The organism is Streptomyces mangrovi, from assembly GCF_900114215.1.
Lineage (GTDB): Bacteria > Actinomycetota > Actinomycetes > Streptomycetales > Streptomycetaceae > Streptomyces > Streptomyces barkulensis.
Genome location: NZ_FOSG01000004.1, coordinates 169,384 through 397,854 on the forward strand (window position 1 = coordinate 169,384; position 228,471 = coordinate 397,854).

Annotated in this window: 201 protein-coding genes and 7 pseudogenes (2 of these 208 cut by a window edge); 100 read left to right on the forward strand and 108 right to left on the reverse strand. The window is 73.7% G+C overall.

The window, feature by feature from the left end; all coding sequences use genetic code 11:
* Nucleotides 1–1,073: the 5' portion of a hypothetical protein gene (locus BM237_RS28685; protein ID WP_107415208.1), read on the reverse strand. The gene continues 313 nt to the left of window position 1, outside the view; 1,073 of the gene's 1,386 nt are visible here — the first part of the coding sequence; the start codon lies at nt 1,071–1,073; the stop codon falls past the left edge of the window.
* Nucleotides 1,074–1,470: 397 nt separating this feature from the next.
* On the opposite strand from BM237_RS28685, the gene BM237_RS07330 reads away from it, so the two are divergent.
* Nucleotides 1,471–1,836, forward strand: a complete 366-nt coding sequence (locus BM237_RS07330; protein ID WP_093848708.1) for a hypothetical protein — start codon at nt 1,471–1,473, stop codon at nt 1,834–1,836.
* Nucleotides 1,837–1,886: 50 nt separating this feature from the next.
* On the opposite strand, the gene BM237_RS29190 is transcribed toward BM237_RS07330, so the two are convergent.
* Entirely contained in the window at nt 1,887–2,057 is a 171-nt protein-coding gene (locus tag BM237_RS29190) for a hypothetical protein (protein ID WP_165869647.1), read from the reverse strand.
* A gap of 327 nt (nt 2,058–2,384) precedes the next feature.
* Here BM237_RS29190 and BM237_RS07335 point away from each other — a divergent pair, with 327 nt between their 5' ends.
* The 3 genes from BM237_RS07335 to BM237_RS07345 all read left to right on the forward strand — a co-directional run bounded on the left by BM237_RS07335 (nt 2,385) and on the right by BM237_RS07345 (nt 4,310).
* A complete protein-coding gene (locus tag BM237_RS07335) occupies nt 2,385–2,999 on the forward strand; it encodes a TIGR03086 family metal-binding protein (protein ID WP_093848709.1) in 615 nt (204 codons plus the stop codon).
* Nucleotides 3,000–3,062: 63 nt separating this feature from the next.
* Nucleotides 3,063–3,434, forward strand: coding sequence for a DUF6412 domain-containing protein (locus BM237_RS07340; protein WP_245793468.1), 372 nt, complete (start codon nt 3,063–3,065; stop codon nt 3,432–3,434).
* A 105-nt stretch (nt 3,435–3,539) separates the two neighbouring features.
* Nucleotides 3,540–4,310 (forward strand): YidC/Oxa1 family membrane protein insertase, encoded by a 771-nt coding sequence (locus BM237_RS07345; protein ID WP_093848710.1) that lies wholly within the window; start codon nt 3,540–3,542, stop codon nt 4,308–4,310.
* Here the strand turns inward: BM237_RS07345 and BM237_RS07350 are convergent.
* The 10 genes from BM237_RS07350 to BM237_RS07395 form a co-directional block, all read right to left on the reverse strand.
* The gene (locus BM237_RS07350; protein ID WP_093848711.1) at nt 4,237–4,728 is read right to left on the reverse strand and encodes a YflT domain-containing protein; all 492 of its coding nucleotides are present in this window, start codon (nt 4,726–4,728) and stop codon (nt 4,237–4,239) included. The genes BM237_RS07345 and BM237_RS07350 overlap by 74 nt on opposite strands.
* 97 nt (nt 4,729–4,825) lie before the next feature.
* The gene (locus BM237_RS07355) at nt 4,826–5,968 is read right to left on the reverse strand and encodes a YeiH family protein (RefSeq protein WP_093848712.1); all 1,143 of its coding nucleotides are present in this window, start codon (nt 5,966–5,968) and stop codon (nt 4,826–4,828) included.
* On the reverse strand, nt 5,968–6,582 hold the full coding sequence (locus BM237_RS07360) for a cysteine dioxygenase family protein (RefSeq protein WP_093848713.1): 615 nt from the start codon (nt 6,580–6,582) through the stop codon (nt 5,968–5,970). The genes BM237_RS07355 and BM237_RS07360 overlap by 1 nt, the downstream gene beginning before the upstream one ends.
* A 143-nt stretch (nt 6,583–6,725) precedes the next feature.
* Entirely contained in the window at nt 6,726–7,631 is a 906-nt protein-coding gene (locus tag BM237_RS07365; RefSeq protein ID WP_093848714.1) for a LysR family transcriptional regulator, read from the reverse strand.
* A gap of 95 nt (nt 7,632–7,726) precedes the next feature.
* A complete protein-coding gene (locus BM237_RS07370) occupies nt 7,727–8,854 on the reverse strand; it encodes an FAD-dependent oxidoreductase (RefSeq protein WP_093848715.1) in 1,128 nt (375 codons plus the stop codon).
* 150 nt (nt 8,855–9,004) lie between these two features.
* Nucleotides 9,005–9,598, reverse strand: coding sequence for a GTP-binding protein (locus BM237_RS07375; protein ID WP_093848716.1), 594 nt, complete (start codon nt 9,596–9,598; stop codon nt 9,005–9,007).
* Nucleotides 9,579–9,971 (reverse strand): DUF742 domain-containing protein, encoded by a 393-nt coding sequence (locus BM237_RS07380; RefSeq protein WP_093848717.1) that lies wholly within the window; start codon nt 9,969–9,971, stop codon nt 9,579–9,581. The genes BM237_RS07375 and BM237_RS07380 overlap by 20 nt, the downstream gene beginning before the upstream one ends.
* Complete coding sequence (locus tag BM237_RS07385; protein WP_093848718.1) at nt 9,968–10,402, reverse strand: roadblock/LC7 domain-containing protein; 435 nt, start codon at nt 10,400–10,402, stop codon at nt 9,968–9,970. Before BM237_RS07385 ends, BM237_RS07380 begins: the two co-directional genes overlap by 4 nt.
* The gene (locus tag BM237_RS07390; RefSeq protein ID WP_093848719.1) at nt 10,399–12,996 is read right to left on the reverse strand and encodes a sensor histidine kinase; all 2,598 of its coding nucleotides are present in this window, start codon (nt 12,994–12,996) and stop codon (nt 10,399–10,401) included. Before BM237_RS07390 ends, BM237_RS07385 begins: the two co-directional genes overlap by 4 nt.
* A 379-nt stretch (nt 12,997–13,375) precedes the next feature.
* Nucleotides 13,376–13,750, reverse strand: coding sequence for an RNA-binding S4 domain-containing protein (locus BM237_RS07395; RefSeq protein ID WP_093848720.1), 375 nt, complete (start codon nt 13,748–13,750; stop codon nt 13,376–13,378).
* 252 nt (nt 13,751–14,002) lie between these two features.
* On the opposite strand from BM237_RS07395, the gene BM237_RS07400 reads away from it, so the two are divergent.
* The 3 genes from BM237_RS07400 to BM237_RS07410 all read left to right on the forward strand — a co-directional run bounded on the left by BM237_RS07400 (nt 14,003) and on the right by BM237_RS07410 (nt 18,246).
* The gene (locus tag BM237_RS07400; protein ID WP_245793469.1) at nt 14,003–15,205 is read left to right on the forward strand and encodes a glycoside hydrolase family 6 protein; all 1,203 of its coding nucleotides are present in this window, start codon (nt 14,003–14,005) and stop codon (nt 15,203–15,205) included.
* Nucleotides 15,206–15,425: 220 nt separating this feature from the next.
* Complete coding sequence (locus BM237_RS07405) at nt 15,426–17,690, forward strand: glycoside hydrolase family 3 N-terminal domain-containing protein (protein WP_245793470.1); 2,265 nt, start codon at nt 15,426–15,428, stop codon at nt 17,688–17,690.
* Between the two features lie 145 nt (nt 17,691–17,835).
* Complete coding sequence (locus BM237_RS07410) at nt 17,836–18,246, forward strand: DUF2267 domain-containing protein (protein WP_093848721.1); 411 nt, start codon at nt 17,836–17,838, stop codon at nt 18,244–18,246.
* 200 nt (nt 18,247–18,446) lie between these two features.
* Here BM237_RS07410 and BM237_RS07415 read toward each other — a convergent pair whose 3' ends face one another.
* A complete protein-coding gene (locus BM237_RS07415) occupies nt 18,447–19,010 on the reverse strand; it encodes a cupin domain-containing protein (RefSeq protein WP_093848722.1) in 564 nt (187 codons plus the stop codon).
* Between the two features lie 117 nt (nt 19,011–19,127).
* Between BM237_RS07415 and BM237_RS07420 the strand changes: the two genes are divergently transcribed.
* The 3 genes from BM237_RS07420 to BM237_RS07430 all read left to right on the forward strand — a co-directional run bounded on the left by BM237_RS07420 (nt 19,128) and on the right by BM237_RS07430 (nt 22,333).
* Nucleotides 19,128–20,108, forward strand: a complete 981-nt coding sequence (locus tag BM237_RS07420; protein ID WP_093848723.1) for an RluA family pseudouridine synthase — start codon at nt 19,128–19,130, stop codon at nt 20,106–20,108.
* A gap of 81 nt (nt 20,109–20,189) precedes the next feature.
* A complete protein-coding gene (locus BM237_RS07425) occupies nt 20,190–20,879 on the forward strand; it encodes an HAD family hydrolase (protein ID WP_093848724.1) in 690 nt (229 codons plus the stop codon).
* A 227-nt stretch (nt 20,880–21,106) separates the two neighbouring features.
* Complete coding sequence (locus BM237_RS07430) at nt 21,107–22,333, forward strand: polyprenyl synthetase family protein (protein WP_093848725.1); 1,227 nt, start codon at nt 21,107–21,109, stop codon at nt 22,331–22,333.
* A gap of 7 nt (nt 22,334–22,340) precedes the next feature.
* On the opposite strand, the gene BM237_RS07435 is transcribed toward BM237_RS07430, so the two are convergent.
* From BM237_RS07435 to BM237_RS07445, 3 genes are all read right to left on the reverse strand, one after another.
* Nucleotides 22,341–22,970, reverse strand: a complete 630-nt coding sequence (locus tag BM237_RS07435; RefSeq protein ID WP_093848726.1) for an acetoacetate decarboxylase family protein — start codon at nt 22,968–22,970, stop codon at nt 22,341–22,343.
* A gap of 161 nt (nt 22,971–23,131) precedes the next feature.
* Entirely contained in the window at nt 23,132–23,347 is a 216-nt protein-coding gene (locus BM237_RS07440; RefSeq protein WP_139238068.1) for a hypothetical protein, read from the reverse strand.
* Nucleotides 23,348–23,883: 536 nt separating this feature from the next.
* Nucleotides 23,884–24,945 (reverse strand): P1 family peptidase, encoded by a 1,062-nt coding sequence (locus tag BM237_RS07445; RefSeq protein ID WP_093848728.1) that lies wholly within the window; start codon nt 24,943–24,945, stop codon nt 23,884–23,886.
* Nucleotides 24,946–25,321: 376 nt separating this feature from the next.
* Between BM237_RS07445 and BM237_RS07450 the strand changes: the two genes are divergently transcribed.
* A complete protein-coding gene (locus tag BM237_RS07450) occupies nt 25,322–26,428 on the forward strand; it encodes a PP2C family protein-serine/threonine phosphatase (RefSeq protein ID WP_245793471.1) in 1,107 nt (368 codons plus the stop codon).
* On the opposite strand, the gene BM237_RS07455 is transcribed toward BM237_RS07450, so the two are convergent.
* Nucleotides 26,425–27,642 carry a PP2C family protein-serine/threonine phosphatase gene (locus BM237_RS07455; RefSeq protein WP_093848910.1) on the reverse strand — a complete coding sequence of 406 codons (1,218 nt, stop codon included), beginning with the start codon at nt 27,640–27,642 and terminating at the stop codon, nt 26,425–26,427. The two genes, BM237_RS07450 and BM237_RS07455, sit on opposite strands and share 4 nt — an antisense overlap.
* A 314-nt stretch (nt 27,643–27,956) precedes the next feature.
* Here BM237_RS07455 and BM237_RS30405 point away from each other — a divergent pair, with 314 nt between their 5' ends.
* Nucleotides 27,957–28,130 (forward strand): hypothetical protein, encoded by a 174-nt coding sequence (locus BM237_RS30405; protein ID WP_342746215.1) that lies wholly within the window; start codon nt 27,957–27,959, stop codon nt 28,128–28,130.
* A 37-nt stretch (nt 28,131–28,167) separates the two neighbouring features.
* Entirely contained in the window at nt 28,168–28,503 is a 336-nt protein-coding gene (locus tag BM237_RS30410) for a GNAT family N-acetyltransferase (RefSeq protein ID WP_342746218.1), read from the forward strand.
* Nucleotides 28,504–28,695: 192 nt separating this feature from the next.
* Here the strand turns inward: BM237_RS30410 and BM237_RS30240 are convergent, their stop codons facing one another.
* The 9 genes from BM237_RS30240 to BM237_RS07495 all read right to left on the reverse strand — a co-directional run bounded on the left by BM237_RS30240 (nt 28,696) and on the right by BM237_RS07495 (nt 35,954).
* Entirely contained in the window at nt 28,696–28,827 is a 132-nt protein-coding gene (locus tag BM237_RS30240) for a hypothetical protein (protein ID WP_281253904.1), read from the reverse strand.
* On the reverse strand, nt 28,824–29,627 hold the full coding sequence (locus BM237_RS29195; RefSeq protein WP_245793472.1) for a hydrogenase maturation protease: 804 nt from the start codon (nt 29,625–29,627) through the stop codon (nt 28,824–28,826). Before BM237_RS29195 ends, BM237_RS30240 begins: the two co-directional genes overlap by 4 nt.
* Nucleotides 29,624–30,784: a hypothetical protein gene (locus BM237_RS07465; protein WP_175540917.1), complete on the reverse strand. Its 1,161-nt coding sequence runs from the start codon at nt 30,782–30,784 to the stop codon at nt 29,624–29,626. The genes BM237_RS29195 and BM237_RS07465 overlap by 4 nt, the downstream gene beginning before the upstream one ends.
* Nucleotides 30,772–31,536, reverse strand: coding sequence for a DUF6084 family protein (locus tag BM237_RS07470; protein ID WP_175540918.1), 765 nt, complete (start codon nt 31,534–31,536; stop codon nt 30,772–30,774). The genes BM237_RS07465 and BM237_RS07470 overlap by 13 nt, the downstream gene beginning before the upstream one ends.
* Nucleotides 31,533–31,742 carry a hypothetical protein gene (locus BM237_RS07475; RefSeq protein WP_093658193.1) on the reverse strand — a complete coding sequence of 70 codons (210 nt, stop codon included), beginning with the start codon at nt 31,740–31,742 and terminating at the stop codon, nt 31,533–31,535. The genes BM237_RS07470 and BM237_RS07475 overlap by 4 nt, the downstream gene beginning before the upstream one ends.
* Nucleotides 31,743–31,752: 10 nt before the next feature.
* On the reverse strand, nt 31,753–32,457 hold the full coding sequence (locus tag BM237_RS07480) for a DUF5947 family protein (protein WP_175540919.1): 705 nt from the start codon (nt 32,455–32,457) through the stop codon (nt 31,753–31,755).
* A gap of 6 nt (nt 32,458–32,463) precedes the next feature.
* Nucleotides 32,464–33,036, reverse strand: coding sequence for a NifU-related iron-sulfur-binding protein (locus BM237_RS07485; protein ID WP_093848730.1), 573 nt, complete (start codon nt 33,034–33,036; stop codon nt 32,464–32,466).
* 13 nt (nt 33,037–33,049) lie between these two features.
* On the reverse strand, nt 33,050–34,837 hold the full coding sequence (locus tag BM237_RS07490) for a nickel-dependent hydrogenase large subunit (RefSeq protein WP_093848731.1): 1,788 nt from the start codon (nt 34,835–34,837) through the stop codon (nt 33,050–33,052).
* Nucleotides 34,838–34,901: 64 nt separating this feature from the next.
* Nucleotides 34,902–35,954 (reverse strand): NADH-quinone oxidoreductase subunit B family protein, encoded by a 1,053-nt coding sequence (locus BM237_RS07495; protein WP_093848732.1) that lies wholly within the window; start codon nt 35,952–35,954, stop codon nt 34,902–34,904.
* 291 nt (nt 35,955–36,245) lie between these two features.
* On the opposite strand from BM237_RS07495, the gene hypA reads away from it, so the two are divergent.
* The 7 genes from hypA to BM237_RS07530 all read left to right on the forward strand — a co-directional run bounded on the left by hypA (nt 36,246) and on the right by BM237_RS07530 (nt 43,562).
* On the forward strand, nt 36,246–36,653 hold the full coding sequence (gene hypA, locus BM237_RS07500; RefSeq protein WP_093848733.1) for a hydrogenase maturation nickel metallochaperone HypA: 408 nt from the start codon (nt 36,246–36,248) through the stop codon (nt 36,651–36,653).
* Nucleotides 36,653–37,480, forward strand: coding sequence for a hydrogenase nickel incorporation protein HypB (gene hypB / locus BM237_RS07505; protein ID WP_093848734.1), 828 nt, complete (start codon nt 36,653–36,655; stop codon nt 37,478–37,480). The genes hypA and hypB overlap by 1 nt, the downstream gene beginning before the upstream one ends.
* 31 nt (nt 37,481–37,511) lie before the next feature.
* Complete coding sequence (gene hypF, locus BM237_RS07510; RefSeq protein WP_093848735.1) at nt 37,512–39,929, forward strand: carbamoyltransferase HypF; 2,418 nt, start codon at nt 37,512–37,514, stop codon at nt 39,927–39,929.
* 62 nt (nt 39,930–39,991) lie between these two features.
* Nucleotides 39,992–40,348, forward strand: a complete 357-nt coding sequence (locus BM237_RS07515; protein WP_093848736.1) for a HypC/HybG/HupF family hydrogenase formation chaperone — start codon at nt 39,992–39,994, stop codon at nt 40,346–40,348.
* Nucleotides 40,345–41,481: a hydrogenase formation protein HypD gene (gene hypD / locus BM237_RS07520; protein WP_093848737.1), complete on the forward strand. Its 1,137-nt coding sequence runs from the start codon at nt 40,345–40,347 to the stop codon at nt 41,479–41,481. The genes BM237_RS07515 and hypD overlap by 4 nt, the downstream gene beginning before the upstream one ends.
* A gap of 127 nt (nt 41,482–41,608) precedes the next feature.
* Nucleotides 41,609–42,598 carry a hydrogenase expression/formation protein HypE gene (gene hypE, locus BM237_RS07525; RefSeq protein ID WP_093848911.1) on the forward strand — a complete coding sequence of 330 codons (990 nt, stop codon included), beginning with the start codon at nt 41,609–41,611 and terminating at the stop codon, nt 42,596–42,598.
* 199 nt (nt 42,599–42,797) lie between these two features.
* Nucleotides 42,798–43,562, forward strand: coding sequence for a sigma 54 modulation/S30EA ribosomal C-terminal domain-containing protein (locus tag BM237_RS07530; protein ID WP_093848738.1), 765 nt, complete (start codon nt 42,798–42,800; stop codon nt 43,560–43,562).
* Between the two features lie 78 nt (nt 43,563–43,640).
* Here BM237_RS07530 and BM237_RS07535 read toward each other — a convergent pair whose 3' ends face one another.
* Complete coding sequence (locus BM237_RS07535; RefSeq protein WP_245793473.1) at nt 43,641–44,633, reverse strand: phosphotransferase family protein; 993 nt, start codon at nt 44,631–44,633, stop codon at nt 43,641–43,643.
* Nucleotides 44,634–44,784: 151 nt separating this feature from the next.
* On the opposite strand from BM237_RS07535, the gene BM237_RS07540 reads away from it, so the two are divergent.
* Nucleotides 44,785–45,222: an SRPBCC family protein gene (locus tag BM237_RS07540; RefSeq protein WP_093848740.1), complete on the forward strand. Its 438-nt coding sequence runs from the start codon at nt 44,785–44,787 to the stop codon at nt 45,220–45,222.
* A 49-nt stretch (nt 45,223–45,271) separates the two neighbouring features.
* Here BM237_RS07540 and BM237_RS07545 read toward each other — a convergent pair whose 3' ends face one another.
* Nucleotides 45,272–46,030 carry a DeoR/GlpR family DNA-binding transcription regulator gene (locus BM237_RS07545; protein WP_093848741.1) on the reverse strand — a complete coding sequence of 253 codons (759 nt, stop codon included), beginning with the start codon at nt 46,028–46,030 and terminating at the stop codon, nt 45,272–45,274.
* 74 nt (nt 46,031–46,104) lie between these two features.
* Here BM237_RS07545 and BM237_RS07550 point away from each other — a divergent pair, with 74 nt between their 5' ends.
* Together BM237_RS07550 and BM237_RS29200 are read left to right on the forward strand one after the other, a co-directional pair.
* Nucleotides 46,105–47,376, forward strand: coding sequence for an MFS transporter (locus tag BM237_RS07550; RefSeq protein WP_093848742.1), 1,272 nt, complete (start codon nt 46,105–46,107; stop codon nt 47,374–47,376).
* 135 nt (nt 47,377–47,511) lie between these two features.
* Entirely contained in the window at nt 47,512–47,652 is a 141-nt protein-coding gene (locus BM237_RS29200; protein ID WP_175540920.1) for a hypothetical protein, read from the forward strand.
* A 15-nt stretch (nt 47,653–47,667) separates the two neighbouring features.
* Here the strand turns inward: BM237_RS29200 and BM237_RS07555 are convergent, their stop codons facing one another.
* The 5 genes and pseudogenes from BM237_RS07555 to BM237_RS07570 form a co-directional block, all read right to left on the reverse strand.
* Nucleotides 47,668–48,012, reverse strand: a complete 345-nt coding sequence (locus BM237_RS07555) for a DUF3140 domain-containing protein (RefSeq protein ID WP_093848743.1) — start codon at nt 48,010–48,012, stop codon at nt 47,668–47,670.
* On the reverse strand, nt 48,005–48,238 hold the full coding sequence (locus tag BM237_RS07560; RefSeq protein ID WP_093848744.1) for a hypervirulence associated TUDOR domain-containing protein: 234 nt from the start codon (nt 48,236–48,238) through the stop codon (nt 48,005–48,007). The genes BM237_RS07555 and BM237_RS07560 overlap by 8 nt, the downstream gene beginning before the upstream one ends.
* 98 nt (nt 48,239–48,336) lie before the next feature.
* Entirely contained in the window at nt 48,337–48,915 is a 579-nt protein-coding gene (locus tag BM237_RS29750) for an ATP-binding cassette domain-containing protein (protein ID WP_425443662.1), read from the reverse strand.
* A gap of 97 nt (nt 48,916–49,012) precedes the next feature.
* Nucleotides 49,013–49,261, reverse strand: a pseudogene (locus BM237_RS30500) (keywimysin-related RiPP); the annotation flags it as partial.
* 350 nt (nt 49,262–49,611) lie between these two features.
* Nucleotides 49,612–49,824 (reverse strand): hypothetical protein, encoded by a 213-nt coding sequence (locus BM237_RS07570; protein WP_093848745.1) that lies wholly within the window; start codon nt 49,822–49,824, stop codon nt 49,612–49,614.
* Between the two features lie 250 nt (nt 49,825–50,074).
* On the opposite strand from BM237_RS07570, the gene BM237_RS07575 reads away from it, so the two are divergent.
* A complete protein-coding gene (locus BM237_RS07575) occupies nt 50,075–50,470 on the forward strand; it encodes a VOC family protein (protein ID WP_093848746.1) in 396 nt (131 codons plus the stop codon).
* 26 nt (nt 50,471–50,496) lie between these two features.
* Here the strand turns inward: BM237_RS07575 and BM237_RS07580 are convergent, their stop codons facing one another.
* Nucleotides 50,497–51,027 (reverse strand): 2'-5' RNA ligase family protein, encoded by a 531-nt coding sequence (locus BM237_RS07580; protein WP_093848747.1) that lies wholly within the window; start codon nt 51,025–51,027, stop codon nt 50,497–50,499.
* A 95-nt stretch (nt 51,028–51,122) separates the two neighbouring features.
* Here BM237_RS07580 and BM237_RS07585 point away from each other — a divergent pair, with 95 nt between their 5' ends.
* Entirely contained in the window at nt 51,123–51,887 is a 765-nt protein-coding gene (locus tag BM237_RS07585) for a YqjF family protein (protein WP_093848748.1), read from the forward strand.
* 45 nt (nt 51,888–51,932) lie between these two features.
* Here the strand turns inward: BM237_RS07585 and BM237_RS07590 are convergent, their stop codons facing one another.
* The 10 genes from BM237_RS07590 to BM237_RS07635 all read right to left on the reverse strand — a co-directional run bounded on the left by BM237_RS07590 (nt 51,933) and on the right by BM237_RS07635 (nt 64,246).
* Nucleotides 51,933–52,358 carry a CBS domain-containing protein gene (locus BM237_RS07590; protein WP_093848749.1) on the reverse strand — a complete coding sequence of 142 codons (426 nt, stop codon included), beginning with the start codon at nt 52,356–52,358 and terminating at the stop codon, nt 51,933–51,935.
* Between the two features lie 212 nt (nt 52,359–52,570).
* Nucleotides 52,571–53,461, reverse strand: coding sequence for a universal stress protein (locus BM237_RS07595; protein WP_093848750.1), 891 nt, complete (start codon nt 53,459–53,461; stop codon nt 52,571–52,573).
* Between the two features lie 108 nt (nt 53,462–53,569).
* Nucleotides 53,570–53,794 (reverse strand): hypothetical protein, encoded by a 225-nt coding sequence (locus tag BM237_RS07600; protein WP_093848751.1) that lies wholly within the window; start codon nt 53,792–53,794, stop codon nt 53,570–53,572.
* 326 nt (nt 53,795–54,120) lie between these two features.
* The gene (locus BM237_RS07605; RefSeq protein WP_093848752.1) at nt 54,121–54,993 is read right to left on the reverse strand and encodes a family 3 encapsulin nanocompartment shell protein; all 873 of its coding nucleotides are present in this window, start codon (nt 54,991–54,993) and stop codon (nt 54,121–54,123) included.
* Nucleotides 54,994–55,051: 58 nt separating this feature from the next.
* A complete protein-coding gene (locus BM237_RS07610; protein ID WP_093848753.1) occupies nt 55,052–55,771 on the reverse strand; it encodes a sulfotransferase-like domain-containing protein in 720 nt (239 codons plus the stop codon).
* Entirely contained in the window at nt 55,768–56,751 is a 984-nt protein-coding gene (locus BM237_RS07615) for an aldo/keto reductase (protein WP_175540921.1), read from the reverse strand. Before BM237_RS07615 ends, BM237_RS07610 begins: the two co-directional genes overlap by 4 nt.
* 88 nt (nt 56,752–56,839) lie before the next feature.
* Nucleotides 56,840–59,920: a non-ribosomal peptide synthetase gene (locus BM237_RS07620; RefSeq protein ID WP_093848755.1), complete on the reverse strand. Its 3,081-nt coding sequence runs from the start codon at nt 59,918–59,920 to the stop codon at nt 56,840–56,842.
* 56 nt (nt 59,921–59,976) lie between these two features.
* A complete protein-coding gene (locus BM237_RS07625) occupies nt 59,977–61,080 on the reverse strand; it encodes an NAD(P)/FAD-dependent oxidoreductase (protein WP_217655809.1) in 1,104 nt (367 codons plus the stop codon).
* Between the two features lie 5 nt (nt 61,081–61,085).
* Nucleotides 61,086–62,591, reverse strand: a complete 1,506-nt coding sequence (locus tag BM237_RS07630; protein WP_093848757.1) for an MFS transporter — start codon at nt 62,589–62,591, stop codon at nt 61,086–61,088.
* On the reverse strand, nt 62,588–64,246 hold the full coding sequence (locus BM237_RS07635) for an AMP-binding protein (protein ID WP_175540922.1): 1,659 nt from the start codon (nt 64,244–64,246) through the stop codon (nt 62,588–62,590). The genes BM237_RS07630 and BM237_RS07635 overlap by 4 nt, the downstream gene beginning before the upstream one ends.
* A 281-nt stretch (nt 64,247–64,527) precedes the next feature.
* On the opposite strand from BM237_RS07635, the gene BM237_RS07640 reads away from it, so the two are divergent.
* Both BM237_RS07640 and BM237_RS07645 read left to right on the forward strand, forming a co-directional pair.
* Nucleotides 64,528–65,427: an ATP-grasp domain-containing protein gene (locus BM237_RS07640; RefSeq protein ID WP_093848759.1), complete on the forward strand. Its 900-nt coding sequence runs from the start codon at nt 64,528–64,530 to the stop codon at nt 65,425–65,427.
* A 73-nt stretch (nt 65,428–65,500) separates the two neighbouring features.
* Nucleotides 65,501–66,598 (forward strand): aldo/keto reductase, encoded by a 1,098-nt coding sequence (locus BM237_RS07645; protein ID WP_093848760.1) that lies wholly within the window; start codon nt 65,501–65,503, stop codon nt 66,596–66,598.
* A 199-nt stretch (nt 66,599–66,797) separates the two neighbouring features.
* On the opposite strand, the gene BM237_RS07650 is transcribed toward BM237_RS07645, so the two are convergent.
* The 3 genes from BM237_RS07650 to BM237_RS07660 form a co-directional block, all read right to left on the reverse strand.
* Nucleotides 66,798–67,787: a GNAT family N-acetyltransferase gene (locus tag BM237_RS07650; protein ID WP_093848761.1), complete on the reverse strand. Its 990-nt coding sequence runs from the start codon at nt 67,785–67,787 to the stop codon at nt 66,798–66,800.
* A 100-nt stretch (nt 67,788–67,887) separates the two neighbouring features.
* On the reverse strand, nt 67,888–68,706 hold the full coding sequence (locus BM237_RS07655) for a DUF6202 family protein (RefSeq protein ID WP_139238069.1): 819 nt from the start codon (nt 68,704–68,706) through the stop codon (nt 67,888–67,890).
* A gap of 126 nt (nt 68,707–68,832) precedes the next feature.
* On the reverse strand, nt 68,833–69,993 hold the full coding sequence (locus BM237_RS07660) for a DUF6421 family protein (RefSeq protein WP_245793474.1): 1,161 nt from the start codon (nt 69,991–69,993) through the stop codon (nt 68,833–68,835).
* 482 nt (nt 69,994–70,475) lie between these two features.
* Between BM237_RS07660 and BM237_RS07665 the strand changes: the two genes are divergently transcribed.
* The 5 genes and pseudogenes from BM237_RS07665 to BM237_RS07685 all read left to right on the forward strand — a co-directional run bounded on the left by BM237_RS07665 (nt 70,476) and on the right by BM237_RS07685 (nt 75,597).
* Entirely contained in the window at nt 70,476–71,381 is a 906-nt protein-coding gene (locus BM237_RS07665) for an SCO6745 family protein (RefSeq protein WP_093848763.1), read from the forward strand.
* A 362-nt stretch (nt 71,382–71,743) separates the two neighbouring features.
* Nucleotides 71,744–73,064: pseudogene (locus tag BM237_RS07670) on the forward strand (family 2B encapsulin nanocompartment shell protein); the annotation flags it as partial.
* A gap of 436 nt (nt 73,065–73,500) precedes the next feature.
* Complete coding sequence (locus BM237_RS07675) at nt 73,501–74,508, forward strand: magnesium and cobalt transport protein CorA (protein ID WP_093848764.1); 1,008 nt, start codon at nt 73,501–73,503, stop codon at nt 74,506–74,508.
* Between the two features lie 110 nt (nt 74,509–74,618).
* Nucleotides 74,619–74,822 (forward strand): hypothetical protein, encoded by a 204-nt coding sequence (locus tag BM237_RS07680; protein ID WP_093848765.1) that lies wholly within the window; start codon nt 74,619–74,621, stop codon nt 74,820–74,822.
* Between the two features lie 352 nt (nt 74,823–75,174).
* On the forward strand, nt 75,175–75,597 hold the full coding sequence (locus tag BM237_RS07685) for a DUF3662 domain-containing protein (RefSeq protein ID WP_093848766.1): 423 nt from the start codon (nt 75,175–75,177) through the stop codon (nt 75,595–75,597).
* Nucleotides 75,598–75,652: 55 nt separating this feature from the next.
* Here the strand turns inward: BM237_RS07685 and BM237_RS07690 are convergent, their stop codons facing one another.
* From BM237_RS07690 to BM237_RS07725, 8 genes are all read right to left on the reverse strand, one after another.
* The gene (locus BM237_RS07690; protein ID WP_342746216.1) at nt 75,653–76,411 is read right to left on the reverse strand and encodes a hypothetical protein; all 759 of its coding nucleotides are present in this window, start codon (nt 76,409–76,411) and stop codon (nt 75,653–75,655) included.
* A gap of 555 nt (nt 76,412–76,966) precedes the next feature.
* Nucleotides 76,967–77,311: a TcmI family type II polyketide cyclase gene (locus tag BM237_RS07695; protein ID WP_093848767.1), complete on the reverse strand. Its 345-nt coding sequence runs from the start codon at nt 77,309–77,311 to the stop codon at nt 76,967–76,969.
* Nucleotides 77,312–77,325: 14 nt separating this feature from the next.
* On the reverse strand, nt 77,326–77,805 hold the full coding sequence (locus BM237_RS07700; protein ID WP_093848768.1) for an SRPBCC family protein: 480 nt from the start codon (nt 77,803–77,805) through the stop codon (nt 77,326–77,328).
* Between the two features lies 1 nt (nt 77,806).
* Nucleotides 77,807–78,076 carry an acyl carrier protein gene (locus tag BM237_RS07705; protein WP_093848769.1) on the reverse strand — a complete coding sequence of 90 codons (270 nt, stop codon included), beginning with the start codon at nt 78,074–78,076 and terminating at the stop codon, nt 77,807–77,809.
* A complete protein-coding gene (locus BM237_RS07710; RefSeq protein ID WP_093848770.1) occupies nt 78,073–79,341 on the reverse strand; it encodes a ketosynthase chain-length factor in 1,269 nt (422 codons plus the stop codon). Before BM237_RS07710 ends, BM237_RS07705 begins: the two co-directional genes overlap by 4 nt.
* Nucleotides 79,338–80,606 (reverse strand): beta-ketoacyl-[acyl-carrier-protein] synthase family protein, encoded by a 1,269-nt coding sequence (locus BM237_RS07715; RefSeq protein ID WP_093848771.1) that lies wholly within the window; start codon nt 80,604–80,606, stop codon nt 79,338–79,340. Before BM237_RS07715 ends, BM237_RS07710 begins: the two co-directional genes overlap by 4 nt.
* On the reverse strand, nt 80,603–81,046 hold the full coding sequence (locus tag BM237_RS07720; RefSeq protein WP_093848772.1) for a cupin domain-containing protein: 444 nt from the start codon (nt 81,044–81,046) through the stop codon (nt 80,603–80,605). The genes BM237_RS07715 and BM237_RS07720 overlap by 4 nt, the downstream gene beginning before the upstream one ends.
* A gap of 76 nt (nt 81,047–81,122) precedes the next feature.
* Nucleotides 81,123–82,268, reverse strand: coding sequence for a SchA/CurD-like domain-containing protein (locus tag BM237_RS07725; protein ID WP_245793475.1), 1,146 nt, complete (start codon nt 82,266–82,268; stop codon nt 81,123–81,125).
* Nucleotides 82,269–82,486: 218 nt separating this feature from the next.
* On the opposite strand from BM237_RS07725, the gene BM237_RS07730 reads away from it, so the two are divergent.
* Nucleotides 82,487–84,127, forward strand: a complete 1,641-nt coding sequence (locus BM237_RS07730; protein ID WP_093848774.1) for an FAD-dependent oxidoreductase — start codon at nt 82,487–82,489, stop codon at nt 84,125–84,127.
* A gap of 45 nt (nt 84,128–84,172) precedes the next feature.
* Here BM237_RS07730 and BM237_RS07735 read toward each other — a convergent pair whose 3' ends face one another.
* Nucleotides 84,173–84,589, reverse strand: a complete 417-nt coding sequence (locus BM237_RS07735; RefSeq protein WP_093848775.1) for an ATP-binding protein — start codon at nt 84,587–84,589, stop codon at nt 84,173–84,175.
* A 166-nt stretch (nt 84,590–84,755) separates the two neighbouring features.
* On the opposite strand from BM237_RS07735, the gene BM237_RS07740 reads away from it, so the two are divergent.
* The 3 genes from BM237_RS07740 to BM237_RS07750 all read left to right on the forward strand — a co-directional run bounded on the left by BM237_RS07740 (nt 84,756) and on the right by BM237_RS07750 (nt 87,173).
* On the forward strand, nt 84,756–85,826 hold the full coding sequence (locus BM237_RS07740; RefSeq protein WP_093848914.1) for a Ppx/GppA family phosphatase: 1,071 nt from the start codon (nt 84,756–84,758) through the stop codon (nt 85,824–85,826).
* 212 nt (nt 85,827–86,038) lie between these two features.
* Nucleotides 86,039–86,383 carry an STAS domain-containing protein gene (locus BM237_RS07745; protein WP_107415209.1) on the forward strand — a complete coding sequence of 115 codons (345 nt, stop codon included), beginning with the start codon at nt 86,039–86,041 and terminating at the stop codon, nt 86,381–86,383.
* A gap of 175 nt (nt 86,384–86,558) precedes the next feature.
* Nucleotides 86,559–87,173, forward strand: a complete 615-nt coding sequence (locus BM237_RS07750) for a hypothetical protein (RefSeq protein WP_093848776.1) — start codon at nt 86,559–86,561, stop codon at nt 87,171–87,173.
* 25 nt (nt 87,174–87,198) lie between these two features.
* Here BM237_RS07750 and BM237_RS07755 read toward each other — a convergent pair whose 3' ends face one another.
* Together BM237_RS07755 and BM237_RS07760 are read right to left on the reverse strand one after the other, a co-directional pair.
* Nucleotides 87,199–88,167: a pyridoxal-phosphate dependent enzyme gene (locus BM237_RS07755; protein ID WP_093848777.1), complete on the reverse strand. Its 969-nt coding sequence runs from the start codon at nt 88,165–88,167 to the stop codon at nt 87,199–87,201.
* A gap of 68 nt (nt 88,168–88,235) precedes the next feature.
* Nucleotides 88,236–88,856 carry an L-threonylcarbamoyladenylate synthase gene (locus BM237_RS07760; RefSeq protein WP_093848778.1) on the reverse strand — a complete coding sequence of 207 codons (621 nt, stop codon included), beginning with the start codon at nt 88,854–88,856 and terminating at the stop codon, nt 88,236–88,238.
* A gap of 135 nt (nt 88,857–88,991) precedes the next feature.
* On the opposite strand from BM237_RS07760, the gene BM237_RS07765 reads away from it, so the two are divergent.
* Nucleotides 88,992–90,002, forward strand: a complete 1,011-nt coding sequence (locus tag BM237_RS07765) for an ATP-binding cassette domain-containing protein (RefSeq protein ID WP_093848779.1) — start codon at nt 88,992–88,994, stop codon at nt 90,000–90,002.
* Complete coding sequence (locus BM237_RS07770) at nt 89,999–90,808, forward strand: ABC transporter permease (RefSeq protein WP_093848780.1); 810 nt, start codon at nt 89,999–90,001, stop codon at nt 90,806–90,808. Before BM237_RS07765 ends, BM237_RS07770 begins: the two co-directional genes overlap by 4 nt.
* A gap of 56 nt (nt 90,809–90,864) precedes the next feature.
* On the opposite strand, the gene BM237_RS29210 is transcribed toward BM237_RS07770, so the two are convergent.
* Together BM237_RS29210 and BM237_RS07775 are read right to left on the reverse strand one after the other, a co-directional pair.
* Nucleotides 90,865–91,005, reverse strand: a complete 141-nt coding sequence (locus tag BM237_RS29210) for a DUF6126 family protein (protein ID WP_175540923.1) — start codon at nt 91,003–91,005, stop codon at nt 90,865–90,867.
* On the reverse strand, nt 90,995–91,666 hold the full coding sequence (locus BM237_RS07775) for a helix-turn-helix domain-containing protein (RefSeq protein ID WP_093848781.1): 672 nt from the start codon (nt 91,664–91,666) through the stop codon (nt 90,995–90,997). Before BM237_RS07775 ends, BM237_RS29210 begins: the two co-directional genes overlap by 11 nt.
* A gap of 327 nt (nt 91,667–91,993) precedes the next feature.
* Between BM237_RS07775 and BM237_RS07780 the strand changes: the two genes are divergently transcribed.
* Nucleotides 91,994–92,389, forward strand: coding sequence for a BlaI/MecI/CopY family transcriptional regulator (locus BM237_RS07780; protein ID WP_093848782.1), 396 nt, complete (start codon nt 91,994–91,996; stop codon nt 92,387–92,389).
* Between the two features lie 7 nt (nt 92,390–92,396).
* Entirely contained in the window at nt 92,397–93,338 is a 942-nt protein-coding gene (locus BM237_RS07785) for a M56 family metallopeptidase (RefSeq protein ID WP_093848783.1), read from the forward strand.
* Nucleotides 93,339–93,436: 98 nt separating this feature from the next.
* Here BM237_RS07785 and BM237_RS07790 read toward each other — a convergent pair whose 3' ends face one another.
* Nucleotides 93,437–94,459 (reverse strand): sporulation protein, encoded by a 1,023-nt coding sequence (locus BM237_RS07790; protein ID WP_093848784.1) that lies wholly within the window; start codon nt 94,457–94,459, stop codon nt 93,437–93,439.
* 109 nt (nt 94,460–94,568) lie between these two features.
* The gene (locus BM237_RS07795) at nt 94,569–94,790 is read right to left on the reverse strand and encodes a hypothetical protein (protein WP_093848785.1); all 222 of its coding nucleotides are present in this window, start codon (nt 94,788–94,790) and stop codon (nt 94,569–94,571) included.
* 448 nt (nt 94,791–95,238) lie between these two features.
* On the opposite strand from BM237_RS07795, the gene BM237_RS07800 reads away from it, so the two are divergent.
* Nucleotides 95,239–96,273, forward strand: a complete 1,035-nt coding sequence (locus BM237_RS07800) for a sodium:calcium antiporter (protein ID WP_093848786.1) — start codon at nt 95,239–95,241, stop codon at nt 96,271–96,273.
* A gap of 366 nt (nt 96,274–96,639) precedes the next feature.
* On the opposite strand, the gene BM237_RS07805 is transcribed toward BM237_RS07800, so the two are convergent.
* A complete protein-coding gene (locus BM237_RS07805) occupies nt 96,640–97,647 on the reverse strand; it encodes a hypothetical protein (RefSeq protein ID WP_093848787.1) in 1,008 nt (335 codons plus the stop codon).
* 282 nt (nt 97,648–97,929) lie between these two features.
* Here BM237_RS07805 and BM237_RS07810 point away from each other — a divergent pair, with 282 nt between their 5' ends.
* A complete protein-coding gene (locus BM237_RS07810) occupies nt 97,930–98,301 on the forward strand; it encodes an ASCH domain-containing protein (RefSeq protein WP_217655811.1) in 372 nt (123 codons plus the stop codon).
* A gap of 294 nt (nt 98,302–98,595) precedes the next feature.
* Nucleotides 98,596–99,816 (forward strand): glucose-1-phosphate adenylyltransferase, encoded by a 1,221-nt coding sequence (gene glgC, locus BM237_RS07815; protein WP_093848789.1) that lies wholly within the window; start codon nt 98,596–98,598, stop codon nt 99,814–99,816.
* A 56-nt stretch (nt 99,817–99,872) separates the two neighbouring features.
* Here the strand turns inward: glgC and BM237_RS07820 are convergent, their stop codons facing one another.
* Nucleotides 99,873–101,615: a cellulase family glycosylhydrolase gene (locus BM237_RS07820; RefSeq protein ID WP_093848790.1), complete on the reverse strand. Its 1,743-nt coding sequence runs from the start codon at nt 101,613–101,615 to the stop codon at nt 99,873–99,875.
* Nucleotides 101,616–101,845: 230 nt separating this feature from the next.
* Between BM237_RS07820 and BM237_RS30245 the strand changes: the two genes are divergently transcribed.
* Together BM237_RS30245 and BM237_RS07830 are read left to right on the forward strand one after the other, a co-directional pair.
* Nucleotides 101,846–102,328: an FAD-dependent oxidoreductase gene (locus tag BM237_RS30245; protein WP_281253905.1), complete on the forward strand. Its 483-nt coding sequence runs from the start codon at nt 101,846–101,848 to the stop codon at nt 102,326–102,328.
* Nucleotides 102,329–102,413: 85 nt separating this feature from the next.
* Nucleotides 102,414–103,178 carry a rod shape-determining protein gene (locus BM237_RS07830; RefSeq protein ID WP_093848916.1) on the forward strand — a complete coding sequence of 255 codons (765 nt, stop codon included), beginning with the start codon at nt 102,414–102,416 and terminating at the stop codon, nt 103,176–103,178.
* Nucleotides 103,179–103,296: 118 nt separating this feature from the next.
* On the opposite strand, the gene BM237_RS07835 is transcribed toward BM237_RS07830, so the two are convergent.
* A complete protein-coding gene (locus BM237_RS07835; RefSeq protein ID WP_010040284.1) occupies nt 103,297–103,500 on the reverse strand; it encodes a cold-shock protein in 204 nt (67 codons plus the stop codon).
* A gap of 298 nt (nt 103,501–103,798) precedes the next feature.
* Between BM237_RS07835 and BM237_RS07840 the strand changes: the two are divergent.
* The 10 genes and pseudogenes from BM237_RS07840 to BM237_RS07885 all read left to right on the forward strand — a co-directional run.
* Nucleotides 103,799–104,251: pseudogene (locus tag BM237_RS07840) on the forward strand (hypothetical protein); the annotation flags it as partial.
* A gap of 242 nt (nt 104,252–104,493) precedes the next feature.
* Nucleotides 104,494–105,012, forward strand: a complete 519-nt coding sequence (locus tag BM237_RS07845; RefSeq protein WP_093848791.1) for a hypothetical protein — start codon at nt 104,494–104,496, stop codon at nt 105,010–105,012.
* The gene (locus BM237_RS07850; protein WP_093848917.1) at nt 104,982–106,400 is read left to right on the forward strand and encodes a hypothetical protein; all 1,419 of its coding nucleotides are present in this window, start codon (nt 104,982–104,984) and stop codon (nt 106,398–106,400) included. Before BM237_RS07845 ends, BM237_RS07850 begins: the two co-directional genes overlap by 31 nt.
* Nucleotides 106,397–107,857, forward strand: a complete 1,461-nt coding sequence (locus BM237_RS07855) for a VWA domain-containing protein (RefSeq protein ID WP_245793476.1) — start codon at nt 106,397–106,399, stop codon at nt 107,855–107,857. Before BM237_RS07850 ends, BM237_RS07855 begins: the two co-directional genes overlap by 4 nt.
* Before the next feature lie 12 nt (nt 107,858–107,869).
* Nucleotides 107,870–108,982, forward strand: a complete 1,113-nt coding sequence (locus tag BM237_RS07860) for an ATP-binding protein (RefSeq protein ID WP_093848792.1) — start codon at nt 107,870–107,872, stop codon at nt 108,980–108,982.
* A gap of 35 nt (nt 108,983–109,017) precedes the next feature.
* Nucleotides 109,018–111,825 carry a DUF5682 family protein gene (locus BM237_RS07865; protein ID WP_093848793.1) on the forward strand — a complete coding sequence of 936 codons (2,808 nt, stop codon included), beginning with the start codon at nt 109,018–109,020 and terminating at the stop codon, nt 111,823–111,825.
* 190 nt (nt 111,826–112,015) lie between these two features.
* Nucleotides 112,016–113,461, forward strand: a complete 1,446-nt coding sequence (locus BM237_RS07870) for a glyceraldehyde-3-phosphate dehydrogenase (protein WP_093848794.1) — start codon at nt 112,016–112,018, stop codon at nt 113,459–113,461.
* Nucleotides 113,462–113,868: 407 nt separating this feature from the next.
* Nucleotides 113,869–117,423 (forward strand): CHAT domain-containing protein, encoded by a 3,555-nt coding sequence (locus tag BM237_RS07875; protein WP_093848795.1) that lies wholly within the window; start codon nt 113,869–113,871, stop codon nt 117,421–117,423.
* A complete protein-coding gene (locus BM237_RS07880; protein ID WP_093848796.1) occupies nt 117,420–118,097 on the forward strand; it encodes a hypothetical protein in 678 nt (225 codons plus the stop codon). The genes BM237_RS07875 and BM237_RS07880 overlap by 4 nt, the downstream gene beginning before the upstream one ends.
* Nucleotides 118,097–118,765 (forward strand): RES family NAD+ phosphorylase, encoded by a 669-nt coding sequence (locus tag BM237_RS07885; RefSeq protein ID WP_093848797.1) that lies wholly within the window; start codon nt 118,097–118,099, stop codon nt 118,763–118,765. Before BM237_RS07880 ends, BM237_RS07885 begins: the two co-directional genes overlap by 1 nt.
* Nucleotides 118,766–118,859: 94 nt before the next feature.
* On the opposite strand, the gene BM237_RS07890 is transcribed toward BM237_RS07885, so the two are convergent.
* The 3 genes from BM237_RS07890 to BM237_RS07900 are packed head-to-tail and all read right to left on the reverse strand — an operon-like array spanning nt 118,860 to nt 121,661.
* Nucleotides 118,860–120,419 (reverse strand): hypothetical protein, encoded by a 1,560-nt coding sequence (locus tag BM237_RS07890; RefSeq protein ID WP_139238070.1) that lies wholly within the window; start codon nt 120,417–120,419, stop codon nt 118,860–118,862.
* Entirely contained in the window at nt 120,397–121,152 is a 756-nt protein-coding gene (locus BM237_RS07895; protein ID WP_093848799.1) for a hypothetical protein, read from the reverse strand. Before BM237_RS07895 ends, BM237_RS07890 begins: the two co-directional genes overlap by 23 nt.
* Nucleotides 121,153–121,178: 26 nt before the next feature.
* A complete protein-coding gene (locus tag BM237_RS07900) occupies nt 121,179–121,661 on the reverse strand; it encodes a hypothetical protein (RefSeq protein WP_139238071.1) in 483 nt (160 codons plus the stop codon).
* Between the two features lie 461 nt (nt 121,662–122,122).
* Here BM237_RS07900 and BM237_RS07905 point away from each other — a divergent pair, with 461 nt between their 5' ends.
* Nucleotides 122,123–122,803 (forward strand): 4Fe-4S single cluster domain-containing protein, encoded by a 681-nt coding sequence (locus tag BM237_RS07905; RefSeq protein ID WP_093848801.1) that lies wholly within the window; start codon nt 122,123–122,125, stop codon nt 122,801–122,803.
* Here the strand turns inward: BM237_RS07905 and BM237_RS07910 are convergent.
* Nucleotides 122,778–123,923, reverse strand: a complete 1,146-nt coding sequence (locus BM237_RS07910) for a macro domain-containing protein (RefSeq protein ID WP_175540924.1) — start codon at nt 123,921–123,923, stop codon at nt 122,778–122,780. The genes BM237_RS07905 and BM237_RS07910 overlap by 26 nt on opposite strands.
* Nucleotides 123,924–124,107: 184 nt before the next feature.
* Here BM237_RS07910 and BM237_RS07915 point away from each other — a divergent pair, with 184 nt between their 5' ends.
* The 5 genes from BM237_RS07915 (at nt 124,108) to BM237_RS07935 (ending at nt 132,451) form a co-directional block, all read left to right on the forward strand.
* Nucleotides 124,108–126,429, forward strand: a complete 2,322-nt coding sequence (locus BM237_RS07915; protein WP_175540925.1) for a serine/threonine protein kinase — start codon at nt 124,108–124,110, stop codon at nt 126,427–126,429.
* The gene (locus tag BM237_RS07920; protein WP_093848803.1) at nt 126,426–128,024 is read left to right on the forward strand and encodes a hypothetical protein; all 1,599 of its coding nucleotides are present in this window, start codon (nt 126,426–126,428) and stop codon (nt 128,022–128,024) included. The genes BM237_RS07915 and BM237_RS07920 overlap by 4 nt, the downstream gene beginning before the upstream one ends.
* Before the next feature lie 33 nt (nt 128,025–128,057).
* A complete protein-coding gene (locus BM237_RS07925) occupies nt 128,058–130,052 on the forward strand; it encodes an AAA family ATPase (RefSeq protein ID WP_093848804.1) in 1,995 nt (664 codons plus the stop codon).
* Nucleotides 130,036–130,710, forward strand: coding sequence for an FHA domain-containing protein (locus BM237_RS30250; RefSeq protein WP_281253906.1), 675 nt, complete (start codon nt 130,036–130,038; stop codon nt 130,708–130,710). The genes BM237_RS07925 and BM237_RS30250 overlap by 17 nt, the downstream gene beginning before the upstream one ends.
* Nucleotides 130,711–130,861: 151 nt before the next feature.
* On the forward strand, nt 130,862–132,451 hold the full coding sequence (locus tag BM237_RS07935; RefSeq protein WP_093848806.1) for a right-handed parallel beta-helix repeat-containing protein: 1,590 nt from the start codon (nt 130,862–130,864) through the stop codon (nt 132,449–132,451).
* A 111-nt stretch (nt 132,452–132,562) separates the two neighbouring features.
* Here the strand turns inward: BM237_RS07935 and BM237_RS07940 are convergent, their stop codons facing one another.
* Nucleotides 132,563–133,519 (reverse strand): DsbA family oxidoreductase, encoded by a 957-nt coding sequence (locus tag BM237_RS07940; protein WP_093848807.1) that lies wholly within the window; start codon nt 133,517–133,519, stop codon nt 132,563–132,565.
* Nucleotides 133,520–133,656: 137 nt separating this feature from the next.
* Between BM237_RS07940 and BM237_RS07945 the strand changes: the two genes are divergently transcribed.
* Entirely contained in the window at nt 133,657–134,277 is a 621-nt protein-coding gene (locus BM237_RS07945) for a TetR/AcrR family transcriptional regulator (protein ID WP_093848918.1), read from the forward strand.
* A 42-nt stretch (nt 134,278–134,319) separates the two neighbouring features.
* Here the strand turns inward: BM237_RS07945 and BM237_RS07950 are convergent, their stop codons facing one another.
* From BM237_RS07950 to BM237_RS07975, 6 genes are all read right to left on the reverse strand, one after another.
* On the reverse strand, nt 134,320–135,735 hold the full coding sequence (locus tag BM237_RS07950; RefSeq protein WP_245793478.1) for an FAD-dependent oxidoreductase: 1,416 nt from the start codon (nt 135,733–135,735) through the stop codon (nt 134,320–134,322).
* The gene (locus BM237_RS07955) at nt 135,732–136,979 is read right to left on the reverse strand and encodes an MAB_1171c family putative transporter (protein WP_245793479.1); all 1,248 of its coding nucleotides are present in this window, start codon (nt 136,977–136,979) and stop codon (nt 135,732–135,734) included. The genes BM237_RS07950 and BM237_RS07955 overlap by 4 nt, the downstream gene beginning before the upstream one ends.
* A gap of 15 nt (nt 136,980–136,994) precedes the next feature.
* On the reverse strand, nt 136,995–137,600 hold the full coding sequence (locus tag BM237_RS07960) for a hypothetical protein (protein ID WP_093848808.1): 606 nt from the start codon (nt 137,598–137,600) through the stop codon (nt 136,995–136,997).
* The gene (locus BM237_RS07965; RefSeq protein ID WP_139238072.1) at nt 137,597–138,220 is read right to left on the reverse strand and encodes a helix-turn-helix domain-containing protein; all 624 of its coding nucleotides are present in this window, start codon (nt 138,218–138,220) and stop codon (nt 137,597–137,599) included. The genes BM237_RS07960 and BM237_RS07965 overlap by 4 nt, the downstream gene beginning before the upstream one ends.
* A 173-nt stretch (nt 138,221–138,393) precedes the next feature.
* On the reverse strand, nt 138,394–139,947 hold the full coding sequence (locus BM237_RS07970) for a pectate lyase family protein (protein WP_093848810.1): 1,554 nt from the start codon (nt 139,945–139,947) through the stop codon (nt 138,394–138,396).
* Nucleotides 139,948–140,724: 777 nt separating this feature from the next.
* Nucleotides 140,725–140,925, reverse strand: coding sequence for an MbtH family protein (locus BM237_RS07975; RefSeq protein ID WP_093848811.1), 201 nt, complete (start codon nt 140,923–140,925; stop codon nt 140,725–140,727).
* A gap of 209 nt (nt 140,926–141,134) precedes the next feature.
* Here BM237_RS07975 and BM237_RS07980 point away from each other — a divergent pair, with 209 nt between their 5' ends.
* The 9 genes from BM237_RS07980 (at nt 141,135) to BM237_RS08020 (ending at nt 161,926) form a co-directional block, all read left to right on the forward strand.
* On the forward strand, nt 141,135–143,504 hold the full coding sequence (locus BM237_RS07980) for a lantibiotic dehydratase (protein ID WP_093848812.1): 2,370 nt from the start codon (nt 141,135–141,137) through the stop codon (nt 143,502–143,504).
* Nucleotides 143,504–145,051 (forward strand): amino acid adenylation domain-containing protein, encoded by a 1,548-nt coding sequence (locus BM237_RS07985; protein WP_093848813.1) that lies wholly within the window; start codon nt 143,504–143,506, stop codon nt 145,049–145,051. Before BM237_RS07980 ends, BM237_RS07985 begins: the two co-directional genes overlap by 1 nt.
* Complete coding sequence (locus tag BM237_RS07990; RefSeq protein WP_245793480.1) at nt 145,048–145,992, forward strand: threonine ammonia-lyase; 945 nt, start codon at nt 145,048–145,050, stop codon at nt 145,990–145,992. The genes BM237_RS07985 and BM237_RS07990 overlap by 4 nt, the downstream gene beginning before the upstream one ends.
* Nucleotides 145,989–146,258 (forward strand): acyl carrier protein, encoded by a 270-nt coding sequence (locus BM237_RS07995; RefSeq protein WP_093848814.1) that lies wholly within the window; start codon nt 145,989–145,991, stop codon nt 146,256–146,258. The genes BM237_RS07990 and BM237_RS07995 overlap by 4 nt, the downstream gene beginning before the upstream one ends.
* Before the next feature lie 10 nt (nt 146,259–146,268).
* A complete protein-coding gene (locus BM237_RS08000) occupies nt 146,269–148,566 on the forward strand; it encodes a lantibiotic dehydratase (RefSeq protein WP_245793481.1) in 2,298 nt (765 codons plus the stop codon).
* A gap of 208 nt (nt 148,567–148,774) precedes the next feature.
* Nucleotides 148,775–151,999, forward strand: a complete 3,225-nt coding sequence (locus BM237_RS08005; protein WP_245793482.1) for a non-ribosomal peptide synthetase — start codon at nt 148,775–148,777, stop codon at nt 151,997–151,999.
* Between the two features lie 18 nt (nt 152,000–152,017).
* Nucleotides 152,018–159,313 (forward strand): non-ribosomal peptide synthetase, encoded by a 7,296-nt coding sequence (locus BM237_RS08010; RefSeq protein WP_093848817.1) that lies wholly within the window; start codon nt 152,018–152,020, stop codon nt 159,311–159,313.
* The gene (locus BM237_RS08015) at nt 159,310–160,563 is read left to right on the forward strand and encodes a cytochrome P450 (protein WP_093848818.1); all 1,254 of its coding nucleotides are present in this window, start codon (nt 159,310–159,312) and stop codon (nt 160,561–160,563) included. Before BM237_RS08010 ends, BM237_RS08015 begins: the two co-directional genes overlap by 4 nt.
* Before the next feature lie 94 nt (nt 160,564–160,657).
* Nucleotides 160,658–161,926, forward strand: coding sequence for an MFS transporter (locus BM237_RS08020; RefSeq protein WP_093848819.1), 1,269 nt, complete (start codon nt 160,658–160,660; stop codon nt 161,924–161,926).
* Between the two features lie 53 nt (nt 161,927–161,979).
* Here the strand turns inward: BM237_RS08020 and BM237_RS30255 are convergent, their stop codons facing one another.
* The 3 genes from BM237_RS30255 to BM237_RS08035 all read right to left on the reverse strand — a co-directional run bounded on the left by BM237_RS30255 (nt 161,980) and on the right by BM237_RS08035 (nt 168,512).
* Nucleotides 161,980–164,883, reverse strand: a complete 2,904-nt coding sequence (locus BM237_RS30255) for a helix-turn-helix transcriptional regulator (protein ID WP_093848820.1) — start codon at nt 164,881–164,883, stop codon at nt 161,980–161,982.
* Nucleotides 164,884–165,009: 126 nt separating this feature from the next.
* On the reverse strand, nt 165,010–165,240 hold the full coding sequence (locus BM237_RS08030) for a hypothetical protein (RefSeq protein ID WP_093848821.1): 231 nt from the start codon (nt 165,238–165,240) through the stop codon (nt 165,010–165,012).
* Nucleotides 165,241–165,302: 62 nt separating this feature from the next.
* A complete protein-coding gene (locus tag BM237_RS08035; protein WP_093848822.1) occupies nt 165,303–168,512 on the reverse strand; it encodes a type 2 lanthipeptide synthetase LanM family protein in 3,210 nt (1,069 codons plus the stop codon).
* A 308-nt stretch (nt 168,513–168,820) separates the two neighbouring features.
* Between BM237_RS08035 and BM237_RS08040 the strand changes: the two genes are divergently transcribed.
* The gene (locus BM237_RS08040) at nt 168,821–169,447 is read left to right on the forward strand and encodes a helix-turn-helix transcriptional regulator (RefSeq protein ID WP_093848823.1); all 627 of its coding nucleotides are present in this window, start codon (nt 168,821–168,823) and stop codon (nt 169,445–169,447) included.
* Between the two features lie 143 nt (nt 169,448–169,590).
* The gene (locus tag BM237_RS08045; protein ID WP_245793483.1) at nt 169,591–170,223 is read left to right on the forward strand and encodes a helix-turn-helix transcriptional regulator; all 633 of its coding nucleotides are present in this window, start codon (nt 169,591–169,593) and stop codon (nt 170,221–170,223) included.
* 55 nt (nt 170,224–170,278) lie between these two features.
* Here the strand turns inward: BM237_RS08045 and BM237_RS08050 are convergent, their stop codons facing one another.
* On the reverse strand, nt 170,279–171,019 hold the full coding sequence (locus tag BM237_RS08050) for a Type 1 glutamine amidotransferase-like domain-containing protein (RefSeq protein ID WP_093848824.1): 741 nt from the start codon (nt 171,017–171,019) through the stop codon (nt 170,279–170,281).
* Nucleotides 171,020–171,201: 182 nt separating this feature from the next.
* Between BM237_RS08050 and BM237_RS08055 the strand changes: the two are divergent.
* Together BM237_RS08055 and BM237_RS08060 are read left to right on the forward strand one after the other, a co-directional pair.
* Nucleotides 171,202–171,426, forward strand: a pseudogene (locus BM237_RS08055) (PadR family transcriptional regulator); the annotation flags it as partial.
* Between the two features lies 1 nt (nt 171,427).
* Nucleotides 171,428–171,898, forward strand: a pseudogene (locus BM237_RS08060) (acyl-CoA dehydrogenase); the annotation flags it as partial.
* An 84-nt stretch (nt 171,899–171,982) separates the two neighbouring features.
* Here BM237_RS08060 and BM237_RS08065 read toward each other — a convergent pair.
* The 4 genes from BM237_RS08065 to BM237_RS08080 form a co-directional block, all read right to left on the reverse strand.
* Nucleotides 171,983–172,237 carry a helix-turn-helix domain-containing protein gene (locus BM237_RS08065; protein WP_093848825.1) on the reverse strand — a complete coding sequence of 85 codons (255 nt, stop codon included), beginning with the start codon at nt 172,235–172,237 and terminating at the stop codon, nt 171,983–171,985.
* Complete coding sequence (locus BM237_RS08070; RefSeq protein WP_093848826.1) at nt 172,237–172,734, reverse strand: DUF2975 domain-containing protein; 498 nt, start codon at nt 172,732–172,734, stop codon at nt 172,237–172,239. The genes BM237_RS08065 and BM237_RS08070 overlap by 1 nt, the downstream gene beginning before the upstream one ends.
* 106 nt (nt 172,735–172,840) lie before the next feature.
* Entirely contained in the window at nt 172,841–173,443 is a 603-nt protein-coding gene (locus BM237_RS08075) for a dihydrofolate reductase family protein (protein ID WP_093848827.1), read from the reverse strand.
* A complete protein-coding gene (locus tag BM237_RS08080) occupies nt 173,440–174,246 on the reverse strand; it encodes an SRPBCC family protein (protein ID WP_093848828.1) in 807 nt (268 codons plus the stop codon). Before BM237_RS08080 ends, BM237_RS08075 begins: the two co-directional genes overlap by 4 nt.
* Here BM237_RS08080 and BM237_RS08085 point away from each other — a divergent pair.
* The 4 genes and pseudogenes from BM237_RS08085 to BM237_RS08100 all read left to right on the forward strand — a co-directional run.
* Nucleotides 174,237–175,223: pseudogene (locus tag BM237_RS08085) on the forward strand (alpha/beta hydrolase); the annotation flags it as partial. The gene BM237_RS08080 and the pseudogene BM237_RS08085 sit on opposite strands and share 10 nt — an antisense overlap.
* A 271-nt stretch (nt 175,224–175,494) precedes the next feature.
* A complete protein-coding gene (locus BM237_RS08090; RefSeq protein WP_093848830.1) occupies nt 175,495–176,064 on the forward strand; it encodes a TetR/AcrR family transcriptional regulator in 570 nt (189 codons plus the stop codon).
* A 99-nt stretch (nt 176,065–176,163) separates the two neighbouring features.
* Nucleotides 176,164–177,399 (forward strand): GDSL-type esterase/lipase family protein, encoded by a 1,236-nt coding sequence (locus tag BM237_RS08095; RefSeq protein ID WP_093848831.1) that lies wholly within the window; start codon nt 176,164–176,166, stop codon nt 177,397–177,399.
* Nucleotides 177,396–177,719, forward strand: coding sequence for a hypothetical protein (locus BM237_RS08100; RefSeq protein ID WP_093848832.1), 324 nt, complete (start codon nt 177,396–177,398; stop codon nt 177,717–177,719). The genes BM237_RS08095 and BM237_RS08100 overlap by 4 nt, the downstream gene beginning before the upstream one ends.
* Before the next feature lie 172 nt (nt 177,720–177,891).
* Here BM237_RS08100 and BM237_RS29215 read toward each other — a convergent pair whose 3' ends face one another.
* The 3 genes from BM237_RS29215 to BM237_RS08115 form a co-directional block, all read right to left on the reverse strand.
* Nucleotides 177,892–178,047, reverse strand: coding sequence for a DUF6131 family protein (locus BM237_RS29215; protein ID WP_093848833.1), 156 nt, complete (start codon nt 178,045–178,047; stop codon nt 177,892–177,894).
* 136 nt (nt 178,048–178,183) lie between these two features.
* Nucleotides 178,184–178,642: a CBS domain-containing protein gene (locus BM237_RS08110; RefSeq protein WP_093848834.1), complete on the reverse strand. Its 459-nt coding sequence runs from the start codon at nt 178,640–178,642 to the stop codon at nt 178,184–178,186.
* Between the two features lie 215 nt (nt 178,643–178,857).
* Nucleotides 178,858–179,958, reverse strand: coding sequence for a DUF3103 family protein (locus tag BM237_RS08115; RefSeq protein WP_245793484.1), 1,101 nt, complete (start codon nt 179,956–179,958; stop codon nt 178,858–178,860).
* Nucleotides 179,959–180,312: 354 nt separating this feature from the next.
* On the opposite strand from BM237_RS08115, the gene BM237_RS08120 reads away from it, so the two are divergent.
* Nucleotides 180,313–181,962 carry a YhjD/YihY/BrkB family envelope integrity protein gene (locus BM237_RS08120; protein WP_175540926.1) on the forward strand — a complete coding sequence of 550 codons (1,650 nt, stop codon included), beginning with the start codon at nt 180,313–180,315 and terminating at the stop codon, nt 181,960–181,962.
* 13 nt (nt 181,963–181,975) lie between these two features.
* Here BM237_RS08120 and BM237_RS08125 read toward each other — a convergent pair whose 3' ends face one another.
* From BM237_RS08125 to BM237_RS08135, 3 genes are read right to left on the reverse strand one after another with little or no spacing between them, the layout of a single operon-like run.
* Nucleotides 181,976–183,469 (reverse strand): phytoene desaturase family protein, encoded by a 1,494-nt coding sequence (locus tag BM237_RS08125; RefSeq protein WP_093848837.1) that lies wholly within the window; start codon nt 183,467–183,469, stop codon nt 181,976–181,978.
* Nucleotide 183,470: 1 nt separating this feature from the next.
* Entirely contained in the window at nt 183,471–184,595 is a 1,125-nt protein-coding gene (locus BM237_RS08130) for a glycosyltransferase family 2 protein (protein WP_093848838.1), read from the reverse strand.
* Nucleotides 184,592–185,437 carry a carotenoid biosynthesis protein gene (locus BM237_RS08135; protein ID WP_093848839.1) on the reverse strand — a complete coding sequence of 282 codons (846 nt, stop codon included), beginning with the start codon at nt 185,435–185,437 and terminating at the stop codon, nt 184,592–184,594. Before BM237_RS08135 ends, BM237_RS08130 begins: the two co-directional genes overlap by 4 nt.
* Nucleotides 185,438–186,421: 984 nt before the next feature.
* Between BM237_RS08135 and BM237_RS08145 the strand changes: the two genes are divergently transcribed.
* Entirely contained in the window at nt 186,422–189,136 is a 2,715-nt protein-coding gene (locus BM237_RS08145) for a cation-translocating P-type ATPase (protein ID WP_093848840.1), read from the forward strand.
* A 59-nt stretch (nt 189,137–189,195) separates the two neighbouring features.
* Here BM237_RS08145 and heR read toward each other — a convergent pair whose 3' ends face one another.
* The 5 genes from heR to BM237_RS08170 form a co-directional block, all read right to left on the reverse strand.
* On the reverse strand, nt 189,196–189,978 hold the full coding sequence (gene heR / locus BM237_RS08150) for a heliorhodopsin HeR (RefSeq protein WP_175540927.1): 783 nt from the start codon (nt 189,976–189,978) through the stop codon (nt 189,196–189,198).
* Nucleotides 189,979–190,162: 184 nt separating this feature from the next.
* The gene (locus BM237_RS08155; protein WP_093848841.1) at nt 190,163–191,203 is read right to left on the reverse strand and encodes a vWA domain-containing protein; all 1,041 of its coding nucleotides are present in this window, start codon (nt 191,201–191,203) and stop codon (nt 190,163–190,165) included.
* A 162-nt stretch (nt 191,204–191,365) separates the two neighbouring features.
* The gene (locus BM237_RS08160; protein WP_093848924.1) at nt 191,366–192,133 is read right to left on the reverse strand and encodes a class I SAM-dependent methyltransferase; all 768 of its coding nucleotides are present in this window, start codon (nt 192,131–192,133) and stop codon (nt 191,366–191,368) included.
* 262 nt (nt 192,134–192,395) lie between these two features.
* Nucleotides 192,396–193,889, reverse strand: coding sequence for a SulP family inorganic anion transporter (locus tag BM237_RS08165; protein WP_093848842.1), 1,494 nt, complete (start codon nt 193,887–193,889; stop codon nt 192,396–192,398).
* Nucleotides 193,886–194,464 carry a carbonic anhydrase gene (locus tag BM237_RS08170; RefSeq protein ID WP_093848843.1) on the reverse strand — a complete coding sequence of 193 codons (579 nt, stop codon included), beginning with the start codon at nt 194,462–194,464 and terminating at the stop codon, nt 193,886–193,888. The genes BM237_RS08165 and BM237_RS08170 overlap by 4 nt, the downstream gene beginning before the upstream one ends.
* 741 nt (nt 194,465–195,205) lie before the next feature.
* On the opposite strand from BM237_RS08170, the pseudogene BM237_RS29780 reads away from it, so the two are divergent.
* Nucleotides 195,206–195,476, forward strand: a pseudogene (locus BM237_RS29780) (hypothetical protein); the annotation flags it as partial.
* Nucleotides 195,477–195,484: 8 nt separating this feature from the next.
* On the opposite strand, the gene BM237_RS08180 reads toward BM237_RS29780, so the two are convergent.
* The 5 genes from BM237_RS08180 to BM237_RS08195 form a co-directional block, all read right to left on the reverse strand.
* Nucleotides 195,485–196,333, reverse strand: a complete 849-nt coding sequence (locus tag BM237_RS08180; RefSeq protein WP_093848844.1) for a class I SAM-dependent methyltransferase — start codon at nt 196,331–196,333, stop codon at nt 195,485–195,487.
* The gene (locus BM237_RS08185; protein ID WP_093848845.1) at nt 196,330–197,223 is read right to left on the reverse strand and encodes an alpha/beta fold hydrolase; all 894 of its coding nucleotides are present in this window, start codon (nt 197,221–197,223) and stop codon (nt 196,330–196,332) included. The genes BM237_RS08180 and BM237_RS08185 overlap by 4 nt, the downstream gene beginning before the upstream one ends.
* 179 nt (nt 197,224–197,402) lie before the next feature.
* A complete protein-coding gene (locus tag BM237_RS29785; protein WP_245793485.1) occupies nt 197,403–197,756 on the reverse strand; it encodes a response regulator transcription factor in 354 nt (117 codons plus the stop codon).
* A complete protein-coding gene (locus tag BM237_RS08190; RefSeq protein ID WP_245793486.1) occupies nt 197,744–199,123 on the reverse strand; it encodes a hypothetical protein in 1,380 nt (459 codons plus the stop codon). Before BM237_RS08190 ends, BM237_RS29785 begins: the two co-directional genes overlap by 13 nt.
* Before the next feature lie 297 nt (nt 199,124–199,420).
* Nucleotides 199,421–199,765, reverse strand: coding sequence for a hypothetical protein (locus BM237_RS08195; RefSeq protein ID WP_093848846.1), 345 nt, complete (start codon nt 199,763–199,765; stop codon nt 199,421–199,423).
* A gap of 280 nt (nt 199,766–200,045) precedes the next feature.
* On the opposite strand from BM237_RS08195, the gene BM237_RS08200 reads away from it, so the two are divergent.
* Together BM237_RS08200 and BM237_RS08205 are read left to right on the forward strand one after the other, a co-directional pair.
* Entirely contained in the window at nt 200,046–200,846 is an 801-nt protein-coding gene (locus BM237_RS08200) for an RNA polymerase sigma factor (protein ID WP_245793487.1), read from the forward strand.
* On the forward strand, nt 200,843–202,684 hold the full coding sequence (locus BM237_RS08205; RefSeq protein WP_107415211.1) for an SsgA family sporulation/cell division regulator: 1,842 nt from the start codon (nt 200,843–200,845) through the stop codon (nt 202,682–202,684). The genes BM237_RS08200 and BM237_RS08205 overlap by 4 nt, the downstream gene beginning before the upstream one ends.
* 468 nt (nt 202,685–203,152) lie before the next feature.
* Here the strand turns inward: BM237_RS08205 and BM237_RS08210 are convergent, their stop codons facing one another.
* Genes BM237_RS08210 through BM237_RS08235 form a run of 6 tightly spaced genes read right to left on the reverse strand, consistent with a single transcriptional unit; the run spans nt 203,153 to nt 208,730 of the window.
* Nucleotides 203,153–204,103, reverse strand: coding sequence for an NAD-dependent epimerase/dehydratase family protein (locus tag BM237_RS08210; RefSeq protein WP_093848847.1), 951 nt, complete (start codon nt 204,101–204,103; stop codon nt 203,153–203,155).
* A complete protein-coding gene (locus BM237_RS30260; protein WP_093848848.1) occupies nt 204,100–205,248 on the reverse strand; it encodes a cytochrome P450 in 1,149 nt (382 codons plus the stop codon). The genes BM237_RS08210 and BM237_RS30260 overlap by 4 nt, the downstream gene beginning before the upstream one ends.
* Nucleotides 205,245–205,490 carry a hypothetical protein gene (locus tag BM237_RS08220; RefSeq protein ID WP_093848849.1) on the reverse strand — a complete coding sequence of 82 codons (246 nt, stop codon included), beginning with the start codon at nt 205,488–205,490 and terminating at the stop codon, nt 205,245–205,247. Before BM237_RS08220 ends, BM237_RS30260 begins: the two co-directional genes overlap by 4 nt.
* Nucleotides 205,487–206,962, reverse strand: coding sequence for a class I adenylate-forming enzyme family protein (locus tag BM237_RS08225; RefSeq protein WP_093848850.1), 1,476 nt, complete (start codon nt 206,960–206,962; stop codon nt 205,487–205,489). The genes BM237_RS08220 and BM237_RS08225 overlap by 4 nt, the downstream gene beginning before the upstream one ends.
* Nucleotides 206,962–207,702: a glycosyltransferase family A protein gene (locus BM237_RS08230; protein WP_093848851.1), complete on the reverse strand. Its 741-nt coding sequence runs from the start codon at nt 207,700–207,702 to the stop codon at nt 206,962–206,964. Before BM237_RS08230 ends, BM237_RS08225 begins: the two co-directional genes overlap by 1 nt.
* Complete coding sequence (locus tag BM237_RS08235) at nt 207,699–208,730, reverse strand: 3-oxoacyl-ACP synthase III family protein (protein WP_093848852.1); 1,032 nt, start codon at nt 208,728–208,730, stop codon at nt 207,699–207,701. Before BM237_RS08235 ends, BM237_RS08230 begins: the two co-directional genes overlap by 4 nt.
* Nucleotides 208,731–209,014: 284 nt before the next feature.
* Between BM237_RS08235 and BM237_RS29220 the strand changes: the two genes are divergently transcribed.
* Together BM237_RS29220 and BM237_RS08245 are read left to right on the forward strand one after the other, a co-directional pair.
* A complete protein-coding gene (locus BM237_RS29220; RefSeq protein WP_093848853.1) occupies nt 209,015–210,382 on the forward strand; it encodes an ankyrin repeat domain-containing protein in 1,368 nt (455 codons plus the stop codon).
* A 214-nt stretch (nt 210,383–210,596) separates the two neighbouring features.
* Nucleotides 210,597–211,601 (forward strand): methyltransferase, encoded by a 1,005-nt coding sequence (locus BM237_RS08245; RefSeq protein WP_093848854.1) that lies wholly within the window; start codon nt 210,597–210,599, stop codon nt 211,599–211,601.
* Nucleotides 211,602–211,853: 252 nt separating this feature from the next.
* Here BM237_RS08245 and BM237_RS08250 read toward each other — a convergent pair whose 3' ends face one another.
* The gene (locus BM237_RS08250) at nt 211,854–213,515 is read right to left on the reverse strand and encodes a glycoside hydrolase family 13 protein (protein ID WP_093848855.1); all 1,662 of its coding nucleotides are present in this window, start codon (nt 213,513–213,515) and stop codon (nt 211,854–211,856) included.
* A 589-nt stretch (nt 213,516–214,104) separates the two neighbouring features.
* Between BM237_RS08250 and BM237_RS08255 the strand changes: the two genes are divergently transcribed.
* The 6 genes from BM237_RS08255 (at nt 214,105) to BM237_RS08285 (ending at nt 219,872) form a co-directional block, all read left to right on the forward strand.
* Nucleotides 214,105–214,692, forward strand: coding sequence for an RICIN domain-containing protein (locus BM237_RS08255; protein WP_093848856.1), 588 nt, complete (start codon nt 214,105–214,107; stop codon nt 214,690–214,692).
* 880 nt (nt 214,693–215,572) lie between these two features.
* Complete coding sequence (locus BM237_RS08265; protein WP_093848857.1) at nt 215,573–217,273, forward strand: carbon starvation CstA family protein; 1,701 nt, start codon at nt 215,573–215,575, stop codon at nt 217,271–217,273.
* The gene (locus tag BM237_RS08270) at nt 217,270–217,527 is read left to right on the forward strand and encodes a cory-CC-star protein (protein WP_093848858.1); all 258 of its coding nucleotides are present in this window, start codon (nt 217,270–217,272) and stop codon (nt 217,525–217,527) included. The genes BM237_RS08265 and BM237_RS08270 overlap by 4 nt, the downstream gene beginning before the upstream one ends.
* A complete protein-coding gene (locus BM237_RS08275) occupies nt 217,518–218,510 on the forward strand; it encodes an ArsA family ATPase (RefSeq protein ID WP_093848859.1) in 993 nt (330 codons plus the stop codon). The genes BM237_RS08270 and BM237_RS08275 overlap by 10 nt, the downstream gene beginning before the upstream one ends.
* A 133-nt stretch (nt 218,511–218,643) precedes the next feature.
* A complete protein-coding gene (locus tag BM237_RS30505) occupies nt 218,644–218,955 on the forward strand; it encodes a hypothetical protein (protein WP_425443664.1) in 312 nt (103 codons plus the stop codon).
* A 47-nt stretch (nt 218,956–219,002) separates the two neighbouring features.
* Nucleotides 219,003–219,872, forward strand: a complete 870-nt coding sequence (locus BM237_RS08285) for an SAM-dependent methyltransferase (protein WP_093848860.1) — start codon at nt 219,003–219,005, stop codon at nt 219,870–219,872.
* Between the two features lie 178 nt (nt 219,873–220,050).
* Here the strand turns inward: BM237_RS08285 and BM237_RS08290 are convergent, their stop codons facing one another.
* Nucleotides 220,051–220,689 carry a TetR family transcriptional regulator gene (locus BM237_RS08290; protein WP_093848861.1) on the reverse strand — a complete coding sequence of 213 codons (639 nt, stop codon included), beginning with the start codon at nt 220,687–220,689 and terminating at the stop codon, nt 220,051–220,053.
* A gap of 209 nt (nt 220,690–220,898) precedes the next feature.
* Here BM237_RS08290 and BM237_RS08295 point away from each other — a divergent pair, with 209 nt between their 5' ends.
* The 8 genes from BM237_RS08295 to BM237_RS08330 all read left to right on the forward strand — a co-directional run.
* Complete coding sequence (locus BM237_RS08295) at nt 220,899–222,260, forward strand: MFS transporter (protein WP_093848862.1); 1,362 nt, start codon at nt 220,899–220,901, stop codon at nt 222,258–222,260.
* A 36-nt stretch (nt 222,261–222,296) separates the two neighbouring features.
* Entirely contained in the window at nt 222,297–223,232 is a 936-nt protein-coding gene (locus BM237_RS08300; RefSeq protein WP_093848863.1) for a 3-carboxyethylcatechol 2,3-dioxygenase, read from the forward strand.
* Nucleotides 223,229–224,113 carry an alpha/beta fold hydrolase gene (locus BM237_RS08305; RefSeq protein ID WP_093848864.1) on the forward strand — a complete coding sequence of 295 codons (885 nt, stop codon included), beginning with the start codon at nt 223,229–223,231 and terminating at the stop codon, nt 224,111–224,113. The genes BM237_RS08300 and BM237_RS08305 overlap by 4 nt, the downstream gene beginning before the upstream one ends.
* Before the next feature lie 13 nt (nt 224,114–224,126).
* Complete coding sequence (locus BM237_RS08310; protein ID WP_093848865.1) at nt 224,127–224,921, forward strand: 2-keto-4-pentenoate hydratase; 795 nt, start codon at nt 224,127–224,129, stop codon at nt 224,919–224,921.
* Between the two features lie 2 nt (nt 224,922–224,923).
* On the forward strand, nt 224,924–225,388 hold the full coding sequence (locus tag BM237_RS08315) for a nuclear transport factor 2 family protein (RefSeq protein WP_093848866.1): 465 nt from the start codon (nt 224,924–224,926) through the stop codon (nt 225,386–225,388).
* Nucleotides 225,385–226,155 carry an HpcH/HpaI aldolase family protein gene (locus BM237_RS08320; protein WP_093848867.1) on the forward strand — a complete coding sequence of 257 codons (771 nt, stop codon included), beginning with the start codon at nt 225,385–225,387 and terminating at the stop codon, nt 226,153–226,155. Before BM237_RS08315 ends, BM237_RS08320 begins: the two co-directional genes overlap by 4 nt.
* Nucleotides 226,152–227,765: a bifunctional 3-(3-hydroxy-phenyl)propionate/3-hydroxycinnamic acid hydroxylase MhpA gene (gene mhpA, locus BM237_RS08325; protein ID WP_093848868.1), complete on the forward strand. Its 1,614-nt coding sequence runs from the start codon at nt 226,152–226,154 to the stop codon at nt 227,763–227,765. Before BM237_RS08320 ends, mhpA begins: the two co-directional genes overlap by 4 nt.
* A gap of 169 nt (nt 227,766–227,934) precedes the next feature.
* On the forward strand, nt 227,935–228,471 hold the 5' portion of the coding sequence (locus BM237_RS08330; protein ID WP_093848869.1) for a TetR/AcrR family transcriptional regulator. It continues 144 nt past the right edge of the window; 537 of the gene's 681 nt are visible here — the first part of the coding sequence; its start codon is at nt 227,935–227,937; the stop codon falls past the right edge of the window.

The following is a 228,471-nucleotide window of genomic DNA, read 5'->3' on the forward strand; positions in this document are numbered from 1 at the left end:
GGGTCCAGGCCGTCGTCGAGCCGGGCGGCGTCGGCCGCGCAGACCGGCACCTCACGGGGTGAGCCGCCCGGGGGCGCCCACTCCACATCGCGCGCGGACGGCCCGTGCCGGGGGTCGAAGAAGCACGGCGGCCGCCGCTGGGGCGGCTCCCGCCCCTCCCGCCGGGCGTCCAGCACCGCCAGGGCGAACCGGCCGTCCTCCAGCGCCTCGGACACCGCCCGTACGTCGCCGGGGCGGCGGGCCGCGTCGGAGGCCTCCTTGGCCTTCTCGTACGCGTCCAGAGCCCGTCGGTAGTCGTCGAGCATCTCCGGGGTGACACCGGGGGCGGAGGGGGAGAAGTCGAGCCGGTCCAGGGCCTCGCCGTAGGAGGTGATGTCCTCCTGGACCGCCGCCCGCACCTGCTCCAGTTCGGCCCGCTCCTCCTCCTGCCGCCGCTTGCGCGAGCGCCGTGTCAGGAACAGGCCACCGAACGCGAGCACCGCCAGCACGGCCAGGAAGCCCACCAGGACGCCGGCGCCACCGGTTCCGCCGGTGGTGTCCCGGTCGCCGTAACCGCCCGTGCCGCCGTCGGTGCGCGCGGCCGACTGCACGTCGGTGACGAAGCCGCTGAGGATCCGGTCCGGTTCACCGGAGTGCTCCCGCAGATTGCGCTGGGCCAGCTCACTGGCCGTCGAACCGGCCAGCACGCCGGCGTCCGAGGCCGCGCCGAACTGCGAGCCCAGCGCGACGGCGTACACGCCGGGGCGTCCCACCTCCGAGCGCAGCCGGTCGAAGACGGCGTCGCCTCCGTAGGAGGAGTCGTCGGGCAGGACGGCGATGTAGACGGGGACGTCGCCGGCCCGGATCTGCTCGGTGAGCCGGTCGGCCTCGGACTTCGAGAGCTTGTCGGAGGCGGCCGGATCGACGTAGACGGGATCGTCCCGCAGCGCGGCGGCGACCTCGTCGAGGCCGGTGGCCGCCCGGGCGCCGCCCGCGGGGGAGAGGAGGGCGGTGGTGAGGGCGAGCAGGACGGCCCAGAGCAGAGTCGCCCGCCGCCCCCGGAGTATGTGAGAGATGGGGCGGTTTGTCCTCATGGTGTCCCGCTACCCAGCCGCCGTCCGGTCACCCGGGAACGCCGGGGAAAAGTGTGCGCGGACGCGGGGGTGGGGTCCGTTGCGGGGAACATCCCAGGATGGTTTACGGTTGAACCAGATGCGGGTGCCGACGGACGCGAAGGCGCCTCTTCCCCCGGGCGCAGCCCTCCGGGCACCCGCCTCCCAGCCGGCCCCGGTCGAGTTCTCCCCCGTCTCGGCCGGGGCCTTCCCTTTCTTACTCCACGGCCCCCTCCACGGGGCGCCTCGCGGGGGAGCCGCCGGAGCGCGGCCGTACCATGGAAGACGTCCCGGCCGCCCGGAGCGGGAGCCCGGTCCGCCCTTCCTCCTTCACCCCCCGCACGGATTCCAGCTCTGCACGGAGGCCGCGTTGTCCTCGATGTCCTCGATCTCGATCGGAACCGCCCGCCACTTCCACCCCGCGGGAACCCCGGGGGAGATCTGCCGCGACCACAACCGCGCCGCCCTGGCCACCGTGGTGGCCGCCGAGGCGCGCCGCAGGGGATACGGGCCGGACCTGAGCGACGAGCAGATCGACGAGTGCGCCGAGGCCGCCGGGCGCAAGTCCCCCTCGCCCACTTCCCGGAAGGCGATCCGGGCCGCCCTCGGGCCGCCGATCACCGCCGACGATCCACCTCAGGCCGTGGCGGCGGCCGTCTTCGACGCGCTGCCCTCGAACCCGGTGCGGGTGGTCGGGCGTGACGGCCGGGAGTTCTTCCTGGTACCACTCCCGGCCACCGCCTGACGGCAGCGCCCGGCGCCCACGTCCTCAGGGGCGGTCCGGTCGGGTCCGGGTCATTCGGGGCGGTGCTGCGCCTCGCCCAGCTCTCTCCAGTCCAGGACCTCACGGGTCTCGCGCAGTATTCGCTCGGCCGCCTCGCGCGTCTCGGTGGGGACGTCCCCGAGCTCCTCCAGCAGACCCTCGTAGATCGGCGGGTGCTCGGTCCGGGTCGCGGTGGTCGCCATGGTGCGGATCCTCTCTCTCGTGTCACGGGTGCCGTGAGCGACCCGTGGTGCGGTCGTTCGCCGCGCCCCAGATCGTTTCACGTGCCGGTCGCGTGCCCGCCGCCGCGCCCGCCATCCGGGCACGCCCGCCGCGGGCACGTCCGGCCGTGGTGCGGCTGCGAACCAGCGGGCGGCTACCCGCGGCGGCGGTGGTCATGCCGCGGGCCGGGGAGACCTGCGCCACCCGCCGCGGCGGCGATGAGTTCCCCGCACCGCGCCGGTCTCCACACATGCGCGCCCGTACGGTGCCGCGCGAACCGGCACACCCGCGAGAGGAAGGAACGCGAGATGACCGCGATGCCCGATCTGGAGCCCCCGGCCCGGCGCATGGCCCTGGTGCTGGAGAACGTCGCCGACGAGCGGCTCTCCGCACCGACCCCGTGCGAGGGGAGCACCGTCGGCGACCTGATCCACCATGTGCTCGGCCTGAGCGTCGCCTTCCGGGACGCCGCCCGCAAGGACCTGGGCCCCGCCACCCGGACCGATCCCTCCGCCTCCCGGCCCTCCGCCGCGCTGCTGCCCGCCGACTGGCGCGACGCCGTACCCCGCGCCCTGGACGGACTCGTCGCGGCATGGCGGGAACCCGCGGCGTGGGAGGGGGTCACCCAGGCGGGCGGCGTCACACTGCCGGCCGCGGTGGCGGGACGTGTCGCCCTGAACGAGCTCCTCATACACGGCTGGGACATCGCCCGCGCCACCGGCCAGGAGTACGACTGCGACGAGACGAGCCTGCGGGTGTCGGTCGGCCTGCTGTCGCAGTCGACGGACGAGGCGGAGAGGGCGGGGACGTTCGGCCCCGTCGTCGAGGTCCCCGACGGCTCCCCGCTGCTGGACCGTGCCGTCGGCCTCAGCGGCAGGGAGCCCTCCTGGAACCCCGGGGCCGCTTCGGCGCGTCTGGGCTAGCATCGAAGGCGGCCACGGACGGACGGGGCCGCGGGGGAGCGGACCGTGGGGAGGGGAGCGTACATGCCGTACGGCAGGCACTCACGCCGTGCGCACACGCCCCGCGCACTGCGGTGGCACACCACCCTCCGGCCGCTCGCACTCCTGGTGCACCCGGCGCTGACGGCGCTGCTGGTGCTCCTGACGGGCCTCCAGCCCGCCCACGGCGGCGGTCTGGCGGAGGCCGCCGCGGCCCTCGCCGCCGCCGCGGGCACGGCGCTTGCCGTGGCCGCCCTCCGCACCGCGTGCCGCGCCCGGCCCGCGCCGCCCGCGCGCGTCCGCACCGCCCTGCGCGACCGGGAACGCCGTACCGCCTTCCTGCCGCAGCGCGACCCCGACGCCTCGGGCCGCCCGCGGCCCCGGGCCCCCGGCCGTCCCCTCCCGACGGCCGGGTAGGCGCGGGAGAACCGCGGCGGATCCTTCGCCGGGGCCGCGCCCGCACGGCTCGTCACGCCGACGTCCGATCAGTCCGGCACGACGAGGCCCCGGGAGGGCTCAGCCATGTCCGTCATCGTCCATCTCCTCGCGCTGCTGGCCGGCGCGCTCGAACCGCTCTTCGCCACCTTCGCGACCGCCGCCGCGATCGTGGTGGCCACCGTGTGCGTACGCGCCCTGCTCCACCCCCTGGCCCGGGCCGGGGCGCGGGCGGAGAAGGCCCGCGCCCGCCTCGCCCCGCAGACCGCCGAGCTCAGGAAGCGGCATGCCGCGGACCCCGAGCGGCTGCGGCGCGCCCTGCTGGAACTGCACACCCGTGAGGGGGTCTCGCCGGCGGCCGGCTGCCTGCCGATGCTGGCGCAGCTGCCCGTCTTCTTCGTGATGTACCGGCTGTTCACGGCGGAGCGGGTGGACGGAGAACCCAACGGGCTGCTGGAGGACCGGCTGGGAGCGGCCCCGCTGGGCGGGGTCTACGCCGACGCGCTCGCGGACGGCGGGTTCCTCGGCCCGCAGGGGCTGGTGTACCTCGGCCTGTTCGCGGTGATCGCCGCCGTGGCGGCCTGGACGTACCGGCGGGCGCGCGCGGCGGCGCACCGGGCGGAGCTGCCCGGAGCGCCGGGCCTGGCGAGGCTCCTGCCGCTGCTCTCCTTCGGCACCCTGGCGACCGCCGCGTTCGTCCCGCTGGCCGCCGGGGTCTACCTGGCCACGACCACGGCGTGGACGGCGGCGGAGCGGGCGCTGCTGCACCGCGACCGCGGCGCGGTCACGCCGTGCCGGACAGCCCCTGGTGCTGGAGGATGCCCCGCGCCCGGTCGGCGTGCCCGCCGCGCACGATGACGTCGTAGCGGGCGGCGGCCAGGGACCGGGTGGAGGAGAAGTCGCGCCTCCCGCCGGTCGCGGCGTGGCTGACGAACCCGAAGACCGCCCCCCACAGCGCACCGATGAGGATGCCGCCGAGGATCAGCCCGAGCCAGGCCCCGCCGGTGGTGAACAGCCCCACCAGCAGACCGATGAAGAGGCCGAACCAGGCGCCGCTGGCGGCGCCCATGGCGGATGCCCGGCCCTTGGTCATCCGCCCGGTGACATGCTCGACCAGGCGCAGGTCGGAGCCGACGATGTCGATGTGCTCCACGGGGAACTTCTCGTCGGAGAGGCGGTCCACGGCGGTCTGGGCCTCCTCGTAGGAGGAGTAGCCGGCCACCGTGTTCCAGGCGTCGCTGACCGGGTTCACGGGGTTCGGTTCGATGCTGGCCATCTCGTGCTCCCCTTGTGGGAATATCCGTTATGGCCCGCCTTCCCCGGCTGCCGCCCCTTCATGGGCGCCGGGGAGGGCCGAGGGCCGCCCGCGGGCATCAGGAGGTGAGCAGTACGCCCGCGTAGGAGACCCCGGCGACGACCACCCACGAGCAGGCCCCGAGTACGGCCAGCCGCACGCCGGTGCGCGCCAGGGTGGGCAGGTGGACGGCGCTGCCCAGGCCGACGAGCGCGGCGGCGAGGACGAACTCCCGGACCGCCGCGGCGGCCTCCAGCGCGTCGGCCGGGACGGCCCCGGTGGTGCGCACGGCCACCGCCGCCAGGAACCCGGCCACGAACAGCGGAACCAGCGGGGGGCGCCTGCCGCCGGGCTCCCCGTCACCGGATGCCCGGCCGCCCCGGCCGCTGCGGACGCCCCGGACGGCCGAGACGGTCACCGCCGCGACCAGCGGAGCCAGCAGCAGCACCCGCATCAGCTTCACCAGCACCGCCTCGCCCAGCGCCGTCTCGCCCGCGGTCCGGGCGGCCGCCACCACCTGGCCCACGTCGTGCACACCGGCGCCGACCCAGCGCCCGAACTGGGCACCGTCCAGGCCGAGGGGATGGTGCAGCAGCGGCAGGACGACGATGGCCAGCGTGCCGCACAGGGTCACCAGGGCCACGGAGGCGGCCGTGTCCCGCTCGTCGCTGCCGCGCGCCTGACCGACCGCGCCGATCGCGGAGGCCCCGCAGATCGAGTAGCCGGTGGCGACCAGCAGCGGCTGGTCCCCGCGCAGTCCGAGCCGGCGGCCCAGCCACAGGGTGCCGAAGAAGGTCGAGGCCACCACAGTCAGCACCATGCCGACGGTCGCCCAGCCCAGCCCCAGTACGTCGCCCAGGCTCAGCTCCAGGCCCAGCAGCACCACACCGGCGCGCATCAGCCGCTTCCCGGCCATGGAGAGTCCGGGGCGGCCGGCGCCGGAGGCGAACCGGCCCGTCCCCGGCAGGTGGGCGGCGGCCACGCCCAGCACGACCGCCGCGGTCAGCATCGGCACCCCCGGCAGCAGCCGGTGCACGGCCCAGGCCAGCGCCGTGCCGCCCGCGGCGAGGGCGAGACCGGGCAGCGGATCCGGCACGCCCCGGCGCGGGGGGTTCGGCCCGGCCGGACGCGCCGGAGTGCGCTCGCCGTCCCCGTGCTCGCCGGTGTGCTTGTCGCCGTGCTCGCCGGTGTGCCGCCGCGGACGCTGTCCGAGCAGCGCCATCAGCGGTCTGCGGGGAGGTCGTAGACCCGGCGGACGCTGCTGCCCAGCCGGGAGACGTCGGCTCCGTAGACATGGATGGACACGGCCTTGTCCGAGCCGCCGTTCCAGACCCGGTGGATGTCGCCGGGGGGCGCGAAGCCGCACACCGAGCCCTGCGGGTTCACCGCGTCCTCGGTGGCGATCAGCCGCGCCCGGCCGTCCGGGGAGTCGGAGGGCAGCAGTCGGTAGCGGCGTTCGTGCTCCTCGCCCTCGTGGACTCCGGTGACGCACCAGGAGACGTGGTCGTGCACGGAGGTGCGCTGGCCGGGCAGCCAGACGAGGGCCACGAGCGAGAAACTGCCGTCGGCCTCGGCGTGCAGCAGGTGCTGGCGGTAGCGCTCGGGATCGCCCTCGCACTGCTCGGGAGTGAGCAGGTCGGGGGCGCCCAGGTGGGGCGCCAGCTTCTCGCCGACCAGATACGCGGTCGGGTCCGGCGGCAGGCCCCGCCCCACGGCCGCGCGGATGTCCGCGACGAGAGCGGCGAGGCGGCCGGTCGTCCGTGGGCCGGCGGCACGGGCGGCCGGGCCGACGGCGGTGTGTGCGGGGTGTGCGGTGGAGGAGAGCGAAGCGGCCATGCCCGCAGCGTCGCGCCGATCACCCATCACGTCCAACGAGGGTTTCTTTGCGGTTCCCAAAATTCCGCTTATGGGAGAGTGCTGAGGACACGTGGAGAACGGGCGGAGAACGGGCGGAGGAACGGGCCGCCCGGCGGCCGGTCTCAGCAGCCGGTGCGGTTCGCGGCCACCGCCCGCAGTTCCTGGAGCACCAGCGCGGTGGCCGGTATCCGCAGATGCTCGCGGAGCACGTACGCCGAGACCTGCCGCCGGGCGGCCGGATCCAGGGCGCGTCCGGTGACCTTCCGGTGGACCAGGAAGGACAGCACCAGCCCCGGCATCATGGCGATGCCCAGCCCTTCGGCGACCAGGCTCTGCACCACGAGGTTGTCGTCGGTGGTGAAGACGATGTCGGGGGCGAAACCCAGCTCGGCGCACTCGTGCAGGAAGTTGGTGCGGCAGCGCAGACACCCGGCGATCCAGCGCTCGTCCGCCAGTTCCGCCAGCCGTACCGCCCGCCGCCGCGCCATCGGGTGCCCGGCCGGCAGCAGCACCGTGAGCTGGTCCTCCAGCAGCGGGATCTCCACCAGTTCGCCGGGCACCTGCTCGCGCAGCCCGGGGTAGGTGAAGGCCAGGGTGATGTCGCACTCGCCGCGCACCACGCGGTCCAGCGACTCGGGCGGCTCGCTCTCCTGGAGCTCGACCCGCACTCCGGGGTGGTCGGCCGCCAGCCGCGCCAGCGCCTCCGGCACCAGGGTGGCCCCGGCGCTGGGGAACGCGCACACCCGTACCCGCCCCGCGCGCAGCCTGGTCAGCGCCGTCATCTGCCGCTGGGCGGTCTCCATGCTGCCCAGGATCACGCCGGCGTGCCGGGACAGGGCCTCGCCCGCCTCGGTGAGCCGCATCCGCCGGCCGGCCCGCAGGAACAGCGGAGTGCCCACGGTCCGCTCCAGCGCCTTCATCTGCTGGGTGATCGCGGGCTGTGTGTACCCCAGGGACCGGGCCGCCGCCGAGTACGAACCGGTGCGGACCACCTCGTGGAAGGTCCTGATGTGCCGCGAATCGAACATGCCGGAACGATAAACGGATTTTAGAGGTGGTGAGAGACCGTTACGAGCCTTCGACGGAGCGTGTACGGCCCGCCGGGCACCGTCGAGGACACCGTCTAGGGGTGCTCGCCGAGCACCGCCATGGTCCGGCCGATCAGTCCGGGCACGTCCGCGCCCCGCACCCCCTCCATCAGCCAGGCGCCCAGCCGCACGGAGTTCTCCACGACCATGCGCACCCGCGGCATGCGGCGCTCCCGGTAGACGGCCAGTGTCTCCTCGTCCCAGCCGGCGCCGCCGGTGAGCAGCTCGGCGAGGACGAGGGCGTCCTCCAGGGACATCGCCGCCCCCTGGGCGAGGGTGGGCGGGCAGGCGTGGGCCGCGTCCCCGGCCAGCACGACCCGGCCGCGGTGCCACGGCCCCTCGACCAGAAGCCGGTGGAACCAGGTGTAGTTGACAGCGGAGTCCTCCGTGATGGAGGCGCGGATCTCCTCCCAGGCGCCGCCGTAGCCCGCGGCCAGGGCGCGCATCTCGGCGGCGTACGAGGACGGGGACAGCTCGGCCCGCTCCCGCGCGGGCTCGACCAGATAGGCGTAGAGGGCGTCCTCGCCGGTGGGGCAGTAGCCCGCGATGTAGGCGGGGCCGCCGTAGGCCAGGTCGGTGCGCTCCACACTCCGCGGGCGGGGCGCGGTGACGCGCCAGATGCCCATCCCGGTGGGCTCGGGCCGGTCCTCGATCCCGGCCATCGCGCGGGTGGGGGAGCCCAGCCCGTCGGCGGCGACCACCAGGTCGTAGCGGCCGGCGGTGCCGTCGGTGAGGCGGACGTCCACCCCGTCGCCGTCCTGCTCCAGGGACTCCACCGCGCAGCCGAGCCGGACGCGGACCCCGGCCGCGCGTACGGCGCCGGTCAGGACGTGCTGGAGGTCGGGGCGGCGTATACCGAGGGTGGCGGGCAGTTCGGGCCCGCCGGTGCGGATGTCCTCGGCGACGTGCAGCACCGTGCCGTCCGGGGCGATCAGTCCGAGGGTGTCGAAGCCGAAGCCCTTCTGGCCGACCTCCTCCCACACGCCCACCTCGCGCAGCACCCGCAGGGCGTTGCCCTGGAGGGTGATGCCGGAGCCCTGGACGCTCCAGTCGGAGGAGAGCTCGACCAGATCCACCGCGATGCCTGCGCGGCGCAGCAGGACGGCCAGGGCGTTGCCGCAGATCCCGCCTCCGACGACGAGAACGGTACGGGCCGGGGACATGGGTTCCTTTCGGGAGAGGGGCGTGCCCGACGCAGGGCGTGCGGGCAGGAGCACACGCCGGGCGCCGGAGCGTGCCGGTGGGCGAATGAAGGCGGACGAAAGAAGGGGAGCGGCCTCCGCCGCCGGTCGGCCCGCCGGTCGGCCCGCCGGTCAGCCGGCGGGCTCGCGGACCGCCACGGACCGGGCCATCAGCAGGTCGATCAGCGCGACCAGCAGATCGCGGCCGGCCTCGGACCGCCGCACGTCCCCCATCAGCAGCGGGACGCCCGGGTCGAGGTCGAGGGCGTCGCGCACCTCCTGCTCGGTGCGGTCGCAGCGGCCGTGGAAGCAGTTGACGCCCACCACGAAGGGGATGCCCCGGCTCTCGAAGAAGTCGATGGAGGCGAAGCTGACATCCAGCCGCCGGGTGTCGACCAGGACGACCGCGCCCAGGGCGCCGTTGACCAGGTCGTTCCACATGAACCAGAAGCGCTCCTGGCCCGGGGTGCCGAAGAGGTAGACCACCAGTTCGGGGTTGACGGTGATCCGGCCGAAGTCGAGCGCCACCGTGGTGGTGGTCTTCTCCGCGAGACCGCCGGTGTCGTCCACCCCGACGCTGGCCTCGGTCAGGTACTCCTCGGTGCGCAGGGGGGCCACCTCGCTGACCGCCCCCACCATCGTGGTCTTGCCCACCCCGAAGCCCCCGGCGACGAGGATCTTGACGGCCAGTGGGCCCGTCGTAGCGTCAGAGTTTCTGGAGCCCATCCCTCACCGCCTGAAGAATTTCCACGTTAAGTCCACCACTTCTCCCGTCCGCCAGGGGCGGACGGGTCGTCACCGCGCCGAACTCCACGAGATCGCCGATCAGGATCTTCGTCACCGACACGGGCAGATCCAGCTCAGCGGCGATCTCCGCCACCGCGGCCGGCTCGCGGCACTGCTCGACGATGGCCCGGTGCTCCGGCTCCAGCCGCCGCCCGGCGGGCCGGCCCTCCTCGGGCTCGACCGTCGTCACCACCGTGATCAGGGTGAGGTCGTCGCGCTGCGGAGCGGTGCGGCCGCGGGTGATGGTGTACGGCCGGACCAGTGAGTCCTCTTCCTCGCCGTCGGACTCCAGGCTGTCCGTCCAGTGGTTCACCCACGTCCACCCCCGCCGGAGGCCGAGGCGTCGGACCGGGTCTCGGTGCCGAGCTTCTGGCCGACCTGCTGCACGAGGGTGTGCATGGCCACGGCCATCACCTCCGCGTCCACGTCCTGGGAGGCGACGACGGCCAGGTGGGTGCCCTTGCCGGCCGCGGTGATGAACAGCCACAGGTTGGCCAGCTCCACGATGACCTGCTGCACCGGGCCGCCGTCGAACAGTTCGTCGACGCCGCGGGCCAGGCTCTGCTGGCCGGTGGCCACGGCGGCCAGCCGTTCGGCGGCGGTGCGCTCGATGGTGCCCGACTGGCTGATCACCAGCCCGTCGTCCGACAGGACGACGGCGTGCCGGGTGCCCGGCACCTGCTCGACCAGACCGTCCAGCAGCCAGTCCAGGTCTTGGTTGGTGGCGGTGGTTCGCTGTGTCATGTTCGGTCTTCCGTCTTGGGTCGGCTCTGACCCGGCGTGCTGCCGCCGGTTGTGGAGGGGGCGTCGGGGGCGGCGGCCCGCTGCCTGGCGATGCGGGACTGCCGCTGGAAGGCGCCGATGGCGGCGCCGGAACGGGCGGGCTCCGGGCGCAGGGTGAGCGTGTCCTCGTCCGGGCCGGAGGCTTTCCGGACGGCCGGATTCCGCAGCTCGGGGGCGAGGCTGGCCTGGCGGACCCGCTTGGGCAGCGGCTTGTCCGCCTCGCCGTCGGGGTGTTCCGAGGCTTCCTCCGCGGCGCTCTGCGCGCCACCGGCCGCGCCGGTGCCGTCGTGCCGGGGCTCCTCCTCGTCCCCGGTGTCCCCGCCGTCCCCGGTGCCCCGGGCGTCCGCGGTGTCCTGGGCGTTTTTGGTGGTCCGGGCCGTTTCGGCGGACGGCGGGGCCGCCGGGGCGGGGACGACCGCGGACATCGCCCGGCCGCGGGACCGCACGGGCAGCGGCGCGGGGGATCCGCCGTCGGACGGTGCGGTCTCCTCCCGGTCGGCGGCGCTCCCGCCCGCGGTGTCCGCCTCCCGGCGCGCGCCGGCTCTCCGGGGCGCGCCGGCTCTCCGGGGCGCGCCGTCGTCGGCGGGCCTGTCGGCGACCAGTTCCTCGGGGATGTGGACGATCACCCGGGTGCCGCCGAACACCGACGGCCGGAACTCGACCCCCAGGCCCAGCCCGGAGGCGAGCCGCGCGACCACGTACAGGCCCAGCCGGACGTCGTCGGCGCGGGAGAGCATGTCGGCGCGGGGCGGGTCGGCGACGAGCCGGTTGACCCGCTCGTACTCGTCCGGCTCCATGCCCAGGCCGCGGTCCTCGATCTCCACGACCAGGCCCCGCCCGACCATGCCGGCCCGTACCTCCACGGGGGTGGGCGGCTTGGAGAACGCGGCGGCGTTCTCCATCAGCTCGGCCAGCACGTGCACCACCGGGCCCACGGCGCGGCCGGTCAGCCAGGGCCGGCCCTCGACCTCGACCTGGATGCGGCGGTAGTCCTGCACCTCGCCCAGCGCGGCGCGCAGCACGTCCAGCATCTTCACCGGCTTGCGCCAGCGCCGCTGCGGCTGGCCGCCGCCGAGGATGACCAGGTTCTCCTCGTAACGGCGCAGACGGGCCGTCAGATGGTCGAGGTCGAACAGGCCCTCCAGTACCTCCGGGTCCTCGTGGCGGCGCTCCATCTCGTCGAGCTTCTTCATCTGGAGGCCGATGAGCAGCTGGGTGCGGCGGGCGATGCGCTGGAGCAGGCGTTCGAAGCCGCGGTGCTGCTCGACCTCCCGTACGGCGGTCTCGACGGCGCTGCGGCCCGCGAGGTTGAGAGCCTGGCCCAGCCGGCCCAGCTCGTCGTCCTCATGACCGACCCGGGGCACCTCGGCCTCGGTGTCGACCGTCTCGCCGCGGCGCAGCCGCTCGACGACGTCCGGCAGTCTCCCCTCCAGCTCCAGGGCCTCCTGGCGCAGGGAGGTGATGCGCCGTCGCAGGGTGCCCGCGATCCGCAGGCTGAGCGTGACGACCAGGAGGACCGCCACCAGGCTGATGGCGGCGACGATCGTCATGCGGCGCTCCAGGGCCGCCACCGACTCGTCACCGACCTGGTTGAGGTCGATGGTCCGGTTCATGATCAGCTTCTGGAACTGCGGGGTGAGCGCGTCCACCGATTCGCGCCACTCGGCCTCGGAGCCGGGCAGGGGGATGCCGGGTTCCCCGCTGTGGGAGTGCGCGCCCAGCAGCCGCCGTTCCGTCTCGGCCTTGCCCAGCCAGTGGCTGTTGGTGGTCATCTGGCGGTAGAGCAGGAGGTCCTCGTGCGGCAGGTGGGGCGCGATCCGGCTCTCCAGCAGGAACTGCTGGGCACCGATCCACTCGGTCAGGCTGGAGTGCTCGCCGTCGGTGAGCCGGCCGGTGTCCCAGCCGCGGGCGAGGAGGGCGTCCTCGCGGGAGAGCATCTCCTTGGCCCAGGACAGGTCGATCAGGACCCTGGCGCGGGCCGTCACCTCGCTGTTCTCCGAACGGCTCAGGGCCTCGAAGAGCCGCAGGTCGACGGCGATCAGCTCGGTGAAGTAGCGGAAGACGTCGGCCTGCCCCGCGACCCCGTTGTCCACGCTCTGGCGGATACGGTCGATGCGGAGCATGTCCGAGCGGGTCAGCTCGACGATCTCCCGCAGGTCCTCGGGTGCGTTGGAGGCGTCGATGCCGGACAGCGTGCGGAAGGAGCGCAGAGCCTCGTCCGTCCGGGCACGCTGCTCGCGCAGGGCGCTGCGGGTCGGGCCGTCGGGACCGGCCAGCAGCTCCGCGCTGAGCCGCCGCTCCTCCTGGAGGTTGAAGTAGACGGCGTTGGCCGGGGTGCCCGCACGGGCGGCGAGGGTCTTCTCGTCCTTCTGGACCTCCCACTCCTGCGCCCACTGGCCGGTACTGACACCCCACAGGGCGATCATGGCGAGGCTGGGCACGACGGCCAGGATGAGCAGGGCCGCCCGGATCGAGTTCGGACGCAGCGAACTCAGACGGAACGTTTTGCTCGCCGACCGCCCCTGCCGTCTCGGCACACGGGTGCGCAGTGCCATCTCTCCCCAGCAGTGGTTCACGGTGACGGGTCGCCGCTGGTGGGAGCGGCGAAGGACGGAGCGATGTTAGTCATACGCAGTGTCAAAAGAAAACAGGTGAGGGCGTACTTCGCATCACCTGACAGCGTGTCCGTCCGGGCCCCGCTCCCGTCCCCGCCTCGCTGTGGCCCGCGGACGGTGGTGCCCGGCAAATGCTCGAAAACTGGGCGAGGGGGCGGGGGTGGTGGCGGACGGCCGGTTGTCGGGGGGTGGCGAGGCGGGGACGGCCGGCGCCCCTGGGCGCGACCGGGCGCATGGGCCGCCGGTGGTTCCCCGTCGCGAATCCCGGCGGCCGTACGACGGCGGCGCACGGCCGCCGGGAATCGCGCGCCGGCTGCGGTCAGCGGCCGCGCAGCCGCTCGGTCTCGCGCCGCTCCCGCTTGGTCGGGCGGCCGGCGCCGCGGTCGCGCCGGGCCACCGGGGCGGCGTACTCGCGCGGGGGCGGGGGCGGGCTGTTGTCGACGAAGCACTCCGCCGCGACCGCTGCGCCGACCCGCTTGCGTACCAGGCGCGTGACGACGACGATCCGGTCGCGGCCCAGGTGGCGCAGCCGTACCTCGTCGCCGGGGCGCACCGGGTGGGAGGGCTTCACCCGGTCGCCGTTGATGCGGACATGGCCGCCGCGGCAGGCGGCGGCGGCCATTGAACGTGTCTTGGTGAGCCGGGCGGACCAGATCCAGCTGTCGATCCGCACGCTCCCCTCGTCTGCAGCCATGCCTTTGACTTTAGAGGAGTGCGCCGTCCGGCGGGGGGCCCGCCGGTTCCTTCACCCTTCGCCTCCGCAACGGCGGTCCCCCGCGGCGCCGCGCGGGGCGCGGGGCGCCGCGGAAAACCCGGGTGGGAGGTCTTGACGGGCGGCGCTGACGGGAGGAAGGTCTGGCAGCAGGCATGGGAGCGCTCCCATGAGGCGGCGGGCCGTGCCGCAGGGGAGCGCTTCGTCGGATCGCCCACGTCAGGAGCCGGGAACGTGCAGAGACGCAGGACAGGCACTGTCGCAGCCGCAGCGGCGGCCGCCGCGCTGGCGCTGGTCGCCGGGACCGGGGTGGCCGGGGCCGCCGACCGGGCCGAGGGGGGAGCGCAGAAGCGGGAACGGGGCGGGGAACGCCTGTACGTACCGCCGGCCAACCCGGATGCGTACACGCAGATCAGGGAACTGGTGGAGGCGCGGGAGTACCGGGACGCCGTCGGTGTCGCCCGGATGGTGACCACTCCCCAGGCGGTCTGGCTCAACGGCAACGGGGACGACAGCCGTATCCGGTGGGAGGTGGCCCGTATCGTGCGGGACGCCGCGCGCAAGCGCGCCCTGCCGGTGCTGGCCCTCTACAACGTCCCCGGACGCGACTGCTCACAGTACTCGGCGGGCGGCGCGGCGAACACCGCCGAGTACAAGGCCTGGATCGACGAGGTCGCCAGGGGTATCGGCGGCAAGCGGGCGCTGATCGTCCTGGAGCCCGACTCCCTGGCCCTGCTGCCCTCCGACTGCGGCCAGGACGACGACGAGGGCACCCTGACCGCCGCCCGCTACGCGGAGATCGGCTACGCCGTCGAGACCCTCTCGGCCCGGCCCCGCACCACCGTCTACCTCGACGCCGGCCACAGCGGCTGGCACAGCGTCAGGTCCATCGTGCCCCGGCTGGTCGAGGCCGGGATCGAGCGGACCGCCGGCTTCTACCTCAACGCCTCCAACTACCGGGCCGACGACGAACTGGCCCGGTACGGCAAGCTGGTCTCCGGCTGTGTGGAGTACGTCCAGGGCGGCGGCGACGCGGCGGCCTGCCCCGACCAGTGGTCGGACCGGAACGAGGCCCGGGCCTGGCTGGAGGAGAACGTCACCGCCGACCCGGCCGACCAGCCCCACTTCGTCACCGACACCAGCCGCAACGGCAAGGGGCCGTGGACCGCGCCGGCGGACCTCTACCCGGACCCGCAGGACTGGTGCAACCCGCCGGACCGAGGCCTGGGCGCGCGGCCGGCCACCCGCACCGGCGACCCGCTGCACGACGCCCGCCTGTGGATCAAGATCCCCGGCGAGTCGGACGGCCTGTGCCTGCGCGGTACCGAGGGGCCCGAGGACCCCGCGCGCGGCATGGTCGATCCGGCGGCCGGCCAGTGGTTCCCGCAGCAGGCGCTGGAACTGGTGCGCAACGCGGAGCCGCCGCTGCGCCCCTGAACCGCGACCACCCGCCCGGACGCTCTCCGCGCCTGGAGCCCCGGTCGGGAACCCCCGGCCCGGCGGCGCGATGAGGGCGCGCCGCCGGACCGGTTCCGCGTCCGGCCCCGGTGTCTCCTCCGCCGGGGCCGGACGTCCGGCCGGTGGCCGCCGGCCGGGGCCGGAAAGCCCCCACAGCCGCATGCCCGCAGCGCGGCCCCACCGGAAGGACGGCACCGCCATGAGAAGGACGACGAGAGGAACCCCTGAGCGCGGGAGAGGACGGACACCGGCCGGCACCGCGCTGCGCGGCCGGCTCAGGCGGCTGACCGCGGGAGCGGCGGTGAGCCTGATGGTGGCCTGCAGCCTGAACGGCACCCCCGCCGCGGCGTCGGCCGACGCGCCGCCCGCCTATGAGGATCCGGCCCTGTCGGTGGACGACCGTGTCGAGGACCTGCTGTCCCGCATGTCCCTCGACGACAAGATCGGCCAGATGACCCAGGTCGACCGCGGCGCCCTGGAGGCGCGGCCGGGCGACCTGGCGGCCTACCGCATCGGCTCCGTCCTGTCCGGCGGCGGTTCCGCCCCCACGCCCAACACCCCCCAGGCGTGGGCGGAGATGTACGACTCCTTCCAGCGCGCCGCCCTGTCCACCCCGCTGGGCATCCCCATGATCTACGGCGTGGACGCCGTCCACGGCCACAACAACGTACGGGGCGCGACGATCTTCCCCCACAACATCGGGCTCGGGGCCGCCCGCGACCCCGGACTGGTGGAGCGGATCGGGCGGGCCACGGCCGAGGAGGTCTCCGGCACCGGCATCGACTGGACCTTCGCGCCCTGCCTGTGCGTGGCCCGTGACGACCGATGGGGGCGCACCTACGAGTCCTTCGGCGAGACGCCCGAACTGCCCGGTGCCATGACCTCGCTGATCGACGGCCTCCAGGGAGACTCGCTCGGTGCCCCCGGTTCGGTCCTGGCCACCGCCAAGCACTACATCGGTGACGGCGGCACCACCGGAGGCGATGACCAGGGGAACACCGAGCTGAGCGAGGCCGAGCTGCGCGCGGTCCATCTGCCGCCGTTCCGTGAGGCGGTGGAGCGGGGTGTGGGCTCGGTGATGGTCTCCTACAGCAGCTGGAACGGCGCGAAGCTGCACGGCCACCGCTACCTGATCACCGACGTCCTCAAGGGCGAACTGGGCTTCACCGGTTTCGTGGTGTCCGACTGGGCGGGCGTCGACCAGCTCGACGGACGGGAGGGTTTCACCGCCTCCGAGGTCCGCGACGCGGTGAACGCCGGCATCGACATGGTGATGGTGCCCCACGACTACCGCGGATTCATCGAGCTGCTGCGCGGCGAGGTGCGGGCCGGACGGGTGCCGATGGAGCGCGTCGACGACGCCAACCGCCGCATCCTGGCCAAGAAGTTCGAGCTGGGCCTGTTCGAGAACCCCTACACCGACCGCTCCTACACCTCCACCATCGGCTCCGCCGCCCACCGCGAACTCGCCCGGGAGGCGGTGCGCAAGTCCCAGGTGCTGCTGAAGAACTCCGGCGGACTGCTGCCGCTGGCCGAGTCGGCGAAGGTCTTCGTGGCGGGGAAGAACGCCGACGACATCGGCAACCAGAGCGGCGGCTGGACCATCACCTGGCAGGGCTCCTCCGGCGACATCACGCCGGGCACCACCGTCGTGGAGGGCATGCGGGCCGCGGCCTCGGACCCCTCGAAGGTCGCCTACGACCGCCACGGCAACGGCATCGACGGCTCCTACGACGTGGCCGTGGCCGTCGTCGGCGAGAAGCCGTACGCGGAGATGGAGGGCGACCGGCCCGGCTCGATGGGCCTGGACCAGGAGGATCTGGCCACCCTCTCGCGGCTGAGGGCCTCCGGGGTGCCGGTCGTGGTCGTACTCGTATCCGGCCGCCCGCTGGACATCGCCGGACAGCTCGGCGGCTGGGACGCACTGCTCGCCTCCTGGCTGCCGGGCACCGAGGGCGCGGGGGTGGCCGACGTGCTCTACGGCGACCACGCGCCGACGGGGAGGCTCCCGGTGACCTGGATGCGGTCCGCGAGCCAGCAACCGGTCAACGACGGCGACGGCAAGGACGCGCTGTTCCCCTACGGGTACGGGCTCACCTACGGCGACGCCGGCCCGGAGGAGCCCGAGGAGCCGGAGGAGCCCGAGGAGCCGGACGACCCCGGACAGGCGCCGTGCACCGCCGACTACCGGGTCGTCAACCAGTGGTCGGGCGGCTTCCAGGCCGAGGTGACGGTGCGCAACAACGGCTCCGCCCCCGTCGACGGCTGGCAGGTGCGCTGGACGGCGCAGGACGGATTCACGCTCGGCAGCGTCTGGAACGCCACGCTCACCCGCTCCGGCGACACCGTGATCGCCACCGGCGCGGACTGGAACGCGCGGCTGGCCCCCGACGGTTCGGCGACGTTCGGCTTCACGGCCACCGGCTCCCCGGCCGTACCGGAGACCGTCTGCGCCGGCCCCTGACACGGCCGCCCCCACCGGTCCGGCTCAGGTCCGGCTCCGGCCCGAACCCGCCGTCACAGGGTTCGGGCCGGGCCGCCGGGCGGGTGTTTCCTCCCGTTCCGTCCGGGTACCGGAGCCGGGTCAGCGAAGAAGGGACGAGGTGACCATGCGGTACGACACCTTCCTCGGGCAGGTACAGGCACGTGCCCGGCTGGACAATCCCGGCGCGGCCGAGACCGCCACCCGGGCCAGCCTGGAGACCCTCGCGGAACGCGTCCCGGCCACGGTCGCGGAGAAGCTGGCCGCCCAGCTTCCGCGCGAGATCGGCGAGCATCTGCGCAGGGTCGCGTACGCCCCCGACGAGCCGGTCTCGGGCATGCGGATGAGCACCCAGGAGTTCTTCGACCGTGTCGCGCAGCGCGCCTCGGCCGACCGCCCCAAGGCGATGCACGAGGCCCGCTGCGTGATCGAGGTGGTCGACGAGGCCACCGGCGGGGCGTGCTCGGCGAAGATCCGCCCCTCCCTGGACGACGAACTCGCCCGGGTGCTTTTCTCGGGCAGCTCGGGGCACACGTGAGCAGGGGTGGTGCGGGCCACCGGCCCGGCGCACCGGCACCCGCCGGGGCGCCCGCGCGACGACCCCTGAGACGGTGACCGTGTTCGTCTTCTTCTCCAACCGCACCGGGTGCCTGGGCTCCCTGCTGGTCAGCCTGGCCGGCACGGCCCTTCTGCTCCTGCTGCTCCACAGCTGCCGGGGGCGCTGACCGCCGAGGCGCCCTATGCGGTCCCCGGCGACGGCAGCGGCTCGCCGCACCGCTCGCAGACGCCCGAGCCCGCCCGCTCGTTCAGCCGCCCGCACGCGGGGCAGACCCGGTCCAGCATGCACGGCCCCTCGCCGCCCTCGCCCCGGACCTCGCCGCCGCCCTCGCCGCCGTCGGGGGAGGCGCCGGGGACGGCGTGCCCGGCGGAGGGCGGGCGCACCCCGACGGTCATACCGGGCCGCCGGCGGTGGACGGTCAGACAGACCAGACCCTCCGGGCCCGCCCGGAGGGACCGCCGCGAGGTGCGCGGCAGCCACACCAGGGCCTTGGGCGCGAGCGCCCGGCGTCCGCCGAAGCCGTCCTCCATCTCCCCGCCGCCGGCGACCACCAGCAGCAGCACGTCCAGGTCGTTCTCGGCGTGCTCGCCGACGAACGCCCCCGGCGGCAGACGCACCAGGTTCGCGTCGAGCTGCCGCCCGGACTCGGCCAGCCGCCACAGCGCCCCGCCCTCGTCCGGGGCCGCCCGCGCGATGCGGTCGTCGAGGTCGGTCAGGACGCGGGGGGTCTCCTCGGGGGACACCGGCACCTCCGGGAAGGGGCGTGGACGGGCGTTCCGATCCTACGGCGGCCCCGCCCGGCCGCCCCGGTGGCCGGGCGCCCGCCCCGGTACCGCACGGCACTAGGCTTGTCCTCCGAGATGAGACGCAGACGCCCCGTGCCGCCCGCCCCCCTGCCGCAGCACCACGGGATCGACCCCGTCCGCCTCAGGCTGCCCGCGGACGGCCGCTGGGAGACGGTCCGCGACCATCTGGTCGACCGGCTGCCCGCGGTGGCGCCGGCCCTGATCGACACCATGCTGCGCGAGGGCGCGGTCTGGTGCGCGGACGGCCCGCTGGAGCCCGGCGCCCCGTACCGGCCGGGGGCCTACCTGTGGTTCCACCGGGAGCTGCCCGAGGAGGTGCCGGTGCCGTACGAGGTGGAGGTGCTGTACCGCGACGACGTCCTGGTCGTCGCGGACAAGCCGCACTTCCTGGCCACCACACCGCGCGGCCGGCACGTCACCGAGACCGCGCTGGCCCGCCTCCGCCGCGACCTGGGGCTGCCCCGGCTCAGCCCGGCGCACCGGCTGGACCGGCTCACCGCGGGCGTGGTGCTGTTCACCGTCCACCCCGAGCACCGCGCCGCCTACCAGGGCCTCTTCCAGGACCGGCGGGTGCGCAAGGAGTACGAGGCCGTGGCGCCCCACGACCCGGGTCTGGAGCTGCCGCGCACGGTGCGCAGCCGGATCGTCAAGGAGCGCGGGGTCATCGCCGCGCGGGAGGTGCCGGGGGAGCCCGACAGCGTCAGCCGTGTCGAGCTGACCGGGCACCGCGGCGGCCTCGGCCGCTACCGGCTGGTGCCGGTGACCGGCCGCACCCACCAGCTGCGCCTGCACATGAGTTCCCTGGGCGTGCCCATCCTGGGCGACCCGGTCTACCCGGCGGTCACCGACCCCGCCCCGGACGACTTCGGCCGCCCTCTCCAACTGCTGGCCAGATCGCTGGAGTTCACCGACCCGGTCACCGGCCGCGCGCGCCGCTTCACCAGCCGCCGCACGCTGTCCGCCTGGGACTCCCACCGGGAGTGGGCCGCCGGCGGCGGACCCCGGGGAGGGGGCAGCGCACACCCGTCCGGGTGATCGCACGCCCGGCGGCCGGGGAGTTCCGGGGCGAACGGGAAGACGGCCTTGGAAGGCGAACCGGCGGAAAGGGGCTTGCGGATGAGCGGCGACACAACGGGAAGGGCCGTGCTCTTCGATGTGGACGGCACTCTGGTGGACACCACCTACCTGCACACCGTGGCCTGGTGGGAGGCGCTGCGGCAGGCGGGCCGCCGGGTGCCGATGTCGGTGATCCACCGGACCATCGGCATGGGCAGCGACCAGCTCCTCGCCCGGCTCCTCGGCGAGGACCACGAGCCGGACGAGGCTGCCACCGTCAGCGCGGCCCACCACACCCTGTACGCCGAGTACTGGCCGCGGCTGGCCCCGCTGGAAGGAGCCGCCGAACTACTGAGGGCCTGCGCCGACCGCGGCTGGACGGTCGTCCTGGCCAGCTCCGCGCGCGGCGACGAGCTGGAGGCGATGCGGCGCGCGGTGGGCGCGGACGAGGCGGTGACCGCCGCGACCAGCTCCGACGACGTGGAGGCCAGCAAACCCGCGCCCGACCTGGTGCGCTCCGCGCTCGACCACGCGCGGGTCGCCCCGGAGCAGGCCGTCTTCGTCGGCGACACCGTGTGGGACGTGGCGGCGTGCGAGCGGGCGGGCGTGCCCTGCGTGGGCGTGCTCTCGGGCGGCATCACCCGGCGGGAGCTGGAGGAGGCGGGCGCGGCGGAGGTCTACGAGAACCCCGCGGACCTGCTGGCCCGCCTCGACGCCAGCCTGCTCGCCCGCCGCTCCCGCGAGGGCTGAGCCCCGCCGGCCTCCCGCTCTCCGGCTTCCGTCTTCCCGGGGAGGAGGCCGCCGGAGGTTCTCCGCCGCCGCGGAAGGGCACCCGTCCGCCGCTGTTCCCGGCGCCCTGAAGCCGATGGCGACGAGGAGGACCGCGATGCCCGCCGGCCGTACCCCGCCCGCGTCCCGGCCGACGCGGAGCACCCGCCCCACCGCCCGGCGAGGCGCGACCCCGTGCGAGGCGCCCGATGGCCACGACCGGTCCCGGCGATCCCGGCGGTGACGCTCCCGGCGACGCCCGGAGGCGGCCGCCGGACCCGGCCCCGGACACCCGCCCCGGCCCGGACCGCGGCGGACCCGCGGGGCCCGGCGACGAGTTCCGGCGCGGCCTGGAGGAGACCCTGCGGCGCTACACCGGCCGCAGGTGCGAGGAGGCCGGCGTCCTCGACGGTCTCTTCCGCGCCCGGCCGGCCGCCGACGTCGCACGGTTCACGCTGCACGGGGGCGAACGGAGGCGGGCCGCCTTCCTGTGGTGGGGCTGGCGCGCCGCCGGAGGGCGTCCGGGGGACGGTGACGAGGCCACCGCCCTCCGGCTCGCCGGAGCCCTGGAGCTGCTCCAGACCTGTTCGCTGATCCACGACGATCTGATGGACGACTCCGCGCTGCGTCGCGGCCGCCCGGCTCTCCACGCCGACCTCGCCCGCCGTCACCGGCACGACGGGATGCTCGGCAGTTCCGAGGCGTACGGAGCGTCGATGGCGATCCTCGCCGGAGACCTCGCGCTGGCCTGGGCCGACGACATGTTCGCCGAGGCCCTGCCGGAGGGGCCGACCGGGCGTCGGGTCCAAGAGCCGTGGCGCGCGATGCGCACGGAGATGGTGGCCGGCCAGTTCCTCGATCTGCACGCCCAGGCCGAGGGAGGCTTCTCCGCGCCGACGGCGCTGCGCGTGGCCCACCTCAAAAGCGCCCTCTACAGGGTCGAACGCCCCCTCCAACTGGGCGCGGCCCTGCGCGGGGCGGCCCCCGAACTCGTCGGCGCGCTGCGCTTCGCCGGCCGTCGGGCGGGGCTGGCTTTCCAGCTCCGCGACGATCTCCTCGGCGTCTTCGGAGACCCGCGGCGGACGGGCAAACCGGCGGGCGACGACGTACGGGAGGGCAAGAACACCTATCCGGCGGCCCTCGCCCTGGCCCGTGCCGAGGCGCTCGGCGACACCGAGGCCCTCGTCGTCCTGCGCGAGAGCCTGGGCGACCGGACGCTGACCCCGCAGCGGCTCGCCCGTTTCCGCGAGGTCCTGACCGCGCTGGGGGTGCGGGCGGCCGTGGAGGGGCGGATCGAGCGGCTGAGCGCGCTCGCCCTGGACCGGATCGACCGGACTTGCGACGACCCCGCCGTCCGGCGTGGGCCGGCCGCCCTGGTGCGGGCGGCGACGGGTACGACGGGTGCGACGGGTGCGACGGGTACACGGTCGTCCTGACCGGTGGTCAGCAGCGCACCGGGCCGGGAACGGTCATGCGGAAGGGGCGCACGGCCAGCGAGATCCGGGCGGTGGTGCGCTCCAGGGGCGGGAGCCGCTCCGACCACGAGGTGACCGCCACCCTCTCGAAGCGCGGGGACCCCACCAGGCGGCCCGGAACGAACAGCCGCCGCCCGGCCGGGCCGGAGAAGCCCGGCAGGGGCATCGGGAGCGCCGGGAGCCGGAGCCTTCCCGGGGTGAAGGCCAGCGAGGCGATGGGGCCCTCGTGGTCGGTGACGTGCACCGAGCGGTCCGTCCAGCTGAACGAGGCGAGCCGCTTGGGCAGGCCCCAGATCTCCCGGCCGCCCCGCACCGAGGTGGCGTCGTCGACCCAGATGCGGTCGATCAGCAGCCCGGCGCGGCGGCCGCGCCGGACCAGAGGCCCCATGGCCAGTTCGTCGTAGACGAGGGTGCCCTCCCGGTATCGGACGAGCCCGACCGCCAGCAGGGAGGCGCAGGCCAACGGGCGGAGGTCCGGCGGGACGGGCAGCCGGCCGCGTACCGGCAGAAGCGCCACCCACAGACGCCCCCGGAAGGTCCAGGGGGCGGGAGGGTACGGAGGGGGCGGCCCGCCCGGGGCGGGTGCGGAATCCGGCATCTCCCACGGCTCCTTACCGGCACGGTCGGCGGTGCGGGGACCGTACCCCGTGCGCGGCGGACCATGCGAGATGGACCGTGCCGGAGGGGCGGGGCCCACAACGGCGGGTGGGTGCCCCGCGGCCCGGCCGCGGGGCACCCACCCGGGGCGCCGCCGAGTGATTACTCCGCCGTGGTGGCGTTGCTGGTCATGCAGCCCTTGGTCTGGCTGCCCGCACTCGGGAGCAGGCCGCCCAGGAGGCCGGGGTTGACGTGCTCGGAGCACATCTGGACACCCGACTCGGGGGCGGCCGAGGCGGCGGTGGCGGTGGGGGCGGCGGCGAACAGGACGCAGCAGAGACCGGCACCGACCGCGGACATGCGGACAAGACGACGCATGGGATCAATCTCCTTCGAGACGTTGGGGGACTTCCACCGTGACCCCCGCGCGGCCCGGCCGCGCGGCGGCCTGCTGCATTCGGTCTCCCATGTCACCCGCAGGGATTTGTCGACCTGTCGCCACATCACCCTGCCGCCCCGTCTCCCCGCGGGGTGCCGTCCGGAAGATCCTCAGGAGGCCGGGGGAACGTCCCCGGTGCCGGACGGACGGCGGCCGCCTCGTGCGGGTCCCTGGCGGGCCCGCCGGGCGGCGCGTCCTCCTCCCGGGCCCGGCTTCCTCGTCCAAGGCGAGCCGGAGTCGGGGTGTCTCGGCTCGTTTGGGGGCCGGCCGGGGAAGGGAGGAGCCGGCGGCCGATCTGTGCGGGGGACGGACACCCGGCCGCCGGCGGCGTCAGCGCGTGGAACTCCGCTGACCACTGTGACTCCCTTGCGGGTTGTGTCCTTCGCGTACCCGCCGTTCACGGCGGCACGCATACCGGCGGCACCCCGATGCGACCCCGGCGCCGCCCCGGCCGCCGTACGCCGGCCACCGGACGTCACGGGCCGGACGAGGGCGCCCTCACGGCGAGTTCCCGCAACCGGTCCACCGGCACCGCGGGCACCGTACGGCCCAGCCGGCCGGTCGTGGTGACCGCCGCGCACAGGGCGTTGAGCACCGACTCCTCGGTCGCCCGCAGGACCGCGCCGAACAGCGGGTCGAGGCAGCGGTCGGGCACCGCCGCCGGTGCGCCGCCGCGCGGGGCAGAGGTGCTGAACGCGAGCCCGTAGTCCCCGCTGCCGTGGCCGTAGGAGGCGCCGACCCGGCCCAGGGCGAACACCGCGCGCCGGGCCAGCCGGCCCAACTGCCGGGCGTCCAGCGCCGCGTCGGTCGCGACGACCACCATGCACGAGCCGTCCTCGCCGGGGCCCGGATCCTCGGGCGGGCCGGAAGGATCCGGAAGGACGGCGGCGCCTGAGAGCCGCAGCGTGCCGCCGAAGTTGGCCTGCGTCAGCACGCCCACCCGGACCGGGCCCGCCGGCTCCAGCGCGACCAGCCGGGAGGCGGTGCCGATCCCCGCCTTGAACCCCAGTGCGCAGGTGCCCGTGCCCGCGCCGACGCACCCCTCGGCCACCGGCCCGCCCGCGGCCCCCTCGATCGCGGCCAGCACATGCTCCTCACGCACCGGCCGGGCCCTGATGTCGGAGAGGTACCCGTCGTTGCACTCGCCGACCACCGGGTTGAAGGAGAGCACCCCGGCGTGCTCCGGTCGGGCGAGCATCCAGCTCACCACCGCGTCCGCGGCGCGGAAGGCACAGAGGGTGGAGGTGAGAACGACCGGTGACTCCAGCTGCCCCAGTTCGGCGACCTGGGTGGCGCCGACCAGCTTGCCGTAGCCGTTCGCGGTGAACAGCGCGGCGGGCAGCGGAGTGCCGCCGGGGTGGGGTCCGATGCCCGCCGGGACGACCGCGGTCACCCCGGTGTGCACATCGGGCGGCCTGCGGACGGTGGTGTGCCCGACGGCGACGCCGGGCACGTCGGTGATCGCGTTGTACGGGCCCGGCTCGTCACCGTCCGCCACGATCCCCAGTTCCCGCGCTCGTTGGAAATAATGTGCCATGCGCCACCCTTCCGGTCGTCTCCCGCCGCGGGCCGCCGCGGCCGCGGCGATCAGGGTCCCACCCGGAGAACCACACGTGCGCCGGAGGGCCGGGCGGTGCCGGGGCGTCCTCGGCGTGTCGGGGCAGGGCGCGTGTGCGCACGGGTGACGCGGTGTGCGAATCCCCCGCCGCGGCCGGGGGATGGGGCAGGGTGGGAAGATCGGTTCCGTCCCGTGCGGCACGGGACGTTCCGGCGGAACCCGACCACGAGAGGTGCGGAAGGCGACGGTGCGCGGCCCTGAACCCCCCGGCGGAGCGCGTGCGGCCGGGACCCGGAGGAGGGGATACGTCCCCCCGAGGCTCGGTTCCCGGGCGCTGGCGGCCCTGCTCGTCGTCGTGACGCTGCTGGTGGTGGTCTCCGACTACCTGACCGACCGGGGTCTCGGTCTGGTCCCCCTGCTGATCTTCCTGCCCGCCTTCGTCGCGGGCCGCGGTACGGCGCGGCAGACCGCCGCCGCCGCCGCGTGGGTCGTTCTCGTCCTGGTGGGGCTGCTGGTCTACGACCCGTTCCAGACGGTCTCCGCCAACCTCTCGACGGTCGCCTTCACCGCGGCGCTGGGCGCTCTGAGCATCGCCGGGGCCTGGCAGCGCGGCCGCAGGGACGCGGAGATCACCCGGCTGCGGTCGGCCGCCGCCGCGCTGCAGCGCCAGATCCTGCGCCCTCTTCCGCTGCTCACCGACCGGCTCCTGGCCGACGGTGTGTACGAGCCGGTGGAGGAGGACAGCCGGGTCGGCGGGGACATCTACGAGGTCATGCCCTCGCCGTACGGCACCCGGGTGCTCATCGCGGACGTCCAGGGCAAGGGGCTGCCCGCCATCGGGACGGCCTTCGCGGTACTGGGCGCCTTCCGGGAGGCAGCCGGCCGGGAGCCGGAACTCACCTCGGTCGTGGAGGCCCTGGAGGACGCGGTCGTCCGGCACAACGCCTTCGAGGCGCAGAGCGGGGAGCCCGAACGCTTCGTCACCGCACTCGTCCTGAACACCGACGGCGGCAGGGACGTCCAGGTGGTGGACTGCGGCCACATCCCGCCGTACCTGCTGCGCCGGGAGCGGACCGGGCCGGCGGCCCGGCCGGTCCCGCTGCGGAACTCCGGGGTGCCCCTCGGGCTGGGCTCCCTCGCGCCGAAGTCCCGGGCCGTGGAACGGTTCGGTCTTCCGCCCGACGCCATGTTGCTGCTCTGCACGGACGGCGTCACCGAGGCGCGCGACTCCTCCGGGGCCTTCTTCCCCCTGGAGGAGCGCCTGACCGGGTGGGCGGACGCCTCTCCCCGGGAGGTGGCCGCGGGCCTGCTGGACCAGTTGGTGGCCTACACCGGGGGCAGCCCGGCGGACGACATCGCCCTTCTGGTCCTGCGCAGGAGCGCGCCGCCGGCGCCGGATCGCGAGGCTTCCTCCTCCTCCGGCAGCGGCGGGTTTGGGCCTCCGGGCGCCGGTTCCCGTTAGGCGGTGTGCAGACCGGCCCGGGCCGCGGCCGGGCCGACGGCGTCGGGGCGGGAGCCGAGCCACTCGCACAGCAGGACGGTCGCGTCGTCCTGGAGCCGTCCGCCGTGGTGGCCGAGTACCGCGTGGACCAGGCGGCGCAGCGTCTCGGGCACGGGGAGGCCGTCGGCGTGGTGGCGGATGAGGAAGTCGATGAAGCGGGACAGGCCGAACTCGCGGTCGCCCGGCCCGCGGGCCTCGGTGATGCCGTCGGTGTAGAACACCACCCGGTCGCCCGGCTCGAGCTGCTCGCGGCACAGAGTGCTGTCCAGGCCCAGTCCGGTGCCCATCGGATGGGTGGGCCGGCAGCGCAGCAGGGCGGACCAGCGTCCGCCGCGGATGACGACCGGCGGGTGGTGCCCGCGGTTGACCCAGGAGAACACACCGGTGCGGGTGTCCAGGGCGGCCAGGATCCCGGTGGCGTAACGGGTGTTGCCGAACTGCCGCACCAGGGTGTCCTCGATCGCCTCGCCGGTCTCGGTGAGCGAGGCCCCCTGGCGGCGCAGGTTGCGTCCGGCGGCCACGGCGAGGCCGGCGGTGAGCCCGGCCGCGGTGTCGTGGCCCATGGCGTCGAAGACCGACAGATGGATGACGGGCCCCGCGGTGGCGTAGTCGTAGGCGTCGCCGCTGACGAGGTAAGCGGGTTCCAGGGCGGCGCTGATCACCACCCGGCCGTCGGCGTAGGTGCGCGGGGGCATCAGGTGCCACTGCATCTCGGCCGCGACGTTCATCTCCCGGGTGCGCGTCAGCCGGGCGCCGATGTCGCTGGTCCTGCCCTTGCCGTCCAGCATGAGCGCCGTCAGGGAGGCCAGCAGTCCCATGTGGTCATGGGTGCGGTCGTCGTCGAGGGCGGTGCTGACGTTCAGCACCCCCAGGCGTTCGGTGCCGTCCAGCAAGGGCACCCACCAGCGGTAGCCGTGCGGCCCGGCTCCGGCGGCGGGCAGGGTCTGGCCGTACTGGAAGGCCCGGCCGGGCACGGTCCCCTCGACGGGCAGTTCCCTCTCCTCGGTGTCCGGGAGCGGTCCGGGGCCCGGCAGCAGGCGCAGTGAGTACTGCTGCAGGTCGGCCAGGTAGATCCGGACGTCCCTCAGGCCGGCGGCCACCGCGTGCTCGGCCACGGTGGCCGGCAGCATCTCCAGGGGGGTCAGGTGACTGGCTCTGAGCAGGCCGGAGAGCATGCGGCGGACGGCGAGGTCCCGTTCCGGCACAGTGGCTCCTTACGGTCGTCCGCCCGGCCGGGGGTCGCTCCGGCGGCGTCGGCGGTGGGCCGGGGGCGGCCGACGGGAGGGGGGGGGAGATCCGCCGGCCGCCGGTACGAGGGCGTCCGGGCACCGGTTCGCGACTCCACCTGACCGGTGCCCGGACGCAACCGTCGTCTACCCCGGGACGCGCGCGGCACGCCTCCGGCCGCGGCACGCCTCCGGCCGCGGGGCGCTCCACCCGGGCGGAATTCGGCTGTGCGCAGGCCGCACGGCTGCCAGGATGTGCCGCCATGGAGAGAGACGATCCCGCCACCCGCCGTGCGAGGCCCCAGGACGCCGCCGCGGCGGCCGAGGTGCGGGAGCTGACGGCCGAGGACTGGTCCGACTGGCGCGAGTTGCGGCTCGCCGCACTCGCGCCAGGCACCGCACGCGTTCTCCTCCCGGCTCGCGGACTGGCAGGGTGACGGCGACCGGGAGGAGAGGTGGCGGGCCCGGCTGAGCATCGCCGGTGCGCACTTCGCAGCCCTGCTGGAGGGCCGGCCGGCCGGGCAGGCGAGCGGTGTCGCGGAACCGGGCGGGAGTACGGCCGAGCTGATCTCGATGTGGGTCGGCCCGGGTGCGCGGGGCCGGGGTGTGGGGGACGCGCTGGTGCGGGCGGTGGAGGAGTGGGCCCGGAAGGCGGGAGCCGGGGAGCTGCGGCTGTCGGTGATGCCGGGCAACGCGCACGCCGCGGCCCTCTACCGCCGTCATGGTTTCGAGGACATGGGCCCGGTCGGCGACGAGCTGCCCGACGGCGGCCGGGAGCATGTCATGGTCAAACCGCTCATCCGCGGCTGAGGGCCTGCGCCCCCGGCCGCGGGCGGTCGCTGTCGCCCGGGGGAGGTTCTGGGGGACACCGGGCGCCTTCTCCTGCCGTGCGGGCGGGCACCGCCCGCCGGGACCTGGAACGGCCACCGATGTCCTCCACCGGCAGGGGCGCCGCGGGAGGGGCGACGCCCGCCGTCACATCAGCCTCTCCCGCCGCATCCGTCACATCGCCCTGATCCGCATGTACCGCACCAGGGAGGGCGCTCCCGCAACCGCGGTCGCCGCGGCGGCGGTCAGCAGGACGCCCACGGCGACGCGCACAACGGCGGCGGGGACGAAGACACCGTTCCTCATCGGGTCACCTCCTTTCCCGCGAGCAGTTCCCTCACCAGGGACTCCACCAGTTCCACGGCCTCGCCGACCGCCCGTCGCACGGGTTCGCTGAGCCCGACGGCGACATCCGGTTCGTCGCCGCGCATGCGCACCAGCGGTTCGCAGCCGACGACCAGGACGCGCGGCAGCGCGGCGCCGCCGTCGGCCGCGAGCCGCCGGGCCAGGGCCAGCGTCCTGACCGGGTCCATGGCGTGGACCTCGGGCGCGGCGTGGGCGCCGTCGAGGGCGCCGGCGTCCGGCTCGATGACCGACACCGTGCCGGGCGGCTGCCCGTGGGGCGCGGCGTCGACCAGTACGGCCGTGCCGTACCCCTCCAGCAGCCGGTAGGCCAGGTCCATCCCGCGGATGCCGAAGTCCGCGACGTGGACGCCGTCGGGCAGGGGCCGGTCGCGCAGCGCCTCGGCCACCGCGGGGCCGAACCCGTCGTCGGCGAGGAAGACGTTGCCGATTCCGGCCACCAGGACCCGGGCGCCGGGTGCGTCCGGCTCCCCGGGCGGTCCGGCCGGTTCCAGCTCCTCGGGGGAGAAGAAGAAGCGGTGCCCCATCTGCCCGCTGGTACCGAAGTCGATACCCGCCGGGTCGTCGTCGAGGACCACCGCGACGTGGGTGCGGCCCTCCATGTCCTCCTCGACCGCTTCGATCTCGGCGGTGCGCCCGGTGAGGGCGAGGTCGAGGATGTCGGCGCCGGGTGAGGGACGCAGCCGCACCCGGCCGCCCCGTCCCAGCCGCACCCCGCCGACCACTACCGTCCTGTCCCTCACGCCTCCTCCCGAACGGGCCGGAACTCGCGGATGGTGCCGTGCAGGGCGAGCAGTTCGTCGGGGCCCAGGCCCGCGCAGCGGTCCAGGATCTCCCGGGCCCTGGGGTCGCAGGCCCGCGCCTCCCGCTTCTCCTCCTCGGTCAGGCTCATCACGCCGAGGATCAGCAGCCGGTCGATCTCCGTGCCGTCGAACAGGTCGCCGGGGCTCTCGGGAGCCACCTCGGGGAAGTCGTACAGGGTGACGGGGGAGGAGAGGACGGTGCGGGCGAACGACCCGTCACCCGTACCGCTCGCGCCGTCGCCGTCGCCGTCGCCGCCCTCGCCGCCGTCCCCGGTGCCGTCGGTGTCGGTACCGGTGTCGTCGTCCACGAGGACCGGCCAGGTGCCCTGGTTCTCGCACGCCGAGACCGCCTCCCGCAGCCGCCCGGGCGGGTCCAGGAGCGAGACGAAGCGCCCGGTCCGGCTGTGCAGCACGGTGTGGGTGGAGACGAAGGCGTAGGTGCAGGCCGCCTCCCGCGCGCCCCGGTCCACGGGGTCGGGAGCCGGGCACGGTGTGGTGTTCTCGACGCGCACGGTCAGCCGGAACACACCGTCCGCGACGGGCTCGGCGCCGATCTCGACCGTGCCACTCAGCGCGTTCCACCGGCGGACGAGGGCGCCGGCGGTGCGGCCCGAGGCGTCCAGGACCGGTTCGCGGTCGCTGCCGGCGGGGACGGCGACGGGGGTGCGCACCGTCCGGCCGAGGACGGTGTCCAGCCGTACGGGCACGGACACCTCGCGTTCGGTCGCCTCCTGCCAGGCGAGGTGGCGCTCGCCGTCCACCGTCAGTTCGTCCACGACCTCGGGCCCGTCCGGGCCCTGTCTGACCACACCGCGGTCGACGACGTGCAGGAACCGTACGCGCACCGCCACCTCGGTGCGGTCGGCCGGGCGGCCACCGGTTTCGAGCAGCACCTGGGTGCGCATCCGGTGCGGCTCGCCCAGGGTGTCGGCGCACGAGCGGGGGAAGACCCCGCCGAAGGTCCAGCGTTTGGTGTTCTTCAGCGCGGATCTGCGGTACGGCCAGAGCAGGTAGCCCTCGTACAGGCAGGTACGCACGATCTTCTCGGCCTTCCCCGCGGGCTCGGCCGTGCGCTCCGCCGGTGTCACGTCGTCCATGGTGCTCCGGTGGTCTCGGGTGTTCTGGGGATGTCGGGGGTGGCGGGCGCGGCGGGGGAGGGGGCGCGAAGGCCGTCCGCCCGGTCCAGCAGGGCGCCGACGGCGTCGTCCAGGGTGCCCAGCGTCCACCGGGTGCGGTAGGCGTCGAGCCGGTCGTGGGTCTCGCGGGACAGCCGCAGCCAGGGGCTGCCGCCGCTGTAGCGGTCGACCAGCGTGTGCCACAGGGCGGCGGGCAGCCGGTAGCCGGCGTCCTCGGCCCAGGAGATCTGGGCCGTTCTCAGCCGGCCCTGACCGCCGTCGAAGAAGACCGTGCCGCTGAAGAGGAAGTCCAGCGGCACCTCCCCGCCGGGGACGGCCCGCAGGTACTTGGTGACGGCCAGTTCGGCGTCGCAGGGGCACGGCACCGTCAGGCCGACCGTGGTGGTCCCGTCGAACGGGGGGACCACCACCGTGGTCCGGGTCCAGGCCAGCGGGCGCAGGGTGGTGGCCCACCGCTCGGGTTCGCCGAACAGCTCGGCCAGGGCCGCCCGCGCCCGCTGGTCGTAGTGGCGGCGGGTGACGTCGATCCTGATCGCGGTCGTCAGGCTGACCGAGCGGACCGGGCCGCCGCCGGTGCGGGTGATCTCCACGTCGAACCGGAGTGTGGGCACGGCGGCGTGCCGCTCGGGCTCCGCTCCCGTGACCTCGAAGGAGAGGGCCGGGATGACGTGCCGGGACGGAGCGCCGGCCGGCTTCGCGTGCGGCGCCGTCATGACGGGGAGAGGTTCGGCATCCCGGGCATCACCGGGTCGCGGCGCCCGGCGTTGACGCCCGTCGACCGGCGGGCCGTGGAGCGGTCGCCGGGCAGGAGCCCGGGGGTCTTGCGGTAGGAGCCCTTCTGGTTGCCCTGCCTGGTGCCCTTGACATGGGCCGCCCTGTCGGGCCTCACATCGGCCTTGCCTACGGCGATACGGGCCATGACGCCTCCTTCATGCGGTGGACGGGAGGTCGGTGGGGGTCGGGTCGGTGTGCGGGCCGGGGGAGGGAGCGGCGGGCGGGTCGGGGCAGAGACCTCGGAAGAAGTCCCCGACGTGCCGCCACACCTCGGGCCCGCCGCCCAGCCCCTTCCAGTGGGTGCGTACGACGGCCGCCAGGCGGTAGCAGTCGTCCAGGGGGACGATCCACCGCTCCCGCGCGCCGTTCGCCAGGTTGACCAGCAGCGCCTCGACGTCGTCGGCCATCGCCGCGACGGCCGGGGCGCAGGCCTGGACCGCGCGCCAGCGTTCCGCCTCGACGGTGGAGCGCAGCAGACCCAGCGCACTGGGGTAGCCGGCCGTGATCTCGCCGCTCCCACCGTCACGGGTGAAGAACGCCAGACCGACCGGGACGCCGAGCGTGGCCCACAGCGTGTCGTCGAACCCGTCCTCGTGCAGCCGGGTCCTGCGCAGCGGCAGTAGCCGGTAGTGGGCGCCTCCCGCCTCCTTGCGGTCGAACAGCAGTGAGCAGGCGCGGCAGGCGCAGCAGACCGCGCCGGCGCGGACGTCCAGCAGGTGGCGGTGCGCCTCGGGCAGCGGCTCGGAGCACAGGTCGCACCGCTGGTGCCCGGGCGGGGCGCCGTCCGCCTCCGGTCCGCGAAGGCGGGCCGGGCGGTGGGCCAGCCGCCGCAGCCGGGGTGTGGTGATGGGGGCGGACACGGCGGCTCACCCCTCTCGCTCGGCGGCGAGGGCGGGGCGGCGGAAGAGGTCGTCCACCGGGATGAGAGCGGTGGGCGCCCGGTCCGGGGCGGACTCGACGTCCACCTCCACCCGTTCGATCTCGGGCGCGGCGGCGGCCACCGCCTCGCGCACCGCCTGCTCCAGGGCCTGCGGGGAGGAGGAGCAGCCGCGCCCGGTGGTGCCGAGCCGGATGCGGACCGCCTCCTGGGAGATCCCGGCCAGCTCCACCTCGTCCTCCCCGAGCCGCCGCCGGGAGCGCAGGCCGGCCAGGGCGTGGCGCACCCGGGTCTCGGCCGGTTCGGGGTGGAGGCCGTGCACCAGCAGCAGATGGCCGACCAGTTCGTCGCCGGCCAGCCGGCGCACCGCGTCGCCGCCGCCCTCCTCCCGGCTCAGGCGGTCCACGATCCGGGCCAGGCAGTCCCCGTAGAGGCCGACCAGGGTGTGGACGGTGTCGGTGGCGCGGGCGGCCGCGGCGCTGTCCGGCAGCGACTCCAGCGCGGACAGCAGTTCCTCGGCGCGGGCCGCCTGCCCGCGCGCGTACTCGTCGTCCCAGGGCATCTCCGGCCGCCCGCTACGAGACCTGGCCGAAGGTGGGCGAGTGGGTCTGGCGCAGGGTGCGCCCGCCGCCCAGATACATGTGGACGCCGCACGGCAGGCAGGGGTCGAAGCTGCGCACGGTGCGCATGATGTCGATGCCCTTGAAGTTCTCCGGCCCGTTCTCCTCGAAGACGGGGCAGCCCTGGACGGCGTCCTCGTAGGGGCCGGGTGTGCCGTAGAAGTCGCGGGGGCTGGCGTTCCAGGGGGTCGGGGGGTAGGGGTGGTAGTTGGCGATCTTCTTGTCGCGGATCACCAGATGGTGGGAGAGGACGCCGCGCACGGCCTCGTGGAAGCCCACGCCGACGCCCTCCTCGGGGACGTCGAAGTCCTGGAAGACCCTGGTGCGCCCGGCCCGTACCTCCTCCATCGCCTTGTCGACGAAGTGCAGGGCCATCGCGGCGGCGTAGGCGACGAAGTACATCCGCGCCCGGTTGCGCTCGATGGTGTTGGGGAAGGGCGGCGGGGTCCACTCCAGCCGCATCTGTGGCATGGCCGGGGTCTTCGGCAGGTCGATCTCGACGCTGCGCCCGGTGGAGCGGACATAGGGGGTGCGCACCTTCCCGGCCAGGGCGGTGGCCCACAGCCGGGCGATCGGGCCGCCGCCGGTGTCCAGGGCGAGGAAGTCGTTCGTCCGCCTGTCGTACCAGCGGGGGCTCATCACCCAGCTGTACTTGCCGCCTTCCAGGTCGCGCTTCTGAGGGGCGGGCAGGGTGGTCTGGTTCCACGGGTGGCGGGGGTCGACCGGGTTGCCCAGGGGGTCCTTGTCGACGTAGGTCTCCTCGCCGATCCAGTCCTCGTAGTAGGAACTGCCCAGCAGGATCCGCATCCCCAGGTTGATGTCGACCAGGTCGGTGGTGACCAGTTCGCCGTCCACGACGATGCCGGGGGTGACGAACATGGCGTTGCCCCACTCGTTCATCGTCCGGTAGTCGTAGTCGACCACCTCCGGGTCCTGGAAGGCGCCCCAGCAGCCCAGCAGCGTGCGGCGGCGGCCGACCTCCTCGTAGCCGGGCAGGGCCTCGTAGAAGAAGTCGAAGACGTCGTCGTTCATGGCGACGGCCCGCTTGACGAAGTCCATGCAGCGCATCAGCCGCACCAGGTAGTCGGTGAAGACCTGGGGGGTGGCCACGGTGCCGACGCCGCCGGGGTAGAGCGTGGAGGGGTGGACGTGCCGGCCCTCCATCAGGCAGCACATCTCGCGGGTGAGACGGCTCATGGTGAGGGCTTCCTTGTAGGTGGCGCCCTCGAAGGGGTTGTAGGAGCGCATGATGTCGGCGATCGTGCGGTGGCCGTGCACGTCGCCGCGCGGGGCCGCGGTCCGCTCGGCGCGCTCCAGGACGGACGGGTTGGTCTCCTTGACCATGCGCTCGCAGTAGTCGACGAAGACCATGTTGTCCTGGAAGATCGTGTGGTCGAACATGTACTCGGCGGCCTCGCCGAGGTTGATGATCCACTCGCCCAGGGGCGGGGTCTTCACCCCGTACGCCATGTTCTGCGCGTAGATCGAGCACACCGCGTGGTTGTCGCCGCAGATGCCGCAGATGCGGCTGGTGATGAAGTGCGCGTCGCGGGGGTCCTTGCCCTTCATGAAGACGCTGTAGCCGCGGAAGATCGAGGACGTGCTCCGGCACTCGACGACCTCCCGGTTGGGGAAGTCGATCTTGGTGTAGATGCCCAGGTTGCCGATGATCCTGGTGATGGGGTCGAACGCCACCTCGGTGAGGGTGCGCTGCTCGACCGGGACGGTCTGGCTGGTCGTCACGGAGTGGTCCTCTCAAGCCTCTTCGGCGTCCTTGGCGTCCTCGGCGCCGGCGTGCGGTTCGTCGTCACCGGCCCGACCACCGGGGGTCGTAGCCGGAGGTCAGCTCGGCGCGGTTGTGGCGCCACCTGGGCTCCTTGTTCACCGTGCTGTTGGTGATGGCGCGCAGGGAGCGCACCAGCGGCCCGTAGGTCCGGCTCAGCAGCCCGGAGGAGACGCTGCCTCCCGGGGGCTCGTCCATGAAGGGCATGAACTTGTCGGGGAAGCCCGGCATGGTGCAGGCGATGCAGATGCCGCCGACGTTGGGGCAGCCGCCGACGCCGTCCATCCAGCCGCGCTTGGGGACGTTACAGTTCACCACCGGGCCCCAGCAGCCGATCTTCACCTGGCACTTGGGGGAGTTGTAGTCCAGCGCGAAGTCGCCCTGCTCGTAGTAGGCCGCCCGGTCGCAGCCCTCGTGGACGGTCTTGCCGAACAGCCAGGTCGGCCGCAGCTGGTCGTCCAGCGGGATCGGCGGCGCGAGCCCGGCCGCCTGGTGCAGGACCCACAGCAGGGTCTCCATGAAGTTGTCCGGCTGCACCGGGCAGCCGGGCACGTTGACGATCGGCAGTCCGCCCGCGGAGCGGAAGTCCCAGCCCAGGTAGTCGGCCAGGCCCATGCAGCCGGTCGGGTTGCCCGCCATGGCGTGGATGCCGCCGTAGGTGGCGCAGGTGCCGATGGCCACCACCGCGTACGCCTTGTGCGCCAGGCGGTCGATCCACTGGTTGAGGGTGATCGGCTCACCGGTGTCGGGGTCGTTGCCCATCGACGTCCAGTAGCCGTCCCCGTTGATGTTCTCGTTGGGGATGGAACCCTCGACCACCAGGACGAACGGCCCCAGCTCGTCTTCGGCCGCCTGGTGGAAGGCGCGGGTGAAGTCCTCGCCGGTCTCGTAGGCCAGCACCTTGTTGTGCAGGTGGACCTTGGGGATGCCGGGGATCGCCCCGAGGACGACGTCCTCCAGGCTCGGCAGTGTCGCGGCGGTGACCGAGACCGTGTCGCCGTCGCAGCTCATGCCTTCGGAGGTCCACAGGATGTGGACCTCGTCGACGCCGCCGGGGGCCAGCGTGTCGGTGCTCATGGAGCCTTCCTTCCCTGCGGGTGGCGGGGACCGGGGTCCGGACCCGGGGCGGGCGACGAGCCGTGTGCCCCGGGCCGCCGACCGTTCCACGAAGCGTGACATTTCCAACAAATCCCTACAACTCAAACGTGCCGTACCGGGGAAGCGCCCCTCCGCCGGGCGCGCCCGCGCGTCCGGCGGAGGCCCGCCGCGGACGGACGCCGCGACGCCTGGGCCGTACGGGGGAACTCGCGCGGAAACCGGAACGGCGGCCCCCGGGAATGCCGGAGCGGATGGCTAGCGTGACCCCCCATGCACGAGCTGTCGATCGCCGCCGCCGTGGTGGAGAGCGCGCAGGACACCGCCCGCCGCCACGGGGCCTCCTCGGTGGAGGCGGTGCGCCTGCGCGTGGGTGAACTGTCCGGTGTGGTCGCCGACGCGCTGCGGTTCTCCTTCGAGGTCGTCACCGAGGGCACGGAGCTCGCCGGCGCCGAACTCGTCGTCGAGGACGTTCCCGCCCGCGCCCGCTGCGCGGCCTGCGCGCTGGAGTTCGCCCCCGGAGTCCCGCTGCGGCTGTGGTGCCCGGAGTGCGGGGAGGGCGCGACGGAACTGGTGGCCGGACGGGAGCTGGAGATCGTCGACGTCACGCTCCCGCCGGCCGGCGCGTCCTGCGACGGCGGCTCGGCGCCACAGGGGGAACGACAGGGAGGATTCGCGTGATGTGCCGGGTCGTGGACGTGAGGCAGGCCGTGCTGGCCAGGAACGACGGACTGGCGGCCGGGCTGCGCCGCGAACTGGACGGCCGGGGGATCACGGCCGTCAACCTGCTGTCCAGCCCGGGCAGCGGCAAGACCGCCCTGCTGGAACTCCTCCTGGCCCGCGCCGCCGGGCGTGGTGTGCCGCCGGCGGCCCTCACCGCCGACCTGGCCACCGAGAACGACGCACGGCGGCTGGCCAGGTCCGGCGCGCCGGTCAAACAGGTCCTCACCGGCGGGCTGTGCCATCTGGAGGCCGCCCAGATGCGCGGCCATCTGGAGGGCTGGCCGCCCGAGGACACCCGGGTGCTGTTCGTGGAGAACGTGGGCAATCTGGTCTGCCCCGCCGCCTACGACCTGGGCGAGACGCTGCGGGTGGTGCTGATGTCGGTCACCGAGGGCGAGGACAAGCCGGTGAAGTACCCCACCGCCTTCGGCCTGGCGAACCTGGTGGTGCTGAGCAAGGCCGACCTCGGCGAGGCCGCCGGGTTCGACGGCGACGCCTTCGCCGAGAGCGTCGAGCGGGTCAACCCCGGAGTCGAGGTGCTGCACACCTCCGCCCGCACCGGGCAGGGCGTCGACGCGCTCCTGGACAGGGTGCTGGCCGTGTGCGAGGGCGCCCGCCCCCACCGGCCCCCGCTCGCCGGGCGGCACCTGAGCGAACACCGTCATGAGCATGGCCATGAGCACAGCCATGAGCCCAGCCACGGCCACCCCCGCGACCACGAGCACCCGCACGCGCACCCCGGCGGGGAAAGCGCGCTGCCCGGCGCCGGCCTGCCCGCACGGTAGTGGCGGGCCGGGACGGGCAGGGAGGAGCGCCATGACGGCCACCGTCGAAGGCCGGCCGGGACCGGACGCCGGGGCGGACCGCGTACGGCGGCGTCTGACCGTGTGCGGCACCGTGCAGGGCGTGGGTTTCCGCCCCTTCGTCCACGCACTGGCCTCGCGGCTGGGGCTGTCGGGCCATGCGCTGAACAACGCCGGCGGGGTGGTCGCCGAGGTCGAGGGCGCGCCCGCGGCGGTGGAGGCGTTCTGCCGGGAACTGGTGGAGCAGGCGCCGCCCCTGGCGGCCGTCTCCTCGGTGGCGGCCGAGGACATCCCCCCGCTGGGGACCGGCCCGGACACCGGCCCGGACGGCGCGGGGTTCGTCATCCGCCCCTCCGAGCGGGGCGGGGGCCGCACCCTGATCCCGCCCGACACCGCCACCTGCGACGACTGCCTGCGGGAGCTGGCCGACCCCGCCGACCGCCGCCACCGGCACCCGTTCGTCACCTGCACCCACTGCGGCCCGCGGTTCACCATCGCCACCGCGCTGCCCTACGACCGTGCGACCACGACCATGGCCGCCTTCCCCCTGTGCCCGGTCTGCGCACGGGAGTACGCCGATCCCGCCGACCGCCGCTTCCACGCCCAGCCGGTCGCCTGCCACGACTGCGGCCCCCGGCTGAGGCTCACCCGTGCCCGCGGCACGGGAGCGGACACGGCAGCGGGCACGGCCACGGGCGAGGAGGCGCTGGCCGGGGCCCGCCGGCTGCTGGCCGAGGGCGCGGTCGTGGCGGTCAAGGGCATCGGCGGCTACCACCTGGCCTGCGACGCGACCGACCCCGCCGCCGTCGCCGCCCTGCGCGAGCGCAAGGCCCGGGGCGCCAAGCCCTTCGCGGTGATGTGCCCCGACGCACGGGTCGCCGCGCGGCTCGGCCGCGTCGGCCCCGCCGAGCACCGGGCGCTGACCGGACGGTCGCGCCCCATCGTGCTGCTGCGCCGCCGCCGGCCCGGCGAGCGGGGCGGCGACCCGCTGGCGGACGGAGTCTGCCCGGGCAGCCCGGACGTGGGGGTGCTGCTGCCCTACACTCCGCTGCACCGGCTGCTGTTCGGTCTGCCGGGCGACCCGCCCGGCCCCGAGGTGCTGGTGATGACCAGCGGCAACCGTTCGGGCGAGCCCATCGTGACCGGCGACCGTGAGGCCCTGACCCGGCTGGCGGGACTGGCCGACGCCTGGCTGTGGCACGACAGACCCATCGCGGCGCCCTGCGACGACTCGGTGGTACGGGTGCGCGCGGACGGGAGCGAGGTCGTCCTGCGCCGCTCGCGCGGCCGCGTTCCCGTCCCCATCACACTTCCCGTACCGGTGGAGCCCTCCCTGGCCGCCGGCGCGGACCTGAAGAACGCGATCTGCCTCGCCGAGGGGCACTCCGCCTGGTTCTCCCCCCACATCGGGGACCTGGACGACCTGGCCGCCCTGCGCGCGCTGGACGGAGCGGAGGAGCGCCTGCGGACGCTGACCGGCGTCGCGCCCCGGCTGCTGGCCGCCGACCGCCACCCCGGCTACCGCTCCGCACGGTGGGCCCGTGACCGCGCCGCGGGCAGGCCTGTGCGCCGGGTGCAGCACCACCACGCGCACATCGCCTCGGCCATGGCCGAGAACGGGCTGGACGGCAGCGCCCCGGTCATCGGCGTCGCCTTCGACGGCACCGGCTACGGCGACGACGGGGCCGTGTGGGGCGGCGAGGTGCTGCTCGCCGGCTACGGCGGCTACCGGCGGCTGGCGCACCTGGCGTACGTGCCCCTGCCCGGCGGCGACGCCGGGGTGGGCAACCCCTGCCGGATGGCGCTGTCCCATCTGCGCTCCGCGGGGATCCCCTGGGACCCGGACCTGCCGTGCGCCGCCGCCTGCACACCGGAGGAACTGCGCGTGCTGGACGCGCAGTTGGAGCGGTCGCTGGCCTGTGTGCCCACCTCCAGCATGGGGCGGCTGTTCGACGCGGTGTCCTCGCTGACCGGAGTGTGCCACCGGGCCGGGTACGAGGGGCAGGCCGCCGTCGAACTGGAGGCCGCCGCCGCGGCGGCGTGGCAGGAGGACGGACCCGGATACGCCTTCGCCCTGCGCCGGCCGGCCCCGGGCGGCACGGGCACGACGGTGCTCGACCCCGCACCCGTACTGCGCGAGGCCGTCCGCGACCTGCGCTCCGGCGCCCCCGTCCCGGTCGTCGCCGCGCGGTTCCACCGGGCCGTGGCCGGGGCGGTGGAGGAGATCTGCCGGCGGGCGCGCCGGGACACCGGGGCGGCCACCGCCGCCCTGTCCGGCGGGGTGTTCGCCAACGCGCTGCTGGACGAGGAGTGCGAGCGGCGGCTGCGCACCGCCGGGTTCACGGTGCTGCGCCACCACGGTGTACCGCCCGGCGACGGAGGCCTGGCCCTCGGCCAGCTGCTCGTGGCGGCGCGGGCCGGAGCCCCCTGACGGGCTTCGGCGAAACCCCACGACCCATCAGTGAACTCACCGGCGACGGACGGAGAACGCACATGTGCCTGGCGGTGCCCGGCAGGGTGACCGGGATCGAGGAACGGGACGGCACGCGCATGGCGCGCGTCGACTTCGGCGGGGTGGTCAAGGACGTGTGCCTGGCCTACCTGCCCGACGCGGAGGTCGGCGAGTACGTGATCGTCCACGTCGGCTTCGCGCTGCAGCGACTGGACGAGGAGTCGGCCAGGGCGTCGCTGGAGCTGTTCGAGCAACTGGGTCTGCTGGACGAGGAGTTCGGCGACGCATGGGAGCGGGCGGCGGTCGAGGCCGGGCAGGACCGGCCCGAGGCCGCCCCGGCGGAGACGGCCGGCGGGCGCACGGAGCGGCCGGCCGCGGCGAAGGAGGCCACCAGGTGAAGTACATCGAGGAGTTCAACGACCCGGAGCTGGCGCGGCGGCTGCTGGAGGACATCCACGCCACCGCCACCCGCCCCTGGACCATGATGGAGGTCTGCGGCGGCCAGACCCACTCGATCATCCGGCACGGCATCGACCAGCTGCTGCCCGAGCACATCGAGCTCATCCACGGCCCCGGCTGCCCGGTGTGCGTCACCCCCCTGGAGATGATCGACAAGGCGCTGGAGATCGCCTCCCGCCCCGAGGTGGTCTTCTGCTCCTTCGGCGACATGCTCCGGGTCCCCGGTACCGACCGCGACCTGTTCCGGATCAAGAGCGCCGGCGGGGACGTACGGGTGGTGTACTCGCCGCTGGACGCACTGGAGATCGCACAGCGCCACCCCGACCGCGAGGTGGTCTTCTTCGGCGTCGGCTTCGAGACCACCGCGCCGGCCAACGCGATGACCGTCCACGAGGCACGGCGGCGCGGCATCCGCAACTACAGCATGCTGATCTCGCACGTGCGCGTGCCGCCCGCCATCGAGGCGATCATGCGGGCGCCGCACTGCCGGGTCCAGGCGTTCCTGGCCGCCGGCCATGTGTGCAGCGTGATGGGGACGGCCGAGTACCCGTCACTGGCCGACCGCTTCGGCGTTCCCGTCGTGGTCACCGGCTTCGAACCGCTGGACATCCTCGAGGGCGTGCGCCGCACCGTCCGCCAGCTCGAGAGCGGTGAGCACCGGGTGGAGAACGCCTACCCCCGGGCGGTGCGGGAGGAGGGCAACCCCGCCGCGCGGCGGATGCTGGAGGAGGTCTTCGAAGTCACCGACCGCGCCTGGCGGGGCATCGGGGTGATCCCGGCCAGCGGCTGGCGGCTGTCGGAGGCGTTCCGCGAGTACGACGCCGAGCACCGTTTCGAGGTCGGCGGCATCACGACGCGCGAGTCCGGGGTGTGCCGCAGCGGCGAGGTGCTCCAGGGGCTGATCAAACCGAACGAGTGCGAGGCCTTCGGCACCACCTGCACCCCCCGCAACCCGCTGGGCGCCACCATGGTCTCCAGTGAGGGCGCCTGCGCCGCCTACCACCTCTACCGGCGCCTGGGCGGCCCCGCGCGCGGCACTGAGCCGGCGAGGGAGGCGACCTCCGTTGGCTGACACCACTGACACCACTGGCACGACTGGTATCACCGGCGCCACCGGCAGCACCGGCACGACCGCCGAACCCGTGGACCCCGCCGAGTGGAGCTGTCCGGCCCCGCTGCGCGACCACCCGGTGGTCGTCATGGGGCACGGCGGCGGCGGGGCCCTCTCCGCCGAACTGGTGGAGCACCTCTTCGTCCCCGCCTACGGCAACGAGACGCTGGCCGGGCTCGCCGACTCGGCCGCGCTGTCGCTGGGCGGCGCGCGCCTGGCGTTCTCCACCGACTCCTACGTGGTGCGCCCGCTGTTCTTCCCCGGCGGCTGCATCGGCGACCTGGCCGTCAACGGCACGGTCAACGACCTGGCCATGAGCGGGGCGCGGGCCGCGTACCTGTCGTGCGCCTTCATCATCGAGGAGGGGACCGAGCTGTCGGTGGTCCGGCGGGTCGCCCAGGCGGTCGGAACGGCCGCCGAGGCGGCAGGCGTCACCGTCGCCACCGGCGACACCAAGGTGGTCGACGCCGGGCACGGCGACGGGATCTTCGTCAACACCGCCGGCATCGGACTGATCCCCGAAGGCGTCGACATCCGCCCGCAGCGCGCCGAACCCGGCGACGTGGTGATCGTCAGCGGGCCGATCGGGATGCACGGGGTGGCCATCATGAGCGTCCGCGAGGGGCTGGAGTTCGGGGTGGAGGTGTGCAGCGACACCGCGCCCCTGGGCGGTCTGGTGCAGGCGATGCTCGTGGCCGCCCCGGACCTCCACGCGCTGCGCGACCCCACCCGCGGCGGGCTGGGCACGGCGCTGAACGAGATCGCCGCCGCGTCCGGCACCGGCGTCGTGCTGGACGAGCGGGCCCTGCCCGTGCCGGAGGCCGTGTCGGCCGCCTGCGGCTTCCTCGGCCTGGACCCGCTGTACGTGGCCAACGAGGGACGTCTGGTGGCCTTCGTTCCGCGGGAGCGGGCCGAGGCCGTGCTCGCCGCGATGCGGGCGCACCCCCAGGGCGCCGGGGCGGTGGTCGTCGGGGAGTGCGTGGAGGACCACCCGGGCATGGTCGTGGCCCGCACCGGGTTCGGCGGCACCCGTGTGGTGGACCTGCCGCTGGGCGAGCAGTTGCCCCGTATCTGCTGACCGCCTGCCGACCGCCGGGGGACGGCCTTCCGCTTCCCCGCGCCGCGTCACGGCCGCCACGCCGGCCGCCCGGGGCCGGTCCGGCCCGTACCTCCCCTCCTGGCGGGGTACGGACGGCACCGGCCCCGGGGACCTTCGGCCCTGCCGGGAAGACCGGCGCGGGAGGAGTCTGAAGGTGCCACGACGGCAGGAGGAAACCATGAACCGTTCGCAGATCCGCCCCCTCCCGGAGGTCAGGGTCGAGGTCCGGGGCGAGGTGCCCGGGGACGCGGCCGAGTACGCGCGGACCAAGGTGCTGGCGGCCCTGGGCAAGGTCGGGGAGCCGGTCCTGGGCACCAGGGTGAAGCTGAGCCAGGCGGGCGCCTCCGTGCGGCACCCGGCGCACGCCCAGGTGAACGTGGACGTCAACGGCCGCCCGGTGCGGGCCCACGTCGCCGCCGACACCATGCCCGAGGCGATCGACCTGCTGCGCGACCGGCTGGCGGGCCGGCTGTCCCGCGTCCACCGCCGCGGACACCACGGCGGCGGGCCGCGCCCCGGCTCGCGCATCGGGCAGGGACGCCGTGTCGTGCGCCGCCGCGCCCACGGCCCCGCCCGGATGACCCCCGCCCAGGCGGTGTACCGGATGGAGGCCCTGGGGTATGGCTTCCACCTGTTCACCGACGCCGCCTCGGGCGTGGACAGCGTGGTCTACCGGGACGCGGAGGGCGGCCACCGGCTGGCCCGCGCCCGCGGGGACGCTTCCGCGCCGGCGCCGTCGGACCTCCCGCCGACCGCTCCGCCGGCCGTTCCGCTGGGGGTCAGCGGGATCCCGGCGCCCCGAATGGGGGTCGAGGAGGCGGTGTGGCGGCTGGAGGCGACCGGCCTGCCGTTCGTGTTCTTCGTCGACACCGCCACCGAGCGCGGAGCCCTGCTCCACCGCCGCCGCGACGGCCTCCACGGGCTGGTCACCCCGGCCGAGTGACCCGGCGTCCGCCGGCCGGTGAGCCGGGTGGGGGCGGCCCGGGCCGCCCCCACCCGGACGCGTGCCGACGACCGCAGGTCACGGGGAGGCCGGGCCGAGGGCGTCCAGAGCCGCCTCCAGATGCGGTGCCACGCGCCGTCGCACCCAGGCGCGGTGTCCGGCGGAGCAGCGGCGCGGCTCCACCTCCACCAGCATGATCAGGTAGAGGTAGCAGCGGTACAGCGCCATTCGTGTGCGGGCCGCGGCGTCGAAGGCGGTGCGGCCGCCGCCGGAGGCGTACCCCGCCAGGAACGCCGGATCGTCCTTGATGTCGCCGAGCAGCGCCGGCGAGGCGAAGTCCGCCAGAGGGTCCCCCCAGAACATCCGCTCGCCGTCGATGATCCCGCCGATGGTCCGGGCGCCCGGAGCGCCCTCCAGCAGCACGTTGCCCTGCCAGAGGTCGAAGTGGACCAGGGCGGGGACCGTCACCTCCTCCAGGGCGGGCGAGGCCGCGCGGACCCGGCGGCGTATCAGGTCCGCGGGCCGCGGCAGCCAGGCGCCGTGCCGTCCGGCCTCGTCGAGCACGGTGTCCAGCATGGCCGTGAAGGCCGGCCGCCATGCCGGGGAGAGGGGCGCCACCGACTCGGAGGGGTAGCCGAAGGCGGGCCCGCTCACGGTGTGCAGCCGTGCCACCAGACGGCCGAGCTCCCCGCGCAGCCGGGACCGCTCGCCGTCCCCCGGGCTCTCCGACGCCGCGTCCCAGGGGATGCCGGGACGGGCGGACATCAGCAGGAACGGCCCGGGGCCCGTGCCGCCGTCGTGGCCCTCGTACACCACCTCCGGTACCGGAACCCCGCCCGCGCGGGCGGCCGCACGGTAGAACACGGCCTCGCCGTGCAGGATGCCCCGCTCGTACCGCAGGCAGGGGGCCGTGGCGGGCGGCGGTATCTTCAGTACCAGGTCCTGTCCGTCGGCCGCCGTGATCCGGTGGACCGAGTTGTACGTGCCACCGGACAGAGGGACGCAGCGCACCACCCGCCCGGCCGGGGCGCCCGCCGCCTCCAGCATCCTCCGGACGGTTTCCCCGCTCATGGACATCGCCCCCTCTGGGGGCGCCGGACGCGACCCCGTACGAACCGGCGGTTCCACCCCCACCGGTGGTGAGAGCGCTCCCGAGCGTATCCGGACCCGGGCTCCGGCGGGTCGCCCAGGCGTACGGGTGCGCGGTGCCTACCGTCGCGGTATGCCCCTCATCCGGATCGAGCGCCGCACCCACCTTCCGGCAGAAGAGGCGTGGCGCCGGCTGACCACCTGGGAGAACCACGCCCGCCACGTCCCGTTCACCGCGATCACGGTCACCACCGCGCCGCCCACCGGCGTCGGCACGCGCTTCACGGCGCGTACGGGCACCGGGCGCGCCGGGTTCGACGACCCCATGGAGGTCGTGCGCTGGGAGCCGCCCACCGCAGACCGTCCCGGCCGCTGCCGTGTGGAGAAGCGGGGGAGGGCCGTGCTCGGCTGGGCCGAGGCGGAGGTGGTCCCCGCCGACGGGGGATCACTGGCCGTCTGGAGCGAGGAGGTGCGGGTGCGGGGGCTGCCGCGCCTGCTGGACCCCCCGACGGCCTGGGCGGCCCGTCTGCTGTTCGGCCGGGTGGTCACGGGGCTGCTGAAGGAGCGGTGACCGCCGCGTCCCGGCCGGTCCGCAGGCGGCCCCGCCGGGACGCGGCGGCTCACACCTTCCGCACGGCCACGCCGGCCGCGGCCAGCGCGCCGGTCTCCTCCTCGGGGGCGCCCTCCTCCGTCACCACCGCGTCGAGTGCCGAGGCCGGCGCGACGGAGGCGAGGGCGGTGCGGGAGAACTTGGCCGCGTCGGCGACCGCGATCACCCGGCGGGCCGAGGCGATCGCGGCGCGCTTGACGGCGGCGTCGGCCAGGTCGTACGCGGTCAGCCCGTCCGCCGCGTTCAGTCCGCAGCAGCCGATGACGGCGGTGTCGAAGCGCAGCGCGGCCAGGGAGGCCTCGGTCAGCGGGCCGGTCAGCGCCAGCTCGCCCGGGCGTGGCTCCCCGCCGGGCAGCAGCAGCTTCAGCTGGGGGGCGCCGGTGAGGGCGTTGGCGGCGTGCAGGGACAGCGGCATGACCGTCAGCCGGCGGTCGGCCAGGGAGCGGGCCACCTCCAGGCAGGTCGTGCCGCTGTCGAGGACGACCGACTCGCCGTCGGCGAGCAGGGAGGCCGCCTCGGCGGCGATCCGCCGCTTGGCGTCCGGCCGCTCCAGCTCCCGCAGCCCGAACGGCGGCTCCTCGCCGCGCAGCAGCAGGCTGCTGGCCCCGCCGCGGTAGCGCTCCAGGACCCCCTGGTCCGCCAGGACCTCCAGGTCGCGCCGGATGGTCATCTCCGAGGCACCGGTGAGCCCGGCCAGCTCCGCCACGCTCAACCGCCCGGCCTCGCGTACGGCCTCGGTGATCCGTCTCAGTCGTTCCGCACTCGCCACGCCGAAAATTGAACACAAGTTGTGTGTGAAATTCAATCTATCGAACAGCAAGCCTGTTTGTTAAATTCTGGAACATGGAGAGAAAGCTGCGGCTCGCACGGCTGGCCACCTTCGCCTACTTCGGCCTCAACGGCTTTCTGATGGGCATCTGGGTCGTCCACATCCCGGTGGTGGAGGACCGCGCGGGGATCAGCCACGCCGTCCTGGGCTGGCTGCTGCTCCTGCTCGGAGGCGGAGCCTTCGCGGGCATGCGGCTGACCGGGCCGCTGGCCGACCGCTTCGGCGCCCGCGCGGTGGTGCCGCTGAGCGCGGTGCTGTGCAGCGTGTCCCTGGTGCTGCCCGGACTGGCCGAGGGGGCCTGGAGCCTGGGCGCGGCCCTGCTGGTGTTCGGCTTCGGCAACGGCTGCCTGGACGTCGCCATGAACACCCACGCCGTCCAGGTGGAGCGCGGCTACCGGCGGCCCGTCATGTCCGCCTTCCACGCGGTGTTCTCCGTCGGAGGAGTGCTCGCGGCCCTGGTCGGTGCCCGGACCCTCAGCTGGGGCTGGAGCGCCGCCGTGACTCTTGCCGGAATGGGCGCCGTCGGGCTCCTGGCCGCCGTCCTGGCCGCCCCCGCGCTGCTGCGCCCCGAGTCCACCGTGTCCACCGTGTCCGCAGGTCCCGCGGAGGAGGGCCCGAAGTCGTCCACCGGAACCGGAACCGGAACCGGGGCCGGGACCGGGCGGGGGACGCCCGCGCGGATCTGGGCGCTGGCCGCCCTCGCGCTGATGCTGATGCTCGCCGAGGGCGTCGCCAATGACTGGAGCGTGCTCGCCCTGGAGGACGTCCTGGGCGCGCCCGCGGCCACGGCGGCCCTCGCCTACGGGGCCTTCGCCACCGCCATGACCGTCGGACGCCTGCTCACCGACCGGGTGGCCGCGCGCTTCGGCCCGGTCGCGATCGTCCGCTACGGCGCCCTCCTGGCCGCGGTGGGCCTGTCGGCGGTGGTGGTCTCCCCCTGGATCCCCCTGGCCCTGGCCGGCTGGACCGTCTTCGGCATGGGGCTGTCCGGCTGTGTGCCCCAACTGTTCAGCGCCGCGGGCCACGCCGACCCGGAAGCCGCCGGGGCCAACGTCTCGCGGGTGGCGGGGCTCGGTTACCTCGGCATGCTCGCCGGGCCGGCCGTCATCGGGCCGCTCACCCATCTCGTGCCGCTGAACGTCGCCTTCCTGCTGCCCGTGGCCCTGTGCGCCGTGGCGGCCGGGGCCGCCGGGATCCTGCGGGCCGAGCCCGGGGCCGCCGCCGGGGGAGCCGAGCCCGCCCGGGAACGGGCGGAGATCCCCGAGGCCGCCGGGGCGTCCGACTGACGGCCGCCCCGGACTCCCCCGGATTCCCGGGAAGTGACCCGCGCCATTCCCGGTGGCGCGGCGGGCGTGGATGATGAGGGCGTCCCCGCCGGCCGCAGGGCCGGACAGCCCTCGTCGTCCGGGAGTCGGTCCGCCATGGCAGAACATGTGCACGTTCGCCTCAACCACGGGCTGGAGGTGTCCGAGGAAGGCGAGCTGATCGAACTGTCCCGCTGCCGGTGCGGAGCCACCTGGAGCAGGGCCTACCGGGTGGACGAGGGCGAGCCCGAGCGGTGATGCGGCCGGGTGGCCTCAGCCGTCCTTGAGGGGGTCGTGCCCCCAGTTCATCAGGGAGTGCCGCCAGGTGGTGTCGGTGACGTCGCCCGACGGACGCTGGGCCAGGTGCCGCTTGATGTAACCGTTGACCTTGCGCATGTGGGCCACGTCGTCCTCACCGAGGTCGGACTTCGACGTCCGCAGCAGCTCGACGATGCGGCGGCCGGAGGCGTGTCCGGTGCTCTCCCCGCCGCCTCGGTGCTGCCCGGCCGCCTTGGACTCGTCCCGCTCCAGCCAGTCCTGGAGCTGCCCCGGCGTGAGGTTGACCAGTTTCCCGAACTCGGCGACGGTCCCGTCGCGGTCCTCGCGGTGCTCAGTCATCCCCGGGCTCCTCCTCGCGGAGGGCGCCGGGGCGGTGGACCGCCCGGCCGCCGGACTTCTCGCTGCGGACCTGGTACTGGGGATCGTCGGGGGAGGCGTCCACGGTGCGCCCGCCGGCCTCGGTACGGGAGGTGATCTCCTTCTCGACCCTGCCGACGGCCTCGCTTCCGTGGCTCTTCCAGGAGACCTTGTCCCCCTTGTGGAACTTCCTGTTCTTCTTCGTCATCTTCCCCTCCCGCGGGGAGTGGACGGATGAAAAGCCCCGTTCGTCCTCATGGTATCGGTATGACCGTATCCCACCACCGCGAAGCCGCGGGGCCGTGCTCAGCGAGGCCGCCCGTCCCGGCGGCCGGCGGGGGTGTCCAGCCCCTGCGGCAGCCGGGCCACCAGGGACTCCAGCCGGGTGCGGCGCAGCACGTCGTCCAGATTCCGCCCACCGGCCGACGGAACGCCGAACAGCAGGTTGTCGCGGAGGGTTCCGGACAGGACGGGGCAGTCCTGCTCGACGTATCCGATGGCGGCCCGCAGGTCGGACAGCGGCCAGTCACGCACATCCCGGCCGTCGAGCAGAACGCACCCGGAGTCCGGCTCGTGGAAGCGCTCGACCAGGGAGAAGACGGTGGTCTTGCCCGTGCCCGAGGGCCCGACGAGGGCCGTCACCCCCCGCGCCGGGACGGTGAAACTCACCCCGCGGTGCACGGGCGGCAGCCCGGCCCGGCAGGAGAAGCGGACCGCGTCGAGGACCAGCGAGGCCGGCCCCGGGCGATCCGCTGCGGCGGACGCGGGGGACGGGGCGGAGCCGGCACCGGCGTGCTCGGCGGGCAGCGACTCCACCTCCCGCACGCGCAGGGCCGCGGCCGAACCCGCCTGGAACCGGCCCACGACGTCGACGAGCTGGTGCACGCGAGGCCCAGAGAGAAGAGGTAGAGCAGGAAGGCCACGAGCGTGGAGACGTCCGCGGCCCCCGAGGCCACCCGCGCGCCGACCGCCTCCCGCGCCTGCCGGCGGGCCCGGTCGTCCTGCGGAAGCCGCCGGCCTTGGCGAGGGTGGGACACACGTAAGCGCGCATGATCGTTTCTTTTCGGTTGTGGTGTGGTGCGCACGCGGGTGTTCCGCGCGGGCCTCGAAACCGGCCGGAGCGGGAGGCGCCGGCGCCCCCGGAAGGACGGCGGCCTGTCCGCCCACCCGTGTGCGGCCGGTCGTTGCGAATCCCTCGAAGCCGAACACCACGCCAGAAATGCGAGGACATCACCACAACAGCGCACGGACGCCAGCGGCGGGCGCGTAGGAAACTTCCTATGTGTACTTGCGTGAAGGGTTGTGAGCGGTTCTGTGGGATGGACTCGTGGGCCGGTTCGAGCGGTTCCGGCTTCCCGGAGCGAATCGCCGGGCGCCACGCGGGGTGGTACGGAAAGAGGCCGGGGCGTGCCCGCGAGCGCGGGGCGACGGGGCCGCGGTCGTCCGCACCCGGCCGCCGGGCGGAGCCCCGTGGGCCGCGCTCGCGGCGGGGCGGCCCGTGCGCGACCCGCGGCGGGCCCGGCGAGTTCCTCCCGCGACCGCGGGCAGCGCGAACCGCCCGGGAACCGGAACCGGAAGAACCTACCGCGAGCGGGAGTGGGTCCCCGGATTGATGATCTCGTCCAGCACCTCACGGACCACCGAGAAGGCGACACGGTCGATACCGGCCGCCGTGGGGTCGGCGCCCCCGCCGGCGCCGGACGGGCTCCCGGTCCCGGCTTCCTTCTCGGCCGCCCAGTCGCGTGCGACCCGGATGCGACGGAGGAGTTCGTCTGCGTCCACGACATCAGTCATGGACGGAACCTACCCACGGACCCGGTGCGGCAGCCTTCGCCGGGTGTGTCCGTTCTGCGCCGATCCGCTCCGCGTCGGTCCGGAGTCCCGCGCGGCAGCCGTGCGCAGGCGTGCGCGCGCGGGTGGGATGACCCGCGAACCTGCTTACTTTTCAAGGTGGTTGGAGGAGCGGGCCGCTGTTCCTGCGATTCGGGGGTATACGGGATCCGACGGACGGCGGACGGCCGACGACGACCCGTGGGGGTGACCCGTGCCCGTGCAGAAGACGAGCGTGCTGGTGCTGGACTGCGCCGACCCCGAGGCGCTGGCGGAGTTCTACGCGAACCTCCTGGGCGCCGAGGTGCGCCGGGGCGTGGACCCGGACTTCATCGAGGTGACCGGAGCGGAGGGGATCCGCCTGGCGGCCCGGCGGGACCACGGTTTCACACCGCCGAGCTGGCCCCGCCCGGACGACTCGCTCCAGGCGCATCTGCACATCCTGGTTCCGCGGGACGGCATGGACGAGGCCGAACGTGAGGCGGTCGGGCACGGGGCGCGTCCGGTCGACACCAAGGACAACGGCGGCCCTCGCGACGTGCGCCTGTACTCCGACCCGGCCGGGCACACCTTCACGCTGGTGGCACGGGAGGGCCGTACGGCCGACTGACGGGCCGACTGACGGACGGCGGGCCCCTACGGCGCGAGGGCCTCGGTGGTGCGGGTGGCCGAGTCGTAGCTGCGAGCGGCGGTCAGACGGCCCCGCACCGGTCCCCGCAGCCCGGCGGGCAGCAATTCCGGATCCGGCCGGTCCCAGGCCGGCCGGCGGCTGCGTCCGAGGGTGATGTGCGGAACCCAGCGGCCGGGGGCGTGCAGCGGATTCGTCCCCCCGGCCTCCGGCGAGGCGGCCAGCGCCCGCCAGACGGCCTCGTGCAGCCGCAGCAACCCCGGGTCCGGCCGCACCGCCCAGGCCAGGACGTGCGTGCGGCCCGCGAAACGCAGCAGTCCGTCCAGACACAGCCCCAGCGGCAGGGCGGCCAGGGCCTCGGTCACCTTCTCGCGCGCCGCGTCCGGGAGCGCGCCGGCGGCGGCCAGGGTGAGGTGGGGGCGGTTGGTCGGATGGGTGTGCGCCTCCTGGCTGGGCATCCCCGCCGCGGCCAGATGGCGCCACGCCCGGCGCACGGCCAGCTCGGCGGCGCCGTCCGGAAGCAACTCCACAGTGCGCACACGGGCCAGCCTACGGTGAGGCCGGGGTCATCGCAGTACTGTGCGGTGGACCGCACGGACCGCACGGACGGCCGGGAGTGAGGGGAAAGGCGCCCATGAGCCAGTGGGGAGACGAGTCCGCCGAGCCCGTCACGGCGGTCAGCCCGCGCCCGGTCGGGCGGGCGCTGCTGACGCAATCCTGGCGCGATGTGACCTTCCTGCACTGGCCGGTGGCCCCGGCGGCGGTCGCCCCGCTGCTGCCCGCCGGAGTCCGCCCCGACGTCCACGAGGGCACCGCCCATGTGGGGCTGGTGCCCTTCCGGATGCACGGTCTGGGTTTCGGCCGCGGGCCCGGGCTGCCGTACCTGGGGAGCTTTCCGGAGACCAACGTGCGCGTGTACGGCGTGGACCGGCGGGGGCGGCGCGGGGTGGTGTTCCTGACGCTGGAGTGCGCGCGGCTGCTGCCGGTGCTCGGGGCCCGGGCGGCGCTGCGCCTGCCGTACCGCTGGGCCTCCATGCGCCGCCGCACCGGGGACGGCCGCGACCTGCTGTGGACCAGCGTCAGGATCGGGCCGGGCGGCCGGGGCCGCCCGGCCACCCGGATCCGGGTACGGGTGGGGGAGCGGATCGCCGAGCCCACCGCCCTGGAGCACTTCCTGACGGCCCGCTGGGGGCTGCACACAACCTGGTACGGCGGCAGGACGGTGTACCTGCCCAACGTCCACGAGACCTGGCCCCTGCACCGCGCCGAACTCCTGGAGTGCGAGGAGGGCCTCGTCGCCGCCTGCGGGCTGCCCGCTCCCGAAGGGGCCCCGCTCAGCGTGCTGTACGCGCCGCGCGTGGACGTCCGCTTCGGCCCGCCCCTGGCGGGCGGCCGCTGACGCGCTCCCTCGCGGGACCGGAGCCCCGGCCCCGCGAGGGGGTGGTCAGATCCGTTCGGCCACCACGGCCTCGACGAACCGGCCGACCTCGGTCTCGGGGAGGTTGCGCGCCAGGTCGGCTTCGCTGACCATGCCGACCAGCCGCTTCTCCTCGTCGATGATCGGCACCCGGCGGATCTGGTGCTTCTCCATCGTGTCCAGCACCTTCTCGACGCCCGTGTCGGCGGTCACCGTGAACGTCCGCCCCTGGGCCAGCTCACCGGCGGTCGTCCTGGTCGGGTCGCCCCCCGCGGCCAGGCACTTCACCACGATGTCGCGGTCGGTGATGATTCCGTGCAGCTTGTCGTCGTCGCCGCATATCGGCAGCGCGCCCACGTCGAGGTCGCGCATGCGCCGTGCCGCGGCGTCCAGCGTCTCGTGCTCCCCGACGCACTCCGCGCCGGTGTGCATGATGTCCCGGGCAGTGGTCATGGCAGTCTCCTCGCATCGGAAATGCAGTGAATGCGGTGGATTCGGTGAATGCTGTGGGTCCGGCGGGTCCGGCGGGTCCGGCGACCGCGGTGGCCCCGGCTCCGTGGAGAGGCCCCGGGCGGCTGGGCGCCCCGGCGCCCTCGGACGCCTGGGCCGGTAGTCCATTCTGGTCCGTTCCACCGCCTCCCGCATCCGGACGGCGGGGCGCCGCGTCAGGCGGTGCGCCCGCCCGCGGCAGGGACGGTGAAGACCGGGCAGCGCGCGTGGTGGAGCACACCCTGGCTCACCGAACCCAGCAGCATCCCGGTGAAGCCCCCGCGGCCCCGGGTGCCCACGACCAGGCCGAGAGCCTGCTCGGACGCCTCGGCCAGGACCTGTACCGGATGGCCTCGTACGAACTCGTGGCGCAGGTTCACCTCCGGGTGCGCGGCGGTGCGGCCCGCGACCGACTCCGACAGCAGCCGGCGGGCCTCCTGCTCCGCCGCGTCCTCGTCCAGGGAGCCCAGCAGCGGCGGATGCCACACGTACAGCGCCCGTAGCGCAGCGTCGCGCAGCGAGGCCTCCTCGAAGGCGAAGTCGACGGCCGCGGCGGAGTCCGGGCTGCCGTCGACGCCCACTACGAAGTACGGCGGCTGCCGGGTGAGGTGCTCCGGCTCCCGCAGGACCACCACCGGGCACGCGGCGTGGGCGGTGAGCGGCAGTCCCACCGCGGTGGAGCCGAACAGCTCCTGCGCGGAGGACAGGTGCCAGGAACCCACCACGGCCATCGCCGCGTTCCGGGACTCCTCACGCAGCACCCAGGCGGGATGCCCCTCCGCCAGCAGCCAGGAGACCTCCACCCGCGGCTGCCGCTCCTCGACGAAGGCGACCGCCTCCCCGAGCACCCGCTCGCCGGTCTCGTGCAGCGCATCGTTCCACTGTTCCCAGGAGGGCCGCAGCTCCGACGACCAGTAGCCGCCGGTCGGCACGCCCTGGGCGTGCACCACGCGCAGCGGCAGGCCTCGCCGGGCGGCCTCGTCCGCGGACCAGGCGAGGGCCGACCGCCGGGAGGGGTCGGGGTCCACCCCCACCACGATCGGCCGACGTCCCTGTGAACTCGTCATAGCCGCCTCCGGGGTAGTCTCTCGCCCCCCCTCGCCGCCCCAGTCTGTCAGCGCCCCGTCGGCCGCGCCCGTCGGGCGGGGCGGTCCGTACGCGGCCGAAGGCGTCGTCTACAGGCCCTGGGCCAGCAGGATCTCGTGCGCCAGCCTGGCCCCGCGGGCGGCCTCCTTCGGCAGCACGGTGTCCTGGGAGGGTGGCTGCTCCAGCCCCCGGGCCAGTGCCCGGACGGCCTCGGCCAGTGCCTGCACCTGCGTCTCCAGCGCCTGCACCCGGGCCTCCTGTGAACTCTGCGGGCCGTGGCCCGAGGGCTGCTCGTACGGGCTGTTCGCGGTCATGTCGGCACCTTTCGTCCGTCGGGCACGGAGAGGAGAACCGTCCGGCGGCCGGCCGCCGGCGTCCGGGCCGGTGCGGGCCTTCCGGGGCACCGGCCGGCCCACGGCCGCCGCCCGCCTCCTTCGGGCCATCCTCTTCCAGTCTGCTCCGGCCCGCGCGCCGGCGGAGGGCTCCGGCCGGATCGGCGAGCCGGTCCGGTGAGGCGGCCCCGAGGGGGTAGGCGGTGCGGGACGGAGCGGACGGCCCGTGAGGAGGACCGCCCCGCCCGGGCGCCACTCTGACGCGCCGGTGCGGACGCCGGCCCGTAGGGCGTCCGCACCGGCGCGGGTCAGCCCGGCACCACGTGGAAGAAGTGGGTCGGCAGCTGGACGGCGACGGACTCGTGGACCACCGCGCACACCGCAGTGCCCCCGGGCTCGTCGAAGGTCCCCGGCGGCGGCTCCGCGACCTTGATCACCGAGTGCTCGGCGTCCAGGAGCACGGCGGCCATGGCGAAGTCCCCGACCAGCGCGCAACCGGGCGCCACCTGGCGGTGGCGGCAGACCATGACGCCCTCGCGGGCGAGATCGGCCAGCAGGCTGCCGGAGCCGACCAGCTGCCCGTAGTAGTCGCGGGGGTTGACCATCACCGCGTGCCCGGTTCCGCCGGTCTGCTCGATCTCGTCGAAGGCGGCGAGCAGACCGGCGGCGTACGAGCCCCGGTAGGGCAGGGACGCCACGTCCGGATGGCGCAGCACGTCATGGGTGAGCGCCCGGTTCTCCGCGGTGCCCAGCCGGACCATCAGCCGCCGGTCCACGAAGGCGGCCAGCGCCGCCGGGTCCCCGGCGAGCCCGTCGGGGACCCGCACCCAGGCGGTGATCGGTGCGACGTGGTGGTCGGCCGGGGCGAACAGGAACGAGTCCTCGCGCAGCCGGCCCTCGCGGGTCGGCGCCTCCCCGGGCGGCCTGGTCTCGAACCAGGTGCGCACCGCGCCGGAGCCGGCCCGCTGCTTGCGGAACAGGTGACGGGCGGTCAGCCGGTGCCTCTCCTTCCCCGGCTGGAAGGCGTCGGTGACGGTGAAGCCGAAGTGGACCTCGGCCCTGTCCGGCGCCTCGGCGAAGGCCCGGGCGAACTCCTCGCCCGGCGAGGGTGCGGTGGCCGGTGCGGTCGCGGCGGGCGGCGGCGGGCCGCCCTGCTCGGTGGCGGTCGCGGTGGCGTTCATGGTCCGGTCCCTCCTGGTACTGGGTCCGCGGGGGTCACGGGTTGTGTCACGGGTCGTCTCACAGGGCGTGCTCGATCAGCCGCTCGTAGTACGGCAGGTGGTGTTCGTGGAAGGAACGCAGCCGCTCGTCGTTGTCGACGGTGACGGCGTACTCCCGCTCCGGCGCTCGGAAGGCCGAGCTGGCCATGACGTCCAGGTGCCAGCGACGGTTCGGCCGCCACTCGGCGCGCTCGCCCGGCTGCCAGTTCAGGGCCTCGGGGACGTAGGGCAGCCCGACCCGCTCGCAGTACGCCGAGACCACTTCCGCCGGATCGGCCAGCAGCCGTTCGGCGCGGATCACCACCGGGCGCTCGCCGGTCGTCTTCCAGGCGAGTTCGAACAGGTCCCACTGGTGCTCGTAGCCGATCTCGGAGCAGGTCACCTCGGGTTTGACCGCGTGGTGCGAGGCGATGGCGCGCGCCGGGTCGCGGACGATGAAGGTGTGCCGGAAGCCCGCGATCCGTTCCGGGTGGTCGAACAGGTACTGGTAGCGGTACTCCAGGGTGTCCTTGAAGAACACCGGCCGCTCCTCGCCCAGCGCCGCGAGGTGGGCCAGCAGATCGCCGGGGGAGCGGAGCACGACCGTGCCCCCGTCCGGACCGGGCACGGACACCTCGCCGTGGTCGGTGAGCAGCACCAGCGGCTCGTGCACCACGGTCACGTCGCCGCGTTCGGCCATCATGCGCAGGAAGGCGGTGGAGACCGCACGGGGATGCGCCCACATGGCTATGACGGTCACATCGACCACTCCGTCGGGCGGCGGTCCCAGCGGTGGCCGCGCAGCTCGTCGAGCATGGCGCGGTCCAGCCGCCGGCCGTCGGAGACGGCCAGGTTGGCGCGGACGTGCTCCGGTCTGCGCATGCCGGGGATGACGGTGCTGACGGCCGGGTGGTGGAGGATGAAGCGCAGCGACAGCTCGGGCAGTGTCATGCCCCTGGGCAGCACCTTCTTCAGCCGCTCGGCGCGCTCCACCGTCGGGCCCAGGTTGTCGGGGCCGAAGTAGACCGCCCGCCAGTCGTCCTCGGGGAAGACGGTGTCGTGGGTGAGCTTTCCGGTGAGACCGCCCTCGTCGAAGGGGACGCGGGCGATGATGCCGATGTCGTCGAGCAGCGCGCGTTCGAACAGCTCGTCCTCGGGGGCCTGGTCGAAGATGTTGTAGATGACCTGGACGACGTCGACCAGGCCGGTGTCGATCGCCCGCAGGCAGTTCTCCGGCTCCCAGCGGTTGACGCTGATGCCGAACCCCTCGATCACGCCCTCGGCCTTGAGATCGGAGATCACCCGCTGCCAGCGCTCGTCGTCGCTCCACCGGTCCTCCCAGACGTGGAACTGCAGCAGGTCGATGCGGTCGGTGCCGAGGTTCTCCAGGCTGCGGTGGACGTACTCGCGCACATGGCCGGGCGGGAAGACGTCGTCGAGGGTGTCGCCGGGGCGCGGCGGCCACTGCCGGTTCAGCGGCGGAACCTTGGTGGCGACGTACAGCCGGCGGTCGGAGTGCCTGCGCAGCAGATCGCCCAGCATCCGTTCGCTGACACCGCGGCCGTAGACCCAGGCGGTGTCGAAGAAGGTGCAGCCGAGCTCGACCGCCAGGTCCAGGCAGTCCGGTGCGGTGCCGTAGTCCCAGCCGGTGAAGCCTCCGGGGCCGCCTCCGATGCCCCACATGCCGTAGCCGATCTCGCTGACGTCCCAGCCCAGCCGGCCCATGCTTCGGTAGTGCACTGTCGTCCTTTCGGTTCGCTGTCTCGGAACTCTCGGTGTTCGGGTGTGCTTCGGTGTGTTCGGGGTGCCCGGTGGCCGGACACGCCGTTCAGGAGGTGAGCGTGGCGCGGTAGGCGGCGACCGCCGCCTCCAGCGGCCCCTCGCGCAGACCGTGCCGGGCGTCGAGGGCGGCGCACGCGTCCCTGGTGAACAGGCCGGGATTGTCCGACAGCAGGTGCCGGAAGTCCGGTGGCCCGCCGGGCGCGGCCGACGGCAGGGCCGTCAGCAGGGCGTGCAGCACGGCCGCGGCCGAATCCCTGTCGCCGTCCGCCGCCTCCCGCAGCGCCGCCGCGAACTCCTCCGCCGGCACCGTGCGCAGGGTGCGCGCACCGTCCGGAGCGGCCAGGTCGAGTGCGGCGAAGTCCACACCGCCGGGGCGGAAGACGTGGTACACGCCGCGGCCGGGCGGCCCGGGCGGCGGCTCGGTGAGCGCGGCGACCAGCCGGGCGGCCGTCTCGTCCACGGGTGTGTAGTCGGAGACCATCGGCACACCGGGCCGCACGCCCAGCTGGAGGAAGGCGGACAGCAGCAGATGGGTGAGCGCCGCGGGATTGGGCACGCCGTTGTCGGCCGCCGGCATCACCTCGCCCAGCCGGTGCACCACCACCGGTGCGCCCAGCCGCCGCGCCGCGAGCACCATGCGCTCGGCCACCCACTTGGACCGGCTGTAGCCGCTGGCGGGCAGGGCCGCGTCGCGGGGGTCGAAGTCCTCGCCCACCGGCTCCGCCGCACCGGCCGCGTGCCGGTCCAGGACGCCGAGGGTGGAGATGTGGTGCAGCGGTTTGGGCCGCCCCGACAGGGCGAAACGCAGCACCTCGGCCGTGCCGGCGACATTGGCCGGTCGGTGGGAGCGGTAGTCCAGCAGAAAGTTGACCAGTCCTCCGATGTGCAGCACGGCGTCGCACTCGGCGGTGAGGGACTCCCACTGTGGGCGCGGCCAGCCGAAGCGGGGCCGCTCCAGGTCGCCGTGGCGGGCCTCGACGCGCGCGGCGACGTCCGCGTCCCACAGCCCCTGCGAGCGCAGGGTGCGCGCCAGCCGCTCCCTGGCGTGCGCGTCGTCGCGGGCGCGTACCAGGCACACCGCGCGCGCCCCGGTGGACGTCACCAGCCGGTGCACGGTCCGGGCCCCGACGAAGCCGGTGGCCCCGGTGACCAGGACGGTGCGCGGCGGCACGGCCGGGACCGCGTCCGCCGCCCGGCGCGCCAGGCGGGTCAGGTCCGCCGGGAGCCGGGCGTCGCGCTCCATCGAGCGCGCCTCGTCCCCGGCGGGCGCCCCGGGCTCTTCGCCGCCACGCGCACCGGATCCGTCCAGGGCCGCGGCGAGCCGCTCGGGCGTGCGGTGCTCGTAGACGTCGGACAGGCTCACACGGGCGCCCACGGCCTCCCGGATGCGCAGCGTCGCGCTCATGGCGGACAGCGAGTCGCCACCGCGTGCCAGGAAGTCGTCGCCGGCCCGGAAGTCGGGCAGGCCGAGCACCGAGCCCATCACGTACGCGATGCGCTGGACGGGGGTTTGCGAGCCCGCCGGCCCGTGCGCGGCCGGCCTCGCCTCGGACTCCAGCTTGTCCTCCACGATCGCGCGCAGCGCGCGCAGGTCCACCTTGCCGTTGTCCGTCAGAGGCAGGGACTGGAGCACGAAGCAGTGGCGCGGCACCTGGATGCGGGGCAGCACGGACGCCAGATGGGCGCGGAGCGCCGCCGGGGTGGTGCCCGGCTCGGTCGCCGCCGCGACCACCAGCCGGGTGCGCCCGGCCCGCCGCACCGTCATGGCCTTGGCCTGCACGACACCGCGGCAGCCCTCGGCGGCGGCCTCGATCTCGGCCGGCTCGATGCGGACGCCGTCCACTTTGGCCTGCCGGTCGCGCCGACCGGCGAAGCGCAGCAGCCCGCGTTCGTCGTACCAGCCCAGATCACCGGTGCGGTACAGCCGCTCGCCGGGAACCGAGGGGAAGGGATTGGGCACGAACGCCCGCTCGGTGCGCTCCGGGTCGCCCAGGTAGCCCGCCCCCACACAGGCGCCGCCGACCAGGATCTCACCGGTGGCGCCCGCGGGCAGGGGCCGCAGCGCGTCGTCGACGACGAGGGCGTGGCAGTTGTCGATGGGCCGCCCGAGCGGTATGTGGTCGCCCTCGTCGCCCCGGACGCGGTGGAAGACCATGCCGATGGCGGTCTCCGAGGGCCCGTACCCGTTGTCGATCTCCAGGCCGGGGACCATCTCCCGCAGCCGGTGGACGGAGTGCGGCACGATCTCCTCGCCGCCGACCACCAGATGCCGAAGGGAGGAGACCCTGCGCACGGCCGCCGGGTCGGACTCCAGCAGCGCCACGAGCATGCCCAGGATCGCCGGGACGAAGTCGGTGACCGTGACCCGGTGGCGGTCGATGGCCTCCACCGTCCGCTCCAGGTCGAGGAACTCGCCCTGCTCGGGGACGACCGTCCGCCCGCCGGTGGTCAGCGGCCACAGCAACTGCCAGATGGCGGAGTCGAAGGTGTGGCGGCTGTTCTGGAGCACCACCTCCCGCCCGGTGGCACGGAAGTGGCGGGTCATGAAGCGGAACCGGTTGGTCAGGCCGCCGTGCAGGTTGAGGGCGCACTTGGGGGCGCCGGTCGTGCCGGAGGTGAACACCCCGTAGGCGATGTCGCCGGCGCCGGGCAGGACACCGGGACGCTCGGTGCTCGGCGTGATCCCGGCCGCACGCACGACCGTCGCCGGCCGGCCGGCGCACACTGGCGGCCCGGAGGTCAGCACCAGCGGCGGGTCCAGCGTCCCCAGCACCGAGCGCAGCCGTTCCTCCGGCCACACCGGGTCGCACAGCGCGAACGCCGCACCGGTTTTCATCAACGCCACCATGCACAAAGGAAGTTCGACGCTGTTGCCCACCACCACGGGCACCACCGAGCCGGGGCCCGCACCGGCCGCCGACAATCGCGCGGCGAGCCCGTTGGCGAGCGCGTCGAACTCCGCGTACGTCAGGACCCTCTCCTTTCGTGCCCCCCGCCAGACCAGGGCGGGACGGTCGGGGGTCCGGTCGGCCTGTTCCTCGATGAGCGCGGTCACGGGCCGGTAGGGGCCGTGATCGACGCTGCCGCCGGCGGAAAGCCGGAGGTTGTCCGACGCGTCTGTCGACATATCTGTGCACTCCCTGCTGGTGACGGGACGGCGCGCTGGAGGGGGGGCCGTGCGGGTCACGGACGGGGGGTCAGGTCCGGGACCAGGGGGGCGAGCGCTGGTGGCGGCCCGTTCCCCACGGCGAGGGCGGTGAGCAGGGCGCCCGCCGCGGGAGCTGTCTGGATTCCGTATCCGCCCAGCCCGGCGAGCCAGTGGAAGCCGGGCACGCCGGGGTCCGGGCCGATGACGGGCACGTCGTCGCCGGGTGAGGTCCGCAGCCCGGCCCAGGCATGTCTGACGTGCCGGAGGCGGAGGGCGGCCACCGCCTCGAAGCGGTGGACGGCGACGGCCACGTCGAGGTCGTCGGGCCGTACGTCGCCGGGTGGGGCCGGTACCGCGTCCACCGGGGACAGCAGCAGCCCGCCCGACTCCGGTCTGGCGTAGAAGGTGTCCGCCACGTCGCAGACCATCGGCCAGCCGGAAGCGTCGAGACCGGGCGGCAGTTCGGCGACGGCCGCGGTGCGGCGGCGCGGCACCAGCCCGGCCGGCGCCGCGCCCGCCAGCCGGGCCACCTCGTCGGCCCAGGCCCCGGCGGCGTCGACCATGACCGCGGCGGAGAACTCCCCGATCGGCGTGGCCGCGTACCAGCGGCCGCGCCGCCGCCGAAGGGAGCGGACCCGGGCCCCGGTCGCGACGGTTCCGCCCGCCGCGCGCAGACCGCGCAGGAAGCCCTGGTGGACGGCGTCCACGTCGATGTCGCACACCCCCGGCCGGTACAGGGCGCGGCCGAAGGACTCCGGGCGCAGCACCGGGCACAGCTCCAGGGCGCGGGACCGGTCGATCTCGACGGCCGGTTCGGGAGCGTCGGCCCCCTCGGCCAGCGCCTGTTCGAACAGGCCGGGGCTTCCCGGCGTCTCCAGGGCCAGAACGCCGCGCGGGCGCAGCAGGGCGGCGGGGGAGAAACCCCCGGGAGGTTCGGTGTAGAAAGCGCGGCCGGCCGCGGTCAGGGCCCGCACCACCGGGCCGCCGTAGTACTCGGAGAACACCGCGGCGGACCGCCCGGTCGAGTGCGTGCCCGGTACGCGTTCGGCCTCCAGCAGTGTCACCCGGCCGTGCCGGGCGAGGAACCAGCCGGCCGCGGCGCCCGCGATGCCGCCGCCGATCACCAGGAAGTCGTCCACGCCGCTCACCCCTCGTCCGGTCCGGTTGTGTTCGCGGCGTTCTCGGCGGTCTCGGCGTTCGCGGTGTCCGGGGCCGGCTTCCCGGGCACGGCGACGGCCGCCGGCAGCAGTGACAGCGCGGTGACCGCGGCCGCCGCGAGGAAGCCGTGGGAGATCCCCGAGGACAGCGCCGCGCCCGAGGCCTCCGCCCCCGTGTGCCCGGCGTCGTCGGCCGCCGCCCAGACGACGGCGCCGAGTACGGCCAGTCCCGTCGCGCCACCGATCTGCCGGGCCATGGTGAGCAGACCCGACGCGGCGCCGGAGTCCTCGTCGGCCACGTCCGCCAGGGCGGCCAGTGTCAGGGGGACGCCGGTGACGCCGAGCCCCGCGTAGACCAGCACGGTCGGCACGAGCATCCCGGTGGCGTAGCCGCCGGACTCCCCGATGCGCGACAGCCACGCCATTCCGGCCGCGGCGGTCAGCAGACCGCAGCACACCAGCGCACGGGCCCCCACCAGGGCCACCAGACGCGGGCCGAACCTGGCCCCGGCGACCAGCAGGCAGGTCAGCGGGAGGTAGACGACCGCGATCCGCAGTGCGCTGTACCCCCACACCCGGCTGAGGAAGAGGGTGAGGAAGAAGAAGACGCCGAACATGGCGGTGCTGATCAGCGCCAGCACCGCGTAGACGCCCGCCCGCCGTCCGCCGGTGAACAGCCGCAGCGGGACCAGTGGCCGCGCCCCGCGCCGCTCGACCGCCACGAAGACCGCCAGCAGCACGACCGAGGCGCCCAGCGCGGCGAGCACCTCCGGACGCGTCCGGCCGCCGTGCCCGGAGGAGGCGGAGACCAGCCCGTACACCAGCAGCAGCGCCGCCAGGGTGCCGGTGACGGCGCCGGATGCGTCGAACACCCCGTGCCGCCGGGGTGTCTTGGGAAGCACTCGCCGGGTGACGGCCAGGAGCACCACCCCGATCGGCACGTTGACGAGCATCACCCAGCGCCAGGAGAGCCAGGCGGTGATCACCCCGCCCGCCAGCAGGCCCAGGCCGCCGCCGGCCGTGGCGACGGCCGTGTACCAGCCGATCGCCCGATCCCGCTCCGGCCCCTGGGGAAACGTCACGGCGATCAGCGACAGCGCGGCGGGCGAGGCCGCGGCGGCGCCCGCGCCCTGCGCCGCGCGGCACACCACCAGCAGCCACGGCTGGGAGGCGAGGCCGCCCAGCAGCGAGGCGCAGGTGAACAGCGCCAGGCCGGCCGCGAACATCCGCCGCCGGCCCAGGATGTCCCCGGCCCGCCCGCCCAGCATCAGCAGACCGCCGAAGGCGATGGAGTACGAGGCGACGACCCATTCCAGGCCCGCGCCGCCCAGCCCCAGTGAGCGCTGGATGCTCGGCAGCGCGACGTTGACGATGGTGGCGTCCAGCAGGAACATCAGCTGCGCCGCGGAGATCACCGCCAGCGCGGCCGACCGCCGGCGCGGGGCCCGTCCGCGCTCCGGGGCGTCCGCCGCGGCCTGCGCCGCCGCCGTCATCGGCGCACGGCGCGTTCGTACTCGATCTCCAGGCGGCGGCGCAGCGGATGGCGCAGGATCTTGCCCAGCGAGTTCCTGGGCAGCTCCCACACGAACTGCACCCGGTCCGGCCACAGGGCCCGGGCCACCTTCTCCTCGGTCAGCAGCGCGTGCAGCGACTTCAGGGTGGGCGGCTCCTCGCCCGGCACCACCACGGCGCACACCAGTTCCGCGCCGGGCACCTCCGGGTCCGGGTAGCCCACCAGGGCGATCTCCTTCACCAGGGGGTGCCGCACCAGCACGGACTCCACGTACAGCGTGGAGACCTTCATGCCGTTGGCCCGGGTGATCTGGTCGACGGTGCGGCCGGTGATGCGGATGCCGCCGCGCCCGTCGTCGCGGGCCAGGTCGGTGGTGTCGAACCAGCCTTCCTCGTCCAGGCACGCCTGGTAGACCTCGCGCTGGCCGAGGTAGCCCAGGCACTGGGACGCGCCGCGCACCAGCAGCCGGCCGGTGTCGTCGCCGGGCTCGGCGTCGATGCGTATCTCCATCGAGGGCTCGGGGCGCCCGTCGCTGTGCGCCGCCCAGCCCTCCGGGTCGTCCGCGCGGGTCACGGTGACCGCGCCGTTCTCCGTCATGCCCCACAGGGCGCGCACCGGGACGTCGAAGACCTCCCGCATCTCGGCGATCAGCCGGGGCGCGATCGGCGCCGAGCCGGAGACGACCTGTACCACGCCGGAGGTGTCGCGCGGCTTCTGGCGCTGTGCCTCCAGCATCGACACCAGGAACGCAGGTGGCACGTACGCCCAGGTGACGCGGTGCCTGGCCATCAGGTCCAGCAGCAGCTCCATGTCGCGGCCCGCCTCCTGCATCACGCAGGTGGCGCGCAGCAGCAGCGGCATGTAGCAGGCGTAGGTCAGCCCGGCCATGTGGGTGGCGTAGTTGGGGATGGAGATGACGTCGTCCGCGGTGAGCCGGTGCGGTGCGCAGACCGCGAGCACGGCCGCGTGGAGGGTGTTCTGACTGTGCACCACGCCCTTCATCCGGCCGGTGGTGCCCGAGGTGTACAGCAGCAGCGACGGGTCGTCGGGCCCCAGCCGGTCGGCCGCCCCGACGGTGCGGCGCTCCTCCCAGGGCGTGCGGACGAAGAACTCCTCGAAGTCGACCGCGCCGGTCGCGGCGGCGTCGCCGACGACCACTTGGTGCTTCAGGGAGGCGGGCGCGGCCTCGGCCAGACGGGCGCCGTAGTCCGTCCCGTCGACGCGGTCGGCGGTCACGCAGACCCTCGCCTCGCTGCGGGCGAGCACGTCCGACAGCTCCCGCACGTCGAGCGCGGGGATGACCGGGCAGCCGACGGCGCCGACGCGGTGGCACGCCAGGTACAGGGGGGTGAGCATCCAGCGGTTCGGCAGGTAGAGGGCGACCACGTCCCCGCGCCCCACGCCGAGTTCGGCCAGGGCGGCGGCGAAGCGCTCGACCAGCTGCCGGAGTTCGGCGTAGTCGAGGGTGCGCGAGTGATCACGGCCCTCGTAGGCGATGATCGCGGGGTGCCCGCCCCTGAGGCGCGCCGCCTCGTCGAGGTCGTCGAGGAACGTCTCCTCGCGCCACCAGCCCGCGGCCCGGTACTCGGCGGCCTGTTCGGGTCTCGGCCTGACCAGCGTCTCCCAGTCGCCCACAAGCGGTCCCTCTCGTACTCGAGCGCGAATCCGGACGCTGAGCCTAGAGGAAGGGGCAGGGGTCGCGGTACCCCCTTCGAATAACATCCTGTTCAGCGGACGTGTAATTCACGTAAACGTGTCGCAAAAGCGACAGGAGCGGGCATGGCGACCTATCGGGGAGCAATAGGCTTTCGCTGCGGCGGGGGATTTGCCGCCTTGACAGATGGGAAGTGGCAGAGTCAGGCTGCGCCGTGCGTCCGACACTGTCTGCAGCGCACGAGAGCGCTTCTGGAGGCATCGTGAGAATTGGCCTGCTCGGATGGGACTATTCCGGGATCGACCCCGATGGAACGAGCCTGGTGGAATACGGGCGGGAGCGCGGTCACGAAACCTCCTTCTTCACGCTCGAGGAAATCGCGTACCACCCCGGCCCGGAAGGGGTCGAGTTGACGCTGAAGGGGGAGCCGGCCGCTTCCTTCGACGCGGTGATCAACCGCTCGAAGCTCTACGGGGACGACTGGCGCGACCGGGTCGAGCGACTGGCCATGCTGAGCAACGTCCCAGGTCCGATGCTGTTCGACCCGGTGGACGTATGGCTGACGGGTTACAGCAAGTTCCTCATGACGCAGAAACTCGCCGCCGCCGGACTGCCTGTCCCGCCAATGCGTTCGGCGGTGTCGCTCGCGGATGTGGAGACGGCCTTCGAGGAATGGGGTGACATCATTCTCAAACCCTCCTACGGCTACCGGGGACAGGATGTCGAACGCATCCATGATTTCGGGTCGCAGAAAGAAGTCGCGGAGGATCTGCTGGCGCGCTTCTCCACCGTCCTCTGTCAGCCGTACTACCCGACCGAGGGCGGTGAATACCGTATCAGCGTGGCGGGGGATGTCACGCCGATAAACATGCTCAAGCTCCCCCCTGTCGGCTCCTGGCGCTGCAAGACGCTGGAGGGTGCGAGTTTCGAGCGGATCGACGCTCCGGACGAACTGGTCGACCTTTCGGTCCGCGCGACCCGAACCCTGGGAATGACCCTCTCGGGACTCGACGTACTTCCCCATGAGGGCGGTTACATGATTCTCGAGGTCAATCCCGTTCCCGGTTTTCTGAGCGTCCTGGGCGCGGAACAGCACCGGCAGGTGCTGGCCGGCGTCTACGACTGGGTGGAGCGGAAGGTCCAGGAGGGCCCCTCCGCCTGACGGCGGACCGCCGAACCCCGCTCCGGCCGCCGACCGGAGCACCGGCCGTACGACACCGAGCACCGGGAGAGCCATGCGCTACACGACCTTCGGACGGAACACGGGGCTGCGGGTCTCGGAGTTCGCCCTGGGTACCGCCAACTTCGGCGCCGCCTACGGCAGCGGCCCCGGCGGCGCCGACCTGATGTGGAGCAGACGGGGCGACGGCGCCGAGCGGGAGGAGGCCCGTAAGATCTTCGAGCGCTTCGCCGAGGCCGGCGGCACCCTGATCGACACCGCCGACTGCTACCACTTCGGCCAGGCCGAACGCCTGCTGGGCGAGTTCCTCGCCGCCGACCGCGACCACTTCGTCCTGGCCTCGAAGTACAGCGGCGGAGACTCCCGGAACCCGGGGATCTCCGACACCGGCAACAGCCGCAAGAACATGATCCGCTCGGTCGAGGGCAGTCTGCGCCGCCTGAACACCGACCACATCGACCTGTACTGGGCGCACTTCCCCGACACCCTGACCCCCACCGAGGAGATCCTGGCCGGCGTCGACCACCTGGTGCGCAGCGGCAAGATCCTCTACGCCGGGCTGTCGAACTTCCCCGCCTGGCGCACCTCCCGCGCCGTCACCATCGCCGAACTGCGCGGCTGGTCGCCGGTCATCGGTATCCAGACCGAGTACAACCTGCTCAACCGCACCGCCGAGCGCGAACTGCTGCCCATGGCCGAGGGGCTCGGCCTCGGGGCGGCCCTGTGGTCGCCGCTGGGCGGCGGGCTGCTGACCGGCAAGTACCGCCGCACCGAGGCCGGCTGGGTCAGTGACGAGAACCGCCGCCACCCCCGGAACAACACCGACCGCATCGCGGCCGTCGTCGACGCGGTACGGGAGGTGGCCGGCGAGGCGGGCACCGCGCCGGCCCGGATCGCGCTCGCCTGGCTGCGCGCCCGCGCCGCGCGCTCCACCACCGCGCTCGTCCCCGTCATCGGCCCGCGCAGCACCGCCCAGCTCGAGGACTACCTCGCGGCGCTCGACATCGCGCTCACCGACGAGCAGACGCGCCGCCTGGACGAGGCGGGAGAGATACCGCTCGGCACGCCGCACGAGATCAACGCACTGGTGCGCGAGTCCGTGCTCGGCGGAGACCCGGACCGGGTGGCCGCCCGCGCCGTCCCCGTGGCCTAGGGCGTGCCGTGAAAGTCCCGTCCGCGGGGCGGCGCCATGCCCGCGCCCCTGCCGCGTTGTCGGGCCTCGGCGCAGCACGCTGCGCTCTCGGCCCTCCGCCTCGCCGTCGCACGCACCTGACGCCGCCCCGCGCGCCCTGCGTGCGCACGACGCCACTTTCACGACACGCCCTGGCGCCGGGCCCGGCAAAGGTGTCGGCTCAGGCACCGGTCCGCCTCCCGCAGCGGGGGGCGGACCGGGTCACCGACGCCAGGAACGGCGCCCGGTACGGCGCGGTGGGCACCGGGGAGTCGCTGATCAGACGCGCCGCCAGCGGATACTCCGGGGCCGCGCCGGGACCGGCGTAGGCCAGGATGAGGGTGGGGTCGCCCAGAGCGCGCAGGGAGAGCACCAGGTCCGCCTCGTCATGTCCGTCCGGGTCGCCGAAATCCTGGGAGGGGACGGCTGCGAAGCCCATACCGGTCTTGAAGTGGAAAAGGCCCGGCTGGGTGAGGTGGCCCAGCAGGTTCGGCTCGTTCCCCAGGGTCACCCGGGCGTAGCCCTTGGCCCGCGCGACGCGCATCGCGGAGAAGTACAGGGCGCGGGCCAGACTGTGCCTGCGCCACTGAGCGCTGACCGCGGAGAAGCGCACCACCGCGGCGTCCCTCTCGGGCAGCTCCAGCACCAGGCAGCCGCCGGCCAGCTCGTCCCCGGCGTACGCGAAGACCCCGCAGAACTTCTCCGGTCCGTGCAGCACGGCGTCCCGGTAGCCGAGGGCGAAGGGGACGCCGAAACGCATTTGGGCCACACGCTCCTCGTAGAGGGCGAGGAACGCCTCCAGCGTCCGCTTCGACACCGGCTCCTCGACCACCTCGCGCAGCCCGGCCGCCTGAGCCCGGCGCCGGGCGCGCCGTACGTCCTGCCGTGCCTTGGTGTCCAGCCGGGCCAGGAACTCCTCCTCGCCGGAGCCCAGTTCGGCCACCCAGGTGACGGTGGCGGGCTTGCGCAGGAAGCCCCGCCCGGCCAGCTCGTCCCACAGCTCGGCGGGCGGGCGCTCCATCCTGACCACGTCCACGTCCACGTCCACACCCGCGCCCGGGCCCACGCCGGAGTCCGCGGTCCGCCCGGCCGCCGCGGCCCAGGGCTCGGCGGCCAGCTCGTGCGGCTCGATCAGGGCGAGCGACAGGCCGTATCTGTCCACGATCTCCATGCACCACTCCCGGGCCGGGCGGTTGGCTGCTGCCGGGCACCGTGCCGGTCGTCCCGGATCGGGGAGGACCGGCACGGCACGCTGTCCCTCTCCGGGCCGCTCAGGCCTCCCGGGCCAGGCGGTCCCCGAAGCACTCCAGCGCGCGGGACCAGTTGCCCGCGTACTCGGTGACCAGCTCCACGAACTCGGCCGCCCGCGCGCCGTCGTCGACCAGGCTCGTCATACCGGTCTCGTCGTCGCTGACCTGCTGGGCGTGGACCGTCTCCGCCTTGATGTGGGCGTCGATCCAGGCGAACTGCTCCTTCTCGGTGAAGATCTGCTCGCCGCCGGCCAGGACCTTGGCGTACATGCGGCGGAAGCCCACCGCGATGTCCAGGGCGATGGTCTCCACGACCCGCAGCTGTACCGCCGCGCCCAGCGGCGAGACCGCCAGGCGGTCCATGTTCTCCAGCAGGTCCTTCACGGGGGAGGGGAGCTCGGCGGCGGCCCGCCGCTCCTCCTCGGACACGTGCGGCAGCAGCGGGGCGATGACGGTGTCCTCCCACCACACGTAGTGGATGCCGGCCGGCCCGCGCGGCGCCACCGCACGGAACTCCGGGGCGGCGTTGTCCAGGTCGTCGCCGATGACCTGGTACACCGTCTGGAAGGCGCCCAGGATCTCGCGGGAAGGGTTCTCGCCGGCGAAGGAACGGGCCATCACCCCCAGTCCGGCCAGGGTGGTGAACATGAAGCCCTTGGTCATCGCGCGCCACCACTCGGCGACGGCGAGCCCGGCCTGCGGGCTGACGGCCTCGACGCTCCGCGCGGTGCCGAAGAAGCCGTTGTCCGCGCGCCGCAGGCGCGCCTTGTCGATCTCCTCCTCGATCCGCTCGTCGAGCGTGTCGCGGTCGGCGGGCGAGAACTCCGGGGCAGTGGTCACGATCACTCCAGGGGTCCGACGGGTGGTGTACGGGTGGTGCGCGGGAAGGGGCGGCGTTCGGACGCGGACGGCGCAGGGCCCACCGCGGGGGCCCACGGGGAGAGCAGGCCGGGGGCGGGAGCGGCCCTAGACGCCCAGCCGCTCCTTGACCTCGGCGAAGAACGGCACGTACCGGTAGTCCCGGGCCACCGGGTCGTAGTCGGTGTACCGGTTGGTGAACTCCAGCAGCCGCCCCCGGACGGCCTCCACCGGCTCCCGGTGGATCGCGGCCTCGATGCGCTGGATCTCGCCGAGGAACTCGGCCAGGGCCGTGGGGACCGCCGCACCGAGCTCGATCACACCGTCCCTGACGCGGATGCCGCCGTGCTCGCTCAGGTAGCCGAAGAGCAGCTGGGACGCCACGGCGTCGTAGTTGGGGCGCGGGATGCCCTCCACGGCGTAGCGCAGCAGCCGCTCCGCCAGGATGTACTCGTAGGCGGTGTGCGCCTCCTCACGCGGCAGCGCGCGGTCGTTGAGCAGGGCCAGCATGGCGGAGACGTCCACGCGCAGCTCCTCCAGCCCCGCCAGCGGCTTGTACTTCTTGGCCGGGAGGAACTCGGGGATGGGCATGTCGCCCTGCCGGTGGTGGTATTCGTGCAGCCGCACCCACCAGGACGATGCCTGCCGTATCCGCTCGTCCGGCGCGCCCTGGATGCGCGGGAAGCTGTCCTCGGCCATCACGGCGTCGATCATCTTCCGGGTGATGCGGTTGTGCCGCTCGACGAACTTGTCGATGAAGTAGAAGATCAGGTCGTCCGGCCGCTGGAGGCCGTCGATGTGGTTCTCCGGGAAGAGCGCCACCACCACGCGCGAGGTGAAGCCCTGCGACCGCCCGGTGATGACGACCGGGGCCGTCGGGCTGGCGTAGCGCTCGGCCAGGTGGGGATCGGCGGGCAGTTCCTCGTAGGTGAGGTAGTCCAGTGACAGCTTCGGGAAGTACGAGGCGTCGAAGAGCGAGAAGAGGTGGTTGTCGCGGCGGCCGTTGATGTGGCCCTTGACGGCGTCCAGCCGGTCGCCGGGGGTGAAGGAACCGATGTCCTCAAGGAAGGCCCGCACCACGGGCCGGCGGGACAGTTCCGGGGATCCCTCGATCCGTTCGGCCAGGATCTTGAGCGTGTCCCTCTCGCGGAACGATGAGCGGTCCGGCAACTCCCGGCGGATCGCGTCCACTTCCGTGAACACCGCCTCCATCCCGTCGTCCGGGATCTTTTCGCCGCTCTTCTCGTTCCTGCCGCTGTCGTGCCTCACACAGCCTCCCGGGCGCCGACGGTCGAAGTCGGCACGAGTCGCTGATCGAACTCCCGCGGCGAACCGGTGGGGCCCGGCCGCGGGACGGTCCGGCCGGCCGGACCGTCGGGTGACGACGCCGGTCGACGCGCGTTGAACCGGGGGCGCTCAGGCGCCCACCGATCCCTCTTCCTCGCAGGTGTTCAGGTGTTCGGGTACGTGCTCGGTGCGGCGCCCGAACAGGACACGGGGCCGCCGCGGCCGCCGGGGAGCCGGTGACCACGCAGGAGCGTAACCACGATCATGTGCTCTGACCAGACGTTCGATCACGCGAGTGCGGGCGATCTCCCGGGGGCGGGACGACCATGGCGGGCAACCGTGACATCGGGTCGGAAACCCTGCCGGGCAAGGTGGAACGGGGCACCGAGGTACCGGATGAACCGGCCGCCGGGCGGGAAGCAACACCCGGTGAGCCGCCGAAGGGGCGGGGGAGTGGAGAAGGCATGGAGGATCCGTCGCACACCGCACGCGCGCTGTGGGCCCTGCTCGAACCGCTCCACGCGGTGACCTACTTCGCGCCGGAGGCCCGACAGGCCTTCGAGGACGCGGGGCTGCACGGCTTCTGGCGCGGTTACTTCGCCGGACGCGCCGCGCCGCTGGGGGAGACCGGGCCGGAACCGGTCACGGCCGCGTTCTTCGGCTTCGCCCCGGCCATGGTCGCACGGGCTCTGCCCGGCCTCTGGGCGGTGGTGACGCCCGGACGGGCCCTTGAGGCCCGGCGGACCGGTGCCGGTGCGGCGCTGCGGCGCCTGCTGTCCGGTTACGGCCGTGAGGTGGAGGAGGCGGCCGGTCTCCTGCTGCCCGTGGTCCGGGATCTGGACTGCGCCGGGCGGGTGCTGGCCGCGGCCAACCGGGCGCTGCCCGTTCCGCCGGGCCCGGTGGAGCGCCTGTGGCACGCGGCGACCGTACTGCGCGAGCACCGCGGTGACGGCCACGTCGCGGCCCTGGTCGCCGCGGGGTTCGACGGCTGCGAGATCCTCGTCCTGCGGGCGGGCGCCGACCTCCCCCGCGCCGAACTCCAGCCCTACCGGGGCTGGAGCGACGACGCGTGGCGGGCCGCCGGGCGCCGGCTGGCCGCCCGCGGTCTGCTGGATCCCCGGGGCGGGGCGACCGCGGAGGGACTGCGGGCCCACCGCGCCGTGGAGGAGGCGACCGACCGTGCCGCCGCGCGTCCCTGGCAGGGCCTGGACGCGTCCGCGCGCGACCGGCTGCGCCGGCTGCTGGTACCCCTGGCCCGCGCGAGCGCCGCGGCGCTGCGGTTCCCCAACCCGATGGGACTTCCGGCACCGGCGGGGGAGATGACGGACGTGTCCGGCCCCCAAGTGCCCGGAAGCGGCCGGAGCGCGTAGCGCACACGCGGCCCGGACGCGTACGCGCGCCCGGGCCGCGCAGACGTTCCACGGCCTTCCTCCCGGCCCGTGCGTACGAAGACCGGTGGCGCACGACACCCTTCCGGCGGAGGGCGCCGGGAACGGGCCGGGGAACCTGGTCGGGGGGGAGGAGGAGGCCGCCCCCAGATCCAAGATCGCTAAATACCCGGCGATCAAGAGCATCCGATGGTGTGGGAAGGACCGGACCGCCATGGTCCCCGCCCCGGCGCCCGCCTAGCGTGCTGCTCGAACCGCCGAGGATCCCGCGTTCCCACGCTCCGGGACCGGGTCCTCGGCGTATGCCGCACCCCGCGCACGCCCACCCGAAGGAGACACGGCCGATGTCGGTAGAAGCAGCCGGTGAAGCGCAGCAGGACCAGAGCCTCAGCCTCGGCACCGCCGCCGCGCGGAACCTCGCCACCACCACCAAGTCCGTCCCCCAGATGCAGGGGATCACCTCGCGCTGGCTGCTCAAGGTGCTTCCCTGGGTGCAGACCGAGGGCGGTGTCTACCGTGTCAACCGCCGTCTGACCTACACGGTCGGCGACGGCCGCATCGAGTTCGTGAAGACCGGCTCACGAGTCCAGGTCATCCCGCGAGAGCTGGGCGAACTGGCGGTACTGCGCGGCTTCGGGGACGTGGGTGTGCTGACCGCCCTGGCCAACCGCTTCGTCCAGCGCGACTTCGAGGCGGGCGAGGTGCTCGCGCAGGAGGGCGACGCGGCCGACCACATCTATCTGATCGCGCACGGCAAGGTGCAGAAGACCGGCAGCGGCCCGTACGGCGAGCCTACCCGTCTGGGCGTACTCGGAGACGGGGACCGCTTCGGCGAGCAGAGCCTGCTCGACGGCGAGGCGGTCTGGGAGTACACCGCCAAGGCCGTCACCGGCGGCACCCTCCTCGCCCTGCAGCGCCGGGAGTTCACCTCCGTCATGGAGAGTTCACCCGCCCTGCGGGACCACGTCGCGCAGTTCGCCGCCCTCCCCCGGCAGCGGCAGAACGAACGTGGCGAGGCCGAGATCGCCGTGGCGTCCGGCCACAGCGGAGAGCCCGAACTGCCCGGCACCTTCGTGGACTACGAACTTCGTCCGCGCGAGTACGAACTCAGCGTCGCCCAGACCGTGCTGCGGGTCCACACCCGCGTGGCGGACCTCTACAACAAGCCGATGAACCAGACCGAGCAGCAGCTGCGGCTCACCGTCGAGGCGCTGCGCGAGCGGCAGGAGCACGAGCTGATCAACAACCCCGAGTTCGGCCTGCTGCACAACGCCGAGTACAGCCAGCGGATCCAGACCCACTCCGGGCCGCCGACCCCCGGACGACCTGGACGAGCTGCTCAGCCGCCGCCGCGGCTCGAAATTCCTTCTGGCCCACCCGCGCACCATCGCCGCCATCGGCCGCGAGATGAACGCCCGCGGTCTCTATCCCGACCACGTCGACCTGATGGGCAACCACGTCCCGGCCTGGCGGGGCGTGCCGATCCTGCCGTGCAACAAGATCCCCGTCACCAGGGAGCGCACCAGCTCCGTCATCGTCATGCGCACGGGGGAGGACGACCAGGGCGTCATCGGCCTGCACCAGACCGGGATCCCCGACGAGTACGAGCCCGGCCTGTCGGTGAGGTTCATGGGCATCGACGAGAAGGCGATCATCTCCTACCTCAATGGTGTTTTGGTCTTCGAGACGTTCCTCGGCTGCGACACCCAGCAGGCCGCCGACGCCGTCAACGATCTGATCACCTCCCGGCTCCACCAGTTCGAGCACACGGTCCTCACCGAACTGCCGCCGCTGTTCGCCGAGCACGGCCTGGCCCCGAAGTCCTGCGCGGACGTGCTCGCGTACGCCAAGGGGCTCCAGGACTGGCAGGCGGGCGGCCACGAGTGGCACATGCGCTCCAGCCGCTACATGAACGACGCCTCGGCCGGTGGGCGCGGCGTCCCCTCGCCGGGCGGGGCGGGGTTCCCCCACGGGCCCACCGGCCCGGGCACCTCGGCCGCCGGCATCGCGGCGGTGCTGGGCAGGGCCCGCGAGGCGGCGCGGGCGCCGGAGCCGTGGGGTGGCCACGCATGGAACCGGGCAGGTGAAGCATCCGTGTGACATGGAGTGTGTGATTTACCGGGAAGAGGACGGAACGGCCCGGCAGGTCGGCCGCGAGCGGCCCGGCGAGGCGGGACGGACAGTGCTCAAGCACCTGCGCGATCTGGGCGAGGGGGAGTTCGGCTGGGTGCGCCTGGACTCTCCCACCGAGCGCGAGGTGGCCGAGCTGACCACCGAGCTGGGACTGCACCCGCTGGCGGTGGAGGACGCGGTCCACGCGCGCCAGCGCCCCAAGCACGAGCGGTACGGCGACGTGCACGCGGTGGCGCTGAGGACGCTGTGGTACGTCGAAAAGGAGTCGGACGCGGAGACGGGGGAGGTGGAGACGGGGGAGGTGATGGTCTTCCTCGGCCCCCGCTTCGTGATGACCGTCCGCCATGGACCGGCCGACCCGGCCGCCGAGGCCGCCCGTCGGCTGGCCTCCGACCCGGCGACGCTGCGCTTCGGCCCCGCCTCGGTCCTGCACGCCGTCCTGGACGTGGTGGTGGACGCCTATGGCGACGCCGCCGGCCGGGTGCGCACCGACCTCACCCGGCTGGAGCGCTGCGTCTTCTCCCCGTCCCGTGACGACCTCACCGAGGAGATCTACTCGCTCAAACGGGAGGTCCTGGAGTTCCGCGACGCGATCCGGCCCCTGGTCCCGGTGGCGCGGGAGTTCGCCGCCGAGACGCGGTCGCGGTGGCCGCAGGGGGCGCTGCCGTACTTCCGGGACGTGGCCGACCATCTGCACCGCACCGACACCGAGGTCCGGTCCCTGGACGAACTGCTCAACTCCGCGCTCGACGCCCACCTGGCCAGGGTGGGCACCTGGCAGAACGACGACATGCGCCGCATCTCGGCATGGGCGGCGATCCTCGCGATACCCACCATGGTCGCCGGCCTGTACGGCATGAACTTCGAGCACATGCCGGAACTGGAATGGGGCTTCGGCTATCCGCTGGCCGTGGCCGTGATGGCCGCCGCAGCCGGCTTCCTGTACCGGGCCTTCCGGCGCAACGGATGGCTGTGACGGCCTGCGGGGGCCACCCGAACGCCCCAAAAGGTGCCTTAAGGGGTTTCCGTCCGATCAGGGAGGCAACGCGGAACAGAGTCGAATCCTTCCCCGAACAAGGAGTCCCCGTGGCTGTCGCCGCCTTTGTGATACCCCCTCTGCTGCTGTGCGTGATGCTCGCCCTCGGGCGGTACGAGGAGCGCATGCTGGGCGAGGCCGGCCCGGAGCCCGCCGAGGCCCCGAGTGAACGCCACCTGCGGGCCGTGCCGGACCTCCCGGCGGGCGAGTCGTCGCGGTCCGCCGCCCCGCGCGAGGACAAGCGCGCCGCGTGAGACGTGGCCACCGCGGGACCGGGAAACCCGCCGGGCCCCGCCCCCGTACCGGCACGAGCCGGCCGGCCGAACCGCCGGGTGATCCGTGCCGGGACAAGGCCGCCGCTTCCGCGAAGCGGCGGCCTTGTCCCGTTCCGCGGCCCGCCTTCCCGTTTCCGGTCCCCGTTTCCGGCCCCGTCGTGCGATCGCCGCGGACCGGGGAGAGGTGTCGTTCTCCGCGTGGGCGGGCGGCCGTCCCCGCCGGTTTGCGAACGCGTCGTCGGCGGTCGGCGCCTGCCAGGAGATCCAGGACGGGAGGGATCCGGGCATTCCCGGGCGTATGCGGCGACCCGCCCCGGGCACGCGGTCTGTCATGGGAACGCTGAACCGATGGGAACGCAAGGTCGAGAGCTGGGAGCACTCACTGCTGGCCAAGGTGCTCCGCAGGGAACCGGTCGAACTCCTCGACGCCCTGCGGCGCGAGTGCGACGACCACGCCGTGGTGTGCAGCCACAGCCGTGTGGTGGTTCCCAACGCCTACGAGGTCGAGCTCTCCGCCGCGGTGCACGGGAAACTGGCGCGGCGCGGCGGTCGGATAGGCCAGCTCCTGGCGGACAGCCTGGCGCGCCACGGGGAGCGGAAGGGATACGAGTGGGCCGGCCCGCTCACCGTCCGCGTCACCGTCTGCGACGACCTGCCCAACGGCCGCTACCGCGTGACCGGCAGCCCCACGCCCAACGTCCGCGCCGACGCGTTCGCCGGACACGGAGACCCGGTCTCCGACCCGGTGCGCTGACCGCGGACCCGGCGCCCCCGCATGCCCGCAGGGGTGTGCCGCACCACCCGGAACCTCATGGCACACCGGGTGTGACCAGCAGGAAAGGGATACGGCGAGCCCCCCAGTAGAGCAACGCCTCCCAGCCGCACCCGGTCAGACGCTCCGCACACACTCTCAGCTCCCGTTCGGCCCGCTCGCGTCCGGCGGAGGCGGTGGGGCCCCGCCATTCCACGCGTACCGCGCCCGGTTCGCCGGAGTCGAGGACGCGGTACCCCGCCCGGGTCCGGCGTCCGCCCGCGTCCACCGCCGACGGCGGTACGCCCGCGGCCTCCAGGGCCAGGGACACCGCCCAGACCATCCGCGCCCGCTCCCAGGGCGCCGGGGCGCCCGGGCCGGTACCGGCGGAGCCGTCCGTGACACGGCGTATCTCCAGCAACCCGGCCCAGGCACGGGCCACGGCGGCGGCGCGCAGCCCGGGGGCCTCCTCCCGCGGCGGTCCGTCACCGGTCGCCGCGGCGAACGCGCCGGAACCCGCGGCCCCGGCCTGCCCGGCGGGAGTGGCCGGAGCGGGCCGAGTGGCCGCCGCAGGCGTGGCTGCCGGGGACTCGGGCGAGACCGGAACCGATTCCTCGCGCAACTCCTCGCGCACCGCCAGCCCCGCCTCGGTCAGGTAGTACCTGCCCGCCGGCCCGTACGCCACGGCCAGGCCCCTGTCCCGCAGCGCGGCGCCCGTGGCCGGGCTCCCCGCCAGCTCTCCCGTCGCGGGATCGGACGCCACAACCGCCCGCCGCTGCGCGGGGGTGAGGGACTTCGCCGTCGGCCGCTGCGACACCGCACAACCTCCCTGCGGGCCCCCGCCCGGCGCGGGTGAGCCCATAGGGACCAGTATCCGTGGCCGGACCCCCAAGGCGTCGGCAACGGTTGTGCGGGTGCTCCTCCCGGTGCCGGGCACGCTGCCGTTCGTAGCCGTGCCGGGAGGGGAGCTTCGCCCGGATGCTCGCGCAGGTGCCTGGGCCGGAAGCGCTCGCGGTCCGCCTCACCGGAGAACTCGCGCGGATACCGGCGGACGCCCCGCAGCAGCCGGGCCGCCCCGCCGACCGGAGATCCCCCCGCACCCGGCGCCCCTCCCCGCCCGGACGTGACGGGACCGGTACGCGGCGGAGGCCGGCTCGTGCGCCGGCCTCCGCCGCGTCCGCCACCGCCCCCGGCCGGCCCGCAACGGGCGGCGGCACCGGGCCGTCACGCCCCGGCGGCGCGGGCCGGCCCGTCTCCGGGGACGGCGCATCCGAAGGAGTGCGGAGACAGGACGACCGGGCGGACGAGAGCGGTTCCACCGGTCTCGTCCGCCCGGTCGTCCCGGCCCCTGCGGTGGACGGAGCAGGGCCCTTCAGTGCGGCGGCACGGTCGCGCCGTCGCGCTCCCAGCGGTAGAAGCACCGTGCCATGGCGTCCTTCGGGCCGCGCCAGGTCTGAGGGTCGTAGGGCCGGACGTACGCCGTCAGCCGCTCGCTGACGGCGCGGAACTCCGGGTGGTCCACGGCCCTGGTGATGGCCGGCCCGGGATCCCGCTCGCTCTCGATGAGGTGCATGTACACGTCGCCGAACTGGAAGAGGCTGCGCCGGGCGACACCCACCAGGTGGGGCAGCTCGCCGCGGTCGGACTCGGCGAACACCTTCGCGATGTCCGGCGCCGCCCCCGGTTCCATCCGGGCGACGATCAGGGTGTGGTGCACGGAAGGATCCCCTCTCAGTCGGCCATCGCCGCGGGCTCGTCGGCCCGCCGGGCGCGCTGCTCGATCCGGTCCCGGATGAGGGCCATCTGGACGCGGGAGTTGCGGTTGATGTTCCGCGTCATCCATGTGTCGTCGACCGGTGCGTCCGGCTTCATCGCGAAGTCCTGCGTCCAGCGCATCCTCACGCCCTCGGAGGTCTGCGCGTACTCCCAGCGGATGTCCATGTACTGGAAGGGGCCGGTCTCCACGCGGTGGGCCCGCACGGTGAGGGCGTCGCGGTCGGCGGTCCGCTGTGACACCCAGCTCCACACCGTGCCGTTCTCGTCCGGGTGCATGGTCAGACGGAAGGTGGTGGTGTCGCCGTCGCGGGAGAGGATCTCGACGGAGGCGTACTCGCTGAACAGCCGCGGCCAGTTCTCGATGTCGTTGGTCATCTCCCAGACGAGGTCCAGGGGTGCGTTGATGACGATCTCGTTCTCGGTGTGCCCGGCCATCTCATGCCTCCGCTGTCAGAACGCCGTTGACGAAGTCGAGGAACTCGCGGGGAGTCCTGCACTGTTCGGCCCGCTCCGGCATGTCCCGGCCGTAGCGCTTCTCCAGTTCGCCCACGACGCCCAGCAGTCCGAGCGAGTCGAGGCCGAAGGCGTCGAAACCGGAGCCGGCCCGCTGCCGCAGGTCACCGGGGTCCACGGCGACACCCGCCGTCTGCTTCATCAGCGCGGCCAGTTCCTCGACGGTCACCTGGCCCGTCATCTGGTCGGTCATGCGGATGCACTCCTTCGGTCGGTGGGGGATTCGGCGCCGCGCCGCAGCACGAGCGCCGCGTTCGAGCCCATCAGTCCCCGGCTGAGGACCAGGGCGGTGCGCAGCTTTGCGGAGCGCGCCCGGCCGGTCACCAGATCCAGGTCATGGCAGACGTCGAAGACGTTGGGGGTGGGGGGCACCAGGCCGTGCTCCATGGCGAGCACGGCCGCCGCGGCGTCCAGTACGGGCGCCCCGCAGTAGGCGCGGCCGGTACCCGTCTTCGGAGCGGTGACGGGCACGCGGCGGCCGTGCGGGCCCAGGGCGTCGGTGATCGCCAGGGCCTCGGCCCGGTCGGCCTCGGCCGTGCCGAGGGCGTCGGCGAACACGACGTCGACCTCCTCCGGCGCGCAGCCCGCCTCCGCCAGCGCGGTGCCGATCGCCCGGGCCAGACCCTGGCGGGAGCACTCCCAGCGGGACGCCCCGGTGAAGGTGGCGGCGTGGCCGGCCACCACCGCCCGGGGCTCGGCGCCGCGGTCGACGGCCGCGCCCTCCTCCTCCAGCACGAGCATCGCCCCGCCCTCGGCGGGGACGAAGCCGCGGGCGGCCGGGGTGAAGGGGCGGTAGGCGCGCTCGGGGTCGTCCCCGGTGCTGAGTTCGGGGTAGCCCAGCTGGCAGACCATCGAGTACGGGGCCAGCGGCGCCTCGGCCGCACCGGCGACGACGGTGTCGGTGCCGCGCACCACGGCGCGGGCGGCGTGCGCCAGGGCGTCCAGACCGCCCGACTCGTCGGCGGCCACCACACCGCAGGGCCCCTTGAAACCGCCGCGGATGGAGATCTGGCCGGTGCTGGCCGCGTAGAACCAGGCGATGGACTGGTACGGGCCGACGTGGCGCGAGCCCTGCCCCCACAGCTTCTGCAGTTCGCGCTGCCCGAACTCGCCACCGCCGGACCCCGCGGCGGTGACCACGCCCACCGAGTACGGGGAGCCGATGTCGGCGCGGCCGAGCCGGGCGTCCTCCAGGGCGAGCGAGGTGGCTGCCATCGCGAAGTGGGTGAACCGGTCGGTCTGGACGAGGTGGCTGCCCTCGATCACGGCGGCCGGGTCGAAACCGCGGACCTCGCCCGCGACCTTCAGCGGCAGATGGCCGCAGCCCTCCCGGGAGACGTGGTCCAGGAGGCTGTGGCCCTCCGCGGCCGACTTCCAGAAGGCGTCCGCGCCGACTCCGCCCGGTGAGACGACTCCGATGCCGGTGACGACCGCGCGCCGCGCGCCTGGCGGGTTCATGGTGTCCTCCAGCCCGGCCCGCTCAGCACCACCGCGGACTGGAAGCCGCCGAAGCCGCTGCCCACCGACAGCACGTTCCGCAGTCTCCGCTCACGCGCCGCGCGCGGCACGTAGTCCAGGTCGCACTCGGGGTCCGGGGTCTCGTAGTTCGCGGTGGGCGGCACCACCTGGCGGTCCAGGGCCAGGACGCAGGCGGCGACCTCGATGGAGCCGATGGCGCCGAGGGAGTGGCCCACCATGGATTTGATCGAGCTCATGGGCGTGCCGTAGGCGTGGGCGCCCAGGGACCGCTTGACCGCCGCGGTCTCGTGGCGGTCGTTCTGCCGGGTGCCCGAGCCGTGCGCGTTGACGTAGTCGATGTCCGAGCCGTCCAGGCGGGCGTGGTCCAGGGCGGTGTCGATCGCCCGCGCCATCTCCAGGCCCTCACCGGTCAGTCCGGTCATGTGGTAGGCGTTGCCGTAGGTGGCGTAGCCGGTGATCTCGCAGTACACGCGCGCGCCGCGGGCCCGGGCGTGCTCCAGCTCCTCCAGTACCAGCACCGCGCCGCCCTCTCCCATCACGAAGCCGTCGCGGTCGGCGTCGAACGGCCGGGACGCGTGCGCGGGGTCGTCGTTGTTGGGGGAGGTGGCCTTGATGGCGTCGAAACAGGCCATGCTGATCGGTGAGATCGGGGAGTCCGCCGCGCCGGCGAGGCAGACGTCGATGCGGCCCTCCTCGATGGCGTGGAAGGCGTAACCGAGGGCGTCCAGCCCGGAGGTGCAGCCGGTGGACACGGTCTGCACCGGGCCGCGGGCGCCGAACTCCTCCGCGACCGCCGAGGCGAGCGTGCTGGGGGAGAACGCCCGGTGCAGGTGCGCACCGGCCTGCCGGTGGTCGACGTCCCAGCGGGAGCCGCGCTCGCTGACCAGGACGTAGTCGTGCTCCAGCCGGGTGGTGCCGCCGACCGCGGTGCCCAGGCTGACACCCAGGCGCCAGGGGTCCTCGTGCTCCGTCCGCAGACCGGCGTCGCCGACCGCCTCCGCCGCGGCGACCAGCGCGAACTGCACGTAGCGGTCGCAGCGTTCGGTCTGCTGCACTGTCAGGCCGTGCGCCAGTGGCTCGAAATCGCACTCCGCGGCGATCCGTGAGCGCAGGCCCGCCGGGTCGAAGAGGGTGATGCCCCGGGTCGCGGTGCGGCCGTTCGCCAGCAGGTCCCAGAAGGCCTCGGCGCCGATACCGCCCGGTGCCACCACGCCCAGACCGGTGACGGCCACGCGTCGTGTCACGAGGACGCTCCGGTGGGCTGCGCGGCCCGGTCGCCGACGGCGGGGTCGTCTGCCGGAGTCTCCTCGGTGTCGACGTGCCCGAGCTCCGGGCGGGGGGCCAGCGGCCCCAGGTGGAAGACCAGGCGCGCCTCGGTGTCGCCGACGTTGCGGAACCGGTGCCGCATGTACGCGGGGATCATCAGGCCCTGGTCGGGGGCGAGGGGGTGGGGCTCCCCGTCCAGGTCCACCTCGAGGCGGCCGCTGACGACGTACACGAACTCCTCGGAGTACGGGTGGTAGTGCTCGCCGATGCGGTCGCCGGGCTCCACGATGGCCAGGCCCATGAATCCGCTGGTGGAGCCGACGGTGGTGGGGGTGAGCATGGCGCGCAGATCGCCTCCGCGCCTGCGGTTGGGCGCGGTCTGGGAGAGGTCGACGATGCGTGGGGGCTGCTGGGTCATGGTCGTTCGCTCCGTGGGAGTGGAAAGGTGCGGGCGGTGTGCGGGCGGGGCCGGCCGGCGCCGCGGTCGGCGGGGGTCAGGAGTGCGGTGCTCTCCGGTCGGTGAGCAGGCGCATGCCGGCGTGCGCCAGCAGGCGCAGGAGGCCGCGCTCGTCCGCCGGGGGACGGTCGAGGCCGAGGGCTTCGAGGTCGAGCAGGCCGGCTGCCCCGGTGAGGGCGCCCGGTTCGCCGAGGCCGAGGGCCCGGGCGGGAACGGAGTCCGGTTCGGCCTCCAGTTCGACCATCCGTACGACGATGTCGTCGCGCTGGAAGACGGTGACGGCGCGGACCGGGTCGTGCGGGTCGTTCGCGGCGCTCTCGTCCTGCTGGGCGATCAGCCGCGCCAGGTCCGTGCCGTGGCCCTCCCGGGCCGGGTAGTACAGGGCGTGCCGGCGGGTCCGGGGCGACCCCGGCCCGCCGGACGCGGCGCGGTGCACGGCCGGCATCGCCGCACGGGTGAGGAAGACCCGGGCGGACTGCGGATCGCCGAGGTCCCGTTCCCGCTCCAGGTGGGGGGCGAGGGCCTCCTCGACCGCACGGACCTCGGGCCGGCCGATGGCGTGGCCGAGGGCGGCGGACAGATCGCCCCGCACCTCGACGGTCTGCACGACCCTGTCGCCGTGCAGGAACACCGAGGTGCGCAGTAGCCGGGTGGCGTCGTCCACCTCGGGGTCGGGCGGGTCGAAGGCGGACAGGATCTCCGCGACCTTGGACTCGCTGCCGGGCCGGACGGTGTAGGTCAGGGCGTGGTGCACCGTGCCGTCGCCCAGGCGGACGGGCGGCCGCGGCGTCTCCCCGCCCGGAGCGACCGCGGTGTGCCCGCCGCCGCGGGTCTCCCTGAGGATGCCGAAACGCAGCGGCCGCATGGTGCGGACGCAGGCGCGCAGCGGTCTGACCGTCTCCAGGTGCTCCTCGCTGTTCACCCAGGAGAGGAAGGGCGGTGCGCTCTCCCACTCGCTGGTGATGAGCCACTGGGACGGGTTCTCGATGGACTGGCAGAGCTGGTCGCTGATGTGGCCGGGCACGGAGGCCACCTGGGCGCACATGCGCTCGTAGGCGTCGAGGAAGCGCTGCTGGGCTCCCTCCTGAAGGTCCACCAGCAGGACGGCCCGGAGCCGGGAGCCGTCGAACACCGACTGGGAGACACGGCCCGGCACCTGGGGCGCGCGACCCGAGACCGTCATCCTGGGAGCCTTTCCATTGGCGAACGGTGGGGCTGCCGAGGGCGTTGACTCGGCGTCAGTCGTCATGAGAACTGATCATGTGATGCTCTTTCCGGACTCGCAAACCGTCAGAATCAACCGGGTGAAGGGCGAGCGAAGCGGACACCTCGGTGGCATCCATAACCGTCCGGGACGCGCGTGTGCACGTACCGGCGAAATCGATGTGCTGGAGGAAAGACATGAACGAAGAAGCCGACCACAAAACCCCCGTCCTCATCGTCGGTGGTTCCCTGGTGGGCCTGTCCGCCTCGCTGTTCCTCGGCCGCCTCGGTGTGCGGCACACGCTTGTCGAACGGCATGCGGGGACCTCGACCCACCCGCGGGGACGCGGCAACAACGTGCGGACGATGGAACTGTTCCGGGTGGCGGGCGTCGAACCGGGGATCAGGGAGGCGGCGTCGGTCCTGTCCGGCAACCACGGCATCCTCCAGACCCCCTCGCTGACCGGGGACGAGGGCCGGTGGCTGTTCCAGGAGATCGACCCAGGCGGCGCGCTCGCCCGCCTCAGCCCCAGCACCTGGTGCCTGTGCAGCCAGAACGACCTCGAACCGGTCCTGCTGGAGCGCGCCCGCGCACTCGGCGGCGACCTGCGGTTCTCCACCGAACTGATGACGTTCGAGCCGGACTCGGACGGGGTCACGGCCGTGGTCAGGAGCAGGGAGACCGGGGAGCACACCACCGTCCGCGCCGACTACCTCGTCGCCGCGGACGGCCCGCGCAGCCCGGTGCGCGAGAGCCTCGGCATCGGCCACAGCGGCCCCGGCGAGCTGTTCCACAACGTGAGCGTCACCTTCCGCTCCCGGGGGCTCGCCGACGTGGTGGGCGACCGGCGCTTCGTCATGTGCTACCTGACCGGCCCGGACGCGGACGGGGCGCTGCTGCCGGTCGACAACCGGGAGCACTGGGTCTTCCACATGCCCTGGCACCCCGAGAGAGGCGAGACGCTGGAGGAGTTCACCGACGAGCGGTGCGCCGAGCACATCCGCCGCGCGGTCGGCGTGTCCGGGATCGACGTGGAGATCACCGGAAGGGCGCCGTGGCACGCGGCGGAACGGGTGGCCCTGCGCTACGGGGCCGGCCGTGTCCTCCTGGCCGGCGACTCGGCCCACGAGATGTCCCCCACCGGCGCCTTCGGCTCCAACACCGGCATCCAGGACGCGCACAACCTGGCGTGGAAGCTGGCCGCCGTGCTCGGGGACTGGGCCGGGCCGGGCCTGCTGGAGACCTACGACGCCGAGCGCCGCCCGGTGGCGCAGGCCACCGCCGCCCGCGCCTCGGCGCGCTCCGCGGAGCACAAGCACCCCGGCTACACCCCGGCCCCCGGCGCGGAGGGCCGCGGTCCGCAGGGCGGCATTCTCGCCGTGGCCGTCGGATACCGCTACCCGCGGGGCGCCGTCGTGGGCACCGACCCCCGGACGCCGCCCGTTCCCGGGGAGCTGCGCCTGACGGGCGAGCCGGGCAGCCGGGCGCCCCACATGTGGCTGAGCCGCGCCGGAGAGCGGATCTCGACCCTGGACCTGTACGAGCGCTCCCCGGTCCTGATCACCGGAGCCGGCACGGCGGCCGGGTGGTACGAGGCGGCCGGCCGGGTCGCCGAGAAGCTGTCCGTGCCGCTGACGCCGTACCGGATCGGAGCCGGGACGGACGCCGACCTCGTGCCCGAGGACGGTGCGGACTGGGCGCGCACCCACGGCACGGAGCCGGACGGCGCGGTGCTGGTGCGTCCCGACGGGTTCGTGGCGTGGCGCTCGGCCGGGCCGGTCCCGGACCCGGAGGAGGTGCTGCGCCGGGCCGTCTCGACGGTGCTGGCGCTGGACTGACGGCCCCCGGCGGCGGGGTTCGTCCACCCGGCCGGCCCGCAAAGATCACCCGGTGGGCCGGCCGGGCGGACGGAAGCAGGCGGTGACGGCCTTGCCGCCCGCGCAGGGGCGGGCCTCCCACTCGTCGGCCAGAGCGTCGACGAGGAACATGCCGCGCCCCGACGTCCGTTCGGCACTGGGGGAGCGGGGCGCGGGGAGGTCGGCCGAGGAGTCGCGCACGCTCACGTGCAGGCACCGGTTGTCCCACGTCAGCACCAACTGGGCGGCGCTGTGGGCGTGCACGTGCGCGTTGGTCACCAGCTCCGAGACGGTCAGCAGCACCGCGTCCACCGTCTCCGGGGCCGACTCCGTCCATCCCAGTGACTCCAGATGACCGCGCGCCCACTCCCGTGCGGCCCTCACCCCGCTGGCCACCGGCAGTGACCGAGCCCACCCCACGGCCCGCAGCGACGACTCGCACACGACGGCCCACCTCCCTGCTCACTGCGGTACTTCTGCCCCCGGCGGGCCGGTGCAAAATGGCGCGGCGCCCGCGACATCGGCGGGACGCCGGCGGGACATGGCCGGTCTGTGCCCGTGCCCGGGGGGTGGTGGCATGCCGCGCGGCGCCGGGGGGCACGAGCCCTCCATGCGTTTGGCGGTTGTGGACGTGGGATCCAAGACGGTGCGGCTGGTGGTGGCCGACTGCGGCGGTGACATACCGCTGCCGGTGCACACGGCCAAGCGGCGGCTGAGGCTGGCCGAGTACGTGGGGCCGGACGGACGGCTCGGCGAGCGGGCGGTCGACGCCGTGGTGGCCGCGGTCGCCGAGGTGAGGGAGGAGTCTGCCCGCTGGGGGGTGGAGCAGCCCTTCGCCTTCGCCACCGCGGTCATCCGGGACGCGCCCAACCGCCACCAGATCCTGGAGGCCGTCCACAGCGGGACCGGGGTGCCCCTGTACGTCATGTCGGGTGTGACGGAAGGGGAGTTGTCGTTCCTGGCGGCCCGGCAGTGGATGGGCTGGCAGGCTGGCCCGATGGTGCTGCTGGACATCGGCGGCGGCTCGCTGGAGGTGGCCTTCGGCCGGGACAGGACGCCCGGCTTCGTGGCCTCCCTTCCGCTGGGCGCGGGACGGATGACGCGCGAGTACTTCGGGGAGGCGGACCCTCCGCCGGCCGGTGCGGTCAGGGAGCTGAGGCGCCGCGTACGCCACGAGCTGCGGGACGTGGCGGTCCGGATCCACTGGGAGCGCCCCCGTACCGCCGTGGCCGTCTCGCGCACCTTCCAGCAGTTGGCCCGGCTGTGCGGGGCCCCTCCGGGGAAGCTGGGCCCCTTCGTCACCCGCCGCATCGAGCGCGGGGACCTCAAGGCGGCCGTGGAACGGCTGGCCCTGCTGCCCGCGGCCGCCCGCGCGGAGCTGCCCGGCATCTCCGCCGCCCGCGCCCGGCAGTCCCTGGCCGGAGCCGTGATAGCGCACACGGCCATGCGGTGCATGGAGATAGAGACCCTCACACTCTCCCCGTGGGGGCTGCGCGAGGGTGTCATGCTCAGACAGATCCGGGAGCAGGCCCCGCTGTGGCACGAGGCCCCGGCTGGCATGCGCCGGACGGACCCGTCCGGCGCATGCCAGCCGGGGCCGGCCCTGGCCCGGTCCCCGTCCGGCCGCCGCGGCCGGCCCGGTGAACGGGTGGTCAAGGACGTTGTGGTCCGGGAAGGCTGAGGGGCCTGAGCCCGGCCGGGCTCACCGGCCCTCCACGCGGTGGCTTCGGCGGTCCCAGGACCCGATCGCCCCCGCGCCGCTTCACCCTGCCCTGCCCGCCCCTGCCCGGACCGGCGACCGCCGGTCCGGGCAGGGGCGGTGGTGAGAAGCTGGAGGGAGAGGACGAAGACAGGCGCACAACCACCGCCGGTCGGCACACGGAGGAGGCCGTCATGGCATCCGAGCCGCAACCCACCGCACGGGCACACCGCCCGAACCTGACCATCACCGAGGCCGGACGCCGCCGCACCGTGCTCAGCTTCTCCGGCCGACTGGACTCCGGAACACTCGGTGGACTGGAGGAGCGGCTCGTGGACCCGCGGCTGCTCGGCGCCCACGAAGTCGTGCTGGAGATGAACGATCTCGACCACCTCGACCTGGCATGTGCCTACGCCCTGCTCCGTGCGGCCACCGGACGGCCGGGGAACGCCGTACTGACCGTTCGCGGAGCCGGCCGGACCGTCCTGCGGACCCTGCACGACGTCGGCCTGGACACGGTCGCGGTGATCGAGGAGTGACAGAGGGCGTCCCGCCCCGGCACACCCGGCACCGGCGCCCCGGACGAGGGAACGCGCACGCGGGCCGCCGATCTTTACGGGCCGGGGGCGGGACGCTACCGTCGGCCTCGCCGTTGTCAGCCCGACGCCGCCCGCTGGAGTCCCCATGCGCCGAACCGTACTCGCAGCGGTTCTGATGTCCTTATCCCTGACCCTCACCGGTTGCGGCGCGGGAGGCGAGCCGGCCCCCTCGGCCACCCCCGGCCCCTCCGCCCCGGCGACCGCCGGACCCTCGCAAGCCGCGTCCGCCGGGCCGTCGGCGGTGCCGACCGGGAAGACCTTCGCCTGGCCGGACGGCCTGGAGGCGACGGCGACGGTACTGGGACGGCTGCGTCCGGCCGACCGCACCGACGTCCAGGGCGGCACGGTGGACGAGAAGCGGCTGGCCGGGGCCCGCGAGAAGCTGCTGGGGCAGAGCGGCGAGCCGCTGGGGCTGCGCGTGGAGCTGACCAACAACGGCGATACGCCCCTCGACCTGGACGCGGTGGAGATCCAGTGGGTGGGAGTCGAGGTCGGCGGCATGGCCCGGAGGGCCGCCGCCGACGGCGGTTTCGAGGGCGAGCTGGCGCCGGGCGAGAGCGCCACGGAGCTGAGCGCCTGGGCCGTCCCCGACATCGTGGCCGTCGGCTACCAGGTGCTCGTATGGCCCGAGGGGGCCCGGAACGGCGCGGCCGGGCAGTTCTCCGGCGCCGTGCCGGGCGCCTCCCTCCGCCCGCCGCAGGGCGACGACCACGGCCACTTGGGCCACTAGCCAGGCGGGCGGTGTCCCGGCCGGATCAGCTTCCGAGGAGCTCGGCGAAGCGCTGCGCGCCGACGTTGCCGCCGGAGACGATGACGCCGACGCGGGACGGCAAGGGTTTTGGAAGCCCGGCGAGCACGGCCGCCAGGGCGGCGGCGCCGCTGGGCTCGACGACCGTTTTCAGCCGTTCGAACGCCAGCCGCATCGCGTCTCGGATCCGGTCGTCGTCCACCAGGACGATCTCGTCGACCAGCCTGCGGTTGACGGAGAAGGTCAGCTCCCCCGGCGTCTCCGCGGCCAGACCGTCGGCGATGGTGCGCGGCACGGGGATCGAGACGCGCCCTTCCGCCTCCAGCGACCGCCTGGTGTCGTCCCCCGCCTCCGGCTCGACGCCGATCACTCGGATCCCGGGCAGCAGGGCCTTGGCGGCCGTGGCGCTGCCGGCGATCAGCCCGCCGCCGCCGACCGGGGCCACCAGGGCGTCGAGCTCGCCCACCTCCTCGATCAGTTCCAGCGCGGCGGTGCCCTGGCCGGCGATGATGTGCGGGTGCTCGTAGGGCGGGATCAGCGTCAGCCCGCGCTCGGCGGCCAGCGCCTCGCCCAGGGCGACCCGGTCGCCGGTGTAGCGGTCGTAGGTGACGATCTGAGCGCCGTATCCGGCGGTGGCCTCCAGCTTGGAGCGCGGGGTGTCCTCGGGCATCAGGATCACCGCGGTGGTGCCCAGCTCACGCGCGGCCAGGGCGACGGCCTGCGCGTGGTTGCCCGAGGAGTAGGCGGCGATGCCCCGGGCCAGCTGCTCGGACGACAGGCGCGAGGCGGCGTTGTAGGCGCCGCGGAACTTGAAGGCCCCGACGCGCTGGAGGTTCTCGCACTTGAGGAAGACCTCCGCGCCGGCGAGGGAGTCCAGGGTGCGTGAGCGCAGCACGGGGGTGCGGTGGGCGACGCCCTCGATCCGCGCCGCGGCGTCGCGGACGTCCTCCAGCGTGACCGGCGGTGTGCTCGTCATGTCGATGCCTCCATCGGGGGTGTCGGGGACAGGGGACCGGGGGCGGGGGACGGGGGCCGTCGGCCCGGCTACTCGAACCGGGAGGTGTCGCCCGCTCCCCTGCGTACGATCTCCGCCTCGCCCCCGGAGAAGTCGACGACCGTGGTCGGCTCGGTGCCGCAGTCGCCCGAGTCCAGCACGGCGTCGACCACGTGGTCGAGCCGCTCCTTGATCTCCCAGCCCTGCGTCAGCGGCTCCTCCTCGCCGGGCAGGAGCAGGGTGCTGGACAGCAGCGGCTCGCCGAGTTCGTCGAGCAGGGCCCGGGTGACGACGTGGTCGGGGATCCGGACCCCGACCGTCTTCTTCTTCGGGTGCAGCAGCTGGCGCGGCACCTCCTTCGTCGCGGGAAGGATGAAGGTGTAGCTGCCGGGCGTGGCCGCCTTGATCGCCCGGAACACGTCGTTGTCGATGCGCACGAACTGGCTCATCTGCGCGAAGTCCCGGCACACCAGGGTGAAGTGGTGGCGGTCGTCGAGGTTCCTGATCGACCTGATCCGGGCGATGCCGTCGCGGTTGCCCAGCCGGCACCCCAGCGCGAAGCAGGAGTCCGTGGGGTATGCGATGAGCCCGCCGGACCGGATGCCGTCCACCACGGTGCCGATGGTGCGCTGCTGGGGATTGTCGGGGTGCACGTCGAAATACCTCGCCATCCCGCCGACCTTACGCGATCGGGTCACCGCGACGGTTGTCAGTGGTGTGCGTCACAGTTGTCCATAGGGCCGTTCCCGGGCCGGGGGGCCGGAGGCGGGACCCGGACGCGACCTCGGTTCGAGGAGGCGAACCCCATGGCACACGCGTACGCGATCCAGGCCGAGGGCCTGGCCAAACGCTTCAAGGACACCCGGGCGCTGGACGGTGTGGACCTGGAGGCCCGCACCGGGACGGTGCTGGGGCTGCTCGGGCCGAACGGAGCGGGCAAGACCACCGCCGTGCGGATCTTCGCCACCCTGCTCCAGCCGGATGCGGGGCGGGCCGAGGTGGCCGGCCACGACGTGGTGCGGGAGGCGGGGGTCGTGCGTTCCCTGGTCGGTCTGACCGGCCAGTACGCGGCGGTCGACGAGAACCTCACCGGCACGGAGAACCTGCTGCTGATCGGACGGCTGCTGGGGATCCCGAGGCGCGAGGCGAAGGCGCGGGCGGCCGAGCTGCTGGAGCGCTTCGGGCTGACGGATGCGTCCGGGCGCGCGGTGAAGACGTTCTCGGGAGGCATGAGGCGCAGGCTGGACCTGGCGGCGAGCCTGGTGGGCCGGCCCAGCATCCTCTTCCTGGACGAGCCGACGACCGGCCTCGACCCGCGCAGCCGCGGGGAGTTGTGGGACATGCTGCGCGGCCTGGTCGCCGAGGGCGTGACCGCGCTGCTGACCACGCAGTATCTGAACGAGGCGGATCTGCTCGCCGACCGGATCGTGGTGATCGACAAGGGCCGGGTCATCGCCGAGGGCACGCCCGACGATCTGAAGTCGCAGGTGGGCGGCCAGGTGCTTCAGGTGCGGCCGGTGCGGGGGCACGACCTGGCGGCCGCCCACTCCCTGGTGGCACGGGCGGCCGGCCCCCAGACCCGGATCGAGGGGGAGGTGGTCACGGCGCCGGTCGGCGACCCGGAGCTGATGCCCGCGGTGGTCCGCAGCCTGGACGGGGCCGGTATCGCGGTCGGGGAGCTGACGCTGCGCCGCTCGTCGCTGGACGAGGTCTTCCTCGCGCTGACCGGTCACCGTGCCGGGCCGGACGGAGGACGGCGGGGGACGGGCGCCCGGGCCGGGGAACGGAAGGAGGAGAGGACGGTGAGCGCGTCATGACCGCCACGACGGCCGGCACCCCCGTCACCGCCGGCGGCAGGGTCCGCCCGGGCGCCGGGCTGCGGCAGACCGCCACCATGGCGTGGCGCAGCCTCGTCGCCATCAAGCACAACCCGCTCGAACTGGTCGACTACAGCATCACACCGATCATGTTCGTCTTCCTGTTCACCTATGTGCTCGGCGGCCAGATGGCCGGGTCGCCCGATGTCTACCTGACGTACGCGCTGCCGGGGATCATCGTCCAGAACACCCTGTTCATGACCACCTACACGGCGCTGGCCCTCAACACCGACCTCACCAAGGGCGTCTTCGACCGGCTGCGCAGCCTGCCGATAGCCCGCTCCGCCCCGCTGGTCGGCCGGATCACCGCCGACCTGGCCAAGCACGTGTGGGCGATGCTGCTGATGATCGCCCTCGGTCTGGTGCTCGGCTTCCGCGTCACCGGTGGCTTCGGCGGCTTCCTGGCGGGTGCGCTGCTGCTCGTCGTCTTCGCGGCGGCGGTGTCCTGGTGCGCGGTGCTGATCGGCATGCTGGCGGGCGACGCGGAGAAGGTCCAGGCGTTCGGCTTCACCCTGATCTTCCCCATCACCTTCACCAGCAGCGCCTTCGTCATCGTCGACACCATGCCCGGCTGGCTCCAGGCCTGGGCGGACGTCAACCCGGTCACCCATCTGTCGGACGCGTACCGCGGTCTGCTGCTGGGCGGTGAGGTGGGCCGGCCGCTGCTGTGGTCGCTGGTCTGGGCGGCGGGGATAGCGGCGGTCTTCTACCCGCTGGCGATGAGGGCCTACCGGGCCAAGGTCTGAGGAGACGGGCGAGCCTCCCCGCCCGGCGCCGGTGCGCCGGGCGGGGACGGGAGGGACTACTCGCCTCCGAGCGTGAACAGCAGGTAGAGGAAGAACGCGAAGACGTGGCCCGCGACTATGTAGGCGAACAGGCGGAGAACGAGTCCGCGGGGGAAGCGGCCGTCGCCGCGTTCGACGCCGGTGTCTTCACTCAGCATGGGGGTCACCTTCCGGAGATCGCGATGAGTCGGTGTGCCGCCGGGCGCCTCGCCGGACGGGTGGTTCCCCGCCGCCCGGACACAGATCGCCGATGTTGCTCTGCAGCAGCGTGTGGACGAAGAGAAGGTCGGCCCCCTCCGGGGGGACGGCGGTGATCCGGTGGGGTGTCAGGCTGTCGTAGTGGGCCGAGTCGCCGGGGCCGAGAAGGTACTCGTCGCTTCCCAGGGCGAGGCGGAGACGGCCGGTGAGGACGTACAGCCACTCCTCTCCGGCGTGGGTGCGGACCAGGTCGTTCTGGGCGTTCGGGGGGATGTGCACGCGCAGCGGTTGCATGGCCCGCCGCGATCCGCCGGCCTGCCGGTAGACCCAGCCGCCGGCCTCGACCGGTTCCACCTGTCCGGCCCGGATGACCGGATCCCTGTCGGGAGGAGCCTCGCCCAGCAGGTCCGCGACCGTGGTGCCGTAGGTCCGGGCGAGTGTCAGCAGGAGCGGCAGCGACGGCTGACGCTGCCCGGTCTCCAGACGGGACAGGTGCGCCGGGGACAGGTCGAGCCGCTCGGCTGCGGCCTCCAGGGTGAGTCCGCCCCGTCTGCGCAGGTCGCGCAGACGGGGCGCGATACCGGGCAGGTCCATGCCCGTGTCGGGAGTTCTTTGGCCCATGCATTCATTGAGCCACGTTTGTGCCTGTGAGGCAAGTTCTTTGCCTCACGGACAAGAGTGAATGGTGTGAGAACGGCTTTCCGCTCTGATTTCAGCCCGGGGAAGCGGGTCGCGCCACCGCGGGGGCTCCAGCAGGCCTCTCCGCCTCGCCCCTCAGCCCGGAAGGCCCCGCAGGAACTCGGCCGGAAGGGTGTTGCAGGAGGCGGGGCTCTCCATGCCGGGGCAGTGGGCCACGCCCTCGACGGTCTCGGTGCGGCCGCCACTCGCCTACGATGTACGGTCGGCCCGGCCGGGGTGACGGGGGCACGGCTGGAAGGAGACGGCAGGGTGGACCAGGAGAGGAGCGGGCGGCCCCGTGCGCGCCGGCGCGGCCAGGGCGAACTGGAGGTGCAGGTGCTGTCGGCTCTGCGTCAGGCGCCGGGACCGGTGGACACCGCCTGGGTGAGGGAGCGGCTCGGCGGCGACCTGGCCTACACCACCGTCATCACCATTCTGACCCGGCTGCTGGCCAAGGGCGCGGTGGTGCGGGAGAAGGCGGGACGATCGTTCGTGTGGTCGCCGACGGCGGACGAGGCGGGGCTGGCGGCGCTGCGCATGCGGCGGGTGCTGGACGGGGAGAGTGACCGTCAGGCGGTGCTGGCGAGTTTTGTGACCTCTCTGCCGCCCGGAGACGAGCGACTGCTGCGGGAGCTGCTGGAGCGAGCCGAAGAGCCGGGGGAATGAGGCGGCTGTGGGAGTCTTCGTCTTCCTGCCGCTGGTGCTGCCGCTGACGGCCTGGCCGATCGCGCGCCTGGCCGAGCAGCATCTGCACCCGCGCACCGCCACGGTGCTGCTGTCGGTGGCGGCCGGTGTGCTGGCGGTGTGCAGCACGGTCTGCCTGGCGCTGCTGATGGTGGTGGGCACCGCGCAGCTGCCGGGCAACCCGCTGCCGGACGGCTGGTCGGACGAGGAAGTACGAGAGGCGGTCCCCTACGACGAGATCGCGGGCCGGGCGGCCATCCCCGCACTGCTGGCGGTCGTGACGGCCTGCGCGCGGACGCTGTGGGCGCACTGCCGGGTGCGGCGCCGGGCGGTACGGGCGCTGACGGGTGCACGCGGCCTCTCGGTGGCGGTGCTGCCCGACGGCGAGCCGTACGCGTACGCGCTGCCCGCGGGCCGGGGCCGGCGGGGACGGGTGGTGGTGTCCACGGCGATGCTGTCGTGCCTGGAGGGCGGGGAGCGGCGGGCGCTGTTCGCGCACGAGCGGGCGCATCTGGCCGGCCGGCACCACCGGCTTCTGCTGGCGGTGCACCTGGCCGCGCGGGCGAATCCCTTCCTGCGGCCGTTGCGGACGGCGGTGTCCTACACGGCGGAGCGGTGGGCGGACGAGGAGGCGGCGGAGGCGGTCGGCAACCGGCGGGCGGTGGCCCGGGCGGTGGGCAAGGCCGCGCTGGTCTCCCGCGGTACCGGCCCGGCCGCGGCACTCGCCCGTTTCGCCGCGGCCGGGCCGGTACCGCGGCGGGTGGCGGCCCTGCTGGAGCCGGCTCCGGTGGCACGCAGCTGGCCGCCGGTGTTCACCACGGCGGGGCTGGCGGCCTGGACGGCCGCGGCGGGCACGACCGTCTCGGCGCTGTCGTCGGCGAACTCCGCCGTCACCCTGTTCTTCGTGCTGAAGGCGGCCACCCCGCTGTAGGACCCGGCCGCGGCGGCCTCGCGGACCACCGCCCGCACCGCGGCGGTGGTGGGAGCCCGGGCCGCGCACCACCGCGGCCCGGACACAGGCCGTACGGATCAGCCCTCGTCGCCCTCGCCCTCGTCCTCGTCCTCGAAGGCATCGCCGATCTCGTCGACGACCTCGGCCGCGACCATCCCGCCGGCGACGCCGACCGCGAGCCCGGCCGCGCCCGCGGCGATGGCGGTGCCCATGCCGGGGCCGGAGCGGTGGCCGTCGTGATGCTCACCGTGGTGGTGGCCGTAGTCGTCCTTGTGCGCGTAGCCGCCGTCGTAGGGGCTGGGCTGCCCGTAGGGCGCCGGGGCCCCGTACGCGGCGCGGTGCTCTACGAGCTGCCGGACCCAGCCGTCCACCTCGGTGTTCCAGTCGCGGACGTCCTGGTGCCCGACGGCGAACCGGGTGAGGGTGTCGTGCCCGCCGGAGAACGGGCCGCCGCGCTTGTCGGCCTCCAGCACCACCTCCATGCCACCGGGGTGGGCCAGGAAGGTCACCTCGATCTCGTTGACCGCGTGCGCGTACTGCGGAGCGGGGGTGAGTTCGATCTCCTGGTAGAAGGGCAGGGTCTGGCCGGTGCCGTGAATGCGGCCGTACTCCAGGTCGGCGGACTTGAAGCCGAACCCGAGCTGCCCCAGAGCCTGCAGGACCGCCTCCTGCGCGGGCAGCGGACGCACCGCCAGCGGGTCGAGGTCGCCCTTGTCCTTGGCGCCGGCCACGGCCAGTTCGGTGCGCACCCCGAGGACGATGCCCAGGGCCTGGCCGTGCAGCTCGGTGACCGGGGTCTCCCACGGCAGCGTCACGGTGAACGGAACGGTGCGCTCCTCGCCCTCGGTCAGGCGGAAACCGCCGGCCACGGTGAAGCGCTCGAAGGCGATCCCGCCCTCGGACTCGCCCTCCTCGTGCTCGGCCTCGACGCGGGCGACCAACTCAAGGGCGATGTGCTCGATGTCGAAGTCGGTGCTGCCGCCCTTGAGATGGACCTGTCCGGACAGCGGGCCGCCCGGCAGGGCCGCGCCCGGGTCCAGGACCGTGTCCACCGTGGGGCCGCCCACACCGAGCGAGCCGAGCAGCCGTTTGAACACCATCGCGGCGTTCTCCTTTACATGTGCGTGTGTCTGTGCGGGTGAGGGCGCGCGGCGCCGCGGCGGGGGAGCGGGGGCTGTGCCGTACGCGGCGCCGAGCGGGCCCTCGGGGTCACTTGGCGGTGGTGTCCAGTGCGGCCAGGGCCTGGGCCCAGCGGACGTACTTCAGCCCGGCCAGGTCGGCCACGGTCTTCACGCCGAACGCCTCGTCCAGCAGTTCGCCGTCACGGTCGGAGACACCCTTGAGGGCGGAGACGGGTGCCTGGAGTATCTCCGGCAGGGCCTTGTCCGCCCACGCCTTGTCCAGCACCTTGTCCAGATCGATCGAAGCCACGTACGCCCTCCCAGGCTGACGGTGTGTGAGTGAGGTGCGGGCCCGGGCGGAACCGCACCGGCCGGTCCGTGCGTTGACCGGTCGGTCCTGCGGCCCGGTCCCCGGGCCGTGGATCGCCGCGGTGTGCCCTGGCGGAACGCGCGGGTAGCGGGCGAAGCACACGGCCTCCTCTTTCTTCTACATGACTGTAGAAGGATAGGGGGCGCCGGCCCCCGATCGGGGCGCACCGAGGTGATCAGAGCGGGAAAGGCCGAAAACGGCCCTCTGAACGGGCGTCACCTCTCCCATCCACCCACTGTTCACCCCTCACGACGCCGACACCCTCCCGGGAAGCGGGTGAGGAGGAGACGAGCGCCACCGTCGCATTCGGCCACTTCCGGTGGTCTGTTCGCCGGTGGTCTGGGCATGCGGCAGAGGACCTTGACGCGTATGACGAGGAGAGTTACGGATGCTCGCAGCCTGGACCGGATCGTGGAGCCTGGGTTGGAGCGTCGCGATCTTCCTGGTGGCCGCGGCCGTCACCGTGGTGTGCAGCGTCCGGCTCGCGGCGCTGGGCGACACCCTCGCCGACCGGACGGGCTGGGGCGAGGCACTGTTCGGCGCGGTCTTCTTCGGGCTGATCACCTCCCTGTCGGGCATCGTGATGACGGCGGTCAGCGCGGTGGACGGCCAGCCCACCCTGGCCTACGGCAACGCGGTGGGCGGCATCGCGGCGCAGACCCTGGCGGTGGTGGTCGCCGACGCCTCCTATCGGAGGGTCAATCTGGAGCACGCCGCGGCGTCTCTGCCCAATGTGCTGTTCGGCTGCCTGCTCATAGCCCTGCTCGGCCTGGTGCTGATGGCCTCCTTCGGCCCCGAGGTCACGGTGCTCGGAGTACACCCGGCCTCACTGGTGCTGGCGGCCTTCTACTGGGGCGGGATCCGGCTGATCCGTGATCAGGAGGAGCCGATGTGGCGGGCGGTCCGCACCCGTGAGACCGTCCCGGACACGCCGGACGAGGAGCGCTTCGCCGGACGGGGCGACCGCGGCCTGTGGGGGGAGTTCCTGGCGGTCGCGGGCCTGGTCGCGCTGGGCGGCTGGGCCGTGGCCAGGGCGGCCGAGAGCCTGCTGGAGGTGACCGGGCTGAACGCGGGCTTCGTCGGCGCGGTCCTGATGGGCGGGGTCAACGCGCTGCCGGAGACGGTGACGGCGGTCGCGGCGGTACGGCGCGGAGCGGTGACCCTGGCGATAGCGGCCATCGTGGGCGGCAACTGCCTGGACGTACTCAATCTCGCCATCGGCGACCTCTTCTTCCGCGGCGGCTCCCTCTACCACGCGGCCGGCACCGACCAGCTCTTCCTCACCAGCGCCGCCCTGCTGATGACCACGGTGCTGATGGGCGGCATGCTGGTGCGGCAGAAGCGCGGCTGGCTGCGGCTCGGATTCGACGGCATCGTGCTGCTCGCCGTCTATCTGGGAAGCGTGGTCGTCCTCGCTCTCTGACAGGGCGGCTCCGGGCGCGCAGGGCCGTGCACCACAATGTGGCGCCGCATCGCGCCCCTTCCGTCACACGCCCCGTGGACGGGACGCATCACCCCGGCCGCACCGTACCCGTCGCTTCCCGACGCGGAGCCGGGTGCGCCGGCGGAACCGACCGCAAAAGCGGCGGTGGTGGTCGCCGAAACGCCGGCGTGCCGGCGGGAAGGCCGGGCGCCCGCCGCCGTCACCCGGGCCACCCACCCGCCTCGACCGGGCGATCACCGCGGACATCGCCGTGTCGCCGCGTCGCCACGGTGTTTCCGTCTCCCTGTGTTCGAGTCCCCGGCGGGACGGGGCACCGGGAAGGCCCCCGGTGTCCCGCCGGAGGGCTCAGCCCGTCGCGCAGGCGGTGCACGCGGCGGCCCGCCGCGGGTCGTAGCGGCGGCCGCACGCGCACCGGGGCCAGTCCAGGCAGGACGGGCACATGGTGTACGGGGCGGCGACGGGAACGCCGCAGGTGCCGTTGCGCCCCTCGCACTCGGGCATGGGCCGATGGGTGACGGCTTCGGCCGGGGTGCGGTCGGCGGGTGTGGCGGCGGGCGTCTCCCGGTCGTCGCCGCCCTCGGCGGCGGGCCGGGGCCGGGCCCGGCTGCCGCAGTGGGGGCAGGGCAGGTCGGGGTCGCCGGGTGTCCAGCCGTCGTCGCAGCGGGCCGGGCAGCCGCTGGGCGCCAGCAGCCAGACGGCGACATGGTCGGGCCGGTGGCCGTCCCCGTGCTCGTCCGCCTCCCTGCTCAGCGGGCGGGAGGCCCAGCCTCCCCACCAGCGGCGGTCGATGCGGGCGGTGAGCTGGGCGGTGGTGTGGTACCGCAGTTCGGTACGGATGGTGTCGACGGCGGCGGGAGGGGCGGTGCCCCCACAGGCGCGGATGACCTTGTCCGGCAGGGCGGCGAGGACCGCGCGGACCGGGTCGGCGGAGCCCGGGGCGTTCCGGCAGGCGTCGCACTGGCCGTCCAGCCAGGTCCTGGGGAGGTAGACCCGTTCCCGCCGTGCGGCCCCCTCGCCCGGCCTGCCCGCTCTGTCGGGGATCCGGGACCGGAGACCCTCCCGGGCGGCTCCGTTCCCCGGACGCGCGGGGAGCGGGGCATGGCAGGTGCGGCACAGGCCGCGGCAGGCCCGGCACCGGCCGCCCTGGGCGGACGGTGCACCGCAGCCGGGGCACTCGCGGCGGCACACGTCGCACAGGTGATCGTCGGGGTGGGGGACGGGCAGGGGACGGCTTCTGTCCTGGCAGCGCAGGCACTTCCCGGTGTCGATGTCACAGGGAGTGGGGAGGAGGGGCATGCCGGGGCAGGTGCCGCAGCGGACGACGACGCGCTCTTCGGTACGGCGAAAGATCATGCCGTGCTCTTGTCTCCTGTGGGCTGTGATCGGTCCGGTGCCAGAATGCCACGCCGCACCGACACCGGGACCGGCCCGCCCACCGGGGTCTTCCGGTCCGGTGTCCTGCCGTACCGGCCGGGCGCAACGGGCCGTCGCACGGCGGCCTCCGCACCTGTCCGCGCAGGCCCGGCCGGCCCGGCCGGGAGCGTACGATCACGCGAGGACGCCGCACAGGGCGGTGGACGTGCCGAGGCGGCGGGGAGACGAGGTGGTGGACGGATGTGGCCCCGGGTGGACGGCATGCGCGCTCTGGAGCTGGGCACGCCGGGGGGCCTGCGGGCCCGGCTGAACGCGCTCGTCCTGGCGGGGGCGAAGACCGCCACGACCGGTCTGCTCCAGGAGTACGCGCAGGAGACGGAGGGCCTGGAGTACGCGGGTGAGAGGCTGGCGCTGCTGGACGACCGCGGCCGGCGCGTCGCCACCGTCGAGATCACCGGTGTCGAGGTCAAGCCCTTCGGCGAGGTGGGCTGGGAACACGCTGCCGCCGAGGGCGAGGGGGACGCCTCCCTCGAGGAGTGGCGCGAGGGCCACCGCCGGTTCTGGGAGCGCGTCGGCACCCCGGTCACCGACCGCACCCCCGTGGCCTGCCTGGCCTTCCGGCTCGCGGGGTAGAACCGACGGGCCCGGCGTACGGCTCACGACCGCCTGCTTCGCCGGCCGCCCGGGGAGAGCGGGGCCGCGGGCGCCCGGGAGATCGACTTTCGCAACCGCGCCGGGTGAGCGACCCTGGAACAGGACGTTCGAGGGACGGGGCCGTATGAGGGCGGGCCCGACCGCCGTGGGGTTTCCGCCGGGCGTCCACGGCGGTGCGGGCGCCCGTGCCGAGCCCCTCGCCCGCGAGCCGAAGCCGCTCAACCGCCCCGGGGCACGTGGCCGGGGCGGCGCGGAGGCGAGAGAGGAGCTGCGATGCGACGCGGCGGACCTTCGGTGCTGGGAATCGTGCTGGCCGGTGGAGCGGGCAAGCGGCTGATGCCGCTCACGGCCGACCGGGCCAAGCCCGCGGTCGTCTTCGGCGGAACGTACCGCCTGGTCGACTTCGTGCTGTCCAACCTGGTCAACGGCGACATCCTGCGGATCTGCGTCCTGACCCAGTACAAGTCGCACTCGCTGGACCGGCACATCACCACCACCTGGCGGATGTCGAGTCTGCTGGGCAACTACGTCACGCCCGTGCCCGCCCAGCAGCGTCTCGGCCCCCACTGGTACCTGGGCAGCGCCGACGCCATCCTCCAGTCGCTGAACCTGGTCCAGGACGAGCGCCCCGACCACATCGCGGTCTTCGGCGCCGACCACGTCTACCGCATGGACCCGCGGCAGATGCTGCGGCAGCACATCGACGGCGGTGCCGGTGTCACCGTCGCCGGCATCCGGGTGCCGCGCGCGGAGTCCTCCGCCTTCGGTGTCATCAAACCCGGCCCGGACGGCCGGACGGTCGAGGGCTTCCTGGAGAAGCCCACCGATCCGCCGGGTCTGCAGGACGACCCCGACTCCGTCCTCGCCTCCATGGGCAACTACGTCTTCACCACCAGGGCGCTGGTGGAGTCCCTCTTCAAGGACGCCGAGGACGAGAACTCCGTGCACGACATGGGCGGCTCCATCCTGCCCATCCTCACCGAGAGCGGCGAGGCGCAGCTGTACGACTTCAACACCAACCACGTGCCCGGCGAGACCACCCGCGACCAGGGGTACTGGCGTGACGTGGGCACCCTCGACGCGTACTACGACGCCCACATGGACCTGATCGCCGAACGCCCGGCCTTCAACCTGTACAACCGCGACTGGCCGGTCTACACCCACTCCTCCCAGCTGTCGCCCGCCCGGTTCAACGCCGGGGGCATCGCGGGGGAGTCCATCGTCAGCGCGGGCTGCCTGATCCGCGGCCAGGTGACCCGCTCGGTCCTCTCGCCGGGCGTGGTGGTCGAGGAGGGGGCGGTCGTGCAGGACTGCGTCCTCCACGACAACGTGCGCGTGGGGCGCGGCGCGATCGTCAGGGGCGCGATCCTGGACAAGCACATAGAAGTACCGCCCGGCGCCGCGGTCGGGGTCGACGAGCGAAGCGACCGGGAGCTGTACTCCGTCTCGGAGAACGGTGTGGTGGCGCTGGGCAAGGGGCAGCGCGTCATGTGAGACGTACGGTGCCCCGGCTCCGGGCGCGAACCCGCCCGGAGCCGGGGCGGTGGCGGTCAGGCGGTGGTGCCGGTGACCGAGGTTTTGGACTTGGTGACGTGGTAGGTCACCTGTGCCCCGCTCCAGTAGTGGAAGGTGAGCGTCACGCGGGCGCCGTCCCTGACCTCGGCGAAGAAGTCGGACGTCAAAGTGGTGGCGCCGGCTGCGTAGTCGGGCGCGAACGCACGGTCGAACTCCTTGTAGGAAGTCCAGTCGTGGGGGCCGGCGTTGCTGCCGTCGGCGTATCCGGCCTCCATCGTGGCGAGCCTGTCACCGCGGAAGTCGGTGGGAACGGCGAACGAATCCGTCGTGCCGACCGCGTCGCGCAGGACGGGCGTGTCGTGGGTGATCAGGTCGATCCGCCAGGGCACGCCGCGTGAGAACCGTGCGTGCAGCACCGCGTTGGTGCCGTAGGCCCGGGAACCGCTCAGCCGGGTGAGCGCGGCGGCGGTGATGGTGAGCCGGTCGCCCTGGAGGGTGTAGTCCCTGCCGCGCACCAGGGCGGTGGAGCCGTGGCGCAGCCCGGTGAAGGAGGTGCCGTTGAGGTTCAGGGTGAGCGTCTTGTCGGTGACGGCTTCGCCGCGGGCGCTGAAGACCTGGTCGGAGGAGGCCGTGCCCGACCGGGTCTTCCAACTGGACCTGATCTGGGCGAACAGCTCCGGGTCGTTCCAGCGGAAGCCGGTGCGCCGGAAGTGCTGGCCGTTGTCCCACAGCATCGTGGTGATGTTCCTGATGCGGGCGTGGTACCCGAGGGACTCGAAGAACTTCAGCTTCTCGCCCTGCTGGATGGTGCCGGTGTGCCGGTCGAAGCCCAGCAGGCCGTACTCGCCGAGGATCACCGGGACGCCCCGGGCCACGAAGGTGTCGTGGACGCGGTCGAACGCGTCGGTCAGGTCCTTCCGGGCGGTGGCGTCGAAGCGCGTACCGCCCGCCACGTTCACGCTGAAGGGCCAGTAGCCGTAGTAGTGCACGGTCGCGGCGACGCGGGGGTCACCGAGGGCGTCGATGGTGTCGGCCAGTTCGTCCACCCGTGCCTGGTCGGCGGAGGTGTGCAGGGTCGGCAGGACGAGCAGGCGGTCGGCGTTGCCGCCGCCCGACCGGCGCACGGTGCGGTGGAACGAGGTATTGAGCTCGTCCAGCAGCTCCGCGTTCCGGGCGTCGCCCTGACCGCCGTTGAACTGCGGCTCGTTGACGCTTTCGAACACCAGCCCGGGCGGGTGGTCCCGGAAGGTGTCGGCCAGTTGATCCCAGATGGCGTTGTAGCGGGCGAGCACACCGGCGCGGTCGGCAGGCATGTCCGCGATCCACTGCCAGGAGTCGTGATGAATGTTGATCATGACATGGAAGCCGTCCGCCAGCGCCCAGTCGACGACCTCCTCGACGCGGTCGAGATATTCCGCCTCAAGGGCGTGATCCGGCGCCGGACCCTGATGCCCACCCCATGTCACGGGAATGCGAATGCTGTTGAACCCCTGTGCCCTGACATTGTCGAGCAGCGCCTCGGTGATACGGGGATTTCCCCAAGACGTCTCGTCGTCGCCGGTGGCATCGAGGGAGTTGCCGAGATTCCAGCCGGGCTGCATCGCGGCGACCTGGGACATCGCGGCGCTCGGGGCGCGTTTTCCGTGCCCGGCGCCGGGCACCGCCTGGGCGTCTCCGGCGGCCGGCACGCTCAGCCCGGCGAGCAGCGTGACCATGCCGCTCACCAGCAGACCGGCCCACCGGCCGGTCCTCCCCGATCTGTCGCGTAAACCGGACATCGCACTCCTCGTGGTCACATGGCACGGTGACGGGGAAAGGGGCCCGGCGCGGGTGTGTTCGCCCGTGGAGGCCCATGGGAATACCACTCGGTCGCGATGCTGGCAGCGGTGGGTCAATGGCGCAAGGGGTGGTGTGCGGGACCGGTGGAATCGCCCGCCCAGCAATATGGACTTCCGGGCAGGAATCCAGACGTTCGACCATCGGTGTTCGATGCGCGGCGAATCATCGAATGAAATTCGACGGTCGGTGGCGGGGAAATGGACCGGCCGGAACCGCGCCCGGCACGAAGGCCGGCAGGCCCCGGTGGAACGGGGCGCGCCGACCCGGACACGGTCCCGCAGCGGCCGCCGTGTTCCGCCGGGGCCGCTCAGCCAAGGGCCGGGACGAGTGGGTCGGCTCCCGGCCCTGCACGGCCGACGGGCTGCCGCTGATCGGAGCCACCCGCTCGTCGCGCGTCTTCGCCGCCGGAGGCCACGGCATGTGGGCCATCACCCCGGGGCCGGTCACGGGCCCACGGCGCCCGGAGCGGGTCGACTGCACACCGCCGCCCGGCGGAAATGGGGCCTGCCCCCGATGGCCGGGGGCAGGCCCTTCGGCCAGGATGAGGGCGACGGCCAGTGATCCGCCGCGCCGCGGCGGCGCCGTACCGGCAACTGCCCGCCGCAGGCCGGGTTCTGTTTCCCGGGTGCCCCGCGGGGGGTGTGGAAGGTGAGGTCGTGAACCACCAGGTCGCCGGCAGCGGTGCGGTCCCGCCCACGGGCCGGGGGGACGCGGCGGTGGCCGGTTCCGAGTCCACGATGCTCTCCGCCCACCGCTTCCCCGCCTGGCCGGTGTGCCGGCGATGCCCGGGAATCGCCATCGACCTGGGCAGCGCCCGTACCCGGGCCTGGACACAGGGCCGCCGCAGCGTCATCGACGCGCCCACCGTGACCTTCCCGGGCAGGGGGATCACCCATCCCGTCCAGCGGGGCACCATCGTCGACGCCGACGGCACCGGCCGGTTGCTGGAGCGCCTGCTGGGCGGCCGTACCACCCGCCTCGCCCGCCCGGTGGTCGCCGTCACCACCCCGGTCCTCAGCGACCGGCGCCACCACACCGCCGCGGTCGAGGCGCTGGGAGTGCTGCGGCCCCGCACGGTGCTGTCCGTCGAGAGCGTCAGGGCCATCGCGCTGGGAGTCCGCGCGGATCTGTCCCGTCCACTGCTGGTGGTGGACATCGGCGCGCACATCACCGAGGTGGCCCTGCTGGTCGACGGTGCCGTGAGCGCCGCGCGCAGGGCGGCCCTGGGCACCAGCGACCTCGACACGACCCCCTCGCGCGAGCTGGTCGCCCAGACCGCCGCGATGGTCACCGGCATGCTGCGCGGAAGCCGTGTTCCGCACCTCGTCGACGCGCTGGAACGCGGTCCGCTGGTGGGCGGCGGGGGCGCCCTGCGTCCGGAGGTGACCTACCAGCTCTCCGTACGGCTGAACACCTGTGTACGACCCGCTCCCCAGCCGCACATCGCGGCACTGCGCGGAGCCGCCGAGGCACTGCGCTCCACGCATGCGCACCACCGCTGAACGGGGCCGCCCCGGTCGTATCCGCCGGGCCGGCACCCTTCCGTACGGGCCGGCCTTCCGGAGACGGGCAGGGCCCGGCACCCCGCTTCGGGGTGCCGGGCCCGTGGAGGCGCCGGGGTCAGGCGGGGCGGATGTTCTCCGCCTGCGGGCCCTTCTGGCCCTGGGTGACGTCGAACTCGACCTTCTGGCCCTCCTGCAGCTCACGGTAACCCTGGGCCGCGATGTTGGAGTAGTGGGCGAAGACGTCGGGACCTCCGCCCTCCTGCTCGATGAAGCCGAAGCCCTTCTCACTGTTGAACCACTTCACGGTGCCCTTGGCCATGATTGTCTCCTTCTCCTTGAGGGGACCGGACCCGCTCTGTGGGCCCGGGAGGTGATCGCCCTGGTCCGGAGATGAGCTGAACAGCGAGAACGCCCGTGATCGTGACCACGGGCGAACGAGACTTCGGAACCACGACTGCTGTTCACGACGCTACACCGCACGGTCGGCGACCGCTACCGACGCGGCCGGGCGTGTCCCGGTGTTCCTACGGACCCGGCCCGCCGGGCGGCGTCCCTCCGGCCGTCCGGACGGGTAACCGTGTGCGTCATCTTCACGGGGCGCGAACAGGGCGAGAAGCATGGGATCGCTCCCAAAATCCATCGGAAACCCACGTCGGTTCCCGTTCCCTTCCGGAGTCGCGGTGAGAGGAACAAGAGCACCGGTCGCCCTGTTGGCCGGACTGGCCGCCTTCCTCGGCACGGGTGCCACGGGCCCGGCCGCCCACGCCGGGCCCTCCGGCGCACCGGCGGCCGGCCTCCACATCGAGGACGGCCGCCCGGTGGAGGCGGACGGCGACGACTTCGTCATGCGCGGTGTCCACCACGCCCACACCTGCCACCGGGGCGAGACGCAGTCGTTCGCCGACATCAAGGAGACGGACGCCGACACCGTTCGCGTCGTTCTCGCGAGCGGCCACCGCTGGAGCGAGAACAGCCCGGAGGACGTGGCCGACGTCATCGACCGGTGAAAGGCCAACCGGCTGATCTGCGTGCTGGAGGTGCACGACACCACCGCCGACGCTTACGCGGGCGCCTGCTCCGTCGGCCACCGGGTCGTGGGGGAGCGGGGCAGTGGCTTCCAGGGCGAGACCGTGATCCGCGACACCGGCGCCCCGCCGCCGTCGACGGTCCGAACACCGCGCCGGCCGCGTTCACGCTCAGCGGCGGGACCTGCGCCGTCTCCTGACCCGGCGGGGTGGCGACGGCGTTGTCAGTGACCGCGCCTATGTTTCCGGCCATGTCCCGCCGCTGTGGTGTGGAAGGCCCCTGAAGCATGGGAGACGGTGCGTTGTCAGACTGGGAGAGGTCGAGCACGGCACGGGTGATACCGCCCGCACGGCCGCGCAAGCTCGCCAAGGTGCCGTTCGTCGAACTGGCCGACGGACGCCTGCAGGGAGTGGTGTCCAGCGGCTCGGACGTCGGGCGGGTCTACGTCTCGTCGGTCGCCGCGGGAGACTACGCGTTCGCCTGCAGCACCAACAACAACCGGCCGTGCGGCGGCGCGCGGGGGTCGTTCTGCAACCACATCCGGGCCCTGGTCGGCGAGGCGGTACTGCAGTACGGCGCCGAGCGCGTCGCCCGCTACCTGCGGGTCGAGACCGCGCAGGAGGAGCCGGACGCGTCGGCCGTCACCACCGCCATGGCCCGCACATGCCCGCCGCAGGGCGACACCGGGGCCGCGGCGCCCGTCTTCAGCCGGTTCCTGCGTCACCTGGCCTATCTGGAACTCGCCCCGACCACCGCACCGCTGCCGGAGATGCACTGGTTTCCGCCGACCAGGGCGGTGGTGTGATGCGCGCCGATCTGCTCACCGAGCCCGTCGACGGACTCGACGAAGTCCTGGCGGCGGTCGACGCCTTCGACCAGGCCCTCGTCGCGGGCCTGGTCCGGCCCCAGCCCGGCCAGGCCGCGGCTCTGGCCGGGCTCGCCGAGGCGGTCGCGGGAACTCCACTGGCCGCCAGGGTCGCGGAGGCGGCGGAGAAGACCGCGGCCGCCTCCGCCGGCGAGGAGCACCTCACCGCCCTCGCCGCCGCCCGCACCGCACTGCTCGGATCCGTCCACGACGCGCTGACAGCCCGTCTGCAGGAGGCGACCGGCCGGGCCCGCTCCGCGGAGACGGTCCTCACGCCCGGCGGACAGCGGACGGTGAACCTGCTCGCCGCCGCCCGCTCGTGGCTGGTCGACCTGGCGCGCGCCGGATGGCGGGGCATCGACCACGATGTGGTCTCCGCGTCCGCGCAGGTCGTCTCCGCGATGCTTCCGGATCCGTCCCTGCGCCGGCAGGCCGTCCTCCTGGACGGCTTCGCCGCCGAACTCGCCGCCTCCTGTCCCGGTGCGACGCTGGAGCGCGTCCCGGTACGGCGCTGGGCCGACCTGTGGTCGCGCGCGATGCTGCTGACACTGCCCGGTGCGGCGGACGTACCCGCGGCCGGTACCGTCACCGGACGCCTCCTGCCGCTCGGCGTCGACGTGCACGAGCACGCGACCGCCGTACAGGCGCAGGTCCACGCCGTGCTCGAGCCCGCGGACGGCTCCGCCTCCCGTCTGGTGCGGGCCGCGGTGGCGGTGCCCAAGCCCGACACGGTCGTGGGGGCCGGTCTGTGGCAGCTGCTGCGCCCCCGCACATCGCTCCTGGCGGCCGTCGGGGAGGGCCGGTCGATGGACCTTGCCGACATGCCGGTCACCGCCGAGGGCGACCTCCTCTGGGACGACGAGTACGCCCGTCCGGGCGAGCCCGCCGAGGCCTTCGCCACCGCCCGTGTCGCCCTGCCCGCCGCGGCCGACCCGGCGACCGCGCCGCTGGACCGGCACCCGGCGCGTATCGCCGTTCCCGTCTTCCTGGAGGGCTACACCGCCCAGGAGGAGGACGGCGCGCTGACGTTCACCGTCGCCGGGCATCCCCTGGCCGTCGACACCGACCGGATCCCGGCCGCCGGCCCCCTCACCCCCGAGGCCGTGGCGGCGTCCGGAGCGTGTATCGGGCTCCTGCGCTGGGACGCCGGGGCATACCGGGTCCAGCCCCTGGCCGTCGAGACGACCGTGCGGAAGAAGACGGTCACGCTCCACGCGGGGGGATGGGCCGGTGGTACGGCCGACAAGGCCGGTGTCAGGGCGGAGAAGGCCGCGACCGCCGCCGTGGCAGTGCTGCGGGAGCGGGCCGGAAGGCTGCTGCGCAAATGAACGAGCACACCACCGAGCAGACCGCCGAACACACCACCGGGCGCCCTGCCGGGGCCGGAAACGCGCCCGAGCCGGACGGCGGGGCGGACCTCCACGGAAACCGCCGCCAGGTCCTGTACTGGCGGCTCCTGGCTCGTCTCTTCGACCACGAGGAGCAGCCCACGCTGGAGTCGGCGAGCCTCGCCGTCGTCGAGGACATCGGCCTGCCGTCCGCACTGCTGGACCCGCATGCCTCCGTAGACTCGATCGTGCAGCGCCACCCGGACCTGGCCGCCGAGTTCGACGGTCTGATGACGCCCGGTCCCGGCGCCGACGGCGACGCACGCGACCGGGCCGCCGAGGTGCGGCGCGCGGCACTGGCCGCGAAGGTGCTGCTGGGCGTCTTCGCCCCCGGCTCCGGCAGGGTCACCGCCGGGCAGCTGGCGCGCTGGCAGTCCGATGCCGGCTGGCTGGAGCGCGCACTCGGCTGCGGGCCGGGTGAGCTGCGCGGCGGCCGCCCCGGTACGGCCGCCGGCCCGACCGGTACCGGCGGCCCGGACGCGGCCTTCGACCTCGGCCGGCTGATCCCGGAGATCGGTCCGGAACTCGGCGCCATCGAGGCCGACCTGGTCAAGCGGATGCACCTGCGCGAGGTCCTGGCGGATCCGGAGCTGGCCGCGCGGCTGACCCCCAGCATGTCCCTGATCGAGCAGCTGCTGCGGGACAAGGACAACCTCTCGGGCGTGGCCCTGACCAATGCCAGGGCCCTCATCCGCCGCTTCGTCGACGAGGTCGCCGAAGTGCTGCGCACCCAGGTCGAGAAGGCGGCGGCCGGTGCCCTGGACCGCTCGGTCCCGCCCAAGAGGGTGTTTCGCAACCTCGACCTCGACCGCACGATCTGGAAGAACCTCACCAACTGGGATCCGGAGCAGGAGCGGCTGTACGTCGACCGCCTCTACTACCGGCACACCGCCCGCAGAACCACGCCCCAGCGGCTGATCGTGGTCGTTGACCAGTCGGGCTCCATGGTCGACTCGATGGTCAACTGCACCATCCTCGCGTCGATCTTCGCCGGGCTGCCGAAGGTGGACGTCCATCTGATCGCCTACGACACCCGGGCACTCGATCTCACACCCTGGGTCCACGACCCCTTCGAGACCCTGCTGCGCACCAACCTCGGGGGCGGCACCGACGGCACGGCCGCGATGGCACTGGCCCAGCCGAAGATCGCCGAGCCCCGCAACACCGTCGTGGTGTGGATCTCCGACTTCTACGAATGGCGGCACGAGCAGCTGCTCGAGTCCATGGCCGCCGTCCACCGCTCGGGAGCCAGGTTCATCCCGGTCGGATCGGTGACCAGCTCCGGGCGTGGCAGCGTCAACCCGTGGTTCCGGGAGCGCTTCAAGGACCTGGGCGCACCGGTGCTCTCCGGCCACATCCGCAAGCTCGTCCACGAACTCAAGACCTTCCTCACCTAGAAAGGCCCTCACATGTCCGACCTGCTGCGTGCCCCCGCCGAACTCAAGTACGCCGAGGAACTCGACTGGCTGGAGTCCGTCGACGACGCCCCCAAGCCGTTCTCCTGGCGCCTGTCGCCGAAGATGGTCCGCCTGTTCATCCTCGGTTCCGAGCGCTCCGACGGCCTGGACAGGGAGATCCCGCAGAAGTGGTTCGGCGACCGCGGTCTCGTCGAGCGGTCCATCGTCACGCTCGCCTCCGACCGCGGTCTGCTGCTCATCGGTGACCCGGGCACCGGCAAGAGCTGGCTGGCCGAGCTGCTGTCCGCCGCGATCTGCCGCAACTCCACCCTGGTGGTCCAGGGCACCGCCGGCACCACCGAGGACCACATCAAGTACTCCTGGAACGTGTCCATGGTCATCGCCAGGGGCCAGTCGCGCGAGTCGATGATCCCCTCGCCGATCATGACCGCGATGGAGACCGGTGCGATCGGCCGCTTCGAGGAGCTCACCCGCGCCACCAGCGACGTCCAGGACGCGCTCATCTCGATCCTGTCCGAGAAGTACGTCTCGGTCCCCGAACTGGACGACGAGGGCATCGTCTTCGCCAAGCCCGGCTTCTCGGTCATCGCCACCGCCAACAGCCGCGACCGGGGTGTCAACGACCTGTCCTCCGCGCTCAAGCGCCGTTTCAACTTCGTCCGCATCCCGGTGGTGACGAACAAGAGGAGCGAGGCGGAGATCGTCCGTTTCCGCACCGGGGAACTGCTGCGCCGCCACCGGATCGAGCTGGACGTGCCGCCGACGCTGCTGGACGTGCTGCTGCAGAGCTTCGCGGACCTGCGCGCCTCCTCGGCGGCGGCCGGCAGCGACGACGAGAGGCTGGAGTCCGCGTTGTCCACCGCCGAGCAGATCGGCGTGCTCGAGGACGCGATCCTGCACGGCAACTTCTTCGGCGAGCATGCCCTGACCGCCCGCACCCTGGCCTCCTCACTGGTCGGATCGCTGGCCCGGCGCGAGCCGGAGGACCTGGCCATCCTCAACAAGTACCTGCACGGTGTCGTCGAACCGCGCAGCAGGGAGGAGGGCGGCTCCTGGCCGGAGTTCCTCGAGGGCGGCCGCGACGCGATCGCCACCCTGTCGTGAGGGCCGTGAGCGGAGGAGCCCCGGAGGGAACCACCGTGGACGAGACCACCGCGGACGAGACCGCCTTCACCGCGCTGCGCACGCAACTGAGGGAAGCCGCCACGGCGTTCGCCGGAGGACCGGACGCCCTTGAGGAGATCCTGCTGGGCATCGTCGACGACATCGACCGTGCGGTGCACGAGCCGCTGGAGATCTTCCCTGTCTGCCACCACTCGCCCGCCTCGGCGACCGCGATGGCACGCCGCCTGCGCGAGAAACGGCCGAAGGCCGTGTACCTGGAGCTGTGCGAGGACATGGCGCCGCTGCTGACCGAGCTGCGCAACTGCCGGCTCCCCGTGGCGGTACAGGCGTTCGCGGCCGAGGTCGACGGTTTCCCCGCGCAGTGGTCGCCGCTGTCGGTGGTCGCGCCGATCACCGAGGCGTCCGCCGAGTACCAGGCGATCGCCTACGCGCTGGAGACCCCGGACGTCGAACTGGTCCTCGTCGACCGCTCCAGCGACCACGTCTTCCAGTGGGACGCGCGCGGGGCGCACGCCACCGGGGCCGGTTCCGGTCCCGAGGCGCCGGCCGAGGAGGAGGCCGCGCTGCACGGTGACGCGGTCGGCGTGGAGATCGGCGACCTGCGGCCCCGTTTCGCCGAACTGGAGGAGCATCTGCTGCGCCACGGGCGGGTGCGGCACTGGTCGGAGTGGTGGCACCAGTACGTCGAACTGCCGCTCGGGGAGAGCGACCACGACACCTACCGCCAGGTGATGTTCCTGATCGGCAGCCTCTTCAGGCGCCTGGCGCCCGGCGACCCCCACCGGGTGCGCGTGGACGAGGACCGCGAGCGCCACATGTGGACCAGGATGCGCAGGCACCTTCAGGAGACCGGTACCGACCCCGCGGACTGTCTCTACGTCTGCGGCGCCTTCCACGCGGCCAGCCGCGTGGCCGAGTTCGGCGTTCTGGGCGAGGACACCTTCGAGATCGGTCCGCGCACCGCCACCAGGTGGCAGTACGGCCTGATCCCCTCCAGCCACGCGGCGATCGAGGCGCAGTTCGGCCTCGCCGCGGGCTCGGTGTCGATCGCCGCGACACTCTGGGCGAAGAACCTCAGGCGCACCCGCGTGGAGCCGTACCGCCTCGCGGGACAGGCGGGGGCGGGGAGGCCGAAGGCCCGGAAGGCCGTGGCGGCCGCTCCCGCGGAGCAGGCCCCGCCCTCGGACAGGCTGACCGGCTTCCTCGGCCGGCCGCCCGTCCTGGACGGGCTGGACGAGGCGGAACTGCTGGGCTGGTCGGTGGAGATCGTGCGCGCCGCGCGCCGAAGCGGCTATCCGGCCTCCACCGCCGACGCCATCGCGGTGTTCGAGACGTCGATCCTGCTGGCCGGGATACGCGACCGGGCCAAGCCGACCCCGTACGACTTCCAGGACGCGGCCGTCACCTGTATCGAGAAGGACACCGTGCCCGGCCGGCGCGACGTGCGCCGCCTGGTGGAGATCATGATGGGTGGCGACCGGGTCGGCCGGGTCGGCTACGACGCGCTGCCGCCCCTGGCCCGCGATGTCCACGACCGGCTCGCTCCCCTGAACCTGAAACTCCAGCAGCGCGGTGTGCGCAGAGCGCTGCTGGACATGGCCGCCCGGCCGGAGCTGGAGAGCTGCTCCGACGTGCTGTGGATACTGCGCCGCCTGATGCCGCACGGTGCCGCACGGCCGATCATGGGGGAGCGGAAGCTGGGGGAGCGCCCGATTCAGGAGTCCTGGGATCTGGCACTGGGCACGCACCAGCGTTCGCTCATCGAGCTGGGCTACGAGGGCGTCAGCGTCGAGCAGGTGCTGGAGCAGCGTCTGCGCCGCACGGCGTACGACTCACGGGCCACCGCGGCGACCGTCCTCGGTGCGGTCGAGGACACGGTGCTGTATCTGCGCGGCCACCGCCTCGCCGGCGAACTGGGGGCCCACGCCCTGAAGGTGCTGTCGGCCGAGCGCAGCGTGGACGGCGCTCCGGAGGTGCTGCGCCGGGTGCGGCGGCTGCTGGCGTACTACCGCACCGGCGAACCGGTCCTGCCGCCGTGGATCGAGTCCTTCGTCAAGGCGGGATACGCGCACTACTGCACCCTGCTGCCGACGGCGTTCACCGACGACGACGCGGGCGTCCGCCAGGTGGGGGCGATGCTGGGCTTCCTGTTCGGGATGGAGAGCCTGGCGCTGTCGCTGGGGTGCGACCGGACACAGCTGGAGCTGGCCCTGGCCCAGTCCCGTCCGCGGGACCCGGCGAAGACGGCGCTGCTGTGGGCGGCCCGGACGCACCTCGGGCAGCTGACCCGCGCGCAGCTGCGGGCCAGGTGCGACGAGATGCTCGGCAACCCCATGGTGGTGCCCGCCTACCCGCGCTACCTCAGTGGTTTCCTGCACGCGCTGGAGCCCGTCCCCGGTCTCGCCGACTTCGTCGTGGAAGCCGTGTCGAACGCGTTCGCGCGGCTGCCGGACCATGTGCTCCTGCCGTGGCTGCCGACTCTGATCACCACCCTGCGCTCGGACGGCGCCGAACTGGCCCCGCTGCTGATCCGCGAGGCCGGGCGGACCTTCCCCGGACGGCTCGCGGCACTGGACGCATGGGTGCCGCCGTGGCGGGCGCGAGCGGAGCCGGAGGCCGTACGTCCGGCACGGCGCTCGGGCGCTCGGGCCTCGGGCGCGGCGCTGCTCGCCGCCCATCCCGCGGCGTGCGACGCGGTGGCCGGTCTGCTGGGCTGCGACGGCACGTGGCAGAGCGCGGAGTCCGCCCCGCCGGGCGCGGCGCTGGCCGACCGTCACCCGCGGACGGCGGTGGCACTGGAGGCGCTGCTGGCCGCTTCGTGAGGCCGATCAGGGGGTGCGGCGGCACCGGCCGCCACCGGCCGGACCGACGGGCTCCGGCCCCTTGCCGGGCCGCAGCCCCACAACCGTGCTGCCGGCCGCCGTCGCACCCCCGGTGAGGGCGGTACCGCGTGGGTGATCAAAATAGGGGGTGTTTAACATATGAGCACCGCCTAGCTCGAAAGATGAACCTGTGACTACCACCGTGGACTCGTTCACCAACTGGAAGAACCGCGAGGAGATCGCGGAGTCGATGATCCCGATCATCGGGAAGCTGCACCGGGAGCGGGACGTCACGATCCTGCTCCACAGCCGCTCCCTGGTGAACAAGTCGGTGGTCAGCATCCTCAAGACCCACCGGTTCGCCCGGCAGATCGCCGGCGAGGAGCTCTCGGTCACCGAGACGCTGCCGTTCCTGCGGGCTCTCACCACGCTCGACCTCGGCCCCTCCCAGATCGACATCGGCATGCTCGCCGCGACGTACAGGGCCGACGACCGCGGGCTGTCGGTGGATGAGTTCACCGCCGAGGCCGTCGCCGGCGCCACGGGCGACAACAAGATCAAGTGCCGCGAACCGCGCGATGTGGTCCTCTACGGCTTCGGCCGCATCGGCCGCCTCCTCGCCCGTCTGCTCATCGAGAAGACCGGCTCCGGAAACGGCCTGAGGCTGCGCGCCATCGTCGTCCGCAAGGCCGCCGGCCAGGACCTCGTCAAGCGCGCGTCCCTGCTGCGCCGCGACTCCATCCACGGTCAGTTCCAGGGCACGATCACCGTCGACGAGGCGAACAACAAGATCATCGCCAACGGCAATGAGATCCAGGTGATCTACTCCGACGACCCGACGGCGGTGGACTACACCGCGTACGGCATCAAGAACGCCATCCTCATCGACAACACCGGTAGGTGGCGCGACCGGGAGGGGCTGTCCAAGCACCTGCGCCCCGGCGTCGACAAGGTCGTCCTGACCGCGCCGGGCAAGGGCGACGTCCCCAACATCGTCCACGGCGTCAACCACGAGACGATCAAGCCCGACGAGCGGATCCTGTCCTGCGCGTCCTGCACCACCAACGCGATCGTGCCGCCGCTGAAGGCGATGGCCGACGAGTACGGCGTCCTGCGCGGCCACGTCGAGACCGTCCACTCGTTCACCAACGACCAGAACCTGCTGGACAACTACCACAGGTCCGACCGCCGCGGCCGCTCGGCGCCGCTCAACATGGTCATCACCGAGACCGGCGCCGCGTCCGCCGTCGCCAAGGCGCTGCCCGGCCTCGACGCGAAGATCACCGGCAGCTCGATCCGCGTCCCCGTGCCGGATGTCTCGATCGCGATCCTCAACCTGCAGCTCGCCCGCGAGACCACCCGCGAGGAGGTCCTCGACTACCTCCGCAACGTGTCGCTGACCTCGCCGCTCAAGCGCCAGATCGACTTCATCAGCGCCCCCGACGCGGTCTCCAGCGACTTCATCGGCTCGCGCAACGCCTCGATCGTCGACGCCGGCGCCACCAAGGTCGAGGGCGACAACGCGATCCTCTACCTGTGGTACGACAACGAGTTCGGCTACTCCTGCCAGGTCGTCCGCGTCGTCCAGCACGTCTCCGGGGTCGAGTACCCCACCTACCCGGCCCCGGCGGTCTGACCCCGGCTGTTCGGTTTCCGCGCCCCGCCCGGTCCGGCGACCCGGCGGGCGGGGCGCGGCATCGGCTCTTTCCGGACGAGAAGAGGGACCGGACGCGCCTACGGCGCCGGACAGGAGTCCACCGCGCCGAGACCCGTGACGCCGGACGACGGCACCCGCACCTCGCCGGTCCCCGTCCCCGTCCCCGTCTCCGTCCCCAGCACCAGCCCCGCCCCGGCGCGCCGCCTCGAGGTCCGCCGGGGCGCCGGAGGGCCGGGCGAGACCCGCGGGCTCCCGGCGGTCCCCCCACTCCGGCAGGGCGTGTTCCGGGCGGTGGCGGGGCGGATTCCGGGCGTTGCCGCCCGCATCGCGCATCGGCCCGCGCGGCGGCCGGGAAGTGGGCATGATGGCGGGGGGAGGGATGACCCATGAGCGATGCCGACGCCGAATCACCGTCCGCCCGGGCCGCGACGGCCCTGGCCCGCACCGCCGACTGCGCGGTCCCGCTGCCGCGAACCTTCCGGAACACCCCCTACCAGGGCATACGGGGGACCGAACTCGACGGCGAGATCACCGGGTTGGAGTCCCTCCTCGAACAGCTGCCGGAATCCGGCACGACCGCGGCCCGCCTGAGGGCCAGACTCGGGACGCTCCGGTCCGTCAGGTTCGTCCTGGACGGGGCCGCGGAGGACCGGAACGCGGCCGTGCCTCTGCTGCAGGAGGCTCGGGGCTCGGAACGGCTCTGTGCCGAGGAGCGCACGGCTGCCTCCAAGAGCCTGATGCTGCTGCTCGCCTCCCGGGTGGCTCCGCTGGGGCAGGCCGTGAGCGAGGCGGAGGCACTGACCGTGGACCTGGTCAGGGCGGTGGCGGGCGCGGGCACTCCGGAGGAGCGGGGAGGCGACGGGACACTGGAGGACATGCGACTGCTGCTGCGATTGGGCGCCGAGGCCGGTCTCCTGGCCGAAGCCCCGTTTCGGCAGGAGGACATCCTGCGGCTCGCCGGTTTCCTCATGGATCCGGGGAGGGTCGGCGACCCCGGATCGATGGCCGAGGCGGCGGAGCTGGTGCGGAGGAACGCCGGTCTGCTTCCGCGGCCGCTGCGCCCTCTGCTGGACGGGGCACTCTCGATGCTGGGCACCTTCTCAAACCGCCCCGCCGAGCCGGGCGCGCCGGAGCGGGCCGAGATCCCGTCCGACGAGATTCTGCAGGACGCGCTGCATCTCATGGCGGTCGTCGGGGTGTCGGACCCCGGGGCGGTCGGCAGCGAGGAGCTGAGGAAGGTCATCGGCCGACTGGACAGTGGGCCGGAAGCCTCGCCGTCCTCACGCATGACCGCCGCCATGCTCCACATCACGGAGGGAATGCGCACCCGCGACAGGGAGGCGTTCCGCTCGTCGCTGCGTATCCTGCGGCAGCTCGACGAGGCGGGCGAGCTGCGGGAACCGGCCGACAGGGAGTGGCTCCAAGCCGTCACCGCGGGCAACCTGGAGGTGGCCGCCGCGACGGGCGGCAGCCTCCAGGACGAGGAAGCCGCCATGGCCCTCATGGAGAGCCTGCTCTCCCGGGCCGCTCCGGACATCCCCGTGCCGGCCGAGCTGAGGGCCGGGGCCGCGTGCCTGCGGATCAGGAACCGTCTGACCGCCGCACAGGAGAACGGGGACGTCACGGCCGTGGACAGGCTGATCGAGGAGCTCCTCGACCTGGACCACGAGCTTCCCGAGCCGTCGGTCTGGGGCGGTGCCCTCGTCCCGTTCATGCTGGGACTGGCCCATCTGACCCGTGCCTTCCTCACCAGGGACGTGCGCGACGTCCGCAAGGCCGGGGTCCACATCGAGGAAGCCCTGGAGGCACCGGTGGAGACCCCGGCCATCCGCGACCTGCTGGACTCGGGCTGGGCGGCGGCGTTCTCCCTCAGCGGCGCACTCGAGTCCGATCCCGGCCGTGTCGCCGAGGGGATCCGCCGCACCCGGTCCGTGCTGGGACGGGCTGGGATCACCTTCGACTTCGAGGCCAGAACCCGCGGCCTGGTGGCGAGCGGTCTGAGCCTGCTGCACCGCCTCACCGGTGATGTCGCGGCCCTCGACGAGGCCGTCGGGGAAGTGCGCGAGGCCCTGGCCGCCCTTCCGCCCGGGGGCACGCCCGTCAGCGCCTCTCTGTACTGGGACCTCGCCTCGCTGCACGCCGACCGGGCGGCCGCCCGCCCCGGCACACCGGAGGCGGACGAGGACCTGCTGGCCGCGGTGGCCGCCGCGCGCGACTCGCTGCGCGCGACCGCCGCCGACGTTCTGCTGCAACTGGGGGTGCGGCACGGACTGCGTGTGGCACGCCAGGGCGCCGACCACGGTCGCGTCGCCGCCTCCTGGGCGCTGCGCGTGGGCCGGACGGAGGAGGCGCTGGCCTGCCTGGAGGCCGGCCGTTCGCTGGTGCTGGGCGCCGCGGCCGAGTCCAGGGGCGTCGCCGACCGGCTCGAGGCACTCGGCGCGGCCGACCTCGCCGCACAGTGGCGCGAGGCCGCTCCGGCACCGCCGCCCCTCCGGCAGGAGGAGGCCGAGTCCCCCCTGAAAGTCCTGTCCGCGCTCACCGGCGGCACCCCCGGACTCCCCGGCGACGTCCGCAGCCGCGCACTGGAACTGCTGCGCGGGCAGCAGGGCCGCACCGACGAGCAGTCACCCTCCGAAACGGTCGCCGGGCTCCGCGCCGGCCTGGCGCGGGCGGGTGTCGACGCCCTCGTGCACCTGCTTCCCGGAACCGGCGCGGAGGACGGCGCGCTTGTCGTCACCACCCCCGCCGGGCCCGTCCGGGCCGTGCCCCTGCCCGCGCTCTCGCAAGAGGGACGCGGGGCGGTCGACGCCTTCGTCCGGGCCGGCACGGAGCGGCAGCGACTGCTCGACACGCCGTTCGACGCGGTGTCGCCGCAGGAGCGGAAACGGGTCGCCGGACGCCGCCGCCAGGCATTCGAGGAGGTGTGCCGGTGGGCGGGGGAGGTGCTGTCCCCCGTACTGGACGCTCTCGGCCTGTGGGAACGGGCTCTGGCCGAATCGGGCCTGGGAGCGGAGCCGGGCGGTGGCGGGACGGGGCCCGAGGCGGTGCGGCTCGTTCTGGTCCCGTGCGGGGACCTCGGCGTGGTGCCCTGGCCGGCGGCGGTGCTGCGCCCGCCGTCCGGGCTCGCCGGCCCGGACACGGTGCGGGCGTGCGAGGTCGCCGTGGTCTCCCACGCCGCCTCCGGCCGTGAGTTCCTCCGCTCCTCGGCCCGCAGCCGTATGAGCCCGAAGGAGCGGCCCGCGCTGGTCTACCACGGCGACGACAGACTGGCCTGGGCCGAGGACGAGATCAGGCTTCTGCATCAGTTCTACTACCCCCGGGCGGAGCGCCGCCTGGACGAGGACGACGCCGCCGGGCCGGCGACGCCCGAAGCGGTCCTGTCGCTGCTCGGCGGCCGTGCCGAGGCGCCCGCCTCCATGCTCCACCTCTCCTGTCACGGCATCGCCGGCCCGGACCCGACGACCTCGGCGCTGAAACTGGCCCCTGCCGAGGAGGCCGGGGGGACGGACCGGCCGCTGACTCTGACCACCCTGCTGGAGGCCCCGCACGACGGTGAGGCGTACCGCTCCCGCGGTCCTCTGGTGGTGTGCGGGGCCTGCGAGACCGACCTCACCACCCGTGACCACGACGAGGCCCTCACCGTCACCTCCGTCCTGGTCCACCGGCTCGCGGCCGATGCCGTCGGAGCCCGCTGGGCGGTGGACGACGGGGAGTCGGAGATCCTGATGCTGGTGCTGCACGACCGGATCACCGCGGGGCTGGCGCCGCCGGACGCGCTGCGCGCCGCCCAGCGCTGGATGCTCACCGAACCCGGCCGCCGATTTTGCGTCCGTGCCCTGGAGAAGGTCCGTCCCGCCCGGTGGAACAGGGACTTCTGTGACACGGACACCTGGGCCGCGTTCGTCCACCACGGAAACCCGGCGGGAGGAGCCAGGCCGTGACGCCGAAGGAACTGATCGCGCTGCTGCTGGCCCAGGGCGAGTCCGTGGCCGCCGCACTCCGGGACGACGAACGGGAGGAGGCCGCCGGCGCTCTGCGCGAACTGCGGGCGGCGGTGGGCGACGACCACGCCGCCCGGGCGGCCCGCGCCGCGCGCCGGCTGCGCAGGGCGCTGTCCGCTCTCCCGCCCGAACACCCGCTCTCCGAAGCGCTGGCGGGCCACCGTTACGCCGGCGGCGCCGGCGGCCGGGAACTGCCCGCTCCCGCCGCCGTCGACACGTTGCTGGACCTGCTCGACGGCCCTCCCGCGGAGCCGGCCCCCGAACAGCTGCTGAGACTGGCCAGAGAGCGTCTGCTCGCCGCTCCCGCCCTCACCGAGCGGGAGCGCTGCGGACTCCTCACCGAACAGTGGGGCGACACCGGCCTGATCCGGCTGCCCGACCCGCGCTCCGGCCCGCGCTACCCGCGTTTCCAGTTCCGGCCGGGCACGCTCGAACCCCTTCCCGTCGTGCTGCGCGTCAACGGGATCCTGCGCGCCGACGTGGACCCCTGGGGGGCCGCCGACTGGTGGCTGGGCGGGAACAGCTGGCTCCGGGGCGTTCCGGCGGAACTCCTGGGCGATCTGCCCGACGAGGAGATCGAACTCGCCGCCGCCGAACTGGTGGAGGCCGACTGATGGCGCTCCAGATCCCGCCCGACGGAGTCACCATGGCACCGGTCCTCACCGTGCTGCCGGCCGGGACCCTCCTCTGGCGTCTCCACAGCGACCGTTACGGTCCGGCCGAGTTCAACCCCCGCCTCGCGCACGGCTATTTCAAGGGCAACCGCTTCGATGCCATGGAGCCGGACGGATACCCCTATCTCTACGCGGCCCTCGAACCGGTGGCCGCTCTGGCCGAGGTCTTCCTGCGGTCCAGGGAGTTCGAGAACCGCACCGCCGTCCGGATGATCCCCTGGGCACAGGCGTCGCGGTACCGCCTCTCGGCCGTACGCACCGCGGCCGACGTCACCCTTGTCGACCTCACCACGGCCGAGGGGCTGGCCGCCGTGTGGCAGGACGAGTGGCTGGTGGACTGCGAGGAGCGCGAGTACGACAAGACGCGCTACTGGGTGCAGTTGATCCGCAGGCACAGCGCCGCGGCCCAGGGCCTGTGCTGGACCTCCAAGCGCTGCCGGCCCCGCAGGGCCCTGCAGCTGTTCGGCGACCGCTGCGCACCCGGGACACTGGTCCGGATCCCGGAAGAGAGCTACCGCCTGGAATCCGCCACCGACCTCAAGGAGGTCAACCGGCTGCTGGAGCCGCTGCGGGCGCAGGTATCCGTGCCCGAGGGCCTCGGAGGCTGACGGGCGCGACACGACACCCGCCCCCGCCGTGCCTCTCAAGGGGCGAGGCAGGGGCGGGTGTCGGCCGTTTCGTCCCCCCTCCTCGGGGTCTCCCCTAGAAGGCCGGCCCCTGCCGGGTCGCCGGCAGCAGAGGCCACTTGCCGGACAGCCGCATGGCCGCCTCGGTCACCGCGGGATCCGCGGCCTCCAGGCTCACCCCGTCCAGGTAGGCGTGCGCGGCGGCCTCGTAGAGGTCGCGGGCCGCCCGGGCGCGGTCCTCGGCCGCGGCTCTGCGCTCCTCCCGCCGGGCCTCGGCCGTGTCCGCCGTGCTCTGCGCCAGCTCCGCCTCCACCACGCTCAGTTCACGCTCCCGCAGCAACTCGGCACGGCGTTCCACCGCGGTGCGGTACGCGTTGAGGTGGGGGTGTTCCCTGCACAGCCCCAGCAGGAAGCCGATACCGCCCGAGAGCAGGAGCAGGGCGACGAAGAGCCAGGTGACGGTCTGCGGCGCCAGATCCAGCCGGTCGATCAGGCTGGTGGACGCCGCGCCGCCGGCGGCGGGGTCGGTGAAGCCCTCGGGAGTTCGGGGCGCCCCGGTGTCCTCCTCGGTCTGCATCACGTATCCGGCGCGGACCGTACCCAGCAGACAGGCCAGCGCGGCCCACACGGCCAGCAGGAGGAACGCCGGGACCCATGCCTGCCGGACGGCTCCCGTCTCCGGGCGCCGCCGCAGGACGTGTCCCGCCAGATGCGGCAGAAGCACCATCAGGATCGCGGAGGAGACGGCCAGCATGCCTGTCTGGGCGTCCGCGCTGATGCTGCCGATGCCGTGGAAGGGCTGGTAGGCCACCCAGTAGATGGGGACCTCGACCGCGAGGATCACGCCGAGCAGCGCCCAGGTCATCCAGCCGGGGATACCGGGCCGCTTGTGAAGGCCCTCCCACGCGCGGGCCAGGCCCGTCCCCGTGTCCGGGGTGTTCCCCGGGGGCTCGGAGCGCCGTGGTGGTTCGGGCGCTCCTTGCAGGGTGACCCAGTCGGGGTCGGTGTTCGCCTGCCGGGCTTCGCCGGTGTCCGGGGCGGCGCCGTCGCCGGGCCCCCGGGGGGTGGGGACCTGTGTGGAGGGAGCGGGGAAACGGGCGCGGATCCATCGCTCCTCGAGCCGGGTGCGGACGGAGTCGCGGAAGCGGCTCCACCGGGACGCGCGCATCGCCAACAGGTCCAACTGCCTTGTCGTGGCGGCGATCTGCTCCTGTGTCTCGGCCAGCCGCCGGTCGATCAGTTCGGTCTCCCGCCGCAGCCGCTCGGCCTCGGCCTGCGCGTGTGCGTCGTCGAACCTGGCCTGTTCCTCGGCGTGGTGCGCCTCTTCGGCGATCTCCCGGATGACCCGGTCCCGTACCGACGCCAGTTCGGCGAAGTGGGGGACGCGGTCGTCACCCTGGAGCACCAGGGGGTCCAGCGCTCCGTGCCCGGCGGCCTCGCGGCCCCGCCGGCGGGAGGCTTCCAGGAGTTTCTGCTCGGCGCGCTCGTCCAGCACCAGGGGACGCCCGGTGCCCGTCGGCGAGGGGGCGCCGCGGAAGCGCGGGGCGCTCCCCCGGCTCCGGCGGCCGGCGGAGGGCAGAGCCGGGAGCCGCCGCCGCCTCGGCCGGGGCGGCTCACTTGTAGTCGTGGTGGACACGGGCCTTGGCCCTCCCTTCGAGAACCTCCGTCCAGAAGGCCTGGAAGTCCTCGGCCTCGCCCGGGCGGGAGTCGTACTGCATGCCGAGGCCGACCGGGTAGATGTCCATGCCTTTTATGGCGGGCATCCCACGTTCCTCGACCAGGGAGTCGATGGTCTCCCCCCGCTGCCGGGCGGTGGAGAGGTCCGCCCGCGAGATCCGGAAGTCCGGGTCGGTCTGGGCGAAGTCGCTCACCACCAGCAGCTTGGCCGCGGGCCCCTTCGGGGGCATCTCCTCGCCGATGCGGTCCAGAGCGCCCCACACATCGGACCCGCCCTGCGTACGCGCGCACTCGAGCTCTTCGAGGGCACGGCTCGCCGCCGTGGTGCGTGCGCGGGCGCGCAGGCTCTCCTGGTCGGTGGTCTCCTTGTGCGGAGGGTCGAGATCGACGCGCTCCACCCGGCAGGACGAGCTCTGCGACGATCGTGTGATGGGGGCGAACTCGACGGTGCCGCACCCCTGTTCCTCGAGGAAGGGCAGAAGGGTGCTCTTCAGCTTGGCCTCCGCGTCGAACCCCTTCTCGTTCGAGGCGCCCGACCCCGACCCGTCGACCACCACTCCGCACGGGGTGGTGAGGGGATCGGGCTGGGAGGTGCAGGAGACCAGGGCGGTGAGCAGCCCCAGCGCGGGAGCCAGGGCGGCCGTGCGCCGGGCGCGGTGCGGTCGTCGGCCGGCGTGGACTGAGCGGTGCACGGTGACCTCACTGTTCGGCGGGGTTGTCATCCCCGGCTGCTCTGACGCGTGCTGGTGCGGGCGGCGCCGGCCGTTTGGCCGTCGAGGATGGCCAGCGCCTGCCGGAGGGCCGACCGCTGTGCGTCCGGGGTGCTTTCGGGCTGCTGGTACCAGCAGTCGGTGTCCAGCCAGTCGTCGACCCGGTGCCAGGTGGGGTCCAGACGGACCCGGCCGGGAAGCCACCGAGTGGGGCGGCGCTCCGCCGAATCGGCCGGCACGTCCTCCTCCGCCTGTCTGCGGGCCCGCTGCCAGGCGGAGTCCCAGTAGCAGGCGAGCAGCCAGTTGGTCCGGTCGACGAGTTCCTGTGCCATGGCGCGGTGGACGGCCGCCGTACTGCGCCAGCGGGCGACCATCTCGCCGTACCGCGCCAGTGCGGCGGGGGCCGGCCGGCCGCGTTCGGCGTACTGGATGACGACGCGTACCGATTCGGCCTGGATACGTGCGCTCAGGCCGCGGTTGGCAGCCAGCATGCGTGCTCGCAGCCGTGAGTTGCCGCGGTCGGCCCGGGACCGGAGGCCCAGTACGTACGGAGGCAGGGGCGGGTCCGGCGGAGCGTCTCCTGCCCGGGCCCCGGCCAGGACGGTCTCCAGGTCCGCGGCATCCCGTCTGCCGTGGTGGCGGGCGAGAGGCGCGGAGAGGAATCCGGTTCCCGTTCCGCGGACGCGGCCCGCTGTCCGGCCGGATTCGTTCATGGGAGAAACCTCCCTTCCATGCGGGGGAGTTCGGATGAGATCCGTGGTGATGGGGGAGAGAGTAGCCCAGGGAAGACGGGGTGCGAGGGGAAAAGAAAGGCGGAACAGATCCTTCCAGGGGGTGTTCCCGGAAAACGCCCGGACTTCGCCCGGGCGGCGCCCGGTTAACGGCATTACCGCGATTGCGGCAGGACGGCCGCGCCGTCGATACTCCTTTCCGAAGTGAGTGAGGAGATGTGATGGAGGCCAGGATCAGCGCGACGCATTTCCCTCTGGAGACCCTCGGCCCCGGGCGGCGCCTCGGTATTTGGTTCCAGGGGTGTTCGCTGGCTTGCGCGGGGTGCATGTCGCGGCACACCTGGGACGCGGACGGGGGGAGACCGAAGAGGATCTCCGACCTGCTGGAACTGTGGGAGGCGGCGCTCGGCGGAGGGGCCGAGGGGCTCACCGTCAGCGGAGGCGAGCCCCTGGAGCAGGCCGGCGCGCTGGCCGAACTGCTGGCGGGCGCCTCCCGCCTGCGGGAACCGGCCCGCCGGGAGAGGGATGGATCCGGGGACATGCCGGACCTGCTCGTCTACACCGGCTACGAGCCCGCGGAGCTGACGCCCGTCCACCGGCGCGCGCTGCGCCATGCCGACGCGCTGATCACCGGGCGGTACCGGGCCGGGCAGCCGACCCGGCTGGTCTGGCGGGGCTCGGCCAACCAGCGGCTGAGGCCGCTGACGCCGCTGGGGGAGGCGCGTTACGCGCCCCACCTGGCCAGGGAGGGCACCGGAGGAGGGCTCCAGGCGGTGGTGGACACCCGGGAGGGCCCCGGCGTGCGGATCTACGGGGTGCCGCTGAGAGGGGAACTGCGGAGAGTGGAGCGTGGTCTGAGGGAGGCCGGAGTGGTGCTCAGGAGGCCGAGTTGGCGGCCGTGAGCAGCCTGGCGTGCTCGGGCCGCGGGGTTGCCAGGCACACCGACCAGTCCGGGTCGCGCCGCAACTCCTCCCGCACCGCCCAGAGCAGCCAGCGTGCGGCGGTGCCGGCGGGCAGCCCGCCGCGCCCGGAGCCCAGCAGGGGGAAGCAGATGCTGGACAGGGGTAGGCCCAGGGTCTGGCGCTCCTGCCTGGCCAGCGCGAACGAGGCCCGTACCGCCTCCGCGACCGTGGCGGGGGCGACATGGTAGTGATCGCTGCCCTCGACGGGCGTTGCCACGGCCGCGTGGTGGACGCGGCGTATCCCGCGCCGGGCGAGCGCGCCCGCCGAGGTGCCCACCACCGTGCCCGGCCGCACGGGCAGCCCGGTCCGGCCGTGTATCCGCAGCCATACGGCCAGTTCCCGGGTGAGGACGTCGTCCACGATCTCCCCGGAGGAGTCCCGGATCGCGGCGGCCCTGCGGAGCGCTCCGGACACCGTGGGCCGGAAGGTCTTCGACATCTCCAGATACACGTTCTCCGAGGAGACGAGGATGTCGATGTCGCCGACCAGTTCGATCGGGCTCGCCAGGACCGTGATCCGCTCCTTCGCGCCGCGCGGGAGACCGCGGGAGGGCGGCGGCTCGGGCGGCCGCGCACCGTCGGCCCCCGCCGCCGGTGCGGAGTCCGCCGCGGTGGCGGGCTCCGCGGGCCGGCCGGCCTCGCGGGCCAGGGCGAGCAGCGCCGACGCGATTTCCTCCACCACCTCGCGCTCCTGGCTCTTGCGGAAGCGCTCGGTGCTCACGCCGTAGACGGCCGCGGCGGCCTTCCTCCGGTCGGCCGCGGCCACGCCCCGGCGTTCGGCGAACAGGCCGAAGGAGTGCGCGGCGGCACGGGCCAGCGGATCGCATCCGGCGGTGTCGTGCAGCGGGCCTCCGCCCGCCAGTCGTCGAACGGCCGCGCCCAGCAGCCTTTCGACGCCCTCGAGTTCGTCGTCCGCCCCGGCGCAGAAGCCGGCCGCGACCGCGATCCGGCCCAGGGCCTGCCGGGGGCAGTGACGGAGTCGGGGCAGACCGCGCTGTCTGAGGTGCCTCAGTTCGTCGACCAGGTCCCGGTGCGGCGGCAGGGCGGGCGTGGGATGCATGGGGTGCATGGTAATCCGGTCATGGAAACGAGGGGAGAGTGGATTCGAAAACATCTTCCCTTCATTTCCTTGGTTCGCACGCAATTCGAAAAGGAGTGCAGAGGGCCGGGCTCCTCGTATACGCTCTGGCCTCCCGTGTCGGTCGGCGACCGCTGGGCGGGCGCAATTCCCGGAGGGGCGGACGGTGTCGACGACTCTTCCCACTGATTTCCTGCCTCCCGAGAGCGGCGGTGTCACCGATGCCCGCCTGGTCGAGACCAGGGAGGTCACCGCTGCCGTTCCACCGGGGCTGGCACGCAGATTCGTTCTGCTGCGGGTTCTCCGGGAGGCGGAGGCGGCTTCTCAGGCCGTGGTGCTGCGGGTGCGGGATCTGGAGAGCGAAACGCCCGATGTGCCGCTGGTGCTCAAGTGGTACCACCGCATGCACGCGCCCGACCGGGAGGTGAGCCGGGTGCTGCGGGAGGAGGAGGGACCGCACCTCGAAAGGGTTCTGGAGACCGGGAAGAGCGACGGGCACCCGTACCAGCTCTGCCGTTCGCACGGCGAGAGCCACCTCGGCGACCACCAGCGGCAGCACCCCGGCGCCGCGCCCGCCCGCCGACTGGTGCGGTTCGTGCGCCAGTTGCACGCCGCCGTGTCGTTCCTGCACGAGCACGAGATCGTGCACCGGGACATCACTCCGGACAACATCATGGTCGAGGCCCGCGCGGACACCGCCGAGATCGTGCTGATCGACTTCGGGGCGGCCGTGCACCGGCCCGACGACGAGGTAAGGCGGTTCGACTGGAGGGGCAAGCCGCTCTACCTCGCCCCGGAGGCGGGGTCGCGGCTCCAGAGCGTCTCGGAGGCCATGGACTGGTGGTCGGTGGGCATGGTCACCGCGCAACTCGCACTGGGCCGGCACCCGATGGACGAACGCGAGGACGAGGCGGTACTCAACGCGCTCGCCACTCGCGACCCCGACCTGAGCGGAATCGGCGACCGGCGCGTCCGCATGCTCTGCGAAGGGCTGCTGACCCGTGATCCGGAACACCGCTGGGGGGCCGTGGAGGTGGCGGACTGGCTGGCCGGCGGATCACCGGCGACCGCGCCACGCGGCTTCGGCGATCCGTCCGCACCCCGGCCCGAGCCCGCGATCCGCCCCTTCGCCTTCGCCGGTGAGGAGTTCACCCGGAGAGAGGACCTGGCCCGGGCACTCGACCACTACCACGAGGCCGCCCGCCGGATGCTGGCCGAACCGGAGAGCCGCGCGGCACTGGCGCGGTGGCTGGGGCAGTTCGAGACCACCCGCGCGCACGACTCCGGACGGAGCACCCTCGCGGCGCTGCGGGAGGGGCTGGCCGCCGGCCCGCCCGCACCCGAGCTCGTCGTCCGTCTGATCAACTGGCTGGGGCCCCGGCTCGAGGCCACCTGCTGGGGCATGCCGATGACCGCCCGCGGCATACGGGAGCTGAGCGCACTGGCCCAGCAGGGCGACTCCGGCGCCCTGGAGCTGGTCGAGCACCTGCGCGGTCACCCGGAAATCCTGACCGCCCTGGCCGAACGCCCCTTCGGCCAGGGCCTGGACGCGGTCGCCGAACGCTGGCCGGCCCATCGGCGCCGCTGGCCGCACCTGGTCCGGGAGATCCGCCGCAACCAGGACATCGCCCGCCTGCGCGGGGTCCGGCACGTCCTGACGCAGACGGCCGCCCTCGACGCCAGGCTCCTGGAACTCGCCCGCGAGCCCGACCGGACGGCCACCCGGCTGGCCACCGAGACCCTGACACTGCGGGACGGCCTCCCGGCGGCCGTGCCCTGGTTCCACTGGCTGCTGACCGTCCCCGACGACCCCCTGCGGCTGCTCGCCGCCCAACTCCTCGCGCCGTCGGCCGTCCGGGAGGCGAACGTCCGTCATGCGCGGTTTTTGGAGGAGGAGGCCGAGCGGCTGATGGCGGAGGACCAGGACGGGGTGATCGCCGTCATGCGGCGTCTGGACCGGCTGCCCACCCTGGGCTGGGCGCTGATGGGAGCGACGGTGCTCACCGCCCCCTGGTGCTTCCTCATCGGACTGGCGGACGTACTCGGCCGGGCTCCGCAGGAGGCGGTCGTCATCGGCTGGCTCCTCGCGCTTCCCGGGACGGCGGCCGTCTTCGCCGCGGAACTGCTCACCGCGACATACATCGGCCCGCCCGCCTACCACCCCCGCCGGTCCCTGGCCGGCCTGCTCATCCGCACCGCCGAGCGGCCCGCGACCGCGGCCCTCGGCGGATGGCGCGCCCGCCTCCTGGCCGCACTGTGCCTGGTCGCGCTCTTCCTGCTCGGGTTCGAGGCGCTCACCGCCGTGCCGTGGCTCTGGCCGGCGGTGACGGTGGCGGCACTCGCCGGCTGGAGCCTGTACCGGTGCCATCGGTGGCGCGTGGAGAGACGGGAGCGCCGGAGCCGCGCGACCCCGGGGCCTCGCACGCCGGGCCGGAGAGGAACGGCCGGCACGGCACACACGACACGTACGACAGGAGCCGATATATGAGCGCGGGTCTCGCCCTGCCCATGGTGGACCTCGTGGCGCCCGGTGCGGCCTTCGCCCCGCCACCGCCGGTGGAACTGGGCGCCACCCCCCACACCGGGGCGATCCATCCGAACGGTACGGCCGGCGAGGTCTCCGCGCAGCTGGCGGAAGCGGCCGGGGAGGCCCTGCACCAGGCGGCCGACGCGGCCCTGACCGTACTCGGCACGCTCAGCGGAGCGCTGCTGGCCGGACGCGCCGCACTCGCGACCACCCGGGTGCTGGCCTCCGCCGCGGTACGGGCCGCCGGGGAACAGCGCTGCCTGGAGCGCCAGGAGGAATTCTCCGCGCTGGCCGCGCAGCAGTGGCGGGACGCGGCGTTCGCCGCCGCCCGGGCCAACGCCCGCAGGACCGCACTGCTGGCCCGTGCCTCACGGGCCGCCCGAACCGCGCCGGGCGACCCTCCGCCGCGTCCCGGCCTGCCGCCGCCGCTGGACCCGGCCGGCTCTGCCCTCGGCGACTTCCGCGGCGAACTGGCCCGGTTCGAGGTGGCGCTGGAGAGCGCCGAGGCGGCGCAGGAGACATGGGAGGCCGAAGCGCTCACGGCCTCGCTGTGCCGTGCGGACGGCGCGGACGACTGGCAGGACGCCATGCGGGCCCGCCGGGACGCCATGCTGCGGGAGCACCGCGAACGTGCCGCTGCGGCCGGCCGGCGGGACTCGCCGCCCCCGGTGCCCCGGTCCGCCCCGCCCGGTGACGGGGCGGACACGGCGGCCTTCCGGGAGCGGGGCGCCGACATCCTGGCCGCCCTGGACCCGCGGGCCGATCCACGGATCGCCGAACTGGCCGCGGAGGCGGTGGGGAACGCCACCCGCCACGCCGCCGCCAACCCGCGCCGCGCCCGCCTCCATCTCAAGGAGGCCCGCAGGTTCGCCGAACGCGCGAACGGAAAGGCCCGGCAGCGGCGGCAGGACGAGGAACGCGCGGCCCTGCAGCTCGACTTCCTGACCGCGCCCCTGCCCGAGGACCCGGAACTGCCCGGCCACGATCCGGAAGCGGAGGACGCCCTGCGAGGCTTCCTGGAAGAGGGCGTCCCGCTCAGTCCCCGGCAGCAGGAGAGGGTGCGGCAGCGGGTCGAGGAGCGGCACAGCGCCCTCGAAGCCCTCTACGTACGCGCCCAGTGCGCCGACGTCCTGGCCCGGCTGGCCCGGGACACGGGCGAGGCCGTCCACGTCGACCGTCTGGAGAACGGCGGTATGAGGCTGGAGTGGACCCCCGGAGACTGGGACCCGGAACACTGGCTGAGGGCGACCCTGACGGGAGACGCCTTCCGCGTCGTCACCATGCGCACCGAGACGGGCGCGGAACGGCTTCCCGAGGAGAAGGCCCTGGACGATCTCCGGTGCGCCCAGGCCCAGGAGCAGCTGGCCCGGTTCCGGGAACTGGCTCAGGACCTCGGCCTCACCGTGCGGTTCGAGATGGAGCGCACCCACGGCGTGGTGGCCGGCACCCCGGCGGGGCAGGGCGCCGCGGCCGCCGGCCGCTCCGGCACGCGCGCCCGTCCCGACGAGCGCACCCGCCCCGGGCACCGGACGGTCGACGGCGACGGCCGGCACTGACCACTTGCGCCCCGACCCCCGGAAGGACTCGCGATGGGATCCGCGCAACTGCACAAGGGCGACCGGCACCCGCTGTTCGTCGAGGAACTGACCGGCACACTCAGCGTGCACGCGCAGTACGTGCTGCACGGCAACATCCACGACCTCCATCTGGTGCACAGGAACGGCCGGGACCACCACCGCCCGCTCCTGGAGGTGCTGTGGAACCCGCTGCACCGGCTGGGCTACCAGGTACTGGTGGCCTGCGACCAGATCCACGGCTTCCGCCTGATGTACGCGGACCCCGAGGTGGCGGAGGCGGCGCGGACCCTGCTGCAGCCCTGCGAGTTCCCCGGCGCGAACCCCGCTCAGCAGCGGAAGGCGACCGAGCAGTTGCGGGAGATCGCCTCGGGCTGGGCGGAGAAGCGCGGCAAGGCCCGTCCCGACCACGTCGAACTGCCGCCGCTGCGCGTGGTGCTGGTGGTCGAGCACGCCTCACGTCTGGTACAGGACGTCACTCGGCTCACCGCCGACGAACGGGACTTCTTCCTGGCCTGCCTGCAACTGGCCGACCGGGCGCGGCCGGTGCCGAGGCCGGGGGCCGTCCCCGGGGACCGGCCCGCCACCGCTGTGTTCAACCCGGTGATCTGGCTGGCCGAGGGGGAACGGGACCTTCCCGGCTGGCTGGTAGCCGGCAGCGAACGGATCCGCGCGGTGGCCGTCCCGGAACCCGACGCGGACGAGCGGCTGCGGATGGCCCGCCGACTCCTGCAGGACGACCGGGAGCGGACTGCCCCCACCTCGTTCCGGGCCGACGTGCCGACCCCGAAGGACGAGGAGGCCGTGGGGGCCTTCGCCCGGGCGGCCACGGGCATGACGCTGATGGCCATGCGCGAGAGCGCCGGCCTGGCGGCGGCGCGCGGCATCCCCTTCGGCTCGATGCCCGACGCGGTCCGGATCTACCGGCTCGGAGTGGAGAAGAACCCCTGGAGCCGCCAGGAGATCCGGCAGCGCGTCCTGAAGGGGGAGGACCCGGACGAGGAGAGGTCCGTCTCCCGGCGGGTGCTCGGCCAGGAGGCCGCCGTGTCGATGACCCTGGACATCCTCAAACGCGCCGCGCTGGGGCTCTCCGGCGCCCAGGCGACCAGCCCCGGGCACCGTCCTCGCGGAGTGCTCTTCTTCGCGGGCCCCACGGGCACGGGCAAGACCGAACTGGCCAAGGCCGTCGCCTCCGTCCTCTTCGACAGCGACCAGGCGTACCTGCGCTTCGACATGAGCGAGTTCTCCTCCGCGCACGCCGCCGACCGGCTCGTCGGAGCGCCGCCGGGGTACGTCGGATACGAGGCGGGCGGAGAACTGACGGCGGCGGTGCGGCAGAACCCGTTCCGCGTCATCCTCTTCGACGAGATCGAGAAGGCGGACAAGGGCGTGCTCGACAAGTTCCTCCAGGTCCTGGAGGACGGCCGGCTCACGGACGGCCAGGGCGTCACCACCTACTTCAGCGAGTGCGTCCTGATCTTCACCTCCAACCTGGGTGTGCAGCGCACCGATCCGGAGACCCAGGCACGGCAGTGGATCGTCACCCCCGGCACGCCCTACCCGGAACTCGAGGCGACGGTCAGGAAGAACGTCAAGGAGCACTTCGAGCAGGTCATCGGCCGTCCGGAGCTGATGAACCGCATCGGCGGCAACGTGGTCGTCTTCAACTTCATCTCACCCGAGGTGGCGGAGAAGATCTTCGACCTGCAGACGCGGAACATCCGGCGGCAGCTGGCAGCCGGGCACCGCGTCGACCTCGTACTCACGGACGACGCGCGCGCCACCCTCCTCGGCCACTGCACGGCGGACCAGTGGAACGGAGGACGGGGCATCGGCATGGTGCTGGAGACCCATCTGATCAACCCGCTGGCCCGGGTCCTGTTCGCCGCGCCCGACCTCGCTCCGGGCACGACCGTCCTGGTCTCCGGCGTCAAGCAGGCCGCGGACGGCCGCGTCGAACTCGTCGTCGACTTCGAGAAGGGGGCGGCGGGCGTTGGGCGTTCACTCTGACGGGGACCGGGACTGGATCCCCGTCCCGCTCGACGGTACGGCGCCCCGCCGCGCCGGTCCCGTCCTCCCCTCCTGCCCGCACTGCGTCGGGCCCCTGCCCTTTGGGCTCTCCGCCTGTCCGTCGTGCGGCGCCCGCGCCGACGGCGGTCCCCGTCCCGGGGCGGCGCGGCCGGCCGGTGGCGGACTGCGGCTGGTCTTCCAGGGCATGGGACGGCATCTGGACGTCGAGAGGGGGGAGACGGTGTTTCTGGGCCGCAGCGAGGACTGGGCGCCGAGGGCGTCTGGCCTCCTCGCGGAGGAGACCACGGTCTCGGGGCGGCACGCGTGCGTCGAGCACGCCGAGGACGGCACCGTCTGGGTGACCGAGGTGAGGGAGGGGGCCAGCAACGGCACCCTGGTCAACGGCCGGGTGCTGGTTCCGGGAGTCCGGGAGCGGCTGAGCGAGGGGGACACGGTGGGGCTCGGCCCCCGGGTCGGCTTCCTGGTCCGGGGTCTCGCTCCGCGGCCGGGCGCCGCCGGGGAGGAGCGGCCGCGGGATCTCGGCGTTCCCGGGGGAGATCAGGGGGCTGCCCGGTCCTCCGGCGCGACGCACACCACGACGCACACCACGACGCACACCCACACCGAGTCCGACTCCGATGGATGGATCCGGTTCTGAGCAACCGTTTGTCGAACGTCTTCTTCTCGTTTCTTCTATTGACCTGTCAAGTGCGCGCTCTTAGCGTGGCAAGCGCTTTCTTCCTCTCGTGTCGAAAGCCACACCGCCATGCCTGCCGAGCAGGTGCCCCCCACGGAAGGGCGATGTCTTGATGAGACCGAGAACCCCGCTGTCCTTACTGGCCTGCGCCACCCTGGCGGCCGGCGTCGCCGTGGCACTGCCCGGCGCCGCGGCGACGGCCGCGCCGGTCCGCCACGAGGCCGAGCGTGCCCCCGCCACCTGCGACGGCACCATCGACTCCGAACACGCCGGCTACTCCGGAACGGGCTTCTGCAACGGCCGGAACGCCGTGGGCGCGGCCGCCCAGTTCACGGTGGACGCCCCGCAGGCCGGCACCGCGACGCTGTCGGTCCGCTTCGCCAACGGAACCACCGCCGCACGGCCCGCGGACATCGCGGTGAACGGCCCGGTGGTCGCGTCGGCGTCGTTCGAGAGCACCGGCGCGTGGGACGGATGGACGACGAAGACGCTCACGGTGCCGGTGAGGCAGGGCGGCAACACCATCCGGCTCAGCCCCACCGGCACCGGCGGTCTGCCCAACATCGACTACCTCGACACCGAGGTGGACGGCACCGGTACCACACCGCCGCCCTCGGGATCGGTGCTGTACGTGGCGCCGAACGGCAGCGCCGACGCTGCCGGGACGGAGTCCGACCCGACGACGCTCGCTTCGGCCATCAGCCGCGTCACCCCCGGCGGGACGATCCGCCTGCGCGGCGGCACCTACCGCTTCTCGCAGACGGTCACCATCCCGCAGGGCAACGACGGCACACCGGGCGACCGCACGGAGCTGTCCGCCTACCCGGGCGAGACGCCGGTGCTGGACTTCTCGGCGCAGAGCGAGAGTTCGTCCAACCGCGGACTCGCCGTCAACGGGTCGTACTGGCACGTCAAGGGCCTCGTCGTCCAGCGGGCCGGTGACAACGGGATCTTCGTCGGCGGCAGCCACAACGTCATCGAGCGCACGGTGACGCGCTTCAACCGCGACACGGGTCTGCAGCTCTCGCGGATGTCCTCCTCCACCCCCCGCGACCAGTGGCCCTCCCACAACCTCGTCCTGAGCGCACAGTCGCACGACAACGCCGACTCCGACGGCGAGGACGCCGACGGCTTCGCCGCGAAGCTCACCTCCGGCCCCGGGAACGTCTTCCGCCACGCGGTGGCCCACAACAACATCGACGACGGCTGGGACCTCTACACCAAGGACGAGACCGGGCCCATCGGCGCGGTGACCATCGAGGACTCCCTCGCCTACGAGAACGGCACCCTCAGCGACGGCACCCAGAACTCCAGTGGCGACCGCAACGGCTACAAGCTCGGCGGCGAGGACATCGGGGTCGACCACGTCATCCGGCGCAGCATCGCCTACGACAACGGCAAGCACGGGTTCACCTACAACAGGAACCCCGGCACGATGACGATGTCGGACAACATCAGCATCGACAACGCCCAGCGCAACTACTCCTTCGACGCCGGCACCTCGGTGTTCCGGAACAACGTCTCGTGCCGCAGCGGCAGCGGGTCCAACGACAAGACCGTCGGCGACGCCGACGGCTCGAACCAGTTCTGGTCCGGCTCGAACGGCTCCCGGTGCTCCTCGTACGCCGGTGCCATGAGCTGGTCCTTCGCCTCCGACGGGCGCCTGGTGGTGTCCTTCGGCGGCAGGACGGCGACGCCGTGACCGCCGCCCGTCGGCCCGCCCGTCGGCCCGCCTGCCGGGCGGGGTGAGGCAGTAGGCCCCACCGGGCGGCGTCCCCCGGGCAGGGACGCCGCCCACCGCCGGACCGGGTTCTCAGCCGTCCGCCGCGGCCGCCAGCCGCAGATGGGGGCGGGCCTCCTCGTCGCGGCCCTGGCGCTCCAGAGTGCGTCCGTACAGCATCCGCAGGTACAGGTCGCCCGGGAACTCCTCGACCAGTGACTCCAGGGTGGCCCCGGCCCGGTTCAGCTGGGCGGAGGCGAAGTAGGCTCGGGCTGCCAGCAGCCGGACCCCGCGGTCCGCGCCGAACTCCTCCAGCAGCGGACGCAGCATCACCAGGGCCCCCAGCGGGTCGCGCCGGTCCATGAGCGACTCGGCCCACCGCATCCGCTCGACCTCGGCGGGAACGGAGCGCTCGCGCCCGCCGTCGCGCAGGAAGTCCGCGATCACCTCCGGCGACTGGGCGCCCGCCAGGGCCCGGCCGCCCACGACGAGGGTGGGCGAGGTGCGCACCCCTCGGGCCCTGCCCTGGAGCAGCAGCTCGCGCACGAGGTCCTCGCCCGCGTCGCCGTCCAGCAGCCTCGCGCCGAGGGGGAAGCCGGCCGCCGCGGCCACCTCGCCGAGGACCGCCCGGTCGCCGATGTCCAGGCCCTCGACGAAGTTCGCGCGCATCACGCCCTCGGCCACGGCGTCCTGCGCGGGCGGGCCGCCGTGCTCGTATGCCAGGGCGATGAGCCGGTGGGCGTCGTGGCTGCTGACGCGCCATCTGGAACCCCAGGTCGGCCCCAGGCCCTCGCGGGCGGCCACCTGCGAGACCCGCGCCCGGTTCCGCTCCGGGGACAGCCCGGGCGCGCAGGCGCGCAGCGCCTCGTCCACGAGGGGGTCGCGCAGTGCCTCCTCCAGCGGAACGGCCCGGGCCGGAGCGGTCGGGTCGATCCGGAAGGGCCGCCAGACGACCTCCGCTCCGCTCCGGCCTGCCAGAGCCCGCTCCAGGCGCCGCTTGCCGATGTACGCCCACGCGCAGACGACGTCTGCCCAGATCTCGATTCGCATGCCGCAAGGCTAGCCGACAGCAGTCACCTAAACAACATGTGTTGTTTAGGTGGCTCCGGTTCCGGACGCGGCCCCGGCCGCTGGGCGACACAAGTCGCTTAAGCGCCGCTTGTCGCTCGATCGATATGCTGGCGGGCATGCCGAAGCAGAGGACACTCCCCGCCGACCGTGTGGACCCTCGTGTACTGCGGACCCGTGCTCTGCTCCGGGAGGCGGCGCTGGCGATCGCCGCGGAACGGGATGTCGAATCCATGACCATCGCCGACATCGCGGAACGCGCCACGGTCAATCGCGCGACCGTCTACCAGCACTACCGGGACCGGGACGCCCTGCTTCTGGACGCCATGGAGGAGGAGGTCGGCCGGCTCGCCCGCGCGGCCGCCCGGTGCCCGCTCACGCACCCGGCGCAGTGCACCCCGGGCGAGCTGGCGGAACTGTTCCGCCATGTGGAGACGAACGCGACCCTGTACCGGCGGATGCTCGGGCCCGGGGGGTCCGCGCGCTTCGTCAACCGGCTCAGGGAACTGCTGGCCGAGGAGGTGGCGGCCCAGCTGGGCGCGGTCGGCGACGACGGGGACGGGAGCGGGGCCACCGCGCTGCTGGAACTGCGCGCCCACTACCTCGCCGGGGCGTTCGTCGGGGTGTTCACCCGCTGGGTCACCATGACCGGCGGGCCCACGGCGGAGCAGGCCGCCGAGGAGGTGTGGGGGCTCCTGCGCGGGACCTCCCCCGGCCGCGGGGCGGCGGACCTGCCGTAGGCGTGGCCGACGGCGACGCCGCCGGGGGCATTCGGCGACCGGTCACCCGGAAGCGGTGACGGACGAGGCGGGCAGACCGGCGGCGGCCGTCTCCTCCCCGGTGAGGGGAGGCCCGCCGAGTTTCGGGCGGCGGGGCCCGCGGAGCGCGGCGAGGGACAGCCGGGGGTCGCCCAGGACGGACGCCGTGCGTTCGAGGGAGGTGACGTCGGTGACGCGGCGGGCCACCCAGCCGTTGCCGGTCGCGGTGTGGAGCAGTCGGCTGACGTAGGCGGACGCGAGCTTGTCCCGGAGGGTGGGGCCGTGCTCGGTGGCGCCCGGGTAGAGCACGTCCTGGCCGACGGCCAGGATCCACGCGGCGTCCACCGGTCCGGCCACGGCCCTCTGGACGTGCCGTGCCAGTCCCGGGGTGCCCCAGCCGCGGCGCCCGACCGTGTCGCGCAGGGCGACGGCGCTCTGGGCCGCGGTGGACATCCCGTGCCCGTAACTGGGGTTGTAGGCCGCCAGCGCGTCGCCGAGGACGGCGAACCCCTCGGGCCAGCGGCGCATCCGCTCGTAGAAGCGGCGGTAGTTGGCGGTGCTGCGGGTGCGGGTGACCCCGGTCAGGGGCTCGGCGTCCGCGATGAGCCGGCCGACGACCGGATGCCGTGGCGCCTGCAGGGCGAAATCCATGAAAGCGTCGCCGTCTCCTGTGGGTTCGCCCCCACGGGTACCGAAGAGGGTCACGATCCAGCGCCCGTCCTCGATCATGATGAGCGAGGCGCCCTGTCCGGGAGCCCGCCGGGGATCGGCCTGGACGATGACGGTGGGGAAACGCCCCAGGGCGCGTACGGCGGCGGGGGCCCGGAAGACACGGCTGGCGTAGACGAGGCCCGGGTCGATCCTCCGCTCGGCCGGAGCGGGCAGCCCCAGCTCCCGCAGCCAGGAGGACGCGCGCGAGGCGCGGCCGGTGGCGTCGACGACCAGGTCCGCGGTGAGCCGTTCCTCCCTGCCGTCCGCCCGGCGGACGCGGACGCCGGTGACCGCGTCCGCGTCGCCGAGCAGACCTTCGGCCGTGGTGTTCTCCACAACGGTGACCCGCTCATGGCCGAGAACCTGCCGGCGCACGGTCCAGTCGAGCAGTTCACGGCTGCACAGCAGTGTGTGGTGGGACTCCTCCCAGCGCCTGAACCATCCCCGCGGGCTGAGGACGACCATGTCGGTGGGCACCGGCACGTGGTGCGCTCCGCGTCCCCGGAGCAGCTCCGCGGTGCCGGGCAGCAGTTCCTCGACGGCCCTGGCGCCGCCGGACCACAGCACGTGGGTGTGCTGCGCCTGGGGCAGCCCCCTGCGGGGCCCGGGCCCTTCGGGCAGGGTGTCGCGCTCCACGACGGTGACGGCCGCGAAGCCGGCCAGCGCGCGGGCCGCGAGCATGCCGGCCAGGCTGCCGCCGAGGACTATCGCGGATCTCGCGGATCTCATGGGGCGGGGGTGTCGTTCCATGCGGCGGGTGTGCTCTCCGACCTGGCGGCCGCGCTGCGGCGGACCGCCTCGACGATGCTGGGACGGCGCAGTGCCCCGGAGACGGCTTCGACGTCGCGGAGCAGACTGTCGGGACTCCTCCACTCGGCGCCCCTGCCCGGGTCCTCCGCGCGGGCGGCGATGGCGGCGGAGACGGCCACGGCACCGGCGACGCCCTCGGCCTCCCGGGGCGTGAGCCGCCGGCCGAGCGACTCCCCGAGCACGGGGTCGGGGTCGAGGGCCGCCCGGCGGGCCCGGCGGTGCAGCTCGTGGTCCAGATAGGGGGCCAGGGTGTAGAGGCTGTCCCGTATCTCCTTCTCCCGGATCGTCAGGGAGGTGTGGATGTCCGGCTTGCCGACGAGCGTGGAGGGTCCGGCCGGGACGTGCTCCTTCAGCAGCCGGCACAGGGGCAGGAGCCTGCGATGGCGGAGGGCGGCCCGCCAGAACTCGTAGGCCGCCTGGCCCGCGTGAGGGACCAGGAAGCCCGCGCCGACCAGGATGGACCCGATGGCGCCGGCCAGCGGGGCGGCCTGAGTGCTGAGCCAGTCCAGGTCATGGCCGCTCCACCGGCCGACGACCGCGGTGAGCTTGAAGCCGTTGAAGGCGAGGGTGGCGATGTAACCGGTGCCCATGAGCAGCAGTCCGGTACGGAGCCAGGCGTCGACGCGGCGCACCCGGCGTTCCCACGACCACAGCAGCACGAAGTTGACGGTGTTGGCGACGGTGTGGGCCACGATGTAGAGCGTGATCATCTCGCGCAGATACGGTTCGTCGGCGTAGTACGTGTCGAAGTCGCGCAGGCGCTCGACAGCGGGGTCACCGAGGGCGAAGAGCACCCACAGCGCGACGATGACCAGCGAGTACACGGCGATGACCCATCGCATCACGCGGCCGGCCGACGCGGTGGCCCCGTCCCGCCACGCGGTGAGCATCAGCAGGCAGCAGGCGCTGAACGCGGTGAGCAGACTGTAGACCCAGGGCGCCGCGATGTTGGTCACGCCGGTGGTCCGGTTGATCAGCGTGATGCTCTGGGGAGCCGCGGAGGCGAGGACGAGAAAGGCCATGACCAGCAGCAGGCTCGCCACGCGGAGCAGCGATTCGTGCCGCGCTCGGATGGTGGAGCGCATCTTGAGGAACAGGGGCAGCAGCGCCACGACCGCCGCGAGGTAGTAGATGTGGGGGATGACGTCTTCGGAGGCGTCCATGGGGGTACGGTCGCCTCACCGGGGACCGAGAGTGGTCCGCAGCCGGGTCACGACCGCGTCGGTACGGGCAGGGTGGGGGACGGCCAGCGGGTCGTCCACGAGCCATCTGCGGAAATCCCTGTACAGGCGCACGCCGAACGCCTCGGCCTCCCCCTCCTCCCGCGCGTCGCAGTGGCTGCGCGCCGCGGCGCACAGCACCGTGCCGTCGCCGGGCCGGTCCGCGGGGGACAGCATGCGGGCGGCGGCGGTGCCGCCCTCCACATGGCTCAGGTAGCCGCTGTGGCCCTGGTGCAGGTGCCACAGCTCGTGGCCCACGATGATCGGCTTCTGCGGGGCGTCCACCCTGCGTTCGACGAGGATCACGTCCCGCTCCTCCAGAGACAGCATCAGGCCGGTGATGCCGCCCGCCTCGCGCGGCAGTTCCTCGACCCTCAGCTCCAGGGGGCGGCCCCGGAGCGCGCCCATCTCCCGGCACAGCGCCCGGCACAGCGACTCCGCGTCCGTCGGCACCTGCAGCCCGGGGTCGCGGCTGAGGCCGTCCATGAGCCGGCGGGCGAGTTCGTCCATGGCCTTGCGGGTGCTCCTGCCGATGCCCCTGCGCCCCCTGCCCTCGCGCGTCATCGTCCGGGCTCCGAGTCCGTGACGAAGTCGAGGACGAACCTGGTGATGGCCTCCCGCTGAGCACGGGTGAGGGCGGGCCCGCCGCCGCGGGCGGCGATCGCCCTGGCGCCGTGCTCCCCGACGAGGGCGGCCAGGGGGCCGTCGAGCTCCCTTCCGGCCGGCCTCGACTCCAGCCGGTCCACGACCGGTCGCAGTTCACGGGCCAGCGCGTCGCGGGGAGGGTCGGTGAAGAAGGTCAGCGACACCCCGAAGTAGTCGGCCAGCGCGGCGAGATGCGGCACATTGGGGCACTTCCCGCCCTGGAGGAGGCTGCGGGCCCAGGCACCGGTCACCCCCAGGCGGGCCGCCACCTCGCCGACGATGTCGGCCGGCCTCCTTCCGCTTTCCCTCAGAAGCCGCTCGTACAGGAAGTTCACCCGCCGGGGGGCGGTCTCGCCCACCTTGCGCTCCCGCACCCTCCCGCCCCTCAGCAGGGTGCGGATCTCCCTGGTGCCGAGGCCGGTGGCGGCCGACAGCTCACCGAGGTCCAGGACGTCGTCACGGGCGAGCCCTCTGGTCTTCGACAGAGCGTCCAGACGCTCCAGAACCTCGTCCAAGGGGTTGCGAGAGGCCTCGGTCACCATGCCCTCCGAACGGTCGTCACCCGATGGTAAGCCGAGACTAAGGCCTCTGTCGCGACCAGGGCCATTCTCCACAACGATCGTTGCCGGACGGAGAACTGACGTTGGCGTCCGCGCCGCCGCCCGTCCGGGGCCGGGGTGTGCCGGCCCCGGACGGGCGGCGGGGTGTGCCGCTATCCGGCGTAGGTCTCGAACTCGGCGACCCTCGGGGTGCCGGACGAGCCGGTGATCTCGAAGGTGATCTTGCGCAGCGAGGTCTGCGGGAAGGTGATGACGCCCGCTCCGCTGCCCGAGGTCAGGACGGCGCCGGTGTCGTGGTCGACGACCCGCCAGGAACCGATGTTGCCCTCGGAGCCCGCCGCCTCCCTGATGTTGATCTTGGAGACGGTGGTGGCGGAGCCCCACTTGATCGAGATCGACCCGGTCGATCCGGTCGGCGACCAGTACGTGCTCATGTCGCCGTCGCGCACGTTGCCGTAGCTCGTTCCGCTCGCCTTGCCGGAACCGTCGGAGCCGGCCCCGATGCTGAGGTTGGTTCCGCCGGGCTGGGACGGAGTGGGCGTGGGCGTGGGGTCGGTCGGCGTCGGTCCGGGGTCGGTCGGGGTCGGGTCCGGAGTCTGCGGCGAGCAGCTTCCGTCCGACACCTTCAGGCCCTTGCCCGCCCCCGCCGTCTGGCTCACGACGCCCGGCACGCAGTCGGCGCCGTCGAGGTCGTAGGAGTAGGGGATGCCGACGGTGGTGTTGGACTGCGGGTTCGGCCCGGCCGGGTTGTTGTCGCCGCTGCGGCTGGACCAGGTCACGTTGTCGAAGATGTTGCCGCCGACCTGCCAGTAGCCGGCCTCGTCGGTGTAGAAGGTGCCCAGGACGTCCTTGGAGTCCTCGAAGTAGTTGTTGTCCACCTTGGCGCGGGCCCCGGCGCGGGAGTTGATGCCGGACTTGCTGATGCCCACGTAGTGGTTGTTGTAGATGTGGGCTATGCCGCCGCGCAGCAGGGGGGTGCGGGAGTCGATGTTCTCGTACAGGTTGTGGTGGTAGGTGATGAAGCCGTTGGAGCGGTCGCTCTCGCTGGAGCCGACCAGGCCGCCGCGGCCGGAGTTGCGCAGGACGCTGTAGGACAGGGTCACGTACCTGGTGTCGTCCTTCATGTCGAAGAGGCCGTCGAACCCTTCCGACTCCCCGCCCGACGCCTCCAGGGTGACGTGGTCGACCCAGACGTTGCGGACGCCGCTCTCCATGCCGATGGCGTCACCGCCGTTGGACGTGGGTGAGCCCGACTTCTTGACGTTCTTGACCGTCACGTTCTGGATGATGATGTTGCTGGCCTCGCGGATGTGGATGCCCAGCTGGTCGAAGACGGCCCCACTGCCGACCCCGACGATCGTGACGTTGCTGATCTGCTTGAGCTCGATCCTGTCGTCGTCGGTGTTGCAGCTGTCGCCCGACACCTTGCTGGTGTTGCCGTGGTTGATGGTGCCCTCGACCTGGATGGTGATCGGGGTGCTGCTGCTGGCCCGGCCGCACAGGGCCTGGTGGATCGCGGTCCCCGTGGTGGCCCGGACCGTCTGCCCGCCCGCGCCGCCGGTGGTCCCGCCGTTCTGGGTCGCGTAACCGGTGGGGCCGCCGGGCGCCGCCGACGCCGCGGGCATCGTCAGGACCACACCGGTCGCGGTCGCGAGCGCCATCGTGGCCAGTCCCGCGTAGAGCCGCAGTGCGACTGCTCGTCTCATCTCGTCTCCCGTTTCCTCTTCGAACGCTGAACGCTGTTACCTAATGTCGTGGGCATGACATTCAACTGTCGGTGCTGTCGGTGCTGTCGGTGCTGTCGGTCTGCCGACCTGCCGCCGGGCAGGCCGGAGATCGGCCCGGGGGTGGATCCTCTCCTTCGGTGCGGGGGGTTCGGTGGTTCGCCGCGGAGCGCGGGTCCCGGGGCTGCCGTGGCCGCGCTCCCGGCCGCCCCGTCGGGCGGTGTCCTCGGGGCGCCGCCCCGTGCGGGGTGACTGCCCGGGTGGGCGGCGTGGTCCGTCATCCGCTACGGGGGCCGTCGCCGTCAAGGCCGCCGTGGACGGCGCGATGGGTCTTCATCGTGGCGTATGCCCTTTCGCTTCGTGGCGCGTCGACATCCCGGGTGAAGTCTCCGCGGCGGAACGTTGGCGGCTTGCGTGCGAGGTCGCGGCAGGTGCCGTGACGGCCGCTTTCGGAGGAGCGGACCCCATGAGTGGAGAAAGCGCTTTCTTTCGGTGAGGATAGGGTGGCGTCCGCTGGAATGGCAAGGCTCCGGAAGGTTGCGGAGTACACCCTTCCGTCTCGTCCGGCGGCCGTCGCCCGCGACCACCGCCGAAGGCCCGGGCCGAGACCCGCACATGGCTGGACCCGCGCGTGCGGGCATGGCGCCGGATCCGTCAACCGCTTCACGGTAAAAGGGAGTTCGAGGACCCGCGAACGGGTTTCCGGCATACGTGCGGGCGGGGCGGGGTGTCCCACACCCCGCCCCGCCCGCACGTTCTTCAGGCCCCGGCCGCCTGCCGCAGGCTCAGCGGCCGCATGTCCGTCCACACACGGTCGATGTGGTCCAGGCACTGCTGTCTGGTCCCGCCGGTGCCCTCCGCGGACCATCCGTCGGGCAGTTCGCGGTCCGCCCGCCAGATGGAGTACTGCTCCTCGTGGTTGCGGACGACCAGATAGCCGGCCTCGTGGCTGTCGCTCATCGCGTCACGTCCTCTCGCACTCGCTCGGTCCACGGGCACAGCGTGCCCGGAGCCGCCGGACCGCCACAGGGACGAACGCGCGGCGGTGTCCGCACGCGTCACCGCCGGTTCTTCTCTGGTGCCCCACCCTCCGCCCCGGCAGTGTGCTGGACGGCCGGACAGGGCCGAACCCTCCCGAGCCCGCCGAACCCCCTGGAAGGAGCTCCGCCATGTCGGACGTCCCGGAGAACGTGCGTCTCCCCGCCGGGGGATGGCGGCTGTGGGAGCACTTCGCGCTGCGCGGCCCCGGCTTCCCCGCAGAGGGAGTGCTGAGACTGGCCCCGCCCGGACTGGCCCTGGCGGCCGACAAGTTCGGCCCCGGACAGGAACGCACCGGACCCGAGTGGGAGGCCTTCACCGAGGCGTTCTCCGCCGCCGCCGTGCACACCGCCGAACTGCTCCAGCGGATCGCCGCCACGCCTCGCTTCAGAGCCGCGGTGGCCTGGCAGAACCCGGCCGTGCTGCGCACCGGTATCGCACCGTTTCTAAACTGGACGCCGACCGCGGCCGGACGTACCAGCATGCCGCGCCAGCGCGAGGAGCTGGTGGCGCACTACTGGCAGCGCTTCTGCGTCAAGAACGACACCATCGGCTTCTTCGGCCCCGTCGGCTGGGGCCGCTGGGACCTGTCGGAACGGGGCGTCACCGTCGACCCGGGCGAGGGGTTCCTGGCCGGCTCACGGGTGTACTTCGCCAGCTGGGCCGTCGACGCGCTGGCCAGGTCACTCGCGGAGGACCCCGCCCTGATGGCGTGGATACCCCCGTGCCGGGTGTCGTTCGTACGCGTCGCGGACGGGGCCGTGCGGCTGCCGGGCCGGCCGCCCCAGCCGGTCACCGGGACCGAGCGCGCCGTGCTGGGCCTGTGCGACGGCAGAAGAACGGTCGCCGAGATCGCCGCGGAGGCGGGGATCTCGGCGGAGGAGGCGGCCGGGACCGTGCGCCTGCTGGCCGGGAAACGGTGGGTGCACTGGCGGCTGGACGTCCCCTCGAGCACCCATCCGGAGCGTGCGCTGCGCGCCGTGCTCGAGCGCGTCGGAGACCGGCAGGCGCGTGAGCGGGCCCTGGAGAAGCTGGCCGTGCTGGAGCGCGGACGCGACGCGGTGCAGGCCGCGGGGACGGACGCCGACGCCCTCACCGCCGCCATCGGAGCCCTGGAGGCCGACTTCGCCGCGCTGACCGCCACCGCTGCCCAGCGCTCCAAGGGCGAGCGGACCGCGCCCTGCCGGGGCCTGGTCTACTCCGACGCCCGGCGTGCGGCCACCGCCACCGCCGGAGCGGCCCTGCTCGCGGAGCTGGCGCCGCTGGAACTGTGCCTGACCGCGGCGCGCTGGATGACCAACCGCTTCGCCGAGGCGGTCGGCGCCCGTATCCGCGAGGTGTACGACCGGCTGAGAGCGCGGGCGGCGGACGAAGGGGAGGCAGGGAGCGGGGGAGTGGTGGACCTGGGCACGCTGTGGCTGGAGTGCCTGCCCTCACCGCACCCGAAGGCGGCCGACGACATCGCCGCGATCCAGGACGAGCTGCGGGCGAAGTGGGCCCGCGTCCTGGACGTGCCGCGGGGCGCGCGCCGGGTGCGGCTGGCCGGCGACGACATCGCCGCGCGGGTGCGCGAGGAGTTCGGCGAGCCGGGCGCGGGGTGGTCGCTGGCCCGCTACGTCAGCCCCGACGTGCTGATCCTGGCCGAGGACCGCGAGGCGGTCGGGCGCGGCGACTTCGAACTGGTCCTGGGCGAGATGCACTGCGCCCTCAACACGATGGGCGCCTCGCTCTTCGTGCATCAGCACCCCGACCCGGCCGAGCTGGTGGCCGAGACCACGTGCGACTTCCCCGGGCCGAGGCTGCTGCCGATGCTGGCCAAGGAGCTGCCGCTGAAGTGGTCCGCGCGCAGCAGGCCCTCCCTGGAGAGGCCCGAGGACTACTGCGTGGCCCTGGTCGACCAGACCGGTGACCCGCACCGGCCGCGCACGGTCCTCGGCGCCGACGTCGCGGTCGAGGAGCGCGGCGGCCGGCTGGTCGCCGTACTGCCCGACGGCGCCGAGTTCCCCCTGCTGGACGTGTTCGCCAACACCCTCACCCAGCGGGTGATGGACCGCTTCACACTGCGCCCCGAGGGGGAGCACACCCCGCGGATCACCGTCGACAGGATGGTCCTGGCCCGCGAGACGTGGACGTTCCCGGTGGCCTCCCTCGACTTCGCCGGGGAGAAGACCGAGGCCGGACGCTTCGTACGGGCCAGGCAGTGGCGGCGCGAACACGACCTGCCGCGCTTCGTGTTCGTGGTCTCGCCGGCCGAACCACGGCCGTTCTACGTCGACTTCGACAGTCCGGTCTACGTGACCATCCTGGCCAAGGCGCTGCGCCGGCTGGCCCGCAAGGACCCCGGGGCCCGGGTGAGGGTGAGCGAGATGCTGCCCACCCCCGAGCAGGCCTGGCTGACCGACGACGAGGGCAACACCTACACCTCCGAACTGCGCTTCGTCGCCGTCGACCGCACGGTCACCGGCCCGGCGGCCGTCCGCACGGGCGGGGAGGAGGAGTGATGCGCACCTTCACCGACGACATCGCCGGGCACGCCGCCCGCGACCCCCACCGGATCGCGCTCACCACCCCCGGCGGTGATCTGACCTACGCCCAGCTCGTCCACCGGATCGACGCGCTGGCCTCCGTTCTGCTGGAGCGGGGCGTCGGCGCGGAGACGGTCTGCGCGGTGGCCCTGCCGCGCGGCGCGGACGCGGTGGTGGCCGTGGCCGCCGCCGTACGCTGCGGAGCGGCCTTCCTCACCCTCGACGTCGAACAGCCCCCCGCGCGGCTGGCCGCGCTCGTCCGCAGCGGCGGCGCCGACCTGCTGCTGACCACCTCCGGCCTGGCCCGCCGCCTCGGCCTGCCCGTGCCGGGCCGACCGGTACTGACCGACCGTCTCACCGACCCCCTCACCGGCGCCGCCGCCACTGTCCCGGCCGCTGCCCGGACGGCCCCGCCCGATCCCCGCGCGCTCGCCTACGTCAGCCACACCTCCGGGACCACCGGCGAGCCCGGCGCCGTGCTGGTCGAGCACGGGAGCCTGGACTCCTACCTGCGCTTCGTCGCCCGCGACTACGGGCTGGGACCCGCCACCGTGGCGCTCCAGGTCGCCCCGTCGGGCTACGACGCCTCCATCCGCGACACCTTCGCGCCGCTGCTGGCCGGCGGCCGGCTGGTCCTGCTGCCCCGCGCGGAGCTGCTGCGGCCCGAGTCGTTCGGCGCCGCCGTACGCGCCCACTCGGTGACCGCGCTGCTGAGCGTGACCCCCTCCTTCCTGACCTTCCTGGCCGGCCGCCCCGACGCGCGGCGGCTGTTCGCCGGGCTCGAACTGGTCGTCTCCAGCGGCGAGTCGCTGCGGCCCTTCCTCGCCGCCGGCGGACGCGCCCTGATCCAAGGCGCCCTGGTCAACCAGTACGGCCCGACGGAGTGCACCATGACCTCCACCCGCCACACCGTCCCCGCCGAACCCGACACCGCCGCCGATGTCGTGGGCACGCCCATCGACGGCGTCGTGGTGCGGCTGCTCGACGAGACCCTGGAGCCGGTGCCCCGGGGGACCGTGGGCGAGGTGTGCATCGGCGGAGCCGGCGTGGCACGCGGTTACCGCGGCCTGCCCGCCCGCACCGCCGAACGCTTCGTCCCCGACCCCTTCGGCCCGCCCGGCGCCCGGCTGTACCGCACCGGGGACCTGGCCGAGGAGGGGCCCGGCGGGCTGCGTTACCTCGGCCGGAACGACCGCCAGGTCAAGATCCGCGGCCACCGTGTCGATCCCGCCGAGGTCGAGGGCGCCCTGCTGGCCCACGCCCGGGTGGCGCAGGCGGTGGTCACCGCCGGTACCGACGACCTCGGGCGCGGCCATCTCATCGCCCACGTCACGGGCGAGCTGGCGGACGTCACCGACGCGGCGCTGCGCGTACACCTGGGACGCACCCTGCCGCCGCACCTGATGCCCCGCCGGTTCGTACGGCTCGACGAGATGCCCACCACCCGCGGCGGCAAGGCCGACCGCCGCACTCTGGCGGGAACTGGGGCTGGGACTGAATCCCGTGCGGGAGGCACCCCGTGACCACCGCCGTCGAACCGGGCCCCGTCGACCTGCACCTCGCCGCCCGGCGTATCGCCGCGCACGTCCGGCGCACCCCGCTGCTGCGGATGCCTGCCGCGGCGCCGGAGCTGCTGCTGAAGGCCGAACACCTCCAGTGCGGCGGCTCGTTCAAGATGCGCGGGGCCGCCAACGCCGTCCTCGCGCTGAAGGCCCGCCGCATCGTCACCGGCTCCTCCGGCAACCACGGCATCGCGCTGGCCGGACTCGCCGCGGCACTGGACCTCCGGCTGACCGTGGTGCTCGCGGCCGGCGCGAACCAGGCCAAGGCCGCCCTGATCCGCTCCCTGGGCGCCGACACGGTCGGTGTGGCGGGAGGAGTCGGCGAACGGGACGCGGCGGCCCGTGCCCTGGCCGCGGAGACCGGCGCGGTGTTCGTGCCCTCCTCCGACCATCCGCTCGTCGTCGCGGGCCAGGGGACGGTCGGGGCCGAGATCCTCGCCGAGGTGCCCGACGCCGACACCGTCTACGTCCCCACCGGCGGCGGCGGACTGCTGGCCGGTGTCTGCCTGGCCGCCCGGGACCACCCGGTACGGGTGGTCGGCGTCGAACCCGCCACCATGCCCCGCTACGGCCGCTCCCTGGCCGCCGGCCGTCCCCTGTGCCTGCCCTCCCGCGACACCGTCGCCGACGGGCTGCGCTGCCAGCGGCCGGGCGCGGTGCCCTACCCGATCGTCCGCGACCGCGTCGACGACATGGTCGCGGTGTCCGACACCGATGTCCTGGACGCGGTGGACCTGCTGGGCCGCCGCGGGATCAGGGCCGAGCCCAGCGGAGCCGTCGCACTGGCCGGCGCGCTGCGCGAGCGAAGGCACGGCAGATCCGTCGCCGTCGTCTCCGGCGGCAACACCACCGCGGCTCTGAGGGCCGCCACCGTCCGACACCACCTGGAGGAGATCCCATGACCGCCACCGACCACGCCACCACCACCGCCTCCACCGCCTCCACCGTCGATCTGCTGGTCGCCGCCTACCGGGAGATCCTCGGCGTGGCCGGCCTCGACCGCGACAGCGACTTCTACGAGGTCGGCGGCGACTCCCTGACCGCCTTCCAGATCACCGGCAGGATCCAGGATGTCCTGGGGGTGGAGGTGCCGGTCTCGCTCGTCTTCGCCTACCCCACGCCCGCCGACCTCGCCTCCGTCGTCGACTCCGACTTCGCCCGGGCGTGAGGAGATGACCGTGACCGACATCCGTCTGCCCGGCGGACGCTGGCGGCTGTGGGAGCAGTTCGCGCTGCGCGGCCCCGGCTTCCCCGCCGGGGGAGTGCTGAGACTGGCCCCGCCCGGACTGGCCGCCGCCGCCGACAAGTTCTCCCACGGCGAGCGGCCTGCCGGTGAACGGTGGGACGACTTCGCCCGCCTGTACGCCGACGCCGCGGTGGAGACCTCCCACGCCCTCCAGGACATCGCCCGCGACCCGGCCTTCCGCGAGGCCGTGGCCTGGCAGAACCGGCCGGTGCTCGACTCGGGCATCAAACCGTTTCTGAACTGGACGCCGACCGCGGCCGGACGCACCAGCATGCCGCGCCAGCGCGAGGAGCTGGTGGCGCACTACTGGCAGCGCTTCTGCGTCAAGAACGACACCATCGGCTTCTTCGGCCCCGTCGGCTGGGGCCGCTGGGATCCGCACACCGACGGGGTCGAGGTGGACACCGGCCGCGGTCTGGTCGCCGGCTTTGAGGTCTACTGGGCCGGCTGGGCGGTCGACGCCCTAGCCGCGACGATCGGCGCGGACCCCGCGCTGCGGGAGTGGACGGCCCCCCGGCGCGTCCCCTTCGTCCGCCTGGACGGCGCCCGGGTCACGGTGCCGGGCCGGCCGCCGCGGACCGTCGACGAGGACACCGCCGCCGTCCTGGCACGGTGCGACGGCGTGCGGACCGCGCGGGAGATCGCCGCCGCCCTGCCCCGCACCGACGTGCCCGCCGTGCTGGAGGACCTGGTGGCACGGCGCTGGGCGGTGTGGCGCCTGGAGGTGCCCGCCGGCACCCACCCCGACCGCTCCCTGCGGGCCTGGCTGGAACGGGTGGGCGACACCGAGGCGCGAAGGCGCGCACTGGACGCGCTGGAGGCCCTGGAGCGGCGCCGCGCCCGGGTACGGGACGCGAGGGGCGCGGACGCGCTGGTGACGGCCCTGACGGAGCTGGAGGAGGAGTTCACCGCGCTGACCGAGACCGCCGCCGTGCGGGAGAAGTCGGCGGGGACGGCACCGTGCCGCGCTCTGGTGTACTCCGACTGCCGACGCGCCGCCACCACCCGCCTGGGCCCCGCCGTGCGCGACGCCCTCGCTCCGCTGGAACCGTTGCTGACCAGCGCCGGCTGGCTCACCGCCCGGCTGGCCGATGCGGTGATGGCGCGGGCGAAGCAGGTGTACCGCGGCCTGGCCGCGCAGGGGCCGGTCGATCTGGCCGCGTTCTGGTTCGCCTGCATGCCCGTCCTGCACGGTGACGCCCCCGCGGCCGCGGCGGAGATCCAGCGCGACTTCCAGGAGCGCTGGAGGGAGATCCTGGCGCCCCCGGCGGGGGCCCGCCGGGTGCGGCTGCAGTTGGAGGACGTCGCGGGGCTGGTGCGCGAGCGGTTCGGCGGGCCGGGCGGCGGCTGGACGGCGGCCCGCTACATCAGCCCCGACATCATGATCGCCGCCGACGAGGCAGAGGCCGTCGCACGCGGCGACTTCGAACTCGTCCTGGGGGAACTGCACCTGGCGGCCAACACCCTGGGCGCCTCCCTCTTCGTCCACCAGCATCCCGACCCCGGCGAACTGACCGCCCTCACCGACCGCGACCACCCCGGTCCGCGCCTGATGCCGCTGCTGCCCAAGGAGCACCGCTCCCGCCTGTCGGCCCGCATCCGGCACGCCCTGGTCCGGCCGCGGGACCACCAGGTCGCCCTGCTCGACTTCACCGCCGACCCCGCTCGGCCGCGCACCGTGAACAGCGCGGACGTCGCGGTGCGCGAGCGGGACGACGGAGAGCTGGCGGTCGTCCTGCCCGACGGTGCCGAGTTCGCGGCCGTGGACGTGTTCTCGCACGTCCTGACCACCCTGGCGATGGATCTGTTCCGGGTCCTGCCCGAGACCGCCCACTCGCCGCGGATCACGGTCGACCGGCTCGTGGTGGCCAGGGAGACCTGGCGGATCCCCGCGGGCGCGGCGGACTTCGCCGCCGAGAAGGACGAGGCCCGCAGGTTCGTGCGGGCCCGCCACTGGCGGGAGGAAACCGGTCTGCCGCGCTTCGTGTTCGTCGCCTCACCGGCCGAACCACGGCCGTTCTACGTCGACTTCGACAGCCCGGTCTATGTGAACGTCCTGGCCAAGGCGCTGCGCCGGCTGGCCCGCAAGGATCCGGACGGACAGGTCGTCGTCACCGAGATGCTGCCCACCCCCGAGCAGACCTGGCTGACCGATGACGAAGGCCGCTCCTACACCTCCGAGCTGCGCTTCGTCGCCGTGGCCGACACGGGGAACACCAAGAAGGGGTAGCCCCGGCCCCGCTCCCTGCCCCGAGACCGATCCCGAACCCGGGCCGCGCGGCGGTTCCTCCGGACTCTCCGGACGGACCGCCGCGCGCCCGTGTCCGGGCGAAGGGACGGACGCGCAGAGCGCGCTGCGCACGGGGCTGCGCCTTCTTCCCTGTCGGGGGGCCTCCCGGCGGCGGCAGTCTTCGGGAAAACACCGCATGGAGGCCACAGTGACAACAGGAACTGCCCCCCACGGGGCGAGGCACGGTGACGACGACCGCACGGCATCCTTCGCCCAGCGGCGGCTGTGGTTCCTGGACCAGCTCGCCAGGGACTCCTCCGACTCCCTGCTCCCCCTGGCGCTGCGCATCCGCGGCCCGCTCGACGTGCCGGCGCTGGAGAGGGCGCTGTCGGGCGTCGTGGACCGGCACGAGGTGCTGCGCACCCGGTTCACCGCCGTCGACGGTGAGCCCGTCCCGCGGGTGGACGCCCCGGGCGGCACGGTGCTGGAGCGGACCGAGGCCGGCAGCGCCGAGGAGCTGTTCGCCCGCGAGCTGGGCCGTCCGCTGGACCTGGCGGCACAGCACCCGCTGCGGGCGGTCCTCGCCCGCCTGGCGCCCGACGACCACCTGCTGCTCCTGGTGGTGCACCACATCGCCGTCGACGGCTGGTCGTGGGACGTGCTGCTGCGCGAGCTGGCCGCGGGCTACCGGGGCGAGACCGTGGCCCCGCCGGCCCTGCGGTACGCCGACTTCGCCCGTGCCCAGGCCGAGCGGCTGAGCGGCCCGCGCATGGAACGCCTGCTCGGCTACTGGCGCGACCGGCTGCGCGGCACCGCCCCCCTGGACCTGCCGACCGACCGGCCGCGCCCCCGGTTCTGGGACGGCTCCGGCGACGTCGTCCGCTTCACCCTGCCCGCCGACCTGGTGGCCGACGTCGACAGGGCCGCCCGCGAGCACCGCGCGACCCGCTACATGCTGCTGCTCGCCGTCTACCAGGCCCTGCTGGCCCGCTGCACGGACCGTACCGACATCGCGGTGTGCACCACGATGGCCGACCGGGGCCACGCGGGAACGGCGGATCTGATCGGCCCGTTCGTCAACACCGTCGTCCTGCGCACCGACCTGTCCGGCGAGCCCGCCTTCGGCGCCCTCCTGGAGCGGGTCCGCACCGGCGTCCTGAAGGACCTCTCGCACGCCGACGCGCCCTTCGACCACGTGGTGCGTGCGGTGGGCGGCGAACGCGACCTGTCCCGCCACCCGCTGGCCCAGGCGTCCTTCACCCTGCTCAACACCGCCCACCGGCCCGTCGTCCTGCCGGGCCTGGAGGCGGAACTGGTGGCGCCGCCGCTCACCGGCACCACGATGGACGTCTTCCTCGACCTCGGCCTGCGCGCGGACGGCGGCATCGCCGCCCGGCTGCAGTACGCCACCGCCCTGTTCGACGCCGGGACCATGCGCCGGTTCGCCTCCGCCTACACCGCTCTGCTGCGCGCGGTCCTGGACGAGCCGCAGGCCCCGGTGGCTGAGCTCGCCCGGCGGCTGGAGCCCCTGCGGGGCGAGACCCCGCACGGCGAGCCACTGCCGGACGGATCCGCACCGGACGGATCCGCGCCGCACGCGGCGGGCGTCCGGCCCGAGGCCCGGTGGAGCACCGCCCCCGACCGCCCGGCCGGTTCCGTGCCCGTTGTGGCCGTGGGGGGTGAGCCGGGTGCGTCCGCGCTGGTGTGCGGGGAGCGGTCGGTGACCTACGGCGAGCTGGAGGGGGCCTCCGGTGGGCTGGCGGCGGCGCTGGTGGGGGCCGGGGTGGGCCGGGGGAGTGCGGTGGGGGTCCTGCTGCGGCGCGGGGTCGGTTCGGTGGTGGCCATGCTCGCGGTGTGGCGGGCGGGCGGGGTGTACGTCCCCCTCGATCCCGATCTGCCGGTCGAGCGGCTGCGGTTCATGGTGGCCGAGGCGGGGGTGGGCTGTGTCGTGGCGGACGCGGCGACCGCGGGCGTTTGCGACGCGCTCGCACTGCCCGCCGTATTGGCCGACGAGGTCCGCCCCGACCCCGGTGGTCCGCGCCGCACCCCGGATCCGCACGATCTGGCCTACACCATCTTCACCTCCGGTTCCACCGGCCGGCCCAAGGCGGTCGGCGTGGAGCACCACGCCCTGGCCGCCCATGTCGCCGCCGCCCGCGAGCTGTTCGCGATCACCGCCCGGGACCGGGTGCTGACCTTCGCCTCCTTCTCCTTCGACGCCTCCCTGGAGCAGATCCTGCCCGCGCTCGGGGCGGGCGCGACCGTGGTCGTCCGCCCCGACGAGGTGTGGTCGGTGGATGAGCTGGCCGCGCGGGTACGTGACGGGGGGATCACCGTCATGGAACTCACCCCCTCCTACTGGGAGGAGGTGGTCGCCCGGCTGGAGACGGTCGCCGGTGACCTCGCGAGCCTGCGTCTGCTGGTCACCGGGGGAGAGGAACTGCCCTCAAGGCCGCTGGAGCGATGGTTCGCCCACCTGCCCGGTGTCCCCGTCGTCAACACCTACGGGCCCACCGAGTCGGTCGTCTCCGCCACGGCCCACCCGGTCACCGGACCGGTGCAGGGCCGGGTGCCGATCGGCCGCCCGCTGGGCTCGCGCCGGGCCTACGTGGTGGACCCCCACGGGAATCTGGCCCCGCTCGGCGTTCCCGGCGAACTGCTCGTCGGCGGGCCGGAGCTGGCGCGCGGCTATCTGGGACGGCCGGCGCTGACCGCGGAGCGGTTCGTGCCCGACTCCTTCGCCTCCGGCGGCGGCCGGCTCTACCGCACCGGCGACATGGTGCGTCGGCTGCCCTCGGGCGAACTGGAGTTCACCGGCCGGAGCGACGACCAGGTCAAGATCCGCGGCTTCCGTGTCGAGCCGGGCGAGACCGAGGCCGTGCTGCGCGGCCATCCCGGGGTCCACTCGGCCGCCGTCGTGGTCCGCGAGCTGCGCGGCGAACGCTCCCTGGTGGGCTACGCCACCGGCCGGGGCCTCACCGCCGAGTCCCTGGCCGCCCACTGCCGCGCCCAGCTGCCCGCCTACCAGGTCCCGGCCGCCTTCGCCGTGCTCGACGCGCTGCCGCTGACCGTGCAGGGCAAGCTCGACACCGCCGCCCTGCCCGAGCCCGAACCCCCCGCCCCCGCCGAGTTCACCCCGCCGAGGACCCCCACCGAGACGGTGACGGCGCAGATCTGGGCCGAGGTGCTGGGGGTGCCCGAGGTCGGTGTGCACGACGACTTCTTCGCACTGGGCGGGCACTCGCTGCGCGCCGTGGCCGCCGCGTCCCGCCTGCGGGCCGCCTTCGACTGCCCCGTCCAGGTCCGCGACCTGTTCGAGCACCCCACCGTCGAGCTGCTCGCCGCCGAGGTGGAGCGGCAGCTCGTCGAACTGATCTCCGCGATGAGCGACGACGAGATCGATCTGTCCCTGACGGTGGACCACCAAGACTGAGATTGGACGGAACGCGCCATGACCACTTCGGAGATCCAGCCCGAGACCCGGCCCCGGACCGCGCGCACCGCACTGTCGCCCGCCGCCCGGCGGCTGCTGGAGCAGCGGCTGCGCGGACTGGCCGGCACCGCACCGGCCGCCATACCCCGGCTCTCCCCGCGCCCCGACCGGGCGCCCCTGTCCGCCGCGCAGCAGCGCCTGTACTTCCTCGACCAGCTCGATCCGGGCTCCGCCACCTACCTGATGCCCGCCGCCTGGCGGCTGACCGGTCCGGTGGACACCGCCGCGCTCGACGGGGCCGTCCGCGACCTCGTCGCCCGCCACGAGCAGCTGCGGGTGACCTTCCCCTCCCACGACGGCGTCCCGCACCAGCGCGTCCACCCCGCGGGCCGGACCCGTCTGGAGACCGCGGACCTGGCGGCCCTGCCCGGGCGGACCCTGGAGGAGGCCGTACGGGAGGTGGCGACGCGCCCCTTCGACCTGGCCGCCGAGACGCCCTTCCGGGCCACCCTGCTCAAGGCCGCCGACGACGACCACGTCCTGGTCCTCGCCATGCACCACATCGTCTCCGACGGCTGGTCGCTGGAGATCCTGGTGCGCGACCTGCGCGAGCTGTACCGAGCCAGGATCGACGGCGGCCCGGCCGGGTTGCCCGAACTGCCGATCGACTACACCGACTACGCCGTCTGGCAGCGCGGCGCCGACGAGGCCGCCGGCCTCGGCTACTGGCGAGACCGGCTGGCCGGCCTGACCCCGCTGGAGCTGCCCACCGACCACCCGCGCACCGACACCCCCCGTCACACCGGCGCCGTGCACACCGCCGAGCTGCCCGGGAGGCTGTCGGCGGCGCTGACCGAACTGGGGCGGCGCACCGACACCACCTCGTACATGGCGGTGATGGCGGCGTTCCAGGCGGCGCTCGCCCTGCACAGCGGTCAGGACGACATCGCCATCGGCACGGTCGTCGCCAACCGGGAGCGGCCCGAGACCGAGCAACTGGCCGGGTTCTTCGTCAACACCCTCGTCATGCGCGCCGACCTCTCCGACGACCCCACCCCGGCCCGGCTGCTCGCCCGCACCCGCGAGAGCGTCCTGGGCGCGCTGTCCCACCAGGGCCTGCCCTTCGAGCGCGTCGTCGACGAGCTGAGCCCGGAGCGCGACCTGACCCGCAACCCGCTGTTCCAGGTGCTGTTCACCCAGGCACCGGCGGGACAGGGGGACTTCGAGCTCGGCGGTGCCACGGGCACGCCCTTCCGCATCGACCACACCACCGCCAAGTTCGACCTGGCCCTGGAACTGCGCGAGGACGGCGACCGTCGGGAGCTGGTCTTCGTCTACCGCCCCGATCTGTTCGAAGAGGAGTCCGTGGCCCGGCTGGCAGCGCACACCACCGCACTGCTGCGCGCCTTCACCGAGACGCCCGACGCCCCGCTGAGCACCGTCGATCCGCTCACGGACGCCGAGCGCGCCGCCCTGCTCGGCCCCGGCGGCCCGGCAGGCTCCGTACGGCCGGGCGGGCCCGCCCCGCGCACCGCGCCCGAGCGCCTGGCCGAACACATCGCCCGCACCCCGAACGCGCCGGCCGTCGTCGGCGGCGACCGGACGCTGACCTACGCGCGGCTCGACGCAGCGGCCTCCGCCCTGGCCCGCCGGCTGCGTGCGGCCGGCATCGGGCGCGAGTCGCTGGTCGGGGTCTGCCTCGACCGCTCGGCCGACCTGGCCGTGGCACTGCTCGGGGTGTGGCGGGCCGGTGCGGCCTATCTGCCGCTGGACCCCTCCCATCCGCGTGCCCGCCGCGAGTTCACCCTCACCGACGCCGGCGTCTCCCTCGTCGTCGCCGACGACACCGGCCGCGCCGCGGTCGAGGGCCTGCCGGTCGATGTGATCCCCCTCGCCACCGCCACCGACGACCCCGCCGAAGCCGGCACAGCGCCCGCCGACGACGTCCGCCCCGCGCCGGAGGACCTCGCCTACGTCATCTACACCTCCGGTTCCACCGGCCGCCCCAAGGGCGTGGAGATCACCCACGCCAACCTCGCCTGGCTGCTCGGCGCAGCCGACCACCACTTCGACTTCGGCCCGCGCGACGTGTGGACCCTGGTGCACTCACCGGCCTTCGACTTCTCCGTGTGGGAACTGTGGGGACCGCTCACCAGCGGCGGCCGCGTCGTGGTGCTCACCGAGGAGCAGGTCCGCGACCCCGCCGCGGTCCTGGCCGTCCTGCGCGGCGAGAAGATCACCGTCCTCAGCCAGACGCCCGCCGCCTTCAAGGGGCTGCGCGCCCATCTGGACCACGGCGGGCAGGACTTCACCGGCCTCGCGCTGCGCACCGTCGTCTTCGGCGGCGACGCCCTCGACGTGCGCGACTACCGCGACTGGTTCGACACCCCCGCCGACCGCCGGCCCGCGCTGGTGAACATGTACGGCATCACCGAGACCACCGTGCACGTCACCCACCGGACGCTGACCGCCGACGACGTCCACGCCCCGGCACGCTCGCCGATCGGCCGGCCGCTGACCGGCCAGCACGGCTACGTCCTGGACCGGTACGGGCGCCTGGTGCCGCAGGGCACGGTCGGCGAGCTGTACGTCGCGGGCGGCGGCGTCGCGCGCGGCTACAGGGGTCGCCCCGAACTGACCGCCGAACGCTTCCCCACCGACCCCTTCGGCCCGCCCGGCGCCCGGATGTACCGCACCGGCGACCTGGTACGCGTCCTGCCCGACGGGCAGCTCGCCTATGTCGGCCGTGCCGACCACCAGGTCAAGATCCGCGGCTACCGCATCGAGCCCGGCGAGATCGAGACCGCCCTGCGCGCCCAGCCCGGGGTGACCGACGCCGCGGTGGTGGCCCGCCCCGGACCGCACGGCGGCGCCCGCCTCGTCGCCCATGTCGTCATGACCGAGGGCCGTCCGCTGGACGCGCCGGCGCTGCGCGAGAGGCTGCGCCTGACACTGCCCGACTACATGGTGCCGGCCCTGTTCACACGCCGTACCAGTCTGCCGATCACCGCCAACGGCAAGGTCGACCGCGCCGCCCTGACGGCGGTCGCGGACGAGAGCGCGCAGGCCCCGGCCGGCCACGTCCCGCCCTCCGGCGCGACCGAGGTGGCCCTGGCCCGCATCTGGGCGGAGGTCCTGGGCGTCGAACGCGTCGGCCGCACGGCCGGCTTCTTCGACCTGGGGGGCGACTCCATCCTGGCCCTGCGGGTGATCGGCCTGGCCCGCTCGGCCGGCCTCGCCCTGACCGTGGCCGATCTCTTCCGGTCCCGCACCCTGGCCGACCTCGCCCGCCGCGCCGGCAGGGCCGGCCACGCGCCCGCCCCCGTCGAGCCGTTCTCCCAGCTGGAGGCGGCCGACGCGGCCCGGCTGCCCGACGGGCTGGAGGACGCCTACCCGCTGACCATGCTCCAGGCCGGCATGCTCCACGAGATGCTCGCCGACCCGCGGCGCGGCGCTTACCACAACGTCACCGACCTGAAGATCACCGTCCCGGAGGGCTTCGACCTCGCCGCCTTCCAGGCCGCCGTGGACACCGTGGTGCGCGGCCACGGCATCCTGCGCTCCTCCATCGACCTGACCTCCTACCGCGAACCCCTCCAGCTGGTGCACCGCACCGCGAAGCTGCCGGTCGGCTACACCGATCTGCGCGGACTGTCCCGCCAGGAGCGGCGCGATGCCGTCCGCCGCTTCGTCGCGCAGGAGTTCGAGCGCCGCTTCGACCTGACCGCCGCACCGCTGGTCCGCATCCACCTGCACCACACGGGCGACCACGAGCTGCGGCTGGTCCTCACCGACTGCCATGTCGTCCTGGACGGCTGGAGCCTGACCTCCCTGGTGGCGGACCTGCTCGACCTGCACCGGCGCGCGGTGGCCGACGGCCGGCCCCCCGAGGTGCCGCCCGCGCCCGCCTTCGCCGAGTACGTGGCCCTGGAGCGGGCCGCGCTGCACGGCGAGGAGGCGCTGGAGTACTGGCGCTCGGCGCTGGCCGAATTCCGCCCCGTCCGCTTCCTGCGGCGCGGTGACGGCGGTGGGCACGCAGAAGCGCCCGTCCACGAGGTGCGGCGCTCCTGGGAGGCGCTGGCCGAGCCGATCGGACGGCTGGCCCAGGCGGCCGGAGTGCCCCGGCGCACCGTCCTGATCACGGCCTTCCACCACACCATGAGCCTGTTCGCCGAACGGGACGAGGCCGCCGCGGGACACTCGATCGGCCTGGTCACCAACGGCCGGCCCGAGGTGCCCGGCGCGGACCGGATGCGCGGGCTGTTCCTCAACACCGTGCCCTTCGGCGTCGAACGCCCGCGGGGAAGCTGGCTGGAGTACCTGCGCGCGGTGTTCGCCGCCGAACAGGAGATGCTGCCCCACCGCCGGATGCCGCTGGCGAGGATGGCGCAACTGCGGCCCGGGGAGCCGAACCCGGTCGAGGCGGTCTTCAACTACGTCAACTTCCACCGGCTCTCCCACGACACCTGGGACGAGTCCCTGGAGATCGCCAGGACCATGTTCCCGCTGCTGGTCAACGCGAGCGTGAACGGCTTCACCCTGGACGCGGACCCCGAGTACGTCGCCCCGGCCACCGCCGAGCAGCTCGCCGACGTGTTGTGCGAGCGGATCGAGGCGATGGTCGCCGACCCGCACGCCCCGGTGACCCGCCCGGCGCTGACCGGAGCCGCCCGCACCACGGCCCTGGAGGAGTGGGGAAGCGGCCCGGACCGCGACAACGGCCCCCTGATGTTCCACGAACTGGTCGCCGCACACGCCGAGCGGACCCCGGACGCGGTCGCCGTCGTCCACGGCGGGCAGGAGATCACCTACGCCGAACTGGGCGCGGACGCGGCCCGGATCGCCGCCCGGCTGCACACGCTGGGCGTCGGCCCCGAGACGGTCGTGGGCATCTGCGTCGACCGGGGCCCGGACATGGCGCGCGCCGCTCTGGGCGTCCTGCGGGCCGGAGGCGCGTTCCTCCCCCTGGATCCCCAGCACCCCGCCGCACGACTGGAGTTCATGGCCTCCGACAGCGGCATGCGGGTCCTGCTGACCCAGACCGCGCTCGCCTCGGCGGTGCCCTTCGACGGCCCGGTCCTGGCCCTGGACGAGCCCGGCGCGCTGAACGGGCCGGCCGCCCTCCGCACCCCGCCGGACGCGGTGGTGAGCGCCGACAACCTGGCGTACGTCATCTACACCTCCGGCTCCACCGGCACCCCCAAGGGCGTCGCGATCCCCCACGAGGGCCTGATCAACATGCTGGAAGGGCAGCGCGACCTGATCCGCCCGGCCCCCGGCGACCGGATCCTCCAGTTCGCCTCCTTCGGCTTCGACGCCTCACTCCTGGAGCTGACCTGGTCGCTGGCGAACGGCGGACGGCTGGTCACCGCGCCCCGGGAGGCGCTGCGCCCCGGCCCCGACCTGGCCCGCACCCTGCTCACCCACCGCGTCACCGGCGCCATGCTGCCGCCCAGCGCCCTGGCGGTCCTGGGCGAGGACCGCTTCCCCGAACTGAGGGTGCTCCAGGTGGCCGGGGAGGCGTGCCCCGCCGAACTGGCCGACACCTGGTCGCGCGGACGCCGCTTCCACAACGTCTACGGTCTGACCGAGACGTCGGTGTGGTCCGTCGCCGCCGAACCGGGCCCCGGCGCGGGGCGCCCGCCGATCGGCGCCCCGATGCGCAACACCAGCGCCCGGGTGCTCGACGAGGACATGCAGCCGGTGCCCACCGGAGTGCCCGGCGAGATCCATCTGGGCGGGCGGGCCGTCGGCCGCTGCTACCTGAACCGGCCCGCCCTGACCGCCGCCACCTTCGTCCCCGACCCGTACGGCCCGCCCGGCTCCCGTACCTGCCGCACCGGCGACCTGGGCACGCACCGGCCCGACGGCGCACTGGAGTGGCTGGGCCGCCGCGACACCCAGGTCAAGCTGCGCGGCTTCCGGATCGAGCTGGGCGAGGTCGAGCACGCCCTGCGCGCGCTGCCCCAGGTGCGGCAGGCGGTGGTGCTGCACCGCACCGACCTGCCGGGCGAGCCGGCGCTGGTCGCCTATCTGGTCCTGCGCGACGGCGCTCGGACCTCCGCCGGGGAGCTGGCGCGGGCCCTGCGCGCCGGCATGCCCGCCTACATGGTGCCCGCCCGGTTCGTCCTCCTCGACGAGATGCCCGTCAACCGCAGCGGGAAGATCGACAAACGGGCGCTGCCGCTGCCCTCGGCCGAACGCGCCGAGAGCGGCACCGACTACGTCGAGCCCGCCACCGACGCCGAGAGACTGCTGGCCGAGGTGTGGCGCGAGGTACTGGGCCTGTCCCTGATCGGCGTGCACGACGACTTCTTCCGTATCGGCGGCAGCTCGCTGTCCACCGTGCGGGTGGCCGCCCTGGCCGCCGAGCGCGGCCTGCCGGTCTCGGTGCGCGACCTGATCGAGCGGCCCACCCTCGCCCAACTCGCCGTCCGGGCCGAGGAATCGGCCGAGGAGTCGGCCGGCGAGGCGGGCGCGGCGGCCGCCGCCGTGCGCTCCGAGGTCACCCTGCGGGAGGGCACCGGAGCCCCGCTGTGGTGCGTGCACCCCACCGGCGGCAGCGCCGCCTGGTTCGTCCCGCTCGCCCGCCACCTGCCACCGGGCCGCCCGGTGCGCGCCTTCCAGGCCCGCGGCCTGCTGGGCGGCGTGGACCCCGGCACGGTGGGCGGCATCGCGGCCAACTACGCCGCCGAGATCGCCGGTCACGGCGGGCGCGGCCCCCACGAGCTGCTGGGCTGGTCCATGGGCGCCAACATCGCCCTGGAGATGGCCACCCAGCTCCACGAGGCCGGCCACACCGTCGAGCCCCTGGTGCTGATCGAGCCCTATCTGCCCAACCCGGCGGCGCGCGACCGGCTCGCCGGAGTCGGCCGGGACATGCGCCGGGCGCTGCGGATGCGCGACCGCCTGCGTGCCCTGCCGCCGTCCCCCGAGCGGGAGAAGGCGGCGGCCGAACTCACCGCCCTGCTGCTGGGCGCGGGGATGAGCCCCGGCGAGGCCGCCCTGGTGGACAAGGCGCCGATCGAGGTGTGGCACTCGCTGCTCACCGCCCTGGCCGGCTACCGGGTGCGCCCCTACCCCGGCCACGTCCACCTCGTGGTCGGGACTTTGGCCGCCGGACTGCCCGATGGCGAGCCCATGCCCGGCCTCGACGTCGACTACCGCGCCTACGTGGCCCGTTGGCGCGAGACGGCCCTGGGCGGCCTGACCGTCCACGTCACCGAGGGAGATCACATGTCCATGCTCGCCGAGCCGCTGGTCACCGGCGTCGCGGACCTGCTCGGCACGATCGGGACGGAGGCCCGGCGATGACCCCCACCGCGATCACCACGGCCGGCCCGGCCCCGGCGGCCCGCTTCACCGAGCGGTACCTGCTCGATCCCGCCGTCAACGCCGACCCCTACGGCTACCTCAACGCCCTGCGCGACCACGCCCCGGTCCACTGGAGCCCCATGCACCGGGCCTGGCTGGTCACCGGCCACGAGCAGGTCATGCACTGCCTGCGCGACCCGGCGGTCTCCGCCGACCGGGTCCGCCCCCTGATGGACGCGGTCCCGCAGGGCGCCCGCGACGACGCCGAGCGCGCCTTCACGATCCTCTCGCGCTGGATGGTCTTCAACGACCCGCCGCAACACCGCCGCCTGCGGCAGGTGTTCCAGGAGCAGTTCGCCGCCCGCGCCGTCGCCCGCTACAGCGCCTTCACCGAGCGGGCCACCCGCGCGATGCTCACCCGCCGCGCCGCCCCCGGCCGAACCGGCGACATCACCGCGGACATCGCCAGACCGCTGCCCGCCCTGGTCTTCGCCCGCTGGCTGGGCGTACCGCAGGCGCACGCCCCCTCCTTCTGGTACTGGAACGCCCGTGTGGGCGACCTCGTCCTGGGTGCCGCCCAGGAGGAGAGCGAGTACCGCACCTCGCTGCGGTCCCTGGTCAGCCTGGAGGAGTACCTGGCCGGCCTGGTCGCCGAGCGCCGCGCCGAACCGAAGGACGACCTGATCAGCTCCGTCCTGGCCGGCGGCCGGGTCGGCGACGGCGTCAGCGGGGAGGAGTTCGTCGGGATGCTCACCCAGATGGCGTTCGCCGGGGGCGAGACCACGGGCAACCTCATCGCCAACACCCTGCTCGCCCTGCTCCACCGCCCGGACCAGCTCCGGGCGGTGCGCGAGGAGCCGGAGCTGGTCGCCGCTGCCGTCGAGGAGACCCTGCGCCTGGACGGGCCCTCGAAGATGTCGATCAGGACCGCCGCCCGCGACACCGTGCTGGACGGCCGCACACTCCGCGCCGGCGACCGGATCTTCCTGGTCACCGCCGCCGCCAACCGCGACCCCGCCCGCTTCCCGGACCCGGACGTCTTCGACGTGCGGCGCACCGGCGGCACCCACCTGGGCTTCGGCTTCGGCGCCCACTTCTGCATCGGTGCGGCGCTGGCCCGGCTGGTGGCCTGCGCGGTCGTCGGCGTCCTCGTCCGCGACTACCCGGACCTGCGCCTGGAGGGGACACGGCACACCTGGCAGCTCTCGCTGCTCAACCGCAGCCTGACCGCCCTGCCCGTCCGCTACTGACGCGCCCCGCACCCCACTCACACTCGACCGGCCCTGCCCGGACCGCCTTTCCCGGCGGTCCGGGCAGGGCCCGACGAAAGGCAGAGGTCCCACGATGGCGACCACCCTCACGGGCGCCGGCCCACGGCTGTGGGCCCCCGCCCGGCAGCGCTCCTTCCGCCTGCTGTGGCTGGGCCAGTCCCTGTCGCTGCTCGGCGACGGGTTCAGCTACATCGCGTTCTCCTGGATGACCCTCACCCTGACCGGCTCCACCCTCGCGCTCGGCTACGTGCTGGCCTTCCAGGCGGTGCCCCGGGCCCTGCTGACCCTGGTCGGCGGCTCGCTCGGCGACACCTGGTCGCCCCGCACCCTGATGGTCTGCTCCAGCTGGGCCAGAGCCGCCCTGATGGCGGCGGTCGGACTGAGCGGGCTGGCCGGCACGCTCCAGCTGTGGATGCTGTGCGCGGCCGCCGCGGCCTTCGGCGCGGTCGACGCCTTCTTCCAGCCCGCCCGGGTCTCGATCCTGCCCTCGGTGGTGGACAAGGAGACGCTCACCTCCGCCAACGCCCTGCTCGGCGCGGGCGCCCGGGTGTCCGCCGTCCTGGGCCCGGCCACCGGCGGCCTCGTGGTCGCCCTCTCCCAGGCGCCCGTCGCCTTCCTCGTCGACGCGGTGTGCTTCGCCCTGGGCGGACTGTGCGTCGCCCGTATCCGCACGGCCCCCCGAGAGAAGGAGACCGCCGACCCGGACTCCGGCGAGGGAGCGCCGGAGTCCGGGGCCGGGGACTCGCTGGCCGCCCGGATACGGGCCGGAGTGCGCTACGCGTGGCGGGACCCGCGCATCCGCACCATGCTGGCCGTCGACACGGCCGTCAACTTCTGCTACGCGGGGCCGTTCACCATCGGCTTCGCCACCCTGGCCAGGACCTCCCTGGAGGGCGGCTCGGCGACCCTGGGCCTGCTCAACGGGGCGCTGGCGGGAGGGGCCATCCTGGGAACCCTCGCGGGCGGCGCGGTCGGGGGACGGCCCCGGGTGGGCCTGCTGATCGCGGGGCTGGCCGGATGGCTGGCCGCGGGCATGGCCCTGCTCGGCGTCCTGGACCACCCGGCGGCCGCGGTGGGGACGGTGCTGGTGATGGGGTTCGCCATCGGCTTCCAGGGGGTCTTCGGACTGAGCTGGATCCAGCGCAACATCCCGCAGTCGGTCCTCGGCCGGGTGATCTCGGTCGACATGGTCCTCGGATACGCCGTCGCGCCCGTCTCACTGATCGCCTGCGGCGCCCTGGCCCAGGTGGGCACCGGTGTGATGTTCGCCGGCGTCGCCCTGGTCCTGGCGCTGACCGCGCTGGGCGTGCTCGCCTCCGGCGCCGTACGCGCGATGCGGTGACCGGGGTGCCCCGGCGGGCCGGGACGGAAGGGGCCGGGCCCCGAGGGCCGGGATCACAGGGAGGCCGAAAGGGCGCACAGATCGGCCCGGTTGGACCGGCCGGTCTTGGCGATGAGGTTGGCGATGTGCTTCTCGACGGTGCGCGGCGAGATGTAGAGGTGGCCGGCGATGTCCTTGTTGCCCAACCGGTCGGCCAGCAGCACGAACACCTCGTACTCGCGGACCGTCACGCCCCGGGCCCGCAGCTCCTCGGGGATGCGGCTGGTCCCGCTGCGGTGCTGGTGGACGGGTGCGCCCAGGCGCCGCAGCGCCGCCCGGCAGGCGTTGGCGACGGCGGGCACACCGTGCTGGTGGAAGTGGTGTTCGGCGCGGCGCAGCCAGGCCACCGGCTCGCCCCACCCGCTCTCGTGGGCCGCCTCGGCGACGAGCCGCATGCCCAGGTGGAGGGCGGTGGGGTACAGTCCGGCGGCGCGCAGCGCCTCGTCGGCGGCGGCCGACGCCTCCCGCGGCCTGCCCTCCCGGCCCAGCAGCACGGCGTCGGCCAGCAGGACGAACTGCCGGTTCCAGCGCAGCCGGCCGGGCGCGGTGGCGGCGGCCTCCTCCTGCCCGAGGCGGCCGACGTCCCCCGCCAGCACGCCCAGCAGCAGCCCGATGCCGCTGCGCCCGCTGAGGTAGTACGTGCTGGGGTTGTCGCGCTCCAGTTCCCAGACGGCCCGCAGCTCGCGCCGGGCCAGTTCCCCGTCCTCCTCCAGCAGTGCGCAGAACGTCCGGGCCAGGCCCGCGGTGAGCGGTTCCTCCTGGGATCCGGCGCCGTCCCACTCGGCGAACGCGGCCAGCGCCTCGTCCATCGCCGCTCTGTCGCCCTGGTGGGCCGCCAGGGCCGCCTTGGCCATCAGCACGTAGCGGACGGCCGGGGCCAGCCGCAGACGCCGCACGACGGCCAGGCACTCCTCGGCGGCGTCCCGCGCGGAGGCGAACTCCCCGCGCAGCACGGAGTCCAGGATGAGGATGCCGTCGATGGTGTAGACGATGGTGGCCGACCCCAGCCGCAGCGCCTCGTCGCGGGCGGCGTTCAGACCGGCCGTCTCCCCCTCGGACAGCCAGGCGTTGCCGCCGATCCGGGTCAGCGCGTACATGCGCCGCAGCGGGAGCCGGTGCCGTTCCGCCGTGGCCAGGGCGCGCTCCAGCATGGCCTGGGACTCGGCGGGATCGCGTTCGCGGGCCACGGTGGCCAGCAGCTCCCACGCCTGGCAGGCGACCGTGGGCAGGCCGTGCCGCTGCGCGGCCTCCACCGCCGAGCGGGCCAGCTTCTCGGCCTGATGGGTGCGGTCCGTGCCCGGCGTGTCCAGGGCGAGGTAGGCCGAGGCCACGTCCACGGACGCGGCGGCGGCCTCGTCGGGAGCGGGGCCCAGGACGGTACGGGCCCGCGCGATCTGCCGGTTGCCGTCGGCCCAGCGGCCCGCGGTGTGGGCCACCTTGGCGAGCCGGGTGTGCAGCGCGGCCAGCCGCGGCGCGCTCAGGCCGGCCCCGCCCAGGGTGTGCAGCCGGTCGGCGAGGTCGAAGGCGCGGGCGAAGTCGCCCGCCTCGGCGAGCGCGGGCAGCAGGGACTCCAGGACCTCGGCCCGGCGCAGGGCGTCCCGGGTGTCCGACAGCAGCCGCTCGGCCCGGTCGAGCAGGGTGACGGCGGAGCCGATCGCGCCGTCGGCCAGCGCCCGCCGCCCCGCTTCCGCGAACAGGCGTCCCGCCTCCGCCGGGTCGCCCGCCTGGGAGCGCAGCTCCGCGACCAGCGGGCACCACTGGCCGGCCAGCTCCGGGTGGAGTTCGGTGGCCGCGTCCGCGGCCCGCCGCGCCAGCTCGGCCCGGTTGCCGGGGGTGAGCTGGGTGAGCAGCGCCTCCACGGTCAGCGGGTGGCGGAAGGCGTACCAGTCGGGAGAGGGCTCGTCGGGGACGACGAGCTGGGCCGCGACCCCGGCGTGCAGATGGCTCAGCAGGGCCCGGTCCTCGGCCTCGGTCATCCGCTGGAGCACCGTCAGGGGGAAGCGCCGCCCGACCACGGCGGCGGCGGACAGCAGCGTCAGCCCCTGGGGCCCCAGCCGGTCGATGCGCCGCAGGATGCCCCGCGCGAGGGCGGTGGGCACGTCGCCGCGCGGATCGCCCACGACCCGCCAGCCGTCGCCGCCCCGGACCAGCGCCCCGCCGCCGATCATGGACTGCAGCAGTTCCTCGACCAGGAAGGGACTTCCGGCACTGTCGTCCCACAGGCGTTCCAGCGCCGCCCGCGGCACCCGGTCGGGTTCGGTGCCGAGCTGGGCGGCGACCATGTCCCGGACCTGGGAACGGCTGAGCGCGGGCAGTTCGAGCACGGTGCCGGTGCCGCGCCTGCGGGCCGAGGACGCCAGGTCCAGCGCGTCGCAGAACTCGGTGCGTATGGTGGCCAGGAGCAGAACGGGCGTGTACTCCAGGTTGTCCACCAGGTACTCGACCACCGCGAGGGTCTCCGGGTCGGCGTCGTGCAGGTCCTCCAGCAGCAGGAGCTGGCCCCGGTCCCTGCCTGCGGCGATGAGCAGCCGCAGCACCGCCTCGCCGAGGATGACCATCGAACTGCTCTCGTGATCACCGGTGTTCCAGTCCGGTATGAGCCGTCCGAGCACCGGCCGGTAGGGGCCGAGAGCGGAGTCGTCCACCGGTTCGCCGCCGCGGAACAGGGACATCAGGGCTTCTGTCAGCGGCCGGAACGGCACGGTGGGCCCCGTCGTGCTGCTGCGGCCGCGCAGTACCCGCATTCCGGACTCGAAGGCCATGCCCACGGCCTCCGCGGCGAGCCGGGACTTGCCGATGCCCGCCTCCCCGGTCAGGAAGACGACCCCGCCGCGCCGGTCTCGCGCGTCGGACAACGCCTCGTTCAGATCGCGCAGTTGGGGGTCCCGCCCGACCACGTACGGCGCATGCGAACGCATGGACGCAGATGCTAGTTCATACGTGCTGGTGGCGGCAGACCACGCGACGCACATCCTGCCGGACACCGTGTGACGCACCGGTGCGGGCCCGCGAGCGGAGCGGACCCGCACCGGGAGCCGGTCCCGTCAGTGCGGCGCCGAGACAGAGGTGTCCATCGAGCTGAGGGTGACCACGATGCCGCTGGTCAGCACCATGCCGGCCAGTGCGCGGGTGCGGGCGCACGCCCTGTTGCGCCCCGACAGGCTGATCCGGCCCGCCGCGTCCTGCTCACGGTCGTCCTGCTCGCGGTCCGGGTGGGCGGCGAGGTCGGCGTCGGCGGAGAGCGGCGACTGGGCGTCGACGGACGGCTTGTTCATGGGGACGGTCTCCTTCTGTCGCTGTGTACGGGCTGACGCGGGATGACGGGGAAGCCGGTGGATCACGGGGCGGTGCGCGGACGGCCCGCGGCCCCGGAGGAGTGGTCGGGGGAGGAGTGGTCGAGCAGGAGCACGGAGGGGACCGCCTCCGGAAAGCCCAGCCTGAGCAGGGCGTATCCGATGCCGGACAGGCCGGTCAGCAGGCCGGGGGACGGTACGTGGTCGGGGGTGCCGCAGCGGTGGCCCTGCTGCTCGATGAGGCCGAGGACCTCTCCGGCGCGGTGGCCGAGCGCTTCCGCGGCACCCGCGTGCCGCCGCCCGGCGAGCACGGCCAGCGCCTCCAGCCGGCCCAGGGCGCCGTGGCGCAGACTCAGGTCGCCGGTGCGCGTCGGGCCGGCCAGCAGCCCCACACAGTGGTCGAGCAGGTCATCGGGGACCGCCTGGCCGGTGGTGCCCAGCACGTCGGTGGCGGCCGACACCACCCCGGCCAGCCCCGAGTGCCATGACAGGTCGCGGACCTTGCCGCCTTCGCCGGCCGGTGCGCCCGGTTCACCGGCCGACGCCTCCAGGGCCGACCGCAGCAGGACGGCTCCGGCACGGGCGTACGGCAGGGGGTCGGCCGCCCCGGCCTCCGGCAGCGCGGCGGCGTACCGCAGCAGGGCCCAGCCGACGCCGGCGTCACCGTGGGTGAAGCCCGGGCCTTCGGCACGGTCCTCCCCGGTCAGGGCGAGCAGCCGGTCCGCGACGCGCCGGGCCAGCCCGGCCGCTCCGGGAACACCGGCCACCCGGTGGGCCAGGACGGCCGCGGGCAGCGCTCCGGCGAGGCCGTCGGCGAGTGAGACGTGGCCGGGGAGCGCCGGACCGGAGGGCTGGGCGTCCACGGCATGCCCGAGGGCGGTCAGAGCGGCGGGCAGGCAGCCGCCGACGCCGTCGAGCAGGGCGGTCAGCCGCACCAGCGTGTAGACGATGCCGCCCAGACCGTCGAGGGCGCCCGGGCCGGCCGCGGCGCTCAGTTCGGGTTCCGCGGCCAGTGCGGACAGCAGCGGCGGCAGCGGCCGTACGGCCTCCCGGGCCAGTGCCGTGTACCGGTCGGCTCCGGCGAGCGCGCCGATCTGGGCCAGGAAGAGGGCGACTCCGCAGTAACCCTGGGCGAGCGAGCCGCCCATCGGCAGCACCGCCCAGTGAGTGCCGGCGACCTGCTCCAGACCCAGCCAGTTGGCCCGGCCGCCGTCGCGGACCGCACGGGCCGCGATCTCGTCGGCGATCCCGCACGCGGCGGCCAGCAGCCGGGACGGTTCGGGCACCACGGCCGGGGCCGGGCGGACGGCCAGGGCCGAACGAGGCCCGCGCACCGGCGCGTTGGCGCCGGTGACGGCGAGCGACGCCGAGATGACCCACTCCTGGTCGTAGCGGTCCACCTCGCTCATCGCGGCGATCTTCTCCCGGACGGTCGTCAGGGCCGCGGCGGGCAGCACCCGGTCCAGGCGAGTCCCGCGGGACGTCCACACGGCCGTGCGGTCCGGCCGGTGGAAGAACAGCGGCACGTCGCCGCGCCACAGATCCTCGATCTCGTGCTCGATCAGCCGCTGCCGGGCCGGATCGCAGGCCGACTCCGTCCACAGCACGGCGAACACCGCCTCCCTGGCCAGCGCGTCGTGCAGCAGATCGGGGTGGGCGGACTCCTCCAGGAGGGTCGCGTACAGCCGGGTGGAGCGCACGATCAGCCGGGCGGGGCGGTGGGCCCAGCGGGCCAGCAGCCCCCGGACGCCGAGGAGTTCGCCCCGGTGTCCGGCGATCGCGTCGTACCCGATCCGGAACCCCTCCAGCAGCGCGGCCCGATGGTCGGCCCGTCCGGCGCCCCCGCCGGACGGCAGCGGCTGGTTCTGACCCGCGGGGCTCTCCACCGGGCCGCGCACCACGCGCATCCGGTCCGTTCCCGCCCCCTCCCAGCGCACCCCGTCGCCGGGGCACGTACCGGCTCCGTCCCGGCCGAGGGCGGAGATGTCCAGCGCGCCGTCCTCCCCGATCAGCAGGTGCGGCAGCAGACAGGTGCGGTGCACCGACGCGTACAGGGCCCGCGCGGCGGGATCGTGCCCCGCGGTCTCGGCCTGCGGCAGTCCGGAGTGCAGGAGGGTCTCGGCATCCACCGGGACCGGCCGGTCGCCGCAGGCGATGACGTTCTCGTAGTGCATGTCCGCGCCGTCCACCGCGTACAGCAGGGCCAGCAGCGCGCCCTGCCGGCGGTAGAACCGGTCGGCCTCGGTGACCGAGGCGCACCACCGGTGCTCGACGAACTCCAGCCAGCCGTACCCCTCACCGCGCACCGACCGGGGGGTGCGCAGGCCCAGGCCCGGCACCTTGCCGTTGAGCCAGCCCGCCGCCTCGTCCAGCAGGGAGTGCTGGTCCAAGGGGCGGGGCTTGTAGACGACGGCGGCACCGGAGGCGAAGTACAGCAGGGCCACGGACCGGCCGCCCTGGTGGGCGTCACCACGGCCGAGGTCCATCCGCACCACGGGACCGGGATCGGTGCCCGCGAACAGTTCGGAGACCAGGACGGGGCGGTCGGCACCGAGCCTGTCGAGCATCTCGGCCATGGCGTCGGCGGCGTCCGCGCAGCTCTGGCCGAGCATCCGGGCCAGCACCGGGTAGCGGGTGAACAGCCGGGCCAGGCCCCGCCGGGTGCCCAGATCCGCGGTGAAGGAGGCGAACCGGTCCCGCGGGGTGTCGCCCGGGAGCCGTCCCGCGACGCGGGCCCGGTGCAGCTCCCTCACCAGAGTCCGGCCGGCCTGACGGGTGATCCGGTCCCCGAGCCGTTCCTCGAACGCCGCCCGCGCCGGCGAGTGTTCGGCGGCGGACCGGCCGGTGCGGGCGGCCACCTTGGACCAGGCGAGCGAGAGCAGGGGGCGCAGCGCGGGCAGGAACACCGCGGGCCCCTCCGCGTCGAGACCGGCCGGGACCTTCGGCTCCACGGGAGCCGCGGCGACCGCGCGCTCGATGTAGCCGGCCCACTCCGGTTCCGCGGCCCGTGCCCCCAGCCGCTCGGGAAGCTCCTCCCCCAGGGCGTGCGCGAGGCCGCCGTCCAGACCCAGGTCCGCCAGCCGGGCGGCGAACCCCGCGCCGTCCCCCGCGGTCCACGGCGCCCGGCGGCCCCGGCCGGCCGCGGCCGGCTGCCCCGGGGCGGCGAGCCGCTCGCGCAGGGTCAGTCCCCGCGCCCACCACCAGCGCGGCAGGGACGTGGCCGGAGTTTCTCGCAGAACGGCTGAATCAGTCACAGGACCAACGTCGCAGAGCCGCGCCGCCCCCACATGGGGGCAGCGCCCCCATATTCTTCCCGCCCGCCCCCACCGGGCCCGGCCCCGGGCCCGCGGGACGTGCCGCCGCCCCTGCAGGACCACTCCGCGAGCCCCGGCGGGCCGGCCGCCTCGGGCCCGGCGGCACCGGTTGCGCACGGTGGGCGGGCGCCCGCGGCAAAGGTGGGGGACAGGACCCGATGCCGTCCCCGCCCCACCGGCGCAGCCTGTTGTGCACTGACCTGCTCGCCCGCCGCCGCGGACCCGGCGGCTGACCTTCGGAGGACCCGGTGGGAGAACCCGTACCTGTCAGCGTCGTCGCACTCGACCCGGTGCTGGAGGCCGGCACCGTGAGCGCCCTGTCCCTGTCCCCGGAGGTCTGCGCGGTGGTGCCGGGGGAGGAGCCGCGGGTCGTGGTCATGACCGTCGACCGGTTCGCCCGCGCCGAGCTGGACGTGCTGCGCACCGTCCGCGACACCCGGACCCGGCCCGCGGTGGTCCTGGTGGCCGGCGAACTGGACCGGGGAGAGGCCCTGCACGCCCTCGCGTCCGGCGCCCGCTGTCTGCTGCGCCGCCGGGAGGCCGACGCCCCCCGGCTGGCGCGCGCCGTCCTCGCGGCGGTCCGGGGTGACTGCACCCTGCCTCCCGACCTGCTCGACAGTCTGCTGGACCACTCCGCCGACGGCGGCCGGTCCTCCGGCGGGGTGCCGGCCCCCTGGGCCGCCGCGGGCCTGTCGGACCGGGAGCGCTCGGTACTGCGCATGGTCGCCGACGGCCACGGGACCGGGGAGATCGCACGATGCCTGGCCTACTCGCAGCGCACGGTGACGACCATCGTGCACGACATCACGCAGAGGTTCCGGGTCCGCAACCGCGCCCACGCGGTCGCCTACGCGCTGCGGGCGGGCCTGCTGTGAGCCGGGGGCACCTCCCGGCGGTGGCCGGGGGCGTATCCGGGGGCGTACGCGCGGCTGCCGGGCCGCGGTCGGCGGTGCTGCCCGCGCCCTCGCTGCCCGCGTCCTCGTGCCGCGTGGACGGAGAAGCCCACGGAAGACAGACCGTGAGCGCCGCCGCCCGGCTCGTGCCGGGGACGGCCGGCCTGCGGGTCCATGTCGTCGCCGCCCGCAGGGGCCCGGCCCCGGCCCGGCTCACCGCGATGCTGCACCAGGCCGGGGTAGCCCTCGCGCCACCGGCCGAAGCGCCCGCCCGGGACACCGTGGTGGTGGCCGTCGCCGCGACCGTGGAGGACGCCCTGGCCGCCGCCCCGCCGACCGCCCACCGGCTGCTGGCGGTGTGCGACACCGTCTCGCCCGCCTCCCTGCGCGGTGCCATCGGCGCGGGCGCCCTGGCGGTCCTGCCTTCGGCCGGCCTCACCTGTGACCAGCTCCTCGCCGCCGTGCACGACGCGCACCACGGGATCGGCCGCATCCCCTACACGGCCCTCGTCCAGCTCCTCGGCGGGACCGGCGGGCCCCGGCGGGGAGGAGAGCCGCCGGCCCCTCCCGTCCTCACCGCGCGTCAGACGGCGGTGCTCGGCCTGATGGCCGAGGGGCACGGCAACGCGGTCATCGCCCGCAGGCTGTCCTGCTCGGAACACACCGTCAAGAACGTCATCTACGAGCTGATGGCCCGCCTCCAGGTCCGCAACCGCGCCCACGCGGTCGCCCACGCGGTGCGGCACGGACTGGTCTGAGCGGCGGGCCCTGTCTCGCCCGGGTACGGCGGCCGGGGCCGCCGTACTCCGGCCGTCAGCGGGGGACGGGGGGCAGGCGGCGCGGCCTGAGGTGTTCCTCGACGGCCGTGTCGCCCTCGCGGGTGACGAGATAGGCGCCCTTGCCGGGCGCTTCCGTGACGGCTTCGACCAGTTCGGTGCCGCGGTAGACCAGGCCCACTCCGTCGTCGGTGCAGTGCGTGGCGGGCAGGGTGCCGTCCGCCACCAGGCGGTGCACCAGCGGGCGGCGGCCGGGGTCGGTGTCGTAGTGCACGCCGTTGCCGTAGGGGAGGAGGCCCAACGCGTTCGTGACCGGGCGCAGTTCGGGGCCGAAGGAGTCGGTGGTACCGCCCCGGAACCAGCAGATCGACCCCGCGCTGACACCGCTGAGGACGACACCGTCCCGCCAGGCCCGGCGCAGTATGCGATCGAGCCCGTGGACGCGCCAGACCGCCAGCAGATTGGCCACCGAGCCGCCCGTGACCCAGACGACGTCCTGTTCCAGGACCGTGCCCTCGACGTCGTCGAGGTTGGGCATGGGGAACAGATGCAGCGGGGTCAGATCGAATCCGGCCACGCGCGCGGCCTCGGTCATGCGCGCGGTGAAGTGCTCGGCGTCGCCGATGGCGGTGCCGACGTACATGATCCGGGGCCGGCGGCCGTGGGCGCCGGACAGTTCCACGGCGTGGTGCACCAGGGCGTCGAACGCGACCACGGTCCGGCCTCCGGGCCGGTATCCACCGGAGGTGGCGACGATGGTGGGCTCCGGGGCGCTCATGGCCCGCGATCCTAGCAACGGCCCCGGTCCCGGTCGCGGCCCGGCGAGGACCATGGCCGGAACCCGCCCCGCCCCCCGCGGGCGCGCGACGCCGTCCGAAGGGCTTTTCGGCGGCGTGAACTGCGTCTCACCGGGGTGACCCGAGCTTGCCTATGCAACGAGTTGCATATCGGGGTCGCGGTATGGCGCTCGAACACGCGATCCTCGTCTCCCTGCTGGGGAAGCCGGGCTCCGGCTATGAGCTGGCACGGCGGTTCGAGCGGTCCATCGGGTACTTCTGGGCCGCCACCCACCAGCAGATCTACCGCGTTCTCAAGCGCATGGAGGCCGACGGCTGGATCGATGCGCGCGACGTGCCGCAGCGGGGCCGGCCGGACAAGAGGGAGTACTCGGTCTCGGCCGCGGGCCTTCCTCTTCCGGCAGAGGCCGGCCCGCGGTCTGGGCTCCGTCCGCTTCCACGACTGGCGTCCCGCCTTCGACGCCTACGCCCACCTGCCCAACGTCGGCCGCTTCCGTGAGCAGGTGGACGCCCTGTGCGAGTTCGTCGCCACCGCCGCCCCCGACCAGGAGCAGAGCCGCGACCTCGATCTGCTCCTCGCGGTCGGCCGGCTGTTCGCCCTGGTCGTCCACGGTCAGCTGATCCTGGAGCAGGCGGGCCTGACGGGCCTGGACGAGGACGTGCTCGACGAGATGTTCGCCGTACTCGTCCGCGACTTCTCCGCGCACGCCGTCGAGCTGCACGGCAAGGACTCCGCGACGGCCCGGCAGCAGGACTGGGCCCTGGGCGCAATCCGGCGTCCCGTCGCCGACGCCGCCCGGTCGGCGCGTGTGTGGGAGCGGGGCGAGGCGCTTGCCGGGGCCTACGAGATGGCTCCGTAAACGGTACGGCGCCCGGCCCGGGCGGCCACCGCCGTGTTCCCTGTCCGGGGACGGCCCTGCGGTGAGCGTGCTCATGCCTGCCGGTCACGCGTGCCCGGCACCGCGCGCAACGCCGTCCTCGCCGTCCTCGGCGCCCCCGGGCTCCCAGCGCAGCAGGTCCCCCGGCTGGCACTCGAGCACCTCGCAGAGGGCGGCGAGCGTGGTGAAACGCACCGCCTTGGCCCGGCCGTTCTTGAGCACCGCCAGATTGGCGGGCGTGATCCCGACGCGGTTCGCGAGTTCGCCCACGGACATCTTCCGTCTGGCCAGCATCACATCGATGTCGACGGTGATCGGCATCAGATCACCTCCTCCAGTTCGGCCCGCATCCGTGCCGCCTCGACGTCCCGCGCCACGGCCTGGGCGAGCAGCATCCGCAGCACGAGCACGACGAGCGCCACCCCGAACACCGCCAGACAGACCCCGCACAGCAGAAGGACGACGCCCGGAGCCACTGCCTCACCCGGCGCGAGGAGCACCGCGAGCGCGAACACCAGGAGCGCGGCCGCGGCGAAAGCGCCGATCACGATGTGTACGTACCGGAAGGCGGCGTGGGAGAACACCGTCCCGCGCCGCACCATCGTCACCAGTCGCCACACGCAGACCAGGACGACCTGGACCGTCACGATGCCCAGGACCGTGATCGCCAGGAACGGGGTGCGCAGGTGGGCGAGTTCCGGGCCGAGCTCCTCCAGGTCGGCGGCCAGCAGCGGCACCATCACCGCCTGTACGAACACCGAACCGGTGAGCAACGCCGCGAGTACGGCACGCAGTGCGAGCACCGCCGACTTTCCCATCACATCTCCTCCTGTCGAACAACGACAGGAATCTATCGAAATTCGATAGGGGTGGCAAGGTGCTCGGTGCCCTGGCATCCGATGGGGTCACCGAGCGTCGTCCGGCTCAGCGGACGCGGTCGTAGACGAGGGCCAGCGTGCCGTGTTCGCCCGCGGCCTGGCCGGCGAGGGCCCACCGCCCCGCGGGCAGGCCGTCGTCGAACAGGCGCGGTCCGCCGCCGAGGAAGACCGGGAAGACCGTGAGAGCCAGCCGGTCGACCTCGTCGGCGGCCAGCAGCGCCTTGATGACGCTCGCGCTGGAGAGCGCCAGAATGTCTCCGCCCTCTGAGGCCCTGAGGTCCGAGACCGCTTCGGCGGCAGGCCTGTCGGCGATCGCCGTCCGCTCCCACGGCGCCTCCTTGAGGGTGGAGGAGAGGACCACCTTGTCGGTGCCGACGAGCCACTTCGCGAAGGCCTCGTCACGCGGATCGGCGCCCTCCATGCCGATGACGGTGGGCCAGAAACCGAGAAATCCCTCGGCGTTGACCCGTCCGAGCAGGGCTGTCGTAGCCGACTCGTGAAGACCGGTCATGTGGTCGCGGGCGATGTCGGTGTGGGCGTACGGCATCACCCAGCTCATGTCCAGCGGGTCGTCCGGCGCCGCGTAGCGCCCGTCGAGGGAGAGGGTCATGTTGGCGACGACCCTGCGGCCGGCGGACTGCGCTGTCACTTGGTGCTCCTTGTGTCGGTGCTGCCGGTGCTGCCGGTGCTGCCGGTGCTGCCGGTGTCGTGTGTGTCCGCGGCCAGGGCCGCCGCGAGTTTGCCGAGGCTCTGGCCGAAGCCGATCTCGATGCCCGCGACGAAGTCGGCGGAGTCGACGGTGCTGTCGGTGATCCGCCAGCGGACGTCCAGGTCCGTACCGGTCCCGGTGGGCCGCAGGCCCAGGTCGACGTGGGCGGTGAAGGCGAGGTCGCCGCCGGGAAGCAGCGGGGAGAGCCGGTAGGCGAGGCGCTCCCCGGGGCGCACGTCGTCGACGACGCCTTCCGCGCGTCCGGCGATCGGAGCGGATCCGTCGGCGTCCTCGGCCTCGCGGTACTCGTGGACGATTCGTCCGCCGGGCCGTGCCTCGAAGACGAGTTCGGAGACGCGGAGATCGTCGGGCGTCCACCACCGGGCGAGCAGAGAGGGCTCGGTCAGATGACGCCAGACCAGTTCGGGACGTCTGACCAGCGGCTGGAGGAACCGGAACGAGCGGCCGTCGGCCCACCCCGGCCCCTGCGCGGCGAGCCGCTCAGCGCGGAGGCTCAGTCCGTAGCGGTCGTAGGTCGTGCGCGGGCCGTCGGCTCGGTCCGCGGTGTCGGCGAGCCGGCCGAGCTCGGCCGCCAGGTCTCTCAGGGGGCCGGGGCGGCGGATGGTGCGGGTCTGCCGTCGGAGCGTGTGAGGGGGCCGTCCGGGTCGGCGTCGGGGGCGATGTCCGTGGCATGCCGGATACCGGCGGGCCCCGGCCCGGTAACTCTGAAGACATGACTCCACGCACTCGTGCTCGCACGCGCCTCGGCCTTGTCGCGCCGGTGGCCGTCCTCGTGCCGGTCCTCGGGCTGCTTCCCGCGGCGGTGTTTCCCGCCGGGGACGCCCCGACCACCGTCTCCGCGTCCCGTGAGCTCCCGGCGGCCGGAACCGAACGTCCGGCCCGCGTCGTCGGCGAGGAGCGGATCGGCCCTCGTCTGCTCGACCTGACCATCCGCTCCCCGGCCCTGGCGGGCACCGGAAAGGTACGGCTGCTGACCCCGGACGGATGGGACTCGCGGCGTCCCGGCGACCGCTGGCCGGTGCTCTACCTGCTGCCCGACGGCAGCGGGGACCACCGCACCTACAACGACGACCACCGCATCGAGGAGTGGCCCGAACTGCGCGAGACGCTCGTCGTCGTGCCCCAGATGCCGTTCTACGGCTTCTACAGCGACTGGTGGAACGGAGGGGAGGGCGGCGCGCCGGCCGTGGAGACCTTCCACCTCGACGAGGTGGTCCCCATCCTGGAGCGCGACTACGGGGCCGGACGGCAGCGGTCGATCGCCGGGCAGTCGCAGGGCGGGTACGGGGCCGTCAAGTACGCGGCGCGCCGTCCCGGGATGTTCGATGCGGCCGCCAGTTTCGGCGGTTTCCTCCACCCCCTCCAGTACCCCGAGGCGGTCAGCGGCGGCGCGGAGTACCTCGGGGTGCCGTGGCGGAGGATCTGGGGCGACCCGGTCCGGCAGCGCCGCGTCTGGGAGCGGAACGACCCCTACCACCTGGCTGAACGGCTCCGCGGCACGCGGGTCCACATCGCCGCCGGGGACGGGACCCCGGGCGCCCTCGACCCGCCGGGCACCGAGCCGGACCCGGACATCCCCGGACTGGCGGACCTGGCGCCGCTCTACCAGGACGAGGTGATCTCACTGACCGAGGCCGTGATGGGGGACGAGTCCCGCACCGTGGCCCGTCGCCTCCATGAGGCCGGGGTCCACGTCACCACGCACTTCTACCGGGGCACCCACAGCCCGCCGTACTGGGAACGCGAACTGCGCCGGGTCCTGCCGGTGCTGCTCGGCCCGTGAGGCCGCGCCGCCCGCCCGGCACTCCGGGCGGAAGGTACGCCGGCGGCCGGTGACGGCCCGCGCCGCATCCGGGGGAGGGGACCGCCTCTGAGGAGCCGCGCGTCGAGCACGCTCCCTTATAGGGTGAGTCTCTTGCCTAATAGGCGTAGCTTCCTGCATGGTGCCTTCAGGGTAAGGAGGGGAGACCATGGCGAGGGCAGGGCTGACCGGAGAACGTCTGGTCCGGGCGGGAGCGGAGCTGGCCGACGAGGTCGGCTTCGAGCATGTGACCGTCTCGGCGCTCGCCAGGCGGTTCGGCGTCAGAACCGCGAGCCTGTACTCCCACCTGGAGAACTCCCAGGGGCTCAAGACCGGGATCGCCCTGCTGGCTCTGGAGGAGCTCGCCGACCGGGCCGCCGACGCCCTGGCCGGGCGAGCCGGCCGGGATGCCCTGGAAGCCTTCGCGAACGCCTACCGCGACTACGCCCGGGAGCATCCCGGGCGCTACGCCGCGGCACGGCTGCGACTCGACCCGGACACGGCGGCCGCGAGTGCCGGAGGCAGACACGCGCAGATGATGCGCGCGATCCTGCGTGGCTACGACCTGGCGGAACCGGAGCAGACGCACGCCGTCCGGCTGCTGGGCAGCGTCTTCCACGGCTACGTCAGCCTGGAGGCGGCCGGCGGCTTCAGCCACAGCGCCCCCGGCGCGCAGGAGAGCTGGGCCTGGGTCCTGGACCGCCTCGACGCCCTGCTGCGGGGCCGGTCCGCCGGCTGAACGCCACCACCGGCCCCCGCGGCCACCGGTGCGCGGCCGCGGGGCACCGGTGGCCGGCGCACACAGAAGACCAGGACATCTCGACCGACAGGCTGGGCCATGGACACCGAACGCGACCGGATCACCGCGTCCGTCACCACACACATCACCGCGGACCTCCTGCGCGGCGCCCTCGACCTGGAGCGCACCGCGCGAGGAGTCCTGCCGCACCGGCTGCCCGCCTGGGCTCGCGCCCAGTGCACCGACGGGCAGCTGGCCATGGCCGAGTCCCAGCCCTCCGGGGTCCGGCTGGTCTTCCGCACCCGTGCCACCGCCGTCGAGTTGGACGTGCTGCCCACCAAGCGGGTCTACACAGGCGCCCCGCCCCGCCCCGACGGCGTCTACGACCTGCTCGTCGACGGCCATCCGGCCGGCCGGGCCAGTGCGGCCGGCGGCGACACCCTGACCATCGACATGGCCACCGGCACCGCCGAGCACCGGCCCGGCCCGGTCGGCACGCTGCGGTTCACCGGCCTGCCCGGTAAGGCCAAGGACGTCGAGATATGGCTTCCGCACAACGAGACCACCGAGCTGGTCGCCCTGCGCACCGATGCCCCCGTCGAGCCCGCGCCGGAGCGGGACCGCGCGGTGTGGCTGCACCACGGCAGTTCCATCAGCCACGGTTCGGACGCCGCGAGCCCGACCACCACCTGGCCCGCGCTCGCCGCGGCCCGCGCCGGGGTGGAACTGGTCAACCTGGGGTTCGGCGGCGGCGCCCTGCTCGACCCGTTCACCGCCCGTACCCTGCGCGACACCCCCGCCGATCTGATCAGCGTCAAGATCGGCATCAATCTGGTCAACAGCGATCTGATGCGTCTGCGGGCCTTCGCTCCCGCCGTCCACGGCTTCCTCGACACCATCCGCGAGGGCCGGCCCACCACACCGCTGCTGGTCGTCTCGCCCATCTGGTGCCCCATCCACGAGGAGACCCCCGGTCCCAGCGTCCCGGACCTCACCGCCCTCGGCACCGGGCGGCTGAGCTTCCGGGCCGCGGGCGATCCCGCGGAACGCGCTCAGGGGAAGCTGACCCTGGGCGTCATCCGGGAGGAGCTGGCCCGGATCGTGGAGCGGCGGGCGGAAGAGGACGCGAACCTCCACCACCTCGACGGCCGCCGCCTCTACGGCCGGGCCGACGCGGCCGAGCTGCCGCTGCCCGACCGGCTCCACCCCGACGCGGCCACCCACCGCCGTATCGGCGAGCGCTTCGCGGAGCTGGTCTTCGCCGCCGGCGGCCCCTTCGCGCACCGCGGCGCCGCTGCCGAAGCCCGCGCCGTTGCCGAAACGGCCGGTTCGTGAGCACCCGCCGGAGGATCGCGGCGGGGTGGGCCGTGCTGTGCCTGGCCGGTCTTGCCGCCACCTCCGCTCTGGAGGCGGAGTCGTCCGCGGACACGCCGTCTTCCCCCGACAGGGAGTCGGCGCCGGCCGACACGCGCACCGTCGACTGCCGGGAACTCGCCGACGACGTCGCACGGGCCCGCGCCGAGGCCGAACGCGGGCGACACGAAGCGCTCGACCCGTCCGCGTCCCCGGTGCGCCCGAACACGACCCTCCGGAGCATGCTGGTGCCACGGGAGTGCGCGGACGAGTTCGAGGACCGCGGGCTGATGACGCGGTGAGCGCGGAGTGTCCCGCGCCCCCGCCGCCCCCGCCGCCCCGGCCTGAGGCGGCGGTCCGTGGCGGTGGGACGGTGGGACGGTGGGACGGGGAACCGGTGCGGTGGCCGGGACCGGTCTGTCAGCCGCTGACCGAAAGAACTTCCCGTCTGCTCACCGCCTGTGCGGAGCCCGGTCACCAGTAGTGCCGGCGTCCTCCCACGGCGCGCCCGGTGGCGCCCAGGAGCCACAGGACCGCGCCGATCACCAGGAGGACGATCCCGATGGTCCACAGGATCGATATATCGGCGATGAAACCGATGACGAGCAGAATGACACCCAGGATGATCATGGCATCTCCTACGCATAATGCTACTTATGGCATTATGCAACGGAAATCGAACAAAGGGCGGTGATCGCCCGGGGTTGCCGGGGCGGGAGGGCGTGGACCGGTGACGGAACAGGGAGGGCTTTCCCCTCGCCCCGGTTCATCCCTGGGCGAGGAAGTACTCCATCAGCCGCGCCGCGGTCACCGCGCCCACCGTCCGCGTCCGCTCACCGTCGTTCTCCACCACCGCCACCAGCGGTGTGTGCGTCGTGGCCATCAACGCGGCGATCCGAACGGCACTGGTGTCACGGCCGACCACGGCGGGGACGGTACCGCGCCGGGGGATCCACTGCGCCACCGTGAGCCCGTCGAGCCTCTCCGCCAGGTGCTCGACATGGTCGTCCCGCAGGACATCCACCAGAACCGGTTCGTTCAGGACGAAGTCCGGCACGGCGGCCCTCAGCAGCTGTGACCCGGGCACCACCGCGTACGGCTGCTCCTCGGGATCCACCACCAGCAGTGCCGGCAGGCGTCGCTCCGCGAACAGCCGGGCCGCCGCCATCGCGTCGTCATCGGTCGACACCCACGGATAGGGATCCGCCAGATCGTAGGCACGCACAGCTCGGCCACCTCGCTTTCCCGGTCGGCACAGGCGCACAGGAGAAAGGCCGGGGCTCAGGCGCACGGCATGCGCTTCGCGGCCTCTGCGTCTCATTGTCCCGCCTCCGCGTCGGTAACGGCCGGCGAGAGGGCGGTGTCCCCGGCATCGGCCGGACCGCCCGGGACTTCCCCGGGCGGTCCGGCCGGGCGGACACGAGCCCCTTGAGGCGGGGCCTAGAAGGCCGACACCCAGTACGGTTCGAGCGTCATGGTGCCGTTGCCCCGCGCGCCCCTGAACGAGCCCGTGCTGTTCCGGGCGAGGGTGTACCAGGAGTCCACGTAGTCGGGATCGTCGGTCCACCAGTCGTCGGGCATGGCGTCCAGCACGGCGTTGACCAGGGGGACGTAGGCGCCCATGTCGATGATGGTGAGCAGGGCGCCGGCGAGGGCCTTGGCGAGTGACCGGTAGTTGGTGCTGGTGTCCTCCTCCATCATCACGACGTCGGCGAGGTTGTACTTGTAGTACGACCAGTTCACCAGGATCTGGTTGGGCTGGTAGGTCCTGCCGTCCTCGTCCAGGTACGGCATGTCGACCGGGTCGACGCGTACCTTGCCGTCCGGGCCGAAACCGGTCACCAGCGAGAAGATCTCGGCATCGCCCTTGATCCAGGGCTCCTCGTCGTCGGACAGCCTCACGGAGGTGATACGGCTTGTCCAGAAACCATCGCTCGCGGTGCTCACGGAGTCCGCCGGGCCGGTTGTGGAGAGGCCGTGCCGGGCGAGTTCCTCGCGCAGGACGGCCATGCCCGCGGTGACGGCCCGCTCCGCGTCGACGCCGACCACGTAGACGGGGCGTTCGGGGAGCCGGTGCGCGTCCAGTGTGTGGGTGCGGCCCGCGCTGTCGTAGGCGGTGACCGTCGTGGCGCTGTCGTCGGCGGGGGCGGCCGCCACCAGCGGTTCGGCTCCGGCCTCGAGCGCCTTGCGCATCGACTCGTCGGCGAGGCGGAGTCGCAGCAGGGGGCCGGCCTCGGCGCCGAGTCCCTTGGCCGCCGCGATGTCCCGGTCGGCGTCGGCGACCACCGATCGGAAGTCCTTCCCGGCAGGTGAGGACGCCTTCCTCGCGAGGTCGCCGAGACCGACTCCGTCCGAGGCGAGGGCGGCCTCCTCGATCCGGGTCTGCCAGGCGGGGTCGGAGAGGGAGGCGGCCAGTGAGCGGGCGGTGCCGTCCTCGATCGCGGTGACGGTTGCGGGCCCCCGGGATGTGCCGGGCGGCGGGGAGGCCGAGGCGACTCCCTGGACGGTGCCGAGGCCGAGGGCGAGGAGGGCGGCGCACACGACTGTGTTCCTGAACCGGTGTCTGACCACGCGGGTCTCCTGTGGAGGGACGGGGTGGATGGGTAAGGGGCGGTACACGGACGCGAGCGGCTTCTTCTATGCGGGTAGAAGCCGCCGCGTGGCCCAGAATGACGATGACATGCCAAAGCGGCAAGGGGCGGAATCAAGACATCCCCGGCCCCGGCCGGGAGACCCCGGAGGTGCCGCGAAATCCCCGCCGCCCTTCCCGCGGTCCCGTTCCGAAGCTGCGGCGAAGGCGTGTGTGTCCATGGGAGGGCCGCTGTCGCGCGGTGTCCTGTGTATCGTCACCGCAAAGCGCTCATATGCCTCATAATGTATGTAGAGGAGCGATCGGTGCCGACTGGTGCTGCGCACACAGGGCGGGGTGCGCTGCGCGTGCTCGTCCGCGAGGTGCGTGACGGCCTGTACGGCAGGCAGGTGGCCCTGGTCGCGGCGGGAATCTCCTTCTTCGGAATGATCTCCGTCGTCTCCCTGGCGCTGCTCCTGCTCCGGCTGTGCGCGCTCGCGATCGGCATGGACGGCACCCGGCAGGCCGTGGCGCAGATCGCGGACGCGCTTCCCCACGGACACGGGGTCCAGACGGGACTGCGCACCCTGGCCGAGGCGGCGGTCCGGCTGTCCTGGCCCGCTCTCGCCATCGCCCTGGTGCCCGCCACCGTGTACGGCGAAGGGCTGCGCCGGGGATTTCTGCAGCTGTCCCCGATGGCGGCGGAGGAGGACACGTTCACCGGCTGGCGGGGCAGGCTGGGGCTGATGCCCGCAGTCGTGGCGGCCCCGCTGCTGATGGGTGTCGTCCTGTACGCCGGCCCGCCGCTGGCCCGACTGGCCGAAGCCGGCGGCCGGCACGCCGCCCTGTCCGCCTTTCTCGCCTTCCACCTGCTGTGGGTCCTGCTCTCCACGGAAGTTCTCCTGGTCTTCCGATTCGTCGGCGTCGGCGCCGCCGCTCCCCGGGCGACGGTCCCGGCCGCGTTCGTGACGGGGGCTTTCCTGTGCGGTTTCCTCGGCGGCTTCGTGGTGTTCCTGGCCATCCCGGTCGACTGGAGCCTGCCGTTCGGCGGACTCGTCGTCCCCGGCGTCACCGTGGCACTGGGCCTGTGGCTGTACCTGCTGCACGCGGTCCTGCTCGTCGGCTACCAGCTGATGCTCTGCCTGGACAGCCGCACGGAACCCCTTCTCGCGATGTTCCGCCCTCTCCGGAGGAGCCGGGTACCGGGCGATCGCCCGGCCGGTGAGCCGGCCCCTCGGCCGCGGTCCGAAGCGCCCGCGGCCGCGAGGCAGCGCTTTCGCGGCCGCGGGGCGGTGTCCACAGGATCCGGCAAGCGCGGCCGCGACGACGCCCTGGCCCGGTGGGCCGGGCTTCACGGCGGGTATGACCCCTCCGGCAGCGCTCTGGCCTCGGCGTGGGTGGTGCTGGTCCAGCGCTGCGCCTCCACGCGCCCGCTCCGCGCCCTGCCGCCCGACCTTCTCTCACTGGCGGGGCCCCTCGCGGCCGCCGCCGCCGTGGCACCGGCGGCCGAGGGCGGCCACTGGCCGCTGGCCGCCTGCGCGCTCGTCGTCCTGTCGGGCCTGTTCGACGGGCTGGACGGCGCGGTCGCCGCGATCACCGGCCGGGCCCGCCCACTGGGCGCCGTGGTGGACGCCCTGGCCGACCGGGTGGCGGACCTTCTGCTCGTCGCGGTCCTGTACGTCCTGGGGGCGCCGGCCTCCTGGTGCCTGGCGGCCGCTTTCCTGACCCAGCTGCACGAGTACGTCCGGGCCCGGGCCAACGCGGCGGGAATGCGCGGGGTCGGGACGCTGAGCGTCGCCGAACGACCGCTGCGGGTGGTGCTGTGCGCGGTCGCCTGCCTGGGCAGCGGCCTGCTGCCCGACGGCACGCCGGGGACGGGCTGGAACTGGGCGACGGTGTGCGCGGTGTGCTGGACGGCGGCCGGAGCCGTCGGCCTCCCGCAACTGGCGGCCGGGGTGGCGCGGGCACTGAGATAGCGGCTCCGCGCGGTCAGACGCCACCGATCTGGGCCGCGGCGATCTCCGCCGACAGCGCCACCAGCGGAAGGCCGCCGCCGGGGTGGGCGGATCCGCCGACGAGGAAGAGCCCGGGGACGGGGGAGCGGTTGGCCGGCCGGAGAAGAGCGGCGCGCAGACCGTTGGAGGAGGTGCCGTAGATGGCACCGCCCGGGCTTTCGGTCTCGCGTTCCAGGTCGAAGGGGCTGCGGGCCTCGTACCACAGCAGGCGCGGGCGCACGTCCGTCCCGCGGGCGGCCATGACGTCCAGGATCCGCTCGGCGTAGGACTCCTTGAGCCCCGGGACGGTCCAGTCGACGGTGCCGGGCGCCGCCCGCGTGGCATGCCGGGGGGCGTTGACCAGGACGAACCACGCCTCGTGCGCGTCATCGGGACGCAGCGCGGCGTCGTCCGGCGCGCTGATGTACACCGCCGGGTCGGCGGCGGGACGGGCCCGGGCACCGAAGACGGCGTCGAACTCCGCGTCGTAGTCCGCCGGAAACAGGACCCGGTGGTGGGGTGTCCGGGGATCCCGCCCGCGCAGCGCGAGCAGGAGAACGAACCCGGACAGCGAGGGCCGCGCCCGCGTGAGGGCGCCCAGGGGCCGGCGCCCGCGCCGGTCCGCCGCCAGACGTCCGTAGAGGACCGCGGCGTCGACGCCGGAGACGACGACGTCCGCCGCCGCCGCGCCGCCGTCCGCCATGCGGACGGCGGTGACACCCCGGCCCGAGGTGTCCACCGCCGCGACCTCGCAGCCGTAACGGAACCGCACCCCCAGCTCGGCGCAGCGCCGCTCCACGGCCTCGGCCAGCAGGCGCAGACCGCCGGGAACGTACCAGCTGCCGTAGTGCTGCTCCACGTACGGGACCACCGCCATGACGCCGGGCACGCGCCGGGGATCGGAGCCGCTGTAGGTGGCGTAGCGCTCCAGCCACATGCGCAGCCGGGGATCACGCAGATACCGCTGGCCGGTGCCCCGCAGGGTGCGCCAGGGAGCGACGGCGGCCAGGCCGCGGAGACGGACCGCGTGGCGCAGCAGTCCCGCCGGTCCGTCGAGCGGCCGCCGCAGCACGTCCTCGCCCACCAGCCGCCACAGCTCGCCGGAGGCCGCGTACAGCCGGGCCCATTGCGCTCCGGCCCCTTCACCCAGGGCATCGTCCAGCGCGCCGGGCACCAGGCGCGGGTCACCGGGCATCGCCAGGCGGGTCCCGTCGGCGAACCGGTAGACGCAGGCCGGCTCCACCGGCCTCAGCGGTACGCAGCGCTCCAGGGGGGCGCCGGTGTCCGCGAACAGCCGGCGGTAGACCTCGGGCATGGTCAGCAGCGACGGCCCGGTGTCGAAGACGAAACCGTCCCGGCGCACGGTGCCGAGCTTGCCCCCGCACACGGCCGCTCGCTCGTACACGGTGACCCGGTGCCCCTGCCGGGCCAGCCGGGCGGCAGCCGCCAGGGCGCCCATACCGGCACCGATCACGGCGACGCGGGCCACCTCAGCGCCCCCCTCGCAGCGGTCTGCCCTTCCACGTCAGGGTGGAGCGGCGATGACCGAGCCAGGACCGCGCCGTCAGCGCCACCAGCAGGCCCACGGACACCGGGTGGGCCAGCGCGTCCGGCCAGCACCGCCCGCCCGTGCGCCGCGCGGTCAGCGCCCGCCCCGCCACGGCCGCGGCGTATCCGGCCGCACCCCATCGCGACCCCCGCAGCGCCGCCAGCGGGGGCAGCACATAAGCCCAGGCCAGGAGGGCGCACACCGCCGCCGCGCCACCGCCGGACCCGAACGCCGCCCACAGGGACTTGCCGTACCCCTCACGCAGATCGCGCCAGTCGTCGTACATCCGGCACCGCGCGATCCGGCTGCCGTCCACGATCCCGCCCCGTCCACCGGCCCGCTTCAGCGCCCGGATGAGCGCCATGTCCTCCAGGACCTCGTCGGTGACCGCGGCGAAACCGCCGCAGCCGTGCAGGGCGGCGGCGTCCACGACGAGGAACTGGCCGTTCGCCGCGGACAGCGCCGGCCGGGGCGAGGTCTCCGCCCGCCGCAGCGGCAACGCCGTGAGCCACGACCACTGCAGCAGCGGCTGGACGAGCCGGTTGGCGGAACCCTCGGCGACCTGGCGGGGGAAGGGGGAGACCAGGTCGAGTCCGGCCGAGCGCAGCAGGGCGACCGAGGAGGCCACCGCATGCGGCGCGAGCACCACGTCCGCGTCCACGAAGACCAGTACGCCGCCCCGCGCGAGCGACGCGAGCTGATGGCAGGCGTGGGCCTTGCCCGGGGCGCCGGGCTTCGGCGCCGTGCCGCGCACGACCCGGGCGTGCCGGTACGGTCCGCACAGACGGCGGACCACGTCGCCGGTGCCGTCGGTGGACTGGTCGTCGAGCACGATGACCTCCGCCCGGGGCACCCGTTCCTGCGCCAGCAGGGACCGCAGCGCGGGGCCGACACGCCCGGCCTCGTCGCGCACCGGCATCAGGAGGGACACGTGCTCGGCCGCAGGCGGCGGGTCCACCGGCGGGGTCCGCAGGGCCCTGCTGTTCCAGACGCTGTGCACGGCACCGGCGACCGCCAGCACCGACCCCGCCGCGACCGCCGCCCGCGCGAGACCGGGCCGGCTCACCCCCGTCTCCCGGCGGCACCCGCCACCCGCAGGGCCAGCGGCACGGCGACCAGGCCCATCAGCACTCCCCCCACCAGAGCGACCTGCGGGCGGCCGAAGAAGACCAGACAGGCCGTCACCGAGGAGGCGTAGGTCCACAGGTACAGCACGACAGCCGGACCACCGGGCGCACCGCTCCCGGCGGGCCGCCGCACTGGGCGCCGGGAGACGGCGTCCACGACGGCGACCATGGCCACGGACACGGCCACCCACCCGGCGAAGTTGGTCAGCGGCACACCCTCCACGCCGGGAAGCCCCGGGTGGGAGTCCGACCAGACCCAGTGACCGGCGTCGACCATCTGCGGGTCGAGGAAGACGTCCCAGGACGCCAGCGCCCATCCTCCGACCACCGCCGTCCGCACCCGGGACGCGGGCGCCCCGGCACGCCTGCGGTCCCCGGCCAGTACGCGCCCCGCCTCCAGAGCGGGCCAGGCCATCATGATCCAGGCGAGAGGCACCACCACCGGCACCCCCGCCAGGCTCGGCCCCAGAGAACCCGTGTAGTGGTAGGAGCCGAACGGAAAACCCGTACGCACCCCCACGGCCTCCACCGCCAGGCCCCCCAGCCCCGCCACCGTGAACAGCGCCAGCGGGCCCCGCACGCCGTGCCGCAGCGCGGCTGCCGTGAGGGACGCCAGGCAGAAGACCGCCACACCGGCGACGGTGAGCGCATCGCGCCACGGACCGGACACGAGCGGGTAAGGAATCTGGCACAGCACGGCGGCCACGGCCAGGGCCCAGGCCGCCCGCCGGCCGGCTTCGAGCCCGCGGCGCAGCGCCGGCCGTTCCTGTACCCGAACCATGCGACGAGCATAGGGAGACGACCCGGCCCCACCGCCGAGGCGGCGAGACCGGCACCGCGGGCTTCACCGGTACGGACCACACGACGGCGCGGCGCCCGTGGACACCCGGTGCGGTTCGCCCGCCGGTTCCCCGCCGGGTGTCAGGTTCCCCTTCGGCGGTCCGGGCCGTATCCGGTCTCCGGGCGCGGTGCGGCGTACCGGGGCGTCACTCACCCCGCCGGGGCCGGTGCGCCGGACGTGGAACTCCGGCTCCCCGCCCCGGCCGGGATCGTCGGCCAGGTGGTACGGACGCCAGGTGTGCGGCGGACGTGCGGACTCCGGCGCGGTGTGCCGGCCCGCCCGGTACCGGAAGGTCTCCCGCGACCGGACGGCGAAGGCCGTCGCCCGGGCGGGGCGGGGACCTTCGGCCCGGGAGGGGAGACCACTGGACCCTGTGGACCCGTGACGCGGCCGTGCTGAAGTGTCCCGGCCGGGTGTGCCCGGTGTCCCGGCCGTCTCCGCTTCCCCGCGGCCGGCGGCCGTACCGGCCGGTGCGGACGGCATCGCGGCGGCGGGCCGTGCCCGGGTATTCGGCAGGAGCCGGCGGGTATTTCGAGTACCGACGCCGCTGCTCTCCCGGTCCGTGCGCGCCGGCGCCGGTGCCCGGGCCCTCTCGGACCCGGCAGAGGCGATAGAACTGAGACAACAGACAGAAGCAACAGACAGAAGCAACAGAACCGGCAGGCCCGACCGGCCCCTTGGCGAACCTGCCGGCCCCGGCCGAAGCGAGCGGCGTCACCGAGGCCGGGAGACGCGGAAGGCCCCTTGCCGGCGGCCTTCCGGGACGGGAGAGCGAGAGGAGTGACCTGATGACCGCCGAGGAGGACGGCTTCGCCGCCCGCCCTCGGAGCATCCGCCGCCCGGCGCGGCGCCGTCACCCGGCCGGGTTCCGCCGCACCACGTCCCCACCCTGCCGCCGTCCTGCGCGCAAAGGAGCAACCGATCATGGTCCAGCAGCCACCCGGCACGGCCCCGCCGCACGCCCTCGAACCGGTGGCCGACGTTCACCTGCGCGGTGCGGCGCAGGTGGCCGGGCTCCTCGGCGTGGACCCGTCCGCAGGCCTGTCCGCGCAGGAGGCGCAGCGGCGGGCCACCGCCTGGGGCACCAACTCGCTGGCCGAACCCGCCCGCCGGTCGCAGCTGCTGCGCCTGCTGGACCAGTTCCGCAGCTGGCTGATCGGCATTCTGCTCGCCGCCGCGGTCATCGCCGGCATCATCGGCGAGATCAAGGACGCCATCGTCATCACCGCCGTCCTCTTCCTCAACGCCGTCATCGGCTACCTGCAGGAACGCCGTGCCGAGCGCAGCCTGGAGGCACTGCGGCAGATGCTGGTGCCCACCGCCCGGGTGCGCCGTGACGGACGGGTGCAGGTGGTCCAGGCCCGCACCCTGGTGCCCGGTGACGTGGTCCTGCTCGAAGCCGGCGACCGCATCCCGGCCGACGGCCGCCTGGTGGTCGCGGAGTCCGTCGAGGCCGCCGAGGCCACACTGACCGGCGAGTCCCACCCCGTCGCCAAGTCGACCGCCCCCGCCCCGGCCGACGGCGAGGACCCGGTGCCCGTCGCCGAACGCACCGGCATGCTGTTCATGAACACAGCCGTGACCCGCGGACGCGCCGAGATGGTCGTGACCGCCACCGGCATGCGCACCGAGGTCGGCCGGATCGCCGCGGCCCTGCGCACCGGCACCGAACCGCCCAGCCCGCTGCAGGTGCAGATGGACAGCCTGGGCCGGCGCCTGGCCCTGATCAGCGGCATCGCGGTGGCCGCCTACGCGATCGCCTCCCTGGTACGCGGAGAGGATCTGGCCGACCTCGCTCTGCGCGCCGTGGCACTGGCGGTCGCCGCGATCCCCGAAGGCCTGCCCGCCGTCCTCGCGCTCACCCTGGCCCTGGGCGTGCACCGGATGGCCCGCCGGGGCGCCATCGTCAAGCGCCTGGCCTCCGTGGAGGCCCTCGGCTCCGCGACCGTGGTGTGCAGTGACAAGACCGGCACCCTGACCCTGAACGAGATGACCGCCCGGGCCCTGTGGTCGGCCGGGCGCTTCTACGAGGTGACCGGCGACGGCTACGGCACCGCCGGCAGCGTGCGCCCGGCCGGCACCGGACCGGCGGCCGCGGACCCGCGGGAGGCGGCCCTGCCGTTCGCGCTGTGCAACGACGCCCGTCTCACCGGCGACGACATCATCGGGGACCCCACCGAGGCCGCCGTGCTCGTGCTCGCCGCCAAGACCGGCCTCGACCCCGAGACGCTGCGCACCCGCACACCGCGAACCGGCGAGGTGCCCTTCGATCCGGCCGTCAAGTACATGGCCACCTTCCACACCGAGGCCGACGGGTCCACCCGCATCCACGCCAAGGGCGCCGTCGACGTCCTGCTGGACCGCTGCACCCACCTCCTGACCGAGCGGGGCCCCGTCCCCATGGACGACGAGCGGCGCCGGGAGGTCATGGCCGCCGCCACCCGGCTGGGCGGACAGGGCCTGCGCGTCCTGGGCGCGGCCACCGCCACCACCGGCCGGTCGCAGCCGCGACAGGTGGCGGGGCTGACCCTGACGGCGGTCGCCGGGATCGCCGACCCGCCCCGCGCCCAGGCCCGCGACGCCGTCGCCCTGGCCCAGGACGCCGGCGTCACCGTCAAGATGATCACCGGGGACCATGCCGACACCGCCGCCGCCATCGCCCGCGAACTCGGCATCACCGGCGATGTCGTCACCGGCGCCGAACTGGCCCGGATGAGCGACGAGGAACTCGCCTCGCGCGTCGACGGGATCGGGATCTTCGCCCGCGTCGCCCCCGAACACAAGGTCACCATCGTCCGCGCCCTCGCGCAGCGCGGCCACATCGTGGCCATGACCGGCGACGGGGTCAACGACGCCGCCGCCCTGCGCGCCGCGCACATCGGCGTCGCCATGGGCATCACCGGTACCGATGTCGCCAAGGAAGCCGCCGACATGGTGCTGACCGACGACGACTTCTCCACCATCGTCCGGGCGGTGCGCGAGGGCCGTTCCATCTACGACAACATCACCACCTTCGTCCGCTTCCAGCTGTCCACCAACGTCGGCGCCATCCTCACCCTGCTCGCCACCGTGCTGGCCGGGCTGCCCGCCCCCATGACCGCGATCCAGCTGCTGTGGGTCAACATCATCATGGACGGGCCGCCCGCCATGGCCCTGGGCATCGACCCGCCGCGGGACGGCATCATGCGCCGTCCGCCCCGGCCGCCCGGCGAGCGCATCCTGGGAGCCCGCCGGCTGGGCGCCATCGCCCGCGCCGGCGCGATCATGGCCACCGGCACACTGGCCGTCTTCGCGGTGGCCCGGGACCTCACCGATTCCGCGACCGCCGCGACCATGGCCTTCACCACGTTCGTGCTCTTCCAGTTGTTCAACGCGCTGAACGCACGCAGCGAGGACGGTCCCGTCCTCGGCCGCCACCAGCTGCGCAACCGCACTCTGTGGGCCAGCCTGGCGGCCGTCCTCGTGCTGCAGGCCGTCGCCGTGCAGGTCCCCTTCGCCCACGGTGTCTTCGACACCGTCTCCCTCACGCCCGTGCAATGGGGCGTGTGCCTGGCCACCGCCTCCACCGTGCTGCTGGCGGAGCACCTCTGGCGCGTCCTGCGGGCGGGGCGGGGCCACGCGGCGCGGCGCGGCGGGTAAGGCCTCTGCGCCGGGCCCGGCCGCGGACACGACCGGGCCCGGCGCCGGGCGTCCCGGGCTCAGCCGGCCAGCGAGCCGGCGAAGATCTGCCAGGCCAGAAGCGACTTCGCCACGAGGCTGAGGACCAGATAGGCCTTCTCGCCGTACGCGTAGTCGGACCACCGGCCGACTCCGCGGTACTGGAGCCACTGGTTGAGACCGAAACTGAAGAACAGGGCGGCCTGGACGAGGACGATCCCGTACACGAAGCCGGGGACGGTCTCGGCCGCGACGATGTTGTACGCGATCGAGATCCACGGCGTCACGCCCACCAGCGTCCCGAACCAGAAGGGAAGCATCGTGGTCGTCACCCGCCCCGGCGGGTTCGTCATCTCCTCGACCCAGCCGAACAGGATCATCCCGACATTGGCTCCGATGACGGCGATGACGGCGTTGACGTTGGTGATGCCCGAGTAGAAGCCGATGAGGAGGATCATCAGGGTCGCGCTCAGCGCGTACTCCAGCCACCGGAACCGGTTGATGCCGTGCCTGAGGTCGCGTTCGTAGACGCCGCGGAACACCGTCGCCGTCAGCAGATGGTCCAGTGCGGCCAGAGCGAGGAAGACGGCGACGGCCCAGCCGATCGGCACGTCGAACAGCGCTTCGGAGGCGGGCGCCACCGTCCCCGGCGGCCCCTCGGGTACGGAGGAGGTGACGGTGATCGAGAAGCTCCCGGCGAGGAGCACGACCGCCGCGGCCTGGGCCAGGTGCAGCAGTGTGAGCCCCAGATTCCACGCGCGGAGCCCGGCCAGGCGTTCGGCGGTGACACCGGTGGCCACCGCCGTGCCGTCCTGTCTCCTCATGCTTCCTCCCGGGCTCGACGCCACCGCACCTCTGCATGGTCGTACCGGCCCGGGCGGGAACCACGGCAGTCATGGCACCGCCCCGCCGGAAGTCACCGGGGTGGCCCAGGGGACCGCCGCCTCCGTCGCCGACGGGGCGCCGGGACGGACGGAGCCTCCGGGCAACGACGGGGGATTCGAGACGTCAGAGCATGAGCAACAGACGCGTGTTCGGTACGAGTTTCCGGTTCACACTGGTGCTCTGCACGAAGATCGTGAAGTCGTCGTTGTGGTCCGGCTTGACGCGTACTTCCACGTCCGGCAGACCGAGCAGGGCCCGGGCCTCGGGCCCTGCGTACACCCGGTCCGTCTTCTTCTCCAGCACCGCGATCTGCTTTTGCGCCTGGACCTTCTCCGACTTGCTCAGCTGGTAGAAGGCGCCACCGGTGCGGTAGGTGTGCCCGCATTCGACGACCCAGTCCCGGATCGCCGCCTCACGGGCCACCGGTATCAGCTGGTACTTCGACGCGTCCACCGGGGTGAGGCCGGCAGCCTTGATGGTGTCCTTGTTGACCGTCTCCGCCCCCGTGGAGAACACCGCCCGCGATCCCCGGATGCCCTGGGCGCGGCCCACCATGAAGTTCTCGGTGGCCTGCCGGATGACCTGTCCGGCCTCCTCCAGCCCCTGTGTACTCGTGGCGTCCCAGATGGCGATGTTGTCCTTCGGGAAACCGCACTGCATGGCCTCGCGCCTGCCCATCTGGTCCGGTACGAGGACGGCCAGTGTCCAGTTGTCCTCCTGCGTCCTGATCATCTCGGCCACGGCCCGGACCAGCTCACGCGGATTCCTGTCCGGGGCGTCCGGGCAGCGGTGGCTTGCGTTCTCCTGCCCGTCGGTGAGCACGAACGTCAGGAAGCTGTGGTCTCCGTACAGTTGAGCCGTCTGTGCCAGCTCCCGCTGCGACTTCAGCGCGGCCGCCAGCAGAGCCGTCATTCCCCCCACCCGGTACAGCTGCTTCAGCGACGGCATCCGCAGCACGTCCTTGTCGTAGATGACGCACTCCACCCTGTCCGCGAAGACGTACACCGTGACGCGGGTCTCCTGGTCGAGCTCCCGCGACCGGCGGGCCAGGTAGGCGATCTGCTGGTCGGCGACTTCGACGACCTTGTGGCTCAGGTGCGACATGGACGAACTGGCGTCCAGCACGAGAGCGACGTGGTTGATGTAGTTCTGGCTTCCGGACATGACAGCTCCCCCTCTTCTTCCTGCCGACTGGATGCCATCACCGTCTCACCCGCCACTGACAATCGATCATGGTTCTCCGGCCGGGTGGGGAGCCCACCCGGCCGCGCGCCTTCGCCGAGGCCCTGCCGGTCTCGCGGGGGCGGATCTGTGGTGAGCGAAGCCCTACCGCTCCTCGCGTCGGCGCGCGAGGTGGACGGTGATGTCAGCGACGATCCCGACCGTCTCGGGCAGTACTCGCGCGATCCGGCTGAACACCTGCTCGCGCTTCGCGTCCGGCAGCACGAGATACGCCGAGACGGTCGAGAGCTGACCGACGTATTCGGAAGCGCTCACCGTCAACCGCCTTTCGACGACCGACTGTCGGACATCGGTGAACGACGGGGATCGCCGGAGTTCCGTGCCCGGCCACCGCATGGCACATCCCGAGGGCGTCCCGTCGGGGGAGGGGACCTCGTCGTTCTCCAGGAACGGTGCCCGTGCCGTGCGGACGGCCTCTTCCACCATCGGGTCGGCCGGTCGGGCAGATCCGCCGAACGAAGCGAACACGCCGCCCGGTTCCAGCAGTGCGGCCATGCGTGGCCACCGGCCCCGCGGGTTCGTCCAGTGCAGCGCCGCCGCCGCGTAGACCAGCCCGTACTCCCGGTCCGGTCGCAGGTCCTCGAAGGAGGCCTGCACCGTCCTGACGTCCGGCGGTACGTGTTTGCGCAGTTCGGCGAGCATGGCCCCGTCGGGGTCGGTCGCTGTCACCGTGATCCCCTGTTGGGCGAACAGGCGGGTCGCCTTGCCCGTCCCCGCGCCGATCTCGAGCGCGGTCCGGACGGGCCGGCCCGCGTACGCCGTCACCGTGTCGACGAGCTCCACGGGATATCCCGGCCGGAAACGCTCGTATGCTTCCGCGACCTCTCCGAAGCTCAGCGCGCGGTTGGACATGCCGAGCATCCTGACAGACTCGCACTGCCGGCACCCGGCCTTTCCGCGCCGTTCCGGCTGCCGGTGCGGCGGAGCCGCGGTACGGCCGGACCAGGCATCGGACAGTGCGGGCTGCGGTCCCGCGTCGCTTCCCCGGGCCGACGCGCCTGCCCCGGGCCGGCGCAGGCGCGTCGGCCCGGGGCGTCAGGCGGTCGTCCCCGCCCGGCTGACCGGCTGCCGCCGACGCGCCGGAACGAGGGAACCGCCGTCCGGTCCCCGGTGGTCAGGCCGCCAGGAGGCGCACCGGATCGACACCGGCCGTGGTGTGCCGTTCGGCCCAGCTCTCCAGCGCCGAGCGGCAGGCATGGTCCAGATGGTGCAGCCCGGACAGGTCCAGCTCGATCGGGCGGTCCTGGGGAAGGGCCTCCAGAGTGTCGAGGATCTTCGGCAACCGCAGGAAGGTCGCGTTTCCCGACAGGTGCGCCTGGATGGGACCGGCGCCCTTGTCGACGACCTCCAGCTTGACGTGCGAGGCGTCCCAGGCGGTCTTGACGACCGACAGCACCAGGCCGATCAGCACGCCCTCGAACATGTTCACGGCGACGATCGAGACGGCCGTGACCACGAGGATCAGAGCCTCGCCCCGGTTCCCCCGCCACAGGGCGGCGACCCGGCGGAACGGGATCAGTTTCCAGCCCGCGTGCACCAGGATGCCGGCGAGGGCGGGGATCGGGATCAGCGCCAGGGCCGAGGGCAGCAGCGCCGCGAACACCAGCAGCCATACGCCGTGCAGCACTCGTGACGCCTTGGTCCTCGCACCTGCCCGGACGTTGGCCGAGCTGCGCACGATCACCGCGGTCATCGGCAGTGCGCCGAGCACGCCGCACACGGTGTTGCCCGCGCCCTGGGCGATCAGTTCCCGGTCGTACCGGGTCCGCGGGCCGTCGTGCAGCCGGTCCACGGCCGCCGCGCTGAACAGGCTCTCCGCCGAGGCGATCAGGGTGAAGGCGAGGACGGTGCCGATGAACGCCGGATTGGCCAGCTCGGCGAAGGCGTCCGCCCCGGGCGGCTGAATCACGCCGAGCAGACCCTGGACCTCCACCGTGGCGACCGGCAGGGAGAAGACCGCCGAGGCGGCGGTGGCCAGCAGTACCGCCGCGAGCGCGCCGGGCACGGCCCGCGCCCTCCTGGGCATCCGCTGCCACAGCACGACGACGGCGACGGTGCCCGCGCCGACCGCGATCGAGGTGAGCGTCGCGGCGCTGCCGAGGGCGTCGACCAGAGCCTCGGGCATGCCCAGGATCTTGTCGACGCCGCTCTCCGGGGCAGTGGTGCCCGCGGCCGCGTACAGCTGGCCGGCGATGATGACCAGGCCGATGCCGGCGAGCATGCCCTCGACCACGGACAAGGAGATCGCCCGGAACCAGCGGCCGAGGTTGAGCGCGCCCATCCCCAGTTGGAGCAGTCCGGTCGCCAGCACGATCACGCCGAGCGCGGGCAGCCCGAACTGGCCGACGGCACCGAGGACCAGCACGGTCAGGCCTGCGGCGGGGCCGGACACCTGAAGGCTGCTTCCCGGCATGAGACCGGTGACGATGCCGCCGACGATCCCGGTGACCAGGCCGAGTTCGGCCGGAACCCCTGAAGCGACCGCCACGCCGACACACAGCGGGAGCGCCACCAGGAAGACCACCAGGGAGGCGGTGAAGTCCTGTCTCAGATGGGGGAACCCGGTCGTGGCGCGCTTCCCGTCCGCCGTGCCCCTGCCCGCCCTCACAGCGCCTCGAAGGTGTCGGTCTGCGGACGGTGCGCCAGGACCGTGCCGGTGTGTACCTCGTAGTACCAGGCGTGCAGGCTCAGCTCGCCGCTGCCGAGCCTCTCGGCCACGCACGGGTAGGACCGCAGGCGCAGCACCTGGGTCAGGACGTGGTTCTGCACTCCCTCGGAGACGGCCGGGTCCTGAGGGTCTCCCTTGGGGCAGGGAGTGGCGTGGTGGAGCCAGTCGCGCACGGCCGACACGGTGTCCAGGTCGTCGCCGCGGACCAGAGCGCCCACCGCGCCGCAGTGCGAGTGACCGCAGACGACGACGTCCTTCACCCCGAGCACTTCCACGGCGTACTCGATGGTGGCCGCCTCGCTGGTGGGACGCTCGAACGTGTGGGGCGGCACGATGTTGCCCGCGGTGCGCAGCTCGAAGAGTTCGCCGGGGCCGGCGCCCGTGATCAGGGCCGGTACGACCCGGGAGTCGGCGCAGGTGATGAAGAGCACCTGCGGGGTCTGGCCTTCGGCGTGTGCGGCGAATTCCTTCGAACGCTGCCCGAACACGCGGGCATGGTCGATGAAGGGTTGCATGGGGTGAATCCTCCTGGCGCGTCGTGGGGGCGCGTCGGGCACGCACGGTAGGGATCGGGGCGTCTCTCGCCCGTGTCAGCGGCGGAAGGCCTGAAGAGCCGTCGGCGGTATGGAGAGACGTGAGTGTGGGGCATCGGACACGGCCGGCTCGTGGCCGGCCACCGGGTTCCGGGTGGGAAGCGTGTGTCCGAGTACCAGGTGTGTGGGGGCGGAGACGCGGTACCGGCCGCAGGGGTGGAGCGGCTCGGGCGGCGCTCCGGAACTGTCACGGAAGCGAGAAGCCACGCTGTCGTTGCGTGAGGTCTTTCCGTTCACGCGATCTCCGGCTGCGATGCCTTGGCCTCGGCGTGACCGAGGGTGTGTGCGGAAGCGAACGACACGAAGGGGAATGAGGAAGCGAGGGGTGAACGGGGCGGCGGTGACGAACGCGGCCGCATCCCATGGCTCCACACCTCGCAACATACGCCCCTCTCCGGGCAGCGCGTACTTCTCGTCCAGGCCAAGCGTTGGTCAACGACCATTCAAGAAAAACCATATCCCGGTAAAGCGGCTTGCATGAGCAAGTCGACACTTCCGGCCCAAGAGAGCCCGAAAACCGAGGGTCCGATGACGTGAATCCGCCCTGTCACCCCTCGTGCCCGGCCGCTGGGCCCCGCTCGTGGCCGTACGAAGCCGCCCGTGGCCGTACGAAGCCGTACGAAGCCGTACGAAGGAGCCACGGCGATTCCGGGGCACCCGAACATGCTTCACGCGCAAGCGACGAGTTCGTGCGCCGGCCCGGACCGTTGTCCGGGCCGGGATCGGGTCCGGTGACGAGGCCCTGCACACCTGGGCGTTCTCCGAGTACCCCGACGACCGCAGGATCCTGCGCGAGGCCACCGCCCGCCCGGGCGCCGTCGTCCTCGGCCGCCGTCTGTTCGACATCGTCGACGGGCCGAACGGCTGGGACGGCACCTCCGGCTACGGCGCCGGAGAGGCCGGCAAGCCCGCGTTCGCCGTCTTGCGGAGAGCCAGGGGGAGTCAGGGTGCCGGAGGCCTGCCCGTGCCGATGTTGAGCGCGGTGTGCAGCACCGCGCCCGGCGCGCCGCCCGAACGTTCACGGAGCATGCCCTCCAGGATCCGGCGGACCTCGGCGGCCTGGCTCCCGGTGAGGCCGGTGATCCACTGGGCGCCGAGCGGATGACTGCTGCGGACGGTGTCCAGGACTTCCGCGGCGGACGCGAAGAATGTGTCCGTCACGGTCCGGTGGACGTTCCCCTCCACCAGCCCCGCCTCGCGCAGCACCGCCGAGAACCGGTTCGGGTCCGCGAGCCGGAAGGGCAGGGGCGGCGGGTCGGTCGGCATGCCGGCGAATCCGGGGACGGCGGCCCGCAGAGCGCCCAGCGTCCACGCGATGAACTCGGCGTCCCGCGGTGAGCCGAACGCCGCGACCAGCACCGTTCCGCCCGGCCGGGTGACCCGGACCATCTCGGCGAGACCGCGCTCCAGGTCGGGGAAGAGCGACACGCCGTTGAGCGAGGCGGACACGTCGAAGGCGTCGTCCTCCAGGTCCAGGTGCTCGCCGTCCATGACGAGGGCGCGGACGTGGTCCAGCCCTTCCTCCCGGGCGCGGGCGGCGAGCCGTTCCACCATGGCCGGCGCGATGTCGACGGCGACGACGCGGGCGCCCCGGCGCGCCGCGGGCAGAGCGAGGGCACCGCTGCCGGCCCCCACGTCCAGGAAGCGGGTGCCGGGTCCGATGGCGGTCTCGTCCAGGATTTGTTCGCCGTACCGCATGGTGTGCGGCGTGGTGTGGCGGTCGAAGCCCGGGGCCAGGGCGTCCCAGGCGGTGCGGATCTGTTCCGCGGGGTGTTCGGTCCGGGTGCTCATGACCGGCTCCCTCCATGTGCGGGGTGCGAGGCGGCGCGGAGGGCCGCCACGAGGGCATCGGGGTGTTCGAGGTGGGCGTCGGCGCCGCAGTCGTCGATGACGTGCAGCGGCCACCCGAACCGGGCGGCGGCGTCCTCGCCGTACCGGAGCCTGGTCTCGGGGTTCTGGCGGCCCCACACCAGCGTCGTGGGGACGGGGATGGCGGCGAGGTCGGCCGGTGGGATCGCGAAGAGCGCGAACTCCTTCATGAGCGTCCGGCTCCCGGACCTGACGGCGGGAGTGCGGGCGCGGTCGAGCACGTAGTCGGCGATGCCGTCCCAGCGCTCGCCGAGGTCGTCCCGTACGCCGTCGTAGTCGACCATGCAGCGTCCGAGCATGCGGTCCCTGGACCGTGCGGTGGTGTGCATCTGGTACGTCGCGGCGGTGACGGCGAAGCGCGACTTCGGGCGGAACGGGCCCAGGCCGAAGGCGTCGACCAGGACCAGCGCGGCGAGCCGGTCACCGTGCGCCGAGGCGAAGCGGGCGGCGACGGCACCGCCCAGGTTGTGGCCCACCAGGACGGGCGGAGCAGGGCAGGTGGCCGTAATGAGCTCCGCCAGCCACTCCATGACCCGGCCCGCGGTGAGCGGGACGTCCCTGGGGACCTCGGAGGCACCCTGCCCCGGCAGGTCCGGTACGGCGAGAGTCCAGGACGGCACGAGGTCCGGGATCACCCGGATCCAGCCGAGCGAGGTCTGTCCGAGGCCGTGCAGGATGACCATCGGCGGTCCTTCGCCGCCCTCGAGTACGGCGGTGGGGACACCGGCCAGATCGCGGTGGTGCTCGGTGAGCGGGATCTGCGCGAGGAGCCGCTGCCGGGCCCCGGCGCCTACGGTGGACGTGCGGTTCATCTCCGCCTCCTCTCCTCGGGTCCGCGGAGCTTCCGCTTTTACGGACTGCGGATCCGCAGGCCTGCGGACCGGGGATCCGCGCTTCTACGGAGAGTGTGGGCGAGGGGGCGCCGACGGCGCATCGGCCGGAATGTGCATGTCGGGAACCTGGGGCGAGTGGGTGGAACGACCCACACGCCTCAGACGAGGTGGTGCTCGTACGCATACGCCGTGGCCGCCGCGCGCGAGCAGACGTCCAGCTTGTGGAACATGTTGTTCAAGTGACGGGCGACGGTCTTCTCGCTGATGACGAGCGCGGCTGCGATCTCGCGGTTGGTGGCGCCGGCCGCGACATGCCTGAGCACCTCCGCCTCGCGCGGAGTGAGGCCTCCCGGCAGCCGGTGGGCGGCGCCGCGCCGGGACAGCCGGTCCACGCGGGTGAGCTGCGGGGCGGCTCCGAGCCGCTCGAACACGGCGCGGGCGGATTCCAGTTCCATCCCGGCCGAGTCGTGGTCGCCGAGCGCCCGGAAGACCTCGGCCCTCAGCAGACGCACCCGCGCCGCCTCGTACGGGACCTCCAGCTCCTGCCATGCCGACCAGGCATCGCGCAGCGCCTCCCCGGCCCCCTCCACCTCTCCTTCGGCGAGCAGGACGGCGCCGCGGGCGCCGGCCGCGACCGCGCGCAGGTACGGCGCCGCCAGGCCGTCGGCCGCCCGGGCGAGCTCGGCGGCGGCGTCGCGGGCGGTGCCGGTGTCGCCCGCCGCGAGGGCGATCTCCGCGTACGCGGCGAGGACGCGGGAGCGTCGCACCAAGTCGTGCTCGGTCTCGGCCGCGACCCGGTGGACGGCCGCCAGGGCGTCTTCGGTGCGGCCCTGGGCCAACCGCAGGAGGGCGAGCCCTGGCTGCGGGAATGCCCCCACCGGTCGGCCTCGCGGTACGCCTCCTCCGCGCGGGCGAAGGCGCCACGCAGGCGGAGCAGTTCGGCGCGCTGGTAGTGGGCCATGCCGACGGCGGGGTCGCCGGCCGGCGTGTCCATGTGGGCGCAGGCCTGCTGTGCCTCGGCCAGGGCGTCGGTCCATTCGCCGTGCAACTGCATGATCTCGGAGCGGTGAACGAGGCACTGCCCGCGATAGGGCCTGAGGTCGGGCTGGGCGGCGCACCAGCGGCTGAGCGCGGTGGTCCACTCGGCAGCCCGGTGGATGTCGAAGGTGTCCCGGCACGCGATGATCACGGCGCAGTAGACGATGCCGGCGGTGATCGGGGAGACCTCGTCGGCCGTGACCGCGACCATCGCCTCGTCGAGCAGGACCCGGCCCTCGACGACATCGCCGTCGGCGATGAGCGCCTGTCCCCGGCCGAGGCGGCCGAGGGCGGCGAGGTCGGGGTCGCCGAACCGGTCGGCGATCCGTGCGGCCTCGGCGAACGCGGCGCGCGCCGCCGCGTGGTCGCCGGCGGCCATCGCCCGGAGCCCGGCCGGCACCAGGAGGTAGCCGCGCTCCACATAGTCGCCGCCCGCGTCCTCCAGGAGCCGGGTGGCGCGGCCGAACCAGCCGCCGGCGCGCTCGTGGTGTCCGTGCCGGGCCAGAGTGAGGCCGAGCCAGAAGGCGCAGCGTGCGGCGGGACCGACCGCGCCCACCTCGTGCAGCGCCAGATGGGCCCGCTCCCAGAGCTCCTCGGCGCGCTCCTCCCGCCCGGTCAGATACGCGGCACGGGCGAGGAGGTCCAGGTCGTGTGCGGGAAGCGGACCCCGGGCCTGGGCGGTGGCGAGGCGTCCGTACGCCTGCGCCCAGGCCCGCCGCCGGAATGCTTCGCGGCCCTCTTCGAGGAGACCGTCTTCGCGGGGTGCCCCTTCGCGAAGACCTTCGGCCGTGGCGCCGCGGGGCACGGCCGACGTCCTCTGTGCCGTCCTGCGTTCCGCCATCGCGTACTCCGTGGGTCGGGTCTGCCACCGGGCCGTACGCACGCCGTCGCCCGGCTCTTCGCAGTCCGTCAGTAACCCCGGCCACCGTGGTTACACCACTCGCCCGGCCCTGTCTCGCATCAGGCGGTGACGGAAAGCGGGAATCCGGCTTCCCGGCCTCGCGGAGAGTTTCCGCAGGGAGGGGCTGATCACCCGCGCCCGTGTCCCTGCCGTCGCAGCCTCCCCGAGGCGCGGCGGGACGCTCGCAGCGCCCTCTTCGGACAGGGCGTCGCGAGCCACGGGAGCCGCCCCGGGTCGTCAGGTGGCGATGATGGCGTGGAAGAACAGGACGGCGCCGGCGAAGGCGGCGCCGCCGGCGAGGAGCGCGGTGGCGGTGTTGTGCTGGGCGAGATAGGTCAGCACGGCGGTACCGGTGGCGGCGAGGGTGCCGAGCAGCAGGATGAGGGCACTGCGCAGACACAGCAGGGGTTGTCCCCCGCCGGGAGCAGAGGGCTGTGGGGGGTGTGAGCCGGCCGGGGTGTGCTGGTGGGGCGCGGCCTGCGGGGCCTGGTCGGCGGGGACCCCCGGGGTGGGGGAGGGGCGGCCGGTGGCCTGGCCGCCGGTGCGGCTGTGGTGCTGCTCGGGGAGGGAGTGTGCGGTCATGGTCTCCTCCGGTGAGGTGGCGGGTGGCCGCCGCGGTTGCGGTGGCCGCTTGGTATGGGTGTAGAGGGCCGCCCCCCACCACCCCCCGTGTGACGCACATCACATATCCCGGGTGAAGGTGGGGAGGGGGGGGAGAACCGCACGGCGCGCCTATGACCTCGTTGATGACACGGGCGGCGGGTTCGGGACCCGCCGGAGGGGCGAGCCGAGGGAGCGAAGTGTGCCGGATGGAATCTGTGAGGGGCGTGCTCCCCGCGGCGTTATGTCGCACAGCGGGCGGGTGACCGCCGAGGTAGACGGTTTCCTGCACACCTTGGAGGAGGACCTCGCCGGCGCGGAGAGCGCACCGACTCGCGCGCGGCGCCGTGAAGCCGACGCCGCCCTGGTGGAGTTCCTGCGCCGCCGGGGCTTCGCGGGCCCCCACTACCGAGCCTTCACCGAGGAGCTGATGGAGTACGGCTGGCGCACGTTGAGCACCTGGAGCGCCACAGGCCACATCTTCGACCGCGCGGCCGGCATGGGCCGCCCCATACCGCCGGACATGCTGCCCACCACCTGGACGTGGAAGTACGAGGACCGCACCCAGGTCGTCACCGACACCGTCATCAAGGGCAGCGCCCTGTTCCGCGAGCACGGACTGATCCGCGGCAAGTGGACGCCGCACGGCGGCGCCGGCCTGACGACCTACTTCGTCGGCGCCGGAATCCTCACCTTCCCCGCCGTCTACACCCGCTGGTTCAAAACCCACCGCCTGGGCCAGGCCGAACTGGACCGCCGCCCCGGCGACGGCGACGGCGACGGCCTCCTCCACGCCCGGCGCGACATCCCCGACCAGCGCGCCACCGACCCCGCCCACGCCGCCGCCCTCCACGACGACATCCGCCGGCTGCGCCCGCTGCTGCCCGACGAGCAGTTGCGCGAGGCCCTCGTATGGATGGCCCTGGGCTACACACAGGCCGAGGCCGCCCGGCAGATCGGACTGACGCCCAAGGCGCTCGAGAGGCGTCTGGCCCGCGCCCGCACCAAGGTTTCCGCCGCCGGCTCCCACCGGAGCCGGCCGGAGGAGGGGGGAGCACGATGAGTGTCCACAAGGACGAGGCGATGCACACCACCACCGCTGACGACACCGAGTTCGCGGCCCTCATGGCCGCCTCCAGCCTGGGCGCACCCCATGTGCGCGCCCTCGGCACGGCCATCCCCGAGGAGGCCAGGCGCCGGCTGCACGCCGCCGCCGACTCGGAAACCACCTGCGACAGCGATGGCGAGGACCCGGCCGCACCCGGGGACGACGGCGGCACATCCCGGGAGCAGGCCCCGTCCGAGGGCACCGATGGCACGCCGGAGGCGGACACGCTCGCCCAGGCGGCCGGAACAGGCCGCGTGCCGCTGCCCGGCCTGTGGCGTCTGCTCCGGAAGGACGGCCACGGTCTTCTGCCGGACCAGAACGTGGCCGCATCCGGTGGCCCCTCGCCGGCCGCCCGGTTGCTGACCGCACATCTCAACCCGCCGCGGCCGCGGGGCATCGCCGCCAGGCTTGCGCTGGACCTTCTGTGGGCCTACGCGGACTCCCGGGCCGTCGAGCACCTCGGCAAGCCCCACACCGCGGACCCGGGCAACACCACACGGGTGGCTGCCGCCGCGCTGTGGCTGGTGGTGAGCAGCAGGCGAACCCGCGGTGGGCAGACCCTCTTCCACCCGGCGGCCGAGTACCCGGGCATCTGCCCCACCGCACCGGCCGTGAGCGGCGGCTTCACAACGGCGCCCTCTCCGGTGCAGACGGGCCCCGCTCCCGTCGCAGGCGGCCCTGCCGCCACCGCGTTCGCCAACGGCTGCGGTCACGGGTCCCCCACGGCTGCCGCAGCCGGAAGCGCCCTGTGGCCCTGGTTGTCGGCAGAGGTATGGCCCGGCATCCCGGGCGTCCGCGCGGCCCGGCGCCGGCCGGCGGCACAGCCACCCGCCGGCCGGGAGAGCGCGGCGTCCGCCGACGCCGTCGTGGAGGTCGGCCTGCCGCCCGGACGCGCCGAGAAGAGCGGGAGCAGCCTGCTGTCCTCCGCGCGCCTGACCGACCTTCTCCGAGTGGCCTCACCGCTACCGTGCGACCACGCCTGCCCGCGACTCCTCCACCCGAGCCTCACGGCAGAGATGTGGGAGATCGGCGCGGCACACCCCGCGTTCTCTGAGGCCCGCCTGCTGGTGGCCGCCGAACTCGCGGTGGACCTGGCCCCGGCGCACCGCCGGGCCATCCCGGCCCAGCCACCTCCGCCGCCGGACATGGACGCCTACGCTCCCCGGCCCAGTAGTGCCCTGCTGCTGCCCACCGCCGTGGGCCGCCCTCCGCGCAGCACAGGGCACCGCGCCGCCGCGGACGGCGCTGTCGACACTCTGCCGAGAACCGCCCGCCTTCCGCAGGCCCCGCAGCCCCCCGGCACCGACGGCGGGATCCTGCTGTGGCGCGAGCAGGGCGGCGGCGGGCCCGAACAGCACGCGCAGCTATGGCTGCGCCTGCACGAGGAAGAAGACGACCGCGGCAAACGGCTTCCGGTGCGCCTGGTCCACCGCGCCGCGGACAGGTACGCGATCACGGCCGTCTTCAACGCGGGCACCGCCGAGGAAAGGACGTGGCTCTTCGCCCGCGAACTGCTGGCCGACGGCCTGCGCCACAGCGTCGGCATCGGCGACGTGATCGTATGGCCCGGACCTGATGAGCCGCACCTCGCCGACCACCGCAGGCGGATCTTCATTCGGCTGCGCTCTGCCGGGGGAACGGCGCTGCTGTCGATGGCACGGGAAGACGCCGTCGCCTTCCTCGACGCCGGCGCACCACTGGCGGAGCAGGCGACCACGACCGCCCCGGCGGACACCCTCGACGAGTGGGAGAAAGAGCTGACCGAAATCATCTGCCCCCGTTCCGGTGAGTGAGCGCTCTCCGGCCTCAGGCTGATGTGGGCGGTGCCGCCCCGCGGTCCGCGGGGCGGCCGCCGGGACTTCACGATGGCCGCGGTCTGCTCACCGAAACCGAGGATGCGGATGCGGGCGTGGGAGCGTTTGCGGGCCCGCTGCCCGGTCGACGACGGCCGCTGCGGCGGCGGGTCCGGTGAGCCTGCCGTCGCATCGCTCGGGAACCGTTGACGGTCTGTGTCGGTTCGTCGGCGCGGTTCCGGTGGTGATATGCCGGGTTCCCGTGATGGTGCCGCTTCGGACAGGAGCGGTCTCCCGGTCGGCCGGCTGTACCGCGCCCAGCAGGACGCCGGGCCCCTGGAGACGGCTTCCGGCCCGATCTGTTCCGGACAGCCTCGGCCACCGCGGCCCGATCGCCTACGAGCGAGCACCCCGGACAACACCGACCACGCCGGCCGAAGCCGCATGTCCAGTGTTCAGGACCAAGAGTCAAGCCCCGCTCGCCGCTCGCCCGCAAGCTGTCTTCCGGCGACTCCTCAGGAGAGCGGTTTCGTAGTCGTGGAGGGTGCGACCGGCCACCCACCCCTGAGACCGGGCCCTGGAGACGTCCAGGACCACGGAGTGTGCCAGCTGGTCGACGGCGTAGCGGGTGAGCGGCGGTTCCGCGTGCGGGCGCAGCCGGGCCAGCGTCTGGGCGGCGCCCGCCACGGCCCGGGCCACCGGCAGCGGGATATGGCCGATGCGCGCCCGTACGCCGTGGGCGCGCAGGACCGTCCGTATCGCCTCGTTCCGTTCGTACGGCGCCGGGTCGGCGATGTTGTACGCGCCCGCCGGCCAGCCGGCGGCCATGAGGCAGGCGTCGGCGAGGTTCTCGGCGGCGGTCAGACTCAGCCGCACGTCGGGTCCCGGCAGCAGGAGCAGGCCACGGCGGACGCGGGACAGCAGCCGGGGCACCAGGTGCGGGTCCCCGGCTCCGTAGACCGCCCGCGGCCGCAGCACCACGGCGCCCGCGGCCAGCGCCAGCGCCTCGCCGGCGGCCTTGGTGCGGCCGTACGCGTTCAGGTGCCCGCGTACCGGATGGTCCTCGGTGATGCCGGCGCGCCCGGACCCGGGCGCGTAGACGCTGGCGCTGCTCACCCACACCACCGGCCGGCCGGCGGCCCCCTCCAGCAACCGCGCCGTGCCGTCGACGTTGACGGCGTGCATGGCGGCCTCGGCCGGGGAGCCGGGCACCGGGTCGCCGACGGCCGCCGCGCAGTGCACGACCAGGTCGGCGCCGGACAGGTCCGGCACCTCGCGCGCGGCGTCCCAGGGGATGTGCCGGCCGACCGGGCCGGGGCGCCGCCCGACGCACAGGACGTCGGCGCCCCGGGCGGCGGCCGCGGTGGCGACGTGCGAGCCGCAGAAGCCGCTCGCGCCGGTGACGGCGATCGTGGTCATCGGTCCTCCGGGGATCGACGGGCTTCGGCCGCCCGGACGGCGAGGGAGCGCCAGCCGGGCAGGGCCGCGCCCCGGTCCACACGGGCGCGCTGGACGGTGGGGCGGTGAGGGGCGAGCGAGGCGAGGGTGTCGTCGAGCTGGGCGCGGGCCAGGCGCGCACCGGGGCAGGTGTGGGGGCCGGTACCGAAGACGAGCCGGGCCAGGGCGGGCGGGGCCGGGCGGTGGACGTCCGGTGGCTGGTCGTGGGCCCGTGCGGCGTGCCGGGCCACCAGGATCAGACGGTCCCCGGCCCGCACCGGGCAGCCGTCCAGCTCGGCGTCGGCCGCCGCCACGCGGGGCAGCAGCGGTGAGGGGGCGGTCACCCGCAACAGCTCGCCCACCAGCGTCGGACGCAGCCGGTCGTCGGCGGCCTGTTCCCACAGCCCCGCGTCGGCGCACCAGGCGGCGGCCCGCGGGAGGGCCGCGACAGTGGTGTTGACGGCGGCGACCGCGAGCATGGCCCGCAGGGCCGGCTCCGCCGCTTCGCCGTGGGCAGGGGCGAGCAGACCCTCCAGCCGCGCGGCCGCCGCGGCGGCCGCGCGTGCGCTGCCCGGTCTCCGTGGGCCGGGCAGGTGGTCGCGCACCGCGGCGGCTGCCGCGGCGGACGCCGCCACGGCGATCTCCTCCGGTTCGCCGGTGGTGCGCAGCAGCGCGCGGACGGTGGCGCCGGCCACTTCGCGGGCCAACGGCACGAGGTCGACGTCGCGGCCCGCCCCGAGCGGGGCGAGCCGACGGGCCAGGACGTCCCGCCACACCGGGCGCAGGCGCTCCACCCCGGCCGCGCCGAGCTCCTCGGCGAGCGCGCGCCGGCCGGCGCGGTGGCCGGCGCCCTCCTGGTCGAACAGCGTGCCGCCGCAGGACAGTTCGCGGGCGGCGCCCCCGGTGGTGCCGGCCGCGGTGCGGTCCAGCGGGAGGCGGGTGAGGGCCTGCCGGTAGGGCTCGGTGCCGTGTACCAGTACCGCGCCGCCGATACGGGTGACCGCGCGGCGGCGGGCGGCGGCGAGGAGGGCGAACAGCACGGGATGGGAGCGGGTGTAGACGCGCCGGTCGCGGCGCCGGGCGGTACGGAGGGAGGACGCGGTGGGGGTGGCGGGGACCGTGGTCATCCGGCGTGCACCTGCTTCGGGTCGGCGGGGCGGCAGCGGTGGTCCCGGCGCCACAGGGGCGTCCGGCGGGCGCCCCGGGCCCGTGGCCGGCGCGGGCTGCTGTGCACCACCATTCGCTCGGACCGGGCGATCCGGTCGCTGCGCTCGCGCGCCCGTCCGAGGAGGACGACCTCCTCGGACGGCCCCTCCAGCGGGGTGCGGGAGCGCCCCCACAGCGCGGGCGTGCTGCCGGGCGCGGTCATGGCCGCCTCCGTGCCGCGAGGCTCCGGGCGGCGAGCCGTGCGGTGGCGGCGCGGTCGGGCTTCAGGGAGCGGCCGGACAGCGGGATGCCGGCGAAGAGCACCGCGTCCGGCCGGGCGGAACCCATGCGCTCCAGCGGTCCGTCCAGAGCCGCCCGCAGCGTGTCGTGGTCCGCCCCGGCGTCCGGCTGGACGACGGCGACCAGACGCTCGTCGCCGTCACCGGCCGGCACGCCCACGAGCAGGGCGAGTTCGACGCCCGGTACGTGCAGCGCCGGCTCGTACAGCCCCGGGTAGATGTTCTCCGCGCCCCGCAGGACCATGTCCTTGCGCCGGCCCTCCAGCACGATCCTGCCGCCGTCGAGACGTGCCCGGTCGCCGGTGGCGACCCAGGGGTCCGGCTCCCCGCCCAGGTAGCGGTCCCGGGCGGCGGGGCCGGACAGCAGCAGCTCCCCGGAGGCGTCGGTCCTGGCCGCCACTCCGGGAAGCGGGGCGCCGACCAGGTCCCCCTCACCGGTGAAGCCGGCCTTGTCGGCCTGTTCGACCGCCGCGGCGGGGAACAGTTCGGTCAGCGCGTAGACGCCCCACGCCTCCGTAGCCCCCGCGCGCTTGACGCGGGTGAGCAGCCCGGCGCTCGCGGGAGCCGATCCGGTCCACACCCGCCCGGTGAACCGGCCGCCCTCCGCGAGCAGCCGCCTTGTCTGCGGCGGCGTCAGATAGATGGCCTGCGGGGCGAGACGGCGCAGCTGACGGGAGAGCACGCGCGCGGAACGGGCGGGCAGCGCGACCGGTGCTCCGCTCGCCAGGGACGGCACGAGGACGAAGAAGGTCCCGCCGAGAACGGGCCGCCCGGCCTCGGGCCGGACCAGCTCGGCCACCGCAGTCATGCCGGCGGCGAGCGAGGAACGGGTGTGCACCACCGCGCGGGGCCGGGAGGTGGTGCCCGAGGTGAACACGATGACCGCGTCGCCGTCACCGTCCACCGGGGGCGGCAACGCGGTCCGCACTCCGGTGTCCAGGGCGGGGGCGCAGCCGGGCAGCCGTGGCCCGACGGTGGCCACCGGTCCCAGCTCCGCGAGGTCCGGCAGGGCCAGGTGGGCCCGGCGGGCGAGCGGCCGGGCCCAGCCGGCGACCGCCTGGGCGGCGGCGTCGGCCAGGACGATGTCGGGACGGGCCAGGGCGAGACGGGCGCGCAGCACGTCCGGCCCGGCTCCCGGGTCGAGCACCGCGGCCCGGGCGCCGAGGCGGTGCACGGCGAGCATCACGGCCAGAGCCCGGGGCCCCGGCCGTACGGCGACGCCGACGGTGCCGCCGCGTGCGACGCCCCGCGCGTGCAGGGCGGCGGCGCAGCGGTCGGCGAGGTCGGCCAGGTCTCCGCACGTGACCCCGGTGCGTACGGCGCCGCTGCGGGTGGTGCCGAGGACGGCGGGCCGGCCGGGGTGGCGCCGCAGGGCGCCGGCGAGAGCGTCGAGCATCAGCGCGGGTCCTCCCCGTGACGGCCCGGGCCCTTGTCGAGGTACCAGCGGGCGGTGCCGACGAGGCCGTAGGCGCGCAGCCGGCGGGTGGAGTTCTCCACGACCATGTCGCGGGCGTGGACGATGGCGGTGGTGCGGCGGCGCACCCGGTTGAGGAAGAGCCGGTCGGTGGGGGAGGGGCGGCGCGGCATCCCGCCGACCGCCTCGTACAGCGCGGCGGTGATGGCCATGTTGTTGCCCGCGTGCATCCGGTAGGGGGCGAGATAGCCGTGGCGGCGGCGGTGGGCCGGGCGGACGCGGCCGAAGAGGGCGGCGACGCGGACCAGCACACGGAAGACGGCCCGCCCCAGCGGTCCGTGCTCGTCGCGGCGTGCGTCGACGCGTCCGCACACCAGGCCCGCGCCGCACCGCAGGGCGCCGCGGGCGCCCGCCGTCCAGCCGGGCCGCGGCAGGCAGTCGGCGTCGGTGCGGGCCAGCAGCGTGGCGCCGTGTCCGATCGCGTACCGGAAGCCGGTGTCCACCGCGCAGCCCACGCCCTTCTCCGGCTCGCCGATGACGTGTACCGGAAAGGGGGCCCGGCGGGCGAAGTCGCGGGCGAGGGCCGCGGTGTTGTCGGTGGAGGCGTTGTCCACGACGACGAGGGTGAAGTCGCGGTCGCGCTGGGCCGCGAGCGCCTCCAGGGTGGCGCCGATGCGTGCGGCCTCCTGGTGCGCGGGCACGATCACCCACAGGACGCTCATGCCTTCTCCCAGACCATCGTCATGATGCTGACGCCGCCGCCCAGGCCCACGAACAGGACCCGGTCGCCAGGACGCAGATGCTCGTGGACGCGGTCGAGCTGCACGCCGAGGGTGGCGCTCGCCATGTTGCCGAGTTCGGGGACCGTGACGACGAGCCGGTCCCGGGGGACGCCGGTGAGCTCCACGAACCGCTCCAGGTACGGCACGGTGACCTGATGCACCAGGATGTGCCGGAAGTCCTCCCACGCCAGTGAGGTGCGCTGCCGCATCCGGTCGAGCACCGATGTGCCGACCTTCTCGAAGACCTCGCGCAGCTCGCCGCCGTCCCCGCGGAAGTAGGTGTGCTCGTCCCCGCGGGGGTGGCGCGAACCGCCGCCGAAGATGCCGCCGACCGACCAGTGCTCGGAGTGCGTCTCGGTGTCCACGTCGAGGATGCCGCCCCGGTCCACGGCCTCCAGGACGACCGCGGCCCCCGCGTCGCCGAAGGTGTAGCCCGCGAAGCCGTCCCGGAGCTGGCCGGAGTCGGAGGGGGCGTGCCGCACGGCACGGCTGGGGGTCTCCCCGGTGACGACCAGGGCGCGGCGGGCACGGCCGGCGAGGATCATCGCCCGTGCCGTGTCGATGCCGTTGACGAAGCTGTTGCACGCGTTCGTCACGTCCAGCGCGTGCGCCCGCGAACCCAGCTCGGCCTGGACGATGTGCGCGGTCGCCGGTTCGGCCACGTCCCGCGTGGCGGAGGCGAACACCAGCAGGTCCACGTCGTACGGAGCGAGTCCGGCCCGGCCCAGCGCCGTACGCGCCGCCCGTACCGCGAGCGTCGAGGCGTACTCGTCCTCCGCGGCCGCCCGGCGCGAGGCGATGCCGGTGGTCCGTTCGAGCATGCGCGCCGGCAGGGACAGCCCGGAGGCCGTGGCGAGGCGTTCCTGCAGCTGCCGTGAGGTCACTTCGAGCTCCGGCAGGCAGGAGGCCACCGCGGTGATGCCCGCCCGGCGGCGCACCGGCTCGGGAGCAGCATGGTCTATGTGCATGGGCCGGACGCTACGAGCGAATCGGGACAGCCGCCTGAGTGCCGGTACTCAACTGGAATAGGTGATCGGCCGGTCACCGGCCTGCCCGGCCACGTGCACCGTGGCCGGGCAGGCCGGCGGGAAACCGGCAGACCGCGGGCGTGTCCCGGTGTTTCACTGTGCCGGCCGATGTCACGCGCCCCGGCGCTCAGGGCTTAGGCGAAATCGCCCGGTGGCGGTCGCCTGAGCCCTGAGCGGTCGTAGGGGCAGCCGGGTACGGGGCGGGATCGTTCAGGAGGAGGGGCATGGGAGCGGGGAAGCGGGATGTCCGGCTCGTCGCGGAGGTTCGTGCGGGGGACGCCGAGGCGGTACGGGCCCTGCTGGCGGCGGGCGCGGATCCGAACGCGGTGGACGAGACGGGACTGCCGGTGCTGTGCGCGGCGGTGGCGACGTTCGACGCGTCCGTGGCCGAGGCGCTCGTGGACGGCGGCGCGGATCCGGACCGGCCGCTGCCGGACGGCACCACCGCGCTGCTGCGGGCCGTCGAACTGGGCTCCCCGGCGCTCCTGTGGGCGGTGCTCGGCCCGGAGCCGCGGTCACGGCTTCCCGAGGCCGCCCGGGGAGGACTCCTCACCATGGCCAGGAACTGGTACGACACCGGCGTGGCGGAGGAACTGCGGCGCAGAACCGGAGCCCGGGGGCCGGCCGAGACGGTACGGGTCCAGGATGACGAGTACAACCACGTCGACCAGGTGTCGCTCGGCGGCCTGACCGTCCGTGCCGGGCACGGCGCCGTCCTGACATCGCTGGAGAGGGCTTTCCGCGTTCCGGCCCCCGCCGAGGAGTTGGTTGCCCGTGCTCTGCGGCAGCCGGACGAAAACCATGTGGACTACTCGGCCGCCCGCTTCGCCCTCGCCCGGCGCTCCGACGACAGGACATGGTCGGCCCTGGCCGCCCTCCGCCGCCACCCCGATCCGGCCCACCGTCTGTTCGCGGCCCGCGTCCTGTGGAGCTGTGACCCCCTCCTGGACGAAGTCCACCCCTACGGAAGGAGGAGAGGCGAACTGTGCGCCGCCTGGGCGCTGGAGGAGCCGGATGACGAGGTGCTCGCCGAGGTGCTGGACACGTTCGGCAACTGCGAGCATCCGGACATGGAGGCCGTCGGGCTCCGCCATGCCGCCCATCGCGACCCCCGGGTACGCCGGCAGGTGCCCGATCTGCTGTGCGCCGAAGGCGTGCCCCTCATCTCCGAGGGGGAGGACGCGCTGCTCACCCTCGCGCACGACCCGGACCCCCTGGTACGCGCCGCCGTGCACACCGTCTGCAGGGGGATGCCCGGCCTCACGTCCCGGATGAGCCGGGAGCTCGTCGCGGCCACCCGGGACCCGCACGTCACCGTGCGGAGCGTCGCGGCGGAGACCCTGGCTGCCTCGAGTGACCACAGCCCGGTCGCCACCGCCGCCCTGTGGGCCCTGCTCGACGAGGAGCACCAGCTGATCCGGCTGGAGGCCGCCTACGGGCTGGCCCGGCGCGACGACCCCCGCACAGGGGAGGCGTTCGACCGGGTAGGGCCGCTCGGCCCCGGCTTCGAGCACGACCACCGGCTCCATGCGCTGCGGGAACGGCGGTGGCACGAGGAGGAAGCCGCCCGCAAGGGCACCGGGGCTCCCTGAGAGGCGCTGACACGGTTCGAGTACTCGCAAGGAGCGGGCTACGGACCGTTCTGTCGTCGCTGAGGTCAGCGCTCCTTCCTTCCGACAGCCTGTCGCGCCGGCATCGGTCCCAGGCGCGCGGCCGTACGGCGAGCACCGGACCGATAACCGGTTGCCGCCTGCTGCCGGGGCCACCAGGGTGGTGCCTTCGTGTGCCGAAACGAAGGAGGGCCTGATGGCAGAGGACGCTTCGGCCGGGACGGGGCTGTGGGCGATGGCGGACCTGGTGACGCCGATGGCGTTACGCGTGGCGGCGACCCTGCGGCTCGCCGACCACATCACGGCGGGACTGCGGACGGCACCGGAACTGGCCGCCGCCACGGACAGCGACACCGACGCGCTCGACCGGACGATGCGCCACCTCGTCTCTGTGGGCGTGCTCGGGCAGGACTCCTCGGGCGGCTACACCCTGACGGCACGGGGCCGGGAACTGCGCGGCGACCACCCGTCCGGCCTCCGTGGCGTGCTGGACCTCGATGGCGCCCTCGGCCGCGCCGATCTGGCGTTCGTCCGGCTGCCGCACAGCGTGCGCACCGGCGAAGCCGCCTTCCCCGCGCAGTTCGGCAAGCGCTTCTGGGAGGACCTGGCGGAAAACCCCGCGCTTACCGCCTCCTACGACGCCCAGATGGGCACCGACGTGGCCGCCTGGGCCGAGGACATCCTTCCCGCCTACGACTGGGAATCGCTGGGCAGGGTGGTCGACGTCGGCGGCGGCAACGGCACGCTGCTCACGGCCCTGCTGCGCGCGTACCCCGCACTGCGGGGCACCGTCCTCGACCAACCCGACACCGCGGCGGCCGCCCGCGAAACCCTGGCGGCGGCCGGTCTGACCGACCGGGGCGATGCCGTACCCGGCGACTTCTTCGAGACCCTGCCACCGGGCGCCGGAGGCTACCTGCTGTGCGCGATCCTCCATGACTGGGACGACGATGCGGCTCGCGCCATCCTGCGGCGCTGCGGGGAGGCGGCGGGAGAGCACGGCCGTGTCTTCGTCATCGAGATGACCGGCCCCGACGGCGTGTCACCCGATACCGGGATGGACCTGCGGATGCTCGCCTACTTCGGCGGCCGGGAGCGCGGTGTCGGTGAACTTACCGCACTCGCCGCCCACGCGGGTCTGCGCACCGTGGCGGTACACCACGCCGGCCGCCTGGCCATCATCGAACTCACCACTGGCTGAACGCCACTCGGGGATCGGGGACAGGAACCGACCGCGAGGGGGCAGGGGTGCCCGACCGCCTGGACAGCAGCCACGGGCCCGGCCCCGAGTGGGACGCCGGTCACGTCGCGTTCCTCCCGGCCCTTGTGCTCCTCGGCGACCCGTTCGGCCGACTCGCCGTTTCCGGCACGGGCCGGCGGGGTCGGCCTGGCCGTTCCCGCGTGGCGGGCCGTCCGCGGAGGAGCCGGGCCAGGCGGGCAGTTCGTCCGGGGGTCACAGGGCCAGCCACACCGCCGTGTCGCCCGGCAGACGGCCCCCTTCCAACTCCTCGCTGGCCAGGAGCACCTCGCGGTGGGCGGGCAGCGTCACCGGATCGCCGGAGAGGTTCGCCACGCACCGGAACCCGGGGGTGCGGACGAACGACAGCACCGGGTCGTCCGGGGCGCTGTCCCAGGTGAGCGTGCCGTCCCCGAGTGCCGGGTGGCTGCGGCGCAGGGCCAGCGCCGACCGGTACAGGTTCAGCATCGACGACGGATCGCGGTCCTGTGCCTCGGCCGTCAGCGGTTTCCACACGTCGGGCTGCGGGAGCCAGGGCGGCCTCCCGGCGCCGCCGGAGCTGAATCCGAACGGCGGGCCGTCCCCGCTCCACGGCAGCGGGACACGGCAGCCGTCACGCCCCCGGTCGGTGTGCCCGGAGCGCTGCCAGGTGGGGTCCTGGAGCAGCCCCTCGGGAAGGTCCTCGACCTCCCACAGGCCCAGTTCCTCTCCCTGGTACAGGTACGCGCCGCCGGGCAGGGCGAGGGTGAGCAGGGCGGCTGCCCTGGCCCGGCGGGTGCCGAGCCGCAGGTCCGCGGGCCCCCGCAGGTCCGCAAGCGAGCGCACCGGCCCGTCCGGCTGCGGCCTGGCGTAGCGGGACACATGCCGGGCGACATCATGGTTGGACAGCACCCAGGTGGCCGGTGCGCCGACCGCGCCGAGCGCGGTGAGGGACTCGTCGACGATGCGGCGCAGGTGGTCGGCGCGCCAGGGCGCCATCAGGTAGTCGAAGTTGAACGCGGTGTGCAGTTCGTCGGGGCGGACGTAGCGGGCCAGCCGCTCGGGGAAGCCCGCCCACGCCTCCGCGACGAACGCGCGGGGATCGTCGTACGCGTCGGCGACGTTCCGCCAGCCCTGGAAGATCTCGTGCACCTCCTCGCGGTCCCAGTGCGGATGGTCCAAGTCGCCCGCCCCTTCGAGGAGCTTGCCGTCGAGGGAGCCGATGTCGGGCAGACCGGGCGCTTTCACCAGGCCGTGCGCCACGTCGATGCGCACTCCGTCGACGCCGCGGTCGAACCAGAAGCGCAGGATCGACTCGAACTCGGCCCGCACCTCGGTGTCGTCCCAGTTCAGATCCGGCTGCTCGGGGGCGAACAGGTGCAGGTACCACGGGCCCGGGGAGCCGTCGGGCTCGGTGATCCGCGTCCAGGCGGGGCCGCCGAAGACGCTTCTCCAGTCGTTGGGCGGCAGTTCGCCTCCGGGGCCGCGTCCCGGCCGGAAGATGTAACGCTTCCTGGCGGGGGAACCGGGCCCGCCGGACAGCGCCTCGCGGAACCACGCGTGCGCGGACGAGGTGTGGTTCGGCACGATGTCGATGAGGAAGCGCAGACCGTGCTCGTGCGCCTCCTCCACCAGCGCCCGCGCGTCCTCCAGCGTGCCGAAGACCGGGTCGATGTCCCGGTAGTCCGCTACGTCGTAGCCGCCGTCGGCCATGGGGGAGGGGTACCAGGGGGTCAGCCACAGCGCGTCGACGCCGAGTCCGGCGAGGTACGGGAGGCGCTGCCGTACTCCTGCGATGTCGCCGATGCCGTCGCCGTCGCCGTCGGCGAAGCTGCGGATGTACACCTCGTAGATGACGGCGTCGCGCCACCAGTCGGCGGTGGTCCGGGCGAATGCCACGTCTCTCCTCAGGGCGTGATCGGGATGTCGGACGAGGGGTCGGTCGCCTGACGGCGCCCGCGACGGGTCCCGCGCCGGAGGACCGGCATCAAGATCACCGCGCGGGCGGTGCCGGGCCCGCAAGCGGCCCGTCAGTGGAAGGCGTTCCACAACTGTCTGCCCGCCCCGCCGCCGAAGATGTCCGAGGAGGGCACCGGTGGGGTGGGGGAGGGGCCGGAACCGGCCGGCCCCTCACCCGCCCCGGCCCGCGCGGGGAAGGTTCCGTCGCTGGAGCGACGCCGACGGCGGCGGCCGCGGCACCCGGTGGGAAGCTCTGCTCGCCGAAGCGACCATGCCCCGGGCGAGGCGGCGGGTGTGCACTTCGGCGGGCGCTGAGAATCCGGGTGCGGGAGGGGTGATGGGCTTGGAAGCCGGTTTTCACTCGACCGGCGGGATTGGTCGTCCCGGACGCGCGCCTCCATGCGCGGAGGGCGGCACGCGTGTGCTCCTCGCGCGGTCGTCCGCGCTCTGACCGGGGCTGCGACGACGGAGGCAGGCTGGTCACCGCGGCGGCTGCACCGGGCAGCCGCCGATGTCGATCATGGAAGGGATGGAGAAGATCTTGCTGTTCCGAGGGCGTCTTCGGACTCTGCTGACCGTTGCGGTGGCCGCCATGGCCACCGCGGGGCTGTCGGTATCGCCGGCCCACGCCGCACTCCCGGTGGGCCAGGATGTGATCATCAGCAACTACGCCAGCAACTGGTATCTGTCCACCGATCACCAGACCGTGGCCGAGAACCAGCGCGTCCAGATCTGGGACCGTGACCCGATGGCCAACAACGGCGCCGGCAGCATCTGGCGTCTCACCCCCCGCACGGACGGAAGCTACAGCATCTCCCCGAGCGAGCCGTACGGCCGCACCCCGCAGTTCTGCCTGTCCAACGAGAAGGACCCGAACCGCAGCGGTGAGGGGGCCGTGTGGGTCAGGCGCTGTGCCGGCGCGGACTCGCGGCAGTCCTGGTGGATCGGCGAGACCAGCAGCCGCTCCTACATCCACACCATCATCCCCGCGAACGACACCGGCTACGCGCTGGGCCCCCACCGCGGCCTGGCCGCGGCCGACGTCCATGTCAACGTCACCCGCCGGCAGGGCGGCACCTCCGCGACCGTCCAGATGTGGAAGATCAACCCTGCCTGAGGCCCAGCCGCTCAAGGCCTCCGCCACGGAGCTGTTCCGTGTCTCCGCGCTCGCGGAGACACGGAACCGTGCGGGAAGGCGGCTTGCACCGGCGGTCGGGCCTGACCTCTGACAGCCGGTAAACGGCTCAGAGCGACCTCGCCGAAGCCGCTTGACACCCACAGGAGCATCCTCGATGCCCCGGTGAAGATCTGTCGCCGAGGTGATGCCGGAAGGCGCCACGGGATGCGCTTGAAGGCGTGAGGTCCCGGCCCGTCACTCGTCGGGTGCGTCCAGCCGGTCGGGCCCGGTGGTTGCGGCGGCGTAACGACGGGCGAGTGCGGCGCAGGCTTCGTGGAGGGCCGGCGGGCCGATGACGTGCAGGTTTGCGTCGAAGCGGCCAGGGCCGGCGGCAAGGGCGGTCCAGGACCAGGATCCTGTGATGACGCTGCATCGCGGCGCCTGCCGGTGTGCTGGCCGTCACCGGCCTTCAGGGGCTCCTCATCGCCTTACCGGTCGCTTAGCATGAACGAACTATGAAAAGAGCGTTTTCGGTCAACGCCGGTAGATCATCCGGCGTTGATGTCGGAGCCGGCGGTGACGTCGGCCACGGCGTGCACGGCGGAAGCAGCGCCCCCGAGGCGGTCGGGACCGGGCTTCGTCTCGGCGAACTGCTCACCGAGGGCTGCCGCGGCACAGCCGCCGTCCGGGCGCGGCGCACCACGTCCGGACTCGCCGCCAAGCTGTGCGAAAGGGGCGCACGTAGCCGGTTCCCCCGTTCCGGCCGCCGGCCTGCCCCGGCCGAGGAAGGCCACGCTCCACCGTCTTTGCTGTCTGCTTGCCGGGCGCACGTCTCGTGCGGACCGGCATCCCGTATTCCAGACCTCAGAGGGCCTCTCGTATGAATGCACTTCCCCTGCTCCTGATCGGCCTCGCGATGTTCGCGGGCGGATATGTCCTGTACTCGAGATTCCTGGGCAACCGGGTCTACAAGCTCGACGCGTCCTTTCGGACGCCCGCGCACGAACTGCAGGACGGCGTGGACTATGTCCCGACCAACAAGTTCGTGCTGTGGGGACACCACTTCACCTCGGTCGCGGGCGCGGCGCCCATCGTCGGCCCCGCGGTCGCCGTCATCTGGGGCTGGCTGCCCGCGTTCCTGTGGGTCACCCTCGGCACGGTCTTCTTCGCGGGCATGCACGACCTGGGCGCCCTGTGGGCCTCGGCACGCAACAAGGGCCGCTCGATCGGTACGCTCTCCGGCCGCTACATAGGCGGCCGGGGCGCCAACCTCTTCCTCGTCGTGATCTTCCTGTTGCTCCTGATGGTGGTCGCGGCCTTCGCGGTGGTGATCAAGAACCTGCTGATCTCCACTCCCTCGGCGGTGATCCCCGCCTGGGGCGCGGTCGCGGTGGCGCTGCTGGTCGGCCAGGCGGTCTACCGCTACAGGATGAGCCTCGGCCTGGTCACCGTGATCGGCGTCGGAGCGCTCTACGGCCTGATCCTCCTCGGCGACGCCGTCCCGGTGGAGCTGCCCGACCCGATCCTGGGCATGTCTCCGGCGACCTTCTGGATCATCGCCCTCTTCGTCTACGCCGGCGTAGCCTCCCTGCTGCCCGTGTGGGTGCTGCTCCAGCCCCGTGACTACATCAACGGCGTCCAGCTCTTCGTCGGGCTCGGCATCCTGTTCACCTCGGTACTGCTGAGCGCTCCGACGATCGTCGCCCCGGCCTTCAACGACGCCGTGCCCGCGGGCACCCCGAGTCTCGTGCCGCTGCTCTTCGTCACCATCGCGTGCGGCGCGATCTCCGGCTTCCACGGCATGGTCTCCTCCGGTACCAGCTCGAAACAGCTGGACAAGGAGACCGACGCCCGTTTCGTCGGCTACTTCGGCGCGGTCGGCGAGGGCCTGCTCGCGCTCGGCGCGATCATCGCCGCCGTCGCGGGCTACCGCACCCTGGCCGACTGGGAGGCCGTCTACAGCGCCTTCGGCCAGGGCGGCGTCGCGGCGTTCGTCGAGGGCGGCGGCGCGATCCTCAACAGCGGACTGGGCCTGCCCGTGTCGCTGAGCTCGACGGTCCTGGCCACCATGGCGATCCTGTTCGCCGCCACCACCATGGACACCGGCGTGCGTCTGCTGCGCTTCGTCGTCCAGGAGGCCGGCGAGGTCGCGAAGGTGAGGATCGGCAATGTCGCCGGCACGCTCATCACGCTCGCCGTCGGTGCGGGGCTCACCTTCAGCCAGGGCGCCGGGGGCGAGGGCGGCCTGCGCATCTGGCCGCTGTTCGGAACCAGCAACCAGCTGCTGGCCTCCCTGACGCTGTCCATCGTCGCCGTCATGCTGATCCGCAAGCGGCGCAATCCGGCGCCTGCGCTGATCCCGCTCGCGGTCGTGTTCGTCATGTCGTTCTGGGCCGCGGTCGTGCAGCTCGGCGACTTCTACGAAGCCGGGGACTGGCTGCTGCTGATCATCGACCTCGTCATCATCGTCGCCGCCCTGTGGGTCGCCTTCGAGGCGGTCGTCGCGATGCGGCGGGCGTCCCGGGAGCCGCCGGAGGCTCTCGACGCCGATGTGACGGAGAAGGGCGAACTGACGAAGTGACGTCCCGCTGGGCCTCGCTGCGGGCCGGGCTGGAGGAGTTCTACGCCGGTCCCTACCGGCGTACCCTCGCCCGCGCCCGGCGCGAGGAGGACGACCTGTTCCGGATGGTGGTCCTCGCGGAGGCACTGGGCGTACCGGATCCGGCGGCGTACTACACCGCCGAGCTGATGCCCGCCCTCTACGAGGACTTCCACGCCTGGCACCGCCGTATGGGCATGGACCGCTCACCACTGGAGCACATCGGGTGCTGCTAGACCTCATCACCTCGCGCAGGGTCGTCTTCGTCGGCGGCAAGGGCGGGGTCGGCAAGACGTCCGTCGCCGCGGCGCTCGCCCTCGGCCGTGCCCGGTCGGGCGCCCGCGTGCTGCTGGTCTCCACCGACCCCGCCCACAACCTCGGCCACCTCTGGGGCCGTCCCGTGGGCGACGAGCCCGTACGTCTCGCCGGCCCGGGGGACCTCGTCCCCCGGGCCGGGGTGGCCGGCCACGTCGACGGGCTGGAGATCGACCCGGAGCGCACGGTCGAGCAGCACCTGTCCGCGGTCGCCGAGACGATGCGGCGGCTGCTCCCCGAGCGGATGCACGCACCGGCCGCCCGGCACCTCCAGCTGGCCCGGCAGGCGCCCGGCACCCACGAGTCGGCGGTGCTGGAGCGGATCGCCGAGGCGGTGGAACTCGCAGAGGAGGCCTACGACCTGGTCGTCTTCGACACCGCGCCGTCCGGGCACACACTGCGGCTGCTCGCGCTGCCCGAGCAGCTCACCTCCTGGACCGAGACCCTGCTCGCCAACCGCGACCGGTCCGAGCGGTTCGGCGCCGCGGTGCGCGGTCTCGGCGGTGGCGGGGACAGTGACCGCGACGCCGAGCTGCGCCGCGTCCTGCTGCGCCGGCGCGACCGCTTCTCCCGGCTGCGCGAGGTGGTGACGGACCCGGCGCGGACCGGATTCGTGCTCGTACTGACCGCCGAACCGCTCCCGATCGCCGAGACCGTGGAGGTGTACGAGAAGCTGACCGGCCTCGGTGTCGACGTGGCCGCGCTCGTCGCCAACCGCCGTTCCCCGGCCGGCGCCGGTGAGCTGCTGGAGCGCCGCCGGAGGCTGGAGGACAAGCACCTCGCCCGGCTGCGGCGGCGGGTCCCGGACGTCCCCCTGCTGGAGGTGCCGCTGCTGCCGGGGGATCTGGTGGGCACGCGGGCCCTCGCCGCGCTGGCTGACCGGCTCGGGCCCTCCCCTTCCTGAGATTCCGCACTCCCGCCGGCCCGTGGCGCGCACCGAGTCGGCGTCTGCGCCGCTCACCTTCGTGGTCGGCACAGCCGGTGTGCTTCGGCCGGCGCCGCGACGAAGCAAACACGTGGCCTGTGTCGACGGAGACATGGTTCTGAGTGCCGGCGAGATCGGCTTCGTGCGTGAGGCGGGCCGGTGGGCCGTGAGCGAGATCGGCAACCGGTCCACCGGCTACCGCCCGGATGTCGGCTCCTGGGCGGATGTCGCCCGTGCCCTGGACGCTGTAGAGCTCCGGCGGCCCTCCGGCTTCATCCACTTCCCCACGCTGCATCTCACCGTCGCCGCACCACCGGCGAGCGAGCACGAGGCGCCCCTGGCCGCGGCCGGCATGACGCCTGCCCGGCTTTGGCGATCGGCTCCGTCGGCACAGGACCGCTCGATACACTGCCGCGATCTGTAGTCGCTCCCCACGGGTGCGGGGAGCCGATCCGCGATGGAGCGAGCAGTATGACCGACTTCGCCGGCACTGACGCCGACACTGACGCCGACCAGCGGGGCACCGCGGAATCACCCACGGCAAGGTCGGCCTCCAGCGCCCGTGTCTACAACGCCATGGGCGGGGGCAAGGACCACTATTTACCGGATGAGGAGATCGCCCGGAAGATCGTCGAACTCTGGCCGACCGTGGGCCGGGCAGTGCAGGCCAACCGCGCCTTCATCCACGCCTCCGCCCGCTGGCTCGCCCAGGAGGTCGGCATCCGCCAGTTCCTCGACCTGGGGTGCGGCATTCCGGCGCCGAACTCCCCGAACCTCCACGAGACCGCCCAGCAGATCGCCCCGGCCTCCCGGGTGCTGTACGTGGACAACGACCCGACCGTGCTGGCCCACACCTCGGCGCTGCTGGTCAGCGCCCCCGAGGGGCGCACCGCCTACCTGAATGCCGACGCCACCGCCCCGGACAGTGTCCTGACCTCTCGGGAACTGACGGGCACCCTGGACCTGGGCCGGCCGGTCGGCCTGTTCCTGTGCGCCCTGTTGCACCTGATCCCCGACCACCAGGACCCCCGGGGGATCGTCGGACGGTTCACCGAGGCCCTGGCACCGGGCAGCCACGTGGTCATCAGCCACGCCACCCCCGACCACGACCCGGCGCTCATGGAGCAGGTCGCTGAGGTCTACGCCCGCAGCGGACGGGTCAACGCCACCGGAACCCTCCGCCGCCGCGAGGAGATCGAGCACCTGCTGGGCGACCGGCTGGAGCTGGTCGAGCCCGGCATCGTGCCTGCCCATCGCTGGCAGCCAGGTACCGCTGCCAGCGATGCGGACCTGCCCGACGACGCGATCAACTGCTACGCCCTCGTCGCCCGCAAGCCGTAGCGCCGAGCGCCCCTGAACGAAAGACAGGACAGGGCCCCCACCCTGACCGGCTGCTGCCGGGGACGGGACCTTGTTCTGCGCCGTATGTGCGCCCGTCCGGGTCGGCTCCCGAGGTTCGTGGAGACCTCCGCCCGGGGGAGACGTGCGGCCCGCGCACCGCCGCGCCGGACACGAAGCGTCAGGGTCTTTCCGTGTGCTCCTGCAGACGAGCGGAGACCAGGGACTCGAGCGCGTCGGCCGCCAGCTCGGCGTACCGGGCGAAGTCGGTGTCGTCGCCGGCGGCCGCTGCCACCCGGAAGCCGTCGGTGAGGGCCCGCCCCATGACAGCCATGTCGTGCGCCAGCTCCGCCGCGACGTCGTCCGTCACTCCCGCGTACGAGGTGCGCAGCCGGGACGCGATGAACTGGAACATCTCCTTGCGGATGGCGAGGTACCGCTGCCGGGCGAGGTTGTCCTCCAGTCGCCGCTCGAAGGCGAAGACGAGGCCGATGCTCCAGAACGCGGCGGCCGGATCGGCGAGGCTGCGGGACGCCGCTGCCGAGTCGCTGATGCTGCGGCGCAGCAGTTCGCGCAGGTCGCCGACGGACTCATGGGTCCTGCGCCAGACCTCGAAGCAGTAGTCCAGCAACTCGACGAAGAGCTGCTCCTTGTTCCGGAAGTGCCAGTAGACGGATCCGATCGGCAGGCCGGACACGCGCGCGACGTCGGCCATGGTCGTCCCCTCGTACCCGGCCTCGACCGCGCGCGAGAGCACCGCCTCGAGTATCGCCCGCTTCGACACCTCGGACGCCCGGTGCGTCTTCCGCCGCGTGGCCATCGGCCCCCCTCACCCTCTTCGGACTGCAGTTCTACCAAATGCACGCCGACTCTTGACACCGACCGCAGGCGCTCGTCAATGTAATGGCGATTCTAGAACGTAACTTCTAGGTTTCGCCGATGGGGCGCGACCCGGTGCGCGCTCCATGTCCTCCTTGCGGGCCGCTGCGATGGCATGGGTCCGCTCTGTCCCGAAACAGGGAGACTTGCATGAGGATCACCGACCATGTCCCGCAGGAGAAGATGAGCGGTCTGCAGGTCCGCGCCATCGTCATCGCGATCACTCTGGTCGTGCTCGACGGCTACGACGTCTCGCTCACGTCGTTCGCCGCCCCGTACATCGAGGAAGGCTTCGGGGTCTCGAAGGCCGAGCTCGGACTCGTCATGTCCGGCGCCCTGATCGGCATGCTCGTGGGCTCGATCGTCGTCGCGCCGCTCGCCGACCGCATCGGCAGACGCAACATGGGCGTCATCTCCACCGTGACGATCGCGGTGGGCATGTTCATCGGCCCGTTCGCGACGCCGGAGACCGGGACCTGGCCTTTGGTCGTGAGCCGCATCGTCACCGGCATCGGCGTCGGCTCCCTGGTCGCCGTGGTCGGCGTCATCCTCTCCGAGTACACGGGCAAGCGCGTGTACGCGCTGGTGATGGCCGTCTACGCCGCCGCGATCAACATCGGCGGACTGCTCGGCTCGATGATCGTGGGCCCGATGCTCGACACGCGTGGCTGGCAGTTCGGCTGGTGGATCGGGTTCGTGCTGAGCGCGATCGCCGCGGTCGCCACGTACGCCCTCCTCCCCGAATCGCTCGCCTGGCTCTCCGAAGGGCGTCGCCCGGACTCCCTGCGGCGGCTCAACGCGCTCCTGGCGAAGATGCGCCGCCCCGCGCTCACGGCGCTCCCCGCGCCCGACTCGACGAACGTCGAGGTCAAGGGCTCGCTGCGCACCGTGTTCACCGGCCGCACCGGCTTCTACACACTGCTGATGATCGTCGGATACGTCGCGTACATGCTCAGCTTCTACTTCATGACGAACTGGGCGCCCAGCAGTGTGGCCTCGGCCAACGACAACCCGGCGCTGGCCCCGCAGCTCGTGACCGCCTTCAGCATCGGCGGCATCCTCGGCAACGTGCTCTTCGGGTACCTGGGAGGCAGGATCGGCATCCGCCTCCTGGCCCCGGTCTTCCTGGTCCTGGCCACCGTCACCCTGTCGCTGTTCGGCATCGCCGGATCGGGGATGCCCACCGCCTGGTGGACCCTGTTCGCGGCCTCCTTCTTCGTCTGCTCGGGCACCGCCGCCTTCTACGCGATCGTCCCGACGCTCTACCCGACGCTGGCCCGCTCGACCGGTTTCGGTGTCGTCATCGGTGTCGGCCGGTTCGGCGGCATCGCGGCGCCGGTCATCGGCGGCGCGGCCTTCGACGCGGGCTGGGGGATGGCCGCGGCCTTCACCGTCTTCTCCCTGCCCATGCTCATCGCCGGCGTCTGCATCCTCGCCCTCCACCTGAGCCGGCGCCGCTCCGACGCGGCCGAGGCCCGGCCCGAGCCCGCGCTCTCCGGTACGTCCGCGTAGCGGCCGTCCACCTCTTTCGAGAAAGGAACCACTTCCATGCCGCTGGCCGTCGCAGCGCTCTCCCACGCGCCGTCCTTCGGCAACGTCGACCCGGGCGGGGAGACGTTCGCCGAGATCAATGCCGCCATCGACGAGGTGAAGGAATTCGTCGCCGGGTACGACCCGGACCTGGTCGTGGTGTTCGGGCCCGACCACTTCAACGGCCAGCTCTACTCGCTGATCACCCCGTGGGCTATCGGTGCGGTCGCCGAGGGCATCGGCGACTACGGCACCACCGCGGGGCCGCTCCCCGTCGACGGCGACGCCGCCCGGGCCCTCCACGCGGCAGTGCTGGACGAGGGCATCGACATCGGCCGCAGCGAGCGGATGACGGTCGACCACGGCGTGGTCCAGCCGCTCGACTTCGTCTTCGGCAAGAACTTCACGCAGCCGATCGTTCCGGTGTTCGTGAACGCGATCGGCCTGCCACTCACCCCCATGCGGCGAGTGCGCCTGATGGGCGAGGCGTTCGGCCGGGCCGCACGTGCCCTCGACAAGGAGGTGCTGTTCCTCGCCTCGGGCGGCATCTCCCACAACCCGCCGATCCCGCGCTGGGACGGAGCCCCCGGCACCGTGCACGAGCGCCTGGTCGCGTACGCGCCCTCGCCCGAGGAGCGGCGGGAGCGCGAGCAGATGATCGTCAAGGGCATTCAGGCGATAGCCGACGGCAGGGCGCCCAGCGACCCGCTGAACGAGGAGTGGGACACGCTCGTGCTCGACGTGTTCCGATCCGGCGACCTCGGCCCGGTCGACGGCTGGGAGAACGGCTGGTTCGTGGCGGAGGGCGGCTCGGCCGCGCACGAGATGCGCAGCTGGATCGCCGCCTACGCCGCGCTGTCGGCGGCCGGCTCCTACCGCTTCGCCGTCGACCGCTACTGGGCGGTCGAGAAGTGGGGCGCCGGCTTCGCGATCCAGGCGGCGGTGACCGCATGAGCCGGGCGGTGAAGACGCACTTCGCGACCCTGTGGGAAGAGATCGCGGACCTGGAGCACTCGCTGCGGTACGTGGACGCGGGCGGCTACCGCACCCGGGTCCTCGACATCGCCGGAGCGACTCCGGACGCGCAGACGGTCGTGCTCGCCAGCGGGACCAGCGGCCACATCGAGGCGTGGACGCAGAACGTCCGGGCGTTCGTGGAAGCCGGTTTCCGGGTGGTCGGCTACGACTACCCGGGCCACGGGTACACCTCGCTGTCCGACCATCCGCTGGAGATCCGCGACTACGTCGAGCACCTGCTCGCCCTGCTCGACGCACTGGCGCTGGAGCGCGTGCACCTCGCCGGTGAGTCGCTCGGCGGCTGGCTCGCGCTGAAGTTCGCGCCGAAGCACCCCGACCGCCTGCGCACGGTGATCCTGTCCGCACCGGGCGGGCGGGTGGTCGGCGAGCCGCGGCTGGACCGGACGCAGTCGGTGAGCGCCAAGGCGGTGAGCGAGCCGACCTTCGACAACGTGAAAAAGCGCCTGCAGGTCGTGATCCACGACCCGGAGAACATCACCGACGAGCTCGTACGCGTCCGCCGGGCGATCTACGCCCGCGACGGGTTCAGCATGGCGCACGTGTCCGCCCTGCGGGAGCCGGAGCGGCGGTGGCGCAACCGCGTGACGGACGAGGACTTCGCGGCGGTCCCGGTCCCGGCCCTGATGGTGTGGACCGACCACGAGCCGACCGGCGACGAGGCCGAGGGCGAGCGTCTGTGCGGGCTGATCCCGGACGGCGAGTACCTGCTGGTCCGCGGTGCCGCGCACTGGCCGCAGTGGGAGGGAGCCGCGCAGTTCAACGCCGCGGCGGTCGCCTTCCTGGAGAAGCATGCCTGATGAAAGGACCGCAGTGAGCGTCCCCCCGGAGACCATCACCCAGATCGCGCGCGAGCTGTTCGAAGCCAAGCGCGGCGTGTACACCGTGCCGTACGTGAGCCCCCGGCTCCCCGAGCGCGATCTCGAAGCGGCCTACGCGATCTCCGCCGAGTTCGCCGCCCTCCGTGAGCGCGAGCTGGGTGTGAAGCGGGTGGGCCGCAAGGTCGGCCTGACCAACCCACTCGTGCAGCAGCGCGTGGGCATCGACGAGCCCGACTACGGCATCGTCCACGACGACATGGTGCACGCCTCGGGCACACACCTGCCGCTGTCCGCGTACAACCGCCTGCTCATCGAGGCCGAGGTCGCGTTCGTGCTGAAGATCGACGTCCTGGAGGCCTCACGCGAGAGCGTGGAGGCGGCGATCGACTATGTGACCCCCGCGTTCGAGGTCGTCGACTTCCGCTACGACGGTTCGGTCGGGCAGATCGTCGACACCATCGCCGACAACGCCGGCTGCAGCGGAGTCGTCCTCGGCGAGGAGCGGCACCCCTACGGCGAGGTCGACCTGACCGAGGTCGAGATGGTCATCACCGGTGGCACCACCGAGATCACCCGGGGCGTCGGCGGCAACGTGCTGGGGGACCCGGTCAACGCGGTCGTCTGGCTGGCCGAGACCGCGATCCGCACGGGCGAGCCGCTGCGCGCCGGCGAAGTGCTGCTGTCCGGGTCCATCGGCTACATCGAGCCGTGGCCCGCCGACGTCGAGTGCGTCGCCACCATCACCGGACTGGGTCGCGTGGTCGCGACCGCGGATTCGAAAGGCTGAACATGAGTGACTACCGCCCCGTCGACGCGGCCACCCGCGTCGAGATCGAGCAGCTCATCGCGGAGATGCTCTACCGCCTCGACCACAACCGGGCGGACACCACCTGGGAGCTGTACACCGAGGACGGCGTCTCGGTCGGCCCGATGGGCGACATGGACCGTGAGGCCATGAAGGCCTGGGGGGCCAAGCGCGCCCGGCAGACGGACGTCGTCGGCCGTCACTTCATCGGCGGGGTCCGCCTGGTGTGGGACGGGGAGGAGGTCGAGGGAACAGTGCAGTACCTGACCTTCCGCGACGCCAACGAGCCGCAGACACTGCCCGCGTCGGTCGGCGAGTTCCGTGAGCGCTACCGCAGGGTCGACGGCCGGTGGCTGTTCGCCCGCCGGGAGATCGTGCCGGTCTTCGGCGGCCGGGCGGCCGCGGCCCACGCCGCGCGCGTGGCCGGGCGGGAGGGGTCGGCGCAGTGAAACGAGCAGCCCTCGGCGGGCGGACCCCCGTCCTGTACCACCAGACGGTCCCGTCGTTCTCGATGACGGAGTGGGCGACGGCCGCCGGGTACGACGGCGTGATCCTCGACCTCCAGCACGGCGAGCTGGGGCTCGAGGCGGCCTGCGGCATCCTGCGCTCGGTCCCGAGGGACAACGCGTACGCGTACGCCCGGGTGGGCTCGCTGGACCCCGCGCCGATCCTGCGGCTTCTCGACAGCGGGGCCCGCGGCATCGTCGCGCCCACCGTCGAGTCCCGCTCCCAGACCGAGGCCCTGGTCGCCGCGGCCAAGTACCCGCCGACCGGGAACCGCAGCCTGGGGCCCTCGCGACCCGCGCTGTACCCCGGCGGCTCGTACACCGAGGCGGGCAACCGGGCGGTGTCCGCCGTCGCCCAGATCGAGACGAAGACCGGAGTCGACCGGGCAGAGGAGATCGTCTCGACCCCGGGCCTGGACTCGGTCTACATCGGGCCGGCCGACCTGGCCGTCTCCTACGGCCTGCCCGGACGCGGCGACTGGGAGGACGGCCCCGTGCGCGAGGCGATCGCCCACCTGCGGGAGGTGACGAGCGCGCACGGCGTCACCCTGGGCATCTACTCCGGCCGGCCGGAGTACGCGGCCGGCCTGTTCGCCGACGGCCTCGTCGACTACACGGGCCTCGGCATCGATCTCGTCCTGCTGAACCGCGCGTTCGGCGACACCATCGCCGGGCTGGACTCGGCACGATCCACACGGAGCACCTCATGAACAAGGCCTGCGACGTTCTCGTCGTCGGGGCGGGTCCGGTCGGCCTGACCCTGGCCAACCTGCTCGGACAGCAGGGCGTCGACGTCCTCGTCGTCGAGCGGGAACACGAACTCATCGACTACCCGCGGGCCGTGGGCATCGACGACGAGGCACTGCGCGTGATGCAGACCGCCGGCCTCGTCGACGAGGTGCTCCCCCACACCATCCCCGACCAGAAGATCTACATGATCAATGGCGACCGGATGATCCTGGCCGAAGTGAACCCGACGACGCGCGAGTTCGGCTGGCCGCGCCGCAACGGCTTCGTGCAGCCGCTGGTCGACCGGGTGCTGCTCGCCGGCCTCGACCGCTTCCCCAACGCCGCCGTGCGCTTCGGCGCCGAGGTCGTGGACCTGTCCGAGGACGCCGACGGCGTGCTCGCCACCCTCGCGAACGGCGAGACGGTGCGCGCGCGGTACGTCGTCGCCGCCGAGGGCGGGTCCTCACCCACCCGCAAACGCCTGGGCATCTCGTTCGAGGGCGAGACCCGGCCGACCGACGGCATCGTGATCGACGTCGCCAACGACCCGATCGGCACGCCCCACGCCGTCTTCGGCGGGGACCCGGCCCGCAGCTACGCCTCCATCGCACTGCCCCACGGCATCCGGCGCTGGGAGTTCACCCTCTTCGAGGACGAGGGCGAGGCCGACGTCGAGGACGACGCGTTCGTCTTCGGCCTGCTGGCGCCGCACGTGCATGACCCGTCCGAGCTGGACATCATCCGCCGCCGCGTCTACCGGCACCACGCCCGGGTCGCGGGCCGGTTCCGTCACGGGCGGATCTTCCTCGCCGGTGACGCCGCCCATGTCATGCCCGTCGTCGGCGGTCAGGGCTGGAACTCGGGGATCCGCGACGCCTTCAACCTCGGCTGGAAGCTGGCCGCCGTCGTCAAGGGCCTCGCGGCCGACGGTCTGCTGGACACGTACGAGACCGAACGGCTGGGCCACGTCACGCAGATGGTGGCCGTCTCCCTCCAGATGGCGAAGGAGATGACCGACCACGATCCGCAGAAGGCCGCCGAGCGCGACCGGATCGCCGCCGGCCGCACCCCCGAGGAGCGGGAGGCCCAGAAGCGGCAGGCGTTCAAGCCGCAGCCGAAGTTCGACCGGGGTGTGGTGGTGCACACCCCGCTGCCGGTGTCCAAGTCGCTGCCCGACCGCGACGTGCCCCGGCTGGCGGGCACGATCTTCCCCCAGCCGACGGCCACCGACGCCGACGGCGTGGAGATGCTGCTCGACGACGCGACCGGACAGGGTTGGCGGATCCTCACCTGGAACAACGACCCGACGGCGTTCCTGTCGGCCCCGAGGCGTGCCGCGCTGGACCGGCTCGGCGCCCGCCTCGTGCAGGTGGTGCCGAAGGCGCAACTGCCCTGGGCGCGCAAGCAGGCCACGGCCGGCATCACCGTCGTCGGCGACCTCGGCGGCGAGTCGGGCCTGCAGGCCTGGTTCGACGCGCGGCCGGTCGGCGCGGTCGTCCTCCGACCCGACCATGTGATCGCCGCCGAATGCCTGGCCCAGGAGCTCGACGACGTTCTCGCCCGGGTTCTGGAGGCCGCCCGCGCCGCGTGACGCGCGGCGGAGCTTCGGCCTCGGCGGGGCGGTGTACGACGTGTGCGGGGCCGAAGTGGTCGAGAGGAACGCGCCACTTCGGCCCCGTCTTCGTTGGTAGCCCCCTTCTAGAATGACGATGCTGGTGTAGCGCGGGGCACGGACGACGGGCGGCGACAGGGTGGCGGGCATGAAGCGGGGCACGCGGCAGGGCAACGGCACGAAGGGCACGCGGCAGGCGCGCTCGGACCGGAGCCGGGAGCAGATCCTGCGGGCGGCCCTGGACCTGGCGCTGGAACACGGCTACCAGGGCACGACCATGGCGGCCGTCAGCACGGAATCCGGCCTGCCCGTCGGCTCGGTCTACTGGCACTTCAAGAGCAAGGAGCAGCTCTTCGTCGCCCTGCTCGAGCACTGCTACGAGGTGTGGATGCGGATCCACTCCGGCCCCGACGGGCTGCGCCGCAAACTCTCGCGCGGCATCGCCGGCCTGTCCGGCGCCGACCCGGAGCAGTACACGAAGGAGGAGGCCCTGCTCAAGGCCGCGGCGGTCTGGGCGTTGAGCAGGCAGCTCGGCGGTCTGGGCGAGGACAGCGAGGTCCGTGCGGCGTACCTGCGGATGCGGGAGGAGATGTTCAAGGTGGACGTTCAGCGGCTCACCGGGTCCATCCCCGCCGAAGTCGCCGAACGCTTCCCCGACATGGCCACCAAACTCACGGTGCTGAGC

Bases quoted from the DNA above. Each gene is read 5' to 3' on its own strand.
- BM237_RS07330 (WP_093848708.1), top strand. From the start codon at position 1,471: ATGTCCTCGATCTCGATCGGAACCGCCCGCCACTTCCACCCCGCGGGA.
- BM237_RS29190 (WP_165869647.1), bottom strand. From the start codon at position 2,057: ATGGCGACCACCGCGACCCGGACCGAGCACCCGCCGATCTACGAGGGT.
- BM237_RS07335 (WP_093848709.1), top strand. From the start codon at position 2,385: ATGACCGCGATGCCCGATCTGGAGCCCCCGGCCCGGCGCATGGCCCTG.
- BM237_RS07340 (WP_245793468.1), top strand. From the start codon at position 3,063: ATGCCGTACGGCAGGCACTCACGCCGTGCGCACACGCCCCGCGCACTG.
- BM237_RS07345 (WP_093848710.1), top strand. From the start codon at position 3,540: ATGTCCGTCATCGTCCATCTCCTCGCGCTGCTGGCCGGCGCGCTCGAA.
- BM237_RS07350 (WP_093848711.1), bottom strand. From the start codon at position 4,728: ATGGCCAGCATCGAACCGAACCCCGTGAACCCGGTCAGCGACGCCTGG.
- BM237_RS07355 (WP_093848712.1), bottom strand. From the start codon at position 5,968: ATGGCGCTGCTCGGACAGCGTCCGCGGCGGCACACCGGCGAGCACGGC.
- BM237_RS07360 (WP_093848713.1), bottom strand. From the start codon at position 6,582: ATGGCCGCTTCGCTCTCCTCCACCGCACACCCCGCACACACCGCCGTC.
- BM237_RS07365 (WP_093848714.1), bottom strand. From the start codon at position 7,631: ATGTTCGATTCGCGGCACATCAGGACCTTCCACGAGGTGGTCCGCACC.
- BM237_RS07370 (WP_093848715.1), bottom strand. From the start codon at position 8,854: ATGTCCCCGGCCCGTACCGTTCTCGTCGTCGGAGGCGGGATCTGCGGC.
- BM237_RS07375 (WP_093848716.1), bottom strand. From the start codon at position 9,598: ATGGGCTCCAGAAACTCTGACGCTACGACGGGCCCACTGGCCGTCAAG.
- BM237_RS07385 (WP_093848718.1), bottom strand. From the start codon at position 10,402: ATGACACAGCGAACCACCGCCACCAACCAAGACCTGGACTGGCTGCTG.
- BM237_RS07390 (WP_093848719.1), bottom strand. From the start codon at position 12,996: ATGGCACTGCGCACCCGTGTGCCGAGACGGCAGGGGCGGTCGGCGAGC.
- BM237_RS07395 (WP_093848720.1), bottom strand. From the start codon at position 13,750: ATGGCTGCAGACGAGGGGAGCGTGCGGATCGACAGCTGGATCTGGTCC.
- BM237_RS07405 (WP_245793470.1), top strand. From the start codon at position 15,426: ATGAGAAGGACGACGAGAGGAACCCCTGAGCGCGGGAGAGGACGGACA.
- BM237_RS07410 (WP_093848721.1), top strand. From the start codon at position 17,836: ATGCGGTACGACACCTTCCTCGGGCAGGTACAGGCACGTGCCCGGCTG.
- BM237_RS07420 (WP_093848723.1), top strand. From the start codon at position 19,128: ATGAGACGCAGACGCCCCGTGCCGCCCGCCCCCCTGCCGCAGCACCAC.
- BM237_RS07425 (WP_093848724.1), top strand. From the start codon at position 20,190: ATGAGCGGCGACACAACGGGAAGGGCCGTGCTCTTCGATGTGGACGGC.
- BM237_RS07430 (WP_093848725.1), top strand. From the start codon at position 21,107: ATGGCCACGACCGGTCCCGGCGATCCCGGCGGTGACGCTCCCGGCGAC.
- BM237_RS07435 (WP_093848726.1), bottom strand. From the start codon at position 22,970: ATGCCGGATTCCGCACCCGCCCCGGGCGGGCCGCCCCCTCCGTACCCT.
- BM237_RS07440 (WP_139238068.1), bottom strand. From the start codon at position 23,347: ATGCGTCGTCTTGTCCGCATGTCCGCGGTCGGTGCCGGTCTCTGCTGC.
- BM237_RS07445 (WP_093848728.1), bottom strand. From the start codon at position 24,945: ATGGCACATTATTTCCAACGAGCGCGGGAACTGGGGATCGTGGCGGAC.
- BM237_RS07455 (WP_093848910.1), bottom strand. From the start codon at position 27,642: ATGCTCTCCGGCCTGCTCAGAGCCAGTCACCTGACCCCCCTGGAGATG.
- BM237_RS30405 (WP_342746215.1), top strand. From the start codon at position 27,957: ATGGAGAGAGACGATCCCGCCACCCGCCGTGCGAGGCCCCAGGACGCC.
- BM237_RS30240 (WP_281253904.1), bottom strand. From the start codon at position 28,827: ATGAGGAACGGTGTCTTCGTCCCCGCCGCCGTTGTGCGCGTCGCCGTG.
- BM237_RS07465 (WP_175540917.1), bottom strand. From the start codon at position 30,784: ATGGACGACGTGACACCGGCGGAGCGCACGGCCGAGCCCGCGGGGAAG.
- BM237_RS07470 (WP_175540918.1), bottom strand. From the start codon at position 31,536: ATGACGGCGCCGCACGCGAAGCCGGCCGGCGCTCCGTCCCGGCACGTC.
- BM237_RS07475 (WP_093658193.1), bottom strand. From the start codon at position 31,742: ATGGCCCGTATCGCCGTAGGCAAGGCCGATGTGAGGCCCGACAGGGCG.
- BM237_RS07485 (WP_093848730.1), bottom strand. From the start codon at position 33,036: ATGCCCTGGGACGACGAGTACGCGCGCGGGCAGGCGGCCCGCGCCGAG.
- BM237_RS07495 (WP_093848732.1), bottom strand. From the start codon at position 35,954: ATGAGCACCGACACGCTGGCCCCCGGCGGCGTCGACGAGGTCCACATC.
- hypA (WP_093848733.1), top strand. From the start codon at position 36,246: ATGCACGAGCTGTCGATCGCCGCCGCCGTGGTGGAGAGCGCGCAGGAC.
- hypB (WP_093848734.1), top strand. From the start codon at position 36,653: ATGTGCCGGGTCGTGGACGTGAGGCAGGCCGTGCTGGCCAGGAACGAC.
- hypF (WP_093848735.1), top strand. From the start codon at position 37,512: ATGACGGCCACCGTCGAAGGCCGGCCGGGACCGGACGCCGGGGCGGAC.
- BM237_RS07515 (WP_093848736.1), top strand. From the start codon at position 39,992: ATGTGCCTGGCGGTGCCCGGCAGGGTGACCGGGATCGAGGAACGGGAC.
- hypE (WP_093848911.1), top strand. From the start codon at position 41,609: ATGGGGCACGGCGGCGGCGGGGCCCTCTCCGCCGAACTGGTGGAGCAC.
- BM237_RS07530 (WP_093848738.1), top strand. From the start codon at position 42,798: ATGAACCGTTCGCAGATCCGCCCCCTCCCGGAGGTCAGGGTCGAGGTC.
- BM237_RS07535 (WP_245793473.1), bottom strand. From the start codon at position 44,633: ATGAGCGGGGAAACCGTCCGGAGGATGCTGGAGGCGGCGGGCGCCCCG.
- BM237_RS07540 (WP_093848740.1), top strand. From the start codon at position 44,785: ATGCCCCTCATCCGGATCGAGCGCCGCACCCACCTTCCGGCAGAAGAG.
- BM237_RS07550 (WP_093848742.1), top strand. From the start codon at position 46,105: ATGGAGAGAAAGCTGCGGCTCGCACGGCTGGCCACCTTCGCCTACTTC.
- BM237_RS29200 (WP_175540920.1), top strand. From the start codon at position 47,512: ATGGCAGAACATGTGCACGTTCGCCTCAACCACGGGCTGGAGGTGTCC.
- BM237_RS07555 (WP_093848743.1), bottom strand. From the start codon at position 48,012: ATGACTGAGCACCGCGAGGACCGCGACGGGACCGTCGCCGAGTTCGGG.
- BM237_RS07560 (WP_093848744.1), bottom strand. From the start codon at position 48,238: ATGACGAAGAAGAACAGGAAGTTCCACAAGGGGGACAAGGTCTCCTGG.
- BM237_RS07570 (WP_093848745.1), bottom strand. From the start codon at position 49,824: ATGACTGATGTCGTGGACGCAGACGAACTCCTCCGTCGCATCCGGGTC.
- BM237_RS07585 (WP_093848748.1), top strand. From the start codon at position 51,123: ATGAGCCAGTGGGGAGACGAGTCCGCCGAGCCCGTCACGGCGGTCAGC.
- BM237_RS07590 (WP_093848749.1), bottom strand. From the start codon at position 52,358: ATGACCACTGCCCGGGACATCATGCACACCGGCGCGGAGTGCGTCGGG.
- BM237_RS07595 (WP_093848750.1), bottom strand. From the start codon at position 53,461: ATGACGAGTTCACAGGGACGTCGGCCGATCGTGGTGGGGGTGGACCCC.
- BM237_RS07600 (WP_093848751.1), bottom strand. From the start codon at position 53,794: ATGACCGCGAACAGCCCGTACGAGCAGCCCTCGGGCCACGGCCCGCAG.
- BM237_RS07605 (WP_093848752.1), bottom strand. From the start codon at position 54,993: ATGAACGCCACCGCGACCGCCACCGAGCAGGGCGGCCCGCCGCCGCCC.
- BM237_RS07620 (WP_093848755.1), bottom strand. From the start codon at position 59,920: ATGTCGACAGACGCGTCGGACAACCTCCGGCTTTCCGCCGGCGGCAGC.
- BM237_RS07630 (WP_093848757.1), bottom strand. From the start codon at position 62,591: ATGACGGCGGCGGCGCAGGCCGCGGCGGACGCCCCGGAGCGCGGACGG.
- BM237_RS07645 (WP_093848760.1), top strand. From the start codon at position 65,501: ATGCGCTACACGACCTTCGGACGGAACACGGGGCTGCGGGTCTCGGAG.
- BM237_RS07650 (WP_093848761.1), bottom strand. From the start codon at position 67,787: ATGGAGATCGTGGACAGATACGGCCTGTCGCTCGCCCTGATCGAGCCG.
- BM237_RS07665 (WP_093848763.1), top strand. From the start codon at position 70,476: ATGGAGGATCCGTCGCACACCGCACGCGCGCTGTGGGCCCTGCTCGAA.
- BM237_RS07675 (WP_093848764.1), top strand. From the start codon at position 73,501: ATGGAGTGTGTGATTTACCGGGAAGAGGACGGAACGGCCCGGCAGGTC.
- BM237_RS07685 (WP_093848766.1), top strand. From the start codon at position 75,175: ATGGGAACGCTGAACCGATGGGAACGCAAGGTCGAGAGCTGGGAGCAC.
- BM237_RS07700 (WP_093848768.1), bottom strand. From the start codon at position 77,805: ATGGCCGGGCACACCGAGAACGAGATCGTCATCAACGCACCCCTGGAC.
- BM237_RS07705 (WP_093848769.1), bottom strand. From the start codon at position 78,076: ATGACCGACCAGATGACGGGCCAGGTGACCGTCGAGGAACTGGCCGCG.
- BM237_RS07710 (WP_093848770.1), bottom strand. From the start codon at position 79,341: ATGAACCCGCCAGGCGCGCGGCGCGCGGTCGTCACCGGCATCGGAGTC.
- BM237_RS07720 (WP_093848772.1), bottom strand. From the start codon at position 81,046: ATGACCCAGCAGCCCCCACGCATCGTCGACCTCTCCCAGACCGCGCCC.
- BM237_RS07725 (WP_245793475.1), bottom strand. From the start codon at position 82,268: ATGACGGTCTCGGGTCGCGCGCCCCAGGTGCCGGGCCGTGTCTCCCAG.
- BM237_RS07730 (WP_093848774.1), top strand. From the start codon at position 82,487: ATGAACGAAGAAGCCGACCACAAAACCCCCGTCCTCATCGTCGGTGGT.
- BM237_RS07740 (WP_093848914.1), top strand. From the start codon at position 84,756: ATGCGTTTGGCGGTTGTGGACGTGGGATCCAAGACGGTGCGGCTGGTG.
- BM237_RS07745 (WP_107415209.1), top strand. From the start codon at position 86,039: ATGGCATCCGAGCCGCAACCCACCGCACGGGCACACCGCCCGAACCTG.
- BM237_RS07750 (WP_093848776.1), top strand. From the start codon at position 86,559: ATGTCCTTATCCCTGACCCTCACCGGTTGCGGCGCGGGAGGCGAGCCG.
- BM237_RS07755 (WP_093848777.1), bottom strand. From the start codon at position 88,167: ATGACGAGCACACCGCCGGTCACGCTGGAGGACGTCCGCGACGCCGCG.
- BM237_RS07760 (WP_093848778.1), bottom strand. From the start codon at position 88,856: ATGGCGAGGTATTTCGACGTGCACCCCGACAATCCCCAGCAGCGCACC.
- BM237_RS07765 (WP_093848779.1), top strand. From the start codon at position 88,992: ATGGCACACGCGTACGCGATCCAGGCCGAGGGCCTGGCCAAACGCTTC.
- BM237_RS07770 (WP_093848780.1), top strand. From the start codon at position 89,999: ATGACCGCCACGACGGCCGGCACCCCCGTCACCGCCGGCGGCAGGGTC.
- BM237_RS29210 (WP_175540923.1), bottom strand. From the start codon at position 91,005: ATGCTGAGTGAAGACACCGGCGTCGAACGCGGCGACGGCCGCTTCCCC.
- BM237_RS07775 (WP_093848781.1), bottom strand. From the start codon at position 91,666: ATGGGCCAAAGAACTCCCGACACGGGCATGGACCTGCCCGGTATCGCG.
- BM237_RS07790 (WP_093848784.1), bottom strand. From the start codon at position 94,459: ATGGTGTTCAAACGGCTGCTCGGCTCGCTCGGTGTGGGCGGCCCCACG.
- BM237_RS07800 (WP_093848786.1), top strand. From the start codon at position 95,239: ATGCTCGCAGCCTGGACCGGATCGTGGAGCCTGGGTTGGAGCGTCGCG.
- BM237_RS07805 (WP_093848787.1), bottom strand. From the start codon at position 97,647: ATGATCTTTCGCCGTACCGAAGAGCGCGTCGTCGTCCGCTGCGGCACC.
- BM237_RS07810 (WP_217655811.1), top strand. From the start codon at position 97,930: ATGCGCGCTCTGGAGCTGGGCACGCCGGGGGGCCTGCGGGCCCGGCTG.
- glgC (WP_093848789.1), top strand. From the start codon at position 98,596: ATGCGACGCGGCGGACCTTCGGTGCTGGGAATCGTGCTGGCCGGTGGA.
- BM237_RS07820 (WP_093848790.1), bottom strand. From the start codon at position 101,615: ATGTCCGGTTTACGCGACAGATCGGGGAGGACCGGCCGGTGGGCCGGT.
- BM237_RS30245 (WP_281253905.1), top strand. From the start codon at position 101,846: ATGAAATTCGACGGTCGGTGGCGGGGAAATGGACCGGCCGGAACCGCG.
- BM237_RS07830 (WP_093848916.1), top strand. From the start codon at position 102,414: ATGCTCTCCGCCCACCGCTTCCCCGCCTGGCCGGTGTGCCGGCGATGC.
- BM237_RS07835 (WP_010040284.1), bottom strand. From the start codon at position 103,500: ATGGCCAAGGGCACCGTGAAGTGGTTCAACAGTGAGAAGGGCTTCGGC.
- BM237_RS07845 (WP_093848791.1), top strand. From the start codon at position 104,494: ATGGGAGACGGTGCGTTGTCAGACTGGGAGAGGTCGAGCACGGCACGG.
- BM237_RS07855 (WP_245793476.1), top strand. From the start codon at position 106,397: ATGAACGAGCACACCACCGAGCAGACCGCCGAACACACCACCGGGCGC.
- BM237_RS07860 (WP_093848792.1), top strand. From the start codon at position 107,870: ATGTCCGACCTGCTGCGTGCCCCCGCCGAACTCAAGTACGCCGAGGAA.
- BM237_RS07875 (WP_093848795.1), top strand. From the start codon at position 113,869: ATGAGCGATGCCGACGCCGAATCACCGTCCGCCCGGGCCGCGACGGCC.
- BM237_RS07885 (WP_093848797.1), top strand. From the start codon at position 118,097: ATGGCGCTCCAGATCCCGCCCGACGGAGTCACCATGGCACCGGTCCTC.
- BM237_RS07900 (WP_139238071.1), bottom strand. From the start codon at position 121,661: ATGCTGGCTGCCAACCGCGGCCTGAGCGCACGTATCCAGGCCGAATCG.
- BM237_RS07905 (WP_093848801.1), top strand. From the start codon at position 122,123: ATGGAGGCCAGGATCAGCGCGACGCATTTCCCTCTGGAGACCCTCGGC.
- BM237_RS07910 (WP_175540924.1), bottom strand. From the start codon at position 123,923: ATGCATCCCACGCCCGCCCTGCCGCCGCACCGGGACCTGGTCGACGAA.
- BM237_RS07920 (WP_093848803.1), top strand. From the start codon at position 126,426: ATGAGCGCGGGTCTCGCCCTGCCCATGGTGGACCTCGTGGCGCCCGGT.
- BM237_RS07925 (WP_093848804.1), top strand. From the start codon at position 128,058: ATGGGATCCGCGCAACTGCACAAGGGCGACCGGCACCCGCTGTTCGTC.
- BM237_RS07935 (WP_093848806.1), top strand. From the start codon at position 130,862: ATGAGACCGAGAACCCCGCTGTCCTTACTGGCCTGCGCCACCCTGGCG.
- BM237_RS07940 (WP_093848807.1), bottom strand. From the start codon at position 133,519: ATGCGAATCGAGATCTGGGCAGACGTCGTCTGCGCGTGGGCGTACATC.
- BM237_RS07945 (WP_093848918.1), top strand. From the start codon at position 133,657: ATGCCGAAGCAGAGGACACTCCCCGCCGACCGTGTGGACCCTCGTGTA.
- BM237_RS07950 (WP_245793478.1), bottom strand. From the start codon at position 135,735: ATGAGATCCGCGAGATCCGCGATAGTCCTCGGCGGCAGCCTGGCCGGC.
- BM237_RS07955 (WP_245793479.1), bottom strand. From the start codon at position 136,979: ATGGACGCCTCCGAAGACGTCATCCCCCACATCTACTACCTCGCGGCG.
- BM237_RS07960 (WP_093848808.1), bottom strand. From the start codon at position 137,600: ATGACGCGCGAGGGCAGGGGGCGCAGGGGCATCGGCAGGAGCACCCGC.
- BM237_RS07970 (WP_093848810.1), bottom strand. From the start codon at position 139,947: ATGAGACGAGCAGTCGCACTGCGGCTCTACGCGGGACTGGCCACGATG.
- BM237_RS07975 (WP_093848811.1), bottom strand. From the start codon at position 140,925: ATGAGCGACAGCCACGAGGCCGGCTATCTGGTCGTCCGCAACCACGAG.
- BM237_RS07980 (WP_093848812.1), top strand. From the start codon at position 141,135: ATGTCGGACGTCCCGGAGAACGTGCGTCTCCCCGCCGGGGGATGGCGG.
- BM237_RS07985 (WP_093848813.1), top strand. From the start codon at position 143,504: ATGCGCACCTTCACCGACGACATCGCCGGGCACGCCGCCCGCGACCCC.
- BM237_RS07995 (WP_093848814.1), top strand. From the start codon at position 145,989: ATGACCGCCACCGACCACGCCACCACCACCGCCTCCACCGCCTCCACC.
- BM237_RS08010 (WP_093848817.1), top strand. From the start codon at position 152,018: ATGACCACTTCGGAGATCCAGCCCGAGACCCGGCCCCGGACCGCGCGC.
- BM237_RS08015 (WP_093848818.1), top strand. From the start codon at position 159,310: ATGACCCCCACCGCGATCACCACGGCCGGCCCGGCCCCGGCGGCCCGC.
- BM237_RS08020 (WP_093848819.1), top strand. From the start codon at position 160,658: ATGGCGACCACCCTCACGGGCGCCGGCCCACGGCTGTGGGCCCCCGCC.
- BM237_RS30255 (WP_093848820.1), bottom strand. From the start codon at position 164,883: ATGCGTTCGCATGCGCCGTACGTGGTCGGGCGGGACCCCCAACTGCGC.
- BM237_RS08030 (WP_093848821.1), bottom strand. From the start codon at position 165,240: ATGAACAAGCCGTCCGTCGACGCCCAGTCGCCGCTCTCCGCCGACGCC.
- BM237_RS08050 (WP_093848824.1), bottom strand. From the start codon at position 171,019: ATGAGCGCCCCGGAGCCCACCATCGTCGCCACCTCCGGTGGATACCGG.
- BM237_RS08065 (WP_093848825.1), bottom strand. From the start codon at position 172,237: ATGCCGATCACCGTCGACATCGATGTGATGCTGGCCAGACGGAAGATG.
- BM237_RS08070 (WP_093848826.1), bottom strand. From the start codon at position 172,734: ATGGGAAAGTCGGCGGTGCTCGCACTGCGTGCCGTACTCGCGGCGTTG.
- BM237_RS08090 (WP_093848830.1), top strand. From the start codon at position 175,495: ATGGCGAGGGCAGGGCTGACCGGAGAACGTCTGGTCCGGGCGGGAGCG.
- BM237_RS08095 (WP_093848831.1), top strand. From the start codon at position 176,164: ATGGACACCGAACGCGACCGGATCACCGCGTCCGTCACCACACACATC.
- BM237_RS29215 (WP_093848833.1), bottom strand. From the start codon at position 178,047: ATGATCATCCTGGGTGTCATTCTGCTCGTCATCGGTTTCATCGCCGAT.
- BM237_RS08135 (WP_093848839.1), bottom strand. From the start codon at position 185,437: ATGGTTCGGGTACAGGAACGGCCGGCGCTGCGCCGCGGGCTCGAAGCC.
- BM237_RS08145 (WP_093848840.1), top strand. From the start codon at position 186,422: ATGGTCCAGCAGCCACCCGGCACGGCCCCGCCGCACGCCCTCGAACCG.
- heR (WP_175540927.1), bottom strand. From the start codon at position 189,978: ATGAGGAGACAGGACGGCACGGCGGTGGCCACCGGTGTCACCGCCGAA.
- BM237_RS08155 (WP_093848841.1), bottom strand. From the start codon at position 191,203: ATGTCCGGAAGCCAGAACTACATCAACCACGTCGCTCTCGTGCTGGAC.
- BM237_RS08160 (WP_093848924.1), bottom strand. From the start codon at position 192,133: ATGTCCAACCGCGCGCTGAGCTTCGGAGAGGTCGCGGAAGCATACGAG.
- BM237_RS08170 (WP_093848843.1), bottom strand. From the start codon at position 194,464: ATGCAACCCTTCATCGACCATGCCCGCGTGTTCGGGCAGCGTTCGAAG.
- BM237_RS08180 (WP_093848844.1), bottom strand. From the start codon at position 196,333: ATGAGCACCCGGACCGAACACCCCGCGGAACAGATCCGCACCGCCTGG.
- BM237_RS08185 (WP_093848845.1), bottom strand. From the start codon at position 197,223: ATGAACCGCACGTCCACCGTAGGCGCCGGGGCCCGGCAGCGGCTCCTC.
- BM237_RS08190 (WP_245793486.1), bottom strand. From the start codon at position 199,123: ATGGCGGAACGCAGGACGGCACAGAGGACGTCGGCCGTGCCCCGCGGC.
- BM237_RS08195 (WP_093848846.1), bottom strand. From the start codon at position 199,765: ATGACCGCACACTCCCTCCCCGAGCAGCACCACAGCCGCACCGGCGGC.
- BM237_RS08205 (WP_107415211.1), top strand. From the start codon at position 200,843: ATGAGTGTCCACAAGGACGAGGCGATGCACACCACCACCGCTGACGAC.
- BM237_RS08210 (WP_093848847.1), bottom strand. From the start codon at position 204,103: ATGACCACGATCGCCGTCACCGGCGCGAGCGGCTTCTGCGGCTCGCAC.
- BM237_RS30260 (WP_093848848.1), bottom strand. From the start codon at position 205,248: ATGACCACGGTCCCCGCCACCCCCACCGCGTCCTCCCTCCGTACCGCC.
- BM237_RS08220 (WP_093848849.1), bottom strand. From the start codon at position 205,490: ATGACCGCGCCCGGCAGCACGCCCGCGCTGTGGGGGCGCTCCCGCACC.
- BM237_RS08225 (WP_093848850.1), bottom strand. From the start codon at position 206,962: ATGCTCGACGCTCTCGCCGGCGCCCTGCGGCGCCACCCCGGCCGGCCC.
- BM237_RS08230 (WP_093848851.1), bottom strand. From the start codon at position 207,702: ATGAGCGTCCTGTGGGTGATCGTGCCCGCGCACCAGGAGGCCGCACGC.
- BM237_RS08235 (WP_093848852.1), bottom strand. From the start codon at position 208,730: ATGCACATAGACCATGCTGCTCCCGAGCCGGTGCGCCGCCGGGCGGGC.
- BM237_RS29220 (WP_093848853.1), top strand. From the start codon at position 209,015: ATGGGAGCGGGGAAGCGGGATGTCCGGCTCGTCGCGGAGGTTCGTGCG.
- BM237_RS08245 (WP_093848854.1), top strand. From the start codon at position 210,597: ATGGCAGAGGACGCTTCGGCCGGGACGGGGCTGTGGGCGATGGCGGAC.
- BM237_RS08255 (WP_093848856.1), top strand. From the start codon at position 214,105: ATGGAGAAGATCTTGCTGTTCCGAGGGCGTCTTCGGACTCTGCTGACC.
- BM237_RS08265 (WP_093848857.1), top strand. From the start codon at position 215,573: ATGAATGCACTTCCCCTGCTCCTGATCGGCCTCGCGATGTTCGCGGGC.
- BM237_RS30505 (WP_425443664.1), top strand. From the start codon at position 218,644: ATGGTTCTGAGTGCCGGCGAGATCGGCTTCGTGCGTGAGGCGGGCCGG.
- BM237_RS08285 (WP_093848860.1), top strand. From the start codon at position 219,003: ATGACCGACTTCGCCGGCACTGACGCCGACACTGACGCCGACCAGCGG.
- BM237_RS08290 (WP_093848861.1), bottom strand. From the start codon at position 220,689: ATGGCCACGCGGCGGAAGACGCACCGGGCGTCCGAGGTGTCGAAGCGG.
- BM237_RS08295 (WP_093848862.1), top strand. From the start codon at position 220,899: ATGAGGATCACCGACCATGTCCCGCAGGAGAAGATGAGCGGTCTGCAG.
- BM237_RS08300 (WP_093848863.1), top strand. From the start codon at position 222,297: ATGCCGCTGGCCGTCGCAGCGCTCTCCCACGCGCCGTCCTTCGGCAAC.
- BM237_RS08305 (WP_093848864.1), top strand. From the start codon at position 223,229: ATGAGCCGGGCGGTGAAGACGCACTTCGCGACCCTGTGGGAAGAGATC.
- BM237_RS08315 (WP_093848866.1), top strand. From the start codon at position 224,924: ATGAGTGACTACCGCCCCGTCGACGCGGCCACCCGCGTCGAGATCGAG.
- mhpA (WP_093848868.1), top strand. From the start codon at position 226,152: ATGAACAAGGCCTGCGACGTTCTCGTCGTCGGGGCGGGTCCGGTCGGC.